A 225,273-nucleotide genomic window follows, 5' to 3' on the forward strand; every position below is an offset into this window, starting at 1 on the left:
ACGCAGGTCAACGCCTGGAACGGCGACCTGCTCGCGAGCTCGCTCTTCAAGGATGCGAACGGCGCGTCGCTGTACCGCATTGACTACACCTACTTCACGACGGGCAACGCGCTGAACAACGTGCAGTCGATCGTGACCACGGACCTCGTCAACGGCGGAACGCGAACGACGACCTTCGGCTACACGTATTCCGCGTCCGCCGTGCTGACGGGCAAGACGGTCACGCAGACCCTGCCGGGCGGCAGTGCCACGACCACCTGGCTCTTCGACGCCGCGGGCAACCTCACGTCGGTCACCGACCCGGTGGGGCGGCAGTGGAGCTACTCGGGCCACAACGGTCGCGGGCTTCCGTCTCACGTCGTCGATGCCAACGGCGTTGCGACGGACCTCGTCTACGACGCCAAGAGCAACGTGACCACGTCCACGACGACGATCAACGGCGTCGCCCGCACAACGACCTACGCCTACAACGCCGATCGGCTGATGACGGATGCCAGCTATCCGGATGGATCAGCGCGGCGGTGGCGGTACACGGCGTCGATGCGGCTTTCCGATGTCGGCAACGTGCGCGGCGAGTACGTGCACACGGCAGTGGCGGTGCCGCCGTTGTCGAGCACGACGAGTTCCGCGCGCAACACGCCGGCATCCAGCGGCGGGACGCCGGTCGTCGGCGGCACGGGGAGCTTCGCGACATCGTCGCAGTACGACAGCCTCGGACGCACCACCGCGACGCTCTGGAGCGACGGCGTCAACGCGCGGCAGACCTTCAGCTACGACAACAACGGCAACCTGCTGACGAGCACGAGCTCGGGTCACACGACGCACATGGATTACGACGCGGTGGACCGCGTCACGCGCATCACCGCACCTGATTCGGGGATCACGCAGTTCAGCTACGACCCGGCTGGCAACCTGCAGTCGGTGCAGGACCCGCGCGGACTGACGACCCGCTATGGCTACAACGGGCTCGGCCAGCGCGTGTCGTTGAACAGCCCGGACACGGGCGTGACGACCTATGCCTACGACGGTGCGGGGCGGCTCAGCAGCGAGTCGCGCGCCAACGGGCAGGTCTGGACCTATGGCTGGGACGCGGTCGGGCGCATGACGAGCCGCTCCTCGGGCGGTCAGGTCGAATCGTTCACCTATGACGGTGGCGCCAACGGCAAGGGTCATCTGACGCAGATGAACGACCTGTCCGGCCAGACAAGCTTCGCCTACAACCCCGATGGGCAGCTGGCGTCGCAGACCGTGACGATTGCGGGGCAGTCCTACTCGACGTCCTACAGCTACGACAACGCAGGTCGCGTGACCGGCATGACGTATCCGACGGGCGTGAGCGTGAGCTACCAGTACGACGCGTATGGGCGCTTGAGCGCGGTGCTGGGCACGCCGACGGTGCCGTGGTCGACGGTGGCGAGCAACTTCCTCTACCAGCCGGCGACGGACCGCCCGTATGCCTGGCGATTCGGGAACGGCCTGCCACGCATGGAGACGTGGGACGCCGATGGGTTGCTGCAGCGCTTGGAAAGTCCGGGCGTACACAACCTCGGCTACGGCCATCTCGGAGAGAACATCTCGCAGATCACCGACTCGGTGTACTCGGCGCAGACGAGCGCGTTCGGCTACGACGCGAATGACCGGCTGACGTCGGTCGGCAAGTCCGGCGACGATCAGACCATCGCGGTGGACAACGTCGACAACAGGACCTTGCTGATCCGAGCGGGGACGTCGACGAGCTACGGCCTGGCGTCGGACAGCAATCGCTTGATGAGCGTGGGTGGCGCCAACTGGCGGAACTTCTCGTACGACGCGGTGGGCAACCTCTCCAGCGAGTCGCGCTGGGATGGGAGCCGAGGCTACGGCTATGACGCGTTCAATCGGCTCAACAGCGCGACGATCAGTGGCGTGACGATCGGGCAGTACCTGAACAACGGGCTGAACCAGCGCGTCATGAAGACCAGCGCGGCGGGGCAGACGCGCTACTTCTACGGACCGGGCGGCGAGCTGCTCGCCGAGATCGGACCGCAGACGACGATCTACCTCTGGGCTGCTGGGCAACTGCTGGGGATTTCGCGCGACGGCCAGTTCTATGCGAGCCACAACGACCATCTCGGCCGACCTGAAGTGCTGACGGGTTCATCGGGCAACGTGGTCTGGCGGGCCAACAACGCGGCGTTCGATCGCAGCGTCGTTGTCGATGCCATCGGCGGGATGAATGTCGGATTCCCGGGTCAGTATTACGACGCGGAGACGGGGCTGTGGCAGAACTGGAATAGGTATTACGACGCGTCGGTGGGGCGGTATATCCAGAGCGATCCGATCGGTCTCCTCGGAGGTGTGAATGCCTATACGTATGTGGCGGCAAATCCGGTTGGTGGAGTTGATTTCCGTGGGCTGGATAATCCTGGAATGGGGCCATATGATATTTCGGTGACCCTGTATCTCTACGGCGGTGATTATGGCCACGTGGGATTGGGAGTAAATGGTGGTCCGTCCCTTGGTTTTTACAGTCAAAATGCCTCTATTAATAGCCTGTTGCTCGGGAATAATTCCCGGGGTGCTCTATTGAATGACGCCGAGTGGCAGCGTGATGGTCCTACGCGAGCGGTGGTGCTGCCAGCTACGGTTGCTCAAGCGGAATCAGTAGCCCGGCAGCTGAGTCAAATTAGATTGCAGCCGCCTGCTTACAATCTCTATGATAATAATTGTACTGTTGCGGCGGGTCGAATTCTGAGGGGCGCGGGTTTTCCAAGAATTCCGACAACAATAGTGCCGGGTACACTCGTCGATGGGGCTCGGCCTCGCTGACCGGGAGTCTATGATGATTTCGAGTAATAAAACAATTGGCCGCGCCCTGCTCATGCTGGGTGTTACCGTATCCATTGTCGCTTGCGGGGATGTCTTGTGGAGCCGCGAACTTCATGTCGAAGTTTCGGTTGATTCTTACCCTCAGTGCGCGCGCGTGGCTCTTGCCAAAGTTCCAATTGAAAAGATTGATAAGTATTTTGAGAAGACCGATATTGTGGACTTTGTAATTCCGCTGGGTGCAACTACTGAGATGTTGGCTGGTCGAATTCAGCGCGATACGTCGTCCGGACTTCGAATCACTGCGTTTGGCAAGGGTTCTTCTGAGCCTGAAAATATCCGAATAATATTGGAGCCGATTCTGCAGAGCATTTCGTCTGAGTTGGTTTTGGCGTGCGGTGCAGAGCGTCCAGCGGAAGGTTTTTCCGGATCTGGGAAGTAGTCGCTGAATAATTATTTATTTGGTTCGCTAGAATGTCCGCGCTTTCTTCGCCGACGTTCAAATGGATGAAACCGGCCGCGAAGCGTCAATCTCGGTCGTCGATGCCGCCAGCGGCAGATTCATCGGGGAACTGCATGGCGTGGAGAGACTGCTCGCAGCACCGCCTCAACCGCATCCAGCACCGCCTCCGGCGTCGCCGGCGCCCGCAGCGGCGGATCGCAGCGCGCCGGCCCGCAGGCCGCGACCGCGTCCTTGATCGCCAGCAGCACCGAGAACGGCAGCAGCAGCGGCGGTTCGCCGACCGCCTTCGATCGGTGGATGCTGTCCGCCGCGTTCGGCGCGTCGTAGAGCGCGACGCGGAAGTCCTGCGGCATGTCGTTGGCCGTCGGGATCTTGTAGGTGCTCGGCGCGTGCGTCAGCAGCAACCCCGACTGCGGATGCCACACCAGCTCCTCGCTGGTGAGCCAGCCCTGGCCCTGCACGAACGCGCCTTCGACCTGCCCGATGTCCAGCGCCGGGTTCAGCGACTTGCCGACGTCGTGCAGCACGTCCGCGCGCAGCACGCGTGACTCGCCCGTCAGCGTGTCGACGAGCACCTCCGTCACCGCCGCGCCGAAGGCGTAGTAGTAGAACGGGCGGCCCTGCAGCTTGGCGCGGTCCCAGTGCAGGCCAGGCGTTGCGTAGAAGCCGTCGCTCCAGAGCTGGATGCGCTCCAGGTAGGCCTTGGCGACGAGCTCCTTGAAGCTGATCGCCTTCGGCCCGTCGAGTCCCTCGCGATGTCCGTCGCCGTTGCCATCGGCATCTTCGTCGACGCGCACCTCGCCGCCGTCGAAGACGAGCGCCTCCTCATCGCAGCCGAGCAGCCGCGCCGCCAGCGGCTTCAAGCGCTGCTTGATCTTGCGCGCCGCATCCTGAGCGGCCTTGCCGTTGAGGTCTGAGCCGGTCGACGCCGCCGTCGCCGAGGTGTTGGCAACCTTGCTCGTGTCGGTCGCGCTCGCGCGCACCTGCGAGGCCGGAACGCCGAGCTCGTGGGCCACCACCTGCGCGACCTTGGTGTTGAGCCCCTGGCCCATCTCCGTGCCGCCGTGGTTCACCAGCACCGAGCCGTCCGTGTAGACGTGCACCAGCGCGCCGGCCTGATTCAGGTGAACGACGTTGAACGAGATGCCGAACTTCACCGGCGTCAGCGCCAGCCCGCGCTTGAGCACGGGGTTGGCCGCGTTGAATGCGGCGATCTCCGCGCGTCGCGCGTGGTACCCGGAGGTCTCGACCAACTGGTCCGTCAGCCGTTGGATCTGGTTGTCCTCGACGCGCTGTCCGTAGGGCGTGACGTCCCGGCCGTCGCGATAGAAGTTGCGCTGCCGCACCGTGAGCGGATCCAGCCCCAGCCGCCGCGCGACGCCGTCGAGGATCATCTCGATCGCGAGCGCGCCCTGAGGGCCGCCGAAGCCGCGGAAGGCCGTGTTGCTCTGCGTGTTCGTCTTCGCGGCGTAGCCGTGCATCGACACGTTCGGCAGCCAGTAGGCGTTGTCGAAGTGGCACAGCGCGCGCGCCATCACCGGTCCCGACAGGTCGGCGCTGTGGCCGCAGTTGGAGATCAGGTCGATCTCGGCGCCGAGGATCCGGCCCTCGTCGTCGAAGCCGACCGACCAGCGGTAGTCGAAGCCGTGACGGCGGCCGGTGACGAGGAAGTCGTCGTCGCGGTCCACGCGCAGCTTGACCGGCCGGCGCAGCTTGTGCGCCGCGATCGCGGCGACGCAGGCGAAGAGCGCCGACTGCGATTCCTTGCCGCCGAAGCCGCCGCCCATGCGCCGGCACTGCACCGTGACCTGGTGCGCCTGCCAGCCCATCGCATGCGCGACCAGCTGCTGCATCTCCGACGGATGCTGCGTCGAGCAGTGGATCAGCAGCGCCTGGTTCTCCTGCGGCAGCGCGTAGCTGATCTGGCCTTCCAGGTAGAACTGCTCCTGCCCGCCGACCGCCCATTCGCCGTCGAGCCGGTGCGGCGCGGCAGCCAGCGCCGTCTGTGCGTCGCCGCGTGCCAGGTGCATCGGCGGAATGACGTATTGGCCGATGGCATGGGCCTCGCGCGCGGTCAGCACCGCCGGCAGCGGTGTGCTGACGACGGCCTGCTTCGCCATCGCGGCGGCGCGGCGCGCGAGCTCGCGGTCGGTGGCGATCACCGCGTAGACCGGCTGGCCGACGTAGCGCAGCTCGCCGTCGGCGAGGATCGGATCGTCGTGGAGCAGGGGGCCGCAGTTGTTCTCGGCGGGGATGTCGGCGGCGGTCAGCACCGCCACGACACCCGGCTGGCGGCGCAGCAGGTCGACATCGATGGAGACGAGCGTCCCGTGCGCCACCGGCGACAGCCCCAGCGCCGCGTGCAGGGTGCCCTGCGCTTCGGCGATGTCGTCGATGTAGGTGGCTTCGCCGCTGACGTGCAGGTGAGCCGCCTCGTGCGCGCGGCTGATGCCGACCTGCGGCCGCAGGGCTGGCGCCGGTGCGTCGACGTCGAAGCCGACCGGCAGTTCCGAGGGCTTGTTCATGCGACGCTCCGCTGCAGGTTGACGGCCTGCCAGACGCTGGCCGACTCGGCCGCGACGGGCGCGTTGGCGCGGGTCTCCAGCCAGAACCGCCGGATCAGGTTCGCGGCGGTGCGCTCGCGGTAGCTCGCGCTGGCGCGCAGGTCGGTCATCGGTTTGAAGTCCTCGCGCAGCGCCGCGGCCGCGTCGCTCGAGGCGGCCTCGTCCCAGGCGCGGCCGGTCACGGCGGCCTCGGCCTTCGCCGCGCGCTTGACGATCGCGGCCATGCCGCCGAACGCGAAGCGGGCATCGCGCACGACGCCGTCCTCGAGCCGCAGGCTCAGCACCGCGCAGACGGCGGAGATGTCGCTGTCGTAGCGCTTGGCGAGCTTGTAGCCGCGCAGCCGCGTGCCGGGCGGCGGGGTGGGGACCTCGAGCGCTTCGACGAACTCTCCGGGCTCGAGCGCGTTCTTCATGTAGTCGAGATAGAAGTCCTCGAGCGGCAGCGAGCGCCGCGTCGCGCCGCGGCGCAGCACGATGCGCGCGCCCATCGCGATCAAGGCCGGCGCGCCGTCCCCGATGGGCGAGCCGTTGGCGATGTTGCCGCCCAGCGTGCCGGCGTGCCGCACCGGCGGCGACGCGAAGCGCAGCCACAGCTCGCGCAGGGCGGGCACGCGCGCGGTCAGCGCGGACCAGGCGTCTTCCAGCGGAACCGCCGCGCCGATGCGCAGCGTGGTGCTCTCCTGCACCGTGACCGTGTCGATATGCCGGAGTTCTTCGACACGACCCGTGAGGATCACGTCGCCGAGCTCGCGCTGCTGCTTGTTGACCCACAGGCCGACGTCGGTTGCGCCGGCGACGAGCCGCGCCTGCGGCATCGATTCGCGCAGCGCGGCGAATTCATCGATCGAGCGCGGCGCGAAGACACGCTGCGGCGAACCGGCGCGCGAGGGCGCTTCGTAACGGAGCGGCGGATCCTCGGCCAGCACACGCAGCGCTTCGACGATCGGCGCGCGATCGATCGTGCGCGCCGGCGCATCGAACATGCGCTCGCCCGCGTCCAGGATCGGCCGGTAGCCGGTGCAACGGCACAGGTTGCCCGACAGGTCGTCGGCGAGCGCCTGACGCCCCGGCCGCGTGCCGCAGGCCTGGTGCCGCTCATAGATCGCCTGCATCGTCATCGCGAAGCCGGGCGTGCAGAACCCGCATTGCGAGCCGTGGCAGTCGACCAGCGCCTGCTGGACCGGGTTCAGGTCGGCGCTGTCGCCGAGGTCCTCGACCGTCAGCAGCGCCTTGCCATCGAGCATCGGCAGGAACTGGATGCAGGCGTTGACGTTGCGCAGCTCGACGGCCCTGCCGTCCGCATCCAGCTCGCCGACCAGCACCGTGCAGGCGCCGCAGTCGCCTTCGGCGCAGCCTTCCTTGGTGCCGGCGCAGCGGGCGTGCTCGCGCAGGTACTGCAGCACCGTGGTGGTCGGCGGCAGCCCGGTGACGGACTGCAGCCGGCCCTGGTGGAAGAAGCGGATCGGGCGGGGATCGGTCATGGACGGGAATAGGGCTGATGCGCTGGAAAGGGCGCTGGCTGGCAAGCAAGAAGCGGGCGAGGTTCGCAGCAGGCGAGGCCGGATGCAATTAACCGGAACGGTACTCCTCCGACGTCGCTATGGTTATACGATGGGGCTTATGACATCTATATGCCATCGGCCATGGCGGAAGCGCTGAACTTCGACAAGATCGACCTTCTTCTGGTGCGGGTCCTGCATACCTTGATTTCCGAGCGCAGTGTGTCCAGGGCCGCCATGCGGCTCGGCAGCACGCAGCCCGCCTTGAGCGCGCAGCTGCGGCGTCTGCGCACCTTGACGGGCGATCCGCTGCTGGTGCGCAGCGGCGCCGGCATGACGCCGACGGCGACCGCGCTGGAGCTCCTCGCGCCCGCCGAGCGCCTGCTGCGCGAGGCGGACGAGCTGTTCGGCGCGCGGTTGCGCAAGTCCGGCTTCGATCCAGCGACCGCCGAGCTGCGGCTGCGCGTCGCGGCCAGCGACTACCTCGACCCGCTGTTCCTGCCGATGCTGGTGGCGCACCTGCAGCGCCTCGCGCCGGGCGTGCAGCTCGACCTGCAGCCGCTGAACGCCGATTTCGACTACCGGACCTCGCTTGCCCGCGGCGAGGTGGACCTGGTGATCGGCAACTGGCTGGAGCCGCCCGGCGAGCTCCACATGGGCCGGCTGCTGGTGGACGAGGTCGTCTGCTTGGTCAGCAACGATCATCCCGCGGCGCGGATGGCACCGCGCGCCTGGACGCAGGAGCGCTACCTCGACTGCCAGCACCTGGCGCCGATGCCGCTGAGCCGCGGCCAGCCGGGCGTGATCGAGCAGCACCTGGCCTCGCTCGGCCTGGAGCGCCGCATCGCGGTGCGCTGCGCTCATTTCGGACAGCTGCCGCAGATGGTGGCGCGCAGCTTGCTGGTGCTGACCACCGGCCGGCTGTTCTGCAACCGCTACCTGGACCAGTTGCCGGTGACGGTGTTGCGTTGCCCGGTGGCGTTCCCGCCGATGACGTACTACCAGCTGTGGCACGACGTCAGCCACAACAGCGCGCCCCTGCGCTGGCTGCGCGAGCAGGTGCGCGAAGTCGCGCGCGAGCTCGTGAAGTGATGTTCCTGAATCCCTTTCCTCTGAACGCATGACGACCGACCGATCCGCCGCTCCCGCACGCCTGGCCCTGAAGGGCGACCTGCTGGACTTCACCGCCGCGCCGCAATGGGCGCGCGTGGACGACCCCGCCGTGCGCTTCCGTCCGGATCACTGGCTGCTGATCGAGGACGGTCGCATCGTCGGCGCGCAGCCCGAGGACCCGGGCGAGGGCTGGGTCCGCCATGACCACAGCGGCCGGCTGATCCTGCCGGGCTTCGTGGACACGCACGTGCACAGCCCGCAGCTGGACGTGATCGCGTCCTACGGCACGGAGCTGCTGGACTGGCTCAACACCTACACCTTCCCGGCGGAACAGCGCTACATGGACCCTGAGGTCGCGCACGTGGGCGCGGGCCGGTTCCTCGACGCGCTGCTGGCGCACGGCACGACCTCGGCTGTGGTTTATCCGACGGTGCACAAGGTCTCGGCCGATGCACTGTTCGATGCCGCCGCCGAGCGCGGCATGCGCCTCATCACCGGCAAGGTGCTGATGGACCGCAACGCGCCGGAGGCGCTGCGCGACGATGTCGTGCAGGCCGAGCGCGACTGTCTCGACCTGATCGCGAAGCACCACCAGCGCGGACGCCTGTCCTATGCCGTGACGGTGCGCTTCGCGCCGACGAGCACGCCGGAGCAACTCGCGATGGCCGGCGCGTTGTGCCGCGCCGATGCCAGCCTCTACATGCAGACCCACGTGGCCGAGAACCGCGGCGAGGTCGAGTGGGTCGCCAAGCTCTTCCCCGAAGCGCGCAGCTACCTCGACGTCTACGACCGCGTCGGCCTGCTGCATCCGCGCGCGGTGCTGGCGCACGGCATCTGGCTGGACGACGAGGACCGCCGCGTGATCGCGCGCACGGGCGCGCACATCGCGCACTGCCCGTCGTCCAACCTCTTCCTGGGCAGCGGGCTGTTCGACTGGCCCGGCGCGCTCGCCGCCGGCGTGCGCGTGAGCGCGGCCAGCGACGTGGGCGGCGGGACCTCGCTCTCGGCGCAGCGCACGCTGGCGGACGGCTACAAGGTGCAGGCGCTCAACGGCCAGCGCCTGACCGCCTGGGCGGGGCTGCATGCCGCGACGCTCGGGGCCGCCGAGGCGCTGGGGCTGTCGGACGAACTGGGCCACTTCGGCGCGAAGACCCTGGCCGACGTCTGCATCTGGGACTGGGCCGCCGGACCGGTGGCGGAGGCCCGCATGGCGCTGGCGCGCGATCCGCATGAGCGCGCTTTCGCCTGGATGACGCTGTCGGACGACCGCAACCTGGTGGCGAGCTACGTCGCGGGCGTGCCGCGCTATCGCCGGCCCTGAGAAGGCCGCGGCCCGCCGTTCGTCGCGCCGGCATGCGTCCTGTCGCGGCAGCGCGCAGCGCGTGGATCCCGGGATAGTCAAATCCTGACCCTGATGCCTACAGTCGGGGGTTCCCGGGACGTCCCCGGGACCGATCAGGAGAGGAGATCCCCGATGACGAAGTTGTCCCCGATGGGCGCGCCGCGTGTGGCGCTGACGGCGCTGTGCCTGGCGCTGGGCGCGATGGCGGCGATGCCGGTGCAGGCCGCGACGGAGAAGGTCGCGAAGACCCCGGCGACCGCCGCGACCGCCAAGGCGCAGGCCAGACCCTCGCAGCCGCGACCGGCCAAGCCCTACACGATCGAGCAGTTCATGGCGACGACGTCCGTCCGCGGCGCGTCGTTCTCGCAGGACGAGCGCCGCATCCTGTTCAGCAGCAATGCGACCGGGATCTTCAACGTCTACAGCCAGTCCGTCGACGGCGGCGAGCCGGTGGCGCTGACCCAGTCCACGACGGAGAGCCACTACGCGGTCAGCTATTTCCGCAACGACGACCGCGTGCTGTTCACGCGCGACCAGGGCGGCAACGAGAACAACCACCTGATCGTGCGCGAGCTCGACGGCAGCGAGCGCGACCTGACCCCCGGCGACAAGGTCAAGGCCGGCTTCTCCGGCTGGAGCCGCGACGGCGACGCCTTCTTCGTCACGACCAACGAGCGCGACGCGCGCTACATCGACGTCTACCGCTACGACGCCAAGACCTACGCGCGCACGCTGATCTACCAGAACAACGACGGCAACGCGGTGTTCGACGTCAGCGGCGACGGCCGCTGGGTGGCGCTGGGCAAGACCAACACGACGGCGGATTCGGACGTCTACCTGTACGACACGCAGTCGAAGGAGACCAAGCACCTGACGCCGCACCAGGGCGTGGCCTCGTTCAGCACGACGGATTTCGATCCGGAGTCGAAGACGCTGCTGATCCTGTCCAACGAGGGCTCCGAGTTCCAGCGCCTGATCGCCTACGACCTGGCCTCGGGCCAGAAGCGCGATCTGGAGAAGGCGGACTGGGACATCGTCTACAGCAGCTACTCGCGCGACGGCCGGTACCGCGTGACCGGCGTCAACGCCGATGCCAGCCTGGAACTGCGCATCGTGCAGACCGCCGACGGCAAGCCGGTCGTGCTGCCCAAGCTGCCCGGCGGCGAGCTGCGCGGCGTGACCTTCTCGAAGAGCAGCCAGCGCATGGCGTTCTACCTGAACGGCGACCGCTCGCCGAGCAATCTCTACGTCTACGACTTCGGCACGAAGCAGGTCAAGCAGCTGACGCGCACGCTGTCCAAGGACATCGATCCGGAGGAGCTCGTCGAGGGCCGCATCGTGCGCTTCCGCTCCTTCGACGGGATGGTCATCCCCTCGGTCTACTACGAGCCGAAGGAGGCGTCGCCGACCCACAAGGTGCCGGCCGTCGTGATGGTGCACGGCGGCCCGGGCGGACAGACCACGCGCGGCTACTCGGCGATGGTGCAGTACCTGGTCAACCACGGCTATGCGGTGCTGGGCATCAACAACCGCGGCAGCTCCGGCTACGGCAAGACCTTCTTCACCGCGGACGACGGCAAGCACGGCCGCGAGCCGCTGTGGGACTGCATCGAGGCCAAGACCTACCTTGCCGGAACCGGCGTCATCGATCCCGAGCGCATCGGCATCATGGGCGGCAGCTACGGCGGCTACATGACGCTGGCGGCGATGGCCTTCCGGCCGGAGGCCTTCAAGGTCGGCATCGACATCTTCGGCGTGTCCAACTGGCTGCGCACGCTGGAGTCGATCCCGCCGTACTGGGAAAGCTTCCGCAAGGCGCTGTACCTGGAGATCGGCGATCCGGTGAAGGACAAGGATTTCCTGGTCGCGACCTCGCCGCTGTTCCATGCCAAGGAGATCCGCAAGCCGCTGCTGGTGATCCAGGGCAAGAACGACCCGCGCGTCATCAAGCCGGAAAGCGATGAGATCGTCGACGCGGTGAAGAAGAACGGCGTGCCGGTCGAGTACGTGGTCTTCGACGACGAGGGCCACGGGTTCTCCAAGAAGAAGAACCAGATCGAGGCCAACCAGAAGATGCTCGAGTTCCTCGACAAGTACCTGAAGCCCGGCTTGAAGAATTAAAACCGTGTGAAGTTGCACGGTTTACAGGCTGTTGCCGGGCTTCGCCCCGGCATAGGCAGGATGCCCCCAGCAGCAGAAAGCGCCCGGCCAAGTGCCGGGCCTTTTTGTCCAGACAGAGAAAGAAGCGCCCGGTCCAGGACGCCCGAGCAGGCCACAAGCTTGCGGGGCTCGTCGGGCTTCTACACGATGGGGGATCAGATCATGCGATTCGAAGGCACGTTGGACAGCTGGTATGCCGAGCGCGGTCACGGGATGCTCAAGCCGGCGCAGGGCGGTGATGCCCTGTTCGTGCATGTGTCGGCCTTTCCGATGGACGGCCAGACACCCCAGGAAGGCGAGCGCCTGAGCTTCGAGGTTGTGTCCAGAAGTGACGGCAGCAAACAGGCGGTGCGGCTGCAGCGCCTGCAGGAATTCAAGCTGCCATCGCAGTTGCGCCCCGCCCGCATGGCCTCGCGGCCGCCGCGTCCGATCGCCCGCCGTCGCACCTCGCCGCTGACATGGACGGTCCTGGCCCTGCTGGTGCTGGGCGTCGGCGCCACCGTGTGGGCACCCGCCAGCCATGCAATCGGCGGCAAGTTCCTGAGCCAGGCGCAAGACCTGACCCAAGGCCAGGCCCGCCGCTGACAAGTTGACTCCTTGGGGCTGGCACCTGCAGCCCCGTCGCCCTCGCGGAGGCCCTCTCGCTCCGCATCTTTCAGGCTGCCCCTCACCGGGCAGCCTTTTTTGCGTCCTCAGACCTTCAGTTCGAGGCGCACCGTCCACACGGTGAAGCTGCGGCCGGTGCTCTCGCTGGTGACGATGCGGCCCGGCGTCGTGGCGATGCTGCCGTTGCCGTAGGTCAAGGGGACGAGGTTGCTGGCGGCCACGCGCATGGCCACGGTGGGCGAGAAGGTCCACATCGCGGAGAGGTCGATGACGCGCTTCTTGTCGATGTCGTTGAGCACCTGGTCGCTCTGCTGCAGCAGCGTCGTCGGCGTGTAGTTCAGCGAGGCGCCCAGCGTCAGCGGTACCGAGCGCAGCCGGTAGTCGGCGCCCAGGTTGGCCGTGTAGCGCGGCTGCTGGTCCAGCTTGTTGTTGGGACCGGGGATGCCGTCCACGGCCGAATGGAACAGCGAGAGGTTGCTGCGCACGTTGACCGGGAGTGCGTCGGTCAGGTACTCGTCGAGACGGAACTTGGCCTCGAGCTCGACGCCGTAGGTCTTGGCGTTGCCGATGTTGCGCGGCCGGATGACCCAGCGCTGCTCGGTGGCGTAGGGCACCGTCTCGAGTTGCGCCTGGCTGCGGATCAGGTCGGTGATGCGGCGGTAGAAGACATTGGCGCTGAGCAGGCCGCCCTTCGAAAGGTATTTCTCGTAACCGATCTCGACACCGGTGGCCATCTCCGGCTTCAGGTCGGGGTTGCCGAAGCGGTCCGGGTAGTTGATCAGGTTGGGGCCGCAGAGCACGTCCGGCGGCTGGCACGTGAACTGGTTGTTGATGCTGAGCCGGCCGATGACGTCGTTCAGGTTGGGCGCCTTGTAGCTGCGCGTGAGGCTGGCGCGGATCTGCTCGCGGCTCTTCTCGTCGATCTTGTAGACGCCGTGCAGCAGCGGCGTGAGGACGCTGGAGGTGTTCTTCACCGGCCCCTGGTTGTTGGTGCTGTCGGTCTGGATGCCTTCCCAGCGCAGGCCGGCATAGAAGCCCCACTGCTTGCCGACGCTCCACTCGTCCTGCCCGTAGACGGCCAGGCGGCGCGTGGAGGCGCTGACGTTCTCGCCGAAGTCGGCGAGGAAGGCGCAGTTGTTGCCGCTCATGGTCTGCCCGAAGACCTCGTAGCAGCCGCGCGTCTGGGTGCGCTCGGTGCCTTCGCCTTCCACGCCGGCGACGAGGCTGTGCTCGTTGTCCATCTGGTGCGTGAGCTTGAGGTTGACGCTCCACTGCGTGTCGCGGCTCCTGGTCGTGTCGTCCTGCGTGCGATAGAAGACGCCGGGCGTGGCGTCGAGGTCTTCCTCGCGATGGGCGCTGCTGTTCATCGTCATGCGCCCGGCGCCGAGGCGCGTTTCCATGCGGGTGCGCTCGTCGATGCGCTTGTTCCACTGCAGGTTCAGACGCGCCATGGCGGAGCGGCTGGTGCTGTCGTTCGTCGCGGTGTCGTACTTGATGCGTTCGAAGGCGTTCTCGTCCGGCACGGCGGACTGGGTCTGCCGGGAGCTGCTGCCGCCGCTGCCGCGGTTGACCATCACGAAGGGCTGCAGGGCGATGGTGTCGCCGCCGTCCAGGCGCAGCTGCAGGCGGCCGGTCATGTTGAGCGACTTGCGCTCGTCGGCGGTCTGTCCGCGGGTCTGCAGCAGGGTCTGGCTCTGAGGCGCGCCGGTGGTCGGGTCGAAGCGCTGCGTGAACGACTGCGAGTCGATGTCGTCCAGCCGCTTGTGCTGCATCGCGTTGACGGTGAAGTTGTAGGCGTCGCCGTTGTCGCCGATCTTGTCGTTGCGGGTCCAATTGAAGTTCGGGGTGACGTGGTCGCGCTCGAAGGTGGTGGCGAGGCGGACCTCGTTGAGCCGTCGCTGGATGGCTTCGCGCAGGACGACGTTGATGGTGCCGGCGATGGCGCGCGCGCCGAATTCGGCGGTGGGGGCGCGCATGACCTCGATGCGTTCGATCTGTTCGGGCGGGAGCTCGTCGAGCGAGAAGCCCGGCGGCATGCGTTCGCCGTTGACGAGGATCTGGGTGTAGCCGCCGCCCATGCCGCGCATGCGGACCTCGCCGCCGCGGCCGGGGCGGCCGCCGGTGGTGACGCCGGGCAGGCGCTTGAGCACCTCGCCGATGGTGGCGTCGCCGTAGCGTTCGATCTCCTCGCGGCCGATGATGATCTTCGAGGCGGTGGAGGCGCGACGCTGGTCGTCGTCGCGCGAGGTGCCCTGGACCTCGACGCGGTCGAGCTGCGTGGGGTTGTCGGCTTGCCTGGGGGCGGACGGCGGCGCCGCGGGGCGCGAGCGCTCAGGGACGGGCGCGGGTGCTTTCGCGGGCGGGGTGGTGGGCGGGGTGGCCTGGGACCAGGCGGAGGAACTCAGGCCCAGCATCAAGGCGAAGGAGAGCGGATGCAGGGCAGGTCGGCGGGTGCTTGTCATCGGAAGCAATGGCAGGAGCAAGCGCGGCCCGATCTGGCGATGGCTGGGACGGTGGCGCGGAAGGTGGTGAGGGTGTCGCGGACGATGCGCAGGGCGATGCGTCGCGGCTTGGTCGAAAGGATCGCACGCTGTACGTTTCGTGACGGAGGCGAGCGCGGACTTTCAAAGTTCTTTACCCAAGGTGATGGGCGGGCGCGACGCGACTAGGTGGAAACCCCGCAGATACAGGTCTTAGCTGGCGTTCGACCAACCACTTTCAGTGTTATCCGCCTTCGATAGGTGGAAGGCGTCAATGCAATCTACTGATACATGCGATTGGCTGGGTGGAACCTCTTCGGCACATTGAAGGTGCTCGCTGACCGGTCGCGAGCGAATCCGGACGGCGCGGTAGATGGCCGCTCCTTCCTCCATCCTTTGCTTTGGAGTCAACCAAAATGGAAATGCGTGAACTCACGCTCGAAGAACTGGAACTGGTCGCCGGGGGCATCTCTGATGCCTTGCTGAGCGATATCGGCAAGGGTGCACTTGCCGGCGGCTTTGCCGGATTCGCGGTGACCGGTGGGACGCCGATCGGATTCCTGGGCGGCGCTGCAATTGGTGCTGCCGGCGGCGCGGTATACCACTACTGGGTCGCGCATCAGGCGCATTGACCGGAGTCCCGGGCGCGCCGTCGAGGGAGGGCGCGCCCCCTCTTTCCAAGCCTATAGGAGGCCCTATGCTTGATTTGTTGGACTTCGAGAAGTTGCGGGCCGCCGGACCGCGGCGGTTTCTCTTGCTCTTCTCGTTCGGACTGTCGATGCTCTTCTTCGGCCTGTTTGTGGCGATTGGCGTTGTCATCGATGGGCACTTCGATGCGAACTGGAAACTGCTCGTGGTGAGCCTCGCCTTCGGACCGATCATGGTGGCGCTCTTTGGCCGGCGCATCTGGCGGCTGTCCGCGCAGTGATGCGATTCTGACGCCCAACGAAAAAAGCCACCCATCGGGTGGCTTTGTTTCTGAAGAGGGTATCCGTGACGCTGGTGACGGGTTCCAGCTCTCTGCCCAGTAGTGCAGCCGGTTGTTGTCTCGGATGCATTGCATTCTGCCGAGGTTTTGTGACGGGCAGTTGACGAAAAGCAAGGCGAGAAGGGGTCAGTTCCTGATTCGATCAACAGACGCTGGCCGTCGTTGACGGCAAGCGCCGGGTCGACTCCCGCACGATCAGCTGCGGCATCGGCGGCTCGATCGTCGAGCCCCCGGTCCGCAGTAGATCCAGCATCGCGGAGGCTGCGCGCCGGCCGAGTTCGGCGATGTGGACGTCGACCGTCGTGCGCGGTGGGCTCGCATGCGCGGTGTTCAGGAGATCGTCGTAGCCGACGAGCGAGACGTCCTCCGGCACGCGGAAGCCGCGGCTGTGCAGCACGCGCGCGGCGCCGGCCGCCATCTGGTCGTTGGCGGCGAACACCGCCGTGAACTGCGTGCCGTGGTCGAGCATCCGCGTCATCGCCGCGGCGCCGCCGACTTCGCAGTAGTTCCCGCCGCCGATCAGGGATTCGTCGACGGCGAGCCCCGCTTCGGCGAGGGCCGCGCGGTAGCCGCGCTCGCGCTCCGACGAATCCGCGTGCGCCGGATCGCCGCTGATGAAGGCAATGCGCGTGTGGCCCCGCTCGATCAGATGCCGCGTCGCCACGCGCGCGCCTTCGAGGTCGTCCGTCTTCAACGCATGAAGCCCGTCCGCCTGCAGCGCGCGACCGGTCACGACGACGGGCAACTCCCGCGCGAGCGCGGCGAGGAACTCATCGCTCAGGCCACCGGTCAACACGATGATTCCGTCCACGCGCCGCGATCGCAGCGAGGCGATGCAGCGCTGCTCCTCATCCGGCTGCCAGTGTCCGCTCGCCACGACGAGACCGTAGCCCGCGGGCGTCAGCACTTCCTCGATGCCGCGCAGCATCAGCGCGTAGAACGGGCTCTCGAAGTACTGCGCGAGCAGCCCGACGTTGAACGTCCGGCCGTCCGCGAGCGCGCGGGCGATGGTGTTGGGGACGAAGCCCAGCGCGTCGATCGCGCGCCGGACGCGCTCGGCCTTGTCCGAGCTCACCTGCGCGCTGCCGCTGAGGACGCGCGACACGGTGCTCGGCGAGACGCCGCTGGCGGTGGCCACCATGCCCAGCGTGACCTCGCTGGACGTCGGTAGGAGGGGCTTCTTTCTCTTCATGGGAAAGCGCTTTCAAGAACCCGATGATCCTACTCCCGTACGCGTCTGGTGGAAGAATGCGCCGCGATTCCCGCCTCGGCATTCGCCCGGGCCCGCCGCTTGCTCTTGCCGCTCAACTGCCATTCCTTCCAAGCCATGTCGGAACGCCTCAAGGTCCTGGTCGCCGATGACCAGCCGGACTCGCTCGATCTCCTGCGCGAACTGCTCACCGTCTACCACTTCGAGTTGCGGGTCGCACGCAGCGGGCTGGAGGCGATCGGCATCGGGCTGAAGTGGGAGCCCGACATCCTGATCACCGACATCGACATGCCCGACGCCGACGGCCGGCACCTGACGGGGCGGCTGAAGCTGAGCCTGCCGGCGCTGATCGCGATCGCGGTCAGCGGCACGCCGCTGAACACGGACTTCGAGTCCGCCGAGGATCTGATCTTCGACGACTACTTCGTCAAGCCGATCGACTTCGGGCGTCTGCACAAGACGCTGACGAAGTACGGGGCGAAGCTCGACGGACAGCCGTCGATGCCCTGAGGACGGGCTTCGTGGCGCGCGATAGACTCGCCGCGCGAAGAACCCATCAGAACGTCCCCGGGGAGGAACCACATGCGAATCGCCGCTGCGCTGCTGTGCGCGCTTGTCGTCACGCTGACCGGCTGTGCCGCCACTTTCGACAGGCATACCGAGAAGCTCGAGAAGGTCACGTCGGACGAGTACGTGAGATTCGACGAAGACGTCGAGTATGTGGAGCAACGGGGAGCCTTCGGCGGCGTCGCATGGCGGGAAGGCCTGGCCAAGGGGATCTACCGTCTCGAGGCGCGCAACGAGAAGGGGTCGTTCTATCGAGGGCCCGGCGCGTGCGTCCGGCAATACGCGCACAACGCCGTCATGGGGCCGTTCGAGGGCGGCATCTGGGTGCCGCGTGACCGGATCAACGAGCGGCCGATGATCTATTACTACTTCAACTACAGCACCGACAAGGCGGGCGCCGCCGGCGGGGCACTGCTCATCGCGATATTCGAGGCCGGCAAGGACTCGCTGTCGTTCATGCCTACCTCGAAGGCGGGGACCTTCCTCGATACGGTGCAGGTGACCAACCTTCCGCTGGCACCGCAGGCCTCGCGCTGAGGCGGGCCGACGCCCCGGAGGACGAGCCCGGGGGCGACCCGTATCATGGGCCGCACTCTGATCGACATCGGGAGGCGCCGTGAGGCGACTGCTGCACCTGACGAGCCGCCATCGCGCGCCGTCCACGAACCAGGCGCTGGGGTTGCTGCTCGCGTTCAACGCCGGGGCGGTGAACGCGGGCGGGTTCCTGATCCTGCAGCGCTACACCTCGCACATGACGGGCTTCGCCTCGCAGCTGGCGGACGGCGCGGTGATGGGGCAGGGGACCTTGGTGCTGAACGCGCTGGGGGCGATCCTGGCCTTCCTGGCCGGGGCGGCGGTGTGTGCGGTGCTGGTGAACTGGGCGCGGCAGCACGGCCTGCGCAGCGTCTATGCGCTGCCGCTGATGCTGGAGGCGGCGCTGCTGTTCCCGTTCGGGCTGATGGGCGCGATCACGCTCACGTGGCACACGCCGTTCGCGGTGCCGCTGACGGTGCTGCTGCTGGCGTTCATCATGGGACTGCAGAACGCGGTGGGATCGAAGACCTCGGGGGGGAGCATCCGCACCACCCACATGACGGGGAACATCACCGACCTCGGGATGGAGCTCGGCAAGATGCTCTATTGGAACCGGCAGCCGTCGGTGAAGCGCGCGGCGGTGCGGCATGACCGGCTGCGCGCGAAACGCGCGGGCGGCTTGCTGGCGGCGTTCGTGCTCGGCGGCGGCGCGGGGGCGCTGGGGTTCAAATACCTCGGGTTCGTGTGCGTGGTGCCGCTGGCGACGGTGCTGTTCGTGCTGGCATTGCCGCCGGTGACCAAGGATTGGGAGCGGTGGCGGGGGCTGTTGACGCGAAGACGTTGAAGGCCGACGCACAATCGCGCCGATTGGAGCCTCGCATGCAAGACCACCTCGACGTCGACCTCAACCCTCAACAGATCAATGCCTTCTGGACCTGGCTGGTGTCGCGCCAGTCAGACCTGGATGCCATGGAATCACCGGACGACCCGTTCTGGGACGAGTTGCTGGAACGTCTTCAAGCGTTGAACGAAGGCCTGTGGTTCGAGGTCTCGGCGGCCGGCGACAAGGACCGCGAGTTCGTCATCACCGCTCAGGGCGACTGGGAGCTGTTCCCGCTGGTCGAGGCGATGGTCTCGGTGGCGCCGGAGTTGCCGGGATGGACGGCAGTGCCGTTGAAGCCGCCGATGGGCTTCGGCTTCAGCATCGGCTATCGAGGCTTGGAACTGAACCCGGAAGACATGTGGTTCGAGCCGCTCGTGGATCCTGATTCGCCGGAGGTGCTCGGCCTGCGCGTTGCCGTGCAAGGCTTCAACGACGACCAGGAAGAGGAGTTCGCCAACGGGCTGCTGCTGATCCTGGACACCGCGCTGGGAGAGAAGGCCGCGGCGACGGACGTCGACCTGGTGGAAGTCTGCGAAGTCCCCGCGGATCCCGATGACGAGGGCTTCCTGCCGTTCCCGGAACTGGGCAGCTACCTGGCTTGGCGGAAGAGCCGGTTGACGCATTGAGCCGTCATGCGGCGTTGTTGCCGGCGGCGAGCGCGACGGTCCAGTGGCCACCGGGTTCTTGCCGCACATTCAGCAAGTCGTAGGTCTTCAGCATGCTGACCAGACCGGAGTGCCCGAACGTCTGGGGTGAGAAGCCAGGATCAGTGCGGCGCAGATAGGAGCCCAGCGTTCCGACATGGACGCGGCCATCGGGGGTATCAGCCGCCATCAGCTTGACGGCGTTGACCAGTGCCTTCGGTCGTTGCTTGGGCTTGGACGCTGCTGCAGGTGCTGCCGGCTTGGCCGCCGCAGGCCCCGCAACGGCGGGTGCGACGACCTCGGGCGGCGCCCATTGGAAAAATTGGTCGCTGGCGTTGCGGAGCGCCGCCGGCGTCTTCGCCTCGCCCACGATGAGCACGGTCGATCCGCGCTCTCGCAGCTTGCGGCAGAGATAGGCGAAGTCCGAATCGCTGGTGACGATGCAGAAGGTGTCCGCGCGTCGGTCGAAGAGCGCCTCGATGGCATCGAGCGCGAGTGCGATGTCTGCGGTGTTCTTGCCCGCCGCGTACTGGTACTGCAGGCAGGGCGTGAAAGCGAGGCGCACCAGCGCCTCCTGCCACTTGTTCGCGAGCGTCGTGTGATTCCCGTAACCGCGCCGGATGATCACGCGCCCGAACTGGGCGACGACGCTCAAGGCGTGCTCGAGGATCTCCGGCGTGGTGTTGTCGCAGTCGACGAGGACGGCGACCTTGGCATCGGTGCGGATGTCGGTGGTGTCCACTCGGCCTCTCCCTGGAGTTTGGCGGAGTGTCCAACACCTTCAGCGATCGCGCAGCGGTTGTTGCTGGTTCGGCCGGCGTTGCGCGTTGCGGTCGTCGACTTCGCGCTGACGCGCGATGCGGTCGCCCTCGCTGGCGTTGGCGGCGCTGTGCATCGCCTCGGCGCGACGGCGTGCGTCGGCACCGCCGGTCAGGCTGCTCTGCGCGTCGACGGCCTGCTTGCTCACGTTCCAGTCGGAGGCGGTGTAGTTGCCCTGGCCCTTCTGGCATTGGCGCGCGCGTCGGATCTCGTCCTGGACGAAGCGCTTGGCGTCCGCGCTCAGCGAGATGGAACTGGCCTTGGTCTCCATCGCGGCGATGTCGCGATCGGAGGGGCAGTAGTTGGACGGAACGGTCGGTGCTGAAGCCTGAGGCGCGTTGGCCTGCTGTTGTTCAGCCGCTGCTCTGGAACGCTCTGCAGCCGCACGGTCCGCCGACGTATCAATGACATTGCTTTGCAGCGATTGCGGCTTCATCTGCTCGCCCTTCGCCGCGCACGGCTGGTCCGAGTAGTGGGTCTTGCCGTCGACGGTGCATTTCCAGACCTGGGCGTGGGCGCCCATCGCGGCGCAGACGCCGAGCAGCACGCCGATGAAGGTTGGCCGGATCTTTTTCATATGAAGTCTCCCTGAAACGAATCGAACGCACCGATGCACGCTGCAGTTGACCTGAGATGTTGCCGATGGTGTCCCGACGATCTTCCCTCATCGACATTCGCGTTGGCGTGCCTGCCCCTGTCGCTGGAAATTCCGGTGCGCGTGCCTTGCGTCCAGCCCGTCGCGTGGACAAGCTTCAGCTCCGACCCAATGGGAGATCGCAATGAAACTGATGCGTCTGTTGATCCTGTGTCTCGCCTGGTTGAGCGGTGCCGCGCAGTCGGCGCCGGCCGTGACTGGAGACGTCACGTTCAGCCAATTGACGGGGCTGTACACCTACACCTATGTCCTCGACACCAGCCAGCTTCCGTCGGGCGGGTTCCATGAGTTCGGCGTGCTCTCGAACAGCACGCCCAGCCATGACGCGCCGCGTTGGGTATCGCATACTGAGCCGGCGGGTTGGGACCTCTACCTTGCAGTCGGCGGCTGGACGCAGCCGGGCATTGAGGTCGCGGGCTCGTTCTGGATGTGGGTGACTTTGACGCCCGAAACGGACCCCGGAAAGCTGATGACGTTTTCATTCAGCACGACCCATGCGCCCGACACGGGGACGGCCAACAACTTCTTCATCTATTCCGGCGCCAACGCCGGTCCGGAGAATCTGCCGGTCGATTTCGGCCGCATCGTCGGGCCTGATCTGACTGTGCCGATTCCAGTTGCCGTGCCAGAACCGGCCACGATGCTGCTCTGGATGGTCGGCCTGATCGGTCTGGGCGTGCTTGGACGGGCCAGAGGGAAGGCCCCGACGACTGCCTTGTCGAATGGGCCTTCACTGCTCGCTTCCTGACCTGGGACCGGAATGTCCGTCGGTGCAAAGAAAAAGCCCCACTCGCTTGCGCGAATGGGGCTTCAATTTTGGCTCCTCGACCTGGGCTCGAACCAGGGACCTACGGATTAACAGTCCGGCGCTCTACCGACTGAGCTATCGAGGAAAAGTCTGCTCAGATCCAATCGATCTGAATTCTTGGGCCAGCGTCTTCGGTCGGACACCGGCTGAAATAAAACGAAGGTCCGAAGACCTTCGTTGTCTGATCTTGGCTCCCCGACCTGGGCTCGAACCAGGGACCTACGGATTAACAGTCCGGCGCTCTACCGACTGAGCTATCGGGGATCAGAGCCTAAGAGTATACACAGAAAAATCAGACCCTCACAAGACCCACTCCACCGATGCGCGCCACGTGCGATTGGCGAGCGGGTACAGATAGACGTGACCGTACTGGTACGGCGACTCGCGCCACGCGCGACGGTCCGTCACGTTGTCCACGCCCACTCGCCAGATCAGCAGTTGCCGTCCGACGTTCTGCTCGTAGCGCGCGCCCAGGTCCAGTCGCGTCCAGCTCGGGATCGCCACCGAGTTGTCCGGCACCACCATCCGCTTGCCCTCGTAGACCACGCCCGCCAGCAGCTCAAGACCTGGCACGCCCGCGCTGTGCCGCGCCTGCAGCTTCAGCACCGTCTCCGGCACGTTCGTCGGCTTCAGGCCGTTGAGCGTCGCGTCCGCGCTGCCGTCGCGGCGCGCGTGCAGCTTCATGCCGCTCACCATCAGGCCGCCGCCCGTCCACTTCAGGTCGGCCTGGGCTTCCACGCCACGATGGTTCTGCTTGCCGTCGATGCGGCTCTCGAGTCTGTCCTCGCCGGCCACCACGACCGGCACATCGTTCGTCGCCGGCTTGCTGATGTCGAAGTAGTTGATCGACCAGTCCACCGTGCGGCTGCCCGACTTCAGACCGATCTCCCATTGCTTGCTGCGGATCGCCGCCAGCGGCCGGCCCGCATTCACGTAGATCGGCAGGTTGGGCGCGACCGCCGATTCGACGCCTTCGCCCCAGCTCGCATAGGCGAGCAACTGCGAGTCGATCGCGTAGCTCACGCCGAGCCACGGCGTCGTGACCGACTGGCGATAGCTCGTCGCTTCGTCGCTCTCGCCGGCGGGCACGTTCACCTTGAACGACTCGCGATCCAGACGCGTGTGCCGCACACCCAGCCAGCCCTGCCATCGCGCGCTGAACTGCATCGCGTCGCGGAAGTAGAACTCGGTGCTGCGCTCGGTGCGGTCCGTGTTGGTCGAACCCAGCGTCGGATCGGCCACCGTGGGCAGCGTGCCCCAGATGTTGCCGGTGCCCGCCCAGTTGTAGGCCTGGCCCTGCAGCCGGCTCTTGTAGCGCGAGAACAGCACGCCCGTCGACACCTGGTGCTCGATGCCCAGCAGGCTCAGCTTCCCTTGCGCCGACAGGTCGAGTGCATCGCTGTTGCGATGCTCGTTGTCGCTGCGGAAGTCGTATTGATCGAAGGTGCCGTCGGGGCAGTAGGTGCTCGGGTAATACGTGCCGTCGCCTGCGGTGCAGCCAAACGGATAGGCGAGGCGGTCATCGTTCACCAGCCGCTGGATCGCCGCGTGCGCCTGCAGCTTCCAATCCGCGTTCAGCTGATGCTGCACGCGCAGCGAAGCGGTGCGGCCCTCGAAGACCACCGGTTGGCTCCACGACTGGTTGTTCAGGTTGATGCGCGGGTCGATGGACTTCGCGTCGGGCAGCTTGTCGCCGAGCAGGCTGAAGCCGGGCTGGCTCGGCTGGGACTGGCGGCTGATCTCGACTTCCGCCTCGACCAGCGTGTCGCGCGTGACGCGCCAGTCGCCGGCGACGGCCATCATCCAGCGGTTGCCGTCGGCATCGCGCAGCTCAGGGCGCAGCTTGGCGGCCTCGATGTTGACGCGCAGGCCGAAGGCCTTGTCGTTGCCGTGACCGTCGCCGAAGCGGCGGCTCCAGTCCATCGCGGATTCGATCGTGCCGCGTTCGCTGACGCCCAGGCGCACGCTGGTGAGCTCCACCGTCGGGCGCTTCACGACCAGGTTGACCAGGCCGCCCGGGGCACTGGTGCCGGCCTGGATGCCGGTCGTGCCCTTGATGACTTCGAGGCTGCTCTTGTTGGCCAGCGACAGGGCGGTCTCGGCGTTGATCGGCAGGCCGTCGCGTCGGAAGTTGAAACGGTTGTCGAGGTCGTAGCCGCGGATCTTCAGATACGAGACGTAGCCCGCCGAGTTGTACGAGTTGCCCACGCTCGCGTCGAGCAACGTGAGTCCGGCGAGGCTGAACAGGCCGCGATCGGTGAGCTGCTCGGCGGTGACGATGCTCGTCTGGATCGGGAGCTTCGCGACCGGCGTGTCGCCGAAGCCGCCCACCATGACAGACGCTTCGGATGCGCCCTTGACGACGACGCTGGGCAGGGCGGGGGAGGTCGTCGATGCGTTGGTGGCTGGATTGGCCGACGCGTTGGCCGGAGCGGCGGGCGAGGTCGTCGACTGCGCAACGGCATGGACCGAGACGCCGCCGGCGATCAGCGCGATCGCGAGCCGATGCAGCGGGAAGGAATTCAGAGCGGACGAAGTTGCCATCGATGTGCCGAAGCCAGAAATGCGATGGCAGGTCGGCAAACCGGACACGCCGATGAGAAGGCGGCGTGCGGGACACGAGGCGTGTCGAAGGCATGCTTCCCTGCGCGAGGATTACCTCTGCCGCCCGAGGGCGGCATCGAAGTCCACCGTTGCCGGTGGCTTCAGAACAGGTTCAAAGGGACTTTCTCAGCCGCGCCGTCGACGGATCGATGGCGCAGCACCCCTAGCGAAACTCGCCGGACGGGCTGGCGAGTGGTGGTGATTCTAGTCGAGCATCACTGCCCGCATCGACGGCCAGGCCTGTCGCGCGCCGAGGGCCGTTCCCGTTTGTCCGCCGCCCATGCAGTTCACGCCGCCGCCGTGCAGCTTCGTCTCCTGCCGCTCGAAAGGCGGGGCCCCGATGACGACACTGACTCCATCGACACAGCCAACCCCTTCAGGAGATCGACATGAACGCCACCCGCCTCAGCATCACTTCCGCCACCAGCACCACTGTCAAGGCCGTCGCCTTCGGTGCCATCGCGGCGCTGGCTCTGGGCCTCGGGATCGCTCATGCACAAGGGCAGCGCGAGATGCGTGCGTCGATCGTCACGCTGGATCCGGTAGTGATCACCGTGAAGCGCGAACAGCTGCCCACGGTCTACATCACCGGCCGTCGCAGCGCCGACGCGGTCGACACGCAAGTCGCCTCGGCCGAGTGAACGTCCCAGGTCGCGCTGTATCGGTGGAGCGATCCACGGACTGACGCCCTTCGGTTCGCTCCCATGCAAGACGCCCGGCAATGCCGGGCGTCTTGCTTTGTGCCGGCGATTGTTGCGGCGATCACAACGGCCCGTTCCGACGCGGCCCGTTTATCCAGACGAGGCCCGCGCCTAACCTTCAGTCATCGGCAAACGAAGCCGGCCCAAGACCCCAGACACCCTGATCCAACGCTCTCTCAAAGGAAACCATCATGACCGCCAAGACCCTGATCGCTACCGCTCTGATCGCCCTGTCTGCCGCCGCCCTGCCGGCCTTCGCGCAGAGCTACAGCCACCTCGATCCGATCACGCAGAGCCAGAAGAGCCGCGCCGAAGTGCTGGCCGATCTGGAGATCTATCGTGAATCCGGCCTGGCCGCCGTGGACCGTACCGAGGACTTCGCCCTGAGCGCCAACCAACGCGCCCAGGCTGAAGCCCGCTACGCGGCGCTGAAGTCCTCGCCGAAGTACGCCGAACTGGTGCAGCGCTTCGCTGCCGAGGAAGGCAAGGGCGCCGTCACGGAAGGCGTGTCCGCCCGCTGAGCCTCGATCCAGCCCCCCGCAGCGCCGCCCGGACGCAGGTCCTGGCGGCGTTTCTCATTGAGAGCGTCCGATGGCGCTGTCCGTTTGTCCGCCGCAGATGCAGTTCACGCCGCCGCCGCGCAGCTTCGTCTCCTTGCGCTCGCAAGCATCCGGGTCGATGACGACACTGACTCCATCGACACAGCCAACCCCTTCAGGAGATCGACATGAACGCCACCCGCCTCGCCATCACTTCCGCCACCAGCACCACCGTCAAGGCCGTCGCCTTCGGTGCCATCGCGGCGCTGGCCCTGGGTCTCGGGATGGCTCATGCGCAAGGGCAACGCGAGATGCGCGCCTCGATCGTCACGCTGGATCCGGTGGTGATCAGCGTCAAGCGCGAACAGCTGCCGACTGTCTATATCACTGGCCGCCGCGATATGTCGGCTGATGCCATCCAGGTCGCTTCCGCCCAGTAAGCGCTGACGGTTGAGCTGTATCGATGGAGCAAGCCCCTGGCTGACGCTCCCCCAACGCCCGGCCCGTGCCGGGCGTTTTGCTTTCTGACTACCGGAAGCTTGTCTACTCGGTCTGGAGAAGTTCCAGCAGGGCTTCAAGGGCCTCGACGTGGTGCTCTTGAGTCAGGCTTTCGACGGGATGCTGCGCCAGCTGCGCGCGTATGCGCTCCAGCGATCCAGTGGGGGCCGTGTTGTCCTCAAGAATGGCGAAAGCCCCCATGGAGACTTCAAAGTTCCCCGTGAGGGCGAGAGACACGAGCGATTCCAGGTGCTCCGACTGATCGAAGGCCGACAACGCATGGACCAGCGTGCCGCGATGGTTAACGTTCTCTGGCCGATTGATGGCCCTCCACAGGACGGGGACCGCTCGCGCGTCGCCGCGGTCCATCAGTTCGAGCGCCGCCACATGGCGAACGCCGGCATCCGTGCTCTCAACCTGCTGGAGCAGGGTGTCGATGGATTTCACGGGCGTCACTCGCTGGCGCCACCCGCAGGCTGATGTAGCCGGATCTCCGAGTATCTTGGCCTGAAGGGGGCGCCGGCGACCTCCAGCGTCCCAAGGCCTCCGAGCTCTTGCACGCGATAACTCAGGAACTCAAACGGCATATCCGGGAACCTCCGTTCGAAGTCGTTCATCACCGTGGCGATGACACGAGCGACCTTCTGCCATCTGGTGCTGGATGCGGCCAGCAACAGCGCATCCACCTGAGACGCCTCGGCAGGTGTCAGCGCGCGCATTGACGCCAGTTCCTCGTCGGAGAGTGCGTCCCAAGGGTGTTGATCGTCGTCCAAGTCGGATGCCATGGTGAAGGTTATCGATGACAAGGGTACACGCCCTGATCGGCGCCACGCTCCAGCACCAGCGATTCGCCGGCCACTGGCCCGACCTGACGTACCGGCGCGGTTGAGCGCGGGCGATTGTTGCGGCGATCACAACGGCCCATTGCGACGGGGATCGTTTATCCAAACGGGGCCCGCACCTAACCTTCAGTCATCGGCAAACGACGCCGGCCAAAGACCCCAGACACCCCGATCCGACGCTCTCTCAAAGGAAACCATCATGACCGCCAAGACCCTGATCGCCACCGCCCTGATCGCCCTGTCCGCCGCTGCCGTGCCGGCCTTCGCGCAGAGCTACAGCCACCTCGACCCGATCACGCAGACCCAGAAGAGCCGTGCCGAAGTTCTGGCCGACCTGGCGATCTATCGTGAATCCGGTTTGGCCGCCGTGGACCGTACCGAGGACTTCGCCCTGAACGCCAACCAACGCGCCCAGGCTGAAGCGCGCTACGCGGCGCTGAAGTCCTCGCCGAAGTACGCCGAGCTGGTGCAGCGCTTCGCTGCCAAGGAAGGCAAGGGCGCCGTCGTCGAAGGCGTGTCCGCCCGCTGAGTCTTGAACCCGCCCCGATCGACGCCGTCAGGACGCAGGTCCTGGCGGCGTTTCCCACTGAAGGCGCCCGATGGCGCTTTCCGTTTGTCCGCCGCTGATGCAGTTCACGCCGCCGCCGCGCAGCTTCGTCTCCTGACGCTCGCAAGCAGCCGGGTCGATGACGACACTGACTCCATCGACACAGCAAACCCCTTCAGGAGAACGACATGACCACCGACCGCTTCCACATCGCTTCCGCCACCGAAACCACCGTCAAGGCTGTCCTCTTCGGCGCCGTGACCGCCGTGGTGCTCGGCCTGGGCATCGCCCACGCCGAAGGTCAGCGCGAGCTGCGCGCCTCGATCGTCACGCTGGATCCGGTGGTCATCACCGTCAAGCGCGAACAGCTGCCGACCGTGTACATCACCGGCCGCCGCGACACGTCGGCCGACGCCGTCCAGATCGCTTCGGCCCAGTAAGCCCTGACGGTTGCGCTGTAGCGATGGAGCAAGCCATCGGCTGACACAGCCCCTGACGCTCCCCACAAACGCCCGGCCCGTGCCGGGCGTTGTGCTTTCAGTCCTGTTGGGGGCGTGCCAGCCATTGGCATGTGGGCCGAGCTCGGGGTAATGGGTGTTTCGACAGCAGATGGCTTAAAACTTGATGCCGCCCGGGAGCAGGCGGAAGAACGTCCAGACCAGGAACGCGATCACCGGGATCACGATCGCATAGACGTTCAACACCTGTCGGCAGTTCAGCGGCACGGGCTCTGCGGCCACGGATTGTCCCGTGAGGCTGGCGCCGCTGCTGAGCAGATGCGAGTGATCCTGCGGGGCGCCATCATGGGGCGGAAAGACGCGCCATGAGCTGAGTGGCACCAGTGGCAGTCCGAGGAGGACGATCCACTTCGTCGTGATGTATCGGCCGCCGCGATCGTGCTCGCGTTCGCCGACGTACTTCGTCCCGGTCCCGTTGAATGTGGATGGCATCGGTCTTTTCTCCCTCACAAGAAATGCCCGCATAACGCGGGTCTGGCGGGGATTCTCTGGCATCCGGTGAGGGGCTCGGGGATCTAGGCTGGCCGCGTGAGCTCACGCGGCCAGCGCGAATCGATCGTCGACCTGGCCCAGCTTCATCGCCCGCCAACCGAGGCAGGCCAATGCCACGGTCCGAGGAACAGCCTTCGCCCCGCTGCGGTAGTACGCGACCATGCGACACGACATCCCCAAGGCGATGGCCGCAGTCTCCAGATCCAGCCCGTTCTCGTACATCCAACTGACGATGAACTCGTGGGAGATGCCGCCCGTCTGTTCGATGCCCATCGCGCGAAGGTTGTCGGCCGCGAGTTCCAACGCGCCATCCTCGTCCCAGACGACGGTGTCGTCGAACTCACCCAGGCGCGCTTTCATGAAGAGAGTCTGATCCTTCAACGGTTCGAGAGAGCGAAGCTTCGTGATGACGTCGACCAGATCGACCTCGAACTTCTCCCCGTCGGCGAAAGTCAGGAGCAACGACGCCCGTGGCGTCGGCGCGACGCTGGTCAGAGTGAACTGCGGTGTCTTCATGAATTCAGTTCCTTCCATGCCTTCATTAGCAAGGGCCGCTTGGTCTCTGCCCAGGCCAGCGCTTCCGACAAGGCAGCGCGGGGCACGTTTCCCGCGATCACTTTCAGATCCCTGATGGCCACAACTGCCTTGCTGCCGTCGTTGGCGCGGATATGGAAATGCGGTGGGAGGTGATCGTTGGCGTAGGCATCGTCCCCTTCTTGTTCCACCCCTGCATTGACCAATCACAAGCTTGCGCCTCCCACCAATGGGGGAGGGTGATTGACTGCCGCGACCTCGCCCGGTCCACTCCGCTCTCGGAGCGGAAAGAGGACTTCGGAAAAATCTGAGGGGTCGCCAGAAAATGCGACTGAACTCGATTGTTGACGAGTGAATTCAGATGAATACACTGGACTCGTCCCAACGCTTTCCGGCCCTCGACATGACTCCGAGCAGTTCGCCCCCCACCATGGAGCCCCTGTCGGCCCGCGTCCCGAGCGACCTCTACTTCTGGCTGTCGCAGCTGCAGGTCGAAGGCGCGGCCACCAACAGCGACAAGCTCCGCGTGCTGCTCGGCCAGCTCAAGCGGCAGCACGACGGCGCCTTCGACTACGTGACCGCCCATGCCTGGACCCGCGACCTGACGGCGCGGCTCCGTGAGTCGCTGGTCCGGGTCGAGAACGATTCCGGCCAGCATTCCGAAGTCGTCAGCCTGCTGCTCGACCACTTCGTGGGCGCGCTCGCGCTGGCCATCAGCCAGGCGCCCGCCGACGCCGACGAGGCCCGCAAGTTTGAGGAAGCGCTGGTGCGCCGCGCCTCCGCGCTGAGTGAAACGCTGCTCAGACAGGGTACGCCGCTCACCGCCTCCGCCTACGACCCGCAGGTCGTGCGCCGTCACCTGGGCAACACGCTCGAACTCGCCCATCCCCTGCAATCCGCTCCGCTCCCGAAAGGCAACTGAGATGACCGACTCCCTGAAGACCCGCGTCGGCCGCGTGATCGCCGGCGGCGTCCATGCCCTCCTTGATCGCATCGAGGACCAGGCTCCCGAGGCCACGATGGAGCAGTCGATCCGCGAGGCCGATGCCGTGATCGACGACGTGCGTCACGAGCTGGGCACCGTTTCCGCCAACCGGCATCTGTCCCAGCGCCAGCACGCCAACCTCAACCAGCTGCACGCGTCGCTGTCGTCGCAGATCGACGAGGCGATGACCGCCGGCCGCGAAGACCTCGCCCGCGCCGCGGTCGCTCGTCAGCTCGACATCGAGGCGCAACTGCCCGTGCTGGAGACCACGCTCGCCGAGCACGCCCGCCAGGAAAACGAGCTGACCGGCTTCGTCGCCGCCTTGCTTGCGAAGAAGCGCGAGATGCAGGACGCGCTCGCCGAATTCCGCAGGAGCCGCGCTGCCGCTGCCGCCACCGTGACGGCTCCTGCGGGCGTCGGCGCCGCCGCCGGTGCCGCCCACCGCATCGGCAAGGTCACCGACGCCTTCGACCGCGTCTACGAACGCCAGACGGGCCTGGCCGGCACCGCGCGCCAGAACAGCCTGCAGCAGGCCGCCCAGCTCAAGGAGCTGGACGACCTCGTCCGCGACAACAAGATCGCCGAGCGCATGGCGCAACTGAAGGCCACGAAGTCATGAGCCTGTTCACCGCGCCGCAGAACCTGCCGTTCGGCATCGGGTTCGCGCTGATCGTCGGTGTCGCGCTCGTCGAGGGCGCGGGCATGCTGATCTCGTTCAGCCCGAGCAACCTGATCGACGACTGGCTGCCCGACATCCATGGCGACAGCGCACTCGACCGCGTGCTCGGCTGGCTGCATCTGGGCAAGGTGCCGGCGCTCGTGCTGCTGCTGCTTTTCCTGACCGGCTACACGGTCTTCGGCTACAGCCTGCAGGTCGTGATGAACGGGCTCTTCGGCGGCTACCTGCCGGCCGCCGCCGCCGGCATCGCCGCCGTGCCCGCCGGACTGGCCACCGTCCGCGGCCTGGGCGCGCTGATCGCGCACATCATTCCGCAGGACGAGACCAGCGCCATCAGCGAGCAGAGCCTCGTCGGCCGGGTCGGTGTCGTCGTTGCCGGCGCCGCCCGCCGCGGCCTTGCCGCGCAGGCCAGGGTCAAGGACGTGCACGGTCGTTCGCACTACCTGATGGTCGAGCCCGATGTCGACGACGAGGTCTTCGAGGAAGGCGTGCAGGTGCTCATCGTCAGCAAGGTCGGCGCCTTCTACCGCTGCATCCACAACCCGCATCCGACGCTGATGTAGACCGTCGCCCGCCGCAACGAACGCCCGGCACGTTCCTCCGTTCCAGAGCGCCGGATCCACCGGCCCACCCGAATTCAAAGTTTCATCGAGGGAGCAAACAGTCCATGGACAACCTGATCGAGCTGCTGGTCATCTCCGGCATCGCCCTGCTGGCGCTGCTCACGATCGGCATCATCTTCGCGCGCCTCTACAAGCGCTCGACGAAGGAAACCGCCTTCGTCCGTACCGGTCTCGGCGGCCAGAAAGTGATCATGGACGGCGGCGCCATCGTGCTGCCGGTCTTCCACGAGCGCGTGCTGGTCAACATGAACACGCTCAAGCTCGAGGTCGTGCGTCGCGAGCGCGAGAGCTTGATCACCCGTGACCGCATGCGCGTCGACGTGACCGCCGCGTTCTTCGTCCGGGTGAAGCAGACGGAGGAAGCCGTGAGCATCGCCGCCCAGACGCTGGGTGCCCGCACGCTGAGCCCGAACGAGCTCAAGGCGCTGGTCGAAGACAAGTTCGTCGACTCGCTGCGCGCGACCGCCGCGACGATGTCGATCCAGGAGCTGCAGGACAAGCGCCGCGACTTCGTGCAGGCCGTGCAGAACGCCGTCGCCGAAGACCTGGAGAAGAACGGCCTGGAACTGGAGTCGGTCTCGTTGACCAGCCTGGACCAGACGGACAAGCAGTTCTTCAACCCGAACAACGCCTTCGATGCGGAGGGCCTGACGCGGTTGACCGAGCAGACCGAGGCGCGCCGCAAGCAGCGCAACGACGTCGAGCAGGACACCGAGGTGCAGGTCCGGACCAAGAACCTGGACGCCACGCGCCAGAAGCTGACGATCGACAAGGATCAAGAGTTCGCGAGCCTGGCGCAGCAGCGTGAGATCGAGATCACCCGCGCCGAGCAGGTCGCGTTGATCGCGTCGCAGCAGGCCGAGCGCGGCCGCCAGGCCGAAGCCGCCAAGATCGAGGCCGAACGTCAGGTGAGCCAGAAGCGCATCGAAGCCGATCGCGAGATCAAGTCGGCGGAGATCGAAAAGAATCTGGTCCTCCAGACCCGCGAGATCGAATTGGAGCGCAAGACCGAGATGCAGCGCGCCGAGCAGCGCAAGCAGGTCGAGATGGCGCGTCAGGACACGCAGATCGCGATCGCGACGAAGTCGCGCGAGCAGTCCGACGCGGACGCGGCCGCCAACCTGGCGCGCTCCGAGGCCGTGAAAGCAGAGGAACTCGTGAACACGGCGCGTCAGGTCGCGGTGGCGGAGCGGGAAAAGAGCATCCAGCTGATCGAGGCCTCGAAGGAAGCCGAACAACTGGCCATCGCGGTCCGCGTGTCGGCCTCCGCCGAGAAGGAGGCCGCGTTGGACCGCGCCGAGGCGCTGACCATCGAAGCCACGGCCAAGCAGGCCGCGGCGCTGGCGGAGGCCGAAGGTCGCCGCGCGATCAACGAAGCGCTGAACACCTTGTCTGCCGCTCAGATCGACCTGCAGGTCCGCACGATGCTGCTGCAGCAGCTGCCCAACATCCTGGAGCAGGCCGTGCGTCCGATGGAGAAGATCGACTCGATCCGCATCTTCCAGGTCAACGGCATGCCGGGTGCGGGCGGCGACGGCATAGGCGCGGCAAACGGCCAGGGCGCCCATGGCGCGGCCGGCGGCGCGACCTTCCCCGAACAGGTCATGAACTCGGCGCTGCAGTACCAGATCGCCAAGCCCATCGTCGACGCGGTGATGAAGGACGCGGGGCTGTCCAACGAAGGCATCACCGGCGTTGCGCAGTCGCTGGCCGGCATGCTCTCGCAGGGCAGTGGCGCGTTGCCGCACGCCGCGAAGCCGGCGATTGAAGGTCCGCAGGCCTGATCGAGAGCGGCGTGCCTTCACGGCGCGCCCGCTCACTCGATCGCGCGCTGGATCGACCGTGCGCTGTCAAGCAACAACAAAGGAAAAAGCCCGCAGGCATCGCCAGGCGGGCTTTCTTTCTGTCGGGGACCTGCGGTCCTGCGAGGTGGGACTCAGTCGAAATTCGGCGTCTCGACGCCCAGCACCTTGTGCAGCTTCGGGCTGGTGGTCGTGTACTGCAGGTGCACGCGCTTGTCCGGGTTGATGATCGGCATCGCGCCGAACGCGGCCAGCGCGGCCTCGTGGAAGCCCGACAGGATCAGCTTCTTCTTGCCCGGGTAGGTGTTGATGTCACCCACCGCGAAGATGCCCGGCACGCTGGTCTGGAACTTCTCGGTGTCGACCTGGATCTGCTTCTTCTCCAGCGCCAGACCCCATTCGGCGATCGGGCCCAGCTTCGGCGACAGGCCGAAGAACACCAGCACCTGATCCGCCGGCACGATGCGCGTCACGCCGTCCGCGCCCGTGACCTTCAGGCCCTTCAACGAATCCTCGCCCTCGTCCAGGTCGCTGACCTGGCCGACGATGAACTGCATCTCGTAGGCGTCGCACAGCTCTTTCATCTTGGCCACCGAGGCCGGCGCGGCCCGGAAGCCGTCGCGACGGTGCACCAGGATCACGCTCTCCGCCTTGTGCGGATTGCCATCGTCATTGGCCGCGCAGAAGTTCAGCGCCCAGTCCAGCGCCGAGTCGCCGCCGCCGATGATCACCAGGTTCTTGCCCGCGAACTGCGACGGGTTGCGCACGCGGTAATGGACCTGCGAGCCCTCGAACTTGTCGATGCCCTCGATCTTCAGCGTGCGGGGCTGGAACGAGCCCACGCCGCCCGCGATGAAGATGGTCTTGGTCAGGAACTGCGTGCCCTTGCTGGTCGCGACGAAGAAACGCCCGTCGTCCTGCTTCTCGACCGTCGTGACCTCCTGGCCCAGATGGAAGGTCGCGCCGAACGGCTCGATCTGCTTCATCAGGTTGTCGGTCAGCTCCTTGCCCGTCACCACCGGCAGCGCCGGGATGTCGTAGATCGGCTTGTCCGGGTACAGCTCGATGCATTGGCCGCCGGGATAGGCCAGCGAATCGATGATGTGGGCCTTGATCTCGAGCAGGCCCAGTTCGAACACCTGGAACAGGCCCACCGGGCCCGCGCCGACGATGACGGCATCGGTCTCGATCACGCCCGCGTGCGGGGCGGAGGTCGCTTCAGTCACTTGCGTTTCCATTCTTGTGTGGGGCGGCCGCCGGCAGGGTCCGACGCCGCGGGATGAGGGGATCGGTCAGCGGACCAGCTGATCGATCTTGCCCGTCTTGTCCTTCCACTCCTCGGCGTCCGGGAGCGGGGCCTTGCGCTTGGTGATGCTGGGCCACTTCTTCGCCAGGTCGGCGTTCAGCTTGATCATGATCTGCTGGTCGCCGGGCACGTCTTCCTCCGGCACGATCGCGTTCACCGGGCACTCCGGGATGCAGACCGCGCAGTCGATGCATTCATCGGGGTCGATGGTCAGGAAGTTCGGACCTTCGCGGAAGCAGTCGACGGGACAGACATCGACGCAATCGGTGTATTTGCAGCGAATGCAGGCTTCGGTGACGACGTGGGTCATGGCGGCTCTTCTAGTGGCGGGGCCGGCGGAGGGGCCCTCGAAAATCAGCGATCCCCTGGCTATCGGCGAGGTCGCGCTGACGGAAAACGGGAGATTTTAAACGTTCGGTGTTTGGACCAGGGATTCCGGCCCGCGCGGCTCAAGGTCTTGGCGTGAGGACGGCGTCGCGTAATCGCCCAGATCGGCACGCGGCGCCCCGGCCAGCGGGGCCGCGCCCGCCCCGACGATCACCACCGTCGGCCGCCCCTTGTGCAGCATCGACGCCGCGCCCAGCGACGCCACCTCGTGCTCGCTGGACAGCGCATCGGCGCAGCCCGCCCGCGACACGACGCTCACCGGCGTCGCGGCCTCCCAGCCCGCGGCGAGCAGCCGGCGGGAGAGGGCGGCCAACTGCTGTCCGGCCATGTAGAAGACTTCGGTGTCGGCGGACCTGCCGGCCTGGAGCTCGCCCTCGCGCGTCATCGCGGTCGTCAGCGCGACGCTGCGGCCCGCGCCGCGCCGCGTGAGCGGGCGCCCGGTCTGCGCCGCGGCCGCGATCGCGGCCGTGACGCCAGGGACGATCTCGTACGGAATGTCCGCTTCGGCCAGCGCCAGCAGTTCCTCCTCGAGGCGACCGAAGACGCTGGCATCGCCGCCCTTCAGGCGGACGACGGTGTCATGCGCCTTGGCCTCGCGGACCAGCGCGGCATTGATCGCCGTCTGCTTGGTGGAATGGCAGAAGCCGCGCTTGCCGACGTCGAGCCACTTCGCCTGCGGCGCGAGGTCGCGCAGCGCGGGGTCGGTGAGCGCGTCGAAGAGCACGACGTCCGCCAGCGCGAGCGCCCTCGCGCCGCGCAGCGTGATCAGGTCGGCGGCGCCGGGGCCGGCGCTGACGAAGAGGACACGTCCCATGGCGGTGGCTCCTGGCGGTCGTTCGGGGTGGACGAGGTCAGCGGACCAGCAGCGCGCCGCTGGTGCGGTTGCTGGTGGGATCCACGACGATCAGCGCGCCGCCGACGCGGTTGTCCGCGTACGGCTGCAGCGGCAGCTCGGCCTGCAGCTCGATGGTGACGTGGCCGATCTCGTTGACCGACAGCTCATGCGCCTCGGTCTCGGCCAGCGTCTGGATGTCGAGCCGGTGGTCGATGGCGGCGATGCGGGCCTGGACCCAGCGGTTGCCGTGGCGCACCCAGTACTTGCGGCCGAGGACGGCGGGCTCGGTGTCGAGCCAGGCCAAGGTGGCTTCGAAGGTGCGCCGGGGCGTGGCCGCGCCCGGGGCGACGATCCAGTCGCCGCGCGAGACATCGACCTGGCGGTCCAGCAGCAGGCCGGCCGATTCGCCGGCGACCGAGGCGGCCACCGGCTCGCCAGCGCGGCGCAGCTCGCCCACGATGGCGGTCTGGCCGCTCGGCAGGATCTGCACTTCATCGCCGACCTGCACCTGGCCTTGCGCGATCCGGCCCCACAGCACGCGCGGGTTGTTGCCGGTGCCGTCGCCGTCCTTGGCCACGTACTGGACCGGCAGCGCCAGCGGCGCCTCGACCGTTTCCTGCACCGTCGGCAGCGACTCCAGCACCTGCAGCAGCGACGGGCCGTCGTACCAGTCCGCTTTGAGCGGCTGCGTCACGTTGTCACCGCGCAGCGCCGAGACCGGCACGATCGCAGTCACGCGGATGCCGGCGGCCGACGCGAATTTCTCCAGCGCGGCCGAGACCTTGCGGAACGCGTCGCCCGGATTCGCGGCGGCGTCGATCTTGTTGATCGCGAAGACGATGCCCGGCACGCGCAGCAGGTGCGCGAGCAGGCTGTGGCGGCGCGTCTGCGGCAGGAGCGGGACGTCGTCGACCGACAGGTCCAGCTTGGTCACGTCGACCAGCACCACGGCGGCATCGCTGCCCGCGGCGGCGGTGACCATGTTGCGCGTGTACTGCTCATGGCCCGGCGCGTCGGCAATGATGAACTTGCGCTGCTTGGTCGCGAAGTAGCGGTAGGCCACGTCGATCGTGATGCCCTGTTCGCGCTCGGCCTCGAGGCCGTCGGTCAGCAGGCTCAGATCGATCGGCTGGCCGGCGGCGCGCTTGGCCAGCGTGTCGAGCTGGTCGGCGAGGATCGCGCGGCTGTCGAAGAGCAGGCGCCCGATCAGCGTGCTCTTGCCGTCGTCGACGCTGCCGGCGGTGAGGAAGCGCAGCGCGCGGTGCGTCGTGTCGACGTCGGATTGCTGAATCTTGTGAAGGACGGTCATCGGGACTCCTGCCGGGCCGCCCCAAAGGAGGCCCGCGCCCCCTCGGGGGGCAGTGAACGAAGTGAACGTGGGGGCTGCGTCATTTCAGAAGTAGCCCTCCTTCTTGCGACGTTCCATCGACGCATCCGAGGTGCGGTCGTCCATGCGCGTGGCACCACGCTCGGACACGGTGACCGACAGCGTCTCGGCGACGATGTCGGCGGCATTGGCGGCGGGGCTCTCGACCGGGCAGGTGCAGGTCATGTCGCCGACGGTGCGGAAACGCACCTGCGCCGTCTCGACGGTCTCGCCGGCTTCGGGCGGGGTCACGTCGGTCAGCGGCACCAGCAGGCCCTTGCGACGGATCACCTGGCGGTCGTGCGCGAAGTACAGCGACGGCAGCGGGATGTTCTCGCGGGCGATGTAGAGCCACACATCCAGCTCGGTCCAGTTGCTGATCGGGAAGGCGCGGAAGTGCTCGCCCGGACGGATGCGGGTGTTGAAGAGGTTCCACAGCTCGGGCCGCTGCTCCTTCGGCTGCCATTGGCCGAAACTGTCGCGGTGGCTGAAGATGCGCTCCTTGGCGCGCGCCTTCTCCTCGTCGCGGCGGGCGCCGCCGATCAGCACGTCGAAGCGGTGTTCCTCGATCGTCTCCAGCAGCGTCACCGTCTGGTGGCCGTTGCGCGATTCCAGCGGATGCGCCAGGCGGATCGTGCCCTTCTTGATGGAATCTTCCAGGTGGCCGACGACCAGGCGCTCGCCCATTTCCTCGACGCGGCGGTCGCGGAACTCGATCACTTCCGGGAAGTTGTGGCCGGTGTCCACATGGACCAGCGGGAAGGGCAGCTTGCCGGCGAACTCGTTGCCGGCGATGCGGCGCTTGAAGGCCTTCTCGGCCAGTCGCAGCACGACGCACGAATCCTTGCCGCCCGAGAACAGCAGGGCGGGGCGCTCGAAGGCGGCGGCCACCTCGCGCAGGATGAAGATGGCCTCTTCTTCGAGGTGGTCCAGATGGCGGTGGTCCGCCAGCGGCAGCAGTTGTTCGAGGTTCACGGGGGCGTTCATGCCGGGGCTCCGGAGGTCGCGTTCAACGTCGGGGGGGACGCTTCGGGTTCAGATGCGGTGTCAGGCTCGGCGTGCGTGGTGTGCAGGCCGCATTCCTTGGCGGAGTCCTCCCACCACCAGCGGCCGGCGCGGAAGTCCTCGCCGACGGCGATCGCGCGGGTGCAGGGCGCGCAGCCGATGCTGGGCATGAACTGGTCATGCAGCGGGTTGTAGGGGACCACGTGCTGCTGCACGTAGTACCAGACGTCGGCCCAGGTCCACTCGGCCAGCGGATTGATCTTGGTGCGGACCTGGCCGTCGCCAGTCGTTTCGGTTTCGCGGAACGGGACCTCGGCGCGGTTGGCGCTCTGCTCGCGGCGCAGGCCGGTGATCCACGCGCTGCGGCCGGCCAGCATGCGCGACAGCGGCTCCAGCTTGCGCACGCCGCAGCAAGCCTTGCGGAGGTCGACGCTGCGGTACATCGGTTCCTCGCCGTTGGCGCGGACGAAGTGGACGACCTGCTCGTTCACCGGCGCGAAGACTTCCACCGCGATGCCGTAGCGTTCATGGATGCGCGGGATCAGCGCCAGCGTCTGCTCGTGCAGCTTGCCGGTGTCCAGCGTCGCCAGCGCGATGGGCAGGCCGTGGCGCGCGATCAGATCGGTGATGACCATGTCCTCGACGCCCAGCGAGGTCGACTGCAGCGCGCCCGGACCGAAGTCCGCCGCGGCCTGCTTCAGGACCTCGACCGTGCGCGCGACGCGTTCGTCGAAGCCGGCGGTCTTGCGGGCATAGAGGCCGATGGCCGAGCCGACGCCCGCATCGGCGGCGCCGGGCAGCGCGGACACGCCGCTCGACGGGGTACCGGAGGCGCCGCCGATCGGCGCGAAGTCCAGCGAAGACAGCTCGCCGCTCATGCTCAGGCCTCGGCCTTGTGCCCCTGGCGGGCGAACAGCGGGCGCGTCTCGTTGACGTCCGCCTGGTAGTGGCCGGGGAAGAAGCCGAGCGCGCGCTCGGCCGCTTCCTGGTTCTGATCGCCGCGCAGCTGGACCGCATCGACGCCGCAGCGCTGCAGCAGCGGCAGCATGTCGACGAGGACTTCGCCGGTCGCGCGCACCTCGCCGGCGTAACGCAGCCGCGAGCGCAGCACATGCGCCTGGCTGTAGGCGCGGCCGTCGACCCACTTCGGGAACTGCAGCACGACCAGCGCGAGGCGCGGCAGGTCGGTCTTCAGGTCGAGCACGTCGATGTCGTTGGGCAGGATCACGCCGGTGGCCAGGCCTTCCGGCCAGGTGTCGCGCACGGCGTGCCACTGCTCCAGCGTCAGCAGCTTGTGGTCGGCGGCGGCGGGGTGCGGCTGCGGGCCGTCCTCGCCCGCGCAGGTGTGCCAGGGGTCTTGGGCCTTGGAGACGAACTTCATGATGCGGCGGCGGTCCGTGTTCGGGGTCAGTGCTTGGCGGTGGTGCGGCGGATCTCGTTGGTCGCCTGCTTGAAGGCGTCCAGGCCGATGCGGCGGACCGTCTGGAGGAAGCGTTCGCCGGCCTCGCGCTCGCGGCGGTAGGTGGCGATCACGGCTTCGACCGCGTCGGCCGCCTCATCGGCGGCGAAGGACGGACCGATCACCTTGCCCGGCACCGCGGTGCCCGACAGCGTCGAGCCGTCCGAGCCCCCCAGCGTGATCTGGTACCACTCGCTGCCGTCCTTGTCGACGCCGAGCACGCCGATGTGCCCGCTGTGGTGGTGACCGCAGCTGTTGATGCAGCCGCTGATGTGCAGGTCGATGTCGCCGATGTCCCAGAGCTCGTCCAGGTCCTGGAAGCGGTCGGTGATCTCCGCCGCGACCGGGATCGAGCGCGCGTTGGCCAGCGCGCAGAAGTCGCCGCCGGGGCAGACGATCATGTCGGTCAGCAGGCCGATGTTGGGCGTGGCGAAACCGTGTTCCTTGGCGGCCTCGAAGAGCGCGGGCAGGTCGCTCTCGCGCACCCAGGGCAGCAGCAGGTTCTGGTCGTGAGAGACGCGCAGCTCGCCGTGGCTGTACGCGTCGGACAGCGCGGCGGCCGCGTCCATCTGCGCGTCGGTGATGTCGCCCGGCGGCAGGCCGACGCGCTTGAGCGACAGCGTGACCGACCGGTAGCCGCTGACGCGGTGCGCGTGGACGTTGCGCTCCAGCCAGCGGCGGTAGGCCGGCGAGGCGCCGTCGAAGATGTCGACGCCCGGCACCGGGGTCACGCCCTGCGGCTCGACGAAGCTGGCGGCGACGCGCGCCAGTTCGGCCTCGGGGATGATCTGTTCGTGGCTGCCGGTGTCGTCGCTCAGGATGGCCTGGTACTCGGCGTTGACCGCGTCGAAGTAGGCCTGGCCCTCGGCCTTCACCAGGATCTTGATGCGCGCCTTGTACATGTTGTCGCGGCGGCCGAAGCGGTTGTAGGTGCGCACGATCGCCTCGAGGTACAGCAGGATGTGCTGCCACGGCACGAAGGGGCTGATCTCCTGGCCGATGATCGGCGTGCGGCCCATGCCGCCGCCGACGAAGACCTGGAAGCCGATCTCGCCGGCGTCGTTCTTGCGCAGTTGCAGGCCGATGTCGTGCCATGCGATCGCGGCGCGGTCTTCCTTCGCGCCGGAGATCGCGATCTTGAACTTGCGCGGCAGGAAAGCGAATTCCGGATGCAGCGTCGACCACTGGCGCAGCACCTCGGCATAGGGGCGCGGATCGATCAGCTCGTCCGCGGCCACGCCGGCGGTGACGTCGCTGGTGATGTTGCGGATGCAGTTGCCGCTGGTCTGGATGCCGTGCATGTCGACATCGGCCAGCAGGTCCATCACATCGGCCGACTGCGGCAGCGGGATCCAGTTGAACTGCAGGTTCTGGCGCGTGGTGAAGTGGCCGTAGCCGCGGTCATGCTCACGGGCGATGCGCGCGAGCTGGCGCAACTGGCGGCTGTCCAGCACCCCGTACGGCACGGCGATGCGCAGCATCGGCGCATGGCGCTGGATGTACCAGCCGTTCTGCAGGCGCAGCGCGCGGAAGTCGTCGTCGGGAAGCTGACCCGCCAGATGGCGTTCGAGCTGGTCGCGGAACTGGGCCGCGCGGGCGTGGACGAACTGGCGGTCGAAATCGGTATAGGCGTACATGGCGTCAGCTAGGGCCCGGCCGGGTTTCACAGGGGTCCCCGCCGCGTCGACTGACACCGCGGCTGGCCCAGGGCTGGCCGGGAGTCTGCACTCTATGAACGCTTTATATATATGAGAACTACAAATTCGTAGATTGCTTATGGCCAGATAAGCATATGAAGAATCCTGCAAAGGGCAGGACTCGGCTTGATTTCCTCCCGCAGAGGCGGGGGAGAGGGAGGGTGAGGGGCGGGATTGGCGGCGCCAGGCCGCGCTCAGTCCCGCGCCAGCCGGCTCAGGGCCTCGATCTGATCGGCGATCCGCGGCGGCAGCGGCTCGGTGCCGGCCAGGATCGCGCGGATGAAGGCGGCATTGGCGGCGGGCTCGCAGGCGGTCGAGAGCGGCCAGTCCAGATCCTCGTTGCTTGCCGGGTTGAGATCCAGGCCTTGCCCGTTCGCGAAGCCTTGCAGGTGGGCCTTGCGCCGGAGGTGCAGGTAAGCCTCGCCCTCGCTGGCCCGCATGAGGAGGGCGCGGCCGTCGTCGGCGCTGAGCCGCGGCAGCGCCTGGCCCATGCTGTCCACGTATTCCGGATGGGTCACCGCGACGACGCGCACGCTGCGACCCGGCAGCGGATCCAGCAGCTTGGCGACGCTGTGGCTGCTGTTGCGCAAGCCCATGCGGGGGCGCAAGGCCATCATGGCGTCCAGGCCGGGATGAAGGACGTCGGTCGGCAGGATCGCCAGGCGGTGCGAAGCCAGGCGCTGGCCGGCTTCGGTCACGTTCCGGGCGACGGGAAGTTGCAGGGCCTCGAAGAGTTCGAACGGACTGATGCGGCTGTCGAAGTCGTGCCGGCCGTGGATCAGCACCGGGATGCCGTCGCGCGCCAGCAGCATCGCCACCAGCGGCATCAGGTTGGCCTGCTTGCGTGCGCCATTGAAGGTCGGCAGCACGACGGTCCGGGGGCCGTCTGGCGCGTCCACGCGGGCCGCGCCGGCCTGCATGGCCTCGACGAAACCCAGCAGTTCATCGAGGCTCTCACCCTTGATGCGCATCGCGATCAGGATGGCGCCGCGCTCCAGGTCCGGCACGGTGCCGTCCAGCAGCGCGGCGAACAGCGTGCGTGCCTGCTCGCGCGTCAGGTCGCGGGCGCCACGAGCGCCTCGGCCGATTTCCTTGAGGAGGGGGGCGTAGTCCATGCGTCCTTCCGGTGAGGGACGCAGTTTAAGAGGGCCGCCCGGAGGCCCGCCGGGACGCCTGTCGCGGTCTCGGCGACGGGCGTCAGGTCCAGTTCGCCGAACAGGTCCTTCGGGTCGTCCATCTCGGGCACCAGCGCGAGCTCGCGACCCAGGCCGAGGGCCTCGGCGCGGTCGCCCAACCAGCGCAGCGTCGCGAAGTCCTCGAGCGCGAAGCCGACCGAATCGAAGACGGTGACCTCGTCGGCGCTGCGCCGGCCGGCCGCCTCGCCGCGCAGCACGCGCCAGAACTCGGTGACCGCGAAGTCCGCCGGCATCTGTTGCACGTCGCCTTCGATGCGCGACTGGGGCTCGTACTCGACGAACACGTTGGCTCGTGCCAGGACGTCGCGATGCAGCTCGGTCTTGCCGGGGCAATCGCCGCCCACGCCGTTCACGTGCATGCCGGGCTCGATCATGTCGGGCGTCACGATGGTCGCGTTGCGCTTGTCGGCCGTCACCGTCGTGACGATGTCGGCACCGCGCACGGCCTCGGCGGTGTCGCGGCAGCGGATCAGCGTCAGCCCGTCGATGCGCGACAGGTGACGGACGAGCTTGTCGGTCGCGGCCGGGTCGACGTCGAAGAGGCGGATCTCATCGATGCCCAGCAGGTGGTGGAAGGCCAGCGCCTGGAACTCGCTCTGCGCGCCGTTGCCGATCAAGGCCATCTTGCGCGAGCCGGGTCGTGCCAGGTGTTGCGCGACCAGCGCGGAGGTGGCCGCGGTGCGCAGCGCCGTGCTGAGCGTCAGCTCCGACAGCAGCCGCGGCGTGCCGGTCGCGACGTCGGCGAGCACGCCGAAAGCCATCACGGTGGGCAGGCCCACGAGGTGGTTTTTGGGGTGGCCGTTGACGTACTTGAAGCTGTAGAGCGAGGCGTCGGAGATCGGCATCAGCTCGATCACGCCGTCGTCCGAGTGGTTGGCGACACGGGCGCTCTTGTCGAACTGGCTCCATCGGACGTAGTCGTCGGCGATGTAGCGGGCGAGGGTCTGGAAGCTCTGGGCGATGCCGTCGTGCCGGACGACGCGGGCGACGTCGGGCGTGAGGAGGAGGCGGGTCGTCATCGGCAGTCTCATGGCTGTGGGAATGCCTCCATTCTTCGGATCGGCGTGTCAGCAGGAAGCCGGAGAACTGATCAATAATCGAGGCGCCTTGTGCATTTCGTCAGCGAACTCTGACGAAATGCCGTGAAATCCGGGTTAACCCAGGGCGGTCCGCGCGCAAGGCGGCCGCCGGCGCACCAACATGGACACACTCGACCATCAACTGATCGCGCTGCTGCGCCAGGACGCCCGCGCCAGCATCGCGACGCTGGCGCACAAGCTGAAGGTCTCGCGCGGAACCGTGACCAACCGGCTGACGCGGCTGGAGGACAGCGGGCAGATCGTCGGCTACACGGTGAAGCTGCGGGCCGACGTGGTCCAGCCGCACATCACGGCGTGGATGAGCATCGCCGTGGAGGGCAACCGCACGCGCGAGGTCGTCGGCATCCTGCTCGGCGAGCCCGGCGTGGCGGGACTGTTCGATACCAACGGACGCTGGGACCTGCTGGCCGAGCTGCGCGCGGACAGCCTCAATGAGCTGGCCGAGATCCTGGAACGCGTGCGCCTGATCAAGGGCATCGGCGCGACCGAGACCAGCATCCACCTGCAGACGTACAAGCTGGCCTGAGCGCGTCGGCGCGTCGGCGCGTCAGCGCCTCTGAGGCTCCACGCTTCGGGCGGACGTCGGCGCATCGTCGTCGTCCGGCTCGGGCGCATCCGGCTCGAGCTGGAAGCGGCCGTCGCGCAGCTCCATGCGCGTGCGCTGCACCACCGCGCGGAGCGCGTTGCACGCACCCTCGTTGAAGCGCAGCACGATCTCGACACGCGGGCCGCGTCCGGGGCTCAGCACGCTGACGCCCGACGTCTGCGGCGCCGCATTCGCGCCGCAGGCGAGCGGCCCGGGCTTGTTGTCGAAGCCGAGTTCCGCGCCGAGCTGCATCTCGCCGTCGCGCTCGAGCACCAGCCGTTCGGTGCGGCTTTCGCGCCCGCGGTCGACGTCGTAGCGGCGGCTGCGCAGGATCCAGCGCTCGTCGGCGATCTGCAGCAGTTGCAGGTCCTCGTCGCCGGAGCCGGGCGCGCCCGGCATCAGCAGCAGGCCCTTGGCGCGGAGCTTCCAGCGGCCGGCCTCGTCGGCGGCCAGCACGGCGGCGCCGAGCGCCGGCACGCAGGCCGCGCAGCGGAACTGGTCGCGCGGGCCGGGCGTCAGCTGGTAGACCAGCATCAGCTTGTCGACGTTCGATTCGACGTAACGCGCGCGGAAGACCTCGCGGATCTCCGCGCGCAGGGTCGGCGATCGCCCGCCGAAGAAGGCTGCCGCGCGTTCGTGGCGCCAGGTGTTGCCCCCGTAGACCAGCTTCATCGCCGTGGCGGCATCGGGCGGCTTGTCGATGGCGATGGGGATCTGGGCGCGCACCGCCGCCGTGACGAGCAGCAGCAACGCCGCGGCGCACAGGCGACGAAGGAGGCCGAGGCTGCGGCGGTGGGCGAGGGGCTCGTGCACGAAGGGCGGGCTCGGCGTGTGGCGAAGTCGCGATCATCGCCGAGCCGCGCGGCCCCCGGGTACAGTCCCCGCCCATGAGCCGTCCCGACGCCACTGCCCCCGTGATCCGCAGCCTGCTGGAGACCGATCTCTACAAGTTCACGATGTGGCAGGCGATGCTGCATCGCTATCCGCAGGCGCAGGCCGAGTACCGCTTCGCCTGCCGCAACACGCCGCAGTACCCGCTGGCGGAGCTGGTCGCGGACCTGGAACGCGAAATCGACCACCTCTGCGCGCTGACCTTCCGCGCCGACGAGCTGGAGTACCTGAGCGGCCTGCGCTTCATGAAGCCGGACTTCATCGACCTGCTGCGCATCTTCCGCTTCCAGCGCGCGTTCATCACGGTGCGCGCGGACGGCGAGAAGCTCGACATCGTCGTGCGCGGTCCGCAGGTCCACGTCATGGCCTTCGAGATCTTCGTGCTGGCGATGGTCAACGAGCTGTACTTCCGTCGCTTCGACCAGGCGGCCGCGATCGAGGAGGGGCGCCGACGGCTGGCGGAGAAGATCGCCTCGATCCGGACCTTCGCGCGCGACGAGGCGCCGCGCCGCCACCCGTTCCAGTTCTTCGACTTCGGCCTGCGGCGGCGTTTCTCCGGCGCCTGGCACGAGGAGGTCCTGCGCACGCTGCGCGACGAGTTGCCGGAGACCTTCCGCGGCACCTCCAACGTGCTGCTGGCCAAGGAGCTCGAGCTGGTGCCGATCGGCACGATGGCGCACGAGTACCTGCAGGCCTACCAGGCCACTGGCGTGCGCCTGCGCGACCACCAGAAGGCCGCGCTCGAGGACTGGGTCCAGGAGTACCGCGGCGACCTCGGCATCGCGCTGACGGACGTCATCGGTATGGACGCGTTCCTGGCCGACTTCGATCTCTACTTCGCCAAGCTGTTCGACGGACTGCGCCACGATTCGGGCGATCCGGTCGAATGGGGCGAGAAGGCCTTGGCGCACTACGACCAACTGCGCATCGACGCCAACACCAAGCGCCTGGTGTTCTCCGACGCGCTCGACATGCCCAAGGCGCTGGCGCTGTACCGGCACTTCGCGGACCGCGTCCAGCTGGGCTTCGGCATCGGGACCAAGCTCAGCAACGACGTGGGCCTGCCGACGCTGAACATCGTCATCAAGCTCACCCACGTCAACGGTCAGCCGGTGGCCAAGCTCTCGGACAGTCCCGGCAAGACCATGTGCGAGGACCAGACCTTCCTGGCCTACCTGCGGCAGGTGTTCAACGTGAAGCCGGCTGACGGCTGACGGCTGACGGCTGTCACGCCGGTGCGGGACGGCGGTGCCGACCTCTGTCGGCGCGCGGCCGGCCGGATGCGCGCCGCTCAGTCGCGATGCGCCGTGATCCGATGGACGACGGGACCGGCCAGCAGTGGCGTGGGTTTGCCTTCGACCCAGTCCTGATGTCCCGCGCCGTAGAACGGCGACATCGGATGGCCGCTCTGTCCGCCCGGCATCGACAGCCAACCCTGCTCCTCGCGGCCCGGCGACACGACCAGCCGTTCCGACTGTCCGAACGCGGGTCCGGCGACATGGGGCAGGTTGCTGTCGCCGCTCTGCGGCAGCGACGGCATGTCGAGCCAGCGGGACAACGCCGGGATGGCCTTGGCCAGCGGATGCTGGATGCGACTCGCGTTCTGCGCGCCCCAGGTGGCGCCGCCGAGGTTGCCGTCCGGCGCGATCTCGCGGGCCGCGCCGTCCAGTTGCGCCAGCAGCAGCGCATCCCAGCTCGCGAACGCGGCCGGCAACAGGTGCGGTGGCCGTTCGTCGACGGCGCGCGCGGCGCTGTACTCGAACTGGTTGCGCCAGCGCATGCGCCGTGCCGGGTCGAGCTGCCGCTCGCCGAGCGCTGGCAGCGTCCACGCATCCCACAAGGTGTCCAGCACCCGCAGGCGCGTCTGGCGCACCAGCCGGTAGGCCGCCGAATCCGCATCGGCGCGGCCGTTCCAGTTCTCCAGCAGCTGCACGAAGGCGCGGTGCGTCGGATTGGCGCCGGCATCGGTGCGGGACGCCGCCAGCAGACGCGCCGCCCAGGTCTTCATGAAGCGCGCCTCGTCGTCCTGGTGGATGGCGCCGATCGAGGCCTCGTCATGCTTCTCCCGGGCCGAGAGCCGGTCGCGGATCTGCTGCGCGCGCGCGCCCAGGTCGAAGCCGCCGTCGCCCAGCAGCTCGCCCGGCGCGCCGTCGAGCTGGCGGTTGTTGGCGGTCCACAACTGACCCTGGGCAGGAGAGAGCACCTGCGGCGCACGATCCGGATCGAGCCAGTCGCGCCGCATCGCCGACGGTGCGATGAACCGGCCGTAGCCCTCGGGCAGAGCCGGCTGCGCCCACAGGCGTCCGGCGACGGTCCAACCGATCTGGCCATCGCGATCGGCGGCGAGCAGGTTCTGGTGCGGCATGCCGGCGCGTTGTGCGAGCGCCAGCGCCTCGCTGACGTGACGCACCTGCAGCATGCGGTCGAGTTCCAGGTTGTAGGCCGCCCCTTGGTGCGCAATCCAGTGCAGCGCGAAGCGGCGTCCACTGTCGACGGTCACGATCGGCGCGTCGTCGATCTCGTTCACGTCCAGCGTCACCGCCGGACCGCCGTGGACCTCGATCGTTTCGGTGCGCGTCGAGACCTTCGCATCGGGCGGGACCTCGATCCAGTCGAACCATTGCCCGTAGGCATTGGAGAATCCCCAGGCGACGGCCCCGTTGGAGCCCACCACCAGCGCCGGCAGGCCGGGCAGCGTCACGCCCGCCGCGCGCAGGCCGCCCGGTCCGGCACCGATCTGGAACTGCGCGCGGTACCAGATGCTGGGCACGCCCAGGCCCAGGTGCATGTCGTCGGCCAGGATCGCGCCGCCATGCGTGGAGCGGGAACCGGCGACCGCCCACTGGTTGCTGCCCAGGACCGGCAACTCTCCATTTGAGCGGGCGCTGGCCGGCGTGCCCGCCGGGATGCTGGCGGGTGCGCTGGCCGACGTGGCGGGCGTCGCCGGGGCGCGGGCCTGGCTCACGTCGAGCTGTTCCGGCGTCGGCATCGGCGGCGAGGGCAACTGGCTGCCGTCGAGCGCCGCGTCCCAGCGACCGCCGCGCGGGCTGAGCCAGTCGAAGAGCGCATCGCCGGCGTGCTCGCGCAGCGTCGCGCGGTCGAAGCCCGCCTCGAAGCTGCCGGACTGCAGCATGAAGTACATCTCCGAGATCACCAGCAAGGAGTCCACCGGCGTCCAGTCCTGCGGCCTGGCGCGCAGCAGCAGGTACTGCCAGGGGCGCATCGGCAACGCGTGGAGGCCGGCGTTGACGCCCTCCGTGTATGCGAGCAGCAGCAGCCGGTCCTCGCCGGACAGTCCTTCGAAGCGGTCGGTCAGCCGCGCGCGCAGGCGGTGGACGCGGCGGGCGCGGTCGCGCTCCAGCGCCTTGGCGCCGAACAGCGCGGACAGCTCGCCGGCCGCAGAACGGCGCGTCAGGTCCATCTCGAAGAAACGTTCCTGCGCATGCGCGAAACCCAGCCCGCGAGCGACGTCCAGTCGCGTGCGGCCCTCGACCACCAGCGTGCCCAGCGCGTCGCGGCCCAGGCTGACCGGCGCGCTCAGGCCGGGGATCTCGGCGTCGCCCTCCAGCTGCGGCAGGCTGGCGCGTACGCAGGCCCAGGTCGCGATGACCAGCGCCACCAGCAGGAACGGCAGCCCGACCAGGCTCCGCACGGTCCAGCGCCGCAGCGCGCTCTTTCCATTCATGTGCTCTCCTGCTCCGGGCCCTGATGGCGGCCTCGATGTCGGGTCCTGATTTCGGGCCGCGATTGTGCGTGCGCGCTGCAACAGCATTGCTACAGAGCTTCCCTAGAATCCCGCGCCATGCCCCGAGACGACCGCGACCATACCAAGCCTGTCCCCGCCCTGCCGGCGCTGCCTTCCCGCCGACGCTGGCTGACCGCCGCCGGCGCGCTGGGGTTGAGCGCGCTGAGCGCCTGCTCGACGCTCACCACCTCCTCGGCGACGCCGCCGGTCGTGGCAACACCCGACCCCGAACTGCCGACGCCCGTCACGCCCAAGCCCATTCCCAAGCCGCCGCGCGTGGGCCTGGCGCTGGGCGGCGGCGCGGCGCGCGGCTTCGCGCACATCGGCGTGATCCAGGTGATGGAGGAGAACGGCATCAAGGTCGACCTCGTCTGCGGCACGTCGGCCGGCAGCCTGGTCGGCGCGCTGTATGCGGCGGGTCGGACCGGCAAGGAACTGCAGACCGTCGCGGAGGCGATGGACGAGGGCGCCATCACCGACTGGACCTTCCCGATGCGCGGCCTGATCCGCGGCGAGGCGCTGGCGCGCTACGTCCGTCAGATGACGGGCAACCGCGGGCTGGAGCAGTTGCCGCTGCCGCTGGGCATCGTCGCGACGGACCTGGGCGACGGCTCGCCGATCCTGTTCCGGCAGGGCGACGTGGGCACCGCGGTGCGCGCGTCGAGCGCGGTGCCGGCGGTGTTCCAGCCGGTCAAGATCGGCAACCGCGAGTACGTGGACGGCGGCCTGGTCGCGCCAGTGCCGGTGCGTTTCGCCAAGCAGATGGGCGCCGAGTTCGTCATCGCCGTCGACATCGGCGAACCGCCCGATCCCAAGATCCCCGGCGACGCGATGCGCATGCTGCTGCAGACCTTCTCGATCATGGGCAAGTCGATCAACCAGTACGAGCTGCAGGGCGCGGACGTCGTGCTGCGGCCCAAGCTGGACGGCTTCAGCGGCTCGGACTTCACCACGCGCCGCCGCGCCATCGCGCTCGGGCGCGAGGTGGCAACGGCGATGCTGCCGGAGATCCGCAGGAAGATCGCGGCGAAGACGCGCTGAGCGCCGCCTTGGCACGGCCTCCGTGTCGCTGATCGGATCGGGGACGGTGGCGGACCGGGGCCGCCGTCGCACGGCTCAGAGCCGTTCGCCGCGCGCGCTCGCCTCGATCAGCTTGTCCAGGCGGGCGAGCTGCGTCTCGGGCTTCTTCGCGCTGAGGATGTGCCAGATGCTGGTGCGGCGGTAGCCGTCCGGCTGCGCCTGGAAGAACGCCCAGGCCTTGGCGTCGCGCATGAAGATGACCTCGTGCGACGGCGAGAGCTCGACCAGTTCCTTGGGTTGCTCGAACGCGTAGACGCGCGAGCGCTCTTCCTGCCGGCGCTCGAACGCCGCGAGGCCGGCGGGCTTCATCCGGCCTTCCTGGATCAGCGCCTCGGCGCGACCGATGTTCACGGCGCTCCAGATCGACACCGCCTTGCGCGGCGTGAAGCGGATCTTGTAGCGCTTGTCATCGATGCGGGTACGCACGCCATCGATCCAGCCGTGGCACAGCGCCTCGTCGACCGACTCGGGCCAGGCCAGGCTGGGCTCGCCGGTCGCGCGCTTGTGGAAGCCGACCAGGACCTCCGTGGCCGTGGCGGCATGCTCGTCGAGCCAGGCGCGGAACGCCGCGGCGCTGGCGAAGAAGATCGGGGTGCGGGTGGCCATGGGGCGCCAGTATGCCAACCCTCACCCCCGCCTCTCCCGCAGGCGAGGAGAGGCTGCATCGTCGGTGTCTGGATCTCCGTCGCCCGCGCGCGGCGAGGGCAGGAAGGCGGAGCGTTCGCGTTCAGGCGACCTTGAACACGGACACCACCTCGGACAGACGCTGCGCCTGCTCGCGCAGCGAGCCGGAGGCGGCGGTCGATTCCTCGACCAGCGCGGCGTTCTGCTGCGTCATCTGGTCCAGGTTCGCGACGGCCTGGTTGACTTGCGAAATGCCGTCGCGCTGCTCGATGGCAGCGGCGGAGATCTCGGCCATCAGGTCGGTGACGCGGCGCACGCCATGGACGATCTCGTCCATCGTGCGGCCCGCTTCGGCGACGTCCGACGAGCCGGCCTCGACCGTCTCCACCGAGCGGTTGATCAGCGTCTTGATTTCCTTGGCCGCCTCCGCGCTGCGCTGCGCCAGCGTGCGGACCTCCGACGCCACGACGGCGAAGCCCTTGCCGTGCTCGCCCGCGCGCGCCGCCTCGACGGCCGCGTTCAAGGCGAGGATGTTGGTCTGGAACGCGATGCCGTCGATGGTGCCGATGATGTCGGCGATGCGGATCGAGGAGGCGCTGATCTCCTGCATCCGCGACACGACCTGTCCGACAACGTGGCCGCCGCGCGTCGCCGCGGCGGCGGCGCTGTCGGCCAGCTGGTTGGCCTGCCGCGCCGTGTCGGCGGACTGGCCGACCGCGCCGGTCAGCTGTTCCATGCTCGACGCGGTCTCCTCCAGATTGGCCGCCGTCTGCTCGGTGCGCGCCGACAGGTCCTGGTTGCCGACGGCGATCTGCGACGAGGCGCTCGACACCGACTCCACGCCGTCGCGCACCTGCGCCACCACGGACTGCAGCTGACCGACCATGCGCATCAACGCGGTCTGCAATTGGGCCACCTCGTCGCGGCCTTGCACGCGCAGCGTGCGGGTCAGATCGCCCGCAGCGACCGCCTCGGCGATCACGACCGAGGCCGCCAGCGGCCGGGTGATCTTGCGGGTGATGGCCAGGCCCAGCGCCGCGCCGATCGCGACGGCCAGCAGGGTCATGCCGACGATCATCCACTGGCTGCGGGCGTAGATCCGGTCGCCCAGATCGTCGGCCGCGGCGGCGCCGGCGGTGTTGATCTCGACCAGATCGTCCACGGCCTTGCCCATGGCCTCGTACGTCGGCAGGCTGTCGACGGCGAGCAGGCGCCTGGCCGTGTCGTCCTCGCCGTGCAGCGCGGCCTCGACCAGCTTGACGTTGTCCGCCCGGTACGCGTCCCACAGGCCAAGGAGCTGCCGCAGCTTCTCGCCCTCGGCGGGCGACGACACCATCGGCTCGTAGGCCTTCAGCCGCTGTTCGATGCCCTGGCGGCCTTGCACGACCTTCTCGGCATAGGTGGCGCGTGCATTGCCCTCCGTCAGCAGGAGCCGGTACTCCCGGGTGCGCAGCCGCGTGACCTCCTGGTTGATCGACTGCGCGGCGCGGGACGAGGGCAGCCAGTTCGATGCCATGTCGGTGGCGGTGTCGTTGACGCGACCCAGCTGGAACAGGGCCAGGGCGCCCAGCAGCACGGTGATCAGGAGAACGCAGGAAAAGGCCAGGCTGAGCTTGGCGCCCACGGACAGGCGGTCGAGCATGAGGAACTCTTTGCAGGTGGAGGAACCCGCAAAAGAGGCGCGGGCATGCCGTTTGCAGCTATTTTCGTACGCGTACGTGATTAGCAATGATGCTTAACAACCAGGGTTCGTGAGTATTTAACGTGGTCCCCGGTGTGAGATAACGTACGCCGACAATAACCTTCAGAGACAGGAACGCCGTGCGAAACAACGATCAGGACCCCGACCGCGAGCGGCCCCGGCTGCGGCGCGGTCCGGCCGAGATGGCCGCGCTCAAGCGCGAGATGCTGGAGCGCGCGCGCAAGATCTACCGCGACGAAGGCGTCGAAGCGCTCAGCATGCGCCGGCTGGCGCATGAGCTCGGCATCTCGACGATGGCGATCTACAGCTACTTCGAGAGCAAGAAGGCGCTGCTGGACGGCCTGTGGATCGAGGTGTTCGAGTCGCTGACCGATGAACTGCTGGATGCATCCAAGGACCAGCGCGGGCCGCGCAAGGTGCTGGAGGCGCACACGCGCTGCCTGCTCGACTTCTGGGAGCGGCATCCGGAGCAGTTCCGCATGATCTACATGTCGCTGACGCAGACCGGCACGCTGGAGGAGATCGGCCAGGCCCAGCAGCCCGTGTACAACCGGCTGCTCGGGCTGATGCGGGAACGTGTCGCCGCCTGCGCGCCCGACGGCTTCGAGCCGGGTGAGGTCGCGATCCGCTCGATGTGCGACCAGATGTCGGTGCGGACCATGGGCTACCTGATGATGGTGATCGGCCTGCCGCGCTACCCGCTCTACGATCGGGAGGCGCTGCGCGAGTTCACCGTCCAGGGCGTGCTGCGCGACGTGGCGGACCAGTATGTGCGGTTCGCCGCAGGCGCCACCGTCCCCCCCGCGCCGGCCGCGTCATCGACGGCCGCGGACTGAAGCCCGCGGGCTCACGCGCCGGTCACGCGCCCATCACGCGGGCGCCTGGGCGATTGCCGGAGCACCGTCCCGGTGCCCGTGACGCCCCGTGGGGCGCGGCAGAAGAGGCGCCGCGCGGAGACTGCGGCGATCCCGATCCGTACAGGCGAAAAAAAGCCCAGCATGAAGCTGGGCTTGAAGGGCACTTGGGAAGCTTGACTTCCTTGGGTACCGAGGAGACAACCGATACGGCAACTCGTTCGCTCAGGCCGTGGCGCGCTTGGCGCTGCGGGTGGCGTTCTGGGTCGCCTTCACCGCCGTGTTGGTCACGGCGTTGAAGTTGGATTCCGCGATGTCGGTGGCTTGCTTGGCGGCCTTGTTCAGGGTTTCGTAAGCGTTGTTGGCCGCAGCGACCGCCGACTTCACCAAAGCAACAGCATTTTCCGTGCCAGCCGGTGCGTTCTTGGTCGCGTTGTCGACGACGGCGCCGAACTTGACCTGGGCGTCAGCCACTTGCGACTCGGCCAGCTTGACGAACTCCGAGGAGGTCGACGTCGCGATGTCGTACAGGTGGCGGCTGTAGGCGACGGCCTTTTCAGCCGACGGTTGCAGCAGCGCGGCCTGCAGGGCCCACAGCTCTTGCGGATCCTTGACCGTGATCGCCTGCTGGGCGGTTTCGGCGGCTTCGCCGAGCGCGGTCTTGGCGACCTGCAGGTTCAGCTCGACCAGCTTTTCATAGCCTTCGAAGGCCTTGGCGGTCAGGCCGAACCACGAGGCTTGCAGGTTCTTTTGTTGGTCGAGCACTTGGTCAGCAGTCAGCATGCGAAATCTCCTTAAGGAATGAGGTCAGCCGGGGAAAACGCGGCGGGCTGAGCGCCGTCGCCACACATTTGTTGCGGTGCAGCATGTAATCAGTATAGGACCGCGTCCGATGATTGCAAGCACTTTTTGTGCATTGCAGCAAAGTTCGGCCACCGGCGCTCTCACGACGCCCTGGACGCCTGCCGGAGCGGGGTTCCGGGCCCTCTGCTAGGGTTGGACCATGCTCGCCTTCCATTACGACCATTTGACGCTGGCGCTGCCGCCAGGTCACCGCTTCCCGCAATCCAAGTACCAGATGCTGCGCGAGCGGGTCGAGCGGAACCCGGGCGTGATGCGGCCCCAGGTGGCGGAAGCTGCCGGGACGGAGGCGCTGGCACTGGTCCACACGCCCGACTACATCGACGCGGTCCTGCACGGCACCCTGAGCGCGGCGGCGCAGCGCGAGATCGGCTTCCCCTGGGCGCCGGGGCTGCCGCGGCGCTCGATGTGCTCCGTGGGGGCGACCATCGCCGCGGCGTGCGCCGCCCTGGAGGAGGGCGTCGCCGCCAGCCTGGCGGGCGGCACGCACCATGCGTATGCGGACAAGGGCAGCGGCTTTTGCGTGTTCAACGACGTCGCCGTCGCGGCGCGGCTGATGCAGGCCGAATGGCACCGTCGACATCCCGGGGGGCGGGGACTGCGCGTGCTGGTCGTCGACCTGGACGTCCACCAGGGCAACGGCACGGCGAGCATCTTCCGCGACGACGACAGCGTGTTCACCCTCTCGATCCACGGCGACAAGAACTTCCCCTTCCGCAAGGAGTCCAGCGACCTGGACGTCGGCCTGCCCGACGCCTGCGGCGACGCGGTCTACCTCGACGCGCTGGAGGCGGCGCTCGCCGAGGTCTGGCGACGGATGGCGGACTGGCCGCCCGGGCTGGCCTTCTACCTTGCCGGCGCCGACCCGCACGAGGGCGACCGGCTCGGCCGCCTCAAGCTCAGTGCCGACGGCCTGCTGCGCCGCGACCACCTCGTGCTGGAGGCGCTGTTCGATCGCCGCATCCCGGTCGCGCTGAGCATGGCGGGCGGCTACGGCGAGGACCTGAACGTCACCGTCGATGTGCAGATGCGGACGCTGGACGCCGCGGCGCGTGCATGGGAGCGCTGGCGGCACGCCGACTTGAATCGGACACCCGCCACGTCGACCGGCAGTAGCCCGCGCGACACCTGACCCCGCGCGGCGGTGGAAGAATCGGCGCATGACCGCCGACACCACCGCTTCCGCCGCCGAGGCCCGTCCGGCCCCCGAGCCGCGGGAGGCCTTCGCCCGCTTCCTGCCGGTCCCGACGCGCTGGATGGACAACGATCTCTACGGCCACCTGAACAACGTCGTCTACTACAGCCTGTTCGACACGGCGGTGAACCGCTATCTGATCGAGCAGGGCGCGCTGGACCTGCACCAGGGCGAGGTCATCGGCCTCGTCATCGAGACGCACTGCAACTTCTTCGCGTCGCTGGCCTTCCCGCAGCATGTGGAGGCCGGCTTGAGGGTGGCCAGGCGCGGCCGCTCCAGCGTCCGCTACGAGATCGGCCTGTTCGCCGACGGCGAGCCCTTGTGCGCGGCGCGCGGTCACTTCGTCCACGTGTATGTCGATCGCCAGACGCGACGCCCGGTGGCGCAACTGCCCGAGTCCTACGTGAAAGCGCTCAGCGCGCTGGAGATGCCATGACCTTCCCCGCTTCCTTCCCCGATCCCTTCGTCCCGCCCACGCCCGAGCAGTCCGCCGCCGTCGAGGCCGCGATCGTCACGCGGCATTCGATGCGCGCGTTCCTGCCGACGCCGGTGCCGCGCGCGCTGATCGAGGAGCTGCTGGCCGTCGCGGCCCGCGCGCCGTCGGGCACGAACACGCAGCCCTGGCAGGTCCACGTGCTGACGGGCGCGGCCAAGGACCGGCTGGTCACGCGCATCCAGGCGGCGTACGACGATCCCGAGGAACTCGCCACCCACGGCGAGGAGTACGCCTACTACCCGCGCGAGTGGATCTCGCCCTACATCGACCGCCGCCGCAAGGTCGGCTGGGACCTGTACGGCCTGCTGGGCATCACCAAGGGCGACAAGCTGCGCATGCACGAGCAGCACGGCCGCAACTACCGCTTCTTCGACGCGCCGGTCGGCCTGATGTTCACCATCGACCGCGTGATGCAGCAGGGCAGCTGGCTGGATTACGGCATGTTCCTGCAGAACCTCATGGTCGCCGCCCGCGGTCGCGGCCTGCACACCTGCCCGCAGGCGGCGTTCACCCAGTTCCACCGCGTGATCGCGGAGGAACTCGGCCTGTCGCCGCAACAGCAGCTGGTCTGCGGCATGTCCCTGGGCTACGCGGATCCGGCGGCCGTCGAGAACACGCTGGTCACCGAGCGCGATGCGGTCGCGTCGTTCACCCGCTTCCTCGAATGACCCGTCGGCGCTGAATCGCGCCAGCCGACGGCGAGGCACGACGGACTCGTGGGCGATCCGCGAGCGGGCGCGGCGCCCGTCCGGCCTACAGTTGGCGCTTCCCTGCAAGGAGATGCGCCCATGAGCAAGCCCAGCGTCCTGGTGGCCCGCAAGACCTTCGACGACATCGTCGACCGGCTGCGCCCGCACTTCGAGGTCGAGACCAACGACAGCGACACCGGCTGGTCGCAGGACGAGCTGATCCGGCGCCTGCAGGGCAAGTCCGGCGCATACATTGCCGGCGGCGACAAGATCGACGCGACGCTGCTCGACGCCTGTCCCGACCTGAAGGCCGTCTGCACGATGGCCGTCGGCTACAACAACATCGACGTGCCGGCCTGCACCGCGCGCGGGGTCGTCGTGACCAACGCGCCGGACGTGCTGACCGAGACCACCGCCGACTTCGGCTTCGCGCTGATGATGGCCACGGCCCGCCGCATCACCGAGAGCGAACACTTCCTGCGCCGCGGCGAATGGAAGCAATGGTCGGTGACGATGTTCGCCGGCGCCGACCTCCATGGCGCGACGCTGGGCGTGCTCGGCATGGGCCGCATCGGCGCGGCGATCGCGCGGCGCGGGCATCTCGGCTTCGGCATGCCGGTGCTGTATCACAACCGCTCGCGGCTGCCGGCGGACCAGGAAGGACCGCTGGGCGCGCAGTGGGTCGAGAAGGACGAGCTGCTGCAACGCGCCGACCACCTGGTCATCGTCGTGCCGTACAGCGCGTCCTCGCACCACCTGATCGGCCAGCGCGAGCTGCGCCTGATGAAGAAGACCGCGACGCTGACCAACATCGCGCGTGGCGGCGTCGTCGACGACGCGGCGCTGGCCGCCGAACTCCAGGCCGGCACCATCGCCGCCGCGGGCCTGGACGTGTTCGAAGGCGAACCGACGGTGCACCCGGCGCTGCTCGCCTGCACGAACGTCGTGCTCACGCCCCACATCGCCAGCGCCACGATCGCGACGCGTCGCGCGATGAGCGATCTGGCCGTGGACAACCTGATCGCCGCGCTGACCGGCGGCGTGCCGCCGACGGCGCTGAATCCCGAGGTGCTGAAGCGCTGAGAGAATCGGACGCATGTCCTTTCCCGACCTGCTGCAGCTGGCCCTCTCCGGGCTGATCCTGATCCTTCTCGTCGTGGTGCTGCTCACCCGGCGACGGACCTCGGACGGCGACACCGCGGCGGCGCTGGCGCCGCTGATGCAGCAGTCGGGCGAACGCATCGAACGCCTGGAGCGCGCGCTGCGCGACGAGCTCAGCCGCGGCAACGCCGGGCTGCGCCAGGAGACGCTGGCGACGCTGACGCAGTTCCAGCAGGCGCTGGCCCAGCAAGCGGCGCGCGCGCGTGAGGCGCAGGACGCCGCCGCGTCCCGCATGACGACGGCGCTGACCGAACAGCTGCAGGCGCTGGCGCAGCGCAACGAGGCCGGCCTGGCCGAGACGCGCCGCACCGTCGAGGCGCGCCTGCAGGCGATCCAGCAGGACAACGAGAAGAAGCTCGAGCAGATGCGGGCGACCGTCGATGAGAAGCTGCACGCCACGCTGGAGCATCGCCTGGGCGAGAGCTTCAAGCAGGTCGCGGAGCGGCTGGAGCAGGTCTACCGCGGCCTGGGCGAGATGCAGACGCTGGCGCGCGATGTCGGTTCGCTGAACCGCGTGCTGACCAACGTCAAGACGCGGGGCATCTTCGGCGAGGTGCAACTGGCGGCGCTGCTGGAGCAGGTCTTCACGCCCGAGCAGTTCGCCTCGAACGTCGAGACCGTGCCGGGCACCGGCGCCCGCGTCGAGTTCGCGCTCAAGCTGCCGGGCCAGCGCGACGACGGCCAGCCGATCTGGCTGCCGATCGACGCGAAGTTCCCGCGCGAGGACTACGAGCGCCTGCTCGACGCCCAGGAGCGCGCCGACGCCCCCGCGGCGGAACTGGCCGGCCGTGCGATCGAGACCCGGCTGCGGCTGGAGGCGAAGAGCATCCGGGAGAAGTACCTCGGCCCGCCGCACACGACCGACTTCGCGTTGCTCTTCGTGCCCACCGAGGGCCTGTACGCCGAGGCGCTGCGCCGTCCCGGCCTGAGCGAGGCCCTGCAGCGCGAGCACAAGGTGATGCTGGTCGGCCCGACGACCCTGCTGGCGACGCTGTCCAGCCTGCAGATGGGCTTCCGCACGCTGGCCCTGGAGAAGCGCTCCGCGGAGGTGTGGGACGTGCTGCGTGCCGTCAAGACGGAGTTCGGCAAGTTCGGCGACGTGCTGGCCAAGACGAAGAAGAAGCTCGACGAGGCCAGCAACAACATCGAACTCGCCGAGCGGCGCACCCGCGTCATGACCCGCGAGCTGAAGTCCGTCGAGGCCCTGCCCGAGGACCAGGCCGCGCGCGTGCTGAAGCTGGGGGCCGGTGCCGTGGGCGACGCCGGCATCGGTACCGGAGGCGATGCCGAGCTCGAGGACGAAGGCGCCGCGGGATGAACGATGACGCGTCGGCGGCGAAGGGCTACACCGGGCTGAGCGCCGGTTTCGTGGCCGTGATCGCGTCACTCGTCGCGGTGCATGCCTGCATGGCGACGACGCGCGTCGCGGCCACGCTGTGGGTGTTGCACCAGGGCTACGGCGGCGGTTTCGTCGGCGTGCTGCTCAGCCTGTTCGCCGTCGCGCCGCTGGGCTTGTCGCTCTGGGCCGGCCGGCTGGCGGACCGCCACGGCTTCCATCGCCCGGTGGGCATCGGCGTGGCGATGGCCTTCGCCGGCGCGGTGCTGGCGCTGGTCGCGCAGGTGCTGGGCTGGATCTGGCTGCTGGCGTTGGGCTGTCTGCTGTGCGGCGGCGCGGTGGCGGTCGCGGCCGTGGCGATCCAGCGCGAGGCGGGCTTGATGGCGCGCGACGCCTCGCAGCTCAAGCGCGTGTTCAGCTGGGTGGCGCTCGGTCCGGCGCTGTCCAATGCGTTCGCGCCGGTCATCACCGGCATCGTCATCGACACGGCCGGATTCACGGCCGCGCTGGTGCTGTCGACGCTGTTGCCGCTCGCGGCCTGGGCGATCGCGTGCCGCGTGCCGCGTCATGCGCCCGCGCCCGCCGCCGTCGGCGTCAAACCGCGGCCTGCATGGGACCTGCTGAAGGACCGCGGCCTGCGCAACCTGCTGATCGTCAACGTCGCGATGTCGTCGTGCTGGGACGCCCACAGCTTCGTCGTGCCTGTCGTGGGCCATGCGAAGGGGCTGTCGGCGTCGAGCATCGGCCTGGTGCTGGGCAGCTTCGCGGCGGCGGCGACGCTGGTCCGCCTGGCCATCGTGCGCTGGGCCGACCGGATCGACGACGTGAAGGCGTTGCGCCTCGCGATGGCGGTCGCGACCTTCACGCTCATCGTCTATGCGTGGCTGCCGGGCACGCTCGGGCTGATGCTCGGTTCGGCGGTGCTGGGACTGGCGCTCGGCGCGGTGCAGCCGATGGTGCTCGCGACGATGCATCAGGTGACGCCGCCGGACCGCCACGGTCAGGCGCTCGGGTTGCGGATGCTGGCGGCCAACGGCGCGACCGTGGCAATGCCGCTGGGCTTCGGCGTGCTGGCCGCGGCGAGCGTCGCGGCCGCGCCGCTGTGGCTGATGGCGTCGGTGCTGGTCGGCGCGCAATGGGCCGCGCGCCAGATCGAGGCCCCTCCGCGCTGAACGTTCAGCCGCCCGGCGCGATGGCGACCTGCCGGCGCGCTTCCCTGTGCTTCATGGCGACGTACTCATCGAGCGACTGCTCGTGGAGCTGACGGGCATAACGCTCGGTGGCCGCGAACCAGTCGCGCAGTCGCCGGTCGAGCCGCTGCTCGGGCGGCACGGGCAGCGTGTCGAGGTAGGACTCGATCGCCAGGAAGTAGCGCATCGTGTTGCGCTCCGCGATGCCCTGGATGCCGCCGACATAACGGGGCCGGCCCTCGTCGTCGCGTCCGACCACGGTGAAGCCGACCTTGTCGCGACCTGACGTGGAGAGGTAGGCGCTGGTGGCCACCCGCGCCGCGAGGTTGTTCATGTAGGCATAGCGCAGCCGCACGAACGAGCGCTTCGCGTCGATCGGCACCGCCTCCAGCGTCAGCCGGTAGTGGCTGGTGCCCATCGGGCCCTTGTTCGCGCTCATCTCGACGAGCAGGTACTGCGGCTGCGCCGCCAGCACCTGGAAGCGGAAGTCGAGCGCGTAGGCGTCCTCGATGGGCTGATCGAACTTGCGGCCGACGGCCATGTGCAGCGTCGCGCCGGGTGCCGGGTCGTCCTCGACCGCGCAGCGCTTGACGTTGGCCGGCAGCGTCAGCAGGTCGCACCAGGCGTCGGCGTTGCGCAGCGCGCCGGACAGCGTGCCGAACGGATGCTGGACCACCGCATGCATCTCGCCGGTGGGGCGCTCGGTGCTGTCGGCGGAATTCAGCACGATCGGCTTCTGGAACGGACTCTTCGCGAGCTGCGGCGCCATCTGCTCGTACTGCGCGCGCAGGCCCGCGCCCTGCTCGGCGGAGACCTCGGTCGCGATCAGCAGCAGCGCCAGCAGCACCGCGGCGTGGGACAGCCAGAACATCGGACCATGGTGCGGCGCCGCCGGCTTCCGAGGCCGGTCGTGATGGCCGAAGGACGAATGGGGAAGGATCGAACGCATGGCGAACTCCTCGCGCGGTCGAGGGACCGTTCTTCCAGCTTAGGCGGGCGAGCGGCGTTCCCGGGTCGGCGCGCGGAGGCCGGCGCTGTCGGAGAACGCCGCGTCGCGGGCCTCAGGCCAATTCGGTGGGCGGCGCTGCGGCAGCGTGCAGGGCCGCTGCCCGTTCGACTTCCTTGTCCAGGCGATGCGCTCGGGTGATCAAGCGCGCGCTGCGCTTGTGGATCAGGTCTTGAATCACAGGGTCGGGCTCGGGATCGATGGCAAAGGGCTCTGCTTCGGGGCGAGGCGCCAAGGCCGGCGCCTGACCCGCCGGCCACAGCGCCGTCCAGACGGCGGAAGGGAGCATCAGATCGTCATCCACCGCGCAGCGTGCCAGCGCCAGCAGCTTCGTCAGCTCGGGCGTTGGCCGGCCCGTCGTCGCGGATCGATCCACCTGGCTCGGCGTCGCGGGATCCTGGCCGGCGCGCTGGCACTGGGCCAGCAGACGCAGGGCCTGCACGGTGTCCGCCGACGACGCACGTTCCGCCAGGAACGCCGCGAGACGCGCCGGATCGAAGCGCAACGCAAGCAGGGCGTCCGGCAGCGAGGGGTCTTCCAGCTTGCCGGCACCCATGCGATCCAGCAGACCGCGCGTGACCAGGACCTCGCCCATCAGAAACGCCGGCCCGTCGTCTCCTGTGCTTGCAGCCGGGCGATGCAGTGCGTGGCGCGCGTTCCACCACGCGAGCAGCGGCTCCGCATGCTGGCCGCCGCTGAGGATGAAGCTGCGTCCGTCCTCGACCACCTTGGGCGTGGCTCGCACGGACTCACCGTCCAGGGTCAGCATCAAGGTGCCGCCAGGCTGTCGGTGTCGCAGATCGTCGCCCGGTCCCAGCACCAGCTTGCGGCCTGCGGCTGAACCTTCTCCGCTGCCGATCGCGTTGGTGCGGACGCTGGCCGACAGGCCGGGCCGGTCGAATCCTTGCGGTCCTGCCGCGGCGCGGAGGAAGCGTGGTCCGAAAGGTTCGAACACGTCGTTGTCCATGTAGCAGCTGACGAGGCTGATGTGATCCGGCAAGGCCGGCATCTCCAGCCCGTCTTCCTTCGACAGCGTCCTGACGGCCTCGACCGCCACCGCGGCCAGCGCCTCGGGGTCGCGACCGGACAGGCGCATGCCGCCGGTGGCGGGGTTGACGGATGAGCCGCCCCGCAGCACCACGCGCAGCGAGGGCGGACGGCTCGACGCCCAGGGCGCGACATGCGGGGCCGGCAGCACGCGGCTCTGGCCTGCGGCGTCGATCTGCAAGGCGCGCACGCGGGGCAAGTCCTGGCACTTGACGTCCGGGATGAGGTAGGGCGAGAACTGCACGATGTACACGCGCTCGTGCTTCGCGGCGATCGGCGAACCCCCGGTGGACGTGTCCGCGCCATAGAGGTTGATCGGCGCCCAGTTGGCGACGTGCCGCTGCGGGGGGCGGCCAGGACACAGGAGCGAACGCAGTTCCCGGAGGTGGTGGCGCGGAAAACACCACAAGTCCCGGGCGGGATTGAACCGGCCGACGACGAGCTTGCTGGTCTGCAGGACGTCGCCGTCCAGCGCGAGCCGGGGAGGCAGGGGCCAGTAGGTGTCGCCCACGTCCATCGGAGCGTTTTGGAGTCGTTTCAGCAGATGCAGCGTGCCGGCGGCGAGCCGTTCCAGCCGAGGCAGGCCGGTGCCGTCCGCGCCAGGCACGCGCGGGCGGAACCGGAGCTCGGTGGCGCGTCCAGGGTCTCCCCCTGTCAACCGGGCGAGCCCGGCGTCGAGATCGACCGCGCAGCGGCAATCCGGACCCAGGTAGTCGACGAGCGCTGCCAGGCGGGGACAGTCCTTGAGCGCGACGGATCCGGGCGCGGGCGAGGCCGGCTCCAACAGGGCGTCCGCGGGGTCGGCGGAGGCGGGGGTGAGGGAAGGCAAGGAAAGCAATCGAAGCTCCGAACGTTTTGGCGGGCCGGCTGAGTGGTGCTTTCCCTGCCGATGGACACTGAGTCGCGGTGTTGGGCGGTGCAGATCGTTGGCCTAGGATGGTCGCCAACCCGGCGATGTCCGGGACAGGAGCCGCACAAGATGTTGGGAACGCGCCGGACACCGACGCGGCGTCGATGCGCGCCGACACGAGCCTTCGGACAGCGAACGGCGGCGTGGGTGATTGCCGGCGCGGCGCTCGTGGCGTTCGCCTCGGGCGTGCGCGCGCAGGAGGAGGCGTCCGGCAGCGCGGCCACCGAGGACGTGGATCCGCAGGACGCCCTGGCGGGCGGGCTCAGTGCGGAGGAGGCGCGTCGACTGCTCGCCGAGCCGCTGCCCGATGCGCCGGATGCGCGTTATGCGCTGCTCCAACGGCAATGGCCGGCCGCGCGACGGATCGAGGACCGCGCCCGCCAGATCGAGATCGCCCGGGCGCTGATGACGCTGGGCCGCGGGCGGCCCGACGGCGAGGGCTGGATCCGGCTCTACCTGATCACCGAATACACCTGGGGCAGCTCCGGCGCCGCGCTGGCGGCCTGTGAGCCGCTGCTGGCCGACCGGCAGCTCAGCCCGGCCGTGCGAGCGGGCGTCGCGCTGCGCCAGACCTACTTCCTGGCCAACGGGGGCCAGGATCGCAACGTGATGCTGCGGGCCTGGAGCCGCGCCGACGCGCTGGCGGCGGAGGCGCTCAAGCAGCAGCCCGCGCTGCCGCTGACGATCGACCGGCTGCAGGTGCGCTCGGAGGTCGAACGCCTGACCGGCGACGGCGCTGCGGCGGTCGCGACCCTGCGCCAGGCCGTCGCGCGCTCGCGGGAACTGGTCCGCAGCGACCGCGAGCAGCGCGTCACTGCGGAGACGATGCGGCAATCGCAAGGCTGGCTCGACGGCTCTCAGGGGATGCTGGTCTATGCACTGGTCGCGCAGGGGCGCACGCGCGAGGCGGCCGACATCGCGCAGGACAACCTCGCCCTGTGGCGGGCCGGTCAGCTGGAGGAGGGCCCCGGCGCCCGCTGGCACTACCGCGCCGCGACGGCGCTCAACGCCTCGCAGCAGCACGAGGAGGCGCTGGCCGCCGCTCGGCAGTCCGAGGCGATGCTCGCCAAGGCGAATGCGTCGGCGGCGAGCCAGACGCGCTGGCTCGCGCGCCAGGAGATCGTCCGGGCGTTGCTCGGCCTCAAGCGCTGGGTCGAGGCCGATCAGGCCTATCGCCAGTTCCTCGACGAGCTCGGCGGCGACGGCGTCGCGCGCAGCCGGGCGCAGGACAACCGGCTGAGCGCGCTGCTGGCGGCCAAGGCCGGCCGGCTGGACGAGGCGCTGGAGACGGCCGAGCGGACGCTGCGCTACCGCACGCGGATCTACGGACAGGACCATCCGCAGACGCGCGAGAGCGCCGGCGTGCGCGCGGTCGTGCGGCTGCTGCGCGGCGACACAGGCGGCGCGATGAGCGACTACGAGCAGCTCTTCGTCGCGACGCTGGACCGCAGCGACGGCTGGGTGGACCTGGACGCGCGCGGCTTCCGGGGCTTCGTGCTGGGACTGGCCTTCGACGAATTCCTCGCGCATGTGGCGCGGCGCGCGATCGCAGGCGAGACGCCGCCGCCGGCGATGGTCGACCGCGCGTTGCAGATCGCCGACCGGCGCAAGCTGGGCAGCACGCAACGCGCGTTGGCCGACAGCACCGCGCGGATGCTGGCGGCGACGCCGCAATTGCGGGGATGGCTCGATGAGGAGCAGACGCTGCGCAAGGCCGCGTCCGGGCAGTACAGCCAGGTGGCCGCGTTGATCGCGGACGAGGACAAGCTGCGCAAGGAGTTGTCGAGCGAGGCCTTCAAGGCGCTGCCGAAGGAACAGCGCAAGCCGCGCGAGGACGCGCTGAAGGCGCTGCGCCAGCAGCTGCAGGCGCAGCAGGGCGTGGCCGCCACGGCGCGCGAGGCGCTCGCGGCGCACCGGCAGAAGCTGGCCGCGGCCTATCCCGCGTACGCGGACCTGATCACGCCGGCGACGCCCGGCGCGGCCGCGCTGAGCGGCCGCCTGCGCGCGGGCGAGGGCCTGCTGGTCGTGCACGCGCTCGATGAACAGACGCTGGTCTGGCTGCTGCGCGCCGATGCGCCGGCGCAGTTCCGCGCGGTGCCGGAGGGCGCTGCCGCGCTGGCCCGGCGCGTGAAGGCGCTGCGTCAGCGGCTCGACCTCAGCGCGATGCCGGCCGGGCGCGAGACACCGCTCGCACAAGCGTTGCCGGAGCTGCACGCGCTCCATCGCGAACTGCTGGCCCCTCTCGACCGGCAGGGGCTCCAGACGCTGATCGTCGCGGGCGATGGACCGCTGGCGGGGCTGCCGCTCGCGGCGCTCGTGACCGAGACGCCCTCCGCCGGACGGCCCGCCGCCTGGTTGTTGCGGCAGCACGCGGTGGTGCAGCTGCCGTCGGGCGCCTCGCTGCAGGCGCTGCGCCGTGCCGGCCCGCTGGCGGCGGCGCCGAAGGCGCTCCTCGGGTTCGGCGATCCGGCGTTCGATCGCGGTGCCGCCTCGCAGACATCGCGGGTTTCGCAGACCCGGCAGGCCAAGCCCGGGGTCGACGCCCGCCCTCTGCTCGCCCCGACACCCACGCGCGCCGCCGGCAGCTACGACGCGCAGCTCGGCTTCCGTTATGCCGACATTCCGCCGCTGCCGGAGACGCGCGCGGAGCTGCTCGCGATCGCGCGCACGCTGGGCGCCGATCCGGTCGCCGATCTGCGCCTGGGCGCCGCCGCGACACGCACCGCCGTGCTGACGACGCCGCTGGCCGATCGGCGCGTCCTGGCCTTCGCGACGCACGGCCTGATGCCGGGCGAGCTGCCGGGCATCTCGAAGCCGGCGCTGGCGCTGGCGGCCGAGGCGGACGACGCCGCCTCGCCCCTGCTCGAGCTCGACGACGTGCTGACGCTGCGCATGAACGCGCAGTGGGTGCTGCTGTCGGCCTGCAACACGGCGGCCGGCGAGCAGGGCGGCGCGGCGATGTCGGGGCTGGTGCGCGGCTTCTTCTTCGCCGGCGCGCGGTCGGTGCTGGCGACGCATTGGGCGGTGGAGTCCGCGTCCGCCGCCGCGCTGACCACCACCGCGCTGCAGCCGGCCGAGACGCGCGCCGGTGGCCTGCGTCAGGCGCAGCTCCGGCTCGCCGACGGCCAGGAGGGGCAGGGGCGCTGGACGCATCCGTACTACTGGGCGGCCTACGCGCTGTTCGGCGACCCGGCGCAGTGATGATGTCGGCCGCCGCATTCACCCGCGATGAACACACCATGACCACAACGATGACACACGTGATGAGGGATGCCGCGCTGATCGCGGCGGTGACGATGGTCTCGCTGGCCGCGCGGGCGCAGGCCTGCGAGGTCGCCGCGCTGGCGGGCGACGCGACGTGCATCGTCTCGGGCCAGGCGCGGCCGCTGAAGCTCGGCGAGTCGGTGGGCGAGGGCGCCCAGCTGCGCACCGGCGACAGCGGCCGCGTGCGGCTGCGCTGCCCGGACGGATCGAGCCTGGTCGTCGGCGACCGCAGCCAGCTGACGCTGACGAAGCTGAACCTCGGCGCCGGAGGCACACCGGGCTATGCGGACGGCGCGCGCGATGTGTCGCTGCTGTTGGAACGCGGCCTGCTGGGGCAGAAGGTCACGCCATCCGGTTCGGGCAAGTGGGAGGTCCGCACGCCGTCGGCGGTGACGGCGGTTCGCGGCACGGAGTTCCTCGTGGAGGTCGGCGACAACGAGCAGACCTCGGTGCACGTGCAGTCCGGGCAGGTCGCCGTGCTGCCGGGACCGCGCGCCGCGGGCCGCACCCGCGGACTGGGCGCGCAGTTGCCGGTCGTCGTCGACCGCGCCGGCGGCACGGAATGCGACGTGTCGCAAGGCTGTGCCGCCGCGACGCCATGGCCGGCGGACAAGGTGCGTGCAGTGCTGGATCGCCTGGCGGGGGTCTGATGCGCTGGCCCTCGCGTTGGGCATGGGCCCAGATGATCGTCGCGCTGCTGGTCACGGCGGCGGTGGCGATGCTGTGGCTCTCGCGCTTGCAGGCGGGGCCGCTGGCGCGCCTGGACGGGCTCGTGCAGGACGCGCAGGCGCAATGGCGCGGCAGGTTGGCGCCGGGCACGGCCTACCCGATCACGCTGGTGCGTTTCGACGACGCCAGCGCCGCGCGCTTCGGCGGCATGGCGCCTGGCCGCCCACTGCTGGCCGACGCGATCACGCGGCTGCAGGCGGCCCAGCCGCGTCTGATCGCCGTCGACATGCTGCTGCTGGACGCGAAGCCGGACAGCGACGCGGTGCTCGCGGCCGCGATGCGCGGCGGCGCGCCGGTGCTGCTGCCGTTCGCGATGCCGCCGGGCACCGGTGGGATCGGCGGCAACGGCGGCGGCGTGGGCGTTGCCGCCGGTGGCGCTTCCGCGCCCTCCGGAGGTGTTCCGTCGGGCCTGCTCGCGCAGGCCTTCATGCGCGCCGAAGGGATGCCGCGCAGCGCACTGCTGCCCGAGCGCGCCGATGCGCCACCGGAGCCGCTGCTGTCGGCGGCGAAGTCGCTCGGCCATGTCCAGGCCGAGCGCGACGTCGACGGCACCCTGCGTCATGACCTGCCGGCCTTGCCGCTGGACGGCGAGGTCTATCCGTCGCTGGCCGTGCGCATCGCCGGCGATGCGATGCGCCAGCCGTGGTCCGAGGCTACGCTGCGCTGGAGCCGCGACCTGCGCTGGGGCTCGTTGCGGGTGCCGCTGGATCTGCTGTCGCGGCAGGGCGTCAACTACTACGGTCCGGCGGGCACCTTCCCGTCGGTGACGGTGGCGGACCTCGTCGACGGCAAGGTGCCCGAGGAGGCGCTGCGCAACCGCATCGTGATCATCGGTGTGTCGGCACTCGGCGCCGGCGACCATTTCCCGAGTCCCTTCGACGCCGGCCTGCCCGGCGTGGAGCGGCTCGCCACCGTCGTCGACAACATCCTCACCGGCCGCACGCTGACGCGGCCGTCGTGGGCGTCGCTCGCCGAGCTGGCCGCGCTGCTGGTGCTGCCGCTGCTGTGCGCGTTGCTGCTGGCGCGCGGATCGCTGTGGCGAGGGCTGCCGGTCGTGGCGCTGCTCGTCGGCGGCGGCCTCTACGGCGCGCAGTGGGCCTTCGAGGAAGAACACCTCGTCCTGGCGCTGGCCTATCCGCTGCTGGCGGTGGCTGCGGCGAGCCTGGCCGCGTTGACGTTGCGGGCCCTCGCGGATCAGTCCCGCCGGCGCGAGGCGCTCAAGCGCCTGACCGTGAGCGAGGAGCGTTACGCGCTGGCCGCGCTGGGCGCGAACGATGGGTTGTGGGACTGGGACATCGCCGCGGACCGGCTCGACGTGTCGGCGCGATGGCTCGCCTTGATGGGTGATGCCAGGGCGCCTGACGAGGAGCCCGGTGGCGGCACGAAGCGGCGTTTCTGGCGTCGAGCGGCCAAGACTGCGGCGCAGGACATGACGCGCGGCAGCATCGAGCGCTTCACGCGTCCGCTGGACGAGCCGGCGGCGGGGCTGTTCCGCGCCGATCTCGACGCGCACCTGCAAGGCCGCAGTTTCCAGTTCCACCATGTGCTGCACTTCGAGCAGGGCGGTCAGACGCGCGCATTGCTGGCACGTGGCGTGGCGGTGCGCCAGGACGGCCGGCCGGTGCGCATGGCCGGCTCGCTGACCGACATCAGCGAGAACGAACGCCTGCAGGCCCAGGTCGCGCACGAGGCGCTGCACGACCGGCTCACGGGACTGCCGAATCGCGCGTTGTTCGTGGAGCTGGTGGCGCAGCGGCTGGCCAACCCGACGCCCGGCGTGCCGATCGGCGTCGCGCTGGTGGGCCTGGACGATTTCCGCGCGTTCAACGAGCGTCACGGCCTGCTGGCCGGCGATGCCGTGCTGATCGAGAGCGCGCGTCGACTGGTCGGTGGAACGGGACGGACGGCCCGCGCCGGACGCGTGGTCGCGCGGCTGGGCGCGGACCAGTTCGGCCTGCTCTTCGAGGCTCGCATCGAGGCCGGCGCGCTCGTCGATCGCGTGCCCGAGTGGGCGCTGGCCCGCATCGAGGAGCCCTTCCTGTTCGAGGCCCTCGACGCTGGTCTGGGCGCGGAAGCGACGGCAGCCACGGCGGCGTCGCCGGGCGGTCCGATCGCGCGCACCGGGGCCCATCGCCTGACCGCCTGCGCGGGCTGGGCGTTCACGGGGCAGGGCAACTTCAGTCCCGACGACTTGATGTCCGCTGCGGAGAGCGCGCTGGCGCGCGCCAAGGCGGCCGGCGCCGGCCACGCGCGCCTGTTCGATCCCGCGCAGCAATTGGTCGAGCAGTCGCGGCGCTGGGTGAAGGAGAACATCGCGCGCGGTCTCGAAGCGGGCGAGTTCCAGCTCCACTACCAGCCCTTCGTGAGGCTGTCAGACCGCGCGCTGCTCGGCTTCGAGGCCCTGATCCGCTGGAAGCATCCGACGCGCGGCATGGTGATGCCCGGGGACTTCATTCCCGTGGCCGAGGAGAGCGGCCAGATCGTCGAGATCGGCCGCTGGACGCTGATCGAGGCGGCCCTGCAGCTGCGACGCTGGCGCGAGATCGGCTTCAAGGGCGAGATCGCGGTCAACGTGTCGGGCGTTCAGCTGGAGCGGGACGACGAACTGCTCAACGACGCGCGCGAGACGCTCAAGGCGCTCGGCGACGTGCCGGCCGCGCAGCTCAAGCTCGAGGTGACGGAGAGCATGGCGATGGCCAATCCGCAGCGCAGCGCCGAGGTGCTGCAGGAGCTGGCGCGGATGGGCTTCAAGCTGTCGATCGACGACTTCGGGACGGGGTACTCGTCACTGGCCTACCTGCACCGCTTCCCGTTCGACACGCTGAAGATCGACCGGAGCTTCGTGATGCGGCTGGGCGCCGGTCGCGAGTCCCGCGAAATCGTGCGAACGATCGTCGGTCTCGCCGACGCGCTCGGCAAGCAGACCTTGGCCGAGGGCGTCGAGGAGGAGGCGCAGGCCGCGCTGCTGGAGGAGCTCGGCGTACAGGTGGCGCAGGGCTGGCTGTTCGCCAAGGCGCTGCCGGCCGAGGACGCGAAGCGGCTCATCCAGACGGTGCCGTGGAAGAAGCCGCCGGGCTGATCCCGAAGCCGACGTCGAGGCCGGCCCGGGGGCATGCTGACGCGGCGAGCGTCAGGCCATGCCTTGATGCCTCAGCAGCGCATCGATGCGCGGCTCGCGACCGCGGAAGGCCTTGAAGTTGTCCATCGCGTCGCGCACGCTGCCCATGGACAGGATCTCGTCGAGGTAGCGTCGGCCCGTCGCCGGGTTGAACACGCCTTCTTCCTCGAACGCGCTCCAGCAGTCGGCCGAGAGCACCTCCGCCCACTTGTAGCTGTAGTAGCCCGCCGCATACCCGCCAGCGAAGATGTGCGAGAAGCTGTGCTGGAAGCGGTTGAACGCTGGCGGCGGCAGCACGGCGACCTCGCCGCGCACCTCGTCCAGCAGTTCCTGCACGCGCGTCTCCGCGCCCGGCTCCGCATGCAGGCGCATGTCGAAGAGCGAGAACTCGATCTGGCGCAGCGTCTGCAGCCCGGCCTGGAAGTTCTTCGCCGCCAGCATCTTGTCGAACAACGCGCGCGGCAGCGGTTCGCCGGTGTCCACGTGCGCGGAAAGCTGCTGGATCACTTCCCACTCCCAGCAGAAGTTCTCCATGAACTGGCTCGGCAGTTCGACGGCGTCCCACTCGACGCCCGAGATGCCCGACACGCCCAGCTCAGCGACCCGCGTGAGGAGGTGGTGCAGGCCGTGGCCGCATTCGTGGAAGAGCGTCGTGACGTCGTCGTGTGTCAGCAGCGCCGGCTTGCCGTCGGCGCCCTGCGGGAAGTTGCACACCAGGTGCGCGACGGGGATCTGCTCGGCGCCCGTGCCCGCCAGGTCCGGCCGCGCCCAGCGGCTGCGGACCTCGTCCATCCAGGCGCCGGGTCGCTTGCCCGTGCGCGCATAGAGGTCGAGGTAAACCTGCCCGATCAGGCGTCCGTCGCGGCGCAGCTCGCAGAACTGCACCGACTCGTGCCACACCGATGCCTTCGCCGGCACCAGCTGCACGCCGAACAGGCGGTCGACGATGCGGAACAATCCGTCCAGGACGCGGGGCAGGGTCAGGTATTGCCGCACCTCCTGGTCGGAGAACGCGTAGCGCGCCTCCTTCAGCTTCTCGGACACGAACGGCAGGTCCCAGGCCTGCAGGTCGTCCATGCGCAGCGCGGCCTTGGCGAAGTCGCGCAGTTCGTCGAGATCGCGCTGCGCATACGGACGGGCACGGCCGGCCAGGTCGCGCAGGAACTCCAGCACCTGCGCGGGCGAGGTCGCCATCTTGGGCACGAGCGAGGCCTCGGCGAAGCTGGCAAAGCCCAGCAGGCGGGCTTCCTCCTGGCGCAGCATCAGCAGTTCCTGCATCAGCGGGCCGTTGTCCCAGTCCGGCTTGTCGCCGAGTTCGCTGGCGCGCGTCACGTAGGCCCGGTACAGCCGCTCGCGCAGCGCGCGGTCCTCGGCGTACTGCATCACCGGCATGTAGACGGGGAAATGCAGCGTCAGCTTGTGCGTGTCCGGATCGGTGCTGCCGTCCTTCTCCGCCGCGGCGCGCGCGTTGGCGATCACGTCGGCGGGGACGCCTTTCAGCTCCGACGCCTTCGCGAGGTAGCTCCAACCGTCGGTGGCGTCCATCACGTGCTCGGAAAAGGCCTGGCCGAGTTCGGCGCTGCGTTCCTGGATCTTCGCGAAGCGTTCCTTGGCCTCGCCCTGCAGCTCGGCGCCGGACAGCACGAAGTCGCGGATGGCGTGCTTCAGCAGCTGGGCGCGCTCGGGCGTCAGGTCGGGCAGGGCGGCGATGGCCTTGTACTTGGCGTAGAGCGCCTCGTTGGCGCCGAGCGCCGTGTAGAACTCGGTGACCGCCGGCAGCATCGCGTTGTAGGCCTCGCGCAGCGCCGGCGTGTTGGCGACCGCGTTCAGGTGGCCCACGGCGCCCCAGGCGGTGCCCAGGCGCTCGGAGGCCACGTTCAGCGTGCGGGACAGGAAGTCGTAGTCGGCGGGAGCGTCGGCGGCCGTGACCTGGTCGAGCGCTTTCTGGGCCTCGGCCAGCAACTCGGCGATGGCGGGCTGGATGTGCGAAGGATCGATCGCGGCGAAATCGGGCAGCGGCGCGGTGGAGAGCAGGGGGTTCGCGGCAGGAGATGCGGCGGCTGGCGCGGCGGCGGTGGAGTCGGTCATGCAGGCCTCGTGAGTCTGACGAAATGCCGGGACAGTGTCTCAGCCTTTCGCGCGCGGATGCGCGGGAGGTTTCTATCGTGGGGGCGGCGTCCGGGCTATCAAGCCGGACCGGCCGCGCACGAGATCTGCATTCTCTGCCTCAGAACGTCTCCCAGTCGCCATCGTCGGCCGCCGGCGCGGGCCGGGGCGGCGGCGGGGCGACCGGCGCTGAGGGCTTCGGGGACGACTTCGGCAGCGGCTTCGGTGCGGCGGCCGACGACGCGGGGGAGCGCTTCGGCGATGGGGCTGCCTTCTGCACCGCGTTCGGCGCGCCGGACTTCAGGGCCTTCGAGGGCGCCGCAGGTGACGCGGCGGCGGACGTCGGTCGGGGTGCCGCCGCGGACTTCACAGGCCGGGCGACCGATGCCGTCCCGTCCGTGCCCAGGCGGAAGACCGACACGATCTCGGTGAGCCGGTGCGCCTGGTCCTTGAGGCTCTCCGCGGCGGCGGCCGATTCCTCGACCAGCGCCGCGTTCTGCTGCGTCATCCGGTCCAGTTGCACGACGGCGTCGTTGACCTGCGCGATGCCGCTGCTCTGCTCGGTGGACGCGGCGGTGATCTCGCCGATGATGTCGGTCACCCGCTGCACGCTGCCCACGATGTCGCTCATCGACTCGCCCGCCGCCTGCACCAGCCGCGAACCGGCCTCGACGCTGGTGACGCTCGCGCCGATCAGCGTCTTGATCTCTTTGGCCGCCTCGGCGCTGCGCTGCGCCAGCGAGCGCACTTCGCTCGCGACCACGGCGAAACCGCGGCCCTGCTCGCCGGCTCGCGCGGCTTCCACCGCCGCGTTCAGCGCCAGGATGTTGGTCTGGAACGCGATGCCGTCGATGGTGCCGATGATGTCGTTGATCTTCCTGGAGCTCGCGGTGATCTCGTCCATGGTCGAGACCACCTGGCCGACGACCTCGCCGCCGCGCGCCGCGGCGCTGGAGGCGCTTGACGCGAGCTGGTTGGCCGTCTGCGCCGCGTCGGCGGTCTGGCGCACCGTCGCGGTCAGTTCCTCCATCGACGACGCCGCCTGCTGCAGGTTGGATGCCGTCTCCTCGGTGCGCTGCGACAGGTCCTGCGAGCCGATCGCGATCTCGCTGGAAGCCGTCGTGATCGAGTTGCTGGCCGCGCGCACGTCCAGCAGCATGCGCTGGATCTTCTCGGCGAACAGGTTGAACGAGGACGCGATGCGGCCGACCTCGTCGCGGCCGCCGGCAGGCAGGCGCTGGGTCAGGTCGCCGTCGCCGGCGCTGATGTCGTCGAGCGCGGCGCGCACGCGGTCCACGCCGCGCAGCATCGCGCTGATCGTGCCCGTCATCGCCAACGCCGCGACCGCCATCATGACCAGTGCCGTGATCACGGCGGTGCGCAGCAGGGCGCTCAGGGAGGCCAGCGCCTCATCCTTCTTCGCCGCGACGAAGAGCTGCCAGTCGGTGTCCGCGATCGGCGTGCCGCTCACGAGGAAAGTATCGCCACCAACGGCCGCCTCCACCCAGCCAGCGGCCGGATCGAGCGCCGTGGCCAGCGCCTGCGGCGTCAACTGCTCGGAGATGGCGGTGGCGTCTTTCAGCGCCAGTTTGGCGTCCGGGTGCGCGACGATCTTGCCGTCCTTGGACATCAGGAACGCGAAGCCGCCGGGCGTCGGCTTGATCGCCTGGACCGTCGCGACGACGTCGTCGAGGAACACGTCCGTCGCGATGACGGCCTTGGTGCCGCCGCCGCCCTTGTCCGCTGCGGCAAAGGTGACGACCAGCCGGCCCTTGGACGCATCCATGTAAGGCGCGGTCAGCACGGTGCCCGACGCACCCGCCGCGCCGGTGTACCAGGGCCGCCGCGTGGGGTCGTAGTCGGCCGGCAGGTTCTGCGGCGTATTGAAGACGATCTTCTTGTCGGCGAAACCGACGTAGGCGGCCTCCAGCCGGCCCGACTTCGCCGCCTGCTGCAGCAGCGGCACCGGATCGGCGGCCGCGACGGCCGGTTGCAAGGACGCGACGATGTCGCGCTGCGAGCGGACCCACTGGCGGATGGCGTCGGAGCGCGCCGCGGCCAGTTCATCGAGGGATTGGGACACCTGCTGGCGCGTATGGCCCCGCACGGTCACGTAGTTGGCGACGGTGATCGCCAGCAGCGTCAGGGCGACGATGCCGACGCCCAGCGCGATCAGCCGGGTCTTGATCGAGTCGAACATGAACGGGCTCCTTGGCTTGTGCCTGTTGCCTGCTGGCGGCGCCGGGCCATCCGCTCTCTGGCGCCATCCCCCCACGAACCACTCTCTCTGCACGCGCCTTGATGGCGCGGACCGACCAGAAAAAACGCCCGATCGAGCCGGGCGTTGTCGTCGTTCGGTCAGGCGACCGTCATCGCGTCCATCAGTCCCATGTCCGCGCTGGACATCAGGCCCTCGATGTCGATCAGGATCAGCATGCGTTCGGCGACGGCGCCGATGCCCATGATGAAGCTGGTGTTGACGGTGCTGGCGCTGAGTTCCGGCGCCGGACGGATCACGTCGCGGTTCAGTTCCAGCACGTCGGACACCGAGTCCACCACCGCGCCGACGACGCGGTTCTTGACGTTCAGCACGATCACGACGGTGAAGCTGTTGTATTCAGCCGTCGCGCAGCCCAGCTTCAGGCGCAGGTCGACGATCGGCACGATCACGCCGCGCAAGTTCACGACGCCCTTGATGAAGTCGGGCGCGTTGGCGATGCGGGTCGGCTGCTCGTAGGAGCGGATCTCCTGGACCTTCAGGATGTCGATGCCGTACTCCTCCTGACCCAGGCGGAAGGTCAGGTACTCGCCACTGGCGGGGGCGGCATTCGCGGCACCTTGCGGGACCAGCGCGCCAGAGTTCGCTTGCACGACTTGCGTGCCGGTTTGTTGGACGATTTCCATGTGTTGACCTCGTGCGGCTGATTAGAAGGTTTCCCAGTCGCCGTCATCGGCGGTGGTGGCCGGTGTTGCCGGCTTGGGAGTGAACGGTGCGGGCGCGGCCTTGGGCGAGGCTGCGGGCTTGACGATGGCCGGCTGGGCCGCGGTCGTCGTGGTGGATCTGGCGGCGGCTGTTGCGGCCGGCTTGGCCTTGAACGCGGCCTTCGCGGCAGCGGGCTTGGCCGGCGCGGCCTTGCTCTCGAACCTTGTGGCCGGCTTGACCGGCGCCATCGTCGTCGTGGCGGCTGCGACGGTGGACGGGGTGGCCGGCTTCGTCTCCATGCTCGACTTGGCGGTGAACGCCGTCGCCGAAAGCGCCGGCGCGTGGCCCGACACGCGGAAGCGGTCGACCACGCCGCCCAGGCGCTCGGCCTGGTCCTTCAGGCTTTCGGCCGCGGCGGCGGACTGCTCGACCAGCGCCGCGTTCTGCTGCGTCATCTGGTCCAGGTTGCTGACGCCCTGGTTGACCTGGCTGATGCCGTCGCTCTGCTCGCTGGAGGCGGCGGTGATCTCGCCGATGATGTCCGTCACGCGCTGCACGCTGGAGACGATGTCGCTCATCGTGCTGCCCGCTTCCTGCACCAGGCGCGAACCGGTCTCGACACGTTCGACGCTGGCGCCGATCAGGGTCTTGATCTCGCGCGCGGCTTCCGCGCTGCGCTGTGCCAGCGAGCGGACCTCGCCGGCCACGACCGCAAAGCCGCGACCCTGTTCCCCGGCGCGGGCCGCTTCCACGGCGGCGTTCAGCGCCAGGATGTTGGTCTGGAACGCGATGCCGTCGATCGTGCCGATGATGTCGCTGATGCGCTTGGAGCTGGCGTTGATCTCGTCCATCGTCGAGACGACCTGGCTCACCACCTCGCCACCCTTGGCCGCCGCGCCGGACGCGGAGGAGGCGAGCTGGTTGGCGGTGCGCGCCGAGTCGGCCGTCTGCTTGACGGTGCCGGTGAGCTGGACCAGCGAGGACGCGGCTTCCTGCAGGTTGGAGGCGGTCTGTTCGGTGCGGCTGGACAAGTCCTGGTTGCCCGTGGCGATCTCGACCGAAGCGGTGCGGATCGAATCGGCCGCCGTGCGCAACTGGCCGACCATCGATTGCAGCGCTTCCTGCATGTGGTGCAGCGAGCGCATCAGCTTGGACGCCTCGTCGACGCCTTCGACCGGCTTCATCGTGCGCGAGAGGTCACCCTCGGCAATCGCGGCGGCCAGGGCCTCGGCGTCGGCCAGCGGGGCGCAGATCGTCTGCATGTTGAGCAGCGTGAGCGGCACCACGACGATCGCCGCGAACACCAGCACCAGGCCGAAGGTCCACAGCACGCCGCCCTGGGTGCTTTCCATGCCCTTGCGCATCGATTCCGACTGGGCCTCGAGGCGCGTGGCCAGTTCTTCGAGCTGCTTCTCGGCCTCGACCACCTGGTCCTTGGCCGGTTGCAGCAGCCGGTCGGCGACCGCCGCGTGGTCGTACGCACCGGCTTCCAGTTGCGACACGACGTTCGCGGACTTCGCGCCGTAGGTCTCCAGCGCGGTCTGCAGCTTCTTGATCGCGTCCTGGTCGTCGGCACCGCTGAGCTTGGCGAGCTCGGCAAGCTGTTCCGAAGCCTTCTTGCGGGCGGCATCCCACTTGGCGTGGCGCTCCTTGACCACCTCGGGCTTCTCGTAGTTGATGATCATGTCCTTCTCATGGACACGGAGCTTGCCCATCGTGCCCGCGAGGTCGCCGAGCAGATTGCCGCGCGCGGTCGATTTCTCGAGGAACTCCTGCGTCTGGCCGCGCATCGATTGCATGCCGAACAGGCCCACGCTGCCGACCACCATCAGCAATGCGAGCACGATGCCGATCGCGCCGATCATGCGGGTCCGGATGCTGAATTGACGCATCAACGCGCTGAAATTCATGTCTACCTCTTATGCGTTGGGCGTCGGCCTTCCGGCCGACGTCCTCCCTGATTCAAAGACGCCCGGAAATCTCAGTGACGCGAGCGGCGCACCAGGCTGCCCACGTCCAGGATCAGCGCCACGCGGCCGTCGCCCATGATGGTGGCGCCGGAAACGTCCGTCACCTTGCGGTAGTTCGCCTCGAGGTTCTTCACCACGACCTGTTGCTGGCCGAGCAGTTCGTCCACCAGCATGGCGACCCGGCCCCCCTCGGCCTCCACGACGACCATGATCGAGCTGACATGCTCGAAGTCGAAACGGGGCACATTGAAGACCTGCTCCAGTTCGACGACGGGCATGTACTCGTCGCGGACCTCGACCACGCGGCCGGAGCCGCCGACGGTCTTGATCGTGTCGGACTGGACCTGGAAGGACTCGACCACCGACGACAGCGGGAGGATGTAGACCTCTTCACCGACGCCCACGCTCATGCCGTCCATGATGGCCAGCGTCAGCGGCAGGCGGACCGAGACCTTCATGCCGTAGCCCTCGGCGGAGTCGATCTCCACCGTGCCGCCCAGCGAGGTGATGTTCTTCTTCACCACGTCCATGCCGACGCCGCGGCCGGACACGTCGGTGACCTGATCGGCGGTCGAGAAGCCCGGGGCGAAGATCAGACCCCAGACCTCCTGGTCGGTCATCGTGTCCGGCGCGTCGATCCCTTTCTCGCGGGCCTTGCGGATCAGCTTCTCGCGGTTCAGGCCGCGGCCGTCGTCGCGCACCTCGATGACGATGGAGCCGCCCTGATGGGAGGCCACCAGCGTGATCGTGCCCTGTTCGGGCTTGCCCTTGGCGGCGCGGTCGGCGGGCGACTCGATGCCGTGGTCGCAGCTGTTGCGCACCAGGTGGGTCAGCGGGTCGGTGATCTTCTCGACCAGGCCCTTGTCCAGTTCCGTGGCTTCCCCTTGCGTGACCAGCTCGACCTTCTTGCCGAGCTTGGCCGCCAGGTCGCGCAGCATGCGCGGGAAGCGGTTGAACACGACCGACATCGGGATCATGCGGATCGACATGACCGATTCCTGGAGATCGCGCGTGTTGCGCTCCAGATCCGCCAGGCCGGAGGCCAGTTGCTGATACAGGCCCGGGTCCAGGTTGCGGCTGTTCTGCGCCAGCATCGCTTGCGTGATGACGAGTTCGCCAACCAGGTTGATCAACTGGTCGACCTTTTCGACGGACACGCGCAGCGTGGACTGGTCAGGGCTCGCGCCGCCGGCGCGCGGGGCGACCTCGGTGCGCGCGGGCGCCGTCGGCTTGGCGGTGGGGGCCGGCACGCTGGCCTTGGGCGCTTCGGCCCTGGCCTCGGCGGCGGTCGCTTCGGGCACGCCGGGCGCGTCGTCGAAGAAGCCATAGCCGGGGTCTTCGTCCTTCTTGGTCTCCACCGGCGCGCCGGGCGCGCCCTCATGGAAGCCGAAGCCTTCGGTCAGTGGCAGCAGCTTGACCTGCTCGCGCGAGACATGGAAGGTGAACAGGTCCAGGAGGTCGTTGTCGGTGCTGCTCGTCAGCACCTTGAAGCGACGCATGCCATCGGCAGGAATGCCGCCGTCCAGCGGCTCGATCGTGCCGAGGTCGGTGATTTCCTTGAACAGCTCGACCAGGTTGTCTGCCTGCTCCGTGTTGCTCAGCGGGCCGACGAGCAGCTCGAGCTGCCGGACGTTCGACTTGAGCGGGGCCGGTGCCGGTGCCGTCGCGGGAGCCGCGGCGGGCGCGGCCGAGGCGGCCGGGGCGGCAGGCGCGCGAGCACCGTCCAGCGTGCCGCCTTCCACCAGCGTGCGGATGCTGCTCAGCAGGGCGGAGGTGTCCACCGCGTCGGCGCCCGAGCCCTGATGCCGGGCCAGTTGCGCCTTCAGCGCGTCGCCGGACTGCAGCAGCACGTCCACCATCGGCGAGGTCGGCGCCAGTTCATGGCGGCGAAGCTTGTCCAGCAGCGTTTCCATCTGGTGCGTCAGCTCGGCCACGTCGTTGAAGCCGAACGTCGCCGCGCCACCCTTGATCGAGTGGGCGCAACGGAAGATGGCGTTCATCTGCTCGTCGTCCGGGTTCTCGATGTCCAGGTTCAGCAGCAGCTGTTCCATGTTGTCGAGGTTCTCCCCGGCTTCCTCGAAGAAGACTTGGTAGAACTGGCTCAGGTCGATGCCTGCGCCCAGGTTTGCGCCTTCGGAGGTCATATCTCCCATGAATCTCTCCAGCTTGCCTTCAGCGGATCACCTTGCCGATCACTTCGATCAGCTTGGCCGGGTCGAAAGGCTTCACCAGCCAGCCTGTGGCGCCCGCCGCGCGGCCCGCCTGCTTCATCTGATCGCTGGACTCGGTGGTCAGGATCAGGATCGGCGTGGTCTTGAACTTGGGGTTGTCGCGCAGCTTCTTGGTCAGGCTGATGCCGTCCATCCGGGGCATGTTCTGGTCGGTCAGCACCAGGTCGAAATCGCGTTGCGACGACTTCTCCCAGGCATCCTGCCCGTCCACCGCCTCCACGACGTTGAAACCCGCATTCTTGAGGGTGAACGAGACCATCTGGCGCATGGAGGCCGAATCGTCTACGGCGAGGATCGAGGGCATTTTGAGTTCTCCGGATGACAAGCGGTTTTCGGGTGGACCTGAAGATTCTTGAGGACCTTGAGGGCGGTCTGGTGACGGTGCCCGGTGATTTCGTGACCTAACGGACGGATCGGGGGAACATTCAGAACAGTTCTATCGAACCGGCATCCATCTCGTCCTGCGTGACGGGATTGGGACGCAGGGGGGCGGTCTCGACAACGGCCAGACCGTCCTCATCATCTCCGAACGTATCGCGGGCGAGCTGGTCCGAGCAGTTGCGCAGCCGTTGGCTCGTGTGCGCGATCAACTGCGTCGACATGTCCTGGAACTGCAGCGCGGTGATCGCACCGGCCAGATGCAACATCAACTGCTGCAACGCATCCTGGTCCTTGGCTTCTGGCAGACGTTCGCGCATCTGGTCCACGAGGCCTGATGCGCCGAAGAAATGCGTCGACAACGCTTCGCAGGCGTCGTCGAGCAGGCGCTGCAGGCGCTCGAGATCGTTGTTGACCGTCATCAGATGGTCCTGCAGCTCGGCAGCGGCGAGCAGCGGCATCAGTCCTGTGCCTTCCGGCTCGACCGACGTCTCATCGATTTGCATCTTGGCTCCACATAGGGTGTCCTGGTGCGTCTTCATGTCTGCCCAACTCAAACATGCGCCCGGACTTGTCGGCTGGCAAGAATCTTCGGCTTTTGCCACGCATCTGTCGACGGGACTAACCGTGCAAAGTCGTCCCAATAGCGAAGATCGGTTGGCCATCGACTTGACCGTGACAAATCTCGATAAGGGTAAACCCAAGACTCTACGGTTTCCAGATGAATAAAGCGTGGGGCTTCCCTGCATAGATGAGGGATACGCGACAAACTTGGCATACTCCCGGCCATGCCGACTCTCCCCCTGGCCGAGCGCTCTCTGCGCCTGCTTCATATCGAGGATTCCGACCTGGATCATCAACTGATCCTGGCCCAGTTGCAGCGAGCCGGATTGCGATTCGAGATCACGCGGCTGGACACGCTGCCCGATATCGAGGCAGCCCTCGACCGGCACTGGGATGCGGTGATTTCCGATTACAACCTGCCGGGGTATTCGGGCCTGGTCGTGCTGGACATGATCAAGCAGCGGCAACTGGTGCTCCCGTTCGTGCTGGTGTCGGGCGAGATCGGCGAAGACACGGCGGTCGCGGCGATGCGCACCGGCGCGTCGGACTATCTGCTCAAGAACAACCTGGCGCGGCTGGCGCCGGCGCTGCTGCACGCGATCGAGTCCTGCGAGGCCCAGCTTGCGCGGCAGGAGGCCGACCGCGAGCTGCTCAAGTCCAAGCAGCAACTGCACGAACTGGCGGGGCATCTGCAGACCAGCGTCGAGATGGAGCGGGCGGCGATCGCCCGCGAGATCCATGACGACGTGGGCGGATCGCTGACGGCGCTGAAGTTCGACCTGGCCTGGATCGCGCGGCACAGCAAGGACGAGGACGTCCAGCAGCGCGTGCAGTCGGCGCTGGAGACCGTGACCAGCGCCATCGAATCGAGCCAGCGCATCATGCACAACCTGCGCCCGGCGATCCTGGAACAGGGATTGCTGGCAGCAGTGCAGTGGCTGGCCGCGCGCTTCGAGCGCCGGACCGGCATCGCGACCGCGGTGCGGCATGTCGGCGAGCAGTTCCAGCTGCCGGCGGGCGTTCCGCTGGTGGCCTACCGCTGTGCGCAGGAGGCGCTGACCAACGTGTCCAAACATGCCGGAGCGACCAAGGTCGATGTGGAGTTGAGCATGGAGGGTGGCGTGCTGACGCTGGAGATCAAGGATAACGGCCACGGCGTCGCGCCGGGCGACCTGAGCAAGGCCCGCAGCTTCGGCATTCGCGGGTTGCGCGAGCGCGCGGCGACGGTCGGCGGCTGGGTCGACCTCAGCAGCGGTCTGCAGGGCACGGCGCTGATCCTCTCCGTGCCCTTGCGCGGCGTGATCGGCGACTTCGAGTTCGACGACGACGGGGAGCCGATCCCGGCCGGTGCCGGGCATGATCCCTCCTCGTGGGGCGCCCTATGATCAAAGTCATCCTCTGCGACGACCACGCGCTGATCCGCCGCGGGATCCGGGACACGCTGTCCGACGCGCCGGACATCGAAGTGGTCGGCGAGGCCGGCGACTACGGCGAGCTGCGCAGCCTGATGCGCACGCTGCCGGTCGACCGGCAGTGCGATGTGCTGGTGCTGGACATCAACATGCCGGGGCGCAGCGGCCTGGACGTGCTGCACGTCCTCAAGGATGAAGGCACGACGACCCGGGTGCTGATCGTATCCATGTACCCCGAGGACCAGTACGCGATCCGCGCGCTGCGCGCCGGGGCCTTCGGCTACGTGAACAAGGGCGGCGATCCGCAACTGCTGGTGCAGGCGGTGCGCACGGTGGCTCAGGGGCGCAAGTACGTGACGCCCGAAATCGCGCAGATGCTGGTCGAGAGCCTGACCGCGCCGGCTCCGGAGCAGGCCCACCAGAAGCTGTCGGACCGTGAGCTGCAGACCCTGGTGATGATCGCCTCGGGCAAGCGCCTGTCGGACATCGCCGAGGAACTGATGCTCAGCCCGAAGACGGTGAGCGTGTACCGCGCGCGGGTGCTGGAGAAGCTGGCGCTGTCCAACAACTCGGAGCTGACCGTCTACGCCATCCGCAACGGACTGGTCGAGAGCTGAGTCGAAATCCGTCATCCCCGTTCGTCGTCATCCGGGGACGTTCACGCCAGCCAGCCGCCATTCATCGCAAGTCAGCATTGACGAGCAGGGGGCGCCTCGGAGAATGCGCCCCGTACTGACACACAGGGGGCTGTCATCGATACCGCACTGTTGAAAGAGCTGCGCATCCAGGGGAGCGAGCGCGACGACCACGGGGGTGGACCGCCCAGGTGGGTCTGGACGCTGCTGGCGGTGCTGGTCGTGCTGGCGCTGCTGGCCGCGGGCGGCTGGTGGTGGTGGCGGCAGTCGCAGGTGCCGGAGGTCGAGACCGCCTCGGCCCAGGCGCGTGGCGGCGCAGGTGGCAATGCCGTTCTGCAGGCCACCGGCTACGTGACGGCGCGTCGCGCCGCGACGGTGTCGACGCAGATCACCGGCACGCTGACCGAAGTCCTGTTCGAGGAAGGCGACAAGATCCAGAAGGGTCAGGTGTTGGCCCGGCTCGAGGACCATGCCTTGCGCGCCGCGCTGGACATGGCCCGGGCCAACGTGAAGAGCGCGCAGGCCAACATCGAGGCGACGCGCGCGCAGTGGCTGCAGTCGCAGTCCGACCTGAAGCGCCAGGACGAGCTGGCGCTCAGCGGCATGACGACCAGGCAATCCGCCGAGCAGGCCCGTACCGCGGTGAACGCCTACGCGGCGCAACTCGAAGCGCGCCGCCGCGAGGCCGATGCCGCCCTGGCCCAGGCGACGCAGGCGCAGGTCAATTTCGATTACACGGTCGTCAAGGCGCCGTTCTCCGGCGTGATCACCGCGAAGGCGGCACAGGTCGGCGAAATCGTCTCGCCGCTGTCCGCCGGCGGTGGCTTCACGCGGACCGGCGTCGGCACCATCGTCGACATGGAATCGCTGGAAGTGGATGTCGACGTCAACGAGGCCTACATCGGCCAGGTCAAGGCCGACATGCCGGCCCAGGCCGTGCTGGATGCGTATCCCGACTGGCGCATTCCGGCGCACGTGATCGCGGTCGTGCCCTCTGCCGACCGCGGCAAGGCGACGGTCAAGGTACGCGTGGCGCTCGAGCAGAAGGATCAACGCGTCGTGCCCGACATGGGCGTGCGCGTGTCCTTCCTCGCCGCCAAGGAAAGCGCACAGACCGCGCCGCCACCGGGCGTCCTGGTGCCGAAGTCGGCCGTCGTGTCGCGCGACGGCGGCGACATCGTCTTCGTCGTGAACGGCCAGACCGTCGCCCAGCGCAAGGTGCGCCAGGGCACGCCGGTCGGCGACCAGGCGGTGGTGCTCGACGGCGTGAAGGCCGGCGATACCGTCGTCCTCAATCCTCCCGATGCGCTGCGCGACGGCGCAGAGATCAAGCCGGCGGCCGGCAAGTGAAGCCGACAGCGCGGGGACGTGCCGTCCCCGCTGGAAGTGCAGGAAACCGAAGCGAGGAGTCACCGTGAGCAATCTGATCGAGATCCGTGACCTGTCCAAGGTCTACACCCGCGGCAAGCAGAAGGTGGAGGTGCTGCATCACATCGACCTGGACGTGAGGCAGGGCGAGTTCCTGGCGCTGATGGGGCCGTCGGGCTCGGGCAAGACGACGCTGCTGAACCTGATCGGCGGGCTGGACCAGCCCAGCGGGGGCAGCATCGCGATCGGCGGCGAGCGCATCGACCAGCTCAATTCCGCGGCGTTGGCGAAGTGGCGCGCCGCCAAGGTGGGCTTCGTGTTCCAGTTCTACAACCTGATGCCGACGCTCTCGGCGCAGCGCAACGTGGAGCTGCCGCTGCTGCTGACCAAGCTCTCGGCGGCCGAGCGCAAGAAGCGCGCCGCGATCGCGCTGCAACTGGTGGGACTGTCGGACCGCGCCAGCCACAAGCCGACCGAGCTCTCCGGCGGCCAGCAGCAGCGCGTGTCGATCGCGCGGGCGATCGTGTCCGATCCGACGCTGCTGGTCTGCGACGAGCCCACCGGCGACCTGGACCGTCAATCGGCCGAGGACGTGCTGGCGCTGCTCCAGGCGCTCAACCGCGATCACGGCAAGACCATCGTGATGGTGACGCACGATCCGAAGGCCGCCGAGCGCGCCCGCCAGACGCTGCACCTGGACAAGGGCACGCTGGTCGAGCAGACCGTGTCCACCGCGGCCTGAAGCCGCGCGCGCAAGGTCAAGTCCCGCAAGAAAGGGCTCGCCATGAAATACCTCCATCTCATCTGGGCGGCGCTGTTCCGGCGCAAGCTCCGAACCGTGCTGACGCTGGTGTCCATCATCACGGCGTTCCTGCTGTTCGGATTGCTGGACGCGGTCCGGACGTCCTTCGACCAGGCCGGCCAGTCGGCCAACGGCGCGTCGCGGTTGCAGACCGGCTCGCGGCTGTCGTTCATCCAGACCCTGCCGATGGCGCTGACGCAGCGCATCCAGTCGGTGGACGGCGTCAAACTGGTGACCTATGCCAACTGGTTCGGTGGGGCCTACCAGGATCCGCACAACCAGGTCTTCAGTTTCGCCGTCGCGCCGAACTACCTCGACATGTATCCCGAGATGCAGGTCACCGACCAGGCCAGGCAGGCCTTCGCGACGACGCGCATCGGCGCGCTGGTCGGCGAGGGTCTCGCCAAGCGCTTCAACTGGAAGGTCGGGGACAAGATCCCGCTGCAATCGACGATCTTCCCGGACCGCAGCGGCAGCAAGAACTGGCAGTTCGAGATCGTCGGCCTGATCCATGCCGCGGACAAGAAGTCCGGCGGCTGGTACGACCAGATGTTCCTGCTGAACTGGAAGTACTTCGACGACACGACGCCCTACAACCAGGGCGCGGTCGGCTGGTACGTGACGCGGGTCGCGGACGCGAACCAGGCGGACCGCGTGGCCAAGGCGATCGACGCGATCTCGGCCAACTCGGACCATGAGACGCGCACGCAGACCGAGCAGGCGGCGATGGCCTCGTGGATGAAGCAGGTCGCGGACATCGGACTGATCGTCAGCTCGATCATGGGCGCGGTGTTCTTCACGCTGCTGCTGCTGTCGGGCAACACGATGATGCAGGCCGTGCGCGAGCGCACCAGCGAGATCGCGGTGCTGAAGACGATCGGCTTCTCCGGCCGCAGCGTGCTGGCGATGGTGCTGGCGGAGTCGGTGCTGCTGCTGGTGATCGGCGGCGTCATCGGCCTGGGACTGGCGAGTGTCATTGGGCCGGCCGTCAGCGCGGGCAGCGGCGGCACGCTGAACCTGCCGGCCGCCGGCTTGAACAGCTGGGCGACCGGCGTCGGACTGATGGTGCTGTTCGGCGTGATCGTCGGCGCGCTGCCGGCCTTGAACGCGATGCGGCTGAACATCACCGATGCACTGGCGGGGAGGGCCTGACCATGAAATTCCTGAAGAACCTGGGCTTGGTGCTGCTGCTGGTGCTCGTGCTGGTGGCGTGGGTGATGCTGCCGTGGGTCGGCGCGCTCGGCCTGGCCGTGCTGCTGGCGCTGTGGATGCTGTTGACGCGACGAGGCGCCCAGGCGCGCTCGGTGACCGGCGTCGGCGTGAGCACGCTGCCGCAGCGGATCGGCTCGTCGGCGGTGATCGTCGTGGGCATCGCGGGCGTGGTCGGCGTGCTGGTGGCGCTGCTGGCGATGGCCGAGGGCTATTCGGAGACGCTGCGCAAGTCCGGCAGCGAGGACACGGCCATCGTGCTGCGCGGCGCGTCTGCGGCGGAGGTGGCGTCCGTCATGACGCGCGACGACATCACGCAGATCGGGCAGGCGCCGGGCGTGGCGAAGTCCGCGAAGGGCGAGCCGCTGCTGTCCGCCGAGACGGTGGTCGCGGCCAACCTGCCGGTCAAGGGCACGAAGACCGACGAGGAGGGCAGCGTGCAGATGCGAGGCGTCGGGGACGAGGCCTTCGCGGTGCGGCCGCAGGTCAGGATCGTCGCCGGGCGCAAGTTCCAGCCGGGCCTGAAGGAGTTGATCGTCGGCCAGGGCGCCGCGCGTCAGTTCGAAGGCCTGGAGCCCGGCAAGCAGATCCGCCTGGGCAGCCAGATGTGGACGGTGGCCGGGGTGTTCGCGTCGGGCGACTCGATGGAATCGGAGTTGTGGGCCGATGCGCCGGTGGTCGCCGAAACCTACCGGCGTGGCGCGAGCCGCAATTCGGTGACCGTGAAGCTGACCGATGCGAAGGCCTTCAAGGAGTTCAAGGCCGCGCTCGAAGCCAATCCGCAACTGAAGGTCGACGCGACGACGACGCTCGCGTTCTTCGCGAAACAGTCGGAGCAGATGACCAAGATCCTGCGCATCATCGGGATCGTGGTTGGGTCGATCATGGCGGTCGGTGCGGTGTTCGGCGCGTTGAACACCATGTTCGCGGCCGTCGCGACGCGGGCCCGCGAGATCGCCACCTTGCGCGCGATCGGCTTCCCGGGACTGCCGGTGGTGGTGGCGGTGATGCTGGAGACGATGCTGCTGGCTGCCCTTGGTGGGGTCATCGGCGGCGGGATCGCCTACCTGATCTTCAACGGGCACGCGGCATCGACGATGGCGGCCGGGTCCGTCGGCAAGCTGAGTTTCGAGCTGAGGGTCTCGGGCCAATTGCTGTGGGAGGGCCTGAAGTGGGCCTTGGCCATCGGCTTCATCGGCGGCCTGTTCCCCGCGGTGCGGGCAGCGAGCCTGCCGGTCACGACGGCGCTGCGCGAGCTGTGACGTGAGACGCCGGCCGGCGCTGGGAAGCATCGGCCGGCGTGAGTGCCGCCGCGGTCAGTTGAACGCGGCCAGCATCCTCTCCAGCGCGATCATGAACGGTTGATGCATCAGCGGCAGCGTCGCGACCAGACCGACCAGGCCGATGCTGACCGTCAGCGGGAAACCCACGGAGAACACGTTCAACTGCGGCGCCACGCGCGAGATGATGCCGAGCACGAGGTTCACGAACATCAGCATCGTGATCAGCGGCAGCGCGATCCACAGTCCCATGCGGAAGATTTCCGCACCCCACACCTGGGGCTGCGCGATCCGCAGGAAGCGGAAGGGCTCCTCGCCGACCGGGAAGGCCTGGAAACTCTCGACCAGGGAGTTGATCAGCATCAGATGACCGTTGATCGCGACGAACAGGAACGCCACCATCGAGCCCAGGAAGCGTGATGTCGACGTACCTTGCGAGCCCGTCGACGGATCGAAGAAGCCGGCGAAGTTCAGCCCCATCTGCAGACCGATCAGCTCGCCGGCGAATTCCAGCGCGGCGAACACGACCCGCACCGCGAAACCCATCGACAGCCCGATCAGCAACTGCTGCGCCGTCACCGTCAGGATCTGTGGCAACGAGTCGAGGGGGATCACCGGCATGGCCGGCAGCGACGGCTGTGCCGCCACGGCGATGAACAGCGCCAGCCCGATGCGCACGCGCGCCGGCACCTGGCGCTGGCTGAAGACCGGCATCCCGGCGAACAGCGCCAGCGTGCGGATGAACGGCCACAGGATCGGATTGATCCAGGCGAGCAATTGCGCTTCGCTGAAGGAGATCATCGGGATCGGGGCCGTGGGATCTTGCGGCGGTGGCGGGGCAGGGCGGCGGCGTGCGCCTCAGCCCAGTGCCTGCGGGATGCTCTGCAGCGTGCGCTGGATGTATTCGACCAGCGTCGTGATCATCCACGGTCCGGCGACGGCCAGCACCAGCACGGCGGCGACGATCTTGGGCACGAACGACAGCGTCGATTCGTTGATCTGCGTCGCCGCCTGGAACACCGACACCAGCACCCCGACCGCCAGCACCGTCAGGAGGATGGGCGCCGCCACCATGAGCAGTACGTACAGCCCCTGCTGGCCGATGGAGAAGACCTGTTGAGCATCCATGACTTGTCCTTCGATTCGCGTCGGAACGGGCGGGCCGCTACTGCGCGAACGACGCCGCCAGCGATCCCAGCAGCAGATTCCAGCCGTCCGCCAGCACGAACAGCATCAGCTTGAACGGCAGCGACACCAGCACTGGCGACAGCATCATCATGCCCAGGCTCATCAGCACGCTGGAGACGATCATGTCGATCACCAGGAATGGGATGAAGATGAGGAACGCGATTTGGAACGCGGATTTCAGCTCGCTGGTCACGAAGGCAGGCACCAGCACGCGGAAGGGCACGTTCTCGGGCGCGACATTGGGTTCGAGCTTGGCCAGCTTCGCGAACAGCGCGACGTCCGACTGACGCGTCTGCTTCAGCATGAAGCCCCGCATCGGCACCTGCGCACGGTCGAGGGCGACCTCGAAGCCGATCTGCCCGGCCTGGTAGGGCTGCCAGGCTTCGGTGTAGACGCGGTCCAGCGTCGGACTCATCACGAAGAAGGTCAGGAACAGCGACAGCCCGACGATCACCTGGTTCGGTGGCGCCGCCTGCGTGCCCAGCGCCTGACGCAGGAGCGACAGCACGATCACGATCCGCGTGAAGCCGGTCATCATCAGCAGCACGGCCGGCAGGAAGCCCAGCGCGGTGAAGAACAGCAGCGTCTGGATCGGCACCGAATAGCTGTTGCCGCCGGCACCCTGGCCGATGATCAGCGGCACGCTCGCAGGCGCGCCGCCCTGCTGGGCCCAGGCCGCAGCCCCGAGGCCACCGAGCGCGAGCGCGCCGACGATGCCTAGCGCGCGCCGCGACAGCCGCGGACGACGGGGCTCGGGCAAGGCGGGGGCGTGGGAGGTCGAAGCGGTCATGCGCCGTTCCCGATCAGGCCGAAGTGCTGGAACCGGGGCCATCGGCGTGCCTGCCGCCCAGGCTGCGCTTGAGCATCGAGGAGAACGACGGTTGCGCCGCCTGCAGCGCCGCGCCGGCGTCGGCCTGCGGCGGCATCACATGCAGCGTGCGGATCTGCTGGCCGGTGATGCCGAGCACCAGCCATTGGCGGTCCTCGTTCTGGCCGACCTCGACGATCACGAGGCGCTGGCTCGGCGAGATCACCAACTGCGCGACGGTGCGCAATTGCCCGCCCATCGCGCCACCGCCCAGCGGCGTGCGCTTGAGAAGCCAGAGCACGACCGGGATCAAGGCCAGGATGGCCAGGAACCAGAGCAGGGGGACGAGGCTGTTGTTCATGGCGTTGAATTATGCGTCCCTGAAACGCATCAGCCCCACCGGAGTGGGGCTGAGGGGTCAGGCCTTGCTGAGGCGCCGCATCCGTTCGGACGGCGTCACGATGTCGGTGAGGCGGATACCGAACTTGTCGTTCACGACCACGACCTCGCCCTGGGCGATCAGGTAGCCGTTGACCAGCACGTCCATCGGCTCGCCGGCCAGGGCGTCGAGTTCGACGACCGAGCCCTGCGCCAGCTGCAGGATGTTCTTGATCGGGATGCGCGTGCGGCCGAGTTCAACCGTGAGCTGGACGGGGATGTCCAGGATCATGTTGATGTCGCTGCCGGGCAGGTTGCCCGGTGTCGGCGAGAAGTTGGTGAAGGCCGCCGGCGCGACCTGCTCGGTCACCTGCTGCACTTCGGCCGCGACCTCGCTGCCGCCGCCGCCGGCTTCCGCCAGCGCCGCCGCCCATTCGGCGGCCATCGCGTCCTGTTCGTCCATCGGGGTGTTGTCAGCCATTGCGGGCTCCCAGCCAGCCGGCATCCGGGCCGGTCAGCATCTTTTCAATCTTGATCGAATACTTGCCGTTCGACGTGCCGTAATGGCAGTCGAACACCGGCACGCCGTCCACCTTGGCCTGGATGATCTGCTCCAGGTCCAGTTCGATGAAGTCGCCCGGCTTGAAGGCCAGCAGCTGTTCCACCGTCGCGGGGGCCTTGGCCAGCTCCGCCACCAGTTCGACCTCGGCCGACTGGATCTGGTGCTTGAGCAGGTTGACCCAGCGGCGGTCGGGTTCGCTGGAGTCGCCCTGCGTGGTGCTGTACAGCACGTCGCGGATCGGCTCCAGCGTCGAATACGGAATGCAGAAGTACACCGTGCCGCTGGTCTCGCCGATTTCCAGCGTGAACGACGTGGACACGATGATCTCGCTGGGCGTGGCGATGTTGGCGAACTGGGGCTGCATCTCCGAGCGCTGGTACTCCAGCTCCAGCGGATAGATGCCCTTCCACGCCTTCGTGTACTCCTGGATGATCACTTCAACCAGGCGCAGGATCACGCGCTGCTCGGTGGCGGAGAAGTCCCGACCCTCGATGCGGGTGTGGAACTTGCCGATGCCGCCGAACAGCGAGTCGATCACCGCGAACACCAGCGTCGGATCGCAGACGATCAGCCCGCTGCCGCGCAGCGGCTTCACCGACACGATGTTGAAGTTGGTCGGGACCACGATCTCGCGCAGGAAGGCGCTGTACTTCTGCACCTTGATGCCGCCGATGGCCACTTCCGGGCTCTTGCGGATGAAGTTGAACAGCCCGATGCGGATGTTCCGCGCGAAGCGTTCGTTGATGATCTCCATCGTGGGCATGCGCCCACGGACGATCCGTTCCTGGCTCGCGAGGTTGTACTCGCGGATGCCACCGGTCTGGACCTCCTCGGCCTCGAGCTTCTGGCTCTCGCCGGTGATGCCCTGCAGCAGGGCATCGACTTCGTCTTGCGACAGGATCTGCTGATTCATCGCGCGCTCCTTGCTGTCCGGCCCGTCACTGCACGATGAAGGTCGAGAACAGGACCTGCGTCACCGGGCTCTCAACCTGGCGCTTCTTCTTCTTTTTCTTCTTCGGCGCGGCGTCCTCGTCCTCATCCTCGTCGTCGAGCTCGATGCCCATCGGACGCACGGCCTCGCGGCGGATTTCCTTGGCCAGCTTTTCCTTGCCTTCGGCGCTCAGCAGCTCCGCCGAGGTCTTGTGCGACAGCACCAGCAGCACGTTGTTGCGGATCGCCGGCATGTAGCCCTTGAGCTGGTCCGCGAACTTCGCATCGTTCACTTCCAGCGTGATGCCGATCTGCGCGAAGCGGTCGACTTCCTTGTCGGCCAGGTTCACCGTGAACGGGTCCAGCGGGACGAAGGTCGGCGGGGTGCCAGGCTTGGCGTGGGCGGCGGCCGCGGGCTTCTCCTCGGCGGCGGCGCCGTCCTCGTCGTCGGCATGCGACTTCTTCTTCATCATCAGCAACGCGGCGACGCCCACCAGCACCACCACCAGGACGATGGCGACGATGATGATCAGCTTCTTCTTGCCGCCGCCCTTGACGGCGGCGTCGTTGCCTGCGGCGGCTGTGGCCATGGGCGCTCCGGTGATGAAAAGAGGGAAGTTGGCGGGGAACCGGACCTGACGACCCGGCAATGTCTCCCATTGTGAAGCGCCGCCCGAGCGCTCAACGCGCGAAAAGGCGGCGGATTCCGGTCAGACTCGCGGACAGTCAGGCGTACAGATCGACCAGGCCACGCGGTGCGGAGCGGCGCTCCGACCGGCCGGCGGCGGCGATTGCGCCGTCATCGTCCGAGCCTTGCCCGCGCCCGCCCCGGCGGCCATTGCCGTTCGAGGCGCCGTCAGCGGATCCATCACCACGATTCTGGCCGCCGCTGGACTGCGACTGGGCGAACACCCCACCACCGCTCAGGGTCAAGCCCTGGGCCTGGAGGGCGGCTGCGAGGTCCGGCAGGCTCCGTTCCAGCACTTCGCGAGTCGCGGCGTGCTGGGCATGGAAGTTCACCTGCGCCTGCTGGCCGTCGAGCTGGATGTTGATCGACACCGGCCCCATGTCGGTCGGGTTGAGCTGGAGCTGTGCCTCGTGCACGCCGTCCTGGATGAGCAGGCTGACGCTGGCAGACAGTTCCGGTGCGAATTCGGGGCTGTCCAACGGCTGGCTGAGCGGGACGCTGGGGGCCTGGGCCGCCGACGTCGCATCGGCCCCGGAGGTGCCGGACGCGGCGCCGGTCTGCTGCGCCGCGGCCAGCAGCGCTTCGAAGCTCGGCTGCGGCCCCTTGGCGGCGCCATCGCCCATCGAGATCTCGTGCGCGCCGCCGGAGGCGGCTTGCAACGCCTCGGTCCGGGTGGTCTTGTCGGTGCCATCGGCCGCGCCGGCGGTGCCTGCGGCCGCCTGGCCCAGTTCACGCTGGAGCTGCTGGCGCTCGCGCAACGCGTCGCCGGTGGTGGGCTGCTTGCCATGAGCATGCGCGCCGCCGGGCAGGGCGGCCGTGCCCGCCTCGTCGCCTTCCGTCGCGGCGGTCCCGGCGCGCGGAGTGGCCCTGGCTTCGGCAGGCGCTTCGCCGCGCAGCATCGCCAGGATCTGCTCAGCCGTCGAGGCGGCGCTGTCCTTCGCAGCCTTGGCGTCCTGCTTGTCCTGGTCGTCGCCGTCCTTCGCATCGATGCGTTCGGCGTCCTTGCCGCCGGCGGCATCGGCCCGGGCGGTGTCCTGGGGGGCGGTCGCCTCGGCCGCGTCGGCGACGTCCGCCGCCTCGGCGGCATTCGCCGGATCAGCCTTCGTGGCACGGGACGCGGTCTTGGCATCCTCGGCCTTGTTCGCGCTGCTGCGGGCGGCGGCATTGCGCGCGGCCAGCTTGCTCTCGTCCCTGGCGGCGGTGTTCTCGGGCGCGCGAGCGGGCGCAGAGGCGGGCTTGGGCGGCGGAGCCGACTCCTGGCGCTGTGCCTGCTGCTGGGCTTCCAGCTGCCGGGCCTGCTGCTGCGTTTGTGCCTGCTGGCTCGCCAACTGCTGCGACTGCAGCTGGGCCATGGTCGTCTTGGCCGATTGCGCCGACTGATTCTGCAGCTGCTGATTGCTCTGGTTGAGCAGGCGGGAGAAGTCCGCCGACGCGCCGTCCTTGCGGCCGGTATACGCGGGGTTGTTCGCGCCAAGGCCGCCAAGGGCGCCCGGCATCGGAGTCGTGTTCTGGATCTGCGTCATGGCGAGGGAGGTTCCGGGAGGACCGGGTCGCGATCAGGCGACCAGTCGGGACATCGGATTGCCGCCGCGCGAAGCCGCACGGGCGGCCTGCTCGTCGGTGGCGCGCTGTTCCTGGCGCATCTGGCTGCGCAGCGTTTCGGCGCGACGGCGCTCGATCAGCTTGCGCACCGACGCGACCCGCAGTTCGCGCTCCCGGAGCAGGTCGCGGGCGGCGGACAGGCGCTGGTCGGCGTAGTCGGCGATGCCGCCTTGCTGGCCGATGGCCTGGTCCAGCCGCTGGCCGAAGTTCTGATAGCAGCCCAGCAGTTGCACGGTCGTCCGTTGGGCAAATTCCTGCGACCAGCGGGTGCGGTAGTCCGTGCGGTACTGCGACAGCTGGTCATGCTGGTTGCGCGCCGCGTTCGCACGCGACTGCGCGTCCTGCAGATGACGCAGCGCTTCATCGCGCTCGGCCTCCGCGCGTTCGAGGAGAACGTTCAGGGCCTGCAGATTGGAACTACTCATATCGATGACCTCGCTCTACGGATGTCGGCAGCTATCACGCAAAGTTAAGTGTGGCGGTCAACTGATTGAGGCAATCGTTCAAAGAAGCGGGGGAATGCATGTCTTGTTGAAGCAATCGGTCCATGTCGCCGTGCAGGCGGACCGCCATGTCCAATTCGGGATCATGACCGGGCTGATAGGCGCCCAGCTGGATCAGGTCGCGCGCCTTGTTGTACTTCGCGAGCAATTGCCGGAAACGGCGCGCCAGTTCGACATGGCGCTTGTCGGCCACGCTGGTCATGACGCGCGAAATGGACCGCTCCACGTCGATCGCAGGGTAGTGCCCACTCTCCGCCAACTCGCGGCTGAGCACGATGTGGCCGTCCAGGATGCCTCGGGCGGCGTCGGCGATCGGGTCCTGCTGGTCGTCGCCTTCGGACAGCACGGTGTAGAAGGCGGTGATCGAGCCTTCGCCGGCCAAACCGTTGCCGCTGCGCTCCACCAGTTGCGGCAGCTTCGCGAAGCAGGAAGGCGGATAGCCCTTGGTCGCCGGCGGTTCGCCGATGGCGAGGGCGATCTCGCGCTGCGCCATGGCGTAGCGGGTGAGCGAGTCCATCAGCAGCAGCACGTGCTGGCCGCGGTCGCGGAAGTGCTCGGCGATCGCGGTGGCATAGGTCGCGCCCTGCATCCGCAGCAGCGGCGGTGCGTCGGCTGGGGCGGCGACGACGACGCTGCGGCGCAGGCCTTCCTCGCCGAGGATGTCCTCGATGAATTCCTTCACTTCCCGGCCGCGCTCGCCGATCAGGCCGACGACGATGACGTCCGCCTGCGTGTAGCGGGCCATCATGCCCAGCAGCACCGATTTGCCGACGCCGGTGCCGGCGAACAGGCCCAGGCGCTGCCCCCGGCCGACGGTCAGCAGCGAGTTGATGGCGCGCACGCCCGTGTCCAGCGGACGGCGGACCGGGTCGCGGTCCATCGCGTTGATCGGGCGGCGGACCATGGGTTCATCGCGGATGTCGGCCAGCGGGCCGCGGCGATCGATCGGTTGGCCCTGCGGATCGACGACGCGACCCAGCAGGCCGTCGCCCATCGGCAGATGCAGGCCGCGATCCTCGTCGCGCCGCCAGGGATGGCGTTCCTCGCCGAGCACGGGGCCGTGCAGGGCCGCCGGTCGCGGCAGCACCATCGCGCCGCTGGACAGGCCCTGGATCTCGTCGGTCGGCATCAGGTAGGCGCGGTCGCCGGAGAACCCGACCACCTCCGCCGTGACCGGACGCTGCCCGCGACGCGGCGAGGCGGCGGTCGAGGGCATGTGGATCTCGCAGACCGACCCGACCGGCACCTTCACGCCGGTGGCTTCCAGCACCAGGCCGGCGACGCGCACCAGCTTGCCCTGCGGCTCGATCGGCGGCGCATTGCCGGCGAAGGCCTGCAGGTCGTCGAAATACTGGCGCCAGCGGTCGGTGCGTGCGCTCATGACTCGCGGTCCTCGGGCGCGCCCTGGTTCGCTCCATGGGGCAGGCCGCCGTACTGGCTCGGCGTGGGCTCGAGGCGGAAGTCCAGCCGCGCGTCACGTTGTTCATCGGCGGCGCTGCGGCGGTTCTCCCAGACGGAGGTCTGGCCCAGCGCGCCGACCGTCGATTGCCAGCGCGCCGGCAGCGAGGCGTCGACGCTGCAGATGTCGGCGTCGACCTTGACGCCGCCGCGCGCGATCGTGGGATCGGGGATGACCTGCGCCTCGCGGGCGCGCAGTTCCTGGCCGGCGCCGTCCAGCACCAGCGGGAGGTCGTCGGGGTGCACGCGCACGCGCACGTGGCGGGCGTTGATCAACAGTGCTTCAACGGCGTCATGCGCCACCTTGGAGACGAGCTCCGGCGCCGTTTCCAGTTCATTGCGGACGACCTGGCGAGCCAGTTCGACGGCCGTGCGCGCCAGTGCGTCGGCCATGTCCTGTTCCATCGCGGACAGGTCCTGGTCGAAGCTCGCGACCAGTTGTCCGACCTGGGCGCTGATCTGCTTGGCGAAGCTCTGCTTGAAGGCGTCGAGCGCCGCCATGCCGTCGCGGTAGCCGTCCTGGTAGCCGGTCTGCCGGGCCTGCTGCAGCAGCTCCTCGATGCTGGGGCCGGGCGGCGGGGGCGGGGGCGGCGGTTCGACCGGGGCGGGCGCGGTGACAGCCGGACGGCGCGGCGCGGCGCCGCCTTCGAGGGCGCCGGGATTCCACGCAGCGAAGCCGGACAGCTCCTCGCGCGGAATGATGCGGCCATAGGTGCTGCCGCGCTGCTGATCGCCGTCGGCGCGAGGCGGTGGCGGAACTTGGCGGGGTGGGCGGGTGACCATCGGTGCGGGTATCCGTCGGCGGAAGGGGCGACCAGCGTATTACAGGAACTGGTCGTCGCCGCCGCCGGCGAGCACGATCTGGCCCTCGTCGACGAGACGCCGGACGACCTTGAGGATTTCCTTCTGCTCGGCCTCGACCTCGGAGAGACGGACCGGACCGCGCGAATCCAGGTCCTCGCGCAGCGTTTCGGCGGCGCGGGTGGACATGTTGCGGAAGATCTTCTCGCGCAGTTCCGGCCCGGCGCCCTTGAGCGCGACGATGAGCGATTCGGACTGCACTTCCTTGAGGATGGCCTGGATGCCGCGGTCGTCGATCTTGTCCACGTCGTCGAACGTGAACATGTTGTCCATGATCTTCTGTGCCAGGTCGGAGTCGGCCTCGCGGATGTAGTCCAGCACCGAAGCCTCGACGCTGGTGCCCATCATGTTGATGATCTCGGCCGCGGTCTTGACGCCGCCCAGGTTGGACTTCTTCATGCGCTCGCCGCCGGCCAGGATCTGTCCCATGACCTCGTTGAGATCCTTCAGCGCCATCGGCTGGATGCCGTCCAGCGTGGCGATGCGGATCAGCACCTCGTTGCGCTGGCGCTCGGTGAAGACGCGCAGTACCGAACTGCTCTGGTCGAAGTCCAGGTGCGACAGGATGGCGGCGACGATCTGCGGATGCTCGTTGCGCAGCAGTTCCGCGACCGAACCCGGGTCCATCCACTTCAGCGATTCGATCGAGGAGACGTCCGAGCCCTGCAGGATGCGGTCCAGCAGCAGGTTGGCCTTGTCCTCGCCCAGCGCCTTGCGGAGCACCGAACGGACGTACTCGTCGGTGTCGCTGACCAGGGTGCTCTGGGTCTCGGCGACGAGGTCGAACTTGTCCAGCACGCGCTCGACGCGCTCGCGCGGCACGACCTTCATCTTGGCGATGGTCTCGCCGAGCTTCTGCACTTCCTTGGGCGCGAGGTGCTTGAAGACCTCGGAGGCTTCTTCCTCGCCCAGCGACATCAGCAGGATGGCTGCGTCTTCTACGCCTTTGTCGTCCATGGTGGTGTCTCGCTATCGATCCGGGTGGGCGTACTGGTCGGCGGTGCTCAGCGGCGGCCGCCGGCGGGGGCGGCTGTTTCCAGCTCCTCGCCGTTGACCCAGGCGCGCATGATGTTGGCCACGGCGATCGGGTTCTCCTTGGCCAGCAGGCGGGCGCGCTCCAGCTTGTCGTTCGAGATCGGCGCCTCCAGGGCCGGCAGGCCGCCGGGACCGCGCGGACCGCCGAGCGCCAGCTGTTCGTCCTCCACCACGCTGAGCGCGTTGTTGCTGGCAGTGTCGTCCTTCTGTTCGACGGGCGGCGGGAAAGCCGCCTTGAGAGCAGGGCGAACCAGCCCGAACACGGCGATCAGCGCGACCAGCACCAGGGCGGCGGGCACGGCAAAGTCGCGGGCGACGTCGCGCAGCCACGGTTGCTGCCACAGCGGCACGTCGGCGTTCTCGATCTTGTCGGAGACGAACGGGGCGCTGAGCACCTTGACCGAGTCGCCGCGATCCTGCGAGAAGCCCAGCGCTTCCTTGACGAGGGAGTCCAGCTTCTGGATCTCGTTCTCGGACAGCGGCTGGCTGGAGGTCTTGCCGTTCTTGTCGGTGACGGTCTTCTGGTTCACGACGACAGCGGCGTTCAGGCGACGGATCTGGCCGATCGCGTTGCGGGTGACGCGCACGGTGCGGTCGAGTTCGAACTGCGTGTCGTTGTTGCGGCGCAGGTTCTGCGTGCCGCCGGACTGCCCGGCCGGCTGCAGTTGCTGGGCCTGGCCGTTGATCGGCGCGGCGGCCTGCGGCGGAACCTGGTTGGTGGTCGCGCCGGGCACGCCGGTGGGCACGCCGGCGGTGCCGCCGGATTGCTCTTCGGAGGTCAGGCGGCGCACGCTGCTCTGCGTGTTCGGGCCCTGGTTGGGCTTGTATTCCTCGGCGGTCGACTCGACCTGGCTGAAGTCGACGTCGGCGGTGACCGTCGAGCGCAGGTTGTCGCGGCCAACCATCGGCTCGAGCAACTCGGCGATCCGCTTGTTCAAGTTGGCTTCGATCTGCTGCTTGTACTGGAGCTGCTGGCTGTCCAGGCCGATGGCGTTGCCGTCCGGGTTCTGGGAGAGCAGGGCGCCCGTGCTGTCAAGCACGCTGACGGCTTTGGGGTTCAGTTCCGGCACCGACGAGGACACCAGGTGGACGATGCCGGCGATCTGGGCGCGGTCCAGCGTGCGGCCGCCGCGCAGCGTCAGCATGACGGAGGCGCTGGGCTTCTGCTGCTCGCGGAAGAAGCCGTTCTGCTGCGGCATGGCCAGATGGACGCGCGCGTCGGCGACGTCGGCCATGGCGGTGATGGTGCGGGTGAGCTCGCCTTCGAGCGCGCGCTGGAAGTTCAGGCGCTCGTTGAAGGCGGTCTGGCCGATGGACTGCTTGTCCATCAGTTCGAAACCGACGACGCCGCCCTTGGGCAGGCCGGCCGAGGCCAGCTTCATGCGCAGGTCGTAGACCTGGCTGGCGGGGACCATGATGACGCCGCCCGGGTCATTGCGGTAGGGCACGTTCAACTGCGCGAGTTGAGCGATGACGGCGCCGCCATCCTTGTCGGACAGTCCGGAGAACAGCGGCCGGTAGTCGGGCTTGGCCGTCATCATCGACATCGCCACGATGACCGCCAGCAGCGCGGCCACGCCGCCGCCGAGCATCATCTTGCTCTTCGTGGGCATTGCCGCCAGGCGGGCGGGCAGGCCGGCCGGTTTGGCGGTCTGCTGCACCTCGGGGAGTCCGGCGGCGGGGCTGCTCAGGGCGTTGTCCATGGGGCGGTGGTGTACGGCTGGTGTCGAACGGAGTACCCAGGCGGACGCCTCGGCACAGGTCTGGATTATTTCGATCGGAGCCCTCAAGAATGGTGGGAACAGGCCGAAGAAGGCCCCCCAGTTCGGAGCTATGGACGGCGCGTGGATCCGTACGATGCGTTCCGTGGACCTGAAACTCAAACCCTTCGACTTCGCCAACGCGGTGGCGCGCGCCGGCCTGACCCCCCAGGGTCAGCCGGTGGCCAAGGCCGCGTCGGGCGGCACGAGCTTCGCGGATGCGATGAGCTCGGCGTTGAAGTCCGTCAGCACGCAGCAGAACGAGGCGTCGCGGTTGCAGCGGGAGGTTCAGCTGGACAATCCGACCGTCAGCCTCGAAGAGACCATGGTCGCCATGCAGAAGGCGCAGATCGGTTTCCAGGCAACGCTGCAGGTCCGCAACCGGCTGGTGTCGGCCTACTCGGAAATCATGAACATGCAGGTCTGAACGGCTTCGCTGCCTGTAGCAGCGCCGCGCGAACGAAAAAGCCGCCTCTGGGGCGGCTTTTTGCATTCCTGGATCGAACGATCAGAGGCTGCGACGCATCAAACGTTCGCGCTTCTGCGCCTGGTCAATGAAGATCTGAAGCGCGCGGGCCGCGGTGGGCGCCAAGGAGACGAAGGCGCAGCCCGCCTGGCGCGGCGCGCCCTGTTCGGCGTCCGACATGTGCTGGATCCGCAGGAGCGTGGAAAAGCTGACTTCGCGCTCAAGTTCCAGGGTCCCGCCGATTTCCTCGCCCGCCTGAGGGACGGGGACGACGTTGGCCGGCCACTGCAGTGCGACGCCGCCGGCGCTTACGTTCATGACGCGGATGCGGGGAAGGGCCGGGTCGGCCAGCTTCAGCGCCGGATACAGCTGCCCGGCGGACGCGACCCGATAGGCCTGGCGCCGCTGGAAGCGGTAGAGCCGCAGCGGCACCGGCGAGCGCAGCACCTCGGCGCCGTCGCCGCGGATGGCCACCAGCCCCGAGACGTCGAACTGCAATTTGATCTTGTCCAGGAAGGCCGTCGCCACCAGCTCGTCGCTGGCCAGCACCGGCGCGAGCGTGCCGCCGACCTGCGGCGCTTCCATCGTCAGCATCCCGTGCGGCGTGTCCAGCGCCCGCAGCACCGTGTGGATCGCCTCGCCGTCCGGCGTCGACAGCTGGATGCGCGCCTGCGACTGCAGCAGCTCGCGCAGCCAGTTCATGATCTCGCCGGGCGCGTCCATCCGGAAATCGGTGTCCGCAGCGTCGGGGGGGCTCGGGGATAGCTTCAGGTCGCTCAAGGCCAGCATCCGGCAGGATTCGGTGGAAAAATTCTCTCGCATCCCCAAGGCAAACGCCGCGCCGACCCCATGCGTTCAAGGGGCCGGTCGCGGCGCCGTCGTGAGTCCGGAACCCGCTTGCGTGACCGATGTCTCGGATCGCGGAGGCGCTCGGACGAGGAACCGATCAGCGTGCCGATCAGTGGACCGTCTTGGACTTGCCCTTCATCAGCTGGTCCAGATCTTCCAGCCACGGCTCGGCCAGGTGGCGGATCTCGGCGTCGTTGACCAGGATGCGCTGCATGATGCGCGTCTTGAGCTGCGCTTCGTCCGGGCCCAGGTTCTGGCTGGAAGCCGCATGCTTGAGCTGCGAGATCAGCAGCACGCAGGCGCCTTCGAGCTTCACCACTTCGTCCCAGTTGCCCGAACGGGCGGCGCTCAGCATGTCGGCGCTGGCTTGTTCGATGGCTTCGTAGTAGCTCAACAGTTGGGTGCTCATGAGGCGGTCCGGGGTCGGGGCGGCTTGGGCGGCGGAGGTCTGGGGCTTGGCGGTGTACTTGGACATGGAACTTCTCAAGTCGTCAGGCGGAAGGGGGTGTCCGGGGCTCAGGCCGCGGCACGTTGGTCGGCGGCGGTCGGGGCGATGCTGGCCCAGGCCTCCTTGATCGGTTGCAGCAGCTTCACGCATTCCTCGATCGCGACATCGTCGCTGCGCAGGTTCGCATAGGTCAGCCGCGTGCAGATGTAGGCATACAGGTCGCGCAGGTCCAGGGCCAGTTCGCCCGATTCCAGATTCAGGGCCGCTTTCAGGCCTTCGTCCAGGATGCGGACCGCGCGGCTCAGGCTGCGGTTCTTCACTTCGACATTGCCGGAGCGGATCGCGCCGATGGCTTGCGTCATCGAATCGAACGCGCCGTCCAGCAGGAGGCTCACCAGCCGATGCGGCGAGGCCGTCATCACGTCCGTTTCGACGCCGACGCGGTTGTACATGCTGCTGGCGCGCTGACCGTGGGAGGCGAAGGGGGAAGAGTTGCCGTACATGATTGTTGCTGCGGTGTGCTGAAGTGCTTGAATCAGTTTTCGGCCCCCGCTGGCCCAACTTGAGCCTCCCCCGTGTCGAATTTGTCTCGAAATTCTGCTCGCGTGAAGAAAAAGGAAAGCCTCCGTGAGGAGGCTTGTCGGCGCCCTTTTCGAAGCGCCGGAGAAGGGCGGTGGCGACGGTCCTGTTCCGACCGCGACCGCGGTTGTCGCGTCAACTGCTGCTGCTGATCATGCTGGTGATCTTGTTGACGTAGCTTTGCAAGTCGTTGAGCTTGGCCATCTGCGTGTCCAGCGCCGTGTACTGCGCGCGCAGGCGCTTCTCGTAGGCGTCGGCACGGTCGTTGAGTTCGTCCACGCGCTTGCCGTTGGCCGTCACTCGAGACTGCAAGCCGGTGGTCCGGGTCGTGATCGAGCCGTCGAAGCCGGTCACCTGGTCGGCGAAGGCGCGCCAGCGCGTGGCCATGCCGTTGTTGTTCGGGTCGCTGCTGTCCACACCCATGAACAGGTTCTTCAGATCGCCCATGCTGCCCAGCGCGCTGGTCAGCTTGGTGTCGGTGACCTTCATCGTGCCGTCCGCGCCGATGTCCACGCCGATGTCCGATAGCCGGCCGAACTGGCCGCCCAGGGTGCTGCCCGAGGCGGTGATGTTGCGCAGCTGGCTCTGCAGGCCGACCGCCGTGCTGTCGCCCTGGAGCGTGCCGGCGGTCTTGTTGGCATCGTCGTACTTGGTGTCGTTGCGCATCAGCGTCATGAGGCTGTTGTACGACGTGACGAAGTCATTGATCGCCTTCTTGACGCTGTCCTTGTCCTGGCCGACGGTGATCGTGGACTGCGCGGGAATGATCGTCGCGCCCGTGGGGTCCGACGGGTCCTTCGTGCCGCCCTTGAGCAGGTTGATCGTCAGGCCGTCCACGGCGCCTTCGATGTTGTTGGACGCGGAACTGATCGCCAGGCCGTTGACCGTGAGGTTGGCATTCTTGGCCGCGGTGTTCTGCGTCATCGACGTGACCGAGGCCGTCGGGTCATACGCCAGCGCCGACAGGCCATTGGCGTCCGAGCCGTTGCCGTCGTCGTCGGCGGTGGTGATGCGAAAGCCGTTCGCCTCGCCGGTGTCCTTGGATCGGATCACCAGACGCTGACCGTTGGCGTCGGTCACGACCGAGGCGAGCACACCCGCACCCGAGCCGTTGATCTTGTCGCGGATGCTGGACAACGTGTCGGTGGCCGAGATGGAGACGCTCACCGGCGACGCGCCGTTCTTGCCGGTGAAGGTCGAGTTGTCCGAACTCCATTGGCCCAGTTCAATGGTCATCGACCCCGACCCGACCGTCGCGTTGGTCGCGAAGGCCTTGCTCGACAACGACTGCGGCGAGGCGAGGTTGGTCACGCTCAGCGCGTAGGAGCCTGCGCCCGAACCGGCGCCGGCAATGACGGTCGCCATGCTCGTGTCGGAAGAGGTGGCGGTGAGCGCGGCCCAGGTGCTGGGATTGGCCAGCTTGGCGGCCGCGTCGCGCATCGCGCTGAAGGCACTCTTGATCTTTCCGTATTCGGAGATCTGCGTCTTGATCGTGTCGGTGCGCGTCTGCAGGTCGGTGATGGGCTGCTTCTCGAGCGAGACCAGCTTCGTGACGATGCTCTCGACGTCCAGGCCGCTGCCGAGACCTGCCGAAGTAATGGATGCCATCGTTCGTACTCCCTGTGACCCTGGCCACTGTTGCCGGATTTCCTCGTCGGAAACCCCATGCGCGACAGGGCCTCGCGTGAACCGCGTGAGGCCCTGTCCTGCATATCGGCGCCCCTCGCGCCGACTTTAGGACGGCGACCCGGGGGATTGATTGCGTTTTTCTATCAGCCTTTGAGCAGCGACAGCACTTGCTGCGGCAACTGGTTCGCTTGCGCGACCATCGCGTTGCCCGCCTGCTGCAGAATCTGCGCGCGGCTCAGGTTGGACGTTTCCACCGCGAAGTCCGCGTCCATGATCCGGCTGCGGGCGGCGGTCTGGTTCTCATAGGCCACCTGCAAGTTGGAGATCACGGCGTCGAAGCGGTTCTGCGTCGCACCGAGCGTCGCGCGCTGGCTGTTGACGGTGTCCAGCGCGGTGTCGATGTTGGCCACGACGGCGGCGATCGCCGCTGCATCCGCCGTGCGGTCGATGACGGCCCGGCCAGTGCCGTTGGCGTCCTGGCCGGCGACGTTGGTGATCGTCGCATCTTCCGACATGTTCGGCGTGGTGACCGTGATCTCGTCGTTGGACGTCGTGTTCGGGCCGACCTGGAAGGTCTGCGGCGTCGACGCGTCCTGCCCGAGGATGTACTTGCCGTTGAAGGTCGTCCCCGCGGTGACGCGCTGGATTTCCTTGGCGAGTTCGCCGAACTCCTTGTCCAGCGAATCCTTGTCGCTGTCCGCGTTGGTCGCGTTGCGGGCCTGGATCGCCAGTTCGCGCATCCGCTGCAGCGAATCGGCGACCTTGCCCAGCGCGCCTTCCGCGGTCTGCGACAACGAGATGCCGTCGTTGGCGTTGCGCATCGCCACCGTCATGCCGCGAGCTTGCGCGTTCATGCGTTCGGCGATCGCCAGGCCGGCGGCGTCGTCCTTCGCGGAGTTCACCCGCAGGCCCGACGACAGGCGCTGCATCGAGGTCGCCAGCGACGACTGCGATGAGTTCAGATTGCGTTGCGCGTTCAGCGAGGCAATGTTGGTGTTGATGGTCTGTGGCATTGATGCACTCCTGCGGAGATCCTGTCCTGGCTGCGATCCCGGTTAGGTGGGTCGGTTCCCGACCTCACCCGCGGATCCTCGCTGCGCCATCGCAGTCATTGTTTGGATCTGCCGGTTGGACCGGTGGTCGAGCGGTACTACGTGCTCGATGGTTCCCATTGTGCGAAACGTGCTTCAACGCCGATTGGCCGATTAGCGGGCGGAAAACCGGCCATTAACCAACCAATAAAAGAAGGCCCCGCATCGGTCCCGGAGGGGCGATGCGGAGCCTTTGGAGGCCCGGCCACGAAGGCCGGTGCTTGAGGAGTCAACCGATAGAAGGGGATCAGCTGCGCAGCAGCGACAGCACCTGTTGCGGGAGCTGGTTGGCCTGCGCCACCATCGTGTTGCCGGCCTGCTGCAGGATCTGCGCGCGGCTCAGATTGGCCGTTTCCGCGGCGAAGTCGGCATCCATGATGCGGCTGCGGGCGGCGGTCTGGTTCTCCACCGAGACCTGCAGGTTGGAGATGATCGCGTCGAAACGGTTCTGCGAGGCGCCCAGGATCGCGCGCTGGCCGCTGACCGTGGTGATGGCCGCGTCGATGTTGTCGATCACGGTCTTCAGCGCGTCGGGCGTCGAGGCGTTGTCGATCACGCCGCCGGTGACTGCGGTGATCGTCGCATCGTTGGTCATGTTGTTGGTGATCACGTCGACCGAGTCGTTGGCGCTGGTGTTGGCGCCGATCTGGAAGGTCTGCGTGCCGGCGTCGTTGCCCAGGATGGACTTGCCGTTGAAGGTCGTGCCGCCGATGACGCGGCCGATTTCCTGACCCAGCTGGGCGTATTCCTTGCCGATCGAATCCAGGTCGGTCGTCGTGTTGGTCGCGTTGCGGGCCTGCACCGCCAGTTCACGCATGCGCTGCAGCGAGTCGCCCACTTTGGACAGCGCGCCTTCAGCGGTCTGCGCCAGGGAGATGCCGTCGTTGGCGTTGCGCACCGCGACGTTCATGCCACGGACCTGGGCGTTCATGCGCTCGGCGATCGCCAGGCCGGCGGCGTCATCCTTGGCGGAGTTGACACGCAGCCCCGAGGACAGGCGCTGCATCGACACCGACAGCGACGACTGCGAGGACGACAGGTTGCGCTGGGCGTTGAGCGATTGCAGGTTGGTGTTGATGATCTGAGCCATGATTCATTCCTTCAAGTTTCAAAGACCTTCTGGCGGTCTCGGCGGACGGTTGATTAATCGTCCGACTGAGCCGGACCACGTGGCCCTTGCTGTTGAATTGCGGACCCGTTGATGCAGTTATCGGGACGCGCAGGAATGGACTTGAGGCCTTCTTGAAAAGAAAGCTTGCAACGCCCCGTGGCGGGCGTGAAGAAGTGGCGGGAGCCACTGTGGGCGGGCTCTTGCGGCACGCCGGTGTCAAACGCCTTCCCGGCCGGTTTCTGGGCCGGCGCGGAGGCCATTTGGTACGAAGCCTTCGGGAGGCCTGGCGCGGGCTCTCCACGGGGCATGGGGCGTCCCTCCGGGAACCCCAAGCCCCATTCCGGCCCCACCCTCGCTCGTTGACTTCTCTTTTCACACCCCGGCCGTGCTGGTGATGCGAAAAGAGAAGGGGACCGCGTCCCCTTCGAGGCTCTGGGATCCGCCGACGGCTGGCGTCGACGGAATCCTCTTCGTCCTATCAGCGCAGCAGGGCCAGCACTTGCTGGGGAGCCTGGTTGGCCTGGGCGATCATCGCGTTGCCGGCCTGTTGCAGGATCTGCGCACGGCTCAGGTTGGCGGTTTCCGAGGCGAAGTCGGCATCCATGATCCGGCTGCGGGCGGCGGTCTGGTTCTCGACCGAGATCTGCAGGTTCGACACGATCGCGTCGAAACGGTTCTGCGAGGCACCCAGCTTCGAACGTTCGCCCGAGACCGTCTTGATCGCCGAGTCGATGTTGTCGATCACGGTGGCCAGGTCGGTCGTCGTCGAGGCGTTGGTGATCGCGCCGCTGGTCACGCCGGTGATGGTCGTGTCCGTGGTCATGTTGGTCGTCGTGACGTCGACCGAGTCATTGGCCGTCGTGTTGGCGCCGATCTGGAAAGTCTGCGTGCCGGAGTCGCCTGCCAGGATGGCGCGGCCGTTGAAGGTCGTGCCGCCCAGGACGCGCTGGATTTCAGAGCCCAGCTGGGCATATTCCTGACCGATCGAGTCCAGGTCGGTCGTCGTGTTCGTGGCGTTGCGGGCCTGCACCGCCAGTTCACGCATGCGCTGCAGCGAATCACCCACCTTGGAGAGCGCGCCTTCAGCCGTCTGCGACAGGGAGATGCCGTCGTTGGCATTGCGCTGGGCGACGTTCATGCCGCGGACTTGCGAGTTCATGCGGTCGGCGATCGCCAGACCGGCGGCGTCGTCCTTGGCGGAGTTGACGCGCAGACCCGAAGACAGGCGCTGCATCGACGTGGCCAACGAGGTGGCGCTGGTGCTGGTGTTGCGCTGGGCGTTGAGCGACAGCAGGTTGGTGTTGATGACTTGGGCCATGATTGCTCCTAACAGCTATACGTAAATACCGGCAAAAGCGCCGAACCACACATGAGCGCCTGAGTCCTCCGATCCTCCGACCCGCCGTGAGGCGAACCGGCCGAGGATCTCGGATGCTCCTGCTGAACCGCCCGGGCCATTTCCCGGTTCGGTCCCAGTCCGACGCTAGTCAACCGTTGCCGTCCCACCCCTCATCGGAAGCCAAGAACGTCAGGCCTTCTAACCGGACCACGTGCCGCCTGCCTGCTTCGACCTGCTAGCAAGACCACTTGTCTTTGCTTGCCTGTCGCTGCATTCAGCAGCCCCGTTGTGTTGGTTATCGGGCCCCTCTCCTTAGAACTTGAGGGCAATTTGTCAAGACTTGTGATCCTTGGATAAGCGGGTCTTGCAACGCGTTGTTTGTCGTTTGACTTCGACCCGGACTCGTGCCCGGGTGTCGGTCTGGCGACGGACATGGGGGTATCTACGGCCTGATTGCGGCGGTATTGAGGGGGAATGCCGGCGCTTTTCGTGTGCTCGATCACGGGGGTGCCCCCCTAAAGTGCCTCCTGGCGATGCCGACTTGCGGGATCGCCGCATCCGCCACCTTCGCCGGGACCGGTCTCGGCTCGAGACCGGACTCGATCGACGAGTCCCAACGACCATGGAGAGGTCTATGCCACTGCAAGCGCAAACCGAGGCACGGTCCACCGTGTCGATGATCGACGCGTCGATCGAGGAACAATGTCACGGAACGATCCGTCCGGGATCCAGCGAGGCTCGCCTGCTGCTGGCCCAGGCGCGCAACGCCGCCTATGCGCAAGCCGCGCAGGGGCGCATCGGCGACGGCGTCGCGCTGCTCTACAACGCGCTGGAAATGGCGCCGATGAGCGTCGACCTGCTGTCCGACGTCGGCGCGCTGCTGCTGGCTGCGGGGCAACTGAGCGACGCCGCGTTGTATGCGCATCGTGCGGTGGAGCTCTCGCCGCAACATGCGCCTTCTCTCTATACCCTCGGCTTCGCGCTGTCGGGTCTGGGCGAGGTGAAGGCCGCGATCGAGGTGTTGAGCATCCTCAATGAAGGACAGGCGCTTGAGATGCTGCGCCGCGATTCACCGGAACTGATGGCGATCGTCGACTCCGAATTGCTACGCCTCCAAGCCGCCTGAACGGTCGACGATCCGTCGCCGCCGGGACGGCCCTGACAGGCTGTCTCCCCGAAAAACCGCCGCCGAGCCCGCAACCACGGGCTTCGGACGGCGGTTTTCTCTTTGGGGGCTGGCAACGTGTAGGAATCAGGCTGACAAGGCGGTCGTCCCGCTCCCTAGCTTGTATCTGGCGCCACCCTGATGTCGCACGGATGGGTGTTTCTTCAGAATTCATTCCATCGCAGCAACGCAACCCACCAGGAGCCACCCGATGAACAGCGACCAGATCCTTGCCGAGATCCGCGAAGCCAACCTGTCGTACCTGATGCTGGCCCAGAGCCTGATCCGTACCGACCGGGAACAAGCGCTGTATCGCCTGGGCATCTCGGAAGAGACTGCGACGCTCCTCAACACGCTGAGCCCGGCGCAGATGATGAAGATGGCTTCGGGCAACACGCTGCTGTGCCGCTTCCGCATGGACGACGACCTGGTGTGGGGCCTGCTGACCTCGCACGGCAAGCCGGCCGCCAACGACAGCGTCTCCCGTCTGCATGCCTCCATCCTGATGGCGGGCCGCCACCAGGAAGCCGCTGCCTGATCCAGAAGATTCAGGCAACTGCCTCAGGCAGAGAAATTGCCGCCCGAGAACATCCGACAGCACCCGGAGCACCCCAATGCGCACCAAGTCCATCCTGACCGAAGCCAAGCAGATCGATCGCGCCGTGACGTTGATCAAGCTGGGCGCGCGCCTGCAAGTGCTGGAGTCGGAAACCGACCTGAGCTACGAGCGTCTGCTGCGCCTGTACAAGGAAGTCTCGGGCAAGAGCCCCAGCAAGGGCCAGCTGCCGTTCTCGACGGACTGGTTCATGACCTGGCAGCCCAACATCCACGCCAGCCTGTTCCTGAACATCCACGAGTACCTGAACAAGGTGGCCGAGATGGACGAGATCGACGTCGTCATCAAGGCCTACCAGCTGTACCAGGAACAGACCGCGGCGCAGAACCTGGAGCAGCTGCTGTCGGTCACCCGCGCGTGGCGCCTGGTGAAGTTCGTGGACAACGGCATGCTGACGATGACCAAGTGCAGCAAGTGCGGCGGCCACTTCGTGACCCACCCGCACGAGGTCGCCAAGCATTACGTCTGTGGCCTGTGCAACCCTCCGGCGCGTGCCGGCAAGGGCAAGGCGGCCGGCGGCATCCAGATGCATTGAGCGCATCGCGTCAGGATCATTTCGTCGAATGTCTACCCGCTGGCGCAGCTGCCTGGTCGTCATCGCCCGTAACGAGGCGGCGACGATCGGCCGGCTGTTGACCAGCGTTCGTCCGTTCGTCGACGAACTGCTGGTCATGGATACGGGCTCCACCGACGACACCCTTCGTCTGGCTGAAGCTGCCGGCGCCCGGGTCGTGCATTTCCGCTGGATCGACGATTTCGCCGCGGCGCGCAATGCGGCGCTTGACGCGGCCGGCGCCGACTGGCACGTGGTGCTCGATGCCGATGAATGGTTGATCGGGGAGGACAGTGGTGCGGCCCTTGAGGCGTTGCGCAGCACCGCCCCCGAGTTTGTCGGCACGATCGCGCTTCAAGACCATTTCGACGGCGGCACCGCGCAATCGCGTCTCAGCCGCGTGCTGCCGGGGCGCATTCGCTACACCGGCCGCATCCACGAACAGCCTGCGCATGAGTTGCCCGTCAGGGCGCTCGACATCCATGTCGCGCACGACGGTTACCTGCCTGAACGACTTCACGTGAAGCAGGGACGCAACGAGCGGCTGTTGCGTGCGGCGGTCGATGAAGATCCCGTCAACCCGTATCTCTGGTACCAGCTCGGCAAGGACTTCTCGGTCTATGACCGCTTCGCGGATGCGGAAGCAGCGTTCGTGAATGCCGTTGACCGCTTGACCTCGTTGCCCCTGCCGCCTGCATGGTGGAACGATCTGGTCGCGAGAAGACTCTTCGGTCTGAAGTCTCTCAAGCGCCATGCCGATGGTCTGGTCTTCGCGGAAACGCAGTTGCAACGATGCGGGGACTCGCCGGACTTCTTCTTCGCGCTGGGCGATCTGTTGCTGGATTGGGCGGCGGACCAGCCGCAGCAAGCCGAAGCCTTGATCCCGATGATCGAAGGCGCCTGGCGTCGCTGTCTGGAGATTGGTGAACGCCCTGACCAACCGGGTGCTGTCGAGGGGCGGGGCAGTCATCTCGCCGCCTACAACCTGGCACTGCTCCTGGAAGCCACCGGGCGCCCGGAGGAGGCGAGGGGGCTGCGCGAGGCGCGGTGATCCCTCAAAAAGCAGCGCCGGGATGGCGCTGATCTGGCATCTTGTAGGAATTCATCTGACAAGCCCGTCGGCGCGCTCCCTAACCCGGAGATGGAAGCGACCTGATGTTGCTTGCGTGTCGCCATCTCTACAGTTCGTCTCACGCTGAAACAAAACGACATCAGCACCCAACACCCCAGGAGCCGAACGATGAACGCCGACCAAATCCTCGCCGAGATCCGCGAAGCCAACCTGTCGTACCTGATGCTGGCCCAGAGCCTGATCCGCGCCGACCGCGAACAGGCGCTGTATCGCCTGGGAATCTCGGAAGAGACCGCGACGTTGCTGACCACGCTGAGCGCTGCCCAGATGCTGAAGATCGCCTCGGGCAATACGCTGCTGTGCCGCTTCCGCATGGACGACGACCTGGTGTGGGGCCTGCTGACCTCGCACGGCAAGCCGGCCGCCAACGACAGCGTCTCCCGCCTGCACGCCTCCATCCTGATGGCTGGACGTCATCAGGAAGCCGCCTAAGTTATATCGACGCCCATCGCGTCAACTGAAGCTGAATTGAAGCCGGAGACACCGACATGCGCACCAAGTCCATCCTGACCGAAGCCAAGCAGATCGATCGCGCCGTGACGTTGATCCACCTGGGCGCCCGCCTGCAGGTGCTGGAGTCGGAAACGGACCTGAGCTACGAGCGTCTGCTGCGCCTGTACAAGGAAGTCTCGGGCAAGAGCCCCAGCAAGGGCCAACTGCCGTTCTCGACGGACTGGTTCATGACCTGGCAGCCCAACATCCACGCCAGCCTGTTCCTGAACATCCACGAGTACCTGAACAAGGTGGCCGAGATGGACGAGATCGACGTCGTCATCAAGGCCTACCAGCTGTACCAGGAACAGACCGCGGCGCAGAACCTGGAGCAGCTGCTGTCGGTCACCCGCGCGTGGCGGCTGGTGAAGTTCGTGGACAACGGCATGCTGACGATGACCAAGTGCAGCAAGTGCGGCGGCCACTTCGTGACCCATCCGCACGAGGTCGCCAAGCATTATGTCTGCGGCCTGTGCAACCCCCCGGCGCGCGCCGGCAAGGGCAAGGCGGCCGGCGGCATCCAGATGCATTGAGGGCGCCGTCATGGCCGCCCGACTCCCCCACGCCGCTTCGGGAGATGCCCGCTCCGCGCTACGCTGGCCGACGCTGGCGCTGCTGAGCTGGGCCGCCTGTTTCGTTGTCTGGCGCCTGTTCGGGCCCGATTGGCCGGCGGCGATCGTCGCCTCGGGCCTCGGGCTGATTCTCGCCGGGCTGCATCGCCAGACCTGGCGCCGAATGATCGTCGCCGCCGGCTTTCCGATGGCCTTGCTCTTCACCGGTACCGACCTGCCGGCCTGGATCTGGCTGATCCCGCTGGGCGTGCTGGTGCTCGCCTATCCCCGCCGAGGCTGGAGCGACGCCCCGCTGTTCCCGACACCGCACGACGCGCTGCGCGCGCTCCCCGAGCGTGTGAAGCTGCACGGCGGCGCCCGCGTGCTGGACGCCGGCTGCGGGCTAGGCGACGGATTGGTGGCCCTTCGCCGCGCTTATCCGGGCGTGCGTTTCGCGGGCATTGAATACAGTGGCTTCCTGTGGCTGCTGGCCCGCCTGCGCTGCCCCTGGGCCGATATCGCCCGGGGCGACCTGTGGGCCCAGTCGTGGCGCGACACGGACCTGGTCTACCTCTTCCAGCGGCCCGAGTCGATGCCGCGCGCGCTGGACAAGGCGCGCACGGAAATGCGACCGGGCAGTTGGCTGGTCAGCCTGGACTTCCCGCTGCCGGGACAACCCGTCTTCGCGCAGCTGGATACCGGCACCCGCCACCAGCTCTACGCCTACCGGGTGCGCGACCTGCAGGCCTGAGGCCGGGACGCGCTCCATCAATGTCGAACGACACGAGACAGCGACGCCCGACCGGCGCCCGCGAGACACCGGCCGTCACAGGCCGGGCTCAAGCGGGCGGGGAGCCGGTCGATAAGGGATGAGATGGCCCGGACCGCGAGGGGACGCGGCGGCAACTTCAGGACGGAACGAATTCCATGTTTGTCATCATCGGTTGGCTGCTGGCACTGGCCTGCATCTTCGGCGTGTTCATCGCGCACGGAGGCAACATCAGCGTGGTGCTGCACGCGCTGCCGTTCGAGATGACCACCATCTTCGGCGCGGCGATCGGCGGCATGCTGGCCACGAACCCGCCCAAGGTCATGAAGGCCACCATGAAGGGCCTGGGCGACTGCTTCAAGGGCAGCAAGTACACCAAGGCGCGCTACATGGAGCTGCTGGCGCTGCTCTACGACATCCTGCAGAAGGCACGCAAGGAAGGCCTGATGTCCATCGAAAAGGATGTCGAGGACCCGCACAGCTCGCCGCTTTTCCAGAAATACCCGACGGTGGGCAACGACCACCACGTCACCGAGTTCATCACCGACTACCTGCGGATGATGGTCTCGGGCAACCTCAATGCGCACGAGATCGAGTCCCTGATGGACGCCGAGATCGACACCCACCACCACGAGGCCTTCCTCGCCGTGATCGCGCTGCAGCGCCTGGCGGGCGGCCTGCCGGCCTTCGGCATCGTGGCCGCGGTGCTCGGCGTGGTGAACACCATGGGCTCGGTCGGCCAACCCCCGGCGGTGCTCGGCGGGATGATCGGCTCGGCGCTGGTCGGCACGTTCCTGGGGATCCTGCTGGCCTACGCCTTCGCCGAGCCGCTGGCTGGCGCGCTCGAAGCCAAGGTCGACGAGGCCGGCAAGGAACTCCAATGCATCAAGACCACGCTGCTGGCCTCGATGCAAGGCTACGCGCCGCAGGTGGCGATCGAATTCGGACGCAAGGTGCTGTACTCGACCGAGCGCCCCACCTTCGCCGAGCTCGAAGGCCACGTGAAGAAGAAGTGAACGGAGTGAATCACCATGGCCGGTGACGCCAAGAAACTCCAGCCCATCATCATCAAGCGCGTCAAGAAGGGCGGCCATGCCGCCCATGGCGGCGCGTGGAAGATCGCGTACGCCGACTTCGTGACGGCGATGATGGCCTTCTTCCTGCTGATGTGGCTGCTCGGCTCGACGACCGAGGGCGACAAGAAGGGCATCGCGGACTATTTCGCCTCGCCGTTGAAGGTCGCCATGTTCGGCGGCTCGGGTTCGGGCGACGCGTCGCACATCATCAAGGGCGGCGGTCAGGACCTGACGCGCCAGACCGGCCAGGTCAAGGCCGGCGACGTCGAATCTCCTCGGAAAACCATCAACCTGAAGGCCCTCAAGGAAGAGCAGCGGCGGGCGGAACGCGTACGCCTGCAGCAGTTGAAGGACAAGGTCGAGAAAATCATCGCGGAGAACCCCAAAATTGCGGCATTAGGTGGGCAAATCCGGCTCGATATGACACGCGAGGGCTTGCGGATCCAAATCGTGGACGAGAATAATCGTCCGATGTTTGACAGCGGCAGCGCGGTGGTGAAGCCGTATATGCGCGAGTTGCTGCAGGAACTCGGCAACGTGTTGTCCGAGGTGCCCAACCGGCTGACGCTGGAAGGACATACGGATTCACAGCCGTTTTCTGCGGGCGAGCGTGGATACAGCAACTGGGAACTGTCGGCGGACCGGGCCAATGCCTCGCGGCGAGAGCTGGTGGCGGGCGGTCTGCCGGATGCCCGGGTACTTCGCGTGCAGGGGTTGGCGTCAAGCAAACTGCTGGACACGAAAGACCCCAAAGCCCAAGTCAATCGCCGCATCAGCATCATCGTGATGAATCGCGATGCCGAGGATGCGGTGCTGAAGAACCTGCCCGATGAGGACGAGGACACTTCAGACCCCGCGGCGAGCGCGCCGCAGGCCTCAAGTTCCGCGCCCGCGGGCCGATAACGTTCCGGATCGACGTTCTGTCATCTATAACCAGATCTCGCCTTAAGCCCTCCAGTCCCCTCAGAGGAACGCCATGAGCACTGACATGAAATTCTTGATCGTCGACGACTTCTCGACCATGCGCCGGATCGTGCGCGGTCTGCTGAAGGAGATCGGCTACAACAACGCCGAAGAGGCGGAAGACGGCGTCGAGGCCCTGAGCATGCTGAAACAGGCGAAATACGATTTCGTCGTCAGCGACATCAACATGCCCAACATGAATGGCTTCGAGCTGCTCAAGGCCATCAAGGAAGACGCCACGCTGAAGCACCTGCCGGTGCTGATGGTGACGGCGGAAGCCCGCAAGGAAGACATCGTCCTGGCCGCCCAGAGCGGCGCGGCGGGCTACATCGTGAAGCCATTCACGAAGGCCACGCTGGAGGAGAAGGTCCTGAAAATCATGCAGAAGCTGGCCGCTGCGGCCTGACGCTGGGAGTCCCACCATGCAGATGGAAGAGCTGGCCAAACTGACCTCGCAATCCAACGAGCCCTTGACGGTCTCGCCCGAGGTGTTCCAACAGATCGGCACGATCACGCGCGTGCTGCACGACACGATGCAGCAGCTGGGCGTGATGCCCAAGCTGCAGGTCGCGACCGACGGGCTGCCCGACGCGCGCAGCCGCCTGACCTACATCGCCAACAAGACCGCCGACGCCGCCAACAAGGTGCTGAACTCGGTCGACCAGGCCAAGGCCGAGCACGCCAAGATCACCGAGGCTGCCAACGCGATGGCCCAGGCGATCACCGCGGACCCGGTCCGCGCGGTGGCGTCGGGCGCGGTGCTGAACTTCGTCAAGGAGGTCGAATCCTCCACGTCGAAGATCGACACCCACCTGACCGACATCATGCTGTCGCAGGACTTCCATGACCTGACCGGCCAGGTGGTCGCCAAGGTCGTGACGCTGGCCAACGACCTGGAAGATTCGCTGGTGAAGCTGCTGGTCTCGGTGGTGCCGCCGGAACAGCGCGAGAAGGTCGACCCGAGCATCCTGCAGGGCCCGGTCGTGAACCCGGAAGGCCGCGCCGACGTGGTGGCCAACCAGTCCGAAGTGGACGACCTGCTGGCCTCGCTGGGCTTCTGATCTTTCGAAGCCGGCATGGCCGCAACGAAACCCGCGCCTCGGCGCGGGTTTCTGCTTTCTGGGTTGGCGAGATCGGAAGTCGGGCCGATTTCGGGCCCTTATCCGGCTAAGGCGAAACCCCCTCCGGCCAAACAATGGCGGGGCCACGGCATAGGGCCGTGACCACCCATGGCCGATCAAGACGCACAAGACCGCAACTTACCCGCCTCGCAGAAAAAGATCGAAAGATCTCGCAAGGAAGGTCAACTGCCGCGCTCCCGGGACCTGCCGCATTTCGCGGTGATGGCCACGGGCGGCGCCTTGTTCGCGACGTCGACGCCGTACGCCGTCGAAACCCTGCAGCGCATGCTGGAAGGTGCGCTGCGGTTTGATGCCGAACAGCTGCGTTCCGCCGGCATGATGACCGAGCGCCTGTCGACGCTGACCTGGCAGGGTTTCATGCTGGGCCTGCCGGCGCTGATCATCCTGGCGATGGCGGCGATCGCCGCGCACATCGCCTCGGGCGGCTGGAACTTCACGATGAAGCCGCTGGCTCCGAAATTCACGAACCTGAATCCGATCACCGGTTTCGGCAAACTGTTCCAGATGCAGAACCTGACCACGGCGCTGAAGGCCGTGGCGCTGTCGCTGGTGCTGGGCGTCGTCGGCGCGATGGCGCTGAAGGACCGCATCGCAGGTTTCATCGGGATCATGTCGGTGCCGCTGCCGTCGGCGCTGGCCTTCGCCGGCAAGCAGCTGATGGGCGGGCTGATGATGCTGGGCCTGTGCCTGGCGTTGTTCGCCGTGATCGACGTGCCGCTGCAGCGCCACCAGTACCTGAAGCGGCTGAAGATGTCCCGCGAGGAAGCCAAGAACGAGCTCAAGGAAGCCGAAGGCAACCTCGAGATGAAGCACAAGATGCGCGCCAAAGCCCGGGAGCTGGTGAAGCGCCGCATGCTGCAGGCCGTGCCGAAGGCCGACCTGGTCGTGATGAACCCGACCCACTATGCGGTCGCCATCGCCTACGACGAGACCAAGTTCGGCGCGCCGCGCGTGGTGGCGAAGGGCCTGGACCTGCTGGCCTTCAAGATCCGCGACATCGCCAAGGAAAACAAGGTCCCGGTGCTCCAGGCGCCGGCGCTGGCCCGCGCCCTGTACGCCCACGCCGAGCTGGATCGGGAGATCCCCGGCGCGCTGTTCGGCGCCGTGGCGCAGGTGCTGGCCTACGTGTATCAGCTGAAGGCCGCGCTGAAGGGGCAGGGCGCCTCGCCTCAGGCCGTGCCGAACCCGCCGGTGCCCGACGAGCTCGACCCGCACAAGAAGCCGGGCTGGGCGCCACCGGAAGAGGAACTGGACGATCAGTTCCCGGAAGGCAAGCCGGCCTGATCGCGGCTGGTCGATATACCGAGCGGGCGGGGCCCGGGCCGGTGCCCCCTTTCCGCTCAATTTCCTCCTCGCCGCTCGGAATTCGCTCCAAGGGGGCACCGGCCCGGGCCCCTCTGGCGAGGGCGCTCCGGAGTGGCGCCGAGGTAGGCGCGATTCCGGGGGGGAATTCCCCCCTTTATCCGGCTAAAGGAAAACTGGCTCTCGCCGAACAATGGCGTGGCCCGACGGCAGTGTCGGGCAAGTGAATTCCCCTCCGGCATCCAACAGGTTGAAGGCAGCACCGATGAACGAGCTGATGGCCCGTTTGCAGAACTTCCTCGGACCCCGCGCCGCCATCGTGCAGGCGCTCGGGGCGCCGATCGCCATCATGATCATCCTGTCGATGATGGTGCTGCCGCTGCCGGCCTTCGCCCTGGACCTGTTTTTCACCTTCAACATCGCCATGTCCATCATGGTGATGCTGGTGGCGTCGCAGATGCTGCGGCCGCTGGACTTCGCCGCGTTCCCGACCGTCCTGCTGATCACGACGCTGCTGCGCCTGTCACTGAACGTGGCCTCCACCCGCGTGGTGCTGCTGGAAGGCCATACCGGCGCCGGCGCCGCGGGCAAGGTCATCGAATCCTTCGGCCACTTCCTGATCGGCGGCAACTTCGCCGTCGGCCTGATCGTGTTCGCGATCCTGGTGGTCATCAACTTCATCGTGGTCACGAAGGGTGCGGAGCGGATCGCCGAAGTCGGCGCGCGCTTCACTCTGGACGCGATGCCCGGCAAGCAGATGGCGATCGACGCCGACCTGTCCGCCGGCCTGATCGACGAGAAGGAAGCCAAGCGCCGCCGCGCCGAACTGGGCGACGAGGCGGACTTCTTCGGCTCCATGGACGGTGCCTCGAAGTTCGTCCGCGGCGACGCGATCGCCGGCATCCTGATCCTCTTCATCAACATCGTCGGCGGCTTCGTCATCGGCGTGGCCCAGCACGGGCTGTCCGCCGGCCAGGCCGCCGACAGCTACATCCTGCTGGCCGTCGGCGACGCGCTGGTGGCGCAGATCCCGGCGCTGCTGATCTCCGTCTCCTCCGCCCTGGTCGTGTCGCGCGTCGGCAAGGACAAGGACGTCGGCCAGATGATCGGCTCGCAGGTGTTCGGCTCGATCAAGGCCGTCGCCATCACCGCGGGCGTCGTCTTCATCCTGGGCCTGATCCCGGGCATGCCGCACCTGGTGTTCATGATCATTGCTGGCGCCCTGGGCTATCTGGCCTACTGGCTGCGCACCAAGGAGCAGGCCACGAAGGCCGCCGAGTCCCGCAAGGCCGTCGCCCCGGTGCCCGGCGCGCCGAACCCGGATGCCGAAGCCTCCTGGGACGACGTCGTCGCCGTGGACACGCTGGGCCTGGAAGTGGGCTACCGCCTGATCACGCTGGTCGACAAGACCCGCGAAGGCGACCTGCTGAGCCGCATCAAGGGCGTGCGCCGCAAGTTCGCGCAGGACATCGGTTTCCTGCCCCCGTCGGTGCACATCCGGGACAACCTGGAACTGCGCCCCAGCCAGTACCGCGTGACGTTGCGCGGCGCGGTGATCGGGGAAGCGGAGGCCTACCCGGGCATGTGGCTGGCGATCAACCCCGGTCACGCCACGCAGAAGCTGATCGGGACGCCCACCACGGACCCCGCCTTCGGACTCCCGGCGGTCTGGGTCGAGGAGCGGCAACGGGATATGGCGCAAATGGCGGGCTTTACCGTCGTTGATTGCGCGACCGTGGTGGCCACGCATCTTTCACACTTGCTGCAAGTTCACGCGGCCCGGTTGTTGGGCCGGGTGGAAACCCAGCAGCTGGTGGATCACCTCACCAAGCAAGCGCCCCAACTCATCGAAGACGTGATTCCCAAGATGGTCAATGTCGCCGCCCTGCAACGAGTCCTCCAGTTCCTGCTGGAAGAGGGCGTGCACATCCGCGACATGCGTTCCATCGTGGAAAGCCTGGCCGAAAACGCCGGGCAGACGACCGATCCCGCCGAGCTGGCCCGTCGCATCCGCATCCACATCGCTCCGGCGATCGTGCAGCAGATCTACGGACCGGCCAAGGAGCTCGACGTCATCGCCCTCGACCCCGAGCTGGAACGTCTGGTCTCGCAGGCCCTGCACTCGCCTCACGGCGCGGCGCTGGATCCCGGCGTGGCCGACACGCTTGCAAGAAGTGCCGCGCAGACCGCGCAGTCCCAAGAGGATCGCGGTTTGCCCGCCTGCCTGCTGGTGCCCGACCTGATTCGCGCTCCCCTGGCCCGTCTGCTCAAGCGCGCTGCGCCGCGGCTGAAGGTGCTGGGACACAGCGAGATTCCTGAAACGCACACGATCCGCATCGGCTCCATCATCGGAGGCACGGCATGAACGTCAAACGCTTTACCGCCCGCAATTCCCGCGAAGCCATGGCCCTGGTCCGCCAGGCCTTCGGCGACGAAGCGGTCGTGCTCTCGAACAAGCCTTGCCCCGAAGGGGTGGAGGTGCTGGCGATGGCGCCGGAAGGCATGTCGCAGATCGAGCGCGTCGCCGCCTCGACGCCGCGTGCCGCCGCTGCTGCGCCCCGCGCCGCCGCGCCGCGTCAGCCGGCTGCCCAGCCGCAGCGCCAGCAGCAACGGGAAGACGTGCCACCGCGTCAGGCGCTCAAGCAGCGTCTGTCCGCGTCGCCGGCCCCGCAGCGCGCGGAGCCCGGTTTCGGCGGCTCGGGCGCCTCGGTGGGCGAGGACGTCAACGCGATGGCCATGAGCACGCTGTCCTTCCAGGACTACGTCCGGGAGCGCATGCTCAAGCGCCGCTCGGCCGAGATGAACGGCCTGCCCGATCCGATGATGGACGAGCCGGCGCCCGCCTTTTCGCAGTCGCAAATGAATGAATCGGTCGCCTCGATGGCCGCGCAGCGCGACCAGCGCGCGCGTTCGGCGATGCAGACCCTGGGCGCCCGTCGTGTCGACGAGCGTGCCTACGACTCCGCGCCGGCCCCCGCGCCGCGCGTCGTGCCCCCGGTGCTGCGCGACGAGATCCGCGTGCAGCAGCAGTCCCTGCAGGACCTGGGCGGCATCGGCCACGGCTTCGGCGGCATGGGCAACCATCCGCTGAACGACATGCCGGCGTCCTCGCGTCGCGAGCAGGAGATGATGACCGAGCTCCGCGCGATGAAGGGCATGATCGAAGAGCGCTTCGGCGCGCTGGCCTTCATGGAGAAGCTGCAGCGCCAGCCGGCGAAGGCCCGCCTGACGCAGAAGCTGCTGGATGCCGGTTTCTCGCCGGCCCTGGTGCGCAAGCTGGTCGAAGGCCTGCCGGCGCAGACGACCGAGGAAGCCGATTCCCACGCGTGGGCCGCCAACGTGCTGTCGCGCAACGTGCAGACCGCCGAGCAGCAACCGGCCCTGGAAGATCAAGGCGGCGTGTTCGCGATGATCGGCTCGACCGGCGTCGGCAAGACGACGACGACGGCCAAGATCGCCGCGGCCTTCGCCACCAAGTACGGCGCGAGCCAGCTCGGCCTGATCACGCTGGATGCCTATCGGGTCGGCGCCCACGAGCAACTGCGCGCCTACGGCCGCATCCTGGGCGTGCCGGTGCACACAGCGCATGACCGCGCCTCGCTGGAAGACCTGCTGGACCTGCTGTCGTCCAAGAAGATGGTGCTGATCGACACGGCCGGCACGGCCCAACGCGACAGCCGGACCGCCGAGCTGCTGGACATGCTGGCGCACAAGAGCATCAAGCGCATCCTGGTCGTCAACGCCGCTCAACAGGGCGAGACGATCGAGGACGTGGTCGGTGCCTGGCGCGGCGCGGAAGCGCAGGGCGTCATCCTGTCCAAGCTGGACGAAGCGGTGAAGCTGGCCCCGGCGCTGGACACCGTGATCCGTCACAAGCTGCGCGTCCTGGGCGTCACCAACGGCCAGCGCGTGCCGGAAGACTGGCATCGCCTGTCGTCGCAGGCCCTGGTGCAGCGCGCGCTGCGCAGCCACGGCCAGGCGGCCTGGCGCGTGGATGCTTCCGACGTCAACCTGATCTTCACCGCCGGCACGATGGCCGGATCGGCGGGCGCATCCTCGCCGATGGGGATGAACTGACCAAGGGCTGACCGCTCGGCCGGAGGGGCTTCCGGGGGACCGGAGTTGCCAAACCCGGTCACAAGTTCTAGAAAGGGGGAAGGGCTCGGGCCTTTCCCCCTTTTTCCGTTGCGGCGGGGGACGACTCGAAGTCGTTGTGTGAGAGGTCCACGAGGTGAGGGTGCCAGGAGAGAAAAGCGGGGTGTTTCCCCCTTTCAATTCCCGGTCAAGGAGTGGCCCCCGGGGCGAAACTTCCGGTAACGGCTCCAGCAATGGCCGGTTCCTTTCGAGAGGGACATGGTGGCTGGAGCGGAAACACGCAAGAGACACAGAGCAGCCCAATGCGCGACTTCAGCAATGCTCCCAAGGACCAGGCCGACGGCCTGCGCCGTCTGTTCGCCACGGCGCGCGTGCGCGTGGTGCCGGTGGTGAGCAATCCGCATGTGGTGGGAAGCGGCGCGCTGCTGGAAGGCATGTGCGCGGCGTTCGGCGAACTCGGCCTGCACACGCTGGTCGTGGACGCGGGCGAGCAGGCCGCGGCGCCGTCGGACCTCGCGGCGGTGGACCTCGCGGCCTGCGTGGAGGCGCTGTCGGCGAAGGTGTCCTTCCTCACCGCGCGCGGACTGCCGCTGCGCTACATCAATGCCAACGGTTCGGCCGCCCAGTTCCTGGAAGCGGTGACCGACGCGGCGCCGTTCGCGGACGTCGTCCTGCTGCATGCCAGCGCCGCGGAACTGAGCCGCGTGCTGGTCTCGCGCGAGGTGCGTCCGGTGCTGCTGGCCGACACCGACGTGCAGAGCGTGACCTACGCCTACGCCGGCATGAAATGGCTGACGCAGCGCGCGGGCCTGATGGTCTACAGCCTGCTGCTGGCCTGCAACCCGCAGCTGCGCCTGGCGGAGCGGATCGCCCAGCAGCTCTCGAGCTGCGGCGACGGCTTCCTCGGCGCGGTGCTGCGCGAGTGGGCCTGCATGGATCCCCGCCAGCCGGTCTCCGCGCCCCTGACGCACGAGCTGCGTCACATGGCGCGCGAGCTGCTGCTGGCCTCGGTACCGGGTGCGGCGCTCGACAGCGCCGCTGATGCGATGCCGCTGCGTCCGCGGCCGATGTGGCAGCCCAAGGCTGGCCGCGCCCCGCAAGGCGTGACCCTCGCTGCGCATTGACGCCGGATTGGAGACGAGACGATGTACACCGCCAAGGGTCAACTCGACAACAACTCGCTGATCCGCCAGTACAGCCCGCTGGTGCGCCGTCTGGCGCATCAGATGATCGCGAAACTGCCGGCCAACGTCGAACTGGACGACCTGATCCAGGTCGGCCTGATCGGCCTGACGGACGCGCTGTCGCGCTTCGACACGGCGCAGGGCGTGCAGTTCGAGACCTTCGCGACGCAGCGCATCCGCGGCGCGATGCTCGATGAACTGCGCGGCAGCGACTGGATGAGCCGCGGCAACCGCCGCCAGCAGCGCTCGATCGAGAGCGCGGTGCACAAGCTCGAGCAGAAGCTCGGCCGCCCGCCGCAGGAGTCCGAGATCGCCGTCGAGATGGGCATCTCGCTGACCGAGTACCAGGAAATGCTCGGCAAGGTGCGCGGGACGCAGCTGGTCTATCTGGAGGACATCTCCGGGGACGACGACAGCGACGACTACCTCGATCGTCACGTCAGCGACGACTCGGCCGATCCGATGTCGATGCTGCGCGACCACCGCATGCGCGAGGCGCTGGTGGAGGCGATCAAGAACCTGCCGGAGCGCGAGGCCTACGTCATGTCCATGTACTACGAACATGACATGAACCTGAAAGAGATCGCCGCGGTGCTGAAGGTGACTGAATCGCGGGTGTGCCAGCTACACAGTCAAGCGATTGCCCGATTGCGCGTGAAGCTGCGCGACTGGTAAAACGAGCCGCACAGCGGCCGCAGTTCTTGTGGTCCATAAACCATGAGGGGAGCGACCGATGTGGGACTCATGGCGCAGGCGCGCCGGGAAGGTGGCGCCAGATGCGTCGGTGGGGGGAGCCGACATCGGCTTTCATGAGCCGGCGATGCAAGGGAACACGGCGAAGGTCGTCCGGGAGCTCTCCTCCGGCGTTTCCAAACTGGGCCGTGACGCGGCCGAAGTCCGCGGGCTGCTGGAGGACACGCAGAAGGTCGTGACCTCGCAGGCGCAGGCGATGCAGGCGCTGGGCTCGGAGCTGCAGCAGGTCCGGCATGCGCAGGACGGCATCAATCAATCGACGAACCAGACCCGCGAGGCGGTGGGGCGCGCGCGCACGGCCTTGTCGGGCGTGGGCGACGAGGTGGGCGGGATCGTGGCGACGCTGCGGCAGGTGTCCGGGGCGGCGTCCGAGATCACGAAGATCGCGTTGCAGACGCGGCTGGTGGCGTTCAACGCATCGGTGGAAGCCAAGCGCGCCGGCGAAGCGGGCCGCGGCTTCGGCGTGGTGGCGGATGCGGTGAAGGACCTGGCGGCGCAGGTGGAGGCGTCGTCGAAGGCCATCATGGGCACGGTGGGGACGCTGGATGCGCGGATCGGGACCTTCAGCCGGGAGTTGAGGGCGGACGGCTCGGGAGGAGCCGGCGAGAGCAAGATCCTGCAGGCGTTCGCGGATGTGGAGGTCGATGTCGACCTCATCGCGAAATCGGCGCAGGAGAGCCAAGCGACGACGCATCAGCTGGCGGAACGCTCGGGAGAGCTCGGGGTGGAGATCCAGCAGGCGATGCGCAAGCTGGAGTCGGCGTTCGCGTGCAGCGACCGGTTCCTGCGGCTGTCCGAGCAGATGATCGAGCAGATCGCGTCGAGCGGCGTCGAGGTCGAGGACTCGCCGTACATCCAGGCGGTGCAGACCGCGTCGGCCGAGATCGCCGGCTTGCTCGAACGCGCGGTGAAGGAGAAGCGGATCGATGCGTCGTCGCTCTTCGACGAGCAGTACCAGCCGATCGCGGGGACCGACCCGCAGCAGTTCACGACGAGATTCACGCAGATCGCGGATCAGCTGTTCCCGGAGGTCCAGGAGCGGATGCTGAAGTTCTCGGACAAGGTGGTGTTCTGCATCGCGGTGGACCGCAACGGGTACGTGGCGACGCATAACAAGCGGTACTGCCAGCCCCAGCGAGCGGGCGACGTGGCTTGGAATACAGCCAATAGCCGCTACCGGCGGATCTTCAACGACCGGACAGGGCTGGCTTCAGCCCGGAATCAACGACCGTTCCTCCTGCAAACCTACCGCCGGGATATGGGCGGCGGGAACTTCGTGCTGCTCAAGGAGGCTTCGGCACCCGTCACCGTTGCTGGGAGGCATTGGGGTGGGGTGAGGTTGGCGTTTGGGTTTTAAAACTCCATTTTACATACTCATGATTATTCAAAGAATTGAGGCTGTCGGTCTTTACAAGTCCATGAATGTGGCGGTTGATTTCAATCAGGACATGACAATGTTGGTTGGAATAAACGGCTGTGGAAAGACCAGCGTCTTGAACGTAATTGACTGGATGCTGGGTCCGGATATAGGAAAACTCTGCGCGACGCCATTTGAAAAAATTCGATTGTCGTTTGAGCATGAAAGTCAGCAATATCAACTTTCCGCCGAGAAAAGCGAAGATTTTCTGTCACTTTCGCTGCGAGGCGGTCGACAGCAGGTCGATCCGATTACCGTTTCCCTCTTTATGGCAGGGAAGATTGAGCTGGCTGAGCAGGAAGAGGTATACAGAAACTTTAGACTTGAGCGGCATGAATTGCCTCTTTGGGAAAGACTAAAGTCCTTCCCCAAGCCTGTCGTTATATCGCTGGACCGCAGCGTTCGAGCTGAGGTGGAGCAAACGGTTTACGAAGAATCGTCGGGCTATCTCAACCAGCGAAAGCTAGTCGCTACCAAGCCCGTTAAGTCTCCGCTGGCGCATGTTCAAAAAGTAACAAGCGAACGATATGCGCAATTTCGTCAAAAGGCAATTCAATATGACAACGAACTGAAGGCCCGACTGGCGATGTCCGCGCTTCAAGTTCCGTTTCAGTTTGCTGACGACAAACCTATTCATCGCATGACCACGGCAGAAACTGCGACTTTGCAGCGGAAGGTGGTGAGCTACCTGTCAAAATCTCTGAAAACTGAGGAGGTGGCAACAAAGGTTACCGAATTCTTTAAGGTCTTGGGGCGTTTGGAAGATCAGTTTTCAAAGTTTACTGCTACCAGTGGACCTACCTCTACGGAGAGCCCGGAAGTAGGGCTTTTTGCCGCGTTCATTTTCTCGCAATATAAGCAAGCCGACGACTTGGCTAAGGCATTTAACGACTTCGAGGAAAGGCAGGCGATAGCTTTCAAAGAGTTGAAGGTTTATTTGGATGCCGTAAATTCATTTCTTACTGATAGTGGGAAGAAGCTGGAATTCGATGAGGGGTCGGGAAGGCTTGTATTTTCTATCCTGACTAAGGCGGTTTCTAATGAAGACAAGAGGAGTATTGAATATCTCTCCTCTGGTGAGCGGCAAATATTGATACTCTTTACGTTCTTGGCTTTCGTCGCTAAGAGTGGCTCTCTATTTATCGTGGATGAGCCCGAGATATCTTTGCATCCGAAATGGCAAAGTGAATTCATGTCTGCATTCCTTCAGCTTTGTCCTAAGGATACACAGATTCTTCTGGCAACTCACTCGCCCGATATTGTTGGAAAATATCGAGCGAAATGCACTACTCCGCAGAATTTCTGAATTGGAGTAGGGCATGGACTTTCAGTTGCCACGGCGGAGCGATGCAGGCTTAGCAGCGCTGGATATCTTTTATCAAGGGTTCAATCAGGTCAACTTCTACGTCGAGGACTCCGATCAAGAAAACTTGTATGAAGTTATCCTGAGGAAGCATTTCTCAAATTTGACAATTGAGCGAATATTCCCATTGGGAGGTAAATCTAATGTGCTCAACCATGCTAAAGATCCAAGCGCTCGCGCTCCCGGTGTAGTTCACGTATATTTGCTAGACAAGGATTTTGACGATTTCCTAGGAACTCAGGAAACGTTAGAGAATGTTTTCTATCTGGACAGATTTTGCATCGAAAACTATCTGCTTTCGTCGAAGGCGATCATGGAGGTGGTCGTAGAAACCCATCCGAAGAAGAAGCGTGAGGCAGTGCGAGACGAGCTGGATGTCAATGTGTTTTTGGCTGAGTCAATTGAAAGAGCCCTCCCTCTATTCGTTCTTTTCTTTGTGGTTCAGAAGCTGGGGCTCGAACTTCGAAACTGTAGTTTCCCGGCCGAGACTTTCTGCTATCAGGATCGCCGTTGGGAACCCGCGATTGAACACATTGCTCAATACCAATCTAAAGTCGTCGAGACCGCAGCCGGGGTTGGTGTTGACCCTCCTTTTGTTGACCCCTTAACGGATGAGCGCGTCGCTTGCATTCGAGGTGCAGATAATCACGCCGTGATCAGCGGAAAATTCTTGTTGACCTTGCTCTTTCATAGAATCAAATCCAAGTTTTCATTGGGTTCTATTACTTTTGAGTCATTTGTGTTTCGTCTCGCGAAGAATTCTGATTTGCTTGAATTGTCACCTATGGCTGAGCGAATAGGAGCGTACGTGAATCGATCCATGACGGAGTCGCATTAAGTTGACCATGTAGTTTAGTGTTTGCCACTGATTTATGTGGGTGCGCTACTTTTTCGAGTTGTTTTGGAAATTTCTTTTACCTTCTTCGGTAATGTTCGCTCATCGCGTCTTGGATTAATCTGGCTGTAGGTGCTCAAAACACTATTTGGCTGGCGGCCCTAGTGGCCTTCTCATTTGCCTCAATGGGCGAGATGGACCTATCCGTGAGGACGGTCGCACGTCGGCTAATCGTGTTTTGACATCTCGCCCACCCTCCGCATTCAATTGCTCAGGTGGTCGTCCCTCAACTGCCGTTTAGTTTAGGACCTCCTCCCCATGCTCTCCAATCGCTTCCTCGAATCCGTCGCCGAAAGCAATTTCCGCCTCTCAGAATTCCTCGCCCTCGAACACCTCGACTTGGACCCGGCCCCCGGCGCCTCCGCAGTCCCGCTCCTCGACCGCATGCCCCTCGCGCTCAATTCCGAACGCACCCTGGAGCAGCTCAGCGTCGCCTCCGGCAATCCCTATCGCTATGACATGCTCGAAGACGGCAGCTGCTACCGCTATCCGCTCGTGCTCAAGCAGTCCACCACCGTCCGCACCGCCATGTTGAATGTCCGCGAGCGCCTCACCCAGGTGATCTCGCTGATGCAGGATTTCGACGTCCCGATGAGCCAGCACCGCGCCAACGGCTGCCTCCGCGATACTGCCGTCGATCTCCTCCACGAAATCGCCAGCTTCTTCGCAGTCATGGAGATCGCGGTCGTCGAGGACCACAACCGCCAGGTGAAGAACTCGGTTCAGGCGAGCTGATGTCTCTCACTGGCAGACCTCCGACCAAAACCTCAGACCGCAAAAGAAAACGAGTGCCCACGCGGGAGCGTGTGGCACTCGTTTTGTTTTGTGGAATTCTTGAGGAATTGCGTCATTTCATGCTGGCATTCATGTTTTTTGATAAACATACTTGGCGCCCGAAGACTTGAGGTGGCTTCTCTTTGGTTAATCAGGTTGTTGCATTTGCAGCGAATTTCCTTAAAAGTGAGGATGCGACCAAGCGCCGATCGATAAACAATTTGTTTTTTCCGCCGCACGCGATCCACTTTTCGTTGGAGGAAAGCGGTTGGGAAATTTTTGGAGGTAGCTCACATGGCTCAGTATAAATATTCTCAATACCTAAATCAAAATGATCATGCGGCATACGATACGCTGCACGGTCCGGGCTCGCCGTGTCTGGATTCCGGGATCTATAGATGTGAGGCATGCGGAGATGAAATCGCGTCGAACAAGGGCAATCCATTTCCACCCCAGAACCATCATCAGCATTCCCCGGGGTTAGGTGCTATCCGTTGGAAGCTTATAGTTTTTGCGCAGCAGAAGTAGTCATCGCGAAAGAATATTCTTGAACGACAATTTGCGTTCGAGTTGCATTCTGGAAATTTGGACGCTTGAGCGAGTCAGTCATTTTTATTAAAAGTCAAATCATTCTAAAATGCGTATCCATTCTTCATTGGCCGAGGAGCAGTTGGCAACTCTTTGGCGTTCGATTGATAAAGCTGACGACCTTGAGATCGTAATTCTGAAAGGACATCTGTGGATTGAATATTGGTTGAATGAGAATATCTTGAATGAGTTTCCTGGTGGTCAACTTATCTTGCGTAAATTCTCATCCTTTGCTCAAAAAATGGATATCCTCGAAGCGTCGGGTCGGATTGCGTTTCCGCGGTTGTGCAAGCAGCTACGAGCTCTTAATTCCCTGAGAAATGATATTTCTCACGAACTCTTTCCGAGCAAGTTGGATGAAAAAATACTTGCCATTGCTTTCGATGATATATATGGACTCGCATTAAATAGTGACCACGCTGATCCTCTTCGGCGAATAACTGGCATTGTAAAGACTGCAATGATTCAGGTGAGCAACTGGTCGGATTCCAGAAACCACGAGTGGGCAAGGTCAGCAATGGCCTAGTTCGACCCGGCCCGCATCCTTGGAAAAACGAGTGCCCACGCGGGAGCGTGTGGCACTCGTTTTGTTTTGGTGGCGGCCAGATCGAATAGTTAATGTTGGATCACTCTTTCTTGGCATCGAATTGGCGCCTCTTTGCTATCGCATGACCTCGATTCCTTCTGTCGGGTGATCAAGCTCTTGATCCAAGACAAGATGACTCACCGGAGATCAAGTCTCCGCACCTGATTCTCCTACAGCGACTACTTTTGTTTGTGATTGAGAAGTCTGCGCCCGGGGGATACGCTTCGATCCTTCAACCCACGGCAACTAGCAGGCGCTCATCGGCCGACAAGTCCGAACTGAGGGCGTCATCCGCTTCGGCGGTTAATTTACTTTCGATCTTCGGAGTGGTTATGGCCGATTACGCGCAGATGAGCGTTGACGTTGTTGTCGTCTTGTTGCCCGGGTTGGTGGGATTGACGGTTTACTGCGCGTCGCTGCAGCAGCCGTTCTCGAAGAGCCCAGTTGAGTTCTTGCTCGTGGTTGCCGCGTCAAAGCTCGCTCAATACTTGGCAGTTGTGGTTCAGCCGAACTGGGCCCTGAAATGGTCGGATCTGTTCAACATGAGTCTGGCAATATTTGTGGCGATGTTGGCTGGAATCTTGCTGTCCATGTTCTCGGGAGCGAAGGACAAAAAACGGCGGAAATCGCGAACAGACCCTTCAAAGGCGACGTCGGCTCCTATGCGCTGGGGAGCAATGTTTCGCGGCGAGCGCAAGCATGTACTGCTTCATCTGAAAGGCGGCGGGCGGGTATTGGGCTGGCCAGAAGGGTGGCCGCACGAGCCCGATGCGGGCCACTTCCTGCTCGCAAACCCCCGCGATCTCAGCGGCACTTCCACCGAGATCGATGAGCAATCGAGCGCGGCAGTCATCCCGGTTTCGGATGTGGTGCGCGTGGAGTTCATTGACGCTAGGCGCTTTGCCTCGCTGAAGCGAATCCCGCGTGCGTTAACCACCCAAAGTTCTTGAGCCAAATTGGAGATTCGGCATGCAGATATTCACGGACCCATTCATTGCCTTCATTACTTACTGTGCGCCAGGCATCTGTGCCATCGTTCCCTATTGGCTGCTCTGGCGAGTTGAGAGGGATCGGGGCGACCGTCTCATGATGTTGTTCTGCTTCATCCTCTACTTTCGAGGTTTGCAAGAGGTCGCGTCTTTAGCCTCGAGGTTCGTCTTTGGAAGTTCGTTCGTCCTTGGCGACTGGGGAGAATCTTGGGGCAATTGGACGATGACGTTGATCGGCTTGGCGACAGGTTTGTATATGGGCCTCCGGTACCGTCGTATGGGAGAGGACGCAAATGATTTCTATCCCTGGGAACCATTTGCCTATCGCTGAGCGCCGACACCTCGCGTCTTCCCGGTTTCATCCATGAGGTCGACGGCCAGGAGTGCCAGGTCATGCCTGCCACCGAGTCCGCTGGCGCGAAGCAGATCTTCCGGTTGATGCCGCCGATTGCCGCCGTGGTCGCATCGGGGTCAGTCCTTGTTCTCGACGAGCTGGACCTGATCTGCACCCCCATCTGCTGCCCAAGTTGCTCGGTCTCTTCCTTCAGGAGACGGCTCCCGGTGAGCCCGTGGCGCGGTTGCTGTTCAGCACGCACCACAACGACGTGATGGACCTCTGCGGGCGCTTCCGCACGACGCTTGTCAACAAGGACAACAACCAGAGCTACACCTATCGCCTCGACGAGATCCCCGACGACGTGATTTGGAACGACGGCTCGCTGGTGCCGTCCTATAACGACCGCAGGATCGGCGGCGTTCCGCGCCTATGACGCGCTTTGGAAACTCGGGGAGAAGCTATGCGTGAGTCCGCTGCAATCGCCGACGCCGCCGTGTTCACGCCCCAGTCGTCTGCAACCGTGTCCTCATTTCCGCCGCGTACTCGGTGAACCCCAGCGACCGGTAGAGCTCCCGGGCGTCCTCGGTCGCGCCGAGCCGGACCTCGTTGATGCCCAGCCCGCGCAGGTGATCGAGTGCGGTCACGACGAGCGCCTTCGCGACCCCGCGGCGGCGATGGGGGCCTGCGGTGAAGACATTCGTGACCCGGGCCATCTGGCCGCCGGGATTGCCGCGCGTCGGTCCCCAATCCAGCAGGACCACGCCGGCGCCCCCCACGACGATCCCGTCGTCGACGGCGAACCAGCCCAGATAGCTGCCGGACCCGATGCGCGGCTTCACCCAGGCCGAGTAGGCGGGGCGACGCTCGGCATCGTCCTCGCGAAAGCAGCCATGCGCCGCGACTTGATCAGCGTCGGAAGGGGCGACGCGCCGAATGACCCAGGGTGTGTCCATGCGGGCATTGTCGGTGCCTCGCATCGGCGGCAGCCCGTGGCAGTTCCGCCGCCGAATGCCCAGCGCGAGCACTGCGCGACCCATAATCCCCCGCATGAAACTTGTAGTGGCTGTTCATTTCGATGGCGCGCAGGCGAATGCCGCCGCCGTGGCCTTCGATGCCTGGGATGCCGCTGAAGCGGAGAAGACTTACGTCTCGCGCATCGCTCATGTCGAGAAGGCTGTCCGCGGAGAACTCGACCTGCGGGAACTGCCCTGCGTGATGCAACTGCTGCGCGAGCACAACCTGGAACCCGAGCTCCTCCTGATCGACGGCTTCGTCCATCTGGATGCCGACGACACGCCCGGTCTTGGCCAGCACCTGTATCACGCGCTGGGTGGCCGGGTGCCCGTCGTCGGCGTGTCGAAGAAGCGCCTGCCGGGTCTGTCGTCGCAGTTCGAGGTCATGCGCGAAGAGGAAACGCCGCCGCTGGTGGTGACCTGCGCGGGCATCGACATCGGCGCGGCCAAGGTGCGACTGCGATCCATGCACGGCAGGAAGCGCGTGCCGACGCTCATGAAGCTCGCGGCTCGTCTGGCGAAGAACAGCGATTGAATTCCCGCTGCAGTGGCTCTCCCGCGAATCGGCGCCCTCTGGCGATGTCACGGGAGGCGTTCGACCGTACTCCAATTCCTCGCCATGAAACCTCAGCCTTTCGCCCTGACTCTGCTGCTATTGACGACCTCCGCCTTTGCGCAGGCGACCCCTGACGCCAGTCAGAGGGCGGTGCTGGAGGACTACATCACCAGGATCAACGAGAAAGAGTCCGAGGCCATGTTTTGCGTGGCGACGCGGATCAATGGCAAGGGCATCACGCATGCCCTTGACGACACAAGAAGGCGGTCGTATGGCAAGGGCAACACCTTCTACTTCTATCTGACCGACCGGAAGCTCGATCCCGGACCCTTGAAGGTCACCCTGCGCTGTGAGTACGCGTTTGCCAGGCCGATCGATGCCCTGTTGAATTCAACGCCTTCACTGGAGGGAACAATCGACTTCGAGCCCGAGGCCGGCAAGGAGTACGAGGTGCGTGCCGACCTGGATGGTCCGGATTGGGCCATCTGGATTCGCGATGCGCGAACGCGCTTGCCAGTGACGAAGGTGGTCTACGGCGTTCCGTCCAAGTGAACCTGGGATGCAAGAATGGAGTCGTCCGCGAGAGCGAACCGATGGCCCTTCCAGCCTGTGAGGCAAGGCCAGCCGCCTGGCGTTGCAGGCGTCTGTCGCGCCTTGATTCCCTGACCCGCGCGGAGGGCGGTGCGACTGCCTTCGCTCGGTGTGAAGCCCATGCAATTCCTCTTCGACGTCATCCTCGCGCTGTGCGCTTTGCTGGCCATGGCAAATTGGCTTGGGATGGCACACGCGATGATCACCGGGAAGTCCTTTTCCTTCGCTCCGCCATTTCTTCTCGGCCTCCTGGCCTGCGTCCTCCTCGCGCTGCACCCCAGGGCAGTGGTCAATCCCTATTGGCCTTCGCCGCTGGTGCTCGATCCGAGCCTCGCTTTCGCGATGGCCGGTATTGCGATCAATCGGCTGTCGAGCCGCGGTCGGCGCAAGTCCTGACACCGGACGACAATGACAAGCACATGTCGAGTTGATCCTCAATGAGCAGGATGAACTCGAAATCGAGGAAGGGCAGTGGCATCGGAAGGACAGGATCTACACCACGCTGACGCAGAGCGCCGACGGCCAGCCGGTGGTTATCCGAAATGCCCGGAACATTGACGTCTACGAGATCAAGTCGCTCGTTGACGGCGTGCTCACGCTCCGCCATCCGAAGATGAATCTCAGCTTCGTGGCGGCACGGGTGGCCTGTGTCACCAGCCCGACCAGTCCTTCAGGGGCAACGCCTCGTCCCTGATGGCCGGATCGATCCGCTTGCGGTCGCGACCCTTGCCCAGGTGATCGACGATCTCGCCCGTCAGCAGGTTGCGGCTGACTTCGCGGATCGTCTCATTCGGCTCGTTCATGTGCTGGATCGTCATGACGCGGTCGCCGATGTACCGCAGCGCGCCGCGTCGGACGGCAAACTGCAGACGCACGCTGACGTTGTCGGCCCCGCCCACGCCCAGGCTGCTCGTGCAGCCCAGGAACAGCGAATGTCGTTCGATCGCCACTGCGGTCGAATGTTTGCAGTCGTCTCCGACGTCTGATTCGGTCCAGAGCTCCAAGTGACCCTGCTCATTCGTCGTAAAGACGACGATGCGCAGCTGCTGGCTCCAATTGCTTTCATCCGACTTTGGCGCGCGGAGCGAGACGGCGATCTCCGGTCGCCCGTCGTCGTCGAGATCGCCAGTGGCCGTCTCCAGCAATTCGTGATCCGGGTGGAGGGCCGCGATCGCGCTGGCGATATCGGCAAACCCGGCATTCGCCGGCGCTGCGGCCGCGACCACTGCTGTCCAGAGCACGCCAATCAGCAACGGGGCGATACAAGGCGAACGTTTCGTTCGTGGCGAGGTGAGCTTCTCTCGGCGGTCCGGCTTCAACGGAAATCCTTTCGGCGACGAATCGAGGCCATGGGTCCGGCCCCTCGTAGTGTCGGGTGAATTCCCGTTCCGCGGCGGCAGTGGACGCGAATAAAGTCGGCCTCCGGCGACTTGCACCGGCACGCACCGACTCGAATGAAGAAACTGAATTTCCTCAGCCTCTTCCGCAAGCCGAGATCGCGCCCCGAAACGACATTCTCCGAGGAGGCGGAAGCCTGTCTGCGGACCTGGCGCATCTACGCCATCGCCAACGATGTCCTGAACCAGAAGGTGGTCGTCAGGCAGCCGGCCTTTCCCGTCACGATCGAGTTCTTCAATGATCCGAAGTGGGCGGCCCCGCAGAAATTCAACGCTCTTCGCGACGCCAAGGTCGCGACGACATGGCAAGCAATCATCGGGAGAATATGGTGGGTCTGAGCATTCAAGTAGGTGGTTTCGAGGAAGACGACTGGGAGATGTACGACACCCTCTCCAAGGCGCTCGTTGAGGCCGGTTTCGCGCCGCACGACGAGCCGCGCGGCTTGGGGCCTGACGGCGCCTTCTCGTGCGAGATGGCGGGGTACTCCGGGCTGCATTCCCTGCGGCGACTGGCCGCGTATCTCGGTCAGGACCTGCCGGTCCCCGGTCCATGCACAGACGATGCCGCCGACGACCCTGTGCTGCGGGACTATTACGACCTCCTGGCACCAGGATTCGAGCACCTCGTGCTGCACAGCGACGCCGAGGGCTTCTACGCGCCGGTCAGCTTCGACGAGGTCATCTTCCCCAGCGAGGAACTCGAGGTGCCAGGCGGCATGGTCGGCTCGTCCGTGCAACTCATGGATGAGTGCCTCCGTCTCGCGCAGTGGCTGGAGCTGCCGACCGCCATCGACCACGAGAGCGATGAGGTCTGGGATGCCTTGGGCGATCCTCCCGCCGACGGTCCCAAGTGGAAGGTCTTCGGCAAGGAGTCCTTCCACTGCATCCGTCTGATCCGCGCCTGCGAGGCCTCCATCCGGACCGGGGCGGCGGTGGTGTTCTGCTGAGACGGGCGTGTGCGGCCGGAGGTGATACAAGCTCCCCATCGCCCCGCCTGGCCAGTGGGTGCCCCAGGCACCGAACCTGCCGCCCTGTCGCCGATGCCCTTGATCCCTTCACCGAATCCTTCCGACCCCCGCGCCGCCGACCTGCGCCGCATGAAGCGTGTCGCGCTGGGCTGCCTGCTCGCGTCGCTCGCCGGCCTGATCGTGAGCCTCCTCATGGGCGCTCAAGGCCCCTGGGCCTGGCTCAAGGCCTTCTGCGAGGCCGCCGCCATCGGCGGCCTGGCCGACTGGTTCGCGGTCGTCGCGCTGTTCCGCCACCCGCTCGGGATTCCGATCCCGCACACCGCGCTCATCCCGCAGGGCAAGCACCGCATCGCCGACAGCCTGGCCGAGTTCGTCCGCGACAACTTCCTCCACCCCGAGGTGTTGCTGCAGAAGCTCGAGATCCTCAACCCCGCCGAGCGCCTCGGCCAGTGGCTGCGCGAGCCCGCCAACCTCGCGCAGGTCACCGGCTCCGTCCGCACGATGGCCGTCGAGGCGCTCTCGCTGCTCAACGAGCAGGCCGTGCGTCGCGCCATCGGGGAGTTCCTCGTCGCCCGCGCGCTGTCCTGGAACGCCACCGGCACGGCGGCCTCGGTCCTGGACGTGCTGACCAAGTCCGGCCGTCACCAGGACGTGCTCGACGGGGCGCTGTCCAAGCTGCGCGACTACCTGTCCACGCCGGAGGTGAGGGCGCTCGTCGCCGCGCGGCTGGTGAAGTTCGCCAGCGCCCAGTGGCCGAAGGCCGTCAAGCTCGTCGATACCATCGCCAACGTCGACAAGATGGCCGACAGCCTGTCCGACAAGCTCGCGCTGCAGCTGGTCGAGGAAGTGCAGACCGCGCTCTCGCAGCCGGACCATTCGGTGCGCCGCCAGTTCGACGACTGGATCCACGAGTTCATCGAGCGCCTGCGCCACGACCCCGAGTTCGCCAGCGAGGTCAACGCGATGAAGGACCGCGTCGTGCAGAGCGACGACGTCCGCGCCTACCTCGACGGCGTCTGGACGGAAGTCCGCGCCACCATCGAGCAGGACCTGCGCCGCGACGACTCCGTGCTGATGCGGCACCTGGACCAGTCGCTGGCGGCGCTCGGCGACCGGCTGAGCCGCGATCCGGCGCTGGTGCAGGCGATCAACAAGCACGTGCTGTCCGCCGCGGAGCGCATGGTCGGCAGCATGCGCGAGGGCGTCACGCGCCACATCGCGTCGACCGTCAAGGCCTGGGACGACCGCAGCCTCGTGCGGCAGATCGAGCTCAGCGTCGGGCGCGACCTGCAGTTCATCCGCTTGAACGGCACGCTGGTGGGCGGCGTGATCGGGCTGCTGCTGTACGCGGTGACCGTATGGATGACCCGCTGAGTGCGCGTGCGTCCGACCTCACATGATGACCAATGGCGTGGGGGAGAGGCCAGTGCGCACCTGCAGGCGGAAGTCGCGCAGCAGATCCGGATTGACGTCGATCTGACTCAATACATCGGGACGGGACAACACCTGGACCTCCGTCAGGCTGAAGACGGACTTGGCGATCTCTGGACCTGGGAGCACCAGAGCGCGTACCCGCCCCTTGGCGCCTTGCACGTAGATCCCGGAAAGCGCTCGCCACAGGATCGTGGCCTCCGCATAGCGGGACATGAGGTTGAGGTGCTTGGCCACGCGCAGCGCGTGATCGAACAGGGATTCGCCGAACTCCGCCACATGGAACTGTCGCAGTCGGTCCTCGAGAGTGACGTAATCGAACCGAACGGGATCTTGCCGCCTGGCGATGGCCAGGCATTCCCAGGCGCTCAAGCGCTGCTTCTCCTCGCCCTGAGGTGTGCCCTCGGCTGTTGACGATTCGAGCTTCAACAGCGAACCGCTGTAGACGACTGTTTTGTCCGGCGGCGCCGGCAACCTCCGACGCACTTCAGGATGTTGTCGAAGGAACGACAGAAATCGCGTCAGTGCAGGATCGAGTGTCGCCATGGTCGCGTCTCCCCCTTGGAATGGCCTCGGTTATAGAGCGTGCGCACTACCGGGCCAAGTCCTTGGACTAGGGGGCGACGTCGCGGATGGGTGACGCGCTGCATGCGGGACCTCTCGCCCTTAGACTCCAGCCGTCGCCAGAACAGGAATCGCCACCATGCCCCGTTACGTCGCCTTCCTCCGCGGTGTCAGCCCGATGAACGCCCGGATGCCGGACCTGATCCGTGCGTTCGAGGCTGCCGGCTTCACGCGGGTGAAGACCGTGATCTCGAGCGGCAATGTCGTCTTCGATCACCCCGGCGCACCGGTCGACGAGCTCGAACGCATCGCCGAGCAGGCGATGACCGACACGCTGGGCAAGACCTTCGGCACCACCGTGCGGCCGGTCGAACACCTCAGACAGATCGTCGACGCCGAGCATCACGCCGTTTTCAATCCGCCGGCCGCGGCCAAGCAGCTGATCACCTTCCTGAAGAAGCCGCACGAGGGCCAGGTCTCGCTGCCGCTCGAAGGCGAGGGCGCCGCGATCTGCAAGCTCGACGGCGTCGAGGTCTACAGCCACTACCTGCCCAACGACAAGGGACCGCTGTTCATGACGATGCTGGAGAAGACCTTCGGCAAGCAGATCACCACGCGCACCGTCGACACCGTGCGTAAGTGCATCAAGGCCTGACGCTCACGACGCACAGCTCACGCACCACGGACGGCGCACGATGGAACGCGCGCGCCGGCCTCACGACAGCACGTTGTAGAGCCGCAGGATCCACCACTGCTGCACCGCCAGCGCGACCAGCACCAGCGCCCATTGGAAGCGCCGGCTGGTGACCAGCGCCGCGACGCCGCACAGCACGATGGCCGCCGCCGTCTTCACGCCGTAGGCCGTGCCCAGCTCCTGCAGGTGCATCGCGCCCTTGAGCGCACTGTCCGCCACGTCCAGCAGCAGCGTGAACGCGAGGATCCCGAAGAACCAGCGTCTTCGCGACTGGAAGTAGTCGCGGTAGCCGGCGTACTCGGCGATGTCGTCGGGGAAGAGGATCGCGCACAGCAGGTACAGCACCGCGCTGTAGCCGACCACGAACGCGAACTGCAGGAAGTGCCAGGGGCCCACACGGCTCAGCGCGAATTCCCACCACCAGAAGTGGATCAGCGTCACCAGCATGTAGAGCGCCCACAGCAGGTGGACGCCGTCGACCTTCAACCGGCCCGGGTGCTGCACGAACTTCGCCAGCCCCGACAGCAGCCGCGCGATCGACAGGCTGACCACCATGCTCAGCACCATCCGGATGTGGATGAACTGGGTCGGATCGGTCGCGGTGTGGTCCATCGGTCGGGCTCCTGGCGCGGCACCGGTTCGTGGCGCCATCGAGGGCAGTCGAGCAGGGCGGCGGCGTCAGGCGCGCCGCCACGGACGCATGATGCGCCTCAGGCCACGCACGCCCGGTTCTTGCCGGTGCGCTTGGCCTCGTAGAGCGCCTCGTCGGCGCGGTCCAGCGCCTGCTCCATCGTCTCGCCCGCGCGGAACAGCGTCACGCCCGCCGAGAAGGTGACGAACACGTCGCGTCCCTCGTGCATGAACAGGCTGGCCGACAGCGAGCGCTGCAGCCGCAGCAGCACCGCCTGCGCCTCCTCGAGCGGCGCCTCGGGCAGTATCAGCACGAATTCCTCGCCACCCCAGCGCCCGACCTTGTCACCCGGTCGCAGCAGCCCCGACACCCGCGACGCCAGCGCCTTCAGCGCCTCGTCGCCGGCCGCGTGGCCGAGGTTGTCGTTGAGCTTCTTGAAGTTGTCGATGTCCAGCAGCGCCAGCGCCAGCGGCTTGGGATCGCGGTCGAGCTTGGCCCGTTCGGTCTCGAAGGTCGCGATCAGGCCGCGCCGGTTGGCCACCTGCGTCAGCTGGTCGGTCTGGACCTCGCTGGACAGCCGGCGCAACTCGCCTTCCAACTGCTCGACGCGCCCGGCGAGCTGCGTCGCGCGGTCGTGTTCGTCGCGCAAGCGGCCTTGCGTGTTCTGCACCAGCGACTGCACGCTGCGGCTTTCCTCGACCATCTCGCGCACGACGCCCGCCAGGCTCTCCAGCGAGTCCGCCTGTTCGATCACGGTCGCGTACTTGCCCACGCTGTCGCTGAAGCGGTCGGTGTGCTGGCCGAGCTCGCCGAGCTCCTGCAGCATGCGGTTGATCAGGCCCTTGAGCGCGTCGCGGGCGCGGCCGCGTTCCTCGCGCAGGCTGTGCTGGCGCTCGCGCGTGCTGTGCAGCAGCTCGCTGACCGAGCGCACGCTGCGCGCCGTCAGGCCCTGCGCCAGCGTCTGGCTCATCGCCTCGCACTGGCCTTGCGCCCAGGAGTCGTCCTCGGCCAGGTCGGTCAGGCTGCCGGTCAGCTCGCCGCAGAGCTTGCCCAGCTCGGTGAACGCGTGATTGCGGTGGTCCAGCCAGCGTCGCGCGCGGATGCACAGCGCATCCATCTGCGCCGCGCGCTCGGGCGTCGCGCCGTCGCGGATGAGCTCCGCATGCGCCACGCCCAGTTCGTCGATCAGTTCCTGCGCCCGCGCGTCGTCCGAGCGCAGTGCGTGCCGCACGGTGCCGTTCAAGTGCGTGCCGACCTCCTGCCACGATTGCAGGCCGGCGTCGGAGGTGGCCGACGTCCCGGTGGCCGCGGTGTCTGCGGTCGAGCCACCCATCAGCGTGTCGAGCGTGCCGTATCGGCCGCCTTCCGCATTGGGCGCTGCCGCGGCGCCGGCCTCCGCCGGCGGTTGGGCGATCTCTTCGTCGGTGAAGAACTGCGTCGGCGTGCCGGCGCGCTCTTCGTCCTCGTCGTCATCGTCCTGTGCGACCGATGCGGCCCGCGCCGCGCCGGAGCCGACCGTGGACGGCAATTCATCCAGCGGGGCCGGTTGCGTCTCGACGCGCGAGTCGCCCACGTCGCTGTCCCAGCTCGCGACCAGTTGCTTCAGGCGCAGGGTCAGTCGTTGCGGGTCGCTGCGATTGCTCTGCAGCACGCGCAGCACGCCGTCCTTCTTGCGCGCCAGCGTCCATTGCCGGCCGCCGCGTTCCAGGCCGCGCATCATCCGTTCGATCAGCTGGGCCAGTTGCTCGGCCTGGGCGCCGGGGCCGTGGGTCTGCTGCAGCCCTTCCAGCGCGCGCTGGAGCTCGTCCCACCTGCCTTCGCGCACCTGCGTCGCGAAGCCCTGGCGCTGCTGCGGATCCGGCACGGCCAGGCCCAGCAGCCGCGCCACCGATGCCTGTGCACGTTCGGGCAACTGCGTGCCCGCGCCGCCGCGGGCGGGCTCGCCGGACTCCTGCGCATAGGCGCGGGCGTAGTTCTCGGGGGTGGGTTCCAGCTTGTCCAGCGCCAGCCGGCGCAGGGCCGCTTTTGCCAGGAGAGCGGGGGGCTGCTGCGGCATCGGTCGGAGCTCGGTGAAAACAGGGAAGGGCGCTGACGCTCGCGGCCGGAACCGGGATCAGCGTGTCGGAAGGTCTTCGCCGGCGTCGGACGTCGGCAGGATCCAGGGAGCCTTGCGCGGCAGCACGGTCTGCGCGAGCCAGCGCTCCAGGTCGTCCGGCGGCAGCGGTTTGCTGAACAGGAAACCCTGCATCAGGCTGCAGTCCAGTCTGCGCAGCACTTCCATCTGCCGCAGCGTCTCGACGCCCTCGGCGATGACCTGCAGGCCCAGCGAGCGCGCCAGCGCGATGATCGCGGTGACCACCGCCGAGCTCTGCGGCGTGATGCCCAGGTCGCGGACGAAGCTGCGGTCGATCTTCACTTCGGAGATCGGCAGCGTCGTCAGATACGCCAGCGACGAGTAGCCGGTGCCGAAGTCGTCGATCGAGATCTCGACGCCGACCTCGTTGAGCCGGTGCAGCGACGGGATCACGCTCTGCAGGTCCTTCATCAGGCCGGTCTCGGTGATCTCGAGCTGGATCGCGCGGTGCGGCACGCCCCACTGGCTGACGAACTGGTGGATGTGCTCGACCAGGTCCGAACGCTCGAACAGCCGGTTGGGCAGGTTCACCGCGATGGATTCGCTGAAGCCGAAATTCAGCTGCCAGACCTTGGCCTGGCGCGCGGCCTCGCGCAGCGCCCATTCGGACAGCGGCACGATCAGGCCGGTCTCCTCGGCCAGCGGGATGAAGTCGCCCGGCGGCACCAGCGTGTTGCCGCGCCGCCAGCGCATCAGCGCCTCGGCGCCGACCATGCGGGCGGTGCGGACGTCGATCTTGGGCTGGTAATGCAGCACCAGCTCGTCGCGCTCGATCGCCTTGTGCAGCGCAGATTCGAGCTCGAGCTTCTCGCGCCCGCGGCCCGCCAGCATCGGCGAGTACAGCGCCGACGCGTTGCGGCCCTGGTTCTTGACCGCGTACATCGCGACGTCGGCGTTGCGCAGCAGGTCGGCCATCGTCAGGCCGTCGCGCGGGTAGAGCGAGATGCCCACCGACGCGGTCACGAAGCATTCCTGGCCGGCGATGAAGATGGGTTCGCGCAGGGCGTCCAGCACGCGCTGGGCGACGCGCTCGGCATCGCTCTCGTCGCCGACCTCGGGCAGCAGCGCGACGAACTCGTCGCCGCCCAGGCGGCCCACCGCCTCCAGCGTGCGGTGCGAGCGCGTGCCGACCGATTCCAGCATCCCCTCCATCACCTGGTCGCTGTGACGCACGCAGGAACGCAGGCGGCGGCCGACCTCCATCAGCAGGTCGTCGCCGGCGGCGTGGCCCAGCGTGTCGTTGATGACCTTGAAGCGGTCCAGGTCGATCAGCAGCAGGCCGACCTCATGACCCATGCGACGGCCGGCCTCGATGGCGCGCTCGGCGCGCCACATCAGCTGGCGGCGGTTCGGCAGGCCGGTCAGCGCGTCGAAGTTGGCCAGCTCGCGGATGCGGTCCTCCGCCATGCGGCGGTCGGTCACGTCCTGGATGACGCCGGTGTAGCCGCAGGCGTTGCCGTGCTCGTTGAACTCGGGCTCGGCCTCGATGTGGATGACGCGCTTGCGGCCGTCCAGCAGCGTGAACGGCAGGTCGGTCACCAGCACCGAGTTGTGGGCGACCACGTCGCGCAGCAGGCGCATGAAGAGCAGGCGCTCCTCGCGCGGCACCATGCGCATCACGCCGATGAAGTCCAGCGGATCGGCGGGCCCGCGGCCGAAGACGCGCAGCGCCTCGTTGGCCAGCTTGAAGCCGTGGCCGGTCTGCCACTCGAAGCTGCCCATGCGGGCCAGGTCTTGCGCGCGGGCCAGCTTGGACTTGCTGCGTTCCAGTTCCTGGCGCGTGCGCGAGCTGCGCAGCATGTAGCGCAGCCGGCCGGCCAGCAGCCGCCATTGGGTGGACTTGACGAAGAAGTCGGTCGCGCCGGCCTGGTAGGCGCGGTTGATCGAGGCCTCGTCGTCGAGGCCGGTCAGCATCAGGATCGGCGCGTTCTCGAAGCCGGGCAGGTTGCGCAGGCGCTCGCAGGTCTCGAAGCCGTCGAGATCCGGCATCAGCGCGTCCAGCACGATCAGTTCGGGCGTCCATTGCGTGACCAGCTGCAGCGCCTGCTGCCCGCCGGTCAGCGCGGTGACCTCGAAGCCGTGTTCCTGCAGCGCCGCCTCGATCAGCATCAGGTTGACCGCGTCGTCGTCCACCAGCAGGACGCGCGGCCGTTCGATCAGTTCGCCTTCCTTCACGACGCGGCTCATCGTGGGGGGTGAAGCAGTTGTTGCATGGCGAGGCGGGCGGCGGCGATGTCGTCCAGCACGGTCCCGATGAGGTCGGCCAGGCCGTCCTCGCGACCGGCGCGGGCCAGGCCTTCGATCTCGGCGCAGCGCTGCGACAGCACCGTCGCGCCCAGGCTGGCCGCGGCGGACTTCAGGGTGTGCGCCACGTGGCGCAGTGCGTTCAGGTCGCGGGGCGCGTCGCGCCCCTGCGCGAGGATCTGCTCCTGTTGATCCAGCGACTTCAGGAAGGCGGCCACGACACGTTCCAGCAGATGGTTCACGCCGGCCGGGTCCAACTCGCGCAGACGGGCGAGCGCCTGATCGTCCAGCACGGCGGGTTCGGGCTGTGTCCGGGAGGGCATGGTCGTGGCGTAGTCTGGTGACATCTTCTGATCATGGCGCCGCAGGAGGTTCCACGCGGAGTTGCAGACCATTGTCGTTCACCGCAAGGATGCGAGCGTGCGAAAAAGCAGTCAATTCTGGTGTTCTTGGAGACGCCGCTCGGGGTAAGTCCTGGGGTGGGTGTCGCATCCATGCCGCCTGACGCGAAGCGCCGGGCATCCCCGCCCCGCGTTCGAGGCCCGGGGGTCAGCGCTTGCCTGCCTACAATGGTCCGCATGAACAGGTTGGGGGAAGCCGCGGCGCGCCGTCGGCCATGGAAGGGAGCCGCGCTGGCCTTGGGGCTGGCGGTCGTGGTCCTGCTTCTCCTGCTGGCGCTCAACCTCGAGCCCACCGGCCCCGGCCTGGTGCTGACCGCCGTGATGGCGGGCGCCGCGCTGATGATCTTCGTGGCCGCGCTGACCTGGCACCTCGCGGTGCGGCTGGCGCGGGCGCAATTCGGCGAGCTGCTGCGCGAGAGCCGGCAGCAGGCGTTGTCGCTGACGCAGCTGCAGCCGGACTGGCTCTGGCAGACCGACGCGCAACACCACCTCGTGCGCTGGCAGGCGCCGCAGGGCGCGCCCGCCTCGAGCTGGGCCGGCACGGCGATGAACGGCGCGGTGACGCAGCGGCTGTGGGAACGTTTCCAGTCCTTGCCGGTCCTGTCCCCGGGGCCGGACGATTCACCGCCGGACGGCCTGCTGCCGGATGTGCGTCGCCATGTCGAGCCGGGACAGAGCTTCGACCGCCTGCGTGTCGTCGACGGTCAGGGCCGCCGCTGGGAACTGCGCGGCCAGGCGACGACCGACGCCGCGGGCCGATTCGCGGGTTATCTCGGCGCGGCGCGCGTGCTCGACGAAGCGTCGGCGACGAGTCCGGACACGGCACCGTCGGGCGCCTCGGCGGGGGCTGTCCCCACCGCCACGACGGACTGGCTGCAGGCACTGCCCGGCCCCGCCTGGCTGTTGAGCGACGGCGGCGGCGCGGGCGGCGGGTCCGGGTCGTCCACGCGCCTGATCGATTTCAACGAGGCGGCCGCGCAGATGATGGGCGGCTCGGAAGCCCGGGGTCAGCTGTGGCGCGCCTGCGAGGAAAGATTGCCCGAGGAGCTCCGCCAGGCGCTGGCGCAGCCCGACCTGCAATCCGGCAGCGCGTGCGGCGCCTGGTGGCTGTGCCTGACGGCGCTGCCGCATGGCGGCGGCACGCTGCTGACGCTCTGGCCGCAGGGCGCGGTCGAGACCGTGCCGGCGGCGCTCGCGATGCAGGCCGCGGAGCAGGCGCGGGCCGACCAGGCCTCGTTCAGCTACACCGTGTCGCACGACCTGCGCGCGCCGCTGCGCGTGGTGGAAGGCTTCACCCGCATCCTCAAGGAAGACTACGGCCGGCTGCTGGACCGCGCCGGCAACGACCACCTGGACCGGGTGCTCGGCGCGTCGACGCGGATGCACAGCATGATCGACTCGCTGCTGGCGTTGTCGCACCTGTCGTCGCAGGCGCTGCGGCACGAGACGGTGGACCTGTCGCTGCTGGCGTCGCAGGTGCTGGACGAACTCCGCCGCGGCGCCCCGAACCGTGCGGTCGATGCCCAGGTTCAGCCGGGCCTGCGCGTGCAGGGCGATCCGACGCTGCTGCGGATGGTGCTGGAGAACCTGCTCGGCAACGCCTGGAAGTACAGCGGCAAGCGCGACCACGCCGAGATCCGTTTCGAATCCGAGCAGCGCCAGGGCGAGCGGGTGTTCGTCGTCACCGACAACGGCGCGGGCTTCGACATGCGTTTCGCGGACCGCCTCTTCGGCGTGTTCCAGCGGCTGCACAGCGCGAGCGATTTCCAGGGCACCGGCGTCGGGCTGGCGTCGGCGCGGCGCATCGTGCGCCGGCACGGCGGCGACATCTGGGCGGAGTCGGAAGTCGGGCAGGGCGCCCGGTTCTACTTCACGCTGCCGAACTGAGCGGCGACAGATCCGCGTCCGTCGGGGGATGAGCCGCCGGGCGGATCAGCTCCCGAGCGCGAGCTGCTCGACCGCCTCGACGATGCGTCGGGCCTGTTCCCCGGTTTCGACCGACTGTTCCGCGGCCATGCGCTCCAGGCGCGACAGCGCCTGCGCGCGTGTCAGCGAGTAGCGGTGCATCAGCACGCCCAAGGCCATCGCCTCGATCACCTCGAGTGACGCGCTCGGCTCGACGGCTGGCGCCGGCGGGGCCGCGACGGTGCGCGCGGGTCGGTTGGCGAAGGCGGCCTCGACGGCGGGGACGATCTGGTGGATGTCCAGCGGCTTGACGAGGTAGGCGAGGGCGCCGAGTTCCTTCACCTTGGCGATGGTGGCCTCGTCGGCGAAGGCCGAGAGGAACATGAAGGGCAGCTGCAGGTAGTCGCGCAGGTAGCCGGCGACGTCGAAGCCGGTCATGCCTTCCATGCGGATGTCGAGCAACGCGAGGTCGGGGCGGTGCTGGCGCGCGATGAGGATGGCGTCGTCGCCGTTGTCGGCGTCGAGCACCTCGTAGCCGGCCTGGGCGAGGCCGTGCGTCAGGGTGGCGAGCACCAGCCGGTCGTCGTCCACGACCAGGATGCGGCCCTTGCCGCTCGCGCCCACGTCCTTGCTCACGCTGTCCACGCTGCTCCCGAATCCAAGGCAACCCCGATCAACGGGGGACTGGAGATTGTCACCGAAATGCCGTGGACGGGTCCGCAGGGGCGGGACCCCGGTTTCGGGTGGTCACAACCGACCCCGCGGGCCGGGCGAAGCGCTGCCGTCGACGTGCGAATCGGGAATGCGTTGCACACACGCGGAGAGTGCCGACACGGATGCGGCGGACAGTCCCTGATCACGGCAACTCTGCGCCCATTGATCGAGCGCGGCCTCTTCGACCTCGTCGATGACGGCGCTGGCGCCCGCCTCGTCGAGGTCGAAGCTCGTGGCGGCGGACAGCATGTTTTCGCGCGTGGCCCACGCGCCGAGATCGCCGACGCCCAACGCCTGTTGACGGACCCTGGGAGGCCGCAGCGCAGGGACGATGTCGTAGGCGGGCGCGAGGCGGAAGGCGTCGGGACGTTCCTCGTCCGCCAGCATGCCGTGATTCCGATCGTGATCGTCACCGTTGCCGACGACGGCGTTGAACACCATGCGCCGGAACAGCTCGCGGCGGTCTGCCGCGCTGCGCGCGGAGAGCCGACCCAACTCGCGCGCAAACCGAGGATACGAGCCGAAGAAGCTGTAGCGCTGGGTCGATTCCCCGCTGGCCAGCAAGGTGCGCGCGCTGAGGAATGCATCGCGTGTCCATCCCCCGTCGCGCGCGGTGCGGTCAAAGCGTCGCACGAGCAGCACGTCGAGGTCCGCGATGGAGACCACTTCATGGACGACTGCCCGGATGCCGCATCGGCTCGCGAGCGTCAACGCCGCGGCTTCCAACCGTGCCATCGGCGCTTGCGCCGAGTCGCGCCGCGACGGGAACTTCACCAGCCACTGCTGACGGCCGTCGGCAATGGTGATCTTCGGTCGCGCGCCGCCGAGGCCCGTGTTGGGCAACAACTGGCGCTCCAGCCCCGGTGGCAAGGGACGTTGGAGATCGAGCGCTGATACGACATGACACGCATCTTCAAGCCAGGACCGATCTTAAGGATCAAGCCATTCAGGCAACCGCTCTGGAGATTCGCTGAACGCCAGATGACCGACATGATCCTGTTGCGATTTCAGCAGGTAGTCGATCGGCGACGATTGCTGACCGTAGGCGCGATCGATGACATAGCGGCCCCAGTCGTCTGGGGATGCATCGGCGATGACACCGAAGAGTCCGCCGAGCGATGCCGTTGTCTTTGGGGAGTCGTTCAACGGCAGAGCAATTGGATCGATTGACAAGGCGTCGTTGCGTTCCAGATAGCGACGACCATAGACGAACGCTCCTTGAGCCGATCCATTCGCAACGGCCTCGTGCGTGAACCGGCCGCACAACGTCGGTTGCGTTTCCCCAGGTAGAAAGCACCAGACGTAGGCGGACTTAGAAGTCATTGTCGGTAGCTCTTCTCACACGCACGCGCCGGCCATGTGCGCCGAGTTCGAGCGTGAGTCCGGTGTGGTCCAGACCAGCATCCGCGACCACATCGATCTGTTCGTTGAGTCCGAGCGCCCAGAGCGCGCGTAGATAGGCGCCGAATCCAGTGCCGAGGTCTCCGCGTTCAATCGCCGCGATCGACTTTGTCGACAGGTCCGCCCGGGCGGCCAGGTCTTCCACGCGCCAACCGCGACGAGTGCGTGCGGCACGGACTCGCGCGCCAAGCGCGCTGGCTTGGGCGATGAGTGCGTCTGGATAGGGTCTGGCCGGCGTTCTCACGAAATGACTCCTTCGTGGAATATTAGCCTAGTGCCGTATTTATGGAAATAAAAGCGGTTTAATTGGTTTAATAAAGGGCTTTATAGCGCCTCCAGCAACTGCACGCCGGGCGGCCACAGGCTGAGCTCGCAGACGACCTGATCGCCGTCCTGCGTCAAGCCGAGCAGCGCGCTGCGCCTGGGCAGCAGCGCGCGCACCAGACCCAGTCCGGACACGCCGCCGCGCACCTGCGCGAGGTCGAATCCCGCCGGCAGCGTCCCCTGGTTGACGATGCGCAGCACCACCTGCTCGGGATCGAAGCGCAGTTCGCAGCGCACCGGCGTCTCGCCGCCGTGTTTCACCGCGTTGGTGAACAGCTCGTTGAGCGTCAACGCGATCGGGATCGCCTCGGCCTCGGGCAGGCCCCAGCGGTGCGACTGCTCGGCCATCGCGCCGTCGATCTCGACCAGGATCTCCCGTCCGAACATCCGCTGCACCGAGCCCATTACCGCCTCGACCACCTTGCGCAGCCGCAGCGGTCCCGACATGCCCACCTGCAGCCCGTAGACCTGCGCGATTGCCTGCACCTGGCCGACGGCCTCGTTGATGACCGTCCGCACCTCGGGCCGTCGCGCCGCGATCTGCTGTAGCAGTCCGGCCACGCCCTGGAGGTTGTTCTTGATCCGGTGGTGGACCTCGCGCACCAGCAGCTCCCGCTGCGCGATCGCGGCCTCCAGACGGGCGGCTTCCTGCGCGCGCTGCTGCGTCACGTCGGTGGCGACCAGCAGCAGTTGCTCCGGCTCCAGCTCGCCGCTGGCGTCGTTGACGCCGGCCAGATGCAGCAGGCGCGCGTCCCAGATGCGCGCCTGTCCGCGAACGGTCAGCCGGTACTCGCGCTGCAGCACCTCGCTGCTCTGCAGCGCGAATTCCATGTCCGAGCGGATCGTCTCCGCCTCGTCGCCGCTGCCGAAGAGCGCTTCCAGGCTCGCGCCCAGCAGCTCTTCCTCCGGCCGGCCGGCCAGCGCCGCGGCGGCCTGGTTGATCTGGCGCACCTGCAGCGTGCGCGCGTCGTGCAGGCTGATGGCGATGGGCGCGGCCTCGATGATCCGGTGCAGCGAGGCCTGCGCCTGCTGGCTCTGCGCCTCGGCCTGGCGGCGGCGTTCGATGTCGAGCAGCGCGTAGGTCAGCTGGCGCGAGCTGTCCGGCCCGACCGTCGCCACGGCGTTGCCGACCACCCAGAACTCCCGCCCGTCGCGCGCGACCACGCGGCATTCGAAGGTCTCGGCCTGGCCCTCGGGCAAGTCGTCGAGGTAATGCGTCTGGCGGAACGGATGATCCGGCGCCTCGGTCGCGACGCTGCTGATCGGCTGCCCGGCGAATTCCGGCAGGTCCCCGCCGAACATCCGCCGCGCCGAGCGGTTCATCCATTCGATGCCCTGCCGGCCCACCGTCACGATGCCCACGAGCACCGAATCGAGCACTGCGCGCTCGCGCTCCGTCTGCAGGTTCAGCGAATGCTGCAGCAGCTCGTTGCGCTCCTGCGCCTGCTGGTGATCGGTGATGTCGACGGTCAGCACCGAGGTCGTCTTCTGGCCCGAGGCCAACTGGCCGATCTCGACACGCGTCATCAGCCAGCGCAGTCCGTGCTCGGGATGCCGGACCGCGTAGCGTGCCACCGTCGGCGTCGCCTGCTTCAGCGCCTGCTGGAGCTTCTCGTATTCGGCGCGCGATTCGGGCTCGACCATGTCGCGGTTGACGCCCTGCAATGCGGGCGCCGGCCGCATGCCCTCGTCGCCGGGGACCGGCGGCGGCGGTGGCGCGCCGGTGCCGGGCCGCGACCAGCCGCCTTCCGCCTGGAAGGTCGCCAGCCCGACGCCAGCCGTGTCCATCAAGGTCTGCAACTGCTGCTGCGCGAGCTCCAGATCCTGCTCCGCGCTGCGATCCTCGAGCATCACCAGCGTGCGCGGTCGCGTCCACGGGCCGCTCAGCCGGCGCGCGCGCACGCGGATCCAGCGTCGACGATCGCCGGGCGGCGCGAGCAGTGCGTTGCGGTGCGTTTCCTGGCCCGACTCCGGCGCCTTCGCATGCAGGAGATCGCGCCACTCGGGCGGCAGCTCGTGCAGGCTGATCGGCATCTGCGGACTCAGCCGCCGGCACAGCGCCGCGAATGCGCCGTTGAAGCGCAGCAGCAGGCCCTGGTCGTCGTGCATCAGCGCGGGCAGGGGACAGAGGTCGAGCCACTGGTCGATCTCCGACTGCATCCGTTCCGCGCGTTCCCGCGCCGCGAGTTCGGTGCTGTGGTCCTGCAGCAGCGCCAGGCCCAGCCCGCCGTCCAGCGGATGCACCCAGGCCTGCAGCAGGTGATCGCGGCCCTGGTCGTCGACCAGACGCAGCTCCTGCGCCTTGCCGCTGGGCAGCAGGTGCTCACCTTTCAGGGAGACCTCGCCCATCAGCCCCTGCAGCCGCGCATTGGTCAGCAAGACCTGGCCCTTGGCGTCCAGGACGAAGGCCGGCCACGGTCCTTCCCACAAGCCGGCGAGCAGGTCGGCCAGCGCCAGGCCGCGCGCGGTCAGCAGCGCGCGCAGCGCGTCGAGATCGGGGGAGGCGAGGGGGAGTTGCGTCGACACGGGCCGAGTTTATGCCGGGTGGAGGCCGCCTATCTGCAACGGATTGAGCGTTGGCCGCCAGGTCGCAGGGCCCTGGCGGCAAGCGCCAGAACCCTGCGACCTGCCGTCCCGGACCGCCGTCCTACTTCCACGGTTTTGCGACCGGGGACTGCAATGAAAAAGGCCTCGCGGGGTTGCCGGCGAGGCCTCGTTGCAGTGGGCTTGGAGCCCACTTCTCATTCGAGTTGCGAGGCCTTGTGCAGCGCGCGCAGCACGGCGTGGTTCACCTCGTCCGGGCCCAGCATCAGCGTGTCGAGCGCGGCACGGACGTCGAAGACCGATTCGTTCTCGATCGCCTGCACCAGGTCCAGGTAGCCCTTGTACGGGCCGCTCTGGTCGACCAGCGCCTGGCGCACGCGCTCGGGCACCGGGATCGACTGCAGCAGCTTCTCGAACGGCTGCTTCAGCATGTGGTCCAGCAGCGAGAACAGGCCGCAGATGAACATCTCGTCGCGGACTTCGGAGTCCGTCATGCTCTTGGCCAGCTCTTCCATCACCAGGCCGCGGCGCAGCGCGCCGAACATCACCGGGCGCATCGCGTGATCCTTGCTGGCCGTGGCCAGCAGCAGCGCCAGCCAGCGGCGCAGGCGCGCATAACCCAGCAGCATGATCGCGTGACGGAACGAGGACACCTCGACCGACAGGCCGAAGGCCGCGGAATTCATGTAACGCAGCAGCTTGAAGGCCAGGCTCGGGTCGCGCTTGAGCGTCTGCTCCAGGCGCTCGACGTCCTCGCCCTGGTCGACGCGCGACATCAGTTCGACGATCACCTGCAGGTCGGCCTGCGAGTCGTTGCGGGCAGCCGGGGCGGTAGGCGCCTCGAACTCGCCGTGCACGGTCCAGCCCAGCACGCCGGCCGCGCCGGCATCCAGCGCCTGCTTGAAATCACCGCCGTTGCGGGCGCCGGAGACCAGCACCGACTTGCCCGCCGGCAGCGGACCGCCGCCGAGCTCCTGCAGGTCCAGCACCAACTGCTTGAAGCCGGCCGCGTCGGAGCGACCCTTCAGCAGCGCGCCGCGTGCCTGCGCCTGGGCGGCCAGGTCGGCGTCGGACAGCAGGAAGGCGGGGACCTCAATCTTGAAATTGCCCGGCAGCGGGGCGGCCAGCAGGCCCTTGAGCAGGCCTTCGTGCGCCACGTTCAGCAGCACCGCCTTGGTCGGGAAGGCCTCGGCGAGCGCGGCCAGCAGTTCGCCCGCGTCGGGCGTGCCTTCGGGGCGAAGCGCGAACACCGTGACGCGGGTGGCCTCGATGTCGAAGGACTTGGAAACCAGGGGCGCGTACCCCAGGGCCACTTGGCCCAGCACGGCGTGTGTCGAGTTCATGCAGATCGGCGCATCAGGTGTTGATGTACTGGAACAGCGACATGCGCTGCACCATCGAGTAGGTCTTCAGCGCCGCATCGTAGCCCGTCTGCTGATTCTGGAAGTCGGAAATGCCCTGGGTCATGTCCAGATCCTCTGCGGCAGATTGCTCAGCCTGGTTGTAAACCTTGAGCGTCTGCAGGCGGGACTCCGAACCGTCCAGGTTGTTCATCTGCTCGCCCACCTGGCTGCGCACGTTGGCAAGGTTGTTCATCACCGCGTCCAGGTCGCGCAGGTTCACCAGGTTGGACTGCGTGATCTCGGGGCCGGTGCGGCCCGTGGTCTTGAGCGATTCGATGGTGCGGTCCAGCACCTCGAAGAGCTTGAGGTCCGCCGTCGAGGGCTTGACGCTGAAGGTGTCGCCGTCGGACGGCGCGCCGGCGATGGTCATCGCCATGCCGTCGAACTTGACGGTCTGGCCGGCGGCGTAGTTGTCGCTGGCGACCGGCACGTGGCCCTGGGATTCGTTGAAGACCGTGTAGGTCTGCGCCGGGGCCGTGCCGCTGACGACGATGCTGTAGCTGTCGCCCGTCACCAGCGCGGGATCGGTGACGCGGCCGGAGTCGATGTAGCCCGTCGAGGCCTTGCCGGTCAGCGCGTTGGGCGCGGGGCCGGTCTCGAAGGTGCCGTTGCCGCTGCGCGCCTGCTCCCAGGCCTGGCGGCCGTCGACGCTGAGCGGGTAGTTCTCGAGGTTGCCGGTCGTGACGTTGCCGGAGATGCCTTCGAAGCCGACGCCGCCGCCGATGCGGGCGCCCGACGCGTCGCGCTGAACCGGGTTGTCGAGGAAGGGCGTGCCGGAGGTGCCCTGGCCGGAGAACAGGTAGCCGCCCGCGCCGTCGGTGCGGTTGGCGATGGACAGCAGCTGGTCGCGCAGGCCCTGGACCTTGGTCGCCAGGCCCTGCCGCTCGGGATCGCTGTAGCTGGCGTTGCCGGCGGCGACCAGCGTCTCGCGGATCTGCTGCATCAGCTCGTTGGCGTCGCCCAGCGCGCTTTCCGCCAGCGTCATGCTGTTGCGGCTGGCGTCCAGCGCGCGCTGGCTCGCGTCGACCTGGCCGAGCGAGGTGCGCGCACGCTCGGCGCGGGCGGCGCCGGTCGGGTCGTCGCTGGCCTTCTCGACGCGCTTGCCGCTGGTCAGGCGCTGCTGCGCCTCCTGCATCTCCTGCTGGCGGCGTTGCAGCGTCGCGATGCTGGTGTCGAACATGTTGTTGGTCGAGAGTCGCATGGCTGCGTCCTTCAGTGTTCAGGCGATCGGTCGCTTATCGGTAGCCGGTCGCGTCAGCGGCCGACCACGCTCAGCAATTGGTCGAACAGGCTCTGCGCGGCCTGCAGCATCTTGGCGGCGGCCTGGTAGCCCTGCTGGAACTGCATCAGCTTGGCCGCCTCTTCGTCGAGGTTGACGCCGGCCTGGCTGGAGCGCGTCTGCTCCGTGTCCGAGGCCACCGTGGTGGAGACCTGCGCCAGGTAATCCGCGCCCTGCACGCGCGAGCCGATGTCGGCCATCGCGGCGGCGTAGGCCTCGTTGACGGTCTGGCCGCGCGACAGCGTGCCGTCGACCTGCAGCTGCTTGCCCAGGAAGGGCTCGCTCTGCATCGCGAGGAAGGCCTTGGCGTTGCCGTTGTTGGTGGCGACCACCTGGTCCGACACCTGCAGCGCGATCTTGTCGCCCTCACGCGGCACGCCGTTCAGGCTCAGCTCGAAGCCCAGGTCCACGCCGTTGGCCGGATCGTTGCCGATCTTGCCGCCGGCCTTCCAGGTGCCGCTGACCTGCGTGTTGTCCGACAGCGTGATCGTGTAGTTGATGCTGTTGTCGGCGTTGACGGCGCCGAACTCGACGGTCGCGGGCTGCTTGCTCTTGTCGAACTTGTCGTTGATCGCGTAGAGCGTGTCGACGGTCGCCGTGCCCTTGTTGTTGATGTTGGTCGTGCCGATGATCGGCGACGCCGCCGCCAGGCCCGCCGGATCGTCCAGCGCGCGCTTGAAGCTGCCCGCCGCGTTGGCCACCGGCTCCAGCAGGAAGCTGTCGCCCTGCTGCATGGTGCCGGTCGTCGACAGGCTGATGCCGTAGGCCGCCTTGATCTGGTCGTTGCTCATGATCGTCGGCTGGCCGCCCGGGCGCACCGCGATCTGGTAGCTGTCGGGCGTGCCGGTCGGGTCCGGGGTGACCGTGAAGGACAGCGCCGGCACCAGCGCACCGTCGGTGACGGCGGCGCTGAGCTTGGCGTCGCCGCGGTTGGTCGCCGCCGGGAGCACCGTCGGATTGGCGATCGTGAACAGCGGGCCGCCGGCCTGCGCCTTCAGGTCGATGCCCAGGCTCTGCTGCTCGTTGACGCGCGTCGCGATCGCGGTCGCCATCTGGCCGAGCAGGTTGCGGGCGTCCTGCAGGTGGGTGTTCTGGTAACGCAGCATCGCCGTGAGCGAGCCGCCGGTCAGCGTGCTGTCGTCCAGCGCGCGGGTGCCGCTGGTGTCGGTGATCGAGAGCTGCGCGCGGGCGCCGTCGTACGGGTCGGGCGTGACCGACAGCTGCTGCGCCTGGCCGCCGAGCACCAGCACCTGGCCGCCGCCGATGAACACGCCGGTCGTGCCGTCGCGGGCGTTGGGGACGGTGCTCACCTGCACGTACTGGCTCAGTTGCGAGATCAGCTGATCGCGCTTGTCGAGCAGGTCGTTGGGCGTGTGGCTGGTACCGGCCGAACGCGCGATCTGGTCGTTCGCCGCGGCGATCTGCTTGGCGAGCTCGTTGACCTGCTTGACGTCGGCGTTCATGTCGCTGACGACGCCCGACTGCAGGTCGGCCAGCTGCTGGCCGGCGCTCTGGAACCGCGCGGCCAGCGCCTGCGCCTTGCCCAGCACGACCTGGCGCGCCGACGGATCGGAGGGGCGGCTGGCCACGTCGACCAGCGCGTTCAGGAAGTCGTTGGCGGACTGACCCAGGCCGTCCGAGCCGGTGGGGAAGAGCTTCTCCAGCTGCGCCAGCTGCGACTGCATCGTCGTGTCGGCGAAGGCCTGCGACTTGGCGGCCGCGGCCTCGCGGGTCAGGAACTCGTTGTGCGAGCGGGTCACCGTCTGCACGTTGACGCCCTTGCCGAAGTAGCCCGCGCCGGTGAACTGGCCCTCGGGCGTGGTCAGCACCACTTCCTGGCGGGAGTAGCCCTGCGTGTTCGCGTTGGCGATGTTCTGGCCGATGGTCTGCAGCGCCGCCTGGTTGGCGTACATGGCGCGCATGCCGAGCGACAGCAGCGGGGAGGTACTCATGGCGGGGTCCTCGGTCTTTCCTGGGCGTTCTAGGCGTGCAGGACGTACTCAGGGGCGCGCGATCAGGCCAGCGCGCGCTGCACGCGCATCGTGGTGTTGATCGTGCGCGCCAGCTTGGTCGCGTAGTCGGGGTCGGTGGCGTAGCCGGCCTTCTGCAGGCCCTTGGCGAAGCCCTCGGCGCTGCCGGTGTTGGCCTTGGCGACGACGTCGCGGTAGCGGTCGTTGTTGCCGATCAGCTTGGCGTAGTCCTTGAAGGCCTCTTCATAGCTGCCGTAGGCGCGGAACTTGGCCGTCACCTTGGTCGGCTTGCCGTCGACGTACTCGGTGGTCTGCACCTCGGCCACCTTGCCGGTCCAGTTGGCGCCGGCCTTGATGCCGAAGACGTTGAAGCTGCTCGAGCCGTCCTTGTTCAGGATCTCGCGCTTGCCCCAGCCGGACTCGTGCGCGGCCTGCGCGATCATGAAGCTGGCCGGGATGCCGGTCGACGCCTGCGCCGACTTGGCGGCGGCGTCGTGCTTCAGGATGAAGTCCTGCACGTGCGGCTGCACGTTCTTGACGGCCAGCGCCGGCAGCTGCGGCACCTTGGTCGCGTCCTTGGCGGTCGGCAGCTCGCCGTCCTTGACGCCCAGCTGGCGCTGCAGGTGGCGCTCGATGGCCTGCGACAGGCCGCCGGGCAGGCCGGTCATTTTCGCGGCGTACTGCTGGTCCAGCATCTCGCCGCCCATCTGGGTCGCCGAGTTCTCCATCATCCCGCTGTTCATCGTGGCCTGGCGCATGCTCTTCATCACTTCCTGCATGAAGAGGGCTTCGAACTGGCGCGCGGTTTCCTTGACGGCGGCCTTGGGGTCGCGCGACGCGGTGCCCTTGAGCTGCTCGACGGAACGCGTGTCCGACGAGAGACCGTTGACGCCCATGCCGAGCGCGGTGCTGAGGGGGGTGGAGAGGGCCATGTCAGATCACCTCGAGTTCGGCGTTCAAGGCGCCGGCGCTCTTCATCGCCTGGAGGATCGCCAGCAGATCCTGCGGGGTGGCGCCCAGCGTGTTCAGGGCCTTGACGACGTCGTTCAGGCGCGCGCCGGCCGGCAGCTGGATCAGCGAGCCGGGCTCCTGCTTGATCGAGATGTCGGTCTTCTGCGTGACCGTGGTCTGGCCGCCGGACAGCGCGTTGGGCTGGCTGACCTGCGGCGTGCTGGAGATGGTCACCGCCAGATTGCCGTGCGCGACCGCGCAGGGCTGCAGCGTGACGGCCTGGTTCATGACGACCGAGCCGGTGCGGGCATTGATGACGATGCGGGCGGACGGGATCTCCTGGTCGAAGCTCAGGTTCTCCATGTCGGCCAGGAAGGCGACGCGCGCGTCCGGCGCCAGCGGGGCGCGGACCTTCACGACGCGGCCGTCCAGCGCCATCGCCGTGCCTTCGCCCTTGAACTTGTTGATGGCCTTGGCGACGGCGCGCGCGGTGCCGAAGTCGGAGGCGTTCAGGTCCAGCTGCAGCCACTCGTTCTGCTGCAGCGGCGTGGGCACGCTGCGCTCGACCAGCGCGCCGCCGGGGATGCGGCCGGCGCTCAGGTGGTTGATCTGGACCTTGGAACCGCCCGCGGACGCGCCGGCGCCGCCGACGACCAGGTTGCCCTGGGCGATCGCGTAGACCTGGCCGTCGGCGCCGCGCAGCGGCGTGGCGATCAGCGTGCCGCCGCGCAGGCTCTTGGCGTTGCCCATCGACGAGACGACGACGTCCAGCGGCTGGCCGGGTTGCGCGAACGGGGGGAGCGAGGTGGTGATCATCACCGCCGCGACGTTGCGCGGCTGCATGGTCACGCCCGGCGGGAGCAGCACGCCGAACTGCTGCAGCATCGCGGTGATGCTCTGGCCCGTGAACGGGGCCTGCGTGGTCTGGTCGCCGGTGCCGTCCAGGCCCACAACGAGGCCGTAGCCGGTCAGCGGGTTGGAGCGGACGCCCTGCACCGCAGCGACTTCCTTGATGCGCGTCGCCTCGGCCGGCGTCGCGATCGCGAGCAGGGCCATCAGCGCGAGCAGGCCGGAGGCCAGCAGGCGAGGGGAGCGGGAGAAGAAGCGGGGGAGGGTGTTGGGGTACATCTCGGTCACACGGTTGCAGACTCGTGTGACCGATTGTGGGGAAACTTAAATGGGCGAAAGGTTCAAGAAGAAGCGGGATAGCCAGCCAATTCCATGCGCGTCGGCGACGGCGCCGCGACCGCGCTGCTCGACCCGGACGTTGGCGATGGCCGTCGAGGCGACGATGTTCCCCTGGCGGATCGACTGCGGGTCGACCTGGCCGTAGAAGCGCAGCACGTCCACGTTGGCGTTCACGCCGACCTGCTTCTCGCCCGAGATCAGCAGGTGCCCGTTGGGCAGCACGCCGGTGACGACGGCGGTGATCGTGCCGGAGAAGTCGTTGGTGTTCTCGTTCGTGCCCTTGCCGGTGCTCTTGTTGGACGAGGAGCCCGTCAGCTCGGCGCGGCCGCCGCCGAAGGAGTTGGCGGCGATGCCGGGAATCGCGCTGACGCTGGCGCCGATGGCGCCGTTCTTGTCGAGTTCGGAACTCGACTTCTGCGTCGCGCTGACCTTCTCGGTGATCGTGACGGTGACGATGTCGCCGACCAGGCGGGCGCGGTGATCCTCGAACAGCGGCCGGTAGTTCGCGTTCTGGTAGATCGCGCCGTTGTTGGCGGAGGCCGGGATCGGCTCCGGCATCTTCACCACCGGCGCGGGCTGCATGTCCACGCGCGGCTGCGGGTACATCGTCGAGCAGGCGGTGAGAACCAGCACGGTGGCGCAGGCACTGAGCCGCATCGCCGATCGGGCGAGGCTGGACGTGGGCAACAGGGGCGAGGACGGGAACGAATGCATGAACAACTCCTGGATTCGCGGCGTGTCGGGACGCCGGCCTTGGCACCGGGTGGGTGCGCCGCGCGGGGCCGGCGGGATCTGGACGATGGGACCCTCATCGTCGCCCGGGCGATGCGCGCCCGATCGACCGAAGTGAGCCCGTCAGTCCGGTCAGATCTGCGACAGCTTCTGGAGCATCTGGTCGGTGGTCTGGATCGCCTTCGAGTTCATTTCGTAGGCGCGCTGGGTCTGGATCATCTGGACCAGTTCCTCGACGACGTTGACGTTCGAGGTTTCGACGAAGCCCTGCTGCACGGTGCCCAGGCTGTTCTGGCCGGGCGCGCCGGTCTGCGGCGTGCCGGAGGCGACCGTCTCGGCGTACAGGTTGCCGCCCAGCGACTCCAGCCCCGGCGGGTTGATGAAGTTCGCCAGCTGCAGCTGGCCCAGCGTCGTCGGCGTGGCGCTGGCGGCGGTGGTGACGCTCACCGTGCCGTCGGCGCCGATGGTCAGCGACTTGGCGTCGGCCGGGACGATGATCCCGGGCAGCACCGTGTTGCCGTTGTTGGTGACGACCTGGCCGTTGGCGTCCAGCTGGAAGCTGCCGTCGCGGGTGTAGGCGGTGGTGCCGTCGGGCATCTGCACCTGGAAGAAGCCGTTGCCCTTGACGGCGACGTCCAGGTAGTTGGACGTCTGCGTCAGGCTGCCCTGCGAATGGCTGCGCGAGGTGGCGACCGCGCGCGAACCCAGGCCGACCTGCATGCCGGTGGGCAGCGTGGTCTGCTCGGTGTTGTTGGCGCCGGGCTGGCGCAGCGTCTGGTACATCAGGTCTTCGAAGACCGCATGCGACTTCTTGAAGCCGTTGGTCGAGACGTTGGCCAGGTTGTGGGAAATCACGTCCAGCTGGGTCTGCTGGCTTTCCATGCCGGTCTTGGCGGTCCAGAGCGAACGAAGCATTTGAAGTCTCCTGAATCCTGTTGCTGAAGCGGTTCCGCGCTGCGAGCTGTGCGCAGTCGGATCAGCTGTCGGACAGCAGCTTGGAGGCTGCCTGGCCGTGGGTCTGGGCGATCGAGAGCATCTTCATCTGCTGCTCGAACTGGCGGGCGGCGGCGATCATGCCGACCATGGTCTCGACCGGGCTCACGTTGGAGCCCTCGAGGGCGCCCGACTGGAGGCGGGCGGCGGGGTCGGCGGGCAGCGGATCGCCGCCGTCGGCGATGAACAGGCCGTCGTCGCGGCGCGTGAAGCGGCCGTCCTCGGTGACCAGCTTGATCCGGCCGATGTTGACCGGACGCTGTCCGTCGGCCTTGGCGACGACGGTGCCGTCGTCGCCGATCGAGATCGTCGAGTTGGGCGGCACGGTGATCGGGCCGCCGTCGCCCAGCACCTGCAGGCCGTTGCGCATGCGCAGCACGCCGTCCTGGTCGACGTCCATCGAGCCGGCGCGGGTGTAGGCCTCGGTGCCGTCCAGCGCCTGCACGGCCATCCAGGACTTGCCCTTCATGGCGACGTCCAGGTTGCGGTCGGTCGTCGTGATCGGGCCGGCGGTCAGGTCGTGGCCGGTGGTCGTCTCCAGCGCGAACGCGCGGGTGGACGAGCCGTCGCCGCGGATCGGCACCGCGCGGAACGCCTGCAGCTCGGCGCGGAAGCCGTTGCTGTTGGCGTTGGCGAGGTTGTTGGAAAGCACGTCCTGGCGCGACATCGCCGCCTGGGCGCCGCTCATCGACAGGTAGATCATGCGGTCCATCGGAACTCCTCAGCGATCGGCAACGGGATGGGTCAGGACGCCGGTGCCTGCATCAGCGCAGGTTCACCAGCGTCTGCAGGACCTGGTCCTGCGTCTTGATGGTCTGCGAGTTGGCCTGGTAGACGCGCTGCGCGGTCATCATGTTCACCAGCTCGGAGGTCAGGTCGACGTTGGATTCCTCCAGCGCGCCGGGGGTCAGCGAGCCGAGGTTGCCGTCGCCCGGCACGCCCACGACCGGATCGCCCGACGAATTCGTGCGCGCCCAGACGTTGCCGCCCAGCGGCTGCAGGCCTTGCGGGTTGCGGAAGTTGGCCAGCTCGACCTGGCCGGCCGGCTTCGATTCACCGTTCGAATAACGGGCGGTGACGATGCCGTTGTCTTCCAGCTTGATGCCGACCAACTGGCCCGGCGCGTAGCCGTTCTGGTTCAGGTCGGTGACGGCGAAGTTGGAGCCGTTCTCGGTCGCGGAGCGCAGGTCGAAGCTGATGCCCTGCACCGACGGATCGGACGGGTCGGCCGGCGGCGCCGGGATCGGCAGCGTCGGGGCGCCTTGCGAGTTCGTGCCGGCGGGGATCTTCAGGTTCAGGAACTCGCTCGGGCCGGGCGAGACGGGCTTGCCGCCGGTGGGCAGGAAGGTCATCTGCGTGAACGGCGTCAGCGGGTTGCCCTTGGCGGTGCCGTCGTCGGTCTCGATCGGGTTGCCCTGCGAGTCGAACTGCACGGCGCTGCCGTTGGCCGTCAGGTAGACGTTCCAGACGGTGTTGCCGTTGGCGTCGTCGTTGTTGGCGCGCTGGAAGTACATGGTCAGCGCGGTGGGCTGGCCCTTGGCGTCGTACACCGTCATCGACGTCGCGTTGTTGTACGAGGTCGGGTCGTTCAGCGTGATGCCGGTCTTGTCGATCTTGGGCGAGTTCGGGTCGGCCGGATCGGTCAGGTCGTAGGCGGCGGTCGGGCCGGCGCGGGAGTCCAGGTTGAACTCCATCTTGATGTCGCTGGTCACCTTGGGGTCGATGCCGCCGGTGGGCAGCTTCAGGCCCTGCGCCAGACCGGGCTGGATCACGCCGTTGGCGTCGGCGGGATACCCCATCAGCTTGAGCTGATCGTTGTTGACGATGTTGCCTTCCTTGTCGACCTTGAACTGGCCGTTGCGGGTGTACACCGTCGGGCTCTTGCCGTCGGACACCTGGAAGAAGCCGGCGCCGTTGATGGCCAGGTCCATCGGGTTCTCGGTGATCGAGATGTTGCCCTGCGTGAACTGCTGGGCCACCGTCTGGACCTGCACGCCGATGCCGACGTCGCTGGTGCCGGCGCCGTTGAGCGAGGCCGCGTACATGTCGGCGAACTCGGCCCGCGACGACTTGGCGCCGTAGGTCTGCGAGTTGGCGATGTTGTTGCCGATGACTTCCAGGTTCTTGCTGGAAGCATTCAGTCCGGAGAGGCCTTGTTGGAAGCTCATGGTCGTGTCCTTGGGCGATTCAGGCGCGAATCTGCGGGGTCAAGCGGGGGGCGGGGCTGAGGGCGGAAATGCTGGGATCAGCCCAGCGAACGGACCTTGTCGTAATCGACCAGGCCGGAATTCTTCAGTTCGAGCTGCAGCGTGGCGCCGCTCGTATTCACCGCGCGCACCGTGTCGCGGGTGAGGGTGGTCGCGGTGACCGGGGCGCTGGCATTGGTCGCCGTGACGCGGAAGCTCAGGTTGGTGGTCTCGGTCGCCTTGGACGCGTCCCAGGTGTAGGACTGCATGCCGGCCTTCATCTTGCCGAGGTCCTGCGTGGAGATCACCTCGCCGGCGCCGTTGAGGATTTCCAGCTTGACGGCGTCGGCGGCGCCGCCGAGGTCGAAGCTCATCGTGGATTTCCCGTCGGCGACGCTGATCTTGTTGCCGGGGACGGTGACGTCGCGGCCGACCAGGCTCACGCTCTGCAGCGCCTGCATCTGGCCGAACTGGCTGCCCAGGGCCTGGATGCTGCTGTTGAGCGTGCTCACGCCGGTCACCGTCTGGATCTGCGCCATCTGCGTCGTCACGGCGGCGTTGTCCATCGGGTTCATCGGGTCCTGGTTCTGCAGCTGCGCGACCAGCAGCTTCAGGAAGCGGTCCGAGGTTTCCTGCGCGCTCGTGCCGGTGGCGCTCGCGGCGGCCGTGTTCGAGGCGGCGCCGGTCTTCGTGTTGGCGTTCAGGGCGGTGAAGTCCATGAAGGGCGTTCCGTTCGGTTATTCGGGAGGAGCGGGCGATCAGCCCTGGCCCATCTGCAGGGTCTTGAGCAGCAGCGACTTGGCGGTGCCCATGACCTCGAGGTTGTTCTGGTACGAACGGGAGGCGGAGATCATGTTGACCATCTCCTCCACGCTGTTGACGTTGCTGTACGTGACGTAGCCGTCGGCGTCGGCCAGCTGGTGGCTGGGATCGTGGATGCGGCGGCCGGGGGTCTGGTTCTCCTGGACGCCCACCACCTGCACGCCGACGTCGGTCTGGTCCGTGCCGTTCTGGGCCAGCACGCTCTGGAAGACGACCTGGCGCGCCTTGTACGCCTGGCCATCCGGGCCGGCGACGGTGTCCGCGTTGGCCATGTTGCTGGCGACCGCGTTCAGGCGCTGGCTCTGCGCGCTCACCGCGCTGCCGCTGATGTGGAAGATGCTGAACATCGACATGACGGGCTCCTTGCTTCAGCGCTCGATCAGGAGGCGTTCGGCGACTTCATCGCATCCAGCATGGTGCGGATGGAGCCGTTCAGGAATCGCAGCGAGGCCTCGTACTTCACCGTGTTGTCGGCGAAGCTGGCGCGCTCGCGGTCCATGTCGACCGTGTTGCTGTCCATGCTGGTCATCGAACTCAGGCTGCTCTGCAGCGCGGCCTGCGTGCGCTGGGTCAGGGTCTGGTTGGAATCCGAGGGATTGGCCGCCGGGGAGGTCGCCGCGCGCAGCGCCTTGGCGAAATCCATGTCCTTGGACTGGTAGCCGGGGGTGTCGGCGTTGGCGATGTTGCTGGCCAGCAGACGCTGACGCTCCGCCCGCAGGGTCAGCGCCTGGGACTGGAAGCTCATCGCGTCGGTCAGTTTGTTCAGCATCTCGTTTCTCCTTCGGACGGGGCGGGGGCATCGGGACGCGGCCCGTTGGCTGTCACCCGGTTTTGTCACGTTCGAGCATTGTGTTCAGCAGGTCCGAAAACATGAGCGCGATAAGACGGGTGATCCCGGCGCATTTCGAAGCCATCGGCGAGCCCCGGATCCGTACAGTTCCGACCCATGCCGCAAAGCTGCCACTCCACCCATGCCCGCCACGCGCAGGCGCTGCCCGCCCTGCTGGCGGGCGCGCTGATGTCCGTGTGGCTGATGTTCGGGCTCGTGGACGAGGCCGATGCGCAGCCCGCGGCGCCCGTGCAGGTCGCGGTAGCGCCCAACATTTCGATTAGCGAACCTGGGGGCTCAGGCCTCGGCGCGCTGGACGCGACGCTGGAAGACCGTCTGCAGACGCTGGCGATGGCCGGCGCCCGCCAGGTGGCGCCGAACCAGGCCCGCGTGGAGATCGAGATCGGCAAGCTGGATCCGCGACTGCGCCTGGCGCCGTGCGCGCAGATCCAGCCCTACCTGCCGCCCGGCACCAGGATGTGGGGCCGCAGCCGCCTGGGGCTGCGCTGCGTGGCCGGCGTGACCAAATGGAATGTGACGCTGCCGCTGACCATCAAGGTCTACGGCCAGGCCTTCGTCGCGGCGGCGGACCTGCCGACCGGCACGCTGCTGACTCAAGAACATCTCCGGCTGGCCGAAGTAGATATTGCCGGTGAGGCCGGCGCCATCTATACCCAAACGGATGGCTGGCTCGGACGTCATCTGGCAAAACCGGTCGCGGCCGGTCAGGCACTGCGATCCGTGGACCTGAAGCTGCGCCAATGGGTGCAGCCGGGCGACCGGGTGCAGGTCATGGCGACCGGCGACGGTTATGCGATCGCCGGCGAAGGCCAGGCGATGGGCGTCGGGCTGGAAGGCCAGGATGTCCGTGTACGTTTCGACAATGGCCGCATGGCCACCGGGCGTACGATCGGTGAACGACGGGTGGAGGTGGTACTGTGATGCCCTTCACCGAGAGATCTGTCTAATTTGTGAAGCTCGCCCCTCAAGTTCCGTCCAGGCAGGTCGATAAACCCGCTAATGGAAGGGATCCGGAAGTCCTCGGGCCCATGGAGAATTGCCATGAAGATCGGTAACAACGCTGACATCAACGCCTACTCGAAAGTCGGCGGCACCGCTGCCGGCGCGACCGAGGGCGGAGCCAAGACCGCCAAGGGCGGCGCCGCGGCCCCCTCGAACGAGGGGTCCAAGGTCGAGCTGTCAAGCACCGCGAGCAGCCTGATCTCGGGCACCGGCACGGACGACGGCAGCTTCGACGCGGAGAAGGTCGCCCGCATCGCCAGCGCGATCGAGAAGGGCGAGTTCAAGATCAACGCCGACGCGATCGCCGACAAGCTGATCGCCAACGCGTCCGAGATGCTGGGCCGCACCCAGCAGTCGCACTGAACCGCTCCGTCGAAAGACGCCGAGCTGTAGCGAGCCAAGACCCCAGCCTTTCCGGTGACGCCCATGACCGCCACGCCTCTGACCACGACCCCCGTCGACCTGGAGCAGCCGCTCCAGGACGTCGAAAGCTGCCTGAACCTGCTGGGCGACGCGCTGCATCGACGCGACTCGCAGGCGATCGAGCTGCACGCGGCGTCGTTGCACGCGGCGCTGGCCCGGGCGATCGAACAGTTCAGCGCGGCCGCCCGCACCGGCACCGTGCCGCAAGGCTTGCGTACCCGCCTGATGCAGGCCGGTGGGCGTGTCGCCGCTCAGCGCGAATCGCTGGCCCGCGCCACCGCGGCGCTGGACCGCGCCATCGACGTGCTGATGCCCGGTGAGCCCAGCGGGCTGTACGGCGCTTCCGGCAAGAGCGAGCGCAAGTCGGGACTGGGTGGAGCGATCCAGGCTTGAGCCCGGTTCCTCGAATGACGAAGGCCACGCAGTGCGTGGCCTTTTTGCTTTTGGGAACTCGCGTGCGGAGGTCGGTGCGCTGGCCGCCAGTGCAGGGGGCCTTGGCGGCAGGCGCCAAAACCCCCAGCACAGCCGTCCCCAACCATCCGCGTCCTTCGACGGATTTGCGACCGAGGACCTTGGGCGAGGAGGGGGAGGTGTGGGGCGGTCAGGTCGGCGTGCGCGTCGCCTTGCGACGCAGGCAGTCGAGGTAGACGTGGCCGTCCGGCGGCAGCCCGCTGCGCTGCGAGGTCCAGATCATCTCGCCCAGGCATTCCATCGCCTCGTGGTGGGCGTCGTGGAGCGACTGGCGGCGGGCCGCCAGCAGGTCCAGCGCCTGGCGCACGCCGGTCGGCTGGTCGATCTGGTGCTGCTCCATCAGGCTGAGGTGCATGGACAGGTGCAGGAACGGGTTCGTGCGGCCGTCCTCGACCGTGTAGACCGCCGCCAGCGCGGCGTCCTCATCGGCGAGTTCGTCGTGGTACTCCGGATGCTGCTCGATCCAGTCCGAGGCGATCGCCTCCATCGGCGTCAGCGGCAGCTTGTCGCGGTACTTGCGGAAGGTCTGGCAGAAGAAGCGCCGGACTTCGAGTTGGGATGGGGCAAACATAAGCGCGTGATTGTCGTCGCCCGCGTCAGGCCTTGTCGGGTTGGGGATGCTCGGACGACGGCACCGGCGCCGCGCCCGGGGCGGCGCCCGGCGCCAGGTGCGGCTCCTGCCAGGGGTTGCGGGCCTTGCCTTCCGCCAGCGCCTTGCGTTCCGCCGCCAGCCGCTCCTCCAACTGTTCGCGACCGCGCTTGGACATCGCGATCAGCGTGTCCAGGTCGCCGCGGTGCGGGCGCAGTGCCTCGGTCTGCTCGACGGTATGCCGCCGGAAGCGCCACGCCATCTGCCGCGCCGCGTGCGGCTCCCAACCGAGCTGCTGCAGCACGCTGCGCGCGCTCATGAGCGCGGAGTCCAGCGTCTCGCGCTCGATCAGCTCGACGCCCAGTTCGCGCAGCGCGTAGTAGTGCTGGACGTTGCGCGCCCGCGCGACGATGGTCAGGTGCGGGAAGTGCTGCCGGGCGATCTCGGCGATCTTGACGCTGTGGTTGAAGTCGTCGACGGCCAGCACCAGCACCTGCGCATGCTGGGCGCCGGCGGTGCGCAGCAGTTCCAGCCGCGTCGCGTCGCCCCAGAACACCCGCCAGCCGAAGCGCCGCAGCGATTCGACGGTGTCGGCGTCGTGGTCCAGCACCGTCGCCGGGATGCCGTTGGCGAAGAGCATCCGCCCGACGATCTGCCCGTAGCGACCGAAGCCCGCGATGATCACCGGCGACTCCTGCTGTTCGGTGAGCTCGTGCGGGGACTTGCGCTCGATCTGGCCGGCGCGCCGCTGCGCCCAGGCCAGCAGTGCCGGCGTCAGCGCCAGCGACAGCGCGACCGCCGCCACCAGCACCGAGCGCTGCCCCGCGTCGAGCAGCGTGGCCTGTTCCGCGAGCTGGAAGACGACGAAACCGAACTCGCCGCCCTGCGCCAGCAGGATGACGAAGACCGCGCGCTCCGGCCGGGGCAGGCCCATCGCGCGGCCCAGTACCGCCAGCACCAGGCCCTTGCACAGCCAGAGCGCGGCCAGCAGGCCGAGCACCGCGAACGGCTTCTGCCACAGCACCGTCAGGTCCAGGCCCATGCCCACGGCGATGAAGAACATCCCGAGCAACAGGCCCTTGAACGGCTCCAGGTCGGCCTCGAGGGCGCGGCGATATTCGCTTTCGGCGAGCAGCACGCCCGCCGCGAACGCGCCCAGCGCCATCGACAGCCCGACCTTCTGCATCAGCATGGCCGCGGCCAGCACCAGCAGCAGCGAGGCGGCGGTGAAGATCTCCGGCGTGCCGCTGCGCGCGATCCAGCGCAGCAGCGGTCGCAGCAGCAGCCGGCCGCCGAGCACGATCAGCACCAGCGCGCCGAGCGCCAGCCAGATGCGATATCCGGAGTGCCCCGCCGCGGGCCGCCCCTGGCTCGCGAGGATGGGCACCAGCGCCAGCACCGGGATCGCGGCGATGTCCTGCAGCAGCGCGACGCTGATGACGCTCTGTCCGGCGCGCGTGTTGCCGAGGTTCTTCTCGCTGAGGGTGGCCAGCGCGACCGCCGTCGACGACATCGCCAGCCCCAGCGCCGCGATGACGGCGGCATGCCAGTCGGCGTCGAGGAAGAAGGACGGGATCAGCAGCAGCGCCGCGCAGCCCAGCATCTGCGCCGAGCCCCAGCCGAAGATCGGCCGGCGCATCGCCCACAGCCGCTTGGGCTCGAGTTCCAGGCCGACCAGGAACATCATCAGCACGACGCCGAATTCACCGACCTCCAGCACGGTCGCCGGTTGGCTGATCAACCCGAGCACCTGCGGGCCGAGCAGCACGCCCGCCACCAGGTAGCCCAGGATCGAGCCCAGCTTCAGCCCGCGCGCCAGGGGCACCGCGAGCACCGCGGCGGCCAGCAGGACGAGCGGCGTCAGCAGCCAGTTGCCATGGGCGCCATGCGCCGCGGCTTCCGTCGCGGTCACGGCGGCGGAGGCGGCGGTCATCGCGGCGGACGCCGCGGACATCGGGGTGGAGATGTCCATCAGACCGGCGCTCCTTCCTCGCGCACCGGGCGCTCGTCGTCGGGGACCGTCTCCTGGGCGGGGTCGGGCTGGTGCTCGCACCAGGCGGGCAGGGCGCGGAGCCCCTCGATGAAGGCCTGCGCATGGGCCTGGATCTGTTCGGCCGGCGCCTTCTGCGCGCCGTGCAGGATCAGCGGCGGCAGGAAGCGCATGCCGCACAGCGCGGCCGTCTGCGCATAGGGCAGCAGGAAGTCGCCGACCGGATGGCGGTTGTAGCCCTCCGCGCTGTAGGAGTGCTCGCTCCCCCCGGCCGACGTCACCAGCCACAGTTCCTTGCCGTGCAGCGCGTGACCGGTCTGGCCGTAGGCGAAGCCCACGCTCAGCACCTCGTCCACCCACAGCTTCATCAGCGCGGGCATGCCGTACCAGTGCAGCGGATGCAGCCAGACCAGCATCTCCGCGTCGCGCAGCGCTTCCTGCTCCGCATGCGTGTCGATGGCGTAGTCCGGATACAGCGCGTAGAGGTCGCGCACCCGGACGTTGGGCAGCCCGTGCGCGGCGGACAGCATCGCCCGCGTGACGCGGGAATGGGCCAGGTCAGGATGCGCGGCCAGGATGAGGATCGGCGGCGCGCCAGGGGCGGAGGAGGGGGAGGTGGGAGGGGTCGGGGCTGACGAGCTCATGGAACCGGAGTATCCGGCACCTCTGCCGCCGCCGGGCCTCCCCGGAGGGAGACCCGGCGGGGGCTCGTCACGGCGTTGCGGACGCCGTCGCAGAGGACGCGGCAGAGGACGCCGCTGGGGGCGCCGCTGGGGGCGCGTCGGACATTTCCTGGATCCAGATCGTGCCGCCTCGGCGCTCGGGCCATGCACCGCCAGGCAAGAGGCGGATCTCGATCTTCGCCGGCGCGTGGCCCGCGGCGACCAAGGCATCGCGGACGGCGATCAGGCGCCGATAGGTGGCTTGGCGAGCCGTGGTCTGTTCGAGGTCGGTGGAGGCGGCGATCTGGATGGTCCGGTCCCGCCGCTCGGACGTCATCCAGCGTGCCAGTGTCGCGCTCGCGGCCTCATCCAATCCCAGCGCGCCAGTCGCAAAGCTGAGCTGCAGACGCCATCCGTCCGCGGGCAGTGCAGCCCGCTCGATGCGGACCGGCGCTGCCTCGACCGGAGACGCGGAGGACGACCGGACGTGCAGCGTGAGCGTCGGCAAGCCGGGAGGACCGTTCTCCAGCGCGGGCGCGGTGGTACCGCGAGGCGCCGGCGATTCGTCTTCGCGTATGGGGGCCTCGCGCAGGTCGATCTCGCGCGTTGCTGGCCGGACCGGCGTCGCGGACGTCTGCGGAACCTGCGGAGCCGGCGCGACGAGTGCCGCTTCGACGGCGGCAGACTCCACGAGGCCCGGCTCGACGAGAGCGGGCGTCACGGCCACGGGAGGCGGCTCGCGGACCCGCGAGGGGCTCGCGATCTGCAATCCGGTGGCCAGCAGGCCGCCACAGAAGATCGACACCACGAACAGCAGGTTCAGCACCACGTTGATCAGCGCGTCGACGTAGCCGGGCCAGAAGTCGATGGTGTCCGAGCGTTCAGCGTGCATGGTGTTCTCCTTCGATCGTGGCCGGGAGCGCCTCGATCACGACGGTTCGCGCGCCTGGGTCGGCGGCGAATGGACCGGACGGCGCGCCGGCTTCGTCCAGTGCGAACTGGATGCGGCCCGCCGCGATGTCCAGGTCCAGCAGCGCGTTGCGCACCGCCATGAGTCGGATGTAGGCGGCGCGGCGGGTGGTGCCCGACGCGTCGACGGGCACGACGGCAGTGAGCCGCACACGTCGCTCCGCAGGCAGCGAGGACAGCGCGGTCCGCAGCGATGCGCGGACCTCGTCGTCCAGCGCGTGGGCGTCCTCGTCGAAGGTCAAGGCGATGCGCCCGGCGGGCGTGGATGGGCGCGGCGCGCGGAGGCTGGACGGGCCCGGAGGCGGTGATGGCGCCGCCGCCGACACGGTGGGCCAGTCCCGGCGCGGCGGCTCCGGCACCGGCGCGCCCGCATTGACGGGCTCAGGCAGCGCCGCCGCCAACGGCATTTGGCTGGCCGGATCGTCGTCGCGGTCGGCCGGGGGCAGTTCATGCACGACCGCCTGGCTCACGAGGAACAGGTTGCCGCCCAGGATGGCGATCACCAGCAGCAGGGTGATCGCCAGCCCGGCGACGGCGGCGACGTAGCCCGGCCACACGTTGGGGCTTCTGGAGGACGCTCGCATGATGGACGCTCAGAGGACGCTGCCGTTGCTGACCAAGGTCTGCACGTCGGTCGTGGCCAGCGTGACGCCGCTCAGGTAGATCTGCTGCAGCACGTGGCCCGGCCCGTCACCGTCCACGTCGATGACGATCAGTGCGCCGGACGTGCCCGCGTCCGCGCCCGCCACGCCGGCGGGTGCCGCCGCGTTGTTGAAGACCTTGATCCATGCCGAGAGGTCGTCGGCCGGTCCTGCGCGGCCCTCCAGCATCGGCAGCAGGGACAGCCGATCCTTGTTGCCGTCACTGGCGCCGAAGTCCCGGATCACGTCGATGGCGCCGGTGGTGCCCGCGTCGCCGCGGTGCCAGGCGAAGAGGTCGTTGTCCGTTCCCGCGGCCGTCGAACCGCCGCGGCCGTACAGGATGTCGTTGCCACGACCGCCGGTGATCAGGTCGTCCCCGTTGCCGGCCATGATGGCGTCGTCGCCGGCACCGCCATCGATGGTGTCGTTGCCGACACCCATGCGTTGAGTGAACAGGCGGTTTTCGCCGTTGCTGCCGCCGGGGCCGTCCAGGAAGGCGGCGCGCGCACCGGCGATGGCACTGTCCGCCGAGCCGGTGTTGTCGTACTGGTGCAGCGCGGCGTTCTGGGCGCCGTCGAACTCGGCGGTGTACTGGGTGCTGCCTCCTCCAACGCTGGCGCCGCCGCCGCCGGTGATGAAACTGCCCCGGGTGGTACCGGCGCCGCCGCCCAGTGCCACGCCGAGCGTGTTGGGTTGACCGTTGACGGCCGAGCCCTCCTGGGTTCCGCCGTCGCCGGCGCCAACGCCGCCGAGACCACCGACACCGGCGGTGTAGTAGCTTCGGCCATTGCCGCCGCCACCGCCGCCGCCATACCCGCCGGCGCCCGCGGTACTGGTGGTATCGCTGCCGGAGAAACCGTCCCCGAAGAGGACGTCGTTGCCGTCACCTCCGGAGATCACATCGTTCGCGCCGCCCGCTTGACCGCCGTGTTGCGGGAATCCCGCGTATTGAGACGCTCCCGCGCCACCGCCCGAACCATCGCCGAAGATCAGATCGCCCTGGCTGGTGCCGAGCAACTGGTCCGCCTGCGCGGAGCCGGCTTGTGCGGTGAAGGTCGGATCGGTGTTGTTGTTGGATCCCGCGTGGCCGTAGCCGGACCCGTCGCCATAGGCAACGATCCCGCCGCCGTCGTGGAGGATGCCGAAGTTGAGCGAGCCGCTCGCCGTGTCGGTCGTCGCGCCGGGCTTGGACACGTCGAAGCCCGCTGAGGCGAAGACACCGCCGGATTGCAGCGACGCGTTGTCCTGGCTGTAGGCGATGCCGACATGACCGTCCATCACCTGCTGCAAGGAGACGCTGCCACCGCTGGCCAGCGTGACGCCGTCGACGCTGAGGGTGACGTTGGTCGTCTGCCCGAAGGTGATCAGCACCTCCGCGGGCGCAGGGTCGGACAGGCCCAGGTGCTCGGCCGTCAGGCGCTCGGTCCCCAACGGCGTGTTGGGCAGCAGGCTGTCGTTCCCATCGGTGTTGGCCAGCGCACGCCCATCGAGCTCGAGGGTCCGGGCCGCCACGAAGGTCGGCAGCGAATGATTGACCGTCAGCGTGTACGCCGTGGCCACGCTCACGTTGCCAGCAGGATCGTGGGCGGTGATGCCCAGTGCGTGCACGCCTTCGTGCAGCGAGACCTGGGCGTCCGTCGTGGAACCCGTCAGCGCGCCGGTGGCCAGCAGCTCGCCCGCGTCCATCACGCCGTTGCCGTTCCTGTCGTCGAAGAGGTCGAAGCGGGCGCCGGCGGCCCCCGTGATCTCCAGCGCGACCGATTCCAGCGTGGTCACCTGGTCGCCAGCCGTCCCCGTGTCGCTGCCGACCGCGAGCTGCACGGTGGGCGCCGCGGGCGCCTGCTGATCCAGCGTGATGGCGAGGTCAGCCCCGGCGGCGCTCTTTCGCCCGAGCGAGTCCACGGTGTAGGCGTGGAGGTGGTTGACCCCGTCGACGAGCTGCACGGCCCCGCTGCCGTGCGCATCACGCGCGGACAGGACGATCGAGCCCGAGGACTCGCCGACATCCTCCTTGCCGTTCTGGTTGAAGTCGTTGAAGAGCTTCACCGTCGTGCCCGCCGTGCCGTCCACCTGGATGGACACGGTGCGCTGGTTGGTGAGGAGGTCGCTGCTGCTGTCGCCGGTATCGTCCGCCGCCGTGAGGCCCAGCGTGGGGGCGATCGGAGCGGACGCCGCGACCGAGAGGGTCTGGATCGCCGACACGCTGCGGTTGCCCGCGACGTCGGTCGCCAGGACGCGCAGCTCGTAGCTGCCGTCGGCCAGCGCGACGGCGCTGGCGATCTCGTCACGAGCGCCGATCTGCAGGTGATCGGCGATCAGCGTCCGCTCGCCCGCGTCGATCTGGCCGTTGCTGTTCAGATCCTCGAAGACGCTCACGCGGCTGCCCTTGTCGGCGGTGATCTCGAACAGCGGTGTCGCCGACGTCGATACCGGCACGCCATTCAGGGTCGTGCTGTCGGGCCCGCCCAGTTCCGGCTTGCCCACGGCCGGCGCGGTCCGGTCGATGACGACCGTCCGCGGCGCGGAGACGTTGCCGGACAAGCCGTTGATGTCCTGCTGATAGGCCCGCAGCGCATGGCTCCCCTCCGCGAGGCTGAAGACCAGGGCGGCCTGGGCGTTCCCGTCCTGCACGGGCGCCGACGCCAGCAGCTCGCCGTCGTCCTGCCTGCCATTGCCGTTCAGGTCGTCGAACAGGTAGACCGTGTTGCCCGCATCGCCGGTCACCTGCGCATGGAGTGTCGAGCGGCTGGTGATCAGGTCGTCGGCGCGGTCGCCGGTGTCGTCCGCCGGCGCCAGCGTCCATGACGACGTGGCGATCGGCTTGCTGAGGATGCCGATGGTCTGGATGTCGGAGACGCTTCGATTGCCCGCGGCATCGGTCGTGATGACGCGCAGGTCGTGGCGGCCTCCGCTCAGGCTGATGTCGCTGTCGACCTCGTCCTGGCCGCCGAGCTGCGTGTGTTCGGCCAGGGTCTGTTCGTCCGCGCCCTGCGCGCCGTCGCCGTTCAGGTCCTCGAAGACGAGCACGCGGGCGCCTTTCTCCGCGGTGAGCTCGAAGGTCGGCATCGCGTTCAGCGACACCGGCAGGCCGTTGACGGTCAACTGCTCCGAGCCGCCCAAGGCCAGCGTCGCCTGAGCGGGGGCGGTCTTGTCGACCACCACGACCTGCGGCGTCGACAGGTCGCTGGTGAAGCCGTTGTCGTCCTGCTGATAGGCCATCAGCACGTGGCGACCCTCGGCCAGGCTCGCCGGCAGCGACACCGGCGTTCCTGCCTGAGCGGACGCCGGTCCCTGCCCGATCAGTTCGCCGTCATCCAACTGGCCGTTGCCGTTGAGATCGTCGAACACGAACACGGTGTTGCCTGGCTCGCCGCTGACCTGCAGATGCAGCAGGGACTTGCTCGTGATGCCGTCCGAATCCTTGGCGCCGCTGTCTTCCTGCGGCAGCAGGCCGACCCGGGGCGCCGGCGGCGGCGTGGTCGCCACGCCGATGGTCTGGAGGTCCGAGACGCTGCGATTGCCCGCGGCATCGGTGCTGAGGATGCGCAGCGGATGCATGCCGTCGCCCAGCGCGACGGCGCTCTCGACGGTGTCCATGGATCCGGTCTGGAGGTGGGTGAGCAGCGTCGGCTCATCGTCGTTCTGCACGCCGTCGCCGTTGCGATCCTCGAAGACGGACACCTGGCTGCCCTTTTCCGCCGTGATCGAGAAGCTCGGATGCGCCACCAGCGAGAACGGCGTGCCGCCGCGCGTGACCTGGTCCGGGCCGGTCAGCAGCAGCTTGGCGCCGACAGGGGCGCTGTTGTCGACGACCACGGTGAACGGCGCGGAACTGGCACCCGTCAGGCCGTCGGCATCCTGCTGATAAGCCAGCAGATCGTGTCGCCCTTCCTTCAGGGTGACCGTCAGCGTCGCCTCCCTGGTGCCGGGCGGGATCAACGCTTCACCCAGGGCCTCGCCGTCGTCCGGCTTGCCGTTGCCGTTCAGGTCCTCGAACAGATGGACGGTGTTGCCCACGCTGCCCGAGAGGGAGACATGGAGGAGCGAGGACTGGGTGATGCCGTCGTCCGATCGGAGCCCCGTGTCGTCGGCCGCGTCCAAGCGCACGCCGACCCCGGGGAGGAGGGTGCCTACCGCGATGGGATGGGGCTGATCCGCGACGGGAAGCGCGATGCCGACCGCATTGCCGGCGGCATCCACCAGCTTGTCGAGATCATCCGCAGTCACGCCGATGACGCTGATCGTGCCCGAAGCCGCATAGTCGGTCGGCTGCACGTCGTACTCGAACACCAGCCGGCCGTCGGCCGTCGTGGCCGTGTAGGCAGCCTGGACCGTGTGGCCGCCGAGGTCGAGACCCAGGGTCGGCGAACCGACGACGAGCGTCGATTCATCCGTCGACAGCGTGACACGCAGCTTGTCGCCGGACACCAGCTTGCCGGTCTTGTCATCGCCATGGCTGTCGATGCCGGTCAGCGTGACGCTCCGCATCACCGGCGCGATCGTGTCGCCGCTCGCGCCGAGGGCCTTGTTCAACGCGACACGCAGGTCGTCCGTGCGACTCGTCCCGGGCAGGGCGTTGAACGCCTGGGCCAACTGCGCGGACAGCGGGGGCTGGTCCGGTGCGCCGGCCTTCCACTGGTAGTCCGTTCCCGAGGTGTCGATCAGGCCCAGCAGTCGCGACATCGCGGCATCGGCGCCGCCATCGGTCGACGCGGCACCGGACAACAGCGCCAGCACGCGTCCGTAGTCGTTCGAATGGCCGCTGACGCTGCCGTCCTGAAGGATCACGGGGCTGGCGGTGCTGGCCGTGATGTCGGAATCGCCCAGGCCGAGCAGTCGCGACAGGGCCGTGTTGGCGTGCGTCACGGCGGCGCTGTCGGCCGGGAGCTTGCCATCGGTCGGCGCCAGCACCCGCACCGCGAGCTCGGTGACGGCGGTGACGTTGACCTGCAACTGGGTGTCGTTCCCGCGCACCGCCGCGGCCCTCAGCGGCGCGGCCAGGTCCTTGCCGGCGTGCGTGGCCACGTCCACGTAATCGACGTTGCCGCCCGTGCTGAAGACCGTCACCAGCAGGGGACCGGCGTAGGCGCCGTTCAGGCCGTTGATCTGGTAGCGCCCGTTCGCATCCACCGTGGACGCGCCGAGCACGCGACCGCTGGTGTCGCGGACTTCGACGCGCAAGTCGTTGCTCGGCAGCACCGGCCCCGCCGTGATCGTCCCGAAGACCGAGAACGGATCAGCTGTTGCGCCGGCCGGCGACGACGCGGCCGAGGCCATCGACGCGGTCGAGGTCGAGCTTCCGCCATGACCTTTCGACGACCCCATGGCCACGGCGAGCAGCGCGCCGCCAGCGGCGACGATGCTGGCCAAGGGCCCCCAATGCTCGGAGAAGCTTTTCGGTTCCGGTGCGGACAGGGCGCTGAGCTTGCCGCCGAGCGGGTCGGCCGTCCCCGTGGCCTCCGCGACCGGCGACGGCCCGCCGTTGAGCCAGACCGCGGCATCGTCGGGCGGCGGCGTGCTGACGGCCACCGACGCCAGATCGCCGATCTCCATCCGGCCGGCCTGGCGCAGCAAGGCGCTGCCGGCGACCTCGGTGTCGTCGAACTGGAGGGTGAACTCGGGATCCATCATGGCGCGGATCGCGCCGTCGGGGACCACGGCCGTCTTGCCGGACTTCAGGACGATCACCAGGTCGGTGTCCATCAGCCGGATGTTGTGGATGTCGGCGAGCGAAGCCTGGACCTTGATGACGGTCTTCTTGCCGGGGGCGGCAGCGGGAGTGAGGGAAGTGTTAGCCATTGCGCGGCTCCATGGAGAGTGGGGATCAGCCGGCGTTCGAGGCCAGCGCGACATCCGGTGCGGGGTTCACGGGGGGAAGGACGTTCGTGTCGACGGCAGCCGCGAGCCGATCGGCCTGATCGAGCTGCAGGGCGAGCACCGAGCGCAGCCGCCCGGCCACGTCCTCGAAGGCCAGCCGGCATTCCTGCAGGGCGTGCCGCAGGTCGACGCCGGCCTGCGCGTCCTGCGCGGTGGACTGCGTCATCAGGGCGTGCATCCCGGCGGTCGTCTCGGCGACGCGCTCGACGGTCCGCGTCTGATCGCGCAGCGATTGCAGCAGGGCCTGGGAGGTGCTGACTTCCTGCGCGCGCAGCCGGGCCAGTTGCTCATTCATCTGCGACCAGGCGTCCAGCCACAGCTGCGGATGGCGCAGCCCGGCCAGGGCGGCGACCTGCTCGTCGAGCTTGCGGGTCAGCGACAGCAGGGCCGACACGAAGCGTTCGGACGCCAGGTCCCGGTCGTCCCGATGGTCCCCATGGTCCCGGTCATCCGAACGGCGGACGCGGGCCGGCTTGGCCAGGGCGATGCCGTTGAAGGCATCGAACATCGCGTCATGGACCGTGGCGTTGACACGCAGCCGGACGTTGTTCACCGCCACCAGCGTGAGACCGAGGATGAGCGAGCCCAGCAGGCCGTACAGGGAAGCGATGAACGCGGTGCCCATGCTCTTCATGGGGGCCTGGAGCTTGAGCAGCATGCCGCTGAAGAGGGTGGCGGGATCGCCGCCGGAAGCGGCGCTCATGCCGGAGAAGAGGGCCGCCAGGTCCTGCAGCGCGCCCAGCAGGCCGATGAAGGTGCCGACCAGGCCCAGGCCCACGAGTGCCCCGGCGATGAAGCCCGGCAGGGACAGCCGCTCCGCATAGGCGAGTTCGGCAGCCTGGAGCCGGCGCTCCAGTTCCTGCCGGTTCACCTCCTTGGGGTGAAGCGCGTGTTCCGCCACGAGCGCATACGCATCGCGGTACGGCGACCGGGGCGCCGTGAAGCCCAGGCGCGACGCGAACTGCTCCGGAGCCGCGTCGCGCCACGCGCGGGCCGTCTGCGCTTCCCGGGTCAACTGGTGCAGGACCAGCCAGGCGAGCGCGACGGCGGCGGTCAGGGCCCCCAGGATGATGTAGACCAGGGCCGGGTGGGGCGTGTTCCGGATCGAGCGGAGGATGTCGTCGCCGAACCACAGAGCGCCGCCGCCGGCCACGAGGGTGAATGGCCATGCCGCGCGAAGCCAGTCGCCGGCGGTCATCAGTTTGAATCGAGTATTCATGGCTGTTGCCTGTTCAGGAATTTCTGGAAGGGATATGGAATATTGATACCTGTGGTCCCGGGGTATGTGATCCGGTTTTCTGGGGCTCGTGGGTGATTGGCGCCGGGCCGGTGTTTTGAGCTGGCGGTTTCAAGCGGCTCCCTCGGGACGAGGAGGCTCAAGCGGCTCGAATGCACAAGAAAATTCCCGATGGACATTCCGAAGACGAATTGTTCAGCTCGAAATTCGTATTTGAATGACACGAGTTGGCGCCAAAACTTGGGAGTGCGCAGCTATGGGCTGGTCAACCAGCAATATTGGGTGGGAAGTTGCCGCTCATGATTTGTCGGATGACAACCCGGCGGCTGCGGCGGACGCGGGGGCGTATTTGCCGGCCGCCTGATTTTTGCGGTCGCGGATCACCTAAGATTCCCGCGTTTCTTCATCCGAACGAAGGGTGCTGCGATGCCGGTGATCCTGGTGGCCAATCCCAAGGGTGGGGTGGGTAAGAGCACGCTCGCGAGCAATATCGCGGGGTATCTGGCCCATCGTGGCCGTGCGGTGATGCTGGGCGACATCGATCGCCAGCAGTCTTCCGCGCGCTGGCTGGCGCAGCGTCCCGCCCAGGTGCCGGCGGTCCGGGGCTGGGAGCTCGCCTCGACCGAGCAGTTGCGAGCTCCCAAGGGCGTCTCGCACGCGGTGCTCGACACCCCCGCCGGCCTGCACGGCAAGAAGCTGGCGCAGGCGCTCAAGGTGGCGGACCGCGTCGTCGTGCCGCTGCAGCCCAGCCTCTTTGACATCCAGGCGACATACGACTTCGTGCGCGAACTGCAAGATGCGTCCCAGGATCGCGGCAAGCCCGGCGACAAGTCCAACGGCGGGCCCGACATCGGCCTGGTGGCGATGCGGGTGCGCGAGGGGACGCTGTCGCAGCAGCAGTTGCACCAGTTCATCGGGCAGCTCGGGCTGCCGCTGCTGGCCGAGCTGCGCGACACCCAGAACTACGTGCAACTGGCCGCTCGCGGCCTGACGCTCTGGGACATCGCCCCCGGCCGGGTGGCCCGCGATCTGGAACAGTGGCAACGACTCTGCGCCTGGCTGGAGCGGCCGGTGAAGGAAGGCAAGGCCTGACCCCTTGCCTGCCATTCCCGGGACCTGCCGGCGCTGAAGTTTTCAGAACGACAGGAGACCGGGATGCGGATGTTCGAGAAGCTGGAAGACCTGGCGCCCCTGGTGGGGCAGGAAATCGGCGTGTCCGACTGGATCGCGGCGGACCAGCCGCGGATCCAGGCCTTCGCCGACGCGACCGAGGACCAGCAGTGGATCCACACCGACCCGGCGCGCGCCGCGGAGGGTCCTTTCGGTACCACCATCGCGCATGGCTTCCTGACGCTCAGCCTGCTGCCGCGCTTTTACGAGACCGCCTTCCGCGTGAGGGAGGTCCGCATGGGCATCAACTACGGACTGGACCGCGTGCGTTTCCCGGCACCGGTGCCGGTCGGCAGCCGGCTGCGGGGGCGCTTCGTGCTCAAGCGCCTGGAGCCGGTCGACGGAGGGGTGCAGATGATGGTCGAGGTGACCGTCGAGCGCGAGGCCGGCGGGAAGCCGGTCTGCATCGCGGAATCGCTGACGCGCCAGTACCGCTGATCTGCCTCTCCGACGAGTCTCCGACAGGTCTCCGACGACTCGCCGATGACTCGCCGATGACGCCCAGATCGGCGGGCGATGACCGCCCGTCGGTGGCATTTCCATCATTTCAGACGCTGGATTTTTCCGCCGTCACACTCGACGGACGGCCTTCACACGTCGATACCGCGATGTGCGAATACAAAAATGTCAGTTTGCCAATAGAACTTTCTACTGTTTCAGATGCCACCGTAAGGGGGAGTGCCTGCCTGGAGGCGCCCGCCTATGATCGCGCCCTGATTCGAAAGTTATTCGGTGCGGCCGGTGGGGAGTCTCCCCTCGTCGAAGTCCGACCATCCAAGGAGAGACACCCGTGAGGGTTTTGCTGATCGACGACCACCCGCTGATCCTGGCCGCGCTCCAGACTGTGATTCAAGGCCTGGGAGAAGATGTGCAGGTGCTGGGCGCCGACAGTGCGGCTCAGGCGCGCGACACGCTGAAGTCGCGCCAGGACTTCGACCTGGTGCTGCTGGACCTGAACCTGGGCGACGCCAGCGGATTCGACGTGCTGGAAGAGTTCCGCGCGCAATACCCGTCGCTGCCGGTGGTGGTGATTTCCGCCTCCGACCGCGCCAGCGACGTGATCCGCGCGATCGACCAGGGCGCGATGGGGTTCATCCCCAAACGCACCAGCAACGACGTGCTGGCGCAGGCGCTGAAGCTGGTGATGTCGGGCGGGATCTACGTGCCGCCGATGTCGCTGGGCTCGGACGTGGCGCCGGAACCGGAGCCCGTCGCCATCGCCGACGCCACGTCGGGGAACGCCAAGCTGCATCAGGTCCAGGCGCTGGCCAGCCAGGCCGGCTACCAGACCACGGCCGGGCTGGAGAGCCTGCAGCTGACGCCGCGCCAGACCGATGTGCTGGCGCTGCTGCTGCAAGGCAAGCCGAACAAGATCATCGCGCGCGAACTGGGCGTGTCGGTCGAGACGATCAAGGACCACGTCGCCGCGGTGTTGAAGGCGCTGGGGGTCAGCTCGCGCACGCAGGCCGTGCTGGCGGTGGGGCAGATGGTCCAGCGACAGCCGAACGCCGCGTTCACCACCTTCCGCTGAGACCGGTTCAGACGTCCCCGCGACGCTCGCCGAAGCAACAACGCCGGGCTTGACCCGGCGTTTTCCATGGCTGACGGCCATCGCTGGCGAAGGTCGCCGGCCGTCAGCTCGGGGAGTAGGCCAGCCGCACGTAGATCGGCGCGAAGGCTTCCGCCTGCGTGATCTCGACGAGGCGCTCGCGCGCCAGCTCAAGCATCGCGATGAAGGACACGACGAGCACCTGCGGGCCCTTGTCCAGGTCGAACAGGTCTTCGAACTCCACGAAGCGCTCGCCCTGGAGCCGGCGCAGCAGGTGCGACATGTACTCGCGCACCGACAGCTGTTCGCGCGAGATCTTGTGGTGCTGGTTGAGCCTGGCGCGACGCATCAGGTCCGCCCAGGCCGCGCGCAGGTCGTCGACGTGCACGTCCGGCAGCCGCGGCGCCAGCGACTGCTCGATGTGGATCTGTGCCCGCAGGAAGTCGCGGCCCAGCACCGGCATCTGATCCAGCCGCAGCGCCGCCTGCTTCATCTGCTCGTACTCGAGCAGCCGGCGGACCAGCTCCGCGCGCGGATCCTCGACCTCGCCGCCGTCCTCGGACTTCTTGGGCGGCAGCAGCATCCGCGACTTGATCTCGATCAGCATCGCCGCCATCAGCAGGTACTCGCTGGCCAGCTCGAGGTTGTGCTTGCGCAGTTGCTCGACGTAGCTGAGGTATTGCCGCGTGACCTCGGCCAGTGGAATGTCGAGGATGTTGAAGTTCTGCTTGCGGATCAGGTACAGCAGCAGGTCCAGCGGCCCCTGGAACGCCTCCAGGAAGACCTCCAGCGCGTCCGGCGGGATGTAGAGGTCCTGCGGCATGGCGAACAGCGGTTCGCCGTACAGCCGCGCGACGGCGACATGGTCGACCGTTTCAGGCGTGGAAGCGTCGCCGCCCTGATCCGCCGGGGGATCCGGCAGCGTCAGGGCGGTGTCACGGTGGTCGTCTGCGTTGCTCACGCGGGGAACGACGGGCGGGCCGGACGGGGCGGGGAGGCCGCGGTCCCGCTTATTCGGACTTGGTCTGGTAGACGTAGGGCTGCTGCGACACGCGCGCGTCGTTGTAGCCGGCTTGCGCCTGGCGGTCCTGCTCGCGGTCCCACAGCAGGGCGCGGCCGGCGCGCTGTTCGGCTTCCAGCGTCGGCTTCTGGGCCTTCAGTCCGTTGATGAACTGTGTGACTTCGGATTCGTACTTCTTCCAGAACAGCGGCATGGCGAATTCTCGTGTGTGAACAGTGAATCTTAAGGTATTGACCAGGCAGAGTCCGAGGCGCCGGCTCCGCCGGGCCTTCGGGCTCGCCCCCTTGAGGGGGCCGGCGTCAGCCGGCAGGGGGTGGGCTTATCGCACGCGCATGCCCGGCTGCGCGCCCGGGAAGGGTTCGAGCACGAAGATGCCGGGACTGGCTTTTTCATCCGCGTGGCTGGCGGCCAGCACCATGCCTTCGGACACGCCGAACTTCATCTTGCGCGGCGCCAGGTTGGCGACCATCACGGTCAGCTTGCCCTCGAGCTGCTCCGGCTGATACGCACTGCGGATGCCGCTGAACACGTTGCGCAGGCGGCCTTCGCCGACATCCAGCGTCAGGCGCAGCAGCTTGTCCGAGCCGTCGACCAGCTCGGCCTTCACGATCCTGGCGATGCGCAGGTCGACCTTGGCGAAGTCGTCGATCTTGATCTCGGGCGCGAGGTCCTCGCCGCCGGGCACGACCTTGGGCGGCGCGGGCGGCTCGAACAGCGCCTCCAGCAGCTTCGGGTCGACGCGCTGCATCAGATGCTCATAACCGCCGATCTTGTGCGCGCCCAGCGCGCGATCGGCGTCGACGAAGGTCATCGGCGCGACCTGCAGGAAAGCCTCGACCTTGGCGACCAGCGCCGGCAGCACCGGCTTCAGGTAGATCGACAGCAGGCGGAAGGCCTCAATGCAGACCGTGCAGACGTCCTGCAGGACCTGGTCCTTGCCTTCGAGCTTGGCGAGGTCCCAGGGCTTGTTCTGATCCACGTACTCGTTGACGCGGTCGGCCAGCAGCATGATCTCGCGCAGCGCCTTGCCGAACTCGCGGGTCTCGTACAGCTCGACGATCGTCGCCTTGTGCGCGCGCAGGCTGTCCAGCAGCGCGCGGCCCTCGACGCCGACATCCGCCGACAGCTGGCCGCCGAAACGCTTGGACAGGAAACCCGCCGCGCGGCTGGCGATGTTGATGTACTTGCCGACCAGGTCCGAGTTGACGCGGGCGACGAAGTCCTCGGGGTTGAAGTCGACGTCCTCGACCCGGCTGTTGAGCTTGGCGGCCAGGTAGTAGCGCAGCCACTCCGGGTTCATGCCCAGCGACAGGTACTTCAGCGGATCCAGGCCGGTGCCGCGGCTCTTGGACATCTTCTCGCCGCCGTTGACGGTCAGGAAGCCGTGCACGAACACGTGGTTCGGCGTCTTGCGGCCGCTGAAGTGCAGCATCGCCGGCCAGAACAGCGTGTGGAAGTAGGTGATGTCCTTGCCGATGAAGTGAATCTGCTCGGTGGACTCGTCCTTGATGAAGGCGTCGAAGTCGCGGCCGATCTTGCCGAAGTAGTTCTTCAGCGAGGCCAGGTAGCCGATCGGCGCGTCCAGCCAGACGTAGAAGTACTTGCCCGGCGCATCCGGGATCTCGATGCCGAAGTAGGGCGCGTCGCGGCTGATGTCCCAATCGCCCAGGCCGCCCTTGCCGTCCTCGTCCTTGGCGAACCATTCCTTGATCTTGTTGAGCACTTCCGGCTGCAGCCGGCCGGGCGCCTGCGTCCACTGCTCGAGGAAGTCGACGCAGCGCGGATCGGACAGCTTGAAGAAGTAGTGCTCGGAGCTCTTCATCACCGGCGTCGCGCCGGTCAGCACGGAGAACGGGTTCTTCAGCTCCGTCGGCGTGTAGACCGCGCCGCAGACCTCGCACGAGTCACCGTACTGGTCCTTCGCGCCGCACTTCGGGCACTCGCCCTTGATGAAGCGGTCGGGCAGGAACATCGACTTCTGCGGGTCGAAGAACTGCTCGATCGTCTTGACGGCGATCAGCTCGTTGGCGCGCAGCGACTTGTAGATCTCCTTGGACAGCTCGTGGTTCTCCGCGCCGTCGGTGGAGTGCCAGTTGTCGAAGCTGATGTGGAAGCCGTCCAGATATTGCTTGCGCCCCGACGCGATGTCGGTGACGAACTGCTGCGGGCTTTTGCCGGCCTTCTCCGCCGCGATCATGATCGGCGCGCCGTGCGCGTCGTCGGCGCAGACGAAGTGCACCTCGCTGCCCTGCATCCGCTGGAAGCGCACCCAGATGTCGGCCTGGGTGTACTCCATGATGTGGCCAATGTGGAAATTCGCATTGGCGTACGGGAGGGCGGTGGTGACGAAGATCTTGCGTGTCATGGCGCGATGGGGCCTGCTTTGGGGCTGCGGTTCTCCTCCCCACGCCCGGACCCTGGATGGGCCGTGCGGTCGCGCGAGGGGGAACCGGCCATTTTAGGCGCCGGATGGCGGAGATGGGCGCGCCGCGTAGCGCTGGGCGAGCCACGAGCACAGGATCAGCTGCAGCTGGTGATAGAACATGATCGGCAGGACGATCACGCCGACCGCCGGATGCGCGCCGAACAGCAGCTTGGCCATCGGCACGCCCGAGGCCAGCGTCTTCTTCGAGCCGCAGAACACCGCGGCGATCTCGTCCTCGACCGGCAGCCCCATCGCGCGGGCCGCGAGGCGGCTCAGCACGATGACGACCGCCAGGAACAGCGCCGCGCCGAGGGCGGCCTTGACCAGCAGTTCCGCGCCGTGGTCGCGCCACAGGCCCGAGGCCACCGAGTCGCTGAACGCCGACAGCACCAGCAGGATGATCACCCAGCGGTCGATCAGCGTGATCCGCGACTTGTGGCGCGTGTAGAAGCCCAGCAGCACCGGACGCAGCAACTGGCCGGCGACCAGCGGCAGCAGCAGCAGCTGGGTCAGTTTCCAGACCGCCTCGCCGAAGGGCAGCGTCGCGCCGCTGGTACCGGCCATCAGCGCCACCAGCAGCGGCGTCAGCACGATGCCGAGCAGGCTGGAGACGCTGGCGTTGAAGATCGCGGCCGGCACGTTGCCCCTGGCCAGCACCGTCATCGCGACGGACGACGAGATCGTCGACGGCAGCGCGCAGAGGTAGGCGAAGCCGAGGGCCAGGTCTTGCGGCAGCCAGCGGCCGAAGAGGGCGCTGAATCCCCACCACAGCAGCGGGAAGAGGGCATAGGTGCTGAGCTGCACCAGCACGTGGACCTTCCACTTGAGGGCGCCGTCGCGCAGCGCCGCGGCGGACAGGCCCAGCCCGGTCAGGAAGAACACCAGCGCCACGCCCCAGTTGCTGACCACCTCCAGCCGCAGCCACCCGCCGCTGCGGCCCAGCTCCGGCCAGAAGCTGGCCAGCGCCACCGCGCCGACCAGCGCCAGCAGAAACCACTCCTTGCGGAGCCAGGACCGGATGCCCATCGCGAACCTTTCGCCAGCGCGCGGCCGGCACGTCACCACCATCGGGGAGCAGGAGACCTGACGGAGGCCAAGCGTGGCCCGAGCAGGAAGAAAGGCAGGGACTCTATCGGGACCGTGACTTGCTCGCCTGTCATTGGCCTTGCCGTCCCCCGATTTGACCGCTTGCTGAAACGCTGGTCGCCCCGGATGTCGGATTCGTGACGCGGCCTGGTGCATTCGTGACGGCATTCGCCCAGCGGGGCGCGGCCGTCATCGGCAGATCTGACCGGATTTGTAACGGTACGGGGGCCTGTCGCAGCGCCCGGACACCCCTCGGCACCCCGTCGAAGGGGTGTCCGACCTCGTCCTGCGGTTCAAGCAAGCGCGCTAAATGCTTGATTTCAAAGACCGCCGAAAGCTATCCACCGAGACTGTGGATAACTGTGTGGGAAACCTGCCGGGGACTGCTCTAAACCCTTGATCGACGGACTCTCGAGGTTCCGTGCCTCATTTCCGGGCAAGCGAAATCGCGCTATATGAATCAATGACTTGGCGGCGTCCCGGGAAAACGAGCAGCTGCGACGCAGCAGCGGGCTCCGCCGGACCCGTGGAGCGGCTCAATGGGGATAAGTCAAGCCCCGCATCCTCGATTTTTGGGTTGACAACCCTCCGATGACGCCGGAAGAGGCGACCGGCGGAACCGGCCGTCGTCCCTCCGAACGGACGATCTATCCCCCGCCCCTGTGGACAAGCATGTGTGTCACCTGGCGATGACGCTTGCAAGTGCTTGTCACGACCGGTATTCCGGTGGTTTGCTCGAAAATGAGGCGGCCCGTGGCCGGTTCGTGACGACGCGGGGACGGAACATGACAAGCCTGCGATGGGGCACTGATGGGTTTCAGCACCGCGCGGGCGGGCAGGCCCCTAAAGGGAGGACCTCGCCGCACCGCTAAAATCCGCGACTTTGCAAACGCATTCCTCATTTCTTTCATGACGCAGGCAGTGGCGGGCAATTCATCGGGGCGGTCGGCCGCCGGCAAGTCCCCGGAACTTTTTGAACTGAAGAGCGCCTCGCTGAGCCTGCTCGCCCTCGTCCTGAAGACGGCCGATCCGGCCGCGCTCGACGCGGAACTCCAGGCCAAGCTGGGCGAGACGCCCGACGCGTTCCACCACGACCCGCTGCTGCTCGACCTGAGCCAGCTGCCGGCGGTGGCGGACGCCGCCGAGGCGACGGAGCAGCGCGCGGAGCCGTTGCCCGCGATCGACGGGCAGGGGCAACTGAGCCTGGAGGCCGAGAGGCCGGCCGGCACGGCCAACGCGGCCAGCGAGGCCGCCGAACCCGTCGCCCGCGTGGACATCGCCGCGCTGCTGCCGCTGCTGCGCCGTCACCGCCTGCAGCCGGTGGGCGTGGTCGGCGCGAACGCCGCGGAACTGGCGCAGGCGGCCCGACTGGGCCTGGCCGAGGCGCCCGACCTGCCGGTGCGCGCCGAACGCGAGCCCCGTGAGCCTCGTGTCGAGAAGGTCGTCCAGCAGGTGATCAAGGAAGTCGTCGTCGAGCGCCCGGTGGAAGTGCCGGTGCCGACCGAGTCCAAGACCGTCTACGTCGACAAGCCGCTGCGCTCCGGCCAGCAGGTCTACGCCAAGGGTGCCGACCTGGTCGTGCTGGCGGCGGTGAACCACGGCGCCGAGGTGATCGCCGACGGCAGCATCCACGTCTACGCGCCGCTGCGCGGCAAGGCGATCGCGGGGGCGCGCGGCAACACCGACGCGCGGATCTTCGCGCAGCAGCTCGAGGCCGAGCTGATCGCCATCGCCGGCATCTATCGCACCAGCGAGAACCCGCTGCCGGACAACGTCCGCGGCAAGGCCGCGCAGGTCCGCCTGGACGGCGAGAAGCTGTTGATGGAGCCGCTGGGCGCCTGAGCCCGCGGACCATCCCCCACCAGACACTCTGAAAAAAGGACCTCGACCCATGACCAAGATCGTTGTGGTGACTTCCGGCAAGGGCGGCGTCGGCAAGACCACCACCAGTGCCAGCTTTGCCACCGGCCTCGCGATGCGCGGCTACAAGACCGCGGTGATCGACTTCGACGTCGGCCTGCGCAACCTCGACCTGATCATGGGCTGCGAGCGCCGCGTCGTGTACGACCTGATCAACGTCATCAACGACGAGATCAAGCTCAGCCAGGCGCTGATCAAGGACAAGCAGCTGGACAAGCTCTTCATCCTGGCCGCCTCGCAGACGCGCGACAAGGACGCGCTCAAGCAGGAAGGCGTCGAGCGCGTGCTGGAGGAGCTCAAGGCGATGGAGTTCGACTTCATCGTCTGCGACTCGCCGGCCGGCATCGAGACCGGCGCGCTGATGGCCATGCACTACGCCGACGAGGCGCTGGTCGTGACCAACCCCGAGGTCTCCTCGGTGCGCGACAGCGACCGCATCCTGGGCATGCTCAACAGCAAGACCAAACGCGCGATCGAAGGCAAGGAGCCCGTCAAGGAGCACCTGCTGATCACGCGCTACAACCCCAACCGGGTCGAAGGCGGGCAGATGCTCTCGCTCGAGGACATCCACGAGATCCTGCGCACGCCGCTGATCGGCGTGATCCCGGAAAGCGAAGTGGTGCTGCAGGCCTCCAACCAGGGTCTGCCGGCGATCCACATGAAGGGAACGGATGTTGCCGAGGCCTACGCCGATGTCATCGCCCGCTTCCTGGGCGAGGACAAGCCGATGCGTTTCGTCGAGGCCGTGAAGCCGGGCTTCTTCAAGCGTCTGTTCAGTCGCTGACACCCAAGGGAGAGACCATGGGATTCATGTCCTTCTTCCTGGGCGAAAAGAAAAGCACCGCCAGCGTCGCCAAGGAGCGCCTGCAGCTGATCCTCGCCCATGAACGCAACGGTCGCGGCGCAAGCCCCGACTACCTGCCGCAACTGCAGCGCGAGCTGCTCGCGGTCATCTCGAAGTACGTCTCCATCAACCCGGACGACATCAAGGTCCACATGGAACGCCAGGACGACCTCGAAGTCCTCGAGGTCAAGATCGAGCTGCCGGAAGGCCGCAAGCTCTGACCCTCACAGCCTGAAGACAGCGACCGCCTGATTCAATTGGGCGGCCTGCTGCTTCAGGCTCTCGGCCGCGGCGGCCGATTCCTCGACGAGCGCGGCGTTCTGCTGCGTGACCTGATCCAGCTGCGTGATGGCGTCGCCGACCTGGTCGATGCCCTGGCTCTGTTCGGCGCTCGCGTTGCTGATCTCCGCGATCAGGACCGAGACCTGCTGCACCTGGTCGACGATCTGGCCCATCGTCTCGCCCGCCGAACCCGCGATGCGCGTGCCGGCCTCGACCTTGGTGCCGCTGTCGCTGATCAAGGTCTTGATCTCCTTGGCAGCCGCCGCGCTGCGCTGCGCCAGCGCGCGCACCTCGCTGGCCACGACCGCGAAGCCGCGTCCCTGCTCGCCGGCGCGCGCCGCCTCGACGGCTGCGTTCAGCGCGAGGATGTTGGTCTGGAACGCGATGCCGTCGATGGTGCCGATGATGTCGGTGATGCGACGCGAGCTCTCGTCGATCTGACGCATCACCGCCACCACCTGCTGCACCGCCTGGCCGCCTTCGGCCGCGACGGTCGACGCACTCTGCGCCAGTTGCGTCGCCGTGCGCGCGGTCTCGGCGTTCTGCTTGACCGTCGCGGTGAGCTCTTCCATCGACGCGGCGGTCTGCTCGAGGTTCGCCGCCTGCTCCTCGGTCCGCTGCGACAGGTCGGCGTTGCCGCTGGCGATCTCGCCGGTGCCCGTCGCGATCGAGTCGCTGCTCATCCGCACCTGACCCACGATGCGGGTGAGGCTCTCGTTCATCCGCTGCAGCGCGCCCAGCAACTGTCCCGTCTCGTCGCGGCTGTCGACGCGGATCTGCGAGCGCAGATCGCCGGCCGCGACGGCCTCGGCGACCTTCACCGCCTGCGCCATCGGCGTCACGATCGCGCGGCTCAGCAGCCACGCGGTGAACAGGCCCACCGCCGCGATCACGACGGCGCCCAATCCCGCTTGCCAGCGCAGCGCCGTGCGCGCGTCGGCCGCGGCCTGTCGCGCCTCCTCCGCATGGCCTTCCTGCATCGCGACGAACTGTCCGATCGCGTCGAGGTAGACCTTCACCGACGGCACGTACTCGTTCTGCACGATGCGGCTGGTGGCGCTCCAGTCGCCGGACGCGCCGGCCTCGCGCGCCTTCTTGCTGGCCGCGAGCAGCGTCTGCCCCAGCCCGACGATCTCCTTGAGCTTGGCCTGGTCCTCCGGCCGCTTGGCCTCCGCGGAGATCCGCTCGCGCAGCTTGGCCACCTCCGGCGCGTCGTTGGCGATGTTGGCCTTGAAGAGTTCGCCCACCGCCGGGTCCGAACTGATCGCGCTGGCCATGCTGCGCGCCACCGCCGTCTGCGTCATGCCGTGCCACTGGACGGACTTGCGGATGATGTCCTGCGCATCGTGGATCGCCGCGGTGGACTCGCTGGTGATGCGATCGCTGCGCCAGAGCGTGAACATGCCCACCACGAGCATCGCCACGATCAAGAGCACGATCGCGCCGTTGAGCTTGCTGGTCAGGGGAAGGTCGTTGAGCCGCATCGTTGTCTCCTGGAGGTTCTGGTTTTTCGATGAGAGGACCTGGACGCACCGATTCTGAGCATCGCTTCGTGACGCTGCCAAGAGTGATTGCGCCCGTCGCGGTCCCGTGTAATCCCCTATGCCGGAAACGCCGCCGCGTCACTAGGGTGACGCGAGGCGCCCGGGGCGGTCGATAGACTGACTCGAACAGCCGAAATCAAGGCGCCCGTGCGCTCCCGGATCGCGTCCCGCGCGGCCCGGCAGCCGAGAGGCACCGGCCACAATATCCAGGAGACGACATGGCACTGATGGGCCAGATGATGTCGATGCCCTTGCTGATCTCATCGTTGATCCAGCATGCGGCGCGCCATGCCGGGGATACCGAGATCGTCAGCAAGCGGGTCGAGGGCGACCTGCATCGCACCACCTGGGGCGCGGTGGAGTTCCGCGCCCGGCAGCTCGCGCAGGCGTTCGCGCGGCTCGGGCTCCAGCCCGGCGAGCGCGTCGGCACGCTGGCCTGGAACGGCCACCGCCACCTCGAGATCTACTACGGCACGTCCGGCTCCGGACTCGTGTGCCACACGATCAACCCGCGCCTGTTCCCCGAGCAGATCGCCTGGATCTCCGGCGACGCCGACGACCGCGCGCTGTGCTTCGACCTGACCTTCCTGCCGCTGGTCGAGAAGATCGCGCCGCAGCTCGGCCAGGTGCGCCACTTCATCCTGATGAGCGACCGCGCCCACATGCCGGCCGAGTCCTCGATCCCGAACCTGCGCTGCTACGAGGAACTCGTCGACGCCGAGGACGGGCACTACGTCTGGCCCGAGTTCGACGAGAACACCGCCTCCAGCATCTGCTACACGAGCGGCACGACCGGTCATCCGAAGGGCGCCGTCTACAGCCACCGCAGCTCGGTCCTGCATGCCTACGGCGCGGCGTTGCCGGATGCGATGGCCGCTTCGCGGCGCGACGTGATCCTGCCGGTGGTGCCGATGTTCCACGTCAACGCGTGGGGGCTGCCCTACAGCACCGCGCTGGTCGGCTGCAAGCTGGTGCTGCCCGGGCCGCACCTGGACGGCAAGTCGCTCTATGAGCTCTTCGAGACCGAGAAGGTCACCTTCAGCGCCGGCGTGCCCACCGTGTGGCTGGGGCTGCTGAACTACGTCGGCGCCAACGGCCTGAAGTTCTCGACCTTCAAGCGCACGGTGATCGGCGGCTCCGCCTGTCCGCCGGCGATGCTGCGCACGCTGATGGACGACTACGGCGTCGACGTGATCCACGCCTGGGGCATGACCGAGATGTCGCCGCTGGGCACGCTGTCGCGGCTCAGCAGCCGCCAGCTGGAACTGCCCCAGGAACAGCAGCGCCGCCTGCTCGAGAAGCAGGGCAAGGCGATCTACGGCGTGGACATGGCCGTCGTGGACGACGGCGGCCGCGCGCTGCCGTGGGATGGCAAGAGCTCGGGCAACCTGGTCGTGCGCGGCCCGTGGGTCATCGACAGCTACTTCGGTCATGAGGGCTCGCCGCTGATCCGCGTCACCGGCGAGGACGGCCGCGACGCCGGCCTGTGGTTCCCCACCGGCGACGTCGCCGCGATCGACGCGGACGGCTTCATGCAGATCACCGACCGCAGCAAGGACGTGATCAAGTCCGGCGGCGAATGGATCAGCTCGATCGACGTCGAGAACATCGCGATGGCCCATCCCGCCGTGCACGAGGCCGCCGTCATCGCCGTCGCGCATCCGAAGTGGGACGAGCGGCCGCTGCTCGTCGTCGTGCGCAAGCCCACCGACGCGGGCGCGGCGCTCACGCGCGAGGATGTGATCGGCTTCTACGAGGGCAAGATCGCCAAGTGGCAGGTGCCCGACGACGTCGTCTTCGTCGACGAGATCCCGCACACCGCCACCGGCAAGATGCTCAAGCTCAAGCTGCGCGAGCAGTTCAAGGGCCACAAGCTGCCGGGCTGCTGAGCCCCCGCCTTCCCGCGACCCCGCGCGTCATCGGGATCCCTGCGATTTCCTTGCTGTTCAGCGTCCTACATCAACAACATCTCCGGAGACAGACATGAACCAGACCCGCAAGCCTTCGACCTTCGTCACGCCGCGCCGCACGGTGCTCGCCGCGGTCGCCATGAGCGCGCTGTGCGCCGCCACCGGCGCCTACGCGCAGAAGGGCGAGACGGTGAAGATCGCCTGGATCGATCCGCTGTCGGGCCTGATGGCGCCGGTGGGCCAGAACCAGGTGAAGTCCTTCCAGTTCTTCGCCGAGAAGTTCAACGCCACCAACCCGGCCGGCGTGAAGTTCGAGATCATCCCGATCGACAACAAGCTCAGCCCCGCCGAGTCGCTCAACGCGCTGAAGTCCGCGATCGACCAGGGCGTGCGCTACGTGACGCAGGGCAACGGCTCGGGCGCGGCGCTGGCGATCATCGACGCCGTCAACAAGCACAACGAGCGCAACCCCGGCAAGGAGGTCGTGTACCTCAACCACTCGGCCGTCGATCCCGATCTGACCAACAGCAAGTGCAGCTACTGGCACTTCCGCTTCGACGCCGACACGTCGATGAAGATGGAAGCGATCACCACCTTCCTGAAGGACCAGCCCGACGTCAAGAAGGTCTACCTGCTCAACCAGAACTACGCGCACGGCCACCAGGTCGCGAAGTACGCGAAGGAAGGGCTGGCCAAGAAGCGGCCGGATGTCCAGATCGTCGGCGAGGACCTGCACCCGCTGGCCCAGGTGCGCGACTTCGCGCCCTACGTCGCCAAGATCAAGGCCAGCGGCGCGGACACGGTGATCACCGGCAACTGGGGCTCGGACCTGGCGCTGCTGGTGAAGGCCGCCTCCGAGGCCGGCTACAACGGCAAGTTCTACACCTACTACGCCGGCGTCACCGGCACGCCGACGGCCATCGGCGCCGCGGGCGCGGGGCGTGTCTACCAGGCGGCCTACAACTACAACAACATGGGCGGCCAGATGGACACCTGGGCCAACGAGTTCAAGGCCAAGTTCAACGACGACTTCTACACCGGCAGCGTCATCCACATCTACTCGGCGCTGGGCGCGGCGATGGCCAAGGCCAAGAGCACCGATCCGGTGAAGGTGGCCGCGGCGCTCGAAGGCCTGAAGTTCAAGTCCTTCAACGGCGACGTCGAGATCCGCAAGGGCGACCACCAGCTGCAGCAGCCGATCTACATCTCGCGCTGGGAGAAAGTCGACGCCAAGCGTCCGTACAACGTCGAGAACACGGGCTTCAACTTCGCCGTCGTGAAGACCTACGACGCGTACGTCAGCTCGACGCCGACGAGCTGCCAGATGAAGCGCCCGGGTTGACGCGTCTCCCTGCCGCGCGAGCCGAGCTCTGGCCTGCAGTGCTCGCCGTACAGGAGTACGGCTCCGCGCTTCGGCCCGACCTCGGCCCGCTCGCGACGGGATCCACGCCAACCCGGCTCGTTGAATGAGGATGATGTCTTGGAACAGATACTGATCAACCTGCTGAACGGCCTGTCCTCCGGACTGCTGCTGTTCATGCTGAGCTCCGGCCTCACGCTGATCTTCAGCATGATGGGCGTGCTGAACTTCGCGCATGCCAGCTTCTACATGCTGGGCGCGTACGTCGCGTACTCCATCGCCGGGTGGATCGGGTTCTGGCCCGCGTTGTTCCTCGCGCCGCTGGTGGTGGGCGGCCTCGGGGCCGTGTTCGAGCGGGGCGCGCTGCGGCGCGTCCACAAGTTCGGCCACGTCCCGGAGCTGCTGATCACCTTCGGCCTGTCGTATGTCGTGCTGGAGCTGGTCCAGCTGGTGTGGGGCCGCACGGCGGTGCCGTTCCCGCCGCCGCCGTCGCTGCAGGGCGCGGCTTTCACGCTGATCCACGCGCCGGGCCAGGCGCTGCAGCTGGCCTGGGGCGACGCGCCGGCCGCGGTCTGCGCCGCGGCCAGCTGCTCCAAGTTCCCGCTGACACGCGCCTTCATGATGCTGGTCGCGCTGTTCATGCTGCTGTCGCTGTGGCTGCTGCTGACGCGCACCCGCATCGGCCTCGTCATCCAGGCCGCGCTGACGCATCCGGAGATGGTGGAATCGCTCGGCCACAACGTGCCGCGCGTGTTCATGCTGGTGTTCGGCAGCGGCTGCGCGCTCGCGGCGCTGGCCGGCGTCATCGGCGGCGTCACCTTCGTCACCGAGCCGTCGATGGCGGTGCTCGTCGGCTCCATCATCTTCGTGGTGGTCGTCGTCGGCGGCATCGGCTCGCTCGCCGGGGCCTTCGTCGCCTCCATCGTCATCGGGCTGCTGCAGACCTTGCCGCTGACCATCGACGCGTCGCTGGCCCAGGTCTTCAAGCTCGGCCCGGACACCTTCGGCTACCCGCTGCTCAAGCTGTCGCTGGCGCAGGTCGCGCCCATCCTTCCCTACCTGCTGATGGTGCTCATCCTGATCTTCCGGCCCAAGGGCCTGCTCGGCACGCGGGAGGGCTGATCGATGTCCGTGGTCATGCCTTCCTCCTCCGCGCCCGCCGTTCCGCCGACGGCCTCGTCTCCGGGCCCGTCGTCCGCGACCCCGTCCGGCGGCGCGCATCGCGTCCATGCCCGCGCGAAACGCGGCGAGACCTACCACTTCAAACCGCACAACGTCGGCCGCTGGCTGATCTGGGGCTTCTACGCGCTGGCGCTGTTCGTGGCGCCGCTGATGTGGACCAGCGGCCTGGCGCAGACGATGCTGTCGCAGATGGGCATCGCGATCATCGCGTGCCTGTCCTACAACCTGCTGCTCGGGCAGGGCGGCATGCTGAGCTTCGGCCACGCCGTCTACACCGGGCTGGGCGCCTACCTGGCGATCCACACGCTCAACGTCGTGGGCGCCGGTCAGCTGGCCTTGCCGGTCGGGCTGGTCCCGATCGTCGGCGGCTTCGCGGGCCTGTTCTTCGCGGCGCTGTTCGGCTACGTGTCGACGAAGAAGTCGGGCACGCCCTTCGCGATGATCACGCTGGGCCTGGGCGAGCTGATCTGGTCGATGTCGCTGATGCTGCCGGAGTTCTTCGGCGGCGAGGGCGGCGTCTCCTCCAACCGCGTCGTCGGCAAGGCCGTGTGGGGCATCACCTTCGGTCCCCAGATCCAGGTGTACTACCTGATCGCGATCTACGCCTTCGTCTGCACGGCGCTGCTGTTCGCGTTCACGCGCACGCCGCTGGGCCGCATGCTCAACGCGGTGCGCGACAACCCCGAGCGCGTCGAGTTCATCGGCTACGACACGCAGTGGGTGCGCTTCCTGGCGTTCCTGATCGCGGGTTTCTTCGCCGGCGTGTCGGGCGGGCTGTCGGCGCTGAACACCGAGATCGTCAACGCCGAGGTCGTCGGCGCGGCGCGGTCGGGCGCCTACCTGCTGTTCACCTTCCTCGGCGGCGCGACCTTCTTCTTCGGGCCCATCATCGGCGCCGTGCTGATGGTCGTGGCGACCGTGCTGCTGTCGGAACTGACCAAGGCCTGGCTGCTCTACCTCGGCCTCGTGTTTCTGTTCATGGTGATGTACGCGCCGGGCGGCATCGCCTCGCTGATCATGATGAACCTGCGGCTGGCGGCCTTCGGCAAGCTGCGGTCGTTGTGGCCCTCGTATCTCGGCCTGGCCGGCGCGGCGCTGACGATGCTGGTGGGCGGATCGGCGATGGTGGAGATGCTCTACCACCTGCAGCTCAACGAGGCGCTCGGCCCGCAGATGAGCTACCTGGGCGTGGCGTTGAATGCGAAGAGCGTTGAATCCTGGTTCGGCGCGGGCTTCGTGCTGCTGACCGGCCTGGGCCTGTTCGAACTCGTGCGCCGGGAGTTCCGCGCCGAGTGGGACAGTGCGCAGGAAGAGATCGAGAAAGAGATCAAGCGGAGGGAGAGCCTGTGAGCGAGACCATGACTGCTTCGGCTCCCTATGCGCTGGAACTGAAATCCGTGCGCAAGAGCTTCGGCAAGAGCGAGATCATCCGCGGCGCGGAACTGGCGGTGAAGCCGGGCGAACGCGTCGCGATCATCGGCCCCAACGGCGCCGGCAAGTCCACGCTGTTCAACCTGATCAGCGGCCGCTTCGCGCCCACCAGCGGCGAGATCCGGCTCTTCGGCGAGCGCATCGACCAACTGGCGCCGTACCAGATCAACCGCCGCGGGCTGTCGCGCAGCTTCCAGGTCTCCAACCTGTTCACGCGGCTGTCGGTGTTCGAGAACATCCGCTGCGCGCTGCTGTGGTCGATGGGGCACAAGTACGCGTTCTGGAAGTTCCTCGCCGGCATGGACGACGTCAACGACCGCGTCGAGGAGTTGCTGGAGATGCTTCACCTCGACAAGAAGCGCGACGTGCCGGCGGTGAACCTGACCTACGCCGAGGCGCGCGTGCTGGAGATCGGGATCACGATCGCCGGCGGCGCGCAGGTGATCCTGCTGGACGAGCCGACGGCGGGCATGAGCAAGAGCGAGACGAAGCGCTTCATCCAGCTGATCCGCCAGGTCACCGAAGGTCGCACGCTGCTGACGGTGGAGCACGACATGGGCGTGGTCTTCGGCCTGGCCGACAAGATCGCGGTGCTGGTCTACGGCGAGGTGATCGCCTTCGACACGCCCGATGCGGTGCGCGCCAATGCGCGCGTGCAGGAGGCGTATCTCGGCTCGGTGCTGGCCGAATCGCAGACCGCGGGAGCACCGGCATGAGCGTCGCGATGAACGACACCAACATCGGCGCGATGCGCGCCGCGTCGACGGGTGCCGCGGCGGTCGCGAGTTCGCGCGCGCTGCAGCTCGACAACGTCCACGCCTTCTACGGCAAGAGCCATGTGCTGCACGGTGTGACGATGGAGGTCCGGCCCGGCGAGATCGTCAGCCTGCTGGGCCGCAACGGCTCGGGCCGCTCGACGACGGTGAAGACGATCATGGGCCAGGTGGACGGCACGGGCTCGATCGCGTGGGGCGGTGAAGCGCTGCTGGGCCGCAAGGCCTACGAGATCGCGCACCGCGGCATCGGCTACGTGCCGGAGAACCGCGACATCTTCCCCAAGCTCACGGTGCACCAGAACCTGCTGCTCGGCGAGAAAGGCAGCGGGGGCGGCCGTCGAGGCGCCGCCAAGCCGCGCTGGAGCTTCGATGACATGTACGCGATGTTCCCGCGCCTGAAGGAGCGCCAGCACACCGAGGCCGGCGTGCTGTCCGGCGGCGAGCAGCAGATGCTGACGCTGTGCCGCACGCTGATGGGCGATCCCGACCTGATCATGATCGACGAGCCGACCGAAGGCCTGGCGCCGAAGATCGTCGAGCTGGTCGCGGAGTACCTCAAGGAACTGAAGCGGCGCGGCGTGTCGGTGCTGCTGGTCGAGCAGAAGCTGGCGATCGCGCTGGAGATTTCCGAGCGCTGCTACGTGATGGGCCACGGCCGCATCGTGTTCGAAGGCACGCCCGCGGACCTGCGCGCGAACGCCTACGTGCGCAAGGAGTGGCTGGAAGTCTGAAGTCGCGCGCGATGGCCGTTCATCGGTATCGCTGCAGCACGTTCAGCGCGGGTCCGTAGTCCCAGCCCTTGGGAATGCCCGGCAGTTCGAGGCCGCGCGGGAGCATCACGCATCGCAGGCGAGGCATCGCCCGCATCTGGCCGAACAGGCGCGCCACATCCAGGCGTGAGGGGTCGGCGCTCCAGAGCGAGAGCATCGACAGCGTCGAGAGGTTGCATCCCTCGACCAGGGTCCCGTCCGGCGCACGGCAGTCCAGGTGCTCGATCCCCAGCCGTTCGGCGCTCTCCTTGAACTGGGCCGGATCCGGCATGCGATACAGGTGCATGCTCCTCAGCATCAGCGCCGCCCCGGCGCGATAGCAGACGGTGCCGATGAGGCCGGGTGGCGGCAGTTCGGCGCATTCGAGCACCGAGAAGGGCAGGACCGTCGGGAACCCGGCCCCGCCGTGCTTCTCCATCCGGTCCGTCGCGTCGAGGATGGCGTCCACCGTCGCCGCGCGACAGCGCGCCCGGTCCTGTGTGGGCGCGGCGTGGATCCACTGGGCAAAGCGCGCCCGCTGTGCCAGCAGCGCCCGGTCGTCCCCCGGCTTCTGCGTGTACGTGCCGATCCGCAGATCCTTCGTGAGATGCCAGGTCGTCGCCAGGATCTCGAGATCGCCGCGGGTCAGCGCGCACCCGGCGGGGCCATCGAGCTTGTCGCCGAGCTCGCGCAGCTTGGGGATGCCGGGCAAGGGGCGGTAGAGACATTCCGGCAGCGACGCCAGCGCCGCACGAACGGCGGCCGCCTGGGCCGCATTCAGCAGCAGGGCGACATGGCGGCCCGACGTGCTGGCACTCAGACAGTCCTCGGCGTTCTTCACGATGTCTTCGACGGTCTCCCACCCCGCGCGTTCTTCCGGAGACGGCGTCCACCTGCCGTCCAGGGCCAAGCGATCCATCAGCAGCGTCTGGCGGTCGTCGAGCCGCCACGCGTCGGGGGTGCAAGGCACGCCGGCGCGCCTCTCAGGCGTGCCGTCGGTCCCGGCGGGGACGCCCATCAAAGGCATGGAAGGCATAGGAGGCATCGAGGACGTCGAGTCCAGGTTCATTTGGATTCCAGTTGCATCGGGGGGCGTTGAGTTGGCTGGAGGCCATCGCGGTTCCGTGGGTCGAGTGCCGTCGTCGGCACGGCGCGAGGGCGACGTGCCCGGTCAGGAGCCTGTCGAGGCGGGGTAGGCCTTGCGCAAGGGATCGAGCCATTCGTCCATCAAGGCGAAGGTCAGCCTGTCCAGCTCGATCGGCATCTGCTCCTGGATCTCCTTGTAGCGCCGCTCCGCCTCGAGGTCCGATGGGTCATCATCCGCGCGGTTCCCGGCCTCCAGGAATCGCTGTTGCCACTCCTCGTTCGCCGCCTGGTAGGACGGATCGAGCCGCAGTTTCTCCACGGCGCGATGGGCCGTTCCGCTGGTCGATTGCATGAACTCGCGCAGCGTCGGGAAGTCGGCACGGACCTCGTCGCCGAGGATCTGTTCGACCTCTTGCCGCGGGCTGTCCGGCCAGTCCTCCAGCGTGGGCTCGCGACCCAGCGCCCTGTGGTTCATGCCGCTCTGCTGTACGAAGAAGGGGACGCCGGTCCGGGTGAAGGGCTTCTCCGTGATCTGCGTCAGCCGGAAGTCGATCAGCGCCTGCAGCGAGAGGCTGTGTTCGATGTTTTCCGCGTCGGGGTCATGGATGCCGACGTAGAGGTCGGCCAGGTCGTGCAGGCTCATGCGCATCAGGGCGCCCGGGTCGCTGCCCGCGCGGAGCATCTGGTCCATGCTGGCGAGCGTCTTGCGCTTCGCATCGATGCAGGTCCAGGGGCCCGCCAGGTCGTTGCTCAGCTCGGACAGCAACGCGGGCTCGGCGGTCAGCATCTGCAGGAGGCTCTGGCTGCGGGCCATCATCTCCTGGCGGACGATGCCTGCGTACAGCGGGCCCAGCGCGGTCAGCTGCCGGCTGGACTCCACGAGAAAGTCCACCAGGAGCTGGCCGTCGTCGCACCCCTCGATCGCCCGCCAGAGAGCCTCGGGATCCTCGGCTCCCCAGTCGGCGAGCACCGCGGCAGACCCCTGGGCCTGCTGGAGCGTCTCCCTGGTCAGCTGCCATGACGTTGCCGAGCGCTCGGCGCGCCACCCGCTGGGGGCTTCAAGCGGGTCTTCCGTGTCGGCAGGCATTCTCACCAGCAGCAGCGCGCGGTCCGGCTGACTGGCCAGCGCCACGGCGAAGCGGCCACAGCGATCCGAGTCGCCCCGGAGATCGACGTGTGTGGCGCAGTCCGGCATCCATGAGAGGTGCTCGGGCGGCTCGTCGCCGAGAGAAACTTGCCAGGAGCGCAGATCGAGGCCGTTCAGCGCATCGCGGACGCTGTCCTGGTCCAGGGGCCGGGCGTGACGCAGGATGACATTGAAGTCGCGCGCCTCCAGGTCGAGTTCGGCCAGGAGCGCCGGCGGCGGCAGTGAGAACCGGCTGGCGCGATGGCGGGTCAGGCCTTGACCGTCGAGATACAGGCACTCCTGCAACGTGTCCTTCACGACTTCACGCAAGGCTCGCCCGCCGCTGGCCCTGGCCTCCGCGTCCCGATCCGAGTACGCGTCCGTCTCCCATCGGGCGAGCTTGGCCAGCGCCTTCGTCCAGGGGGCGCCCGTGTTGCCACGAGCGGCCTGCAAGGCGTCCATGCACGCGATGACCAGGTCGTTGCGGGACGCATGCGTATCGAAGTCGGGCGCCGACGTCTCCGAGGCGCCCTGGCCTTGCTGCCGCAGCGCGAGGGCTTGCTGCCGCTGGCGACCGCTCAGCAGGCACAGGGGCACCTCCGCGATCATTGCCGCCATTTCCTCGGTGTCAGGGGGTTTGCGCCGCCTGCTGGGCCCGAAGACTCTCCGGAACGGGCTTTCTGGCCAGCCAGGTTCGACCTCCGCCAGTCGATTCAAGCAGCTTTCGACCAGCGGCGAGAGGGCCAGCGTCTCGCCTTGTTCGAGTCGTTCCATCTTCGCCACCTCGTGCGCCGGCAGCGACCAGGGCGGCGGCAGGCCGGTCTGGCGCGTGCCATGTTCAAGGGGGGTGTCGTCGTCCCACGTCGTGGTGCCGAGAGACGCTGTGGCTTGACGGGAAGGGATCATGGCGCTGTCCAAGTTGAGGGTAAGGTAGTGCTCAGTCCTTCCCGCAGGTTCGTTGACCGTGGTCATGTGTCCGGCGTCCGGACGGCGGGCGCTCGGCCCGATCAGGAGTCCGCCGAGGCGGGGTAGGCCTTGCGCAGGGGATCGAGCCACCCGTCCATCAGGGCGAAGGTCAGCTTGTCCAGCTCGAGCGGCATCTGCGTCTGGATCTCCCTGTAGTGCCGCTCGGCCTCGAGGTCCGATGGGTCCTCGTCCGCGCGTTCTCCTGCCTCCAGGAATCGCTGTTGCCACTCGGCATTCGCCGCCTGGTAGGACGGATCGAGGATCAGCCGTTGCGTGGCGCGACAGGCCGGCCCGCGGGTCGACTTCATGAGTTCACGCAGCATCGGGAAGTCGGCACGGACCTCGTTGGCGAGGATCAATTCGGCCGCCGCTCGCGGGCCGTCCTTCCAGTCGGCCACCGTGGGCTCGCGATCCACCACGCGGTGCTTCATGCCGCCGATCTCGGCGTAGAAGGGCAGCGCGGCGCGGATGAACGACTTCCCCGTGATCTGCGCCAGTCGGAGGTCGAGCAAGGCCTGCAGCCCGATGGCGCGTTCGATGTCTTCGGCGATGTTGCCGCCCGTGAAGCTGACGTGCAGTTGGCCCAGACTGCGCGAGCTCATGCAGAGCAGCGCGCCGGCGGCGTCGTCCGCGGAGCCGGCGCCGCCGGTGCGCATCGTCAGTTCCATGTCGGAGAGCGCCTGCCCCAGCGCGTCGACGCAGGGGCCGAGGTCCACCAGATCGCAGACCACCTCGGACAACAACTCTGGCTGGTCGGCCAGCATCCGCAGCAGGCGTCGACCCCGGGCGATCATGTCTTCGCGCAGCGCGGGCGCGCCGGGCTCACTCAGTTCGGTCAGCTTCTTCCTGAACGTGTCGAGGAATTCCATCAGGCGCCGGCCGTCGTCGGAGGTACCGAGCCAGTCCCTCAGATCCGCGAGCTCGTCGCCGCCCCAGTACGCGAATGCCGACGCGGGATCCGGGGCTTCGACGGGCGTTTCGGCAGATAGGCGCCATACCCCTGCCATCGAATCGGCGTGCCAGCCGTCCGGAAGCGGACCCAGCCCATGCGGCATGGGTTCATTGACGCGCACTTCCCGGAGTCGACGCGCTTCCCCACGGGCCAATGCCAGCGCGAAGCGGGCGCAGCGGTCCGGATCTCCCCAGAGGAACACGTGCTCGGCGCCGTCCGGAATCAACAGGGGGGACAAGCCCGGATCGTCGCGGCTCAGGCGCAGGCTCCAGTCGCGCAGGTCGATGGCGCGCTCGGTGTCGAGGAAGGCCTGGAGATCCCAGGGACGGGCCGCGCCCAGTTCCGCGACGAGATCCCGCCCCCGCAGGTCCAGCGCCTCGACAAGCGCGCGGGGCGGCAGGGAGAACTCAGGCGCGGGGCGGTCCGTCAAGCCGTGACCGTCGAGTTGCAGGAGCCCTTCGCCCGGGTCCCTCACCACCTCGCGCAATGCGCGGCCACCGCTCGCCCGGGCATTCGCCTCGGGTTCCAAGGACACGTCGGCCTCCCATCGGGCAAGCGTCGCCAGCACCGTTGCCCGGGAACTTCCCATGCCGCCGCGGGCGGCGTTCAACATGTCCAGGGTCGCGAGACACAGGTCCTCCCTGCGGGCCGCCGGATCGAAGAACGGGGCGCTTGCACGCGATCCGCGCAGCCCGTGCCGTCGCAGCGCGAGGACGTGCTGCCGTTGTCCGGCGCTCAGCAGGCACAGGGGCACCTCGGCGATCAGCGCTTGCGCTTCCTCGTCGCTGGGGCGGGCCAGCCGGCGTTCCAGGAATGCTCTCCGGAACGCGCTGCCCGACACGTGGTCGTCGACCGCGGCCAGTCGATTCAGGCATCGTTCGACCGGCGGCGAGAGTGCCAACCGCTCGCCCCGTTCGAGTCGCTCCAACTTCGTCATCTCCTCGGCGGGAAGCGACCAGGCGAACGACCGCGCCGTGGCGACCGGATGCGGGTCGTGCTCGACATCAGCGCCCGCGTCCCGCGCGGGGTAGGCGGCAGCCGTGGTGGAGCCGGGAGGGATCATGGCGGTGTCCGAACCGAGGGGGAAAGGTAGTGCCCAGGTCTTTCCGCCGGTTCGTCGAGTGCCGCGATGCCTTGGCTGTTTCGACCCCGCGCCCCTGTCCCGACATCCCCACCCCCCACGTTCATGGCCCCTCCGCGCCGTTGCGCCGTCCCCTGATCCGGGTGGCTCGCGGGGCCCCGTCGCACGGCCGTCGCACTACATTGACCGGCAGGCAACAAGAACAGGGAGCCTCCCAGATGAATTCGGTGCAGCCATGGATGATGGTCGTCGGGACGCTGGCCGGATTGGCGGTCGGTGGCGCCGCGGTGAGCGGGTGGTGGTGGCCCAAGCTCAGGCGCGCGCGCCGGCTGATCGACCGGATCGAATCGTCGCGTCTGCTGCTCAACGAGCAGACCACGCAGGCGCGTCGTCAGATCGAGCGCCAGCAGATGGAGCTCGGCGAGCTTCGCCTGGTCGTCGAACGGCTGCGCCGCAAGGCGGCGATCGCCGCCGCGCCGCACGACACGGGCGACGGGGCTGATTCCATCCTGCCGCTGGATTCCGTGTCGCCGATCAGCGCGCCCACGCCGCTGCCGGCATTCCGTCCGATCGACAAGCCGCGGCACGCGCCGGCGCCCACGGTCGCCAGCGTCGACGCCGCGCTGGAGCGCCAGGACCGCGCCCGCGAGCGCGCCGCCCAGGGCGGCTTCGCCCGCACCGAGATCCAGGACGACGACGGTCCGAATTCGCGCGGCTTCATGCCGACGCAACTCGACAAGCCCTTCTGAGCCGTGGCGGCGGCCGGCGCGCCGGCCCTTCAGCCGATGAGCGCGATGCCGCCCGCTTCCGCCTTGCGGCGCAGCTCGTCCCAGTCCCTGGGCCATTGACCTTCCAGCTCCATCCGGACGAGGCCCTGGGGAAGGTGCAGCTGACGCAGGAGTTCCGCGTCCGGAAGATCGGGCGCCGCCAGGTCGCCCAGGCGATCGGCCCCCGAGCGCCAGGCGCCGAGCACCGTGGGAGACGCGTCCCGCTCCGGATCGGTCACGGCCGCGAGCCTCAGCAGGTCCGCCATGTCCTGGCGGATGTAGGGATGGACCGTGTCGTGCTGCGAACGCTCCCACCGCTTGAGGCCCGCCAGGCCTTGCAGCACTTCGGCGTCGAATCTCGCGCCGCCCGGAACGACGCGATCGAACAGGGGCTGGAGCTCGCCCAGCAGCTCGTGAAGACGAAGCAGTTGCTCGTACGAACAGTCCCGCGGCGCGTCGCCGCCGAGGAGCTGTCGGCACTCGCGGATTTGCGCCTGGTGCCGGGCGCAGAGCAGACCGGGGGGCAGCAGCATCAACAAGGCCTGCGCATCCTGGCGCTCGGCCCGGGCCAGTGGCGCCAGGTCGTCGAGGCTCAACGCGCCGTCATGGGCATGGACGAGCCGCTCCTGGACGGTCGCCAGCCAATCCGGCAACGCGCGCAACGCCGCCCGTTGAGACTGCGAGACGGGAAGCGGCTCGCCGCCAGCCAGCGCCTCCAGCCACGGGTCGTCGGGCAAGTCGCCCCATGGATGTTCGTGCGCGGGCACGATCGTCGTCGAGTCGGCTTCGCCGCAGGATGCGGCCTGTGCCGCGATGCGGGGGAGGGCATGCATGCTGAATCTCCGCTGAACGCAAGCTCACGGACCCCGACCCGCGACGGGCTGCCGGACGGGATGCCGCAGGACACGTCGGTGGGCGCGGGACTTCGGGTTCGCCTGATCCGTTCAGGCGGCCGCCTTCCGCACATCCCCCTTGGCCCTTTGTCACAGCAGGGCCAGGCCACCTCCGAGACCTGGACGCTGGGCTTGCCGACGAGGGAGTGTCTCGTGGTCCTGCTCGCGCCGGACCAGCGTGTCGCCTTCCAGCTGCCAGCCGTCCGGCGCCACGATCGGCGCCTGGTGCAGCGTCCAGCGGATGCTTCCGCCCGGGCGCAGTTGCGGCGCGATCTCGGCGAATGCGGCATTCAAGGTCGATCGATCGTCGGCGCCGATGCGCACGCTGAAGACCCCGTCGATGCAGAACGCTTCGGGCCATGCCTCGCCGGGCCTGAGCGCGACGCTGATCGCCCGGGTGCCCGCGGCCGCGGCCCGCTCGGCAAACGCACGCGCATCCGCAGGCCGCTGGTCACCCATGATGAGATGCAAGCCGTGCTTGGGCGGTCCGATCAACTTCAGCAACTCCAATGGAGGCCATGCCGGCGCATGGGTCGGGTTGTCGAGCGGCACGTCCTTGCAAGAGGAGTAGCTCCCGGGCTCTTCGCGCCAGAACTGCGACTTCAGCGCGTCCGAGATGATCTGGGGATGGGTGCCGGGGGCCAGTCCGCGCCGTTCCTCCCACTGCACCAGGTGGGAGAGCCGCCGCACCAGGATCGGATCATGTTTCCGGCCACCCTGCGCCAGCCGTTTCAGGGCTTTGACCTGGTGATGTAGCGCGAGGCGCAAGTCGTTGAGTGCGCCCAGGAAGTCGCGTTCCGGGATCAGATCGGGTGGCAGCGCCATCTCGCGCGCGACGGGGTCTCGGAGCAAGCGCAACCACGTGCTGTGCTCCCGTGCGACATTGACTGGCAGCAGGGCGGCCGGCACGGCGCGCAGCAGCGTCATGATGTCCGCCAGAACCTCCGGATCGAGCTCGCCAGCCGACGACAGCGGACGGTTCCTGTGGGGGGTACGCCCGGCTTCGTCAATCCGGCCCAGGAGTTCCTTGTTTCGCGCCAGCAATGCCGTGACCTGCGGAGACAGGGACAGCGCGAGGTCCCTGTGAAAGGCGTCGAGGGTCTGGCGCGTGGTGTCCTGGGACTCCCGGGGCGGGGTGCTCTCCACGCAGGAGACGGCGTCCAGGGACAAGGGCTCCGCGCCGCCGGTGAAGGCGCCGGAAATCGGTGAGGGGAACATGGCGAGGTGTCAGACGTTCAACGAACCGACAGACAGAGTGGCGGGCGGGCGGCGACGTGTTCGGTCGCTCATGCCGGGCGCTCCGCACTTCCCCCGTAGCGCCCTGTCACAGCAGAGACAATCCGCGCGCCTCGGCGCTGCCTAGAATCGAACGATCGTTCTTTTCGCCGGCGGCCTCCGGAGACACGCGGCCGCGGCGAGGCGACTCTTCAGCATCGGAAGGAACAAGCATGGGTGCCAGCTACGAAGTCCGCGGTCAGGTCGCGGTGATCACGCTCAACAATCCGCCGGTCAACGGCCTGGGTCACGCCACGCGGCTGGCCGTCGCCGAGGGCGTCGAGAAGGCGGAGAACGATCCCGCCATCAAGGCCATCGTGATCACCGGCGCCGGCAAGGCGTTCTCCGGCGGCGCCGACATCCGCGAGTTCGGCTCGCCCAAGGCGCTGGCCGAACCCAACCTGGGCTCGCTGATCAACCGCGTCGAGTCCTGCACCAAGCCGGTCGTCGCCGCGATCCACAGCGTCGCCATGGGCGGCGGCCTGGAACTGGCGCTGGGCTGCCACTACCGCGTGACCGCGCCCGGCGCCAAGATCGCGCTGCCCGAGGTGAAGCTGGGCCTGCTGCCCGGCGCCGGCGGCACGCAGCGCCTGCCGCGCGCGCTGGGCGTCGAGCCCGCGCTCAACATGATCGTCAGCGGCGAGCCGGTCCTCAGCGAGCAGCTCGCGCAGGTGCCCGGCCAGGTGCTGTTCCAGAAGGTCGTCGAGGGCGACCTGATCGACAGCGCCGTCCAGTTCGCGATGAGCATCGCCGACAAGCGCCCGCTGCCCCGCGTGCGCGACATCAAGGCCCAGCATCCTGAAGCCCAGGCCTACTTCCAGTTCGCGCGCAACACCGTCGGCGCGATGGCCAAGAACTTCCCCGCGCCGCTGCAGTGCGTGGAAACGGTCGCGAACGCGGTGGCCATGAAGTTCGAGGACGGCATGCGCGCCGAGCGCGACGCCTTCCAGCAGCTGATGCTGACGCCCGAATCGAAGGCGCTGCGCCACGCGTTCTTCGCCGAGCGCGCCGCGTCCAAGATCCCCGACGTGCCCGAGGACACGCCGCTGCGCAAGATCGAGCAGGTCGCCATCATCGGCGCCGGCACGATGGGCGGCGGCATCGCGATGAACTTCCTGAACGCCGGCATCCCGGTGACGATCCTCGAGATGAAGCAGGACGCGCTGGACCGCGGCGTCGCCACCATCCGCAAGAACTACGAGGCGCAGGTCAAGAAGGGCAAGCTCAAGGAAGACCGCTACGCCCAGCGCATGAGCCTGCTGGGCACGACCCTGAGCTACGCCGAGATCGGCCAGGCGGACCTGGTCATCGAGGCGGTCTTCGAGGACATCGGCGTCAAGGAGCAGGTCTTCAAGCAGCTCGACGCGGTGATGAAGCCCGGCGCGATCCTGGCCAGCAACACCTCGACGCTGGACGTCGACAAGATCGCGGCCTTCACCAAGCGCCCGCAGGACGTCATCGGCACCCACTTCTTCAGCCCGGCCAACGTGATGAAGCTGCTGGAGGTGGTGCGCGGCGCGGCCACCGCCAAGGACGTGCTGGCCACCGTGATGGCGCTGGGCAAGAAGATCCGCAAGACCTGCGTCGTCTCCGGCGTCTGCGACGGCTTCATCGGCAACCGCATGATCGAGCAGTACAGCCGCCAGGCCGGCTTCCTGCTGGAAGAGGGCTGCACGCCGCAGCAGGTGGACAAGGCGGTGGAGCGCTTCGGCTTCGCGATGGGCCCGTTCCGCATGGGCGACCTGGCCGGCAACGACGTGGGCTGGTACATCCGCAAGCGCCGCTACCTGGAGAAGCCGGACCTGCGCTACTCCAAGACCGCCGACCTGCTGTGCGAGATGGGCCGCTTCGGCCAGAAGACCGGCGCGGGCTGGTACGACTACCTGCCCGGCAAGCGCGACGCGATCCCGTCCAAGACGGTGCTGGAGATGATCGACATGCACCGCTCGACGCTGGGCATCACGCCCCGCAAGATCAGCGACGAGGAGATCGTGCAGCGCCTGGTCTTCGCCCTGGTCAACGAGGGCGCCAAGATCCTGGAGGAGGGCATCGCGCTGCGCGCCTCCGACATCGACATGGTCTACCTCACCGGCTACGGCTTCCCGCTCCATCGCGGCGGCCCGATGTGCTACGCCGACACGGTCGGCCTCTACAACGTGGTGCAGGCGATGAAGCGCTTCGCCAAGAACCCGCTGGACGACGGGAAGTTCTGGGAGCCCGCGCCGCTGCTGCAGCGCCTGGCCGACCAGGGCAAGGGCTTCAACGACTGACCCCCGCGGACCGCATCAGGAGAAAAGAATGAGCAAGGCATTGATCGTTTCCACGGCCCGCACCCCGCTCGCCAAGAGCTGGAAGGGTTCGTTCAACATGACCCACGGCGCGACGCTGGGCGGCCACGTGGTGCGCGCGGCGCTGGAGCGCGCCGGCATCGAGGGCGGCGAGGTGGAGGACGTCCTCATGGGCTGCGCCACGCCCGAAGGCGCCACCGGCGGCAACATCGCGCGCCAGATCGCGCTGCGCGCCGGCCTGCCGGTGAGCGTCTCCGGACAGACCCTCAACCGGTTCTGCTCCAGCGGCCTGCAGACCATCGCGACCGCGGCGCAGCGCATCATCGCGGGCGAGGCGGACGTGTTCGTCGCCGGCGGCGTGGAGAGCATCTCCTGCGTCCAGAACGAGGCCAACCGCCACATGGGCCACGAGAGCTGGCTGTCGGCGCACAAGCCCGAGATCTACTGGTCCATGCTGCAGACGGCCGAGAACGTCGCCCAGCGCTACAAGATCCCGAAGGAGCGCATGGACCGCTACGGCGCGGCCAGCCAGCAGCGCGCCTGCGCCGCGCAGGCCGAGGGCCTGTTCAACGCCGAGATCGTGCCCATCACCGTGATGGCCGGCGTCGCCGACAAGGTGCGCGGCATGACGACGAAGGAGGTCACCGTCAGCGTCGATGAAGGCCTGCGCGTGGGCACCACCTACGAGAGCATCAAGGACATCCGCACGGCGGTCCCCGGCGGCGTGGTCACCGCGGGCAACGCCAGCCAGTTCAGCGACGGCGCCGGCGCGTGCGCGATCGTCAGCGAGGCCTATGCCCAGAAGAAGGGCCTGAAGCCGCTGGGTCGTTTCCTCGGCTTCGCCGTGGCCGGCTGCGAGCCCGACGAGATGGGCATCGGCCCGGTCTTCGCCGTGCCCAAGGTACTCAAGCGCCTGGGCCTGAAGGTGTCGGACATCGACCTGTGGGAACTCAACGAGGCCTTCGCGGTGCAGGTGCTGTACTGCGCGGACACGCTCGGCATCCCGATGGACAAGTTGAACGTCAACGGCGGCGCGATCGCGATCGGCCACCCGTACGGCGTGTCGGGTCAGCGCCTGACCGGCCATGCGCTGATCGAAGGCAAGCGTCGCGGCGCCAAGCGCGTCTGCGTGACGATGTGCATCGGCGGCGGCATGGGCGCCGCCGGCGTGTTCGAAGTGCTCTGACGAGCACCCTCCTACCGGCTGACGCCGGCCCCCTCAGGGGGCGAGCCCGAGGGCCCGGCAAAGCCGGATCCCCGGGCTCCGCTTGATGAGTCGGCGGGCTTCGCTCCGCCTCTGTTGTGAGATGCGCATGCGCCAGACCTTGGATTTCCTTCTCTACGACTGGCTGAAGGTGCAGGACCTCGGCCGGCGCGAGCGCTTCTCGGAGCACTCGCGGGAGACCTTCGACGCGGTGCTCGACACCTGCGAGAAGATCGCCCGCGAGAAGTTCGCGCCGTTCAACCGCCTGGCCGATACCGAGGAGCCGCGCTTCGACGGCGAGCGCGTGTTTCTGCCCAAGGCGACGCACGAGGCGCTCGCCGCCTACGTCGGCTCCGGCATGCTGGCCGCCGCGCAGGACTACGAGCACGGCGGCATGCAGCTGCCCTGCGTCGTCGAGATGGCCGCCAACTGCTTCTTCAGCAAGGCCAGCGTGTCCCTGGGCGGCTACGCGATGCTGACCAACGGCAACGCCAATCTGCTGATGGCGCACGGCACCGACACGCAGCGCGACGTCTTCGCGATGAACGAGCTGTCCGGGCGCTGGTTCGGCACGATGTGCCTGTCGGAGCCGCAGGCCGGGTCGTCGCTGTCCGACGTGGCCACGCGCGCCGAGGCTGACGGCGCGGACTTCGAGGCCGATCCGCTCGGCCCGCGTTACCGGCTCACCGGCAACAAGATGTGGATCTCGGGCGGCGAGCACGAGATCACCGAGAACATCGTCCATCTGGTGCTGGCGAAGATCCCCGGACCCGACGGCAAGCCGCTGCCGGGCACCAAGGGCATCTCGCTGTTCATCGTGCCCAAGCACCTGGTCGACACGGGCGGGCAGCTCACCGGCGAGCGCAACGACGTGGCGTTGGCGGGCCTGAACCACAAGCTCGGGTATCGGGGCACGACGAACTGCCTGCTCAATTTCGGCGAAGGACGCCACACGCCGCGCGGGAAGAAGGGCGCCATCGGCTACCTCGTCGGCAAGCCCGGCGACGGCCTGCGGCAGATGTTCCACATGATGAACGAGGCCCGCATCGGCGTCGGCCTCGGCGCGGTGATGCTGGGCTACGCGGGCTACGAGGCGAGCCTCGAGTACGCGCGGCAGCGTCCGCAAGGTCGGCCGGTCACCACCTCCGGCGGGAAGGACGCGGCGCGGCCGCAGGCGCTGATCATCGAGCACGCCGACGTCAAGCGCATGCTGCTGGCGCAGAAGAGCTTCGTCGAGGGCGGTCTGGCGCTGGAGCTGTTCTGCGCGCGGCTGGTCGACGAGCAGCACACGGGGTCGGAGGACGAGGCCGCCGCGGCGAAGCGGCTGCTCGAGGTCCTCATCCCCATCGCCAAGAGCTGGCCCAGCGAGTGGTGCCTGGAGGCGAACTCGCTCGCGATCCAGGTGCTGGGCGGCTACGGCTACACGCGTGATTTCCCGGTCGAGCAGTACTGGCGCGACAACCGCCTGAACATGATCCACGAGGGCACGCACGGCATCCAGGCGCTGGACCTGCTGGGCCGCAAGGTCGTGATGGACGGCGGGCAGGCGCTGATGGCGCTGGCCGCGCGCATCAGCGACACCGCGCAGCGCGCCGGCCAGGTGCCAGGTCTTGCCGAAGCGGCGAACGAACTCGGCGCGGCGCTGGCCGCCGTCGGCGGCGCCACGAAGAAGGCCTGGTCGACCGGCGAGCCCGAGGCGGCGCTCGCCAACGCGACGCCGTACCTGCAGGCCTTTGGGCACACGGTGCTGGCGTGGATCTGGCTGGACGTGGCGCTCTCGCTCGATGGGCGGGAGGACGACTTCGCCCATGGCAAGCGCGCCGCGCAGCGCTACTTCTTCGCGTATGAGCTGCCCAAGATCCATGCCTGGCTCGGCGTGGTCGCGCGGCGCGAGGCGCTCACGCGCGAGATGCAGGACGCCTGGTTCTGACCCCCGCCGTCACCGCCGTCACCGCCGTCGACGACGGCGGCGACGGTGACATGACCCACATCGAGAACATCAAGGAGACAACGATGAGCAGCAAGGTACAAGACCTCTTCGACCTGACCGGCCAGGTGGCGCTGGTGACGGGCGGATCCCGCGGCCTTGGGCTGCAGATCGCGGAGGCGCTCGGCGAGGCCGGCGCGACGCTGATGCTGAGCTCGCGCAAGGCGGGCGATCTGGAGGAAGCCGTGGCGCATCTGAAGGCGCGCGGCATCGCGGCGCAGTACATCGCCGCCGACGCCTCCGACGAGGCGCAGGCGCGGGGCATCGTCGATCAGACGCTCGCGAAGCTCGGCAAGATCGACATCCTCGTCAACAACGCCGGCGCGACCTGGGGCGCCCCGGCGGAGGACCACCCGGTCGAAGCCTGGGACAAGGTGATGGACCTGAACATCCGCAGCCTGTTCGTGATGAGCCAGGAAGTCGCGCGCCGCAGCATGATCCCGCGCAAGTCGGGCCGCATCATCAACGTGGCCTCGATCGCCGGCCTGGGCGGCAACAGCGGCATGATGAAAACGATCGCCTACAACACCAGCAAGGGCGCGGCGGTGAACTTCACCCGCGCGCTGGCCGGCGAATGGGGCGTGTACGGCATCACCGTCAACGCACTGGCGCCGGGCTTCTTCCCCAGCAAGATGACCAAGGGCCTGATGGCGGCGATCGGCGAGGAGAAGCTCGCCGAGCACGCCCCGCTCAAGCGCATCGGCGATGATGAGGACCTCAAGGGCGCCGCCCTGCTGTTCGCGAGCCGCGCCGGGAAGCACATCACCGGGCAGATCCTCGCGGTCGACGGCGGCGTCTCCGCCGTCCACGGCAGTTGATGGCTCCTCCCCCTACGCGCTTCGCGCGCCCCCCACCGGGGGGCGAGCCCGAGAGCCCGGCAGAGCCGGATCTCCGGGCTCCGCTTGGCGGGGACGCCGTCATGCCGTCGTGGGCGCATCTGCCCGTGATTCGAGGTTGTCGTGACTGAAAAGCCGTCGTTGAAGTTCCCCGTCCACATCCCCTTCGTCCAGCAGCTGGGCTTCGAGCTGGTCCGCATCGACGAGGGCGAGGCCGAGCTGCGGGTCGACATCCGCGAGCTGCATCTGAACTCGTGGGAAGTGGCGCATGGCGGCGTGCTGATGACGCTGCTGGACGTGGCGATGGCGCATGCGGCGCGCAGCGTGCACCGCGACCAGCCGGGCTTCGGCCCCGGCGTGGTGACGGTGGAGATGAAGACCAGCTTCATGCGCCCCGGCGAGGGCGCGCTGCGGGCCGTGGGCCGGCTGCTGCACCGCTCGACGACGATGGCCTTCTGCGACGGCGCGGTCTACGGCGAGGACGGCAAGCTCTGCGCCCATTCGACCGGCACCTTCAAGTACCTGAAGGCGCTGCCCGGGAAGGGCCGCAGCCTCAAGGCGCTGCAGCGCAGCGAGGACTGAACCCGTCGCCCCGAGGGCTCATCCTTGCGCCGTGCTCCGGACCGACCGGAGTCGCTCGTTGGCGGAGTTCCGCGCCGGCAGTGGGGGAGGTGTCGGATCCTGGTCCGCGACCAGCCGGCGCACGACATCCAGTGCGACGTCCAGATGACGGATGGTCTCGGGCGCAAGCTCGAGCGGGGCAGCGGGGCGCCTCGAGACGAGCACCATCTTCGCCTCGATCATCGACTGGCGTTCCGCCGCCCTGAGGTGATCCGGCGGCACGGCGACCAACGCGCGCGCGATGGCGATCGCATCCGATGACGAGATGGCGCAGCGCGGGTGTTGACCCTCGTCGCTGGCGCGGGTCTGGAGCCAGGCCATCGGCGCGCGCAGCGCATCCACCGCTGCGGAGACCTGCTGAATCGTCGCGCCGAGCGACGATCGCGGCGTCACCATGTCGAGAGGCACGCCTTGACGACGCATCTCCATCGCGTCCGCCTTGTGTTTGACATGGACCGGATCCGCCAGGCCGGCGGGCGCGCGTCGAGCTTCGGCGAACACGTAGCTCGAGCCCTCGACCTCGTCCGGGCCCTCCACATAGACCGAGCCCTCGAAAGGACTCGTGTCCAGGGTGTGGTCCTTGCCATCGCGACGCTGCAGGGAGGCCGGACCCTTGGGGACGACCAGGGATTCGGGGCGCTCGTAGATGCCCCTGTCGCGGCGGGGAAGGACGTCGTGGTCCTTGCTGCGGCGGGGCGGAATGACGTCGTCGTTGTCACCGCGGCGCGGAGGAACGGCATAGTCGTGGCCGGTGCGGCGAGGAGGGATGGCGTACTCGTGGCCGGTGAGGCGAGGCGGCACGTCATAGACCGATGAGTCCGTGCTGGTCGGCGCCGGCGCGACGGGGACCGGCGGTGTCCGGGGCCGCAGCCGGCGCGGCTTCGAGCAGGGCCGTGGCGACAGCGCCTCCTCGACCGCCGCCATCACCGGCTTCGGCTCGATGTGACGCGCGCCGATCACGCACATCAATCGCAAGGCGATGTCCACAGGGCAATCCTGCGGCAACACCAGGGTTCGCGTCGGGCCGCTCAGGCGCTGCATCAGGCTGCCGGTCAGCCCGTCCAGGAGGCGATGCGGCACCGCCGACAGGTCCAGGGTCTCCGGCTTGCGGACCAGGGCCTTCTCGATCAGCCGGGCCGCGGCGAGGGCCTCCTTCCCGTGCTTCTCCCTTTCAATCCACTTGCGCACCTGAGGATCTCTCGGCGCCTGCGCCGGCCCGTCATTGCCGCCGAGCCAGGAGGGAAGATGGGAGCGACGGAAGATCTGCGACATGGTGACGTGGCGTAGGACTGGAAGGACGATGTCAGTCGACAGCCGCAGGCCCCGGTTCTTGACACGAATCTGCAGGTCGCCTCAGAAAAAGCACGCTCGTTCTTTTCTGTCACCCGAGGGACGTGAAGGGGGAAGAGGGCGTGGTTCAATCGTCGGCATTCCGTCACGGATCGTGGCCGGGTTTCCGCCCGCGATTCCCTTTCATGAGCCATGCGCTGACATGGATCCACAACGACCGAGGAGCCCCCGATGAGCCAAGTGAACCGCCAGATCCATCTGGTGTCCCGCCCGACCGGAGAGGCCGGCACTGACAACTTCAAGCTGGTCGAACAGCCGATCCCCGAACTCGCGGACGGCCAGGTGCTGGTCCGCAACCATTACCTGAGCCTCGACCCCTACATGCGCGGCCGCATGAACGAGAGCAAGAGCTACGCCGCGCCGCAGCCGCTGGACGCGGTGATGATCGGCGGCACCGTGGGCGAGGTGGTCGCGTCGAAGAACCCGCACTTCGCCGTCGGCGACAAGGTCGTCGGCATGGGCGGCTGGCAGGAGTACCAGCTCGTCGACGCCAACCAGCGCGGCGTGCTGCAGAAGGTCGACACGACGCATGTGCCGCTGTCCGCCTACCTGGGCGCGGTGGGCATGCCGGGCGTGACCGCGTGGTACGGCCTGGTCAAGATCATCGATCCGAAGCCGGGCCAGACGGTGGTGGTCAGCGCCGCCAGCGGCGCGGTGGGCGGCGCGGTCGGCCAGCTGGCCAAGGTCCGCGGCGCGCGCGCGGTGGGCATCGCCGGCGGCGCCGACAAGTGCCGTTACGTCGTCGAGGAACTCGGCTTCGACGCATGCATCGACTACAAGCAGCACACCGACCTCAAGTCGCTGTCCGCCGCGCTGAAGGCCGAGTGCCCGGACGGCATCGACGGTCACTTCGAGAACGTCGGCGGCATGATCCTCGACGCTGTGATGCTGCGCTCGAACGCGTTCAGCCGCATCGCGATGTGCGGGATGATCGCCGGCTACAACGGCGAGCCGATCCCGCTGACGCTGCCGCAGCTGATCCTCACGAACCGGATGAAGATCGAGGGCTTCATCGTCTCCGAACACATGGACGTCTGGCCGGAAGCGCTGAAGGAACTCGGCACGCTGGTCGCGACCGGCAAGCTGAAGTTCCGCGAGAGCGTCGCGCAGGGCCTGGAGAACGCGCCCGAGGCCTTCCTGGGGCTGCTCAAGGGCCGCAACTTCGGCAAGCAGCTGGTGAAGCTGATCTGATGGTCGGCCCGCGCTGGATCAACCAGCCCTTCGACGAGCTCGGCGTCCGGGGCCTGTACCGCGCGCTGCGCCTGCGCGCCGAGGTCTTCGTCATCGAGCAGCGCTGCCTCTACCTCGACCCCGACGGGCTCGACGAGCACGCCTGGCATCTGCAAGGACTGGGGCAGGGCGTGGACGGCGCGGAGGAACTCTTCGCCTACGCGCGTCTGCTGCCGCCGTCGATCGGCGACGGCTCGGCGCGCATCGGCCGCGTCATCACGGCGTCGACGGCCCGCGGCGGCGGCCTGGGCCGCGCGCTGATGAGCCAGGCGCTGCGCGAGTGCCAGAAGCTCTGGCCGGGCCAGCCGGTCGAGCTCGGCGCGCAGGCCCACCTGCGCGAGTTCTACGGCAGCTTCGGCTTCACGCCGATCTCGGACGTCTACGACGAGGACGGCATCCCCCACATCGACATGCGCAAGGACGCGACGCCATGAGCGGCCCCACCCACGAGTCCCCCCATTCCGCCGGCCTGCCGTCCGCCGACGACCTCGTCCTGCATCACTACAGCAGCTCGCCGTTCGCGGAGAAGGCGCGGCTGATGCTGGGCCTCAAGGGCCTGGCGTGGCACTCGGTGACGGTGCCGATGGTGCTGCCCAAGCCTGATGTCGTGGCGCTGACCGGCGGCTACCGGCGCACGCCGTTCCTGCAGCTCGGCGCGGACATCTACTGCGACACCGCGCTGATCGCCGAGGTGCTGGAGGGCCGTCGTCCGACGCCCAGCCTGTACCCCGCGGCCGTCGCCGGCCACGCGCGCATGCTGGCGCAGTGGGCCGACACGGACCTGTTCTGGACCGCGCTGCCGTATGCGATGCAGCCGGCGGGCGCGACCGCGCTGTTCGCCGGGGCGCCGCCGGACATGCTGAAGATCTTCGTCGCCGATCGCAAGGCAATGAGCGAGGGCATGCCGCAGGTGCGCGGCGTCGACGCCGGCGCGGCATTGACGCAGTACCTCGAGTGGCTCTCGTCGATGCTGTCCGACGGCCGGCCGTGGCTGCTCGGCGACGAGACGAGCATCGCCGACCTCAGCGTCTATCACCCGCTGTGGTTCGTGACCCGGACCGGGCCGCTGGCCGAGATCTTCCAGCCGCATGAGGCGCTGCGGGCCTGGATGGGCCGCGTCGCCGCGATCGGTCATGGTGAGCGGGCCGGCAAGCTCGACGGCGCCGCGGCGATCGCGCTGGCGAAGACCTCGACACCGCGTCCCGCGCGGGTCGAGGAGGGCCTGGGCTTCGCCGCCGGCGACGCCGTGACGGTCACGCCCTACGACTACGCCCGCGACGCGGTCGCCGGCACGCTCGTGGGCCTGAGCTGCCGCACGGTGACGCTGGCCCGCGAGGACGAGCGCGCCGGCCGCGTGCACGTGCACTTCCCGCGCATCCGCTACACGCTGAAGCGCGCATAGCCCGATCGGGCCCGCGAAGACGGGCTCGGGTGCCTGCGTGGAATGCAGGACAAGAACGCATCAAGGAGACAAGCGCATGAAGGACTATCAAGGCAAGACCGCGGTGATCACCGGCGCGGGCTCGGGCTTCGGGCTCGAGGTGGCGCGCATCGCCGCGTCGCGCGGCATGAACCTGGTGCTGTGCGATGTGCAGCAGGACGCGCTCGACCGGGCCGCGTCGGAGTTCGCCGCGCACCCGGTGCTGGCGCAACGCGTCGACGTGTCCAAGGCCGACCAGATGGAGGCCCTGGCGGCCGCGGTGAAGGCGCGCTTCGGCGCGCCGAACTTCGTGTTCAACAACGCCGGTGTCGGTTCGGGCGGGCTGATCTGGGAGAACGCGCTGTCGGACTGGGACTGGGTCCTGGGCGTCAACCTGATGGGCGTGGTGCACGGCGTGCGCCTGTTCACGCCGATGATGCTGGAGGCCGCCGGCCGGGATCCCGCATGGCAGGGGCACATCGTCAACACCGCCTCGATGGCCGGCATGCTGAACCCGCCCAACATGGGCGTCTACAACGTGTCCAAGCACGCGGTGGTGTCGCTCAGCGAGACGCTGTACCAGGACCTCGCGCTGGTGACGGACCAGGTGCGCACGTCGGTGCTGTGCCCGTTCTTCGTGCCCACCGGCATCACGCAGAGTCATCGCAACCGGCCTGCCGACGGACCCGGGCACCTGGGCGCGGACAAGCCGACCAGGAGCCAGCTCATCTCGCAGGCGATGACCGACAAGGCGGTCAGCTCGGGCAAGCTGACGGCGGCGGACGTCGCGCGCATGGTGTTCGAGGCGATGGACGAGGAGCGCTTCTACATCTTCAGCCACCCGCAGGCGCTCAAGGGCGTGCAGACGCGGCTGGAGGACGTGATGCAGCTGCGCAACCCGACCGATCCGTTCGAGGACAAGCCGGAGATCGGCGCGAAGCTGCGGGCCTCGCTGCGCGGCTGAAGCCGGACAGCGCACGGCAAGGTGTCGGAGACACCTGACACTTCTGACAGGGACCTCCCCCGGATGCGGGAGAGCCCTTCCCCTCGCGCCGGAGAGGCGGGCCCACAATCCTTGCGTGGTCCTGTTCGCACTCCCCCGACTTCTGCGCGTGCTGCCGCGCCTGCTGCCGATCCTGGCCGCGGCCGTGGCGGCGTGGCTGGCATTGGCGGGACAGGGGCACGCCGATCCGCGTGACTGGCTGACGACCGAGGAGCGCGCCTGGGTGGCGCAGCATCCGGTGCTGCGGGTCGGGGGCTCGGCGAGCTACGGCCCGTTCACCTATGTCGACGAGGAAGGCCGCCTCACCGGCCTGTCGGTGGACTACGCGCGGCGCTTGATGGAACTCACCGGACTGCGCTTCGAGTTCCAGCCGCCGCGGCCCTTCGCGGACAACCTGGACGCGCTGGCGGCCGGCACGCTCGACGTGCAGATGTCGCTGCGCGAGACGCCGGAGCGCACGCAGCGCTTCGGCTTCACCCGCCCCTACATCACGGTGCCGGCGGTGCTGCTGCGCCGCGCCGGCGCGGGCGACGATCCGCTGCGCCCCGGCGAGGCGGTGGCGGTGGCGCGCGGCTATGCGGTGGCGGAGTTCCTGCGCGACCGCTACGCCACCAATCCCTTGCAGGTCGAGGTCGACGACCGCACGGTGCTGCGCCGGCTGGCCGGCGGCGAGGTCGGCGCGGCGGTGGTGGACCTGGCCGGCGCGACCTACCTGATGCGGCGCGACGGCATCGGCAACCTGCGGGTGGTGGACGACATCGGCTACGCGTACGGGCTGGGCATCGGCTACCGGCGCGACTGGCCGATGCTGGGCCGCATCCTGGACAAGGCGCTCACGCGCATCGGCGACAGCGAGCGCCAGGCCATCGCCGACCGCTGGATCACGCAGGACACCGCGGCGATGCGCTGGCAGCGCCGCGCGCTGTGGGGCGTGGGCGTCGCGCTGGCGCTGGTCGTCGCCGGGCTCGGCGTGACGCTGCTGTGGAACCGCGCCTTGCAGCGCCAGGTGCGGCTGCGCGGCGAGCTGCTGCAGCGCGAGCTCGGCGAGCGCATGCGGCTGCAGGACGTGGACCGGGCCCGCGAGCTGGCCGAGGTCACGAGCAAGACCAAGAGCGAGTTCCTGTCCCAGGCCAGCCATGAGCTGCGCACGCCGCTGAACGCGGTGCTGGGCTTCAGCCAGTTGCTGGCCCACGATCCGAAGCGGCCGCTGGACGATGTGCAGCAGTCGCGCCTGCGGCACATCGACGAGGCGGCCAAGCATCTGCTGGTGCTGATCGAGGACATGATGACGCTGTCGCGCGTCGAGGCGAACACGCTGACCGTGCAGTCGCTGCCGCTGCAGGCGGGGCCGCTGCTGCGCCGCGTGGTGGAACTCGCGCAGCCGGCGGCGGCGGCGGCCGGCGTCGACCTGCAGGTCGGCATGACGCCCGAGGAGGACAGCACGCTCCCCCTCGTCCAGGCCGATCCCATCCGGCTGGAGCAGGTGCTGCACAACCTCATCTCCAACGCCATCAAGTACAACCGGCGCGGCGGCTGGGTGAAGGTCCGCGCCTGCGCGGAACCGCGCGGCTTCCGCATCGAGGTCGCCGACAACGGCATCGGCCTGAGCCCCGAACAGCGCTCCCAGCTGTTCCAGCCCTTCAACCGGCTCGGGCGCGTGGACCAGCCCGGGCACGGCATCGGGCTGGTCATCTGCAAGCAGCTCATGGAGCGCATGGGCGGGCGCATCCTCGTCGACAGCGAGAGCGGACAAGGCTCCCGCTTCACGCTGGAGCTGCCGGCCGTGCCGGCCGCCGCCTAGGCCGTCTAGGCCGCCTCACTCGCGCCACATCCTTCCGCTCCAGTCGGAGAAGGTCTTCAGCCGCTGCGCCTCCACGCCATGGTTGCGCGAGGAGATCACGCTCCAGGTGATGTACTGCTCGCTGGTCCAGTCGACCCATCCGCCCACCAGGTGCGGCTGGCCCTTGCCGTTCAAGGGCAGCGGCGTGCGCTTCGCGTCGAGGCAGAAGCGGAAGCCCGACTTGGTCTCCGGCTCGCTGCCGAACAGCGCGTTCGGGTCGCAGCGCCGCCACTGCTCGTAGCTCGTGTTCGCGTACATCGCGTTGTAGAGCGAGATCGAGCTGTTGATGAACATCAGGTGCAGTCCCGGCGTCACGTCGTCCAGCAGCCGGAAGCGCGACTTCTCCCAGCTCTCCGGCCCGCGATCGACGACCTCGCCCACGCCCAGCTTGTGGATCGCCAGCGACGCGCGGCTGCGATGTCCCTCGTTGCGGAACAGATCGGTCGGCGCCGCGGGATCCGGCTTGTTGAAGGAGAGGGTGGTGTTGGCCAGTTGCGCCAGCTTGGTCCGCACCTGGAAGTAGCGCGCCAGGTGGGAGGCCGACACCTGCGACGGTGCCTTCGCCGTCATCAGGTCGTCCACCACCGCCGTCGTGAAGCCCATGTGGTACGGCCAGTCCATCGGCCCCTCCGACGCCCCGGACCAGCCCGGGTTCACCGTCATCTGCAGCTGGTACCACTGGTTGGTGCGGTAGTAGGAGGTGAGGCGCGGCTCCCACGAGAAGTAGAACTCGCGCTTGCCTTGCGGCGTCTGCTCGTCGACGTAGAGCATGTGCGGCGCCATGTAGAACACGCTGGGCCAGCTGAACGGCCAGCCGCGTTTCTCGCCTTCGCCCACCCATTTCCCGCTGGCGTCCTTCCTGCCGCGGAAGGAGGAGGTTGAGCTCTCCAGACCGTACTCGTGCGCCAGTTCCCATTGCTTGACGCCCATCCAGTGGATCATGCCGAACATGGCCCGCTCGATGAACGCCTCCTTGCTGTAGCCGGCCTTCGCATTCGGATAGAGCGCGCTTGCCGATGACTGTGTCGAGGGCGACAGCAGGGCCTGCAGCTTGCGGCCGCCGATCTCCGCGCCGTAGGGCTGCGACGGATTGGGCGACACGCGGCTGCCGCGACCGCCGCCGACGAAGTCCAGCGTCTTCGCGCCCGGATCGGTCAGCCAGTACATCGCCCGTTCGCGCTGGTCCGCGCTCAGGTGGCTCCAGTCGCCGTACACGCCGTTCGGGTTCTTGTTGGCGGCCAGCCAGTCGGCGATGCGCTTGACCACCTTGATCGGGTTCGAGCCGTCATCGCCCTTGGTCTCGAACAAGCCCTGACCCTGCCCAGCGTCCGGCGTCCAGATGTCCAGCGGATGCGTGATGGGCAGCCAGGCATTCCAGTCGGGCAGCTGCAGCGGGATCGGCATCTCGCGCGTGTTCAGCACCTTGCCCGGGCTCGGATCCATCGCGGCATCGAGCTCGGCCTGCGTCACCGCGGCCGTGCTGCCGGCCGCCTTGCCGGCGAAGACGTTGACGAAGGACTTCGCGTCCGGCAGCACCGCGTCGATGCCCGCGCCGGCCGCCCATTCGACCGCGGGCCTGCTGTCCAGGCCGGGGCCGGGCTGGTACGGCGGATTCCACGGCGTGGCCTGCGGCACGTGCGGAACCTGCGTCAGCGCCGCGCGCAGGTAGGCGGCGATCTGCCGGCCTTGCGTCTCGCTCAGGCCGTGGAAGCGAGAGCGCTGGACGATCGAATGGTTGGAATAGTTGAAGTACTGCAGGTCGCGGCCCGTCGCCGCATGGCAGGACGCACAGGCGGCGCGCATGCGGCTGTTCACCACCGGCGACTTCAGCAGCAGGCCCGAGGCGTTCCACAGCGCCTTGCCCGCGTCGGCATCGGCCGTCCAGGTGCGGCCGGCCTGCTTCTCGACGGCGATGTCGGCCCAGCGGCGCGGATTGGTCGCGAGGTTGCGCCCGCTCGCGTCCTGCAGCTGCAGGTCGAGGATGCGGAAACCGTTGGAGTTGCCGTCGGTGCCGTTGAAGCGGAACTCGATGCGGTTGGTGGCCGGCATCGCCACCAGGCGTGCCCGCGCGGTGCTGTCCAGCGGCACGCGGAAGCGGATGGTCAACAGCCCGCCGTTGACGCCGCCGTGCGAGCGCTCGACATCGTCGAGCTGGACGCCGGTGTCGCTGATCGGGATCCACGCGGCGGCGCTGGTGTTGTTGGCGTTGGCGGCGCCGACCACGCGCAGGCTGCCGGCGATGGGCGTCAGCGGCTTGCTGAGCGCCTCGAACTCCGGTGAGTTGTAGAAGCCGCAGCGGTGGCAGCGCACCACCAGCTGGGTGGCGGTGGAGAGCGAGGCGGCATCGAGCGACAGCTCGGCGCTGACGACGGTCGGCGCATCGGGAGCGCCGGCGCCTAGCACTTCGATCGGCAGGGTCAGCGTCGGTGCCGGACCTGGCGCGGGAGCGGGACCTGGCGCCGGAGCCGGGCCCGGCGGAGGCGCCGGCGGCGGTGGCGGAGGAGGAGGCGGCGGCGGGGGAGGCGGCGTGGGTGACGGCGCCGGAGCCGGAGGCGGTGTGGGTGAAGGCGCCGGAGCAGGCGAAGGCGCCGGCGTCGGTGCCGGGCCTTGCGCATCCGTCGCCTGCAGGCGCCAGCGCTGGTTGTCGCCGTTGCCGCAATCCCATTGCTGGATGCGTCCGCCGGCGGCGACGCTGAAGTCCTTCACGTCGAGGCATTTGCCGGTGTGCTTGGCGGCGATGTTGAAGGCATCGCCCTTGGCCGTGACGGCGAAGCGCTGGTTCGCGCCGGCGCCGTAGCTCCATTGCTGGATCAGTGCGCCGTTCACGGTGGAGATGTCGCTGACGTCCAGCCCCTTGCCGCTGTTGACGTTGCGGAACGCGTAGCTGCCGTCGGCCGCGGCGCTGACCTCGAAGCGCTGGCTGGCCGCACTGCCGCAGGCTGCCAGCAGCGTCTTGGCGCCGTCGGCCATGCTCGCGCCTTCGATGTCCAGGCACAGATCCGATTGAACGCCGCGCACGTTGTACTGCCCCACCGGCAGCAGGCCGCGCGATGCCGAGTCACGTGGATAGAGGAAGAACTGGTGCACCGCCTCCGCGGTGAGGCAACTGGCCTGCTGGATCTGCACGCCATTGGCGCCCGACCTGCTCGGCAGGGTCCAGCACTTGCCGCTGGACACGTTGACGATCCGGACCCGGTTGCCGTTGGCGCGCCACAGGCGGAAGCGCTGCGCATCGGTGTCGTTGCTGCTCGACTGCTGGATCGCCGCGCCGTCGGCGCGTGAGGAACCGGCCAGTTCCAACACCTTCGACGTTCCGGCGTTGACCAGCTTGTAGAACCCGTTGCTCTGCAGGCTCAGGTCGAAGGCCTGGTGGAGGCTGTCGCCGCAGGTCGTCTGCTGGACGCGTCCGCCATCGGCGGCGGCAGGCAAGGCCTCGACGCATTTGCCGGTCAGCGCGTTCATCAGCACGTAGCGGCCCGCGGCCACCACCGGCGACGGATCGGGGGCCAGCGCCTCGGCGCTGGCGTGGTCGACCGCCACCGGGCCTGCCGACGCGTCGGGTGAGTCGGCGCCGCCGCAGGCGCTCAGCAGCACGCTGACGGCCAGCGCGATCGTGGTCGGCGCGGCCTGGAGCTTGGCCACGTTCGGGCTGGAGGAGGGGTGCATGCGCGTCTCTCGCTGATGTGGGTTGGGGAACGGACGCGACCGGAGGCGGCGCGACTGCCATCCGATTCATTTTTTCCGCGAGCTGAAAGCGGTTCCAACGGGTAGGCGCAAGAGCTGCAATCAACGGTAAGCGCGGCGATTCGCCGTACCTCTTCCGGGTGAGTCGGCCTGAGCCCGCCGCGAAAGGACATGCACCCCGCGTCGCCCGATCTCCCGATCTCCCGATCGCCCGGATCCGGGAGATCCGCGACCGTCTGGCACACTGCGCGGCCTTGCGCAGTACCCTCCATCCCATGCCCATCTCCGAATCCCCCCGTCGCGTCGCCGTCATCGGCGGCGGCCCCGCCGGCCTCATGGCCGCCGAGCGTCTCGCCCAAGCCGGTCTCTCCGTCGACCTCTACGACGCCATGGCCTCGGTCGGCCGCAAGTTCCTCCTGGCGGGCAAGGGCGGTCTGAACCTGACGCACTCGGAGGCTCGCCCCGATTTCGATTCGCGCTTCTTCGAGCGCCAGCGCCAGGTCGGCGCCTGGCTCGACCGCTTCGACGGCGAAGCCCTCCGTGCCTGGGCCCAGGGCCTCGGCGTCGAGACCTTCGTCGGGACATCCGGGCGCGTCTTTCCGAGGGACCTCAAGGCCGCGCCGATGCTACGTGCCTGGCTGTCCCGACTGCGCGCGCAGGGCGTGCGCTTCCACATGCGGCATCGCTGGCTGGGCTGGGACGCGGCGGGCGCGCTGCGCTTGCGCTCGCCCGAAGGCGAAACGACCGTGACCGCGGATGCCGTCGTGCTCGCGCTGGGCGGCGCCTCGTGGCCGCAGCTGGGGTCCGACGGCGCCTGGGCGCCGCTGCTCGCCGAAGTCGGCGCGACGGTGTCGCCGCTGCGCGCAGCGAATTGCGGCTTCGATCTGGGCACGACGCGTGACGGCGCGGCGCCGGGCTGGTCGCCGTTCTTCGCCGAGAAATTCGCGGGCCAGCCGGTCAAGCCGGTGGCGCTGACCGCCGAGGGCGTCGACGGCCGGCGCTTCTCGCGCCAGGGCGAGTTCGTCGTGACGGCGACCGGCATCGAAGGCTCGCTGGTCTACGCGGCGTCCGCGCTGCTGCGCGAGAAGCTCGAGCGCGACGGCGAAGCGCTCGTGCACCTGGACCTGCTGCCCGGCCGCGACGCGGCCTGGGTGCTGGAGCAGGTCGCCCATCCCCGCGGCTCGCGTTCCTTGTCCTCACACCTCAAGAGCCGACTGAACATCGAAGGCCTGAAGGCCGGCCTGCTGCACGAGGTGCTCACGAAGGACGAGTACGCCGATACGGCGACGCTGGCCCGCACGCTGAAGGCGCTGCCGCTGCGCCTGCGCGCGGCGCGCCCCGTCGCCGAGGCCATCAGCACCGCGGGCGGCGTGACGATCGAGTCGCTCGACGAGCGGCTGATGCTGAAGGCCCGACCCGGCGTGTTCATCGCCGGCGAGATGCTGGACTGGGAAGCGCCGACGGGCGGCTACCTGCTGACGGCCTCGATGGCCAGCGGCCTGGTCGCCGGGGACGGCGCGGCGGCCTATCTGGGTTGAATCGATGGCGTGAGCCGCATTTGACGAAATACGGCTCACCGGATGAGCCGTAAATGCCGTGCACTACCAGGCGCCCGCGTCGCGCGACGTGCCGGCCGAGATGGCGCGCTTCCTCGCGTGGTTCGCCGCCACCACGCCGCGCAAGGGCGCGCCGCCGTCGGAGGATGGGCCGCGACTGGACGGTCTTGCGCGTGCCGCGATCGCGCACTTCTGGTTCGAGAGCATCCATCCGTTCGAAGACGGCAATGGCCGCGTCGGCCGGGCGATCATCGACATGGCGATTGCCCAGCATCTCAGACAGCCGATGCGGCTCCACAGCTTGTCCAAACAGCTGCTGGCCACGCGTGCGGCGTACTACGACGCACTCAATCAGACGCAACGGGACGGCGTGGACCTGACCCCGTGGGTGCGGTGGTTCGTGCGCCAGTACACCGGCGCCTGCGACGCCGCCGATCACGTCATGGACGCGGCCGTCCGGAAGCGCCGCTTCCGGGACACCCATGCCGCCGGGGCGCTCGCCGAGCGCCAGCGCAAGGTGCTCCAGCGCCTGCTCGACGACGGCGACGGCGGCTTCCTCGGCGGGCTCAACGCCGAGAAGTACATGAAGATGACCGGCGTGTCGAAGGCGACGGCGACCCGCGACCTGTCGGAGATGACCGCGGCCGGTCAACTGCGCGCGCACGGCGCGGGCAAGGCGGTGCGCTACGACGTCGACGTGCCCGGCTGGACGCACGGCGTCGCGTAGCGCCCGCGGGGTCCTGGCCGTGTCTACGACTGCTTCGGCTTGAGCCCCATCTTCTCGAGCGTCAGCGTCTCGTCCGCGCGTCCCCAGCCGCCGTCGGCGACCTCGTCGACCAGGACCATCGTGTAGGGACGTGCGCCTTCGCCGAAGTACTCGACGAACATGGCCGTGACGCGGTGGATGATCTCCTCCTTGCGGGCAGCGTCGGCGACGCCCTCGGGGAGCTTGATGTTGGCGAAGGGCATGGTGGCCTCGTTGAAATGAAGTGATGACGGGAGTGATTCTTCGGAATCGGCACGCGTCGAAAAAGAGCCTCTCGCCGTCATCACATGCCAACGGGAATCAACAATGCGTGCCGGTTGCACGAGCCAGGCAGGCGAGCCGGAAGCGCAATCCGGGAAGGCGACCCGGGAACCTGGGACGCCGAGCGCGCTCCGGGTGGCCGGTCATGCGGCTGACATGAAGCTGGGCGACGCTGCGTCGCGATGCGCCCTGCGACCGGATCCTTCGCCCGCATGCTCGCCGGCTGGCTGCGCCACTCGCGAGGCGTGCTGCTGTTGCTGTTGTGCGCCGCGATCCCGCTGTACGGCGCCGCGGGCGCGCGGCTGACGACGCTCGGCCCGACGCATCACCACCGGACCGCGGCCACCGTCGATCACGATCACGACGCGTGGACGCTGGCGCAGACATGGCGCGACCTCGTCCATCGAGGCCTGCAGGTGCTGGCAGGGCAGGAGACCGCGCAGGCCCTCGACACTGCGCGGGCCCGGCAGCAGCTGCAGCTCCAGCGCGACCGGAAGCCCGCGCATGTCCATGCCCACGGTCCGTTCGAGCGCCATCACCACCAGGCCGGCGATCCCACCGTCGTGCTGGACGATCACGACGGGCCTTCCTTGAGCGACGCGGCGGCGCTGGGCGCTTATGTCCTGCCCATGGCGAATGTCGACATGCCGCGAGTGCCCGAGCCCGCGAGCGCCAACGGCCATTGGCCACGCGCCGAGCCGCCGATCTGGCGCAGCATCGGCGACACCCGACGGGAGCGACCGCCCCGGCGCTGAACGGCCGTGATGGCGCGCGAACACGTCCACGCCCTTGGCGCGGACGGCGCGCGCTCCGCCGTTCCGCCTTGCCCGGGCCGCCGTCGCTGCGCCCGATCGATGCGGTCACGCCGCCATGCCCGCGGGCCCAGGCGGCGCCATCGGCTGTCCGCCGACGCGGCAGCAGGATCTTTCGTCATGGAAACTCTTGGAACCCTCTTTCCCGACGCCATCCCCGACGCCATCCCCGACGCCATCCCCGGCGCCATCCCAGGTGCCATCCCCGGCGCCATCTCAGGCGTCCTGGCGGTCGCCCGCGACGCCAGCGCGCCCATGTCGACGCCGACCTGGCAGGGCGCGGTCGATCGGGCCGTGCGCCTGTGCGGTAGCCAGGCCGCGCTGGCCCGTCATCTGAAGGTCCCCCGGCAGCACGTCAGCGAAGCCCGCACGGGCGGTCGCACGATCCCCACGGACCGCCTGCCCGCGCTGGGGCAACTGGTCCACATGACGCCGGCCGAGCTGTGGACGCTGCAGGAGATCGCCAACATGCCCCGGCGCAATCCGTTCTCCCGGGCGTGCGATGGGCGGTAGCGCCTGTTCGAAAACCTGTAGGACCGCTCCGACGGGAGGATGCGCCGCCCGCCGTCACCCGGCGGGAGCCGCCCCGCCTAGGATGATTCCAGTGCCATCGCACCCTGCGGGACACGCAGTAACTTCCGGAGATGATGATGAACAAGGACCAAGTGAAGGGCGCCGCCAAGGACATCGCTGGCAAGGTGCAGCAGAAGACCGGTGAAGTGGTCGGCAGCACCGAACAACAGGCCAAGGGCCTGGCCAAGCAGGTCGACGGCAAGGCCCAGAAGGCCTACGGCGACGTGAAGGAAGCGGCCAAGGACGCGGGCAAGCACTGATCGCCCGGCTCCAGTGGAAACGCCGGCGGGACTCGCGTCCCGCCGGCGTTTCTCATGGTCCTGACCGGTCGATCCGGACCGGTCGGACGAAGCGGGCGATCAGCCCGGCTTGTTCTTCAGCTTGCCCTTGGGCATCACGGCCGTCATCGGCGCGACCGGCCGGGTGGAGACGGAGGACGATTCCTTGGGGGTGCTGGTGTCCTTCTTGGGCTTCTTGTTGGCCTTGTCGTTGCGTTGCTCGCCTTTTGGCATGGCTTGATTTCCTTCTGGTCGTTCAGGGTCGGGATGGCGGCACTCTACTACTGCCGCGAGCCCCGGTCACTTCACCGCCAAGGGTCGGGTGATGACGGCCTTCCCATACCGATCGCCGACGTCTGCGGCCTGACCGTTCCGGATGAAGTCCCGCATCAATGCGAAGTAGCCTTCGGCGTAACGCGTGGAGACGCGTTGCCCATCCGGCGTGCGCTCGAATTCGGTCATGCCGTGATCCGCGCCGGGGTAGACGGCGAGCGTGTAGCGCTTGCCCGCCGCGATCAGGGCGCGGATGTCCGCCTCGGAGCGGGCGCTTGGCGCGACGCGGTCGTCGACGCCGAGCACCCAGAGCTGCGGCGTGCGGGAGGCCCGCAGCGTCGGCATCGGGTCGTAGCGGAAAGACACGTCGAACTTGTAGGTCGTGTTCAGTCCCTCAAGGATCTGCGCCTTGTCGAGCGGCAGCACCAGATGCAGGAAGTTGCCCCGCACGTCCTTGAACCAGGCCCGGGAGCGGTATCGCTCCCGCAGTGCGTCGAACGCCTCGTAGCCTTCCCTGCCACGCGTCTCGATGACCTGCTGGCCGGCGCGCGTCAGCGCCAGCGCGTCCTCGGTGTCCCGCGCGGAATGCCCGTTGGCGCGCATCTCCAGCGCGACGCTCTGCAGGTCCTGCTCAAGCATGGACACCGTCAGGCCGAAGCTCACGACAGCGAAGTCCGCCGGGGCGCGCTCCGCCGCCAGCGGCGCGACCCAGCCGCCCTGGCTGCCGCCTTGATAGCCGATGCGGCCCGCGCGTGAGCCCGACAGTCGACGAGCCTCTTTCATGGCCAGCACCGCATCGTCCGCCAGCACGCCGATGTCCTGCGTGTAAGCGCCACCGGAGCCGCCGGTGCCCCGCTTGTCGTAGACGAAGGCGCCGATGCCCTCCGCGGGGAAGATGCGTTGAA

The 225,273-nt window shown here is 67.8% G+C and carries 207 protein-coding genes and 2 tRNA genes (2 of these 209 running past the window's edge); 105 read left to right on the forward strand and 104 right to left on the reverse strand.

Annotation, left to right across the window (positions count from 1 at the left end; genetic code table 11):
- Both AC07PR_RS11795 and AC07PR_RS11800 read left to right on the forward strand, forming a co-directional pair.
- Window positions 1-2,808, forward strand: partial view of an RHS repeat-associated core domain-containing protein gene (locus AC07PR_RS11795; RefSeq protein WP_495135415.1) — the 3' portion only. Its footprint begins 1,362 nt before the window's first position; only the last 2,808 of its 4,170 coding nucleotides appear in the window; its start codon lies off the left edge, out of view; it ends in the stop codon at window positions 2,806-2,808.
- Between the two features lie 13 nt (window positions 2,809-2,821).
- Window positions 2,822-3,247 (forward strand): hypothetical protein, encoded by a 426-nt coding sequence (locus AC07PR_RS11800; RefSeq protein ID WP_495135416.1) that lies wholly within the window; start codon window positions 2,822-2,824, stop codon window positions 3,245-3,247.
- 119 nt (window positions 3,248-3,366) lie between these two features.
- Here the strand turns inward: AC07PR_RS11800 and xdhB are convergent, their stop codons facing one another.
- Together xdhB and xdhA are read right to left on the reverse strand one after the other, a co-directional pair.
- Window positions 3,367-5,793 (reverse strand): xanthine dehydrogenase molybdopterin binding subunit, encoded by a 2,427-nt coding sequence (xdhB, locus tag AC07PR_RS11805; RefSeq protein ID WP_495135417.1) that lies wholly within the window; start codon window positions 5,791-5,793, stop codon window positions 3,367-3,369.
- A complete protein-coding gene (xdhA, locus tag AC07PR_RS11810) occupies window positions 5,790-7,313 on the reverse strand; it encodes a xanthine dehydrogenase small subunit (protein ID WP_495135418.1) in 1,524 nt (507 codons plus the stop codon). Before xdhA ends, xdhB begins: the two co-directional genes overlap by 4 nt.
- A gap of 150 nt (window positions 7,314-7,463) precedes the next feature.
- Between xdhA and AC07PR_RS11815 the strand changes: the two genes are divergently transcribed.
- The 4 genes from AC07PR_RS11815 to AC07PR_RS11830 all read left to right on the forward strand — a co-directional run bounded on the left by AC07PR_RS11815 (window position 7,464) and on the right by AC07PR_RS11830 (window position 12,531).
- On the forward strand, window positions 7,464-8,423 hold the full coding sequence (locus tag AC07PR_RS11815; RefSeq protein WP_495135419.1) for a LysR family transcriptional regulator: 960 nt from the start codon (window positions 7,464-7,466) through the stop codon (window positions 8,421-8,423).
- A 28-nt stretch (window positions 8,424-8,451) separates the two neighbouring features.
- Complete coding sequence (gene guaD, locus AC07PR_RS11820; RefSeq protein WP_495135420.1) at window positions 8,452-9,765, forward strand: guanine deaminase; 1,314 nt, start codon at window positions 8,452-8,454, stop codon at window positions 9,763-9,765.
- Window positions 9,766-9,918: 153 nt separating this feature from the next.
- Entirely contained in the window at window positions 9,919-11,907 is a 1,989-nt protein-coding gene (locus AC07PR_RS11825; RefSeq protein ID WP_495135421.1) for a S9 family peptidase, read from the forward strand.
- 201 nt (window positions 11,908-12,108) lie between these two features.
- Complete coding sequence (locus tag AC07PR_RS11830) at window positions 12,109-12,531, forward strand: cold-shock protein (protein ID WP_377161158.1); 423 nt, start codon at window positions 12,109-12,111, stop codon at window positions 12,529-12,531.
- 107 nt (window positions 12,532-12,638) lie between these two features.
- On the opposite strand, the gene AC07PR_RS11835 is transcribed toward AC07PR_RS11830, so the two are convergent.
- Window positions 12,639-15,014, reverse strand: a complete 2,376-nt coding sequence (locus AC07PR_RS11835) for a TonB-dependent receptor plug domain-containing protein (protein ID WP_495135422.1) — start codon at window positions 15,012-15,014, stop codon at window positions 12,639-12,641.
- Window positions 15,015-15,448: 434 nt separating this feature from the next.
- Between AC07PR_RS11835 and AC07PR_RS11840 the strand changes: the two genes are divergently transcribed.
- Window positions 15,449-15,664, forward strand: a complete 216-nt coding sequence (locus AC07PR_RS11840; protein WP_495135423.1) for a Blp family class II bacteriocin — start codon at window positions 15,449-15,451, stop codon at window positions 15,662-15,664.
- A gap of 65 nt (window positions 15,665-15,729) precedes the next feature.
- The gene (locus tag AC07PR_RS11845) at window positions 15,730-15,960 is read left to right on the forward strand and encodes a hypothetical protein (protein ID WP_495135424.1); all 231 of its coding nucleotides are present in this window, start codon (window positions 15,730-15,732) and stop codon (window positions 15,958-15,960) included.
- Window positions 15,961-16,162: 202 nt separating this feature from the next.
- Here the strand turns inward: AC07PR_RS11845 and AC07PR_RS11850 are convergent, their stop codons facing one another.
- Entirely contained in the window at window positions 16,163-17,212 is a 1,050-nt protein-coding gene (locus AC07PR_RS11850) for a LacI family DNA-binding transcriptional regulator (RefSeq protein WP_495135425.1), read from the reverse strand.
- A gap of 135 nt (window positions 17,213-17,347) precedes the next feature.
- On the opposite strand from AC07PR_RS11850, the gene AC07PR_RS11855 reads away from it, so the two are divergent.
- The 4 genes from AC07PR_RS11855 (at window position 17,348) to AC07PR_RS11870 (ending at window position 19,840) form a co-directional block, all read left to right on the forward strand.
- A complete protein-coding gene (locus AC07PR_RS11855; protein WP_483107496.1) occupies window positions 17,348-17,740 on the forward strand; it encodes a response regulator in 393 nt (130 codons plus the stop codon).
- Between the two features lie 72 nt (window positions 17,741-17,812).
- Complete coding sequence (locus AC07PR_RS11860; RefSeq protein ID WP_483107495.1) at window positions 17,813-18,334, forward strand: hypothetical protein; 522 nt, start codon at window positions 17,813-17,815, stop codon at window positions 18,332-18,334.
- 79 nt (window positions 18,335-18,413) lie between these two features.
- Window positions 18,414-19,175, forward strand: coding sequence for a YoaK family protein (locus AC07PR_RS11865; RefSeq protein ID WP_495135426.1), 762 nt, complete (start codon window positions 18,414-18,416; stop codon window positions 19,173-19,175).
- A gap of 35 nt (window positions 19,176-19,210) precedes the next feature.
- Window positions 19,211-19,840, forward strand: a complete 630-nt coding sequence (locus tag AC07PR_RS11870) for a hypothetical protein (RefSeq protein ID WP_495135427.1) — start codon at window positions 19,211-19,213, stop codon at window positions 19,838-19,840.
- A gap of 4 nt (window positions 19,841-19,844) precedes the next feature.
- On the opposite strand, the gene AC07PR_RS11875 is transcribed toward AC07PR_RS11870, so the two are convergent.
- Both AC07PR_RS11875 and AC07PR_RS11880 read right to left on the reverse strand, forming a co-directional pair.
- The gene (locus AC07PR_RS11875) at window positions 19,845-20,600 is read right to left on the reverse strand and encodes an NYN domain-containing protein (protein ID WP_495135428.1); all 756 of its coding nucleotides are present in this window, start codon (window positions 20,598-20,600) and stop codon (window positions 19,845-19,847) included.
- Between the two features lie 39 nt (window positions 20,601-20,639).
- The gene (locus AC07PR_RS11880) at window positions 20,640-21,254 is read right to left on the reverse strand and encodes a DUF4124 domain-containing protein (protein ID WP_483107493.1); all 615 of its coding nucleotides are present in this window, start codon (window positions 21,252-21,254) and stop codon (window positions 20,640-20,642) included.
- 202 nt (window positions 21,255-21,456) lie between these two features.
- Between AC07PR_RS11880 and AC07PR_RS11885 the strand changes: the two genes are divergently transcribed.
- Window positions 21,457-22,080: a PEP-CTERM sorting domain-containing protein gene (locus tag AC07PR_RS11885; RefSeq protein ID WP_495135429.1), complete on the forward strand. Its 624-nt coding sequence runs from the start codon at window positions 21,457-21,459 to the stop codon at window positions 22,078-22,080.
- Window positions 22,081-22,149: 69 nt separating this feature from the next.
- Here AC07PR_RS11885 and AC07PR_RS11890 read toward each other — a convergent pair.
- From AC07PR_RS11890 to AC07PR_RS11900, 3 genes are all read right to left on the reverse strand, one after another.
- Window positions 22,150-22,225, reverse strand: a tRNA-Asn gene (locus AC07PR_RS11890).
- A gap of 103 nt (window positions 22,226-22,328) precedes the next feature.
- A tRNA-Asn gene (locus tag AC07PR_RS11895) sits at window positions 22,329-22,404 on the reverse strand.
- Between the two features lie 36 nt (window positions 22,405-22,440).
- Window positions 22,441-24,684 (reverse strand): TonB-dependent siderophore receptor, encoded by a 2,244-nt coding sequence (locus AC07PR_RS11900; RefSeq protein WP_495135430.1) that lies wholly within the window; start codon window positions 24,682-24,684, stop codon window positions 22,441-22,443.
- A 449-nt stretch (window positions 24,685-25,133) separates the two neighbouring features.
- Here AC07PR_RS11900 and AC07PR_RS11905 point away from each other — a divergent pair, with 449 nt between their 5' ends.
- The 3 genes from AC07PR_RS11905 (at window position 25,134) to AC07PR_RS11915 (ending at window position 26,424) form a co-directional block, all read left to right on the forward strand.
- Entirely contained in the window at window positions 25,134-25,385 is a 252-nt protein-coding gene (locus AC07PR_RS11905) for a hypothetical protein (protein ID WP_331615332.1), read from the forward strand.
- A gap of 251 nt (window positions 25,386-25,636) precedes the next feature.
- Window positions 25,637-25,966 (forward strand): DUF4148 domain-containing protein, encoded by a 330-nt coding sequence (locus AC07PR_RS11910; RefSeq protein ID WP_495135431.1) that lies wholly within the window; start codon window positions 25,637-25,639, stop codon window positions 25,964-25,966.
- 206 nt (window positions 25,967-26,172) lie between these two features.
- On the forward strand, window positions 26,173-26,424 hold the full coding sequence (locus AC07PR_RS11915) for a hypothetical protein (RefSeq protein WP_495135432.1): 252 nt from the start codon (window positions 26,173-26,175) through the stop codon (window positions 26,422-26,424).
- 103 nt (window positions 26,425-26,527) lie between these two features.
- On the opposite strand, the gene AC07PR_RS11920 is transcribed toward AC07PR_RS11915, so the two are convergent.
- Together AC07PR_RS11920 and AC07PR_RS11925 are read right to left on the reverse strand one after the other, a co-directional pair.
- Entirely contained in the window at window positions 26,528-26,929 is a 402-nt protein-coding gene (locus AC07PR_RS11920) for a HEAT repeat domain-containing protein (protein ID WP_495135433.1), read from the reverse strand.
- 5 nt (window positions 26,930-26,934) lie between these two features.
- A complete protein-coding gene (locus AC07PR_RS11925; protein ID WP_495135434.1) occupies window positions 26,935-27,267 on the reverse strand; it encodes a DUF3658 domain-containing protein in 333 nt (110 codons plus the stop codon).
- 256 nt (window positions 27,268-27,523) lie between these two features.
- On the opposite strand from AC07PR_RS11925, the gene AC07PR_RS11930 reads away from it, so the two are divergent.
- Both AC07PR_RS11930 and AC07PR_RS11935 read left to right on the forward strand, forming a co-directional pair.
- Window positions 27,524-27,853 (forward strand): DUF4148 domain-containing protein, encoded by a 330-nt coding sequence (locus AC07PR_RS11930; RefSeq protein ID WP_495135435.1) that lies wholly within the window; start codon window positions 27,524-27,526, stop codon window positions 27,851-27,853.
- Between the two features lie 206 nt (window positions 27,854-28,059).
- Window positions 28,060-28,311, forward strand: a complete 252-nt coding sequence (locus tag AC07PR_RS11935; RefSeq protein ID WP_495135436.1) for a hypothetical protein — start codon at window positions 28,060-28,062, stop codon at window positions 28,309-28,311.
- 174 nt (window positions 28,312-28,485) lie between these two features.
- Here the strand turns inward: AC07PR_RS11935 and AC07PR_RS11940 are convergent, their stop codons facing one another.
- From AC07PR_RS11940 to AC07PR_RS11950, 3 genes are all read right to left on the reverse strand, one after another.
- The gene (locus AC07PR_RS11940; protein WP_495135437.1) at window positions 28,486-28,821 is read right to left on the reverse strand and encodes a hypothetical protein; all 336 of its coding nucleotides are present in this window, start codon (window positions 28,819-28,821) and stop codon (window positions 28,486-28,488) included.
- A gap of 102 nt (window positions 28,822-28,923) precedes the next feature.
- The gene (locus AC07PR_RS11945) at window positions 28,924-29,397 is read right to left on the reverse strand and encodes a DUF2442 domain-containing protein (protein ID WP_495135438.1); all 474 of its coding nucleotides are present in this window, start codon (window positions 29,395-29,397) and stop codon (window positions 28,924-28,926) included.
- Window positions 29,394-29,606, reverse strand: coding sequence for a DUF4160 domain-containing protein (locus AC07PR_RS11950; RefSeq protein ID WP_495135439.1), 213 nt, complete (start codon window positions 29,604-29,606; stop codon window positions 29,394-29,396). Before AC07PR_RS11950 ends, AC07PR_RS11945 begins: the two co-directional genes overlap by 4 nt.
- 239 nt (window positions 29,607-29,845) lie before the next feature.
- Between AC07PR_RS11950 and AC07PR_RS11955 the strand changes: the two genes are divergently transcribed.
- From AC07PR_RS11955 to AC07PR_RS11970, 4 genes are all read left to right on the forward strand, one after another.
- Complete coding sequence (locus AC07PR_RS11955; RefSeq protein WP_377161198.1) at window positions 29,846-30,337, forward strand: hypothetical protein; 492 nt, start codon at window positions 29,846-29,848, stop codon at window positions 30,335-30,337.
- A gap of 1 nt (window position 30,338) precedes the next feature.
- Window positions 30,339-31,019 carry a PspA/IM30 family protein gene (locus AC07PR_RS11960; protein WP_495135440.1) on the forward strand — a complete coding sequence of 227 codons (681 nt, stop codon included), beginning with the start codon at window positions 30,339-30,341 and terminating at the stop codon, window positions 31,017-31,019.
- Complete coding sequence (locus AC07PR_RS11965; RefSeq protein WP_377161202.1) at window positions 31,016-31,642, forward strand: YqiJ family protein; 627 nt, start codon at window positions 31,016-31,018, stop codon at window positions 31,640-31,642. Before AC07PR_RS11960 ends, AC07PR_RS11965 begins: the two co-directional genes overlap by 4 nt.
- Window positions 31,643-31,746: 104 nt before the next feature.
- A complete protein-coding gene (locus AC07PR_RS11970) occupies window positions 31,747-33,486 on the forward strand; it encodes a flotillin family protein (protein ID WP_495135441.1) in 1,740 nt (579 codons plus the stop codon).
- 152 nt (window positions 33,487-33,638) lie between these two features.
- Here the strand turns inward: AC07PR_RS11970 and AC07PR_RS11975 are convergent, their stop codons facing one another.
- The 10 genes from AC07PR_RS11975 to ocd form a co-directional block, all read right to left on the reverse strand.
- Window positions 33,639-34,730 (reverse strand): NAD(P)/FAD-dependent oxidoreductase, encoded by a 1,092-nt coding sequence (locus tag AC07PR_RS11975; RefSeq protein ID WP_377161206.1) that lies wholly within the window; start codon window positions 34,728-34,730, stop codon window positions 33,639-33,641.
- A gap of 66 nt (window positions 34,731-34,796) precedes the next feature.
- Window positions 34,797-35,120, reverse strand: a complete 324-nt coding sequence (gene fdxA / locus AC07PR_RS11980) for a ferredoxin FdxA (protein ID WP_297529664.1) — start codon at window positions 35,118-35,120, stop codon at window positions 34,797-34,799.
- Window positions 35,121-35,216: 96 nt separating this feature from the next.
- The gene (gene cobA, locus AC07PR_RS11985; protein WP_495135442.1) at window positions 35,217-36,011 is read right to left on the reverse strand and encodes a uroporphyrinogen-III C-methyltransferase; all 795 of its coding nucleotides are present in this window, start codon (window positions 36,009-36,011) and stop codon (window positions 35,217-35,219) included.
- A 37-nt stretch (window positions 36,012-36,048) separates the two neighbouring features.
- The gene (locus AC07PR_RS11990) at window positions 36,049-37,341 is read right to left on the reverse strand and encodes a sulfate adenylyltransferase subunit 1 (RefSeq protein ID WP_495135443.1); all 1,293 of its coding nucleotides are present in this window, start codon (window positions 37,339-37,341) and stop codon (window positions 36,049-36,051) included.
- An 84-nt stretch (window positions 37,342-37,425) separates the two neighbouring features.
- Window positions 37,426-38,385: a sulfate adenylyltransferase subunit CysD gene (cysD, locus tag AC07PR_RS11995; protein WP_495135444.1), complete on the reverse strand. Its 960-nt coding sequence runs from the start codon at window positions 38,383-38,385 to the stop codon at window positions 37,426-37,428.
- Entirely contained in the window at window positions 38,382-39,281 is a 900-nt protein-coding gene (locus AC07PR_RS12000; RefSeq protein WP_495135445.1) for a phosphoadenylyl-sulfate reductase, read from the reverse strand. The genes cysD and AC07PR_RS12000 overlap by 4 nt, the downstream gene beginning before the upstream one ends.
- 2 nt (window positions 39,282-39,283) lie before the next feature.
- Entirely contained in the window at window positions 39,284-39,784 is a 501-nt protein-coding gene (locus AC07PR_RS12005; RefSeq protein WP_495135446.1) for a DUF934 domain-containing protein, read from the reverse strand.
- Window positions 39,785-39,810: 26 nt separating this feature from the next.
- Window positions 39,811-41,499, reverse strand: a complete 1,689-nt coding sequence (locus AC07PR_RS12010; RefSeq protein ID WP_377161218.1) for a nitrite/sulfite reductase — start codon at window positions 41,497-41,499, stop codon at window positions 39,811-39,813.
- 254 nt (window positions 41,500-41,753) lie between these two features.
- Window positions 41,754-42,674, reverse strand: coding sequence for a DNA-binding protein YbiB (gene ybiB, locus AC07PR_RS12015; RefSeq protein WP_495135447.1), 921 nt, complete (start codon window positions 42,672-42,674; stop codon window positions 41,754-41,756).
- Window positions 42,614-43,774: an ornithine cyclodeaminase gene (gene ocd, locus AC07PR_RS12020; RefSeq protein ID WP_495135448.1), complete on the reverse strand. Its 1,161-nt coding sequence runs from the start codon at window positions 43,772-43,774 to the stop codon at window positions 42,614-42,616. The genes ybiB and ocd overlap by 61 nt, the downstream gene beginning before the upstream one ends.
- 181 nt (window positions 43,775-43,955) lie before the next feature.
- Between ocd and AC07PR_RS12025 the strand changes: the two genes are divergently transcribed.
- Window positions 43,956-44,381: an Lrp/AsnC family transcriptional regulator gene (locus AC07PR_RS12025; protein WP_377161224.1), complete on the forward strand. Its 426-nt coding sequence runs from the start codon at window positions 43,956-43,958 to the stop codon at window positions 44,379-44,381.
- 21 nt (window positions 44,382-44,402) lie between these two features.
- Here AC07PR_RS12025 and AC07PR_RS12030 read toward each other — a convergent pair whose 3' ends face one another.
- On the reverse strand, window positions 44,403-45,254 hold the full coding sequence (locus AC07PR_RS12030; protein ID WP_495135449.1) for a hypothetical protein: 852 nt from the start codon (window positions 45,252-45,254) through the stop codon (window positions 44,403-44,405).
- 74 nt (window positions 45,255-45,328) lie between these two features.
- Here AC07PR_RS12030 and pncB point away from each other — a divergent pair, with 74 nt between their 5' ends.
- Window positions 45,329-46,546, forward strand: coding sequence for a nicotinate phosphoribosyltransferase (pncB, locus tag AC07PR_RS12035; protein WP_495135450.1), 1,218 nt, complete (start codon window positions 45,329-45,331; stop codon window positions 46,544-46,546).
- Window positions 46,547-46,623: 77 nt separating this feature from the next.
- On the opposite strand, the gene AC07PR_RS12040 is transcribed toward pncB, so the two are convergent.
- Window positions 46,624-49,017, reverse strand: a complete 2,394-nt coding sequence (locus AC07PR_RS12040) for a penicillin acylase family protein (protein WP_495135451.1) — start codon at window positions 49,015-49,017, stop codon at window positions 46,624-46,626.
- Window positions 49,018-49,134: 117 nt separating this feature from the next.
- Here AC07PR_RS12040 and AC07PR_RS12045 point away from each other — a divergent pair, with 117 nt between their 5' ends.
- Window positions 49,135-50,118 (forward strand): patatin-like phospholipase family protein, encoded by a 984-nt coding sequence (locus AC07PR_RS12045; RefSeq protein WP_495135452.1) that lies wholly within the window; start codon window positions 49,135-49,137, stop codon window positions 50,116-50,118.
- Window positions 50,119-50,193: 75 nt separating this feature from the next.
- Here AC07PR_RS12045 and AC07PR_RS12050 read toward each other — a convergent pair whose 3' ends face one another.
- Both AC07PR_RS12050 and AC07PR_RS12055 read right to left on the reverse strand, forming a co-directional pair.
- Complete coding sequence (locus tag AC07PR_RS12050; protein ID WP_377161234.1) at window positions 50,194-50,763, reverse strand: YdeI/OmpD-associated family protein; 570 nt, start codon at window positions 50,761-50,763, stop codon at window positions 50,194-50,196.
- 121 nt (window positions 50,764-50,884) lie between these two features.
- A complete protein-coding gene (locus AC07PR_RS12055) occupies window positions 50,885-52,423 on the reverse strand; it encodes a methyl-accepting chemotaxis protein (protein ID WP_377161236.1) in 1,539 nt (512 codons plus the stop codon).
- A 179-nt stretch (window positions 52,424-52,602) separates the two neighbouring features.
- Here AC07PR_RS12055 and AC07PR_RS12060 point away from each other — a divergent pair, with 179 nt between their 5' ends.
- Window positions 52,603-53,319 carry a TetR/AcrR family transcriptional regulator gene (locus AC07PR_RS12060; RefSeq protein WP_377161238.1) on the forward strand — a complete coding sequence of 239 codons (717 nt, stop codon included), beginning with the start codon at window positions 52,603-52,605 and terminating at the stop codon, window positions 53,317-53,319.
- A 243-nt stretch (window positions 53,320-53,562) separates the two neighbouring features.
- Here AC07PR_RS12060 and phaP read toward each other — a convergent pair whose 3' ends face one another.
- Window positions 53,563-54,120 carry a TIGR01841 family phasin gene (phaP, locus tag AC07PR_RS12065; protein ID WP_377161240.1) on the reverse strand — a complete coding sequence of 186 codons (558 nt, stop codon included), beginning with the start codon at window positions 54,118-54,120 and terminating at the stop codon, window positions 53,563-53,565.
- A gap of 220 nt (window positions 54,121-54,340) precedes the next feature.
- Between phaP and AC07PR_RS12070 the strand changes: the two genes are divergently transcribed.
- The 6 genes from AC07PR_RS12070 to AC07PR_RS12095 all read left to right on the forward strand — a co-directional run bounded on the left by AC07PR_RS12070 (window position 54,341) and on the right by AC07PR_RS12095 (window position 60,247).
- Complete coding sequence (locus AC07PR_RS12070; RefSeq protein ID WP_495135453.1) at window positions 54,341-55,330, forward strand: histone deacetylase family protein; 990 nt, start codon at window positions 54,341-54,343, stop codon at window positions 55,328-55,330.
- 28 nt (window positions 55,331-55,358) lie between these two features.
- Complete coding sequence (locus AC07PR_RS12075; RefSeq protein ID WP_495135454.1) at window positions 55,359-55,829, forward strand: acyl-CoA thioesterase; 471 nt, start codon at window positions 55,359-55,361, stop codon at window positions 55,827-55,829.
- Window positions 55,826-56,557, forward strand: a complete 732-nt coding sequence (locus tag AC07PR_RS12080) for a nitroreductase (RefSeq protein WP_495135455.1) — start codon at window positions 55,826-55,828, stop codon at window positions 56,555-56,557. The genes AC07PR_RS12075 and AC07PR_RS12080 overlap by 4 nt, the downstream gene beginning before the upstream one ends.
- A 120-nt stretch (window positions 56,558-56,677) precedes the next feature.
- Window positions 56,678-57,661, forward strand: coding sequence for a 2-hydroxyacid dehydrogenase (locus AC07PR_RS12085; protein ID WP_495135456.1), 984 nt, complete (start codon window positions 56,678-56,680; stop codon window positions 57,659-57,661).
- Between the two features lie 13 nt (window positions 57,662-57,674).
- Window positions 57,675-59,057 carry a DNA recombination protein RmuC gene (locus AC07PR_RS12090; RefSeq protein WP_495135457.1) on the forward strand — a complete coding sequence of 461 codons (1,383 nt, stop codon included), beginning with the start codon at window positions 57,675-57,677 and terminating at the stop codon, window positions 59,055-59,057.
- Window positions 59,054-60,247 (forward strand): MFS transporter, encoded by a 1,194-nt coding sequence (locus AC07PR_RS12095; RefSeq protein WP_495135458.1) that lies wholly within the window; start codon window positions 59,054-59,056, stop codon window positions 60,245-60,247. The genes AC07PR_RS12090 and AC07PR_RS12095 overlap by 4 nt, the downstream gene beginning before the upstream one ends.
- 4 nt (window positions 60,248-60,251) lie before the next feature.
- Here AC07PR_RS12095 and AC07PR_RS12100 read toward each other — a convergent pair whose 3' ends face one another.
- Together AC07PR_RS12100 and AC07PR_RS12105 are read right to left on the reverse strand one after the other, a co-directional pair.
- Window positions 60,252-61,214, reverse strand: a complete 963-nt coding sequence (locus tag AC07PR_RS12100) for a hypothetical protein (protein ID WP_495135459.1) — start codon at window positions 61,212-61,214, stop codon at window positions 60,252-60,254.
- Between the two features lie 112 nt (window positions 61,215-61,326).
- The gene (locus tag AC07PR_RS12105; protein WP_495135460.1) at window positions 61,327-63,147 is read right to left on the reverse strand and encodes a hypothetical protein; all 1,821 of its coding nucleotides are present in this window, start codon (window positions 63,145-63,147) and stop codon (window positions 61,327-61,329) included.
- Window positions 63,148-63,375: 228 nt separating this feature from the next.
- Here AC07PR_RS12105 and AC07PR_RS12110 point away from each other — a divergent pair, with 228 nt between their 5' ends.
- The 3 genes from AC07PR_RS12110 to AC07PR_RS12120 are packed head-to-tail and all read left to right on the forward strand — an operon-like array spanning window position 63,376 to window position 70,300.
- Complete coding sequence (locus tag AC07PR_RS12110) at window positions 63,376-66,429, forward strand: CHAT domain-containing protein (RefSeq protein WP_495135461.1); 3,054 nt, start codon at window positions 63,376-63,378, stop codon at window positions 66,427-66,429.
- Window positions 66,430-66,467: 38 nt separating this feature from the next.
- Entirely contained in the window at window positions 66,468-67,142 is a 675-nt protein-coding gene (locus AC07PR_RS12115; RefSeq protein ID WP_495135462.1) for a FecR family protein, read from the forward strand.
- Window positions 67,142-70,300, forward strand: a complete 3,159-nt coding sequence (locus tag AC07PR_RS12120) for an EAL domain-containing protein (protein ID WP_495135463.1) — start codon at window positions 67,142-67,144, stop codon at window positions 70,298-70,300. Before AC07PR_RS12115 ends, AC07PR_RS12120 begins: the two co-directional genes overlap by 1 nt.
- 51 nt (window positions 70,301-70,351) lie before the next feature.
- On the opposite strand, the gene AC07PR_RS12125 is transcribed toward AC07PR_RS12120, so the two are convergent.
- The 7 genes from AC07PR_RS12125 to AC07PR_RS12155 all read right to left on the reverse strand — a co-directional run bounded on the left by AC07PR_RS12125 (window position 70,352) and on the right by AC07PR_RS12155 (window position 80,453).
- A complete protein-coding gene (locus AC07PR_RS12125; RefSeq protein ID WP_431099722.1) occupies window positions 70,352-72,427 on the reverse strand; it encodes a M3 family metallopeptidase in 2,076 nt (691 codons plus the stop codon).
- 139 nt (window positions 72,428-72,566) lie between these two features.
- Window positions 72,567-74,645: a methyl-accepting chemotaxis protein gene (locus AC07PR_RS12130; protein ID WP_495135464.1), complete on the reverse strand. Its 2,079-nt coding sequence runs from the start codon at window positions 74,643-74,645 to the stop codon at window positions 72,567-72,569.
- Window positions 74,646-74,803: 158 nt separating this feature from the next.
- On the reverse strand, window positions 74,804-75,349 hold the full coding sequence (locus AC07PR_RS12135) for a chemotaxis protein CheW (RefSeq protein ID WP_483107423.1): 546 nt from the start codon (window positions 75,347-75,349) through the stop codon (window positions 74,804-74,806).
- A 21-nt stretch (window positions 75,350-75,370) separates the two neighbouring features.
- A complete protein-coding gene (locus AC07PR_RS12140) occupies window positions 75,371-77,278 on the reverse strand; it encodes a methyl-accepting chemotaxis protein (protein ID WP_495135465.1) in 1,908 nt (635 codons plus the stop codon).
- Window positions 77,279-77,349: 71 nt separating this feature from the next.
- Complete coding sequence (locus AC07PR_RS12145) at window positions 77,350-79,491, reverse strand: chemotaxis protein CheA (protein WP_377161274.1); 2,142 nt, start codon at window positions 79,489-79,491, stop codon at window positions 77,350-77,352.
- Between the two features lie 19 nt (window positions 79,492-79,510).
- Complete coding sequence (locus AC07PR_RS12150; RefSeq protein WP_067068294.1) at window positions 79,511-79,873, reverse strand: response regulator; 363 nt, start codon at window positions 79,871-79,873, stop codon at window positions 79,511-79,513.
- Between the two features lie 121 nt (window positions 79,874-79,994).
- Window positions 79,995-80,453, reverse strand: a complete 459-nt coding sequence (locus AC07PR_RS12155) for a hypothetical protein (protein ID WP_377161784.1) — start codon at window positions 80,451-80,453, stop codon at window positions 79,995-79,997.
- Window positions 80,454-80,735: 282 nt separating this feature from the next.
- Here AC07PR_RS12155 and AC07PR_RS12160 point away from each other — a divergent pair, with 282 nt between their 5' ends.
- From AC07PR_RS12160 to AC07PR_RS12185, 6 genes are all read left to right on the forward strand, one after another.
- Window positions 80,736-81,896 (forward strand): hybrid sensor histidine kinase/response regulator, encoded by a 1,161-nt coding sequence (locus AC07PR_RS12160; RefSeq protein WP_377161276.1) that lies wholly within the window; start codon window positions 80,736-80,738, stop codon window positions 81,894-81,896.
- Window positions 81,893-82,540 carry a response regulator gene (locus AC07PR_RS12165; protein ID WP_377161278.1) on the forward strand — a complete coding sequence of 216 codons (648 nt, stop codon included), beginning with the start codon at window positions 81,893-81,895 and terminating at the stop codon, window positions 82,538-82,540. Before AC07PR_RS12160 ends, AC07PR_RS12165 begins: the two co-directional genes overlap by 4 nt.
- A 150-nt stretch (window positions 82,541-82,690) precedes the next feature.
- Entirely contained in the window at window positions 82,691-83,908 is a 1,218-nt protein-coding gene (locus AC07PR_RS12170) for an efflux RND transporter periplasmic adaptor subunit (RefSeq protein ID WP_495135466.1), read from the forward strand.
- A 64-nt stretch (window positions 83,909-83,972) separates the two neighbouring features.
- Entirely contained in the window at window positions 83,973-84,668 is a 696-nt protein-coding gene (locus AC07PR_RS12175) for an ABC transporter ATP-binding protein (protein WP_377161282.1), read from the forward strand.
- A gap of 42 nt (window positions 84,669-84,710) precedes the next feature.
- Window positions 84,711-85,880: an ABC transporter permease gene (locus AC07PR_RS12180; protein WP_377161284.1), complete on the forward strand. Its 1,170-nt coding sequence runs from the start codon at window positions 84,711-84,713 to the stop codon at window positions 85,878-85,880.
- A 2-nt stretch (window positions 85,881-85,882) separates the two neighbouring features.
- Window positions 85,883-87,199, forward strand: a complete 1,317-nt coding sequence (locus tag AC07PR_RS12185) for an ABC transporter permease (protein WP_483107422.1) — start codon at window positions 85,883-85,885, stop codon at window positions 87,197-87,199.
- Between the two features lie 54 nt (window positions 87,200-87,253).
- Here the strand turns inward: AC07PR_RS12185 and fliR are convergent, their stop codons facing one another.
- The 13 genes from fliR to fliF form a co-directional block, all read right to left on the reverse strand.
- Window positions 87,254-88,018, reverse strand: a complete 765-nt coding sequence (gene fliR, locus AC07PR_RS12190; protein WP_377161288.1) for a flagellar biosynthetic protein FliR — start codon at window positions 88,016-88,018, stop codon at window positions 87,254-87,256.
- Between the two features lie 57 nt (window positions 88,019-88,075).
- Complete coding sequence (fliQ, locus tag AC07PR_RS12195; RefSeq protein ID WP_377161290.1) at window positions 88,076-88,345, reverse strand: flagellar biosynthesis protein FliQ; 270 nt, start codon at window positions 88,343-88,345, stop codon at window positions 88,076-88,078.
- Window positions 88,346-88,382: 37 nt separating this feature from the next.
- Window positions 88,383-89,195, reverse strand: coding sequence for a flagellar type III secretion system pore protein FliP (gene fliP, locus AC07PR_RS12200; protein ID WP_495135467.1), 813 nt, complete (start codon window positions 89,193-89,195; stop codon window positions 88,383-88,385).
- A gap of 13 nt (window positions 89,196-89,208) precedes the next feature.
- Window positions 89,209-89,574 carry a FliO/MopB family protein gene (locus AC07PR_RS12205; RefSeq protein ID WP_377161294.1) on the reverse strand — a complete coding sequence of 122 codons (366 nt, stop codon included), beginning with the start codon at window positions 89,572-89,574 and terminating at the stop codon, window positions 89,209-89,211.
- Between the two features lie 57 nt (window positions 89,575-89,631).
- Window positions 89,632-90,072, reverse strand: coding sequence for a flagellar motor switch protein FliN (fliN, locus tag AC07PR_RS12210; RefSeq protein ID WP_088403384.1), 441 nt, complete (start codon window positions 90,070-90,072; stop codon window positions 89,632-89,634).
- Window positions 90,065-91,066 (reverse strand): flagellar motor switch protein FliM, encoded by a 1,002-nt coding sequence (gene fliM / locus AC07PR_RS12215; RefSeq protein WP_067276207.1) that lies wholly within the window; start codon window positions 91,064-91,066, stop codon window positions 90,065-90,067. Before fliM ends, fliN begins: the two co-directional genes overlap by 8 nt.
- Window positions 91,067-91,091: 25 nt before the next feature.
- Window positions 91,092-91,673: a flagellar basal body-associated FliL family protein gene (locus tag AC07PR_RS12220; RefSeq protein ID WP_483107420.1), complete on the reverse strand. Its 582-nt coding sequence runs from the start codon at window positions 91,671-91,673 to the stop codon at window positions 91,092-91,094.
- A 136-nt stretch (window positions 91,674-91,809) separates the two neighbouring features.
- Window positions 91,810-93,294 (reverse strand): flagellar hook-length control protein FliK, encoded by a 1,485-nt coding sequence (locus AC07PR_RS12225; RefSeq protein WP_495135468.1) that lies wholly within the window; start codon window positions 93,292-93,294, stop codon window positions 91,810-91,812.
- A 33-nt stretch (window positions 93,295-93,327) separates the two neighbouring features.
- Window positions 93,328-93,798: a flagellar export protein FliJ gene (fliJ, locus tag AC07PR_RS12230; RefSeq protein ID WP_431099707.1), complete on the reverse strand. Its 471-nt coding sequence runs from the start codon at window positions 93,796-93,798 to the stop codon at window positions 93,328-93,330.
- Between the two features lie 34 nt (window positions 93,799-93,832).
- Window positions 93,833-95,257, reverse strand: coding sequence for a flagellar protein export ATPase FliI (fliI, locus tag AC07PR_RS12235; RefSeq protein ID WP_431099706.1), 1,425 nt, complete (start codon window positions 95,255-95,257; stop codon window positions 93,833-93,835).
- On the reverse strand, window positions 95,254-96,117 hold the full coding sequence (locus AC07PR_RS12240; protein ID WP_495135469.1) for a FliH/SctL family protein: 864 nt from the start codon (window positions 96,115-96,117) through the stop codon (window positions 95,254-95,256). The genes fliI and AC07PR_RS12240 overlap by 4 nt, the downstream gene beginning before the upstream one ends.
- Before the next feature lie 39 nt (window positions 96,118-96,156).
- The gene (gene fliG, locus AC07PR_RS12245) at window positions 96,157-97,152 is read right to left on the reverse strand and encodes a flagellar motor switch protein FliG (RefSeq protein ID WP_431099704.1); all 996 of its coding nucleotides are present in this window, start codon (window positions 97,150-97,152) and stop codon (window positions 96,157-96,159) included.
- A 47-nt stretch (window positions 97,153-97,199) separates the two neighbouring features.
- Window positions 97,200-98,933 carry a flagellar basal-body MS-ring/collar protein FliF gene (gene fliF / locus AC07PR_RS12250; RefSeq protein WP_377161307.1) on the reverse strand — a complete coding sequence of 578 codons (1,734 nt, stop codon included), beginning with the start codon at window positions 98,931-98,933 and terminating at the stop codon, window positions 97,200-97,202.
- A gap of 163 nt (window positions 98,934-99,096) precedes the next feature.
- Here fliF and fliE point away from each other — a divergent pair, with 163 nt between their 5' ends.
- Window positions 99,097-99,417 (forward strand): flagellar hook-basal body complex protein FliE, encoded by a 321-nt coding sequence (gene fliE / locus AC07PR_RS12255; RefSeq protein ID WP_377161309.1) that lies wholly within the window; start codon window positions 99,097-99,099, stop codon window positions 99,415-99,417.
- A gap of 81 nt (window positions 99,418-99,498) precedes the next feature.
- On the opposite strand, the gene AC07PR_RS12260 is transcribed toward fliE, so the two are convergent.
- The 7 genes from AC07PR_RS12260 to AC07PR_RS12290 all read right to left on the reverse strand — a co-directional run bounded on the left by AC07PR_RS12260 (window position 99,499) and on the right by AC07PR_RS12290 (window position 106,481).
- Window positions 99,499-100,236 carry a flagellar brake protein gene (locus AC07PR_RS12260; RefSeq protein ID WP_495135470.1) on the reverse strand — a complete coding sequence of 246 codons (738 nt, stop codon included), beginning with the start codon at window positions 100,234-100,236 and terminating at the stop codon, window positions 99,499-99,501.
- A 178-nt stretch (window positions 100,237-100,414) separates the two neighbouring features.
- Window positions 100,415-100,714, reverse strand: a complete 300-nt coding sequence (locus AC07PR_RS12265) for a flagellar protein FliT (RefSeq protein WP_067282807.1) — start codon at window positions 100,712-100,714, stop codon at window positions 100,415-100,417.
- A gap of 107 nt (window positions 100,715-100,821) precedes the next feature.
- On the reverse strand, window positions 100,822-101,256 hold the full coding sequence (gene fliS / locus AC07PR_RS12270) for a flagellar export chaperone FliS (protein WP_377161313.1): 435 nt from the start codon (window positions 101,254-101,256) through the stop codon (window positions 100,822-100,824).
- A 211-nt stretch (window positions 101,257-101,467) separates the two neighbouring features.
- The gene (fliD, locus tag AC07PR_RS12275) at window positions 101,468-102,940 is read right to left on the reverse strand and encodes a flagellar filament capping protein FliD (protein ID WP_483107415.1); all 1,473 of its coding nucleotides are present in this window, start codon (window positions 102,938-102,940) and stop codon (window positions 101,468-101,470) included.
- Window positions 102,941-103,104: 164 nt separating this feature from the next.
- Window positions 103,105-103,974: a flagellin N-terminal helical domain-containing protein gene (locus AC07PR_RS12280; protein ID WP_377161317.1), complete on the reverse strand. Its 870-nt coding sequence runs from the start codon at window positions 103,972-103,974 to the stop codon at window positions 103,105-103,107.
- A gap of 325 nt (window positions 103,975-104,299) precedes the next feature.
- Window positions 104,300-105,142 carry a flagellin N-terminal helical domain-containing protein gene (locus tag AC07PR_RS12285; RefSeq protein WP_377161319.1) on the reverse strand — a complete coding sequence of 281 codons (843 nt, stop codon included), beginning with the start codon at window positions 105,140-105,142 and terminating at the stop codon, window positions 104,300-104,302.
- Between the two features lie 499 nt (window positions 105,143-105,641).
- Window positions 105,642-106,481, reverse strand: coding sequence for a flagellin N-terminal helical domain-containing protein (locus AC07PR_RS12290; RefSeq protein WP_377161321.1), 840 nt, complete (start codon window positions 106,479-106,481; stop codon window positions 105,642-105,644).
- 697 nt (window positions 106,482-107,178) lie between these two features.
- Here AC07PR_RS12290 and AC07PR_RS12295 point away from each other — a divergent pair.
- The 23 genes from AC07PR_RS12295 (at window position 107,179) to AC07PR_RS12405 (ending at window position 129,677) form a co-directional block, all read left to right on the forward strand.
- Window positions 107,179-107,628 carry a tetratricopeptide repeat protein gene (locus AC07PR_RS12295; protein ID WP_495135471.1) on the forward strand — a complete coding sequence of 150 codons (450 nt, stop codon included), beginning with the start codon at window positions 107,179-107,181 and terminating at the stop codon, window positions 107,626-107,628.
- Window positions 107,629-107,878: 250 nt separating this feature from the next.
- Window positions 107,879-108,205, forward strand: coding sequence for a flagellar transcriptional regulator FlhD (gene flhD / locus AC07PR_RS12300; RefSeq protein WP_067276165.1), 327 nt, complete (start codon window positions 107,879-107,881; stop codon window positions 108,203-108,205).
- Between the two features lie 76 nt (window positions 108,206-108,281).
- The gene (gene flhC, locus AC07PR_RS12305) at window positions 108,282-108,818 is read left to right on the forward strand and encodes a flagellar transcriptional regulator FlhC (protein ID WP_088403400.1); all 537 of its coding nucleotides are present in this window, start codon (window positions 108,282-108,284) and stop codon (window positions 108,816-108,818) included.
- 28 nt (window positions 108,819-108,846) lie between these two features.
- Window positions 108,847-109,887, forward strand: a complete 1,041-nt coding sequence (locus AC07PR_RS12310; protein WP_495135472.1) for a glycosyltransferase — start codon at window positions 108,847-108,849, stop codon at window positions 109,885-109,887.
- Window positions 109,888-110,076: 189 nt separating this feature from the next.
- Window positions 110,077-110,400 (forward strand): flagellar transcriptional regulator FlhD, encoded by a 324-nt coding sequence (gene flhD / locus AC07PR_RS12315; RefSeq protein WP_377161327.1) that lies wholly within the window; start codon window positions 110,077-110,079, stop codon window positions 110,398-110,400.
- Window positions 110,401-110,456: 56 nt separating this feature from the next.
- On the forward strand, window positions 110,457-110,993 hold the full coding sequence (flhC, locus tag AC07PR_RS12320) for a flagellar transcriptional regulator FlhC (protein WP_067276156.1): 537 nt from the start codon (window positions 110,457-110,459) through the stop codon (window positions 110,991-110,993).
- 10 nt (window positions 110,994-111,003) lie between these two features.
- Window positions 111,004-111,762, forward strand: coding sequence for a class I SAM-dependent methyltransferase (locus tag AC07PR_RS12325; RefSeq protein WP_495135473.1), 759 nt, complete (start codon window positions 111,004-111,006; stop codon window positions 111,760-111,762).
- A 176-nt stretch (window positions 111,763-111,938) separates the two neighbouring features.
- A complete protein-coding gene (motA, locus tag AC07PR_RS12330; protein ID WP_088403404.1) occupies window positions 111,939-112,796 on the forward strand; it encodes a flagellar motor stator protein MotA in 858 nt (285 codons plus the stop codon).
- A 15-nt stretch (window positions 112,797-112,811) separates the two neighbouring features.
- A complete protein-coding gene (motB, locus tag AC07PR_RS12335; RefSeq protein WP_377161332.1) occupies window positions 112,812-113,759 on the forward strand; it encodes a flagellar motor protein MotB in 948 nt (315 codons plus the stop codon).
- A gap of 73 nt (window positions 113,760-113,832) precedes the next feature.
- Window positions 113,833-114,225 (forward strand): chemotaxis response regulator CheY, encoded by a 393-nt coding sequence (cheY, locus tag AC07PR_RS12340; protein WP_067276146.1) that lies wholly within the window; start codon window positions 113,833-113,835, stop codon window positions 114,223-114,225.
- A 16-nt stretch (window positions 114,226-114,241) separates the two neighbouring features.
- Window positions 114,242-114,880: a protein phosphatase CheZ gene (locus tag AC07PR_RS12345; RefSeq protein WP_082938636.1), complete on the forward strand. Its 639-nt coding sequence runs from the start codon at window positions 114,242-114,244 to the stop codon at window positions 114,878-114,880.
- A gap of 168 nt (window positions 114,881-115,048) precedes the next feature.
- Entirely contained in the window at window positions 115,049-116,245 is a 1,197-nt protein-coding gene (locus tag AC07PR_RS12350) for an EscU/YscU/HrcU family type III secretion system export apparatus switch protein (RefSeq protein WP_495135474.1), read from the forward strand.
- Window positions 116,246-116,528: 283 nt separating this feature from the next.
- Entirely contained in the window at window positions 116,529-118,628 is a 2,100-nt protein-coding gene (gene flhA / locus AC07PR_RS12355) for a flagellar biosynthesis protein FlhA (RefSeq protein WP_495135475.1), read from the forward strand.
- Entirely contained in the window at window positions 118,625-120,340 is a 1,716-nt protein-coding gene (gene flhF / locus AC07PR_RS12360) for a flagellar biosynthesis GTPase FlhF (protein ID WP_495135476.1), read from the forward strand. The genes flhA and flhF overlap by 4 nt, the downstream gene beginning before the upstream one ends.
- A 320-nt stretch (window positions 120,341-120,660) precedes the next feature.
- On the forward strand, window positions 120,661-121,482 hold the full coding sequence (locus AC07PR_RS12365; RefSeq protein ID WP_483107410.1) for a MinD/ParA family ATP-binding protein: 822 nt from the start codon (window positions 120,661-120,663) through the stop codon (window positions 121,480-121,482).
- A 21-nt stretch (window positions 121,483-121,503) separates the two neighbouring features.
- Window positions 121,504-122,217, forward strand: a complete 714-nt coding sequence (locus AC07PR_RS12370; protein WP_377161343.1) for an RNA polymerase sigma factor FliA — start codon at window positions 121,504-121,506, stop codon at window positions 122,215-122,217.
- Window positions 122,218-122,275: 58 nt separating this feature from the next.
- Complete coding sequence (locus tag AC07PR_RS12375) at window positions 122,276-123,652, forward strand: methyl-accepting chemotaxis protein (protein WP_495135477.1); 1,377 nt, start codon at window positions 122,276-122,278, stop codon at window positions 123,650-123,652.
- A 19-nt stretch (window positions 123,653-123,671) separates the two neighbouring features.
- Window positions 123,672-125,018, forward strand: coding sequence for an AAA family ATPase (locus AC07PR_RS12380; RefSeq protein WP_495135478.1), 1,347 nt, complete (start codon window positions 123,672-123,674; stop codon window positions 125,016-125,018).
- A gap of 13 nt (window positions 125,019-125,031) precedes the next feature.
- Entirely contained in the window at window positions 125,032-125,913 is an 882-nt protein-coding gene (locus AC07PR_RS12385; RefSeq protein WP_495135479.1) for a DUF4435 domain-containing protein, read from the forward strand.
- 315 nt (window positions 125,914-126,228) lie between these two features.
- The gene (locus tag AC07PR_RS12390; protein ID WP_495135480.1) at window positions 126,229-126,705 is read left to right on the forward strand and encodes a hypothetical protein; all 477 of its coding nucleotides are present in this window, start codon (window positions 126,229-126,231) and stop codon (window positions 126,703-126,705) included.
- A 676-nt stretch (window positions 126,706-127,381) separates the two neighbouring features.
- Window positions 127,382-127,858: a hypothetical protein gene (locus AC07PR_RS12395; protein ID WP_495135481.1), complete on the forward strand. Its 477-nt coding sequence runs from the start codon at window positions 127,382-127,384 to the stop codon at window positions 127,856-127,858.
- 392 nt (window positions 127,859-128,250) lie between these two features.
- Window positions 128,251-128,868: a DUF6338 family protein gene (locus AC07PR_RS12400; protein ID WP_495135482.1), complete on the forward strand. Its 618-nt coding sequence runs from the start codon at window positions 128,251-128,253 to the stop codon at window positions 128,866-128,868.
- Window positions 128,869-129,434: 566 nt separating this feature from the next.
- Window positions 129,435-129,677 (forward strand): hypothetical protein, encoded by a 243-nt coding sequence (locus tag AC07PR_RS12405; protein ID WP_495135483.1) that lies wholly within the window; start codon window positions 129,435-129,437, stop codon window positions 129,675-129,677.
- A 64-nt stretch (window positions 129,678-129,741) separates the two neighbouring features.
- On the opposite strand, the gene AC07PR_RS12410 is transcribed toward AC07PR_RS12405, so the two are convergent.
- Window positions 129,742-130,197 (reverse strand): GNAT family N-acetyltransferase, encoded by a 456-nt coding sequence (locus AC07PR_RS12410; protein ID WP_495135484.1) that lies wholly within the window; start codon window positions 130,195-130,197, stop codon window positions 129,742-129,744.
- A gap of 94 nt (window positions 130,198-130,291) precedes the next feature.
- Here AC07PR_RS12410 and AC07PR_RS12415 point away from each other — a divergent pair, with 94 nt between their 5' ends.
- The 4 genes from AC07PR_RS12415 to AC07PR_RS12430 all read left to right on the forward strand — a co-directional run bounded on the left by AC07PR_RS12415 (window position 130,292) and on the right by AC07PR_RS12430 (window position 132,098).
- Entirely contained in the window at window positions 130,292-130,792 is a 501-nt protein-coding gene (locus tag AC07PR_RS12415) for an endonuclease V (protein WP_495135485.1), read from the forward strand.
- 84 nt (window positions 130,793-130,876) lie between these two features.
- A complete protein-coding gene (locus AC07PR_RS12420) occupies window positions 130,877-131,365 on the forward strand; it encodes a hypothetical protein (RefSeq protein WP_495135486.1) in 489 nt (162 codons plus the stop codon).
- Between the two features lie 159 nt (window positions 131,366-131,524).
- Entirely contained in the window at window positions 131,525-131,800 is a 276-nt protein-coding gene (locus AC07PR_RS12425; protein WP_495135487.1) for a hypothetical protein, read from the forward strand.
- A gap of 31 nt (window positions 131,801-131,831) precedes the next feature.
- On the forward strand, window positions 131,832-132,098 hold the full coding sequence (locus tag AC07PR_RS12430; RefSeq protein WP_495135488.1) for a hypothetical protein: 267 nt from the start codon (window positions 131,832-131,834) through the stop codon (window positions 132,096-132,098).
- Here AC07PR_RS12430 and AC07PR_RS12435 read toward each other — a convergent pair.
- Entirely contained in the window at window positions 132,055-132,723 is a 669-nt protein-coding gene (locus tag AC07PR_RS12435) for a hypothetical protein (RefSeq protein WP_495135489.1), read from the reverse strand. The two genes, AC07PR_RS12430 and AC07PR_RS12435, sit on opposite strands and share 44 nt — an antisense overlap.
- 135 nt (window positions 132,724-132,858) lie before the next feature.
- Here AC07PR_RS12435 and AC07PR_RS12440 point away from each other — a divergent pair, with 135 nt between their 5' ends.
- The 3 genes from AC07PR_RS12440 (at window position 132,859) to AC07PR_RS12450 (ending at window position 135,143) form a co-directional block, all read left to right on the forward strand.
- Entirely contained in the window at window positions 132,859-133,140 is a 282-nt protein-coding gene (locus AC07PR_RS12440) for a hypothetical protein (RefSeq protein ID WP_495135490.1), read from the forward strand.
- A gap of 38 nt (window positions 133,141-133,178) precedes the next feature.
- On the forward strand, window positions 133,179-133,748 hold the full coding sequence (locus tag AC07PR_RS12445) for a putative DNA-mimic protein (RefSeq protein WP_495135491.1): 570 nt from the start codon (window positions 133,179-133,181) through the stop codon (window positions 133,746-133,748).
- A gap of 150 nt (window positions 133,749-133,898) precedes the next feature.
- Window positions 133,899-135,143, forward strand: a complete 1,245-nt coding sequence (locus tag AC07PR_RS12450) for a DUF445 domain-containing protein (RefSeq protein WP_495135492.1) — start codon at window positions 133,899-133,901, stop codon at window positions 135,141-135,143.
- Between the two features lie 18 nt (window positions 135,144-135,161).
- Here the strand turns inward: AC07PR_RS12450 and AC07PR_RS12455 are convergent, their stop codons facing one another.
- The gene (locus AC07PR_RS12455) at window positions 135,162-135,746 is read right to left on the reverse strand and encodes a hypothetical protein (protein WP_495135493.1); all 585 of its coding nucleotides are present in this window, start codon (window positions 135,744-135,746) and stop codon (window positions 135,162-135,164) included.
- Window positions 135,747-135,903: 157 nt separating this feature from the next.
- Between AC07PR_RS12455 and AC07PR_RS12460 the strand changes: the two genes are divergently transcribed.
- The gene (locus tag AC07PR_RS12460) at window positions 135,904-136,419 is read left to right on the forward strand and encodes a DUF1697 domain-containing protein (protein WP_377161367.1); all 516 of its coding nucleotides are present in this window, start codon (window positions 135,904-135,906) and stop codon (window positions 136,417-136,419) included.
- A gap of 60 nt (window positions 136,420-136,479) precedes the next feature.
- On the opposite strand, the gene AC07PR_RS12465 is transcribed toward AC07PR_RS12460, so the two are convergent.
- The 4 genes from AC07PR_RS12465 to AC07PR_RS12480 form a co-directional block, all read right to left on the reverse strand.
- Entirely contained in the window at window positions 136,480-137,070 is a 591-nt protein-coding gene (locus AC07PR_RS12465; RefSeq protein WP_495135494.1) for a hypothetical protein, read from the reverse strand.
- Between the two features lie 98 nt (window positions 137,071-137,168).
- Window positions 137,169-139,145: a GGDEF domain-containing protein gene (locus tag AC07PR_RS12470; RefSeq protein ID WP_495135495.1), complete on the reverse strand. Its 1,977-nt coding sequence runs from the start codon at window positions 139,143-139,145 to the stop codon at window positions 137,169-137,171.
- Between the two features lie 57 nt (window positions 139,146-139,202).
- Window positions 139,203-141,410 (reverse strand): putative bifunctional diguanylate cyclase/phosphodiesterase, encoded by a 2,208-nt coding sequence (locus AC07PR_RS12475; RefSeq protein ID WP_483107397.1) that lies wholly within the window; start codon window positions 141,408-141,410, stop codon window positions 139,203-139,205.
- A complete protein-coding gene (locus AC07PR_RS12480) occupies window positions 141,407-141,814 on the reverse strand; it encodes an Hpt domain-containing protein (protein ID WP_483107396.1) in 408 nt (135 codons plus the stop codon). The genes AC07PR_RS12475 and AC07PR_RS12480 overlap by 4 nt, the downstream gene beginning before the upstream one ends.
- Window positions 141,815-142,045: 231 nt before the next feature.
- Here AC07PR_RS12480 and AC07PR_RS12485 point away from each other — a divergent pair, with 231 nt between their 5' ends.
- A complete protein-coding gene (locus tag AC07PR_RS12485) occupies window positions 142,046-143,755 on the forward strand; it encodes a sensor histidine kinase (protein WP_495135496.1) in 1,710 nt (569 codons plus the stop codon).
- 45 nt (window positions 143,756-143,800) lie between these two features.
- On the opposite strand, the gene AC07PR_RS12490 is transcribed toward AC07PR_RS12485, so the two are convergent.
- The 17 genes from AC07PR_RS12490 to flgB form a co-directional block, all read right to left on the reverse strand.
- The gene (locus AC07PR_RS12490) at window positions 143,801-144,409 is read right to left on the reverse strand and encodes a response regulator (RefSeq protein ID WP_377161383.1); all 609 of its coding nucleotides are present in this window, start codon (window positions 144,407-144,409) and stop codon (window positions 143,801-143,803) included.
- 111 nt (window positions 144,410-144,520) lie between these two features.
- Window positions 144,521-145,357: a type II toxin-antitoxin system HipA family toxin gene (locus AC07PR_RS12495; RefSeq protein WP_495135497.1), complete on the reverse strand. Its 837-nt coding sequence runs from the start codon at window positions 145,355-145,357 to the stop codon at window positions 144,521-144,523.
- 60 nt (window positions 145,358-145,417) lie between these two features.
- A complete protein-coding gene (locus tag AC07PR_RS12500; protein WP_495135498.1) occupies window positions 145,418-145,810 on the reverse strand; it encodes a HipA N-terminal domain-containing protein in 393 nt (130 codons plus the stop codon).
- The gene (locus AC07PR_RS12505; protein WP_377161387.1) at window positions 145,800-146,132 is read right to left on the reverse strand and encodes a helix-turn-helix domain-containing protein; all 333 of its coding nucleotides are present in this window, start codon (window positions 146,130-146,132) and stop codon (window positions 145,800-145,802) included. Before AC07PR_RS12505 ends, AC07PR_RS12500 begins: the two co-directional genes overlap by 11 nt.
- A gap of 80 nt (window positions 146,133-146,212) precedes the next feature.
- Window positions 146,213-148,738 carry a sensor histidine kinase gene (locus AC07PR_RS12510; RefSeq protein WP_495135499.1) on the reverse strand — a complete coding sequence of 842 codons (2,526 nt, stop codon included), beginning with the start codon at window positions 148,736-148,738 and terminating at the stop codon, window positions 146,213-146,215.
- A gap of 215 nt (window positions 148,739-148,953) precedes the next feature.
- On the reverse strand, window positions 148,954-150,099 hold the full coding sequence (locus tag AC07PR_RS12515; protein ID WP_377161393.1) for an EAL and HDOD domain-containing protein: 1,146 nt from the start codon (window positions 150,097-150,099) through the stop codon (window positions 148,954-148,956).
- Between the two features lie 13 nt (window positions 150,100-150,112).
- Window positions 150,113-151,360, reverse strand: a complete 1,248-nt coding sequence (gene flgL / locus AC07PR_RS12520) for a flagellar hook-associated protein FlgL (RefSeq protein ID WP_483107391.1) — start codon at window positions 151,358-151,360, stop codon at window positions 150,113-150,115.
- A gap of 53 nt (window positions 151,361-151,413) precedes the next feature.
- Window positions 151,414-153,390 carry a flagellar hook-associated protein FlgK gene (gene flgK / locus AC07PR_RS12525; protein WP_483107390.1) on the reverse strand — a complete coding sequence of 659 codons (1,977 nt, stop codon included), beginning with the start codon at window positions 153,388-153,390 and terminating at the stop codon, window positions 151,414-151,416.
- Between the two features lie 62 nt (window positions 153,391-153,452).
- Window positions 153,453-154,340 (reverse strand): flagellar assembly peptidoglycan hydrolase FlgJ, encoded by an 888-nt coding sequence (gene flgJ / locus AC07PR_RS12530; protein ID WP_377161402.1) that lies wholly within the window; start codon window positions 154,338-154,340, stop codon window positions 153,453-153,455.
- 1 nt (window position 154,341) lies between these two features.
- Window positions 154,342-155,487 (reverse strand): flagellar basal body P-ring protein FlgI, encoded by a 1,146-nt coding sequence (locus tag AC07PR_RS12535; protein WP_483109282.1) that lies wholly within the window; start codon window positions 155,485-155,487, stop codon window positions 154,342-154,344.
- A 45-nt stretch (window positions 155,488-155,532) separates the two neighbouring features.
- Window positions 155,533-156,261 (reverse strand): flagellar basal body L-ring protein FlgH, encoded by a 729-nt coding sequence (locus AC07PR_RS12540; protein WP_377161406.1) that lies wholly within the window; start codon window positions 156,259-156,261, stop codon window positions 155,533-155,535.
- Between the two features lie 150 nt (window positions 156,262-156,411).
- Window positions 156,412-157,194: a flagellar basal-body rod protein FlgG gene (gene flgG, locus AC07PR_RS12545; RefSeq protein WP_377161408.1), complete on the reverse strand. Its 783-nt coding sequence runs from the start codon at window positions 157,192-157,194 to the stop codon at window positions 156,412-156,414.
- A gap of 61 nt (window positions 157,195-157,255) precedes the next feature.
- Window positions 157,256-157,984 carry a flagellar basal-body rod protein FlgF gene (flgF, locus tag AC07PR_RS12550; protein ID WP_377161410.1) on the reverse strand — a complete coding sequence of 243 codons (729 nt, stop codon included), beginning with the start codon at window positions 157,982-157,984 and terminating at the stop codon, window positions 157,256-157,258.
- A 52-nt stretch (window positions 157,985-158,036) separates the two neighbouring features.
- Window positions 158,037-159,440: a flagellar hook protein FlgE gene (flgE, locus tag AC07PR_RS12555; RefSeq protein ID WP_377161412.1), complete on the reverse strand. Its 1,404-nt coding sequence runs from the start codon at window positions 159,438-159,440 to the stop codon at window positions 158,037-158,039.
- A 77-nt stretch (window positions 159,441-159,517) separates the two neighbouring features.
- On the reverse strand, window positions 159,518-160,177 hold the full coding sequence (locus AC07PR_RS12560) for a flagellar hook assembly protein FlgD (RefSeq protein ID WP_377161414.1): 660 nt from the start codon (window positions 160,175-160,177) through the stop codon (window positions 159,518-159,520).
- Window positions 160,178-160,216: 39 nt separating this feature from the next.
- Complete coding sequence (gene flgC / locus AC07PR_RS12565; RefSeq protein ID WP_067276020.1) at window positions 160,217-160,633, reverse strand: flagellar basal body rod protein FlgC; 417 nt, start codon at window positions 160,631-160,633, stop codon at window positions 160,217-160,219.
- A 26-nt stretch (window positions 160,634-160,659) separates the two neighbouring features.
- The gene (flgB, locus tag AC07PR_RS12570; RefSeq protein WP_377161416.1) at window positions 160,660-161,049 is read right to left on the reverse strand and encodes a flagellar basal body rod protein FlgB; all 390 of its coding nucleotides are present in this window, start codon (window positions 161,047-161,049) and stop codon (window positions 160,660-160,662) included.
- 177 nt (window positions 161,050-161,226) lie between these two features.
- On the opposite strand from flgB, the gene flgA reads away from it, so the two are divergent.
- From flgA to AC07PR_RS12585, 3 genes are all read left to right on the forward strand, one after another.
- Complete coding sequence (gene flgA, locus AC07PR_RS12575; RefSeq protein WP_377161418.1) at window positions 161,227-162,051, forward strand: flagellar basal body P-ring formation chaperone FlgA; 825 nt, start codon at window positions 161,227-161,229, stop codon at window positions 162,049-162,051.
- Window positions 162,052-162,171: 120 nt separating this feature from the next.
- Entirely contained in the window at window positions 162,172-162,495 is a 324-nt protein-coding gene (gene flgM / locus AC07PR_RS12580) for a flagellar biosynthesis anti-sigma factor FlgM (RefSeq protein WP_377161421.1), read from the forward strand.
- A 63-nt stretch (window positions 162,496-162,558) separates the two neighbouring features.
- Window positions 162,559-162,948 (forward strand): hypothetical protein, encoded by a 390-nt coding sequence (locus AC07PR_RS12585; protein WP_297526466.1) that lies wholly within the window; start codon window positions 162,559-162,561, stop codon window positions 162,946-162,948.
- Between the two features lie 208 nt (window positions 162,949-163,156).
- Here the strand turns inward: AC07PR_RS12585 and AC07PR_RS12590 are convergent, their stop codons facing one another.
- From AC07PR_RS12590 to AC07PR_RS12620, 7 genes are all read right to left on the reverse strand, one after another.
- Window positions 163,157-163,597 (reverse strand): DUF1841 family protein, encoded by a 441-nt coding sequence (locus tag AC07PR_RS12590; protein ID WP_377161425.1) that lies wholly within the window; start codon window positions 163,595-163,597, stop codon window positions 163,157-163,159.
- A 25-nt stretch (window positions 163,598-163,622) separates the two neighbouring features.
- Complete coding sequence (kefC, locus tag AC07PR_RS12595; protein ID WP_495135500.1) at window positions 163,623-165,587, reverse strand: glutathione-regulated potassium-efflux system protein KefC; 1,965 nt, start codon at window positions 165,585-165,587, stop codon at window positions 163,623-163,625.
- A complete protein-coding gene (kefF, locus tag AC07PR_RS12600; RefSeq protein ID WP_377161429.1) occupies window positions 165,587-166,249 on the reverse strand; it encodes a glutathione-regulated potassium-efflux system oxidoreductase KefF in 663 nt (220 codons plus the stop codon). Before kefF ends, kefC begins: the two co-directional genes overlap by 1 nt.
- A gap of 67 nt (window positions 166,250-166,316) precedes the next feature.
- Window positions 166,317-167,159, reverse strand: coding sequence for a hypothetical protein (locus tag AC07PR_RS12605; protein WP_495135501.1), 843 nt, complete (start codon window positions 167,157-167,159; stop codon window positions 166,317-166,319).
- Window positions 167,149-167,820 (reverse strand): hypothetical protein, encoded by a 672-nt coding sequence (locus AC07PR_RS12610; RefSeq protein ID WP_495135502.1) that lies wholly within the window; start codon window positions 167,818-167,820, stop codon window positions 167,149-167,151. Before AC07PR_RS12610 ends, AC07PR_RS12605 begins: the two co-directional genes overlap by 11 nt.
- A gap of 9 nt (window positions 167,821-167,829) precedes the next feature.
- Window positions 167,830-173,676, reverse strand: a complete 5,847-nt coding sequence (locus AC07PR_RS12615; RefSeq protein ID WP_495135503.1) for an Ig-like domain-containing protein — start codon at window positions 173,674-173,676, stop codon at window positions 167,830-167,832.
- Between the two features lie 25 nt (window positions 173,677-173,701).
- The gene (locus AC07PR_RS12620) at window positions 173,702-174,973 is read right to left on the reverse strand and encodes a hypothetical protein (RefSeq protein WP_495135504.1); all 1,272 of its coding nucleotides are present in this window, start codon (window positions 174,971-174,973) and stop codon (window positions 173,702-173,704) included.
- A 444-nt stretch (window positions 174,974-175,417) separates the two neighbouring features.
- On the opposite strand from AC07PR_RS12620, the gene AC07PR_RS12625 reads away from it, so the two are divergent.
- The 3 genes from AC07PR_RS12625 to AC07PR_RS12635 all read left to right on the forward strand — a co-directional run bounded on the left by AC07PR_RS12625 (window position 175,418) and on the right by AC07PR_RS12635 (window position 177,692).
- Window positions 175,418-176,083 (forward strand): ParA family protein, encoded by a 666-nt coding sequence (locus tag AC07PR_RS12625; RefSeq protein ID WP_495135505.1) that lies wholly within the window; start codon window positions 175,418-175,420, stop codon window positions 176,081-176,083.
- Between the two features lie 63 nt (window positions 176,084-176,146).
- Window positions 176,147-176,599, forward strand: a complete 453-nt coding sequence (locus tag AC07PR_RS12630; protein ID WP_377161443.1) for a MaoC family dehydratase — start codon at window positions 176,147-176,149, stop codon at window positions 176,597-176,599.
- Between the two features lie 352 nt (window positions 176,600-176,951).
- Entirely contained in the window at window positions 176,952-177,692 is a 741-nt protein-coding gene (locus tag AC07PR_RS12635; RefSeq protein WP_377161445.1) for a response regulator, read from the forward strand.
- Between the two features lie 103 nt (window positions 177,693-177,795).
- Here AC07PR_RS12635 and AC07PR_RS12640 read toward each other — a convergent pair whose 3' ends face one another.
- From AC07PR_RS12640 to AC07PR_RS12655, 4 genes are all read right to left on the reverse strand, one after another.
- Entirely contained in the window at window positions 177,796-178,671 is an 876-nt protein-coding gene (locus AC07PR_RS12640) for a segregation and condensation protein A (RefSeq protein ID WP_495135506.1), read from the reverse strand.
- Window positions 178,672-178,720: 49 nt separating this feature from the next.
- Window positions 178,721-178,924 (reverse strand): DUF3460 family protein, encoded by a 204-nt coding sequence (locus AC07PR_RS12645; RefSeq protein ID WP_377161449.1) that lies wholly within the window; start codon window positions 178,922-178,924, stop codon window positions 178,721-178,723.
- Window positions 178,925-179,050: 126 nt separating this feature from the next.
- Entirely contained in the window at window positions 179,051-181,096 is a 2,046-nt protein-coding gene (gene metG / locus AC07PR_RS12650) for a methionine--tRNA ligase (protein WP_495135507.1), read from the reverse strand.
- Between the two features lie 93 nt (window positions 181,097-181,189).
- Complete coding sequence (locus AC07PR_RS12655; protein ID WP_377161453.1) at window positions 181,190-182,182, reverse strand: bile acid:sodium symporter family protein; 993 nt, start codon at window positions 182,180-182,182, stop codon at window positions 181,190-181,192.
- Window positions 182,183-183,151: 969 nt separating this feature from the next.
- Between AC07PR_RS12655 and minC the strand changes: the two genes are divergently transcribed.
- From minC to minE, 3 genes are read left to right on the forward strand one after another with little or no spacing between them, the layout of a single operon-like run.
- A complete protein-coding gene (gene minC / locus AC07PR_RS12660) occupies window positions 183,152-184,084 on the forward strand; it encodes a septum site-determining protein MinC (RefSeq protein ID WP_495135508.1) in 933 nt (310 codons plus the stop codon).
- 49 nt (window positions 184,085-184,133) lie between these two features.
- Complete coding sequence (minD, locus tag AC07PR_RS12665; RefSeq protein WP_297526444.1) at window positions 184,134-184,946, forward strand: septum site-determining protein MinD; 813 nt, start codon at window positions 184,134-184,136, stop codon at window positions 184,944-184,946.
- A gap of 17 nt (window positions 184,947-184,963) precedes the next feature.
- Window positions 184,964-185,227, forward strand: a complete 264-nt coding sequence (gene minE, locus AC07PR_RS12670; RefSeq protein WP_088403459.1) for a cell division topological specificity factor MinE — start codon at window positions 184,964-184,966, stop codon at window positions 185,225-185,227.
- A 3-nt stretch (window positions 185,228-185,230) separates the two neighbouring features.
- Here minE and AC07PR_RS12675 read toward each other — a convergent pair whose 3' ends face one another.
- On the reverse strand, window positions 185,231-186,772 hold the full coding sequence (locus AC07PR_RS12675; RefSeq protein WP_377161458.1) for a methyl-accepting chemotaxis protein: 1,542 nt from the start codon (window positions 186,770-186,772) through the stop codon (window positions 185,231-185,233).
- Between the two features lie 278 nt (window positions 186,773-187,050).
- Here AC07PR_RS12675 and AC07PR_RS12680 point away from each other — a divergent pair, with 278 nt between their 5' ends.
- The 6 genes from AC07PR_RS12680 to AC07PR_RS12705 all read left to right on the forward strand — a co-directional run bounded on the left by AC07PR_RS12680 (window position 187,051) and on the right by AC07PR_RS12705 (window position 194,222).
- Window positions 187,051-188,721 (forward strand): 3-(methylthio)propionyl-CoA ligase, encoded by a 1,671-nt coding sequence (locus AC07PR_RS12680; protein WP_495135509.1) that lies wholly within the window; start codon window positions 187,051-187,053, stop codon window positions 188,719-188,721.
- 160 nt (window positions 188,722-188,881) lie between these two features.
- On the forward strand, window positions 188,882-190,084 hold the full coding sequence (locus tag AC07PR_RS12685; RefSeq protein ID WP_377161793.1) for a branched-chain amino acid ABC transporter substrate-binding protein: 1,203 nt from the start codon (window positions 188,882-188,884) through the stop codon (window positions 190,082-190,084).
- Between the two features lie 195 nt (window positions 190,085-190,279).
- A complete protein-coding gene (locus AC07PR_RS12690) occupies window positions 190,280-191,224 on the forward strand; it encodes a branched-chain amino acid ABC transporter permease (RefSeq protein ID WP_495135650.1) in 945 nt (314 codons plus the stop codon).
- A gap of 15 nt (window positions 191,225-191,239) precedes the next feature.
- On the forward strand, window positions 191,240-192,634 hold the full coding sequence (locus AC07PR_RS12695; RefSeq protein ID WP_495135510.1) for a branched-chain amino acid ABC transporter permease: 1,395 nt from the start codon (window positions 191,240-191,242) through the stop codon (window positions 192,632-192,634).
- Between the two features lie 8 nt (window positions 192,635-192,642).
- Entirely contained in the window at window positions 192,643-193,431 is a 789-nt protein-coding gene (locus AC07PR_RS12700; RefSeq protein ID WP_483107377.1) for an ABC transporter ATP-binding protein, read from the forward strand.
- Window positions 193,432-193,463: 32 nt separating this feature from the next.
- Complete coding sequence (locus AC07PR_RS12705; RefSeq protein WP_377161797.1) at window positions 193,464-194,222, forward strand: ABC transporter ATP-binding protein; 759 nt, start codon at window positions 193,464-193,466, stop codon at window positions 194,220-194,222.
- A 19-nt stretch (window positions 194,223-194,241) separates the two neighbouring features.
- On the opposite strand, the gene AC07PR_RS12710 is transcribed toward AC07PR_RS12705, so the two are convergent.
- The 3 genes from AC07PR_RS12710 to AC07PR_RS12720 all read right to left on the reverse strand — a co-directional run bounded on the left by AC07PR_RS12710 (window position 194,242) and on the right by AC07PR_RS12720 (window position 199,433).
- Window positions 194,242-195,276, reverse strand: a complete 1,035-nt coding sequence (locus AC07PR_RS12710) for a hypothetical protein (RefSeq protein WP_495135511.1) — start codon at window positions 195,274-195,276, stop codon at window positions 194,242-194,244.
- A gap of 135 nt (window positions 195,277-195,411) precedes the next feature.
- Window positions 195,412-197,424, reverse strand: coding sequence for a hypothetical protein (locus tag AC07PR_RS12715; RefSeq protein WP_495135512.1), 2,013 nt, complete (start codon window positions 197,422-197,424; stop codon window positions 195,412-195,414).
- 35 nt (window positions 197,425-197,459) lie between these two features.
- Entirely contained in the window at window positions 197,460-199,433 is a 1,974-nt protein-coding gene (locus AC07PR_RS12720; protein ID WP_495135513.1) for a hypothetical protein, read from the reverse strand.
- Between the two features lie 236 nt (window positions 199,434-199,669).
- Between AC07PR_RS12720 and AC07PR_RS12725 the strand changes: the two genes are divergently transcribed.
- Entirely contained in the window at window positions 199,670-200,200 is a 531-nt protein-coding gene (locus tag AC07PR_RS12725) for a hypothetical protein (RefSeq protein WP_377161474.1), read from the forward strand.
- Between the two features lie 29 nt (window positions 200,201-200,229).
- Here the strand turns inward: AC07PR_RS12725 and AC07PR_RS12730 are convergent, their stop codons facing one another.
- Together AC07PR_RS12730 and AC07PR_RS12735 are read right to left on the reverse strand one after the other, a co-directional pair.
- Window positions 200,230-201,051, reverse strand: a complete 822-nt coding sequence (locus AC07PR_RS12730; RefSeq protein WP_495135514.1) for a hypothetical protein — start codon at window positions 201,049-201,051, stop codon at window positions 200,230-200,232.
- A 150-nt stretch (window positions 201,052-201,201) separates the two neighbouring features.
- Window positions 201,202-202,329: a hypothetical protein gene (locus AC07PR_RS12735; protein ID WP_495135515.1), complete on the reverse strand. Its 1,128-nt coding sequence runs from the start codon at window positions 202,327-202,329 to the stop codon at window positions 201,202-201,204.
- 230 nt (window positions 202,330-202,559) lie between these two features.
- On the opposite strand from AC07PR_RS12735, the gene AC07PR_RS12740 reads away from it, so the two are divergent.
- The 5 genes from AC07PR_RS12740 to AC07PR_RS12760 all read left to right on the forward strand — a co-directional run bounded on the left by AC07PR_RS12740 (window position 202,560) and on the right by AC07PR_RS12760 (window position 209,283).
- Window positions 202,560-204,656 (forward strand): 3-hydroxyacyl-CoA dehydrogenase NAD-binding domain-containing protein, encoded by a 2,097-nt coding sequence (locus AC07PR_RS12740; RefSeq protein WP_495135516.1) that lies wholly within the window; start codon window positions 202,560-202,562, stop codon window positions 204,654-204,656.
- Window positions 204,657-204,684: 28 nt separating this feature from the next.
- On the forward strand, window positions 204,685-205,860 hold the full coding sequence (locus tag AC07PR_RS12745; protein ID WP_495135517.1) for an acetyl-CoA C-acyltransferase: 1,176 nt from the start codon (window positions 204,685-204,687) through the stop codon (window positions 205,858-205,860).
- Window positions 205,861-205,981: 121 nt separating this feature from the next.
- Window positions 205,982-207,808 carry an acyl-CoA dehydrogenase family protein gene (locus tag AC07PR_RS12750; protein ID WP_495135518.1) on the forward strand — a complete coding sequence of 609 codons (1,827 nt, stop codon included), beginning with the start codon at window positions 205,982-205,984 and terminating at the stop codon, window positions 207,806-207,808.
- 83 nt (window positions 207,809-207,891) lie between these two features.
- The gene (locus tag AC07PR_RS12755; protein WP_483107368.1) at window positions 207,892-208,683 is read left to right on the forward strand and encodes an SDR family oxidoreductase; all 792 of its coding nucleotides are present in this window, start codon (window positions 207,892-207,894) and stop codon (window positions 208,681-208,683) included.
- Window positions 208,684-208,824: 141 nt separating this feature from the next.
- Window positions 208,825-209,283: a PaaI family thioesterase gene (locus tag AC07PR_RS12760; RefSeq protein ID WP_377161488.1), complete on the forward strand. Its 459-nt coding sequence runs from the start codon at window positions 208,825-208,827 to the stop codon at window positions 209,281-209,283.
- 18 nt (window positions 209,284-209,301) lie between these two features.
- Here the strand turns inward: AC07PR_RS12760 and AC07PR_RS12765 are convergent, their stop codons facing one another.
- Entirely contained in the window at window positions 209,302-210,510 is a 1,209-nt protein-coding gene (locus AC07PR_RS12765) for a hypothetical protein (RefSeq protein WP_495135519.1), read from the reverse strand.
- Between the two features lie 333 nt (window positions 210,511-210,843).
- Here AC07PR_RS12765 and AC07PR_RS12770 point away from each other — a divergent pair, with 333 nt between their 5' ends.
- From AC07PR_RS12770 to AC07PR_RS12790, 5 genes are all read left to right on the forward strand, one after another.
- Window positions 210,844-211,863, forward strand: a complete 1,020-nt coding sequence (locus tag AC07PR_RS12770) for an NADP-dependent oxidoreductase (RefSeq protein ID WP_495135520.1) — start codon at window positions 210,844-210,846, stop codon at window positions 211,861-211,863.
- Window positions 211,863-212,336: a GNAT family N-acetyltransferase gene (locus tag AC07PR_RS12775; protein WP_483107366.1), complete on the forward strand. Its 474-nt coding sequence runs from the start codon at window positions 211,863-211,865 to the stop codon at window positions 212,334-212,336. Before AC07PR_RS12770 ends, AC07PR_RS12775 begins: the two co-directional genes overlap by 1 nt.
- Window positions 212,333-213,304, forward strand: coding sequence for a glutathione S-transferase family protein (locus AC07PR_RS12780; RefSeq protein WP_495135521.1), 972 nt, complete (start codon window positions 212,333-212,335; stop codon window positions 213,302-213,304). The genes AC07PR_RS12775 and AC07PR_RS12780 overlap by 4 nt, the downstream gene beginning before the upstream one ends.
- A gap of 76 nt (window positions 213,305-213,380) precedes the next feature.
- Window positions 213,381-214,286, forward strand: coding sequence for an SDR family oxidoreductase (locus AC07PR_RS12785; protein ID WP_495135522.1), 906 nt, complete (start codon window positions 213,381-213,383; stop codon window positions 214,284-214,286).
- 115 nt (window positions 214,287-214,401) lie between these two features.
- Window positions 214,402-216,126, forward strand: a complete 1,725-nt coding sequence (locus AC07PR_RS12790) for a sensor histidine kinase (protein ID WP_483107364.1) — start codon at window positions 214,402-214,404, stop codon at window positions 216,124-216,126.
- A 15-nt stretch (window positions 216,127-216,141) separates the two neighbouring features.
- Here the strand turns inward: AC07PR_RS12790 and AC07PR_RS12795 are convergent, their stop codons facing one another.
- On the reverse strand, window positions 216,142-219,831 hold the full coding sequence (locus tag AC07PR_RS12795) for an RICIN domain-containing protein (RefSeq protein ID WP_495135523.1): 3,690 nt from the start codon (window positions 219,829-219,831) through the stop codon (window positions 216,142-216,144).
- Window positions 219,832-220,124: 293 nt separating this feature from the next.
- Here AC07PR_RS12795 and AC07PR_RS12800 point away from each other — a divergent pair, with 293 nt between their 5' ends.
- Together AC07PR_RS12800 and AC07PR_RS12805 are read left to right on the forward strand one after the other, a co-directional pair.
- Window positions 220,125-221,387 (forward strand): BaiN/RdsA family NAD(P)/FAD-dependent oxidoreductase, encoded by a 1,263-nt coding sequence (locus tag AC07PR_RS12800; protein ID WP_495135524.1) that lies wholly within the window; start codon window positions 220,125-220,127, stop codon window positions 221,385-221,387.
- A 58-nt stretch (window positions 221,388-221,445) separates the two neighbouring features.
- A complete protein-coding gene (locus AC07PR_RS12805; RefSeq protein ID WP_495135525.1) occupies window positions 221,446-222,132 on the forward strand; it encodes a Fic family protein in 687 nt (228 codons plus the stop codon).
- A gap of 23 nt (window positions 222,133-222,155) precedes the next feature.
- Here the strand turns inward: AC07PR_RS12805 and AC07PR_RS12810 are convergent, their stop codons facing one another.
- Window positions 222,156-222,374, reverse strand: a complete 219-nt coding sequence (locus AC07PR_RS12810) for a tautomerase family protein (protein ID WP_377152422.1) — start codon at window positions 222,372-222,374, stop codon at window positions 222,156-222,158.
- 270 nt (window positions 222,375-222,644) lie between these two features.
- Between AC07PR_RS12810 and AC07PR_RS12815 the strand changes: the two genes are divergently transcribed.
- The 3 genes from AC07PR_RS12815 to AC07PR_RS12825 all read left to right on the forward strand — a co-directional run bounded on the left by AC07PR_RS12815 (window position 222,645) and on the right by AC07PR_RS12825 (window position 224,077).
- A complete protein-coding gene (locus AC07PR_RS12815; RefSeq protein WP_495135526.1) occupies window positions 222,645-223,187 on the forward strand; it encodes a hypothetical protein in 543 nt (180 codons plus the stop codon).
- A 177-nt stretch (window positions 223,188-223,364) separates the two neighbouring features.
- Window positions 223,365-223,757, forward strand: a complete 393-nt coding sequence (locus AC07PR_RS12820; RefSeq protein WP_495135527.1) for a YdaS family helix-turn-helix protein — start codon at window positions 223,365-223,367, stop codon at window positions 223,755-223,757.
- Window positions 223,758-223,894: 137 nt separating this feature from the next.
- Window positions 223,895-224,077, forward strand: coding sequence for a CsbD family protein (locus tag AC07PR_RS12825; protein WP_431104799.1), 183 nt, complete (start codon window positions 223,895-223,897; stop codon window positions 224,075-224,077).
- A 99-nt stretch (window positions 224,078-224,176) separates the two neighbouring features.
- Here AC07PR_RS12825 and AC07PR_RS12830 read toward each other — a convergent pair whose 3' ends face one another.
- Complete coding sequence (locus AC07PR_RS12830) at window positions 224,177-224,329, reverse strand: hypothetical protein (RefSeq protein WP_297531206.1); 153 nt, start codon at window positions 224,327-224,329, stop codon at window positions 224,177-224,179.
- Between the two features lie 66 nt (window positions 224,330-224,395).
- A protein-coding gene (locus AC07PR_RS12835; RefSeq protein WP_495135528.1) for an alpha/beta hydrolase family protein crosses the window boundary here: on the reverse strand, window positions 224,396-225,273 show its 3' portion. The gene runs 499 nt beyond the window's last position; the window shows 878 of its 1,377 coding nt (coding positions 500-1,377); its start codon lies beyond the right edge, outside the window — the gene reads right to left on this strand; the stop codon is at window positions 224,396-224,398.

The sequence above is a fragment of the Roseateles sp. GW821-FHT09H11 genome, from assembly GCF_059415845.1.

Excerpts from the sequence above, each read along its gene's own strand:
- AC07PR_RS11800 (WP_495135416.1), top strand. The coding sequence starts at position 2,822 with ATGATTTCGAGTAATAAAACAATTGGCCGCGCCCTGCTCATGCTGGGT.
- xdhB (WP_495135417.1), bottom strand. The coding sequence starts at position 5,793 with ATGAACAAGCCCTCGGAACTGCCGGTCGGCTTCGACGTCGACGCACCG.
- xdhA (WP_495135418.1), bottom strand. The coding sequence starts at position 7,313 with ATGACCGATCCCCGCCCGATCCGCTTCTTCCACCAGGGCCGGCTGCAG.
- AC07PR_RS11815 (WP_495135419.1), top strand. The coding sequence starts at position 7,464 with ATGCCATCGGCCATGGCGGAAGCGCTGAACTTCGACAAGATCGACCTT.
- guaD (WP_495135420.1), top strand. The coding sequence starts at position 8,452 with ATGACGACCGACCGATCCGCCGCTCCCGCACGCCTGGCCCTGAAGGGC.
- AC07PR_RS11825 (WP_495135421.1), top strand. The coding sequence starts at position 9,919 with ATGACGAAGTTGTCCCCGATGGGCGCGCCGCGTGTGGCGCTGACGGCG.
- AC07PR_RS11830 (WP_377161158.1), top strand. The coding sequence starts at position 12,109 with ATGCGATTCGAAGGCACGTTGGACAGCTGGTATGCCGAGCGCGGTCAC.
- AC07PR_RS11835 (WP_495135422.1), bottom strand. The coding sequence starts at position 15,014 with ATGACAAGCACCCGCCGACCTGCCCTGCATCCGCTCTCCTTCGCCTTG.
- AC07PR_RS11840 (WP_495135423.1), top strand. The coding sequence starts at position 15,449 with ATGGAAATGCGTGAACTCACGCTCGAAGAACTGGAACTGGTCGCCGGG.
- AC07PR_RS11845 (WP_495135424.1), top strand. The coding sequence starts at position 15,730 with ATGCTTGATTTGTTGGACTTCGAGAAGTTGCGGGCCGCCGGACCGCGG.
- AC07PR_RS11850 (WP_495135425.1), bottom strand. The coding sequence starts at position 17,212 with ATGAAGAGAAAGAAGCCCCTCCTACCGACGTCCAGCGAGGTCACGCTG.
- AC07PR_RS11855 (WP_483107496.1), top strand. The coding sequence starts at position 17,348 with ATGTCGGAACGCCTCAAGGTCCTGGTCGCCGATGACCAGCCGGACTCG.
- AC07PR_RS11860 (WP_483107495.1), top strand. The coding sequence starts at position 17,813 with ATGCGAATCGCCGCTGCGCTGCTGTGCGCGCTTGTCGTCACGCTGACC.
- AC07PR_RS11870 (WP_495135427.1), top strand. The coding sequence starts at position 19,211 with ATGCAAGACCACCTCGACGTCGACCTCAACCCTCAACAGATCAATGCC.
- AC07PR_RS11880 (WP_483107493.1), bottom strand. The coding sequence starts at position 21,254 with ATGAAAAAGATCCGGCCAACCTTCATCGGCGTGCTGCTCGGCGTCTGC.
- AC07PR_RS11885 (WP_495135429.1), top strand. The coding sequence starts at position 21,457 with ATGAAACTGATGCGTCTGTTGATCCTGTGTCTCGCCTGGTTGAGCGGT.
- AC07PR_RS11900 (WP_495135430.1), bottom strand. The coding sequence starts at position 24,684 with ATGGCAACTTCGTCCGCTCTGAATTCCTTCCCGCTGCATCGGCTCGCG.
- AC07PR_RS11905 (WP_331615332.1), top strand. The coding sequence starts at position 25,134 with ATGAACGCCACCCGCCTCAGCATCACTTCCGCCACCAGCACCACTGTC.
- AC07PR_RS11910 (WP_495135431.1), top strand. The coding sequence starts at position 25,637 with ATGACCGCCAAGACCCTGATCGCTACCGCTCTGATCGCCCTGTCTGCC.
- AC07PR_RS11915 (WP_495135432.1), top strand. The coding sequence starts at position 26,173 with ATGAACGCCACCCGCCTCGCCATCACTTCCGCCACCAGCACCACCGTC.
- AC07PR_RS11925 (WP_495135434.1), bottom strand. The coding sequence starts at position 27,267 with ATGGCATCCGACTTGGACGACGATCAACACCCTTGGGACGCACTCTCC.
- AC07PR_RS11930 (WP_495135435.1), top strand. The coding sequence starts at position 27,524 with ATGACCGCCAAGACCCTGATCGCCACCGCCCTGATCGCCCTGTCCGCC.
- AC07PR_RS11935 (WP_495135436.1), top strand. The coding sequence starts at position 28,060 with ATGACCACCGACCGCTTCCACATCGCTTCCGCCACCGAAACCACCGTC.
- AC07PR_RS11940 (WP_495135437.1), bottom strand. The coding sequence starts at position 28,821 with ATGCCATCCACATTCAACGGGACCGGGACGAAGTACGTCGGCGAACGC.
- AC07PR_RS11945 (WP_495135438.1), bottom strand. The coding sequence starts at position 29,397 with ATGAAGACACCGCAGTTCACTCTGACCAGCGTCGCGCCGACGCCACGG.
- AC07PR_RS11955 (WP_377161198.1), top strand. The coding sequence starts at position 29,846 with ATGGAGCCCCTGTCGGCCCGCGTCCCGAGCGACCTCTACTTCTGGCTG.
- AC07PR_RS11960 (WP_495135440.1), top strand. The coding sequence starts at position 30,339 with ATGACCGACTCCCTGAAGACCCGCGTCGGCCGCGTGATCGCCGGCGGC.
- AC07PR_RS11965 (WP_377161202.1), top strand. The coding sequence starts at position 31,016 with ATGAGCCTGTTCACCGCGCCGCAGAACCTGCCGTTCGGCATCGGGTTC.
- AC07PR_RS11970 (WP_495135441.1), top strand. The coding sequence starts at position 31,747 with ATGGACAACCTGATCGAGCTGCTGGTCATCTCCGGCATCGCCCTGCTG.
- fdxA (WP_297529664.1), bottom strand. The coding sequence starts at position 35,120 with ATGACCCACGTCGTCACCGAAGCCTGCATTCGCTGCAAATACACCGAT.
- cobA (WP_495135442.1), bottom strand. The coding sequence starts at position 36,011 with ATGGGACGTGTCCTCTTCGTCAGCGCCGGCCCCGGCGCCGCCGACCTG.
- AC07PR_RS11990 (WP_495135443.1), bottom strand. The coding sequence starts at position 37,341 with ATGACCGTCCTTCACAAGATTCAGCAATCCGACGTCGACACGACGCAC.
- cysD (WP_495135444.1), bottom strand. The coding sequence starts at position 38,385 with ATGAACGCCCCCGTGAACCTCGAACAACTGCTGCCGCTGGCGGACCAC.
- AC07PR_RS12000 (WP_495135445.1), bottom strand. The coding sequence starts at position 39,281 with ATGAGCGGCGAGCTGTCTTCGCTGGACTTCGCGCCGATCGGCGGCGCC.
- AC07PR_RS12005 (WP_495135446.1), bottom strand. The coding sequence starts at position 39,784 with ATGAAGTTCGTCTCCAAGGCCCAAGACCCCTGGCACACCTGCGCGGGC.
- AC07PR_RS12010 (WP_377161218.1), bottom strand. The coding sequence starts at position 41,499 with ATGTACGCCTATACCGATTTCGACCGCCAGTTCGTCCACGCCCGCGCG.
- ybiB (WP_495135447.1), bottom strand. The coding sequence starts at position 42,674 with ATGGACTACGCCCCCCTCCTCAAGGAAATCGGCCGAGGCGCTCGTGGC.
- ocd (WP_495135448.1), bottom strand. The coding sequence starts at position 43,774 with ATGACGACCCGCCTCCTCCTCACGCCCGACGTCGCCCGCGTCGTCCGG.
- AC07PR_RS12025 (WP_377161224.1), top strand. The coding sequence starts at position 43,956 with ATGGACACACTCGACCATCAACTGATCGCGCTGCTGCGCCAGGACGCC.
- pncB (WP_495135450.1), top strand. The coding sequence starts at position 45,329 with ATGAGCCGTCCCGACGCCACTGCCCCCGTGATCCGCAGCCTGCTGGAG.
- AC07PR_RS12040 (WP_495135451.1), bottom strand. The coding sequence starts at position 49,017 with ATGAATGGAAAGAGCGCGCTGCGGCGCTGGACCGTGCGGAGCCTGGTC.
- AC07PR_RS12045 (WP_495135452.1), top strand. The coding sequence starts at position 49,135 with ATGCCCCGAGACGACCGCGACCATACCAAGCCTGTCCCCGCCCTGCCG.
- AC07PR_RS12050 (WP_377161234.1), bottom strand. The coding sequence starts at position 50,763 with ATGGCCACCCGCACCCCGATCTTCTTCGCCAGCGCCGCGGCGTTCCGC.
- AC07PR_RS12055 (WP_377161236.1), bottom strand. The coding sequence starts at position 52,423 with ATGCTCGACCGCCTGTCCGTGGGCGCCAAGCTCAGCCTGGCCTTTTCC.
- phaP (WP_377161240.1), bottom strand. The coding sequence starts at position 54,120 with ATGCTGACTGCTGACCAAGTGCTCGACCAACAAAAGAACCTGCAAGCC.
- AC07PR_RS12070 (WP_495135453.1), top strand. The coding sequence starts at position 54,341 with ATGCTCGCCTTCCATTACGACCATTTGACGCTGGCGCTGCCGCCAGGT.
- AC07PR_RS12075 (WP_495135454.1), top strand. The coding sequence starts at position 55,359 with ATGACCGCCGACACCACCGCTTCCGCCGCCGAGGCCCGTCCGGCCCCC.
- AC07PR_RS12080 (WP_495135455.1), top strand. The coding sequence starts at position 55,826 with ATGACCTTCCCCGCTTCCTTCCCCGATCCCTTCGTCCCGCCCACGCCC.
- AC07PR_RS12085 (WP_495135456.1), top strand. The coding sequence starts at position 56,678 with ATGAGCAAGCCCAGCGTCCTGGTGGCCCGCAAGACCTTCGACGACATC.
- AC07PR_RS12090 (WP_495135457.1), top strand. The coding sequence starts at position 57,675 with ATGTCCTTTCCCGACCTGCTGCAGCTGGCCCTCTCCGGGCTGATCCTG.
- AC07PR_RS12095 (WP_495135458.1), top strand. The coding sequence starts at position 59,054 with ATGAACGATGACGCGTCGGCGGCGAAGGGCTACACCGGGCTGAGCGCC.
- AC07PR_RS12100 (WP_495135459.1), bottom strand. The coding sequence starts at position 61,214 with ATGCGTTCGATCCTTCCCCATTCGTCCTTCGGCCATCACGACCGGCCT.
- AC07PR_RS12115 (WP_495135462.1), top strand. The coding sequence starts at position 66,468 with ATGACCACAACGATGACACACGTGATGAGGGATGCCGCGCTGATCGCG.
- AC07PR_RS12120 (WP_495135463.1), top strand. The coding sequence starts at position 67,142 with ATGCGCTGGCCCTCGCGTTGGGCATGGGCCCAGATGATCGTCGCGCTG.
- AC07PR_RS12125 (WP_431099722.1), bottom strand. The coding sequence starts at position 72,427 with ATGACCGACTCCACCGCCGCCGCGCCAGCCGCCGCATCTCCTGCCGCG.
- AC07PR_RS12130 (WP_495135464.1), bottom strand. The coding sequence starts at position 74,645 with ATGTTCGACTCGATCAAGACCCGGCTGATCGCGCTGGGCGTCGGCATC.
- AC07PR_RS12135 (WP_483107423.1), bottom strand. The coding sequence starts at position 75,349 with ATGGAAATCGTCCAACAAACCGGCACGCAAGTCGTGCAAGCGAACTCT.
- AC07PR_RS12140 (WP_495135465.1), bottom strand. The coding sequence starts at position 77,278 with ATGAATTTCAGCGCGTTGATGCGTCAATTCAGCATCCGGACCCGCATG.
- AC07PR_RS12145 (WP_377161274.1), bottom strand. The coding sequence starts at position 79,491 with ATGGGAGATATGACCTCCGAAGGCGCAAACCTGGGCGCAGGCATCGAC.
- AC07PR_RS12150 (WP_067068294.1), bottom strand. The coding sequence starts at position 79,873 with ATGCCCTCGATCCTCGCCGTAGACGATTCGGCCTCCATGCGCCAGATG.
- AC07PR_RS12155 (WP_377161784.1), bottom strand. The coding sequence starts at position 80,453 with ATGCAAATCGATGAGACGTCGGTCGAGCCGGAAGGCACAGGACTGATG.
- AC07PR_RS12160 (WP_377161276.1), top strand. The coding sequence starts at position 80,736 with ATGCCGACTCTCCCCCTGGCCGAGCGCTCTCTGCGCCTGCTTCATATC.
- AC07PR_RS12165 (WP_377161278.1), top strand. The coding sequence starts at position 81,893 with ATGATCAAAGTCATCCTCTGCGACGACCACGCGCTGATCCGCCGCGGG.
- AC07PR_RS12180 (WP_377161284.1), top strand. The coding sequence starts at position 84,711 with ATGAAATACCTCCATCTCATCTGGGCGGCGCTGTTCCGGCGCAAGCTC.
- AC07PR_RS12185 (WP_483107422.1), top strand. The coding sequence starts at position 85,883 with ATGAAATTCCTGAAGAACCTGGGCTTGGTGCTGCTGCTGGTGCTCGTG.
- fliR (WP_377161288.1), bottom strand. The coding sequence starts at position 88,018 with ATGATCTCCTTCAGCGAAGCGCAATTGCTCGCCTGGATCAATCCGATC.
- fliQ (WP_377161290.1), bottom strand. The coding sequence starts at position 88,345 with ATGGATGCTCAACAGGTCTTCTCCATCGGCCAGCAGGGGCTGTACGTA.
- fliP (WP_495135467.1), bottom strand. The coding sequence starts at position 89,195 with ATGACCGCTTCGACCTCCCACGCCCCCGCCTTGCCCGAGCCCCGTCGT.
- AC07PR_RS12205 (WP_377161294.1), bottom strand. The coding sequence starts at position 89,574 with ATGAACAACAGCCTCGTCCCCCTGCTCTGGTTCCTGGCCATCCTGGCC.
- fliN (WP_088403384.1), bottom strand. The coding sequence starts at position 90,072 with ATGGCTGACAACACCCCGATGGACGAACAGGACGCGATGGCCGCCGAA.
- fliM (WP_067276207.1), bottom strand. The coding sequence starts at position 91,066 with ATGAATCAGCAGATCCTGTCGCAAGACGAAGTCGATGCCCTGCTGCAG.
- AC07PR_RS12220 (WP_483107420.1), bottom strand. The coding sequence starts at position 91,673 with ATGGCCACAGCCGCCGCAGGCAACGACGCCGCCGTCAAGGGCGGCGGC.
- AC07PR_RS12225 (WP_495135468.1), bottom strand. The coding sequence starts at position 93,294 with ATGACGCAGATCCAGAACACGACTCCGATGCCGGGCGCCCTTGGCGGC.
- fliJ (WP_431099707.1), bottom strand. The coding sequence starts at position 93,798 with ATGAGTAGTTCCAATCTGCAGGCCCTGAACGTTCTCCTCGAACGCGCG.
- fliI (WP_431099706.1), bottom strand. The coding sequence starts at position 95,257 with ATGAGCGCACGCACCGACCGCTGGCGCCAGTATTTCGACGACCTGCAG.
- AC07PR_RS12240 (WP_495135469.1), bottom strand. The coding sequence starts at position 96,117 with ATGGTCACCCGCCCACCCCGCCAAGTTCCGCCACCGCCTCGCGCCGAC.
- fliG (WP_431099704.1), bottom strand. The coding sequence starts at position 97,152 with ATGGACGACAAAGGCGTAGAAGACGCAGCCATCCTGCTGATGTCGCTG.
- fliF (WP_377161307.1), bottom strand. The coding sequence starts at position 98,933 with ATGGACAACGCCCTGAGCAGCCCCGCCGCCGGACTCCCCGAGGTGCAG.
- AC07PR_RS12265 (WP_067282807.1), bottom strand. The coding sequence starts at position 100,714 with ATGAGCACCCAACTGTTGAGCTACTACGAAGCCATCGAACAAGCCAGC.
- fliS (WP_377161313.1), bottom strand. The coding sequence starts at position 101,256 with ATGTACGGCAACTCTTCCCCCTTCGCCTCCCACGGTCAGCGCGCCAGC.
- fliD (WP_483107415.1), bottom strand. The coding sequence starts at position 102,940 with ATGGCATCCATTACTTCGGCAGGTCTCGGCAGCGGCCTGGACGTCGAG.
- AC07PR_RS12280 (WP_377161317.1), bottom strand. The coding sequence starts at position 103,974 with ATGCCACAGACCATCAACACCAACATTGCCTCGCTGAACGCGCAACGC.
- AC07PR_RS12285 (WP_377161319.1), bottom strand. The coding sequence starts at position 105,142 with ATGGCTCAGATCATCAACACCAACCTGCAATCGCTCAACGCCCAGCGC.
- AC07PR_RS12290 (WP_377161321.1), bottom strand. The coding sequence starts at position 106,481 with ATGGCCCAAGTCATCAACACCAACCTGCTGTCGCTCAACGCCCAGCGC.
- AC07PR_RS12295 (WP_495135471.1), top strand. The coding sequence starts at position 107,179 with ATGATCGACGCGTCGATCGAGGAACAATGTCACGGAACGATCCGTCCG.
- flhD (WP_067276165.1), top strand. The coding sequence starts at position 107,879 with ATGAACAGCGACCAGATCCTTGCCGAGATCCGCGAAGCCAACCTGTCG.
- flhC (WP_088403400.1), top strand. The coding sequence starts at position 108,282 with ATGCGCACCAAGTCCATCCTGACCGAAGCCAAGCAGATCGATCGCGCC.
- AC07PR_RS12310 (WP_495135472.1), top strand. The coding sequence starts at position 108,847 with ATGTCTACCCGCTGGCGCAGCTGCCTGGTCGTCATCGCCCGTAACGAG.
- flhD (WP_377161327.1), top strand. The coding sequence starts at position 110,077 with ATGAACGCCGACCAAATCCTCGCCGAGATCCGCGAAGCCAACCTGTCG.
- flhC (WP_067276156.1), top strand. The coding sequence starts at position 110,457 with ATGCGCACCAAGTCCATCCTGACCGAAGCCAAGCAGATCGATCGCGCC.
- AC07PR_RS12325 (WP_495135473.1), top strand. The coding sequence starts at position 111,004 with ATGGCCGCCCGACTCCCCCACGCCGCTTCGGGAGATGCCCGCTCCGCG.
- motA (WP_088403404.1), top strand. The coding sequence starts at position 111,939 with ATGTTTGTCATCATCGGTTGGCTGCTGGCACTGGCCTGCATCTTCGGC.
- motB (WP_377161332.1), top strand. The coding sequence starts at position 112,812 with ATGGCCGGTGACGCCAAGAAACTCCAGCCCATCATCATCAAGCGCGTC.
- cheY (WP_067276146.1), top strand. The coding sequence starts at position 113,833 with ATGAGCACTGACATGAAATTCTTGATCGTCGACGACTTCTCGACCATG.
- AC07PR_RS12345 (WP_082938636.1), top strand. The coding sequence starts at position 114,242 with ATGCAGATGGAAGAGCTGGCCAAACTGACCTCGCAATCCAACGAGCCC.
- AC07PR_RS12350 (WP_495135474.1), top strand. The coding sequence starts at position 115,049 with ATGGCCGATCAAGACGCACAAGACCGCAACTTACCCGCCTCGCAGAAA.
- flhA (WP_495135475.1), top strand. The coding sequence starts at position 116,529 with ATGAACGAGCTGATGGCCCGTTTGCAGAACTTCCTCGGACCCCGCGCC.
- flhF (WP_495135476.1), top strand. The coding sequence starts at position 118,625 with ATGAACGTCAAACGCTTTACCGCCCGCAATTCCCGCGAAGCCATGGCC.
- AC07PR_RS12365 (WP_483107410.1), top strand. The coding sequence starts at position 120,661 with ATGCGCGACTTCAGCAATGCTCCCAAGGACCAGGCCGACGGCCTGCGC.
- AC07PR_RS12370 (WP_377161343.1), top strand. The coding sequence starts at position 121,504 with ATGTACACCGCCAAGGGTCAACTCGACAACAACTCGCTGATCCGCCAG.
- AC07PR_RS12375 (WP_495135477.1), top strand. The coding sequence starts at position 122,276 with ATGTGGGACTCATGGCGCAGGCGCGCCGGGAAGGTGGCGCCAGATGCG.
- AC07PR_RS12380 (WP_495135478.1), top strand. The coding sequence starts at position 123,672 with ATGATTATTCAAAGAATTGAGGCTGTCGGTCTTTACAAGTCCATGAAT.
- AC07PR_RS12385 (WP_495135479.1), top strand. The coding sequence starts at position 125,032 with ATGGACTTTCAGTTGCCACGGCGGAGCGATGCAGGCTTAGCAGCGCTG.
- AC07PR_RS12390 (WP_495135480.1), top strand. The coding sequence starts at position 126,229 with ATGCTCTCCAATCGCTTCCTCGAATCCGTCGCCGAAAGCAATTTCCGC.
- AC07PR_RS12395 (WP_495135481.1), top strand. The coding sequence starts at position 127,382 with ATGCGTATCCATTCTTCATTGGCCGAGGAGCAGTTGGCAACTCTTTGG.
- AC07PR_RS12400 (WP_495135482.1), top strand. The coding sequence starts at position 128,251 with ATGGCCGATTACGCGCAGATGAGCGTTGACGTTGTTGTCGTCTTGTTG.
- AC07PR_RS12410 (WP_495135484.1), bottom strand. The coding sequence starts at position 130,197 with ATGGACACACCCTGGGTCATTCGGCGCGTCGCCCCTTCCGACGCTGAT.
- AC07PR_RS12415 (WP_495135485.1), top strand. The coding sequence starts at position 130,292 with ATGAAACTTGTAGTGGCTGTTCATTTCGATGGCGCGCAGGCGAATGCC.
- AC07PR_RS12420 (WP_495135486.1), top strand. The coding sequence starts at position 130,877 with ATGAAACCTCAGCCTTTCGCCCTGACTCTGCTGCTATTGACGACCTCC.
- AC07PR_RS12425 (WP_495135487.1), top strand. The coding sequence starts at position 131,525 with ATGCAATTCCTCTTCGACGTCATCCTCGCGCTGTGCGCTTTGCTGGCC.
- AC07PR_RS12440 (WP_495135490.1), top strand. The coding sequence starts at position 132,859 with ATGAAGAAACTGAATTTCCTCAGCCTCTTCCGCAAGCCGAGATCGCGC.
- AC07PR_RS12445 (WP_495135491.1), top strand. The coding sequence starts at position 133,179 with ATGTACGACACCCTCTCCAAGGCGCTCGTTGAGGCCGGTTTCGCGCCG.
- AC07PR_RS12450 (WP_495135492.1), top strand. The coding sequence starts at position 133,899 with ATGAAGCGTGTCGCGCTGGGCTGCCTGCTCGCGTCGCTCGCCGGCCTG.
- AC07PR_RS12455 (WP_495135493.1), bottom strand. The coding sequence starts at position 135,746 with ATGGCGACACTCGATCCTGCACTGACGCGATTTCTGTCGTTCCTTCGA.
- AC07PR_RS12460 (WP_377161367.1), top strand. The coding sequence starts at position 135,904 with ATGCCCCGTTACGTCGCCTTCCTCCGCGGTGTCAGCCCGATGAACGCC.
- AC07PR_RS12465 (WP_495135494.1), bottom strand. The coding sequence starts at position 137,070 with ATGGACCACACCGCGACCGATCCGACCCAGTTCATCCACATCCGGATG.
- AC07PR_RS12470 (WP_495135495.1), bottom strand. The coding sequence starts at position 139,145 with ATGCCGCAGCAGCCCCCCGCTCTCCTGGCAAAAGCGGCCCTGCGCCGG.
- AC07PR_RS12475 (WP_483107397.1), bottom strand. The coding sequence starts at position 141,410 with ATGAGCCGCGTCGTGAAGGAAGGCGAACTGATCGAACGGCCGCGCGTC.
- AC07PR_RS12480 (WP_483107396.1), bottom strand. The coding sequence starts at position 141,814 with ATGTCACCAGACTACGCCACGACCATGCCCTCCCGGACACAGCCCGAA.
- AC07PR_RS12485 (WP_495135496.1), top strand. The coding sequence starts at position 142,046 with ATGAACAGGTTGGGGGAAGCCGCGGCGCGCCGTCGGCCATGGAAGGGA.
- AC07PR_RS12500 (WP_495135498.1), bottom strand. The coding sequence starts at position 145,810 with ATGACTTCTAAGTCCGCCTACGTCTGGTGCTTTCTACCTGGGGAAACG.
- AC07PR_RS12515 (WP_377161393.1), bottom strand. The coding sequence starts at position 150,099 with ATGAACTCGACACACGCCGTGCTGGGCCAAGTGGCCCTGGGGTACGCG.
- flgL (WP_483107391.1), bottom strand. The coding sequence starts at position 151,360 with ATGCGACTCTCGACCAACAACATGTTCGACACCAGCATCGCGACGCTG.
- flgK (WP_483107390.1), bottom strand. The coding sequence starts at position 153,390 with ATGAGTACCTCCCCGCTGCTGTCGCTCGGCATGCGCGCCATGTACGCC.
- flgJ (WP_377161402.1), bottom strand. The coding sequence starts at position 154,340 with ATGGCCCTCTCCACCCCCCTCAGCACCGCGCTCGGCATGGGCGTCAAC.
- AC07PR_RS12535 (WP_483109282.1), bottom strand. The coding sequence starts at position 155,487 with ATGTACCCCAACACCCTCCCCCGCTTCTTCTCCCGCTCCCCTCGCCTG.
- AC07PR_RS12540 (WP_377161406.1), bottom strand. The coding sequence starts at position 156,261 with ATGCATTCGTTCCCGTCCTCGCCCCTGTTGCCCACGTCCAGCCTCGCC.
- flgG (WP_377161408.1), bottom strand. The coding sequence starts at position 157,194 with ATGCTTCGTTCGCTCTGGACCGCCAAGACCGGCATGGAAAGCCAGCAG.
- flgF (WP_377161410.1), bottom strand. The coding sequence starts at position 157,984 with ATGGACCGCATGATCTACCTGTCGATGAGCGGCGCCCAGGCGGCGATG.
- flgE (WP_377161412.1), bottom strand. The coding sequence starts at position 159,440 with ATGAGCTTCCAACAAGGCCTCTCCGGACTGAATGCTTCCAGCAAGAAC.
- AC07PR_RS12560 (WP_377161414.1), bottom strand. The coding sequence starts at position 160,177 with ATGGACTTCACCGCCCTGAACGCCAACACGAAGACCGGCGCCGCCTCG.
- flgC (WP_067276020.1), bottom strand. The coding sequence starts at position 160,633 with ATGTCGATGTTCAGCATCTTCCACATCAGCGGCAGCGCGGTGAGCGCG.
- flgB (WP_377161416.1), bottom strand. The coding sequence starts at position 161,049 with ATGCTGAACAAACTGACCGACGCGATGAGCTTCCAGTCCCAGGCGCTG.
- flgA (WP_377161418.1), top strand. The coding sequence starts at position 161,227 with ATGCCGCAAAGCTGCCACTCCACCCATGCCCGCCACGCGCAGGCGCTG.
- flgM (WP_377161421.1), top strand. The coding sequence starts at position 162,172 with ATGAAGATCGGTAACAACGCTGACATCAACGCCTACTCGAAAGTCGGC.
- AC07PR_RS12585 (WP_297526466.1), top strand. The coding sequence starts at position 162,559 with ATGACCGCCACGCCTCTGACCACGACCCCCGTCGACCTGGAGCAGCCG.
- AC07PR_RS12590 (WP_377161425.1), bottom strand. The coding sequence starts at position 163,597 with ATGTTTGCCCCATCCCAACTCGAAGTCCGGCGCTTCTTCTGCCAGACC.
- kefC (WP_495135500.1), bottom strand. The coding sequence starts at position 165,587 with ATGGACATCTCCACCCCGATGTCCGCGGCGTCCGCCGCGATGACCGCC.
- kefF (WP_377161429.1), bottom strand. The coding sequence starts at position 166,249 with ATGAGCTCGTCAGCCCCGACCCCTCCCACCTCCCCCTCCTCCGCCCCT.
- AC07PR_RS12605 (WP_495135501.1), bottom strand. The coding sequence starts at position 167,159 with ATGCACGCTGAACGCTCGGACACCATCGACTTCTGGCCCGGCTACGTC.
- AC07PR_RS12610 (WP_495135502.1), bottom strand. The coding sequence starts at position 167,820 with ATGCGAGCGTCCTCCAGAAGCCCCAACGTGTGGCCGGGCTACGTCGCC.
- AC07PR_RS12615 (WP_495135503.1), bottom strand. The coding sequence starts at position 173,676 with ATGGCTAACACTTCCCTCACTCCCGCTGCCGCCCCCGGCAAGAAGACC.
- AC07PR_RS12620 (WP_495135504.1), bottom strand. The coding sequence starts at position 174,973 with ATGAATACTCGATTCAAACTGATGACCGCCGGCGACTGGCTTCGCGCG.
- AC07PR_RS12625 (WP_495135505.1), top strand. The coding sequence starts at position 175,418 with ATGCCGGTGATCCTGGTGGCCAATCCCAAGGGTGGGGTGGGTAAGAGC.
- AC07PR_RS12630 (WP_377161443.1), top strand. The coding sequence starts at position 176,147 with ATGCGGATGTTCGAGAAGCTGGAAGACCTGGCGCCCCTGGTGGGGCAG.
- AC07PR_RS12645 (WP_377161449.1), bottom strand. The coding sequence starts at position 178,924 with ATGCCGCTGTTCTGGAAGAAGTACGAATCCGAAGTCACACAGTTCATC.
- metG (WP_495135507.1), bottom strand. The coding sequence starts at position 181,096 with ATGACACGCAAGATCTTCGTCACCACCGCCCTCCCGTACGCCAATGCG.
- AC07PR_RS12655 (WP_377161453.1), bottom strand. The coding sequence starts at position 182,182 with ATGGGCATCCGGTCCTGGCTCCGCAAGGAGTGGTTTCTGCTGGCGCTG.
- minC (WP_495135508.1), top strand. The coding sequence starts at position 183,152 with ATGACGCAGGCAGTGGCGGGCAATTCATCGGGGCGGTCGGCCGCCGGC.
- minD (WP_297526444.1), top strand. The coding sequence starts at position 184,134 with ATGACCAAGATCGTTGTGGTGACTTCCGGCAAGGGCGGCGTCGGCAAG.
- minE (WP_088403459.1), top strand. The coding sequence starts at position 184,964 with ATGGGATTCATGTCCTTCTTCCTGGGCGAAAAGAAAAGCACCGCCAGC.
- AC07PR_RS12675 (WP_377161458.1), bottom strand. The coding sequence starts at position 186,772 with ATGCGGCTCAACGACCTTCCCCTGACCAGCAAGCTCAACGGCGCGATC.
- AC07PR_RS12680 (WP_495135509.1), top strand. The coding sequence starts at position 187,051 with ATGGCACTGATGGGCCAGATGATGTCGATGCCCTTGCTGATCTCATCG.
- AC07PR_RS12685 (WP_377161793.1), top strand. The coding sequence starts at position 188,882 with ATGAGCGCGCTGTGCGCCGCCACCGGCGCCTACGCGCAGAAGGGCGAG.
- AC07PR_RS12690 (WP_495135650.1), top strand. The coding sequence starts at position 190,280 with ATGCTGAGCTCCGGCCTCACGCTGATCTTCAGCATGATGGGCGTGCTG.
- AC07PR_RS12695 (WP_495135510.1), top strand. The coding sequence starts at position 191,240 with ATGCCTTCCTCCTCCGCGCCCGCCGTTCCGCCGACGGCCTCGTCTCCG.
- AC07PR_RS12700 (WP_483107377.1), top strand. The coding sequence starts at position 192,643 with ATGACTGCTTCGGCTCCCTATGCGCTGGAACTGAAATCCGTGCGCAAG.
- AC07PR_RS12705 (WP_377161797.1), top strand. The coding sequence starts at position 193,464 with ATGCGCGCCGCGTCGACGGGTGCCGCGGCGGTCGCGAGTTCGCGCGCG.
- AC07PR_RS12710 (WP_495135511.1), bottom strand. The coding sequence starts at position 195,276 with ATGCCTTCCATGCCTTTGATGGGCGTCCCCGCCGGGACCGACGGCACG.
- AC07PR_RS12715 (WP_495135512.1), bottom strand. The coding sequence starts at position 197,424 with ATGACCACGGTCAACGAACCTGCGGGAAGGACTGAGCACTACCTTACC.
- AC07PR_RS12720 (WP_495135513.1), bottom strand. The coding sequence starts at position 199,433 with ATGATCCCTCCCGGCTCCACCACGGCTGCCGCCTACCCCGCGCGGGAC.
- AC07PR_RS12725 (WP_377161474.1), top strand. The coding sequence starts at position 199,670 with ATGAATTCGGTGCAGCCATGGATGATGGTCGTCGGGACGCTGGCCGGA.
- AC07PR_RS12730 (WP_495135514.1), bottom strand. The coding sequence starts at position 201,051 with ATGCATGCCCTCCCCCGCATCGCGGCACAGGCCGCATCCTGCGGCGAA.
- AC07PR_RS12735 (WP_495135515.1), bottom strand. The coding sequence starts at position 202,329 with ATGTTCCCCTCACCGATTTCCGGCGCCTTCACCGGCGGCGCGGAGCCC.
- AC07PR_RS12740 (WP_495135516.1), top strand. The coding sequence starts at position 202,560 with ATGGGTGCCAGCTACGAAGTCCGCGGTCAGGTCGCGGTGATCACGCTC.
- AC07PR_RS12745 (WP_495135517.1), top strand. The coding sequence starts at position 204,685 with ATGAGCAAGGCATTGATCGTTTCCACGGCCCGCACCCCGCTCGCCAAG.
- AC07PR_RS12750 (WP_495135518.1), top strand. The coding sequence starts at position 205,982 with ATGCGCATGCGCCAGACCTTGGATTTCCTTCTCTACGACTGGCTGAAG.
- AC07PR_RS12755 (WP_483107368.1), top strand. The coding sequence starts at position 207,892 with ATGAGCAGCAAGGTACAAGACCTCTTCGACCTGACCGGCCAGGTGGCG.
- AC07PR_RS12770 (WP_495135520.1), top strand. The coding sequence starts at position 210,844 with ATGAGCCAAGTGAACCGCCAGATCCATCTGGTGTCCCGCCCGACCGGA.
- AC07PR_RS12775 (WP_483107366.1), top strand. The coding sequence starts at position 211,863 with ATGGTCGGCCCGCGCTGGATCAACCAGCCCTTCGACGAGCTCGGCGTC.
- AC07PR_RS12780 (WP_495135521.1), top strand. The coding sequence starts at position 212,333 with ATGAGCGGCCCCACCCACGAGTCCCCCCATTCCGCCGGCCTGCCGTCC.
- AC07PR_RS12785 (WP_495135522.1), top strand. The coding sequence starts at position 213,381 with ATGAAGGACTATCAAGGCAAGACCGCGGTGATCACCGGCGCGGGCTCG.
- AC07PR_RS12795 (WP_495135523.1), bottom strand. The coding sequence starts at position 219,831 with ATGCACCCCTCCTCCAGCCCGAACGTGGCCAAGCTCCAGGCCGCGCCG.
- AC07PR_RS12800 (WP_495135524.1), top strand. The coding sequence starts at position 220,125 with ATGCCCATCTCCGAATCCCCCCGTCGCGTCGCCGTCATCGGCGGCGGC.
- AC07PR_RS12810 (WP_377152422.1), bottom strand. The coding sequence starts at position 222,374 with ATGCCCTTCGCCAACATCAAGCTCCCCGAGGGCGTCGCCGACGCTGCC.
- AC07PR_RS12815 (WP_495135526.1), top strand. The coding sequence starts at position 222,645 with ATGCTCGCCGGCTGGCTGCGCCACTCGCGAGGCGTGCTGCTGTTGCTG.
- AC07PR_RS12820 (WP_495135527.1), top strand. The coding sequence starts at position 223,365 with ATGGAAACTCTTGGAACCCTCTTTCCCGACGCCATCCCCGACGCCATC.
- AC07PR_RS12825 (WP_431104799.1), top strand. The coding sequence starts at position 223,895 with ATGAACAAGGACCAAGTGAAGGGCGCCGCCAAGGACATCGCTGGCAAG.
- AC07PR_RS12830 (WP_297531206.1), bottom strand. The coding sequence starts at position 224,329 with ATGCCAAAAGGCGAGCAACGCAACGACAAGGCCAACAAGAAGCCCAAG.